Origin of the sequence: Paracoccus denitrificans (genome assembly GCF_900100045.1) — a bacterium.
Taxonomy (GTDB): Bacteria; Pseudomonadota; Alphaproteobacteria; order Rhodobacterales; family Rhodobacteraceae; genus Paracoccus; species Paracoccus denitrificans.
Window position 1 is genome coordinate 57672 of sequence record NZ_FNEA01000003.1, and the last position, 190665, is coordinate 248336.

At 64.0% G+C, this 190665-nt stretch carries 194 protein-coding genes, 1 tRNA gene, 4 pseudogenes and 3 riboswitches (1 of these 202 cut by a window edge); of the genes and pseudogenes, 120 read left to right on the forward strand and 79 right to left on the reverse strand.

From position 1 onward, the window contains the following. The 3 genes in view from BLT64_RS02725 to BLT64_RS02735 are tightly spaced (each overlapping or abutting the next) and all read left to right on the forward strand, a layout consistent with a single transcriptional unit that may run on beyond the window. A protein-coding gene (locus tag BLT64_RS02725; protein ID WP_011747843.1) for an Eco57I restriction-modification methylase domain-containing protein crosses the window boundary here: on the forward strand, window positions 1–1155 show its 3' end. Its footprint begins 3225 nt before the window's first position; the window shows 1155 of its 4380 coding nt (coding positions 3226–4380); its start codon lies off the left edge, out of view; the stop codon is at window positions 1153–1155. Then, complete coding sequence (locus BLT64_RS02730; protein WP_011747842.1) at window positions 1145–3106, forward strand: DUF2326 domain-containing protein; 1962 nt, start codon at window positions 1145–1147, stop codon at window positions 3104–3106. The genes BLT64_RS02725 and BLT64_RS02730 overlap by 11 nt, the downstream gene beginning before the upstream one ends. After that, on the forward strand, window positions 3106–3882 hold the full coding sequence (locus tag BLT64_RS02735) for an HNH endonuclease (RefSeq protein ID WP_011747841.1): 777 nt from the start codon (window positions 3106–3108) through the stop codon (window positions 3880–3882). The genes BLT64_RS02730 and BLT64_RS02735 overlap by 1 nt, the downstream gene beginning before the upstream one ends. A 264-nt stretch (window positions 3883–4146) precedes the next feature. Here the strand turns inward: BLT64_RS02735 and BLT64_RS02745 are convergent, their stop codons facing one another. Continuing rightward, window positions 4147–4668, reverse strand: coding sequence for a 2'-5' RNA ligase family protein (locus BLT64_RS02745; RefSeq protein WP_041529858.1), 522 nt, complete (start codon window positions 4666–4668; stop codon window positions 4147–4149). Window positions 4669–4785: 117 nt separating this feature from the next. Between BLT64_RS02745 and BLT64_RS02750 the strand changes: the two genes are divergently transcribed. From BLT64_RS02750 to BLT64_RS02835, 19 genes are all read left to right on the forward strand, one after another. Beyond that, entirely contained in the window at window positions 4786–5274 is a 489-nt protein-coding gene (locus BLT64_RS02750; RefSeq protein ID WP_232290443.1) for a hypothetical protein, read from the forward strand. Between the two features lie 556 nt (window positions 5275–5830). Beyond that, entirely contained in the window at window positions 5831–6154 is a 324-nt protein-coding gene (locus BLT64_RS02755) for a DUF736 domain-containing protein (RefSeq protein WP_011747836.1), read from the forward strand. A 195-nt stretch (window positions 6155–6349) separates the two neighbouring features. Beyond that, entirely contained in the window at window positions 6350–6598 is a 249-nt protein-coding gene (locus tag BLT64_RS02760; protein WP_041529857.1) for a helix-turn-helix domain-containing protein, read from the forward strand. Between the two features lie 150 nt (window positions 6599–6748). After that, a complete protein-coding gene (locus BLT64_RS02765) occupies window positions 6749–6967 on the forward strand; it encodes a DUF2285 domain-containing protein (protein ID WP_428833709.1) in 219 nt (72 codons plus the stop codon). 106 nt (window positions 6968–7073) lie between these two features. Next, the gene (locus BLT64_RS27715; protein ID WP_074810315.1) at window positions 7074–7382 is read left to right on the forward strand and encodes a transcriptional regulator domain-containing protein; all 309 of its coding nucleotides are present in this window, start codon (window positions 7074–7076) and stop codon (window positions 7380–7382) included. Continuing rightward, window positions 7339–7848, forward strand: a complete 510-nt coding sequence (locus tag BLT64_RS02775; protein WP_041529856.1) for a DUF2285 domain-containing protein — start codon at window positions 7339–7341, stop codon at window positions 7846–7848. The genes BLT64_RS27715 and BLT64_RS02775 overlap by 44 nt, the downstream gene beginning before the upstream one ends. Window positions 7849–7985: 137 nt before the next feature. Further along, on the forward strand, window positions 7986–8267 hold the full coding sequence (locus BLT64_RS02780; RefSeq protein WP_011747831.1) for a helix-turn-helix transcriptional regulator: 282 nt from the start codon (window positions 7986–7988) through the stop codon (window positions 8265–8267). 18 nt (window positions 8268–8285) lie between these two features. Continuing rightward, a complete protein-coding gene (locus BLT64_RS02785; RefSeq protein ID WP_011747830.1) occupies window positions 8286–9458 on the forward strand; it encodes a replication initiator protein A in 1173 nt (390 codons plus the stop codon). Further along, window positions 9458–9979 (forward strand): DUF2840 domain-containing protein, encoded by a 522-nt coding sequence (locus BLT64_RS02790; protein WP_011747829.1) that lies wholly within the window; start codon window positions 9458–9460, stop codon window positions 9977–9979. Before BLT64_RS02785 ends, BLT64_RS02790 begins: the two co-directional genes overlap by 1 nt. Further along, window positions 9976–10518, forward strand: a complete 543-nt coding sequence (locus BLT64_RS02795; RefSeq protein ID WP_011747828.1) for a S26 family signal peptidase — start codon at window positions 9976–9978, stop codon at window positions 10516–10518. Before BLT64_RS02790 ends, BLT64_RS02795 begins: the two co-directional genes overlap by 4 nt. A gap of 66 nt (window positions 10519–10584) precedes the next feature. Further along, window positions 10585–10920, forward strand: a complete 336-nt coding sequence (locus BLT64_RS02800; protein ID WP_011747827.1) for a DUF736 domain-containing protein — start codon at window positions 10585–10587, stop codon at window positions 10918–10920. Window positions 10921–10922: 2 nt separating this feature from the next. Then, complete coding sequence (locus BLT64_RS02805) at window positions 10923–11687, forward strand: lytic transglycosylase domain-containing protein (RefSeq protein ID WP_011747826.1); 765 nt, start codon at window positions 10923–10925, stop codon at window positions 11685–11687. Between the two features lie 243 nt (window positions 11688–11930). Next, a complete protein-coding gene (locus BLT64_RS02810; protein ID WP_011747825.1) occupies window positions 11931–13685 on the forward strand; it encodes a relaxase/mobilization nuclease domain-containing protein in 1755 nt (584 codons plus the stop codon). A gap of 26 nt (window positions 13686–13711) precedes the next feature. Continuing rightward, window positions 13712–15697, forward strand: coding sequence for a conjugal transfer protein TraG (locus tag BLT64_RS02815; RefSeq protein WP_011747824.1), 1986 nt, complete (start codon window positions 13712–13714; stop codon window positions 15695–15697). A 2-nt stretch (window positions 15698–15699) separates the two neighbouring features. Further along, window positions 15700–16128, forward strand: coding sequence for a hypothetical protein (locus tag BLT64_RS02820; protein WP_011747823.1), 429 nt, complete (start codon window positions 15700–15702; stop codon window positions 16126–16128). Between the two features lie 433 nt (window positions 16129–16561). Then, on the forward strand, window positions 16562–17098 hold the full coding sequence (locus tag BLT64_RS26205) for a hypothetical protein (protein WP_011747822.1): 537 nt from the start codon (window positions 16562–16564) through the stop codon (window positions 17096–17098). A gap of 198 nt (window positions 17099–17296) precedes the next feature. Next, entirely contained in the window at window positions 17297–18514 is a 1218-nt protein-coding gene (locus BLT64_RS02825; protein WP_011747821.1) for an FAD-dependent oxidoreductase, read from the forward strand. After that, a complete protein-coding gene (locus BLT64_RS02830) occupies window positions 18501–18851 on the forward strand; it encodes a DUF3817 domain-containing protein (protein ID WP_011747820.1) in 351 nt (116 codons plus the stop codon). The genes BLT64_RS02825 and BLT64_RS02830 overlap by 14 nt, the downstream gene beginning before the upstream one ends. Next, window positions 18838–19227 (forward strand): YbaN family protein, encoded by a 390-nt coding sequence (locus BLT64_RS02835; RefSeq protein ID WP_011747819.1) that lies wholly within the window; start codon window positions 18838–18840, stop codon window positions 19225–19227. Before BLT64_RS02830 ends, BLT64_RS02835 begins: the two co-directional genes overlap by 14 nt. A 40-nt stretch (window positions 19228–19267) precedes the next feature. On the opposite strand, the gene BLT64_RS26210 is transcribed toward BLT64_RS02835, so the two are convergent. Both BLT64_RS26210 and BLT64_RS02840 read right to left on the reverse strand, forming a co-directional pair. Continuing rightward, window positions 19268–19495 carry a hypothetical protein gene (locus tag BLT64_RS26210; RefSeq protein ID WP_128492929.1) on the reverse strand — a complete coding sequence of 76 codons (228 nt, stop codon included), beginning with the start codon at window positions 19493–19495 and terminating at the stop codon, window positions 19268–19270. A gap of 60 nt (window positions 19496–19555) precedes the next feature. Next, on the reverse strand, window positions 19556–20503 hold the full coding sequence (locus tag BLT64_RS02840) for a helix-turn-helix transcriptional regulator (protein WP_081465031.1): 948 nt from the start codon (window positions 20501–20503) through the stop codon (window positions 19556–19558). A 43-nt stretch (window positions 20504–20546) separates the two neighbouring features. On the opposite strand from BLT64_RS02840, the gene BLT64_RS02845 reads away from it, so the two are divergent. Together BLT64_RS02845 and BLT64_RS02850 are read left to right on the forward strand one after the other, a co-directional pair. Then, entirely contained in the window at window positions 20547–22754 is a 2208-nt protein-coding gene (locus BLT64_RS02845; protein ID WP_128492930.1) for a TonB-dependent receptor, read from the forward strand. Between the two features lie 2 nt (window positions 22755–22756). Then, window positions 22757–23983 (forward strand): MFS transporter, encoded by a 1227-nt coding sequence (locus tag BLT64_RS02850; protein ID WP_011747816.1) that lies wholly within the window; start codon window positions 22757–22759, stop codon window positions 23981–23983. A gap of 20 nt (window positions 23984–24003) precedes the next feature. On the opposite strand, the gene BLT64_RS02855 is transcribed toward BLT64_RS02850, so the two are convergent. Beyond that, window positions 24004–25005 carry a helix-turn-helix transcriptional regulator gene (locus BLT64_RS02855; protein ID WP_011747815.1) on the reverse strand — a complete coding sequence of 334 codons (1002 nt, stop codon included), beginning with the start codon at window positions 25003–25005 and terminating at the stop codon, window positions 24004–24006. Window positions 25006–25163: 158 nt separating this feature from the next. On the opposite strand from BLT64_RS02855, the gene BLT64_RS02860 reads away from it, so the two are divergent. The 6 genes from BLT64_RS02860 to BLT64_RS02885 all read left to right on the forward strand — a co-directional run bounded on the left by BLT64_RS02860 (window position 25164) and on the right by BLT64_RS02885 (window position 33916). Continuing rightward, the gene (locus tag BLT64_RS02860; protein ID WP_011747814.1) at window positions 25164–26351 is read left to right on the forward strand and encodes an MFS transporter; all 1188 of its coding nucleotides are present in this window, start codon (window positions 25164–25166) and stop codon (window positions 26349–26351) included. Beyond that, on the forward strand, window positions 26348–28336 hold the full coding sequence (locus BLT64_RS02865) for a TonB-dependent receptor (protein ID WP_011747813.1): 1989 nt from the start codon (window positions 26348–26350) through the stop codon (window positions 28334–28336). The genes BLT64_RS02860 and BLT64_RS02865 overlap by 4 nt, the downstream gene beginning before the upstream one ends. A 3-nt stretch (window positions 28337–28339) precedes the next feature. Continuing rightward, window positions 28340–29500, forward strand: a complete 1161-nt coding sequence (locus tag BLT64_RS02870; protein WP_011747812.1) for an FAD-dependent monooxygenase — start codon at window positions 28340–28342, stop codon at window positions 29498–29500. 82 nt (window positions 29501–29582) lie between these two features. Next, window positions 29583–31403, forward strand: coding sequence for an ABC transporter ATP-binding protein (locus BLT64_RS02875; protein WP_011747811.1), 1821 nt, complete (start codon window positions 29583–29585; stop codon window positions 31401–31403). Further along, the gene (locus BLT64_RS02880) at window positions 31400–33178 is read left to right on the forward strand and encodes an ABC transporter ATP-binding protein (RefSeq protein ID WP_011747810.1); all 1779 of its coding nucleotides are present in this window, start codon (window positions 31400–31402) and stop codon (window positions 33176–33178) included. The genes BLT64_RS02875 and BLT64_RS02880 overlap by 4 nt, the downstream gene beginning before the upstream one ends. 39 nt (window positions 33179–33217) lie before the next feature. Then, window positions 33218–33916: a TetR/AcrR family transcriptional regulator gene (locus BLT64_RS02885; protein ID WP_011747809.1), complete on the forward strand. Its 699-nt coding sequence runs from the start codon at window positions 33218–33220 to the stop codon at window positions 33914–33916. A gap of 9 nt (window positions 33917–33925) precedes the next feature. Here the strand turns inward: BLT64_RS02885 and BLT64_RS02890 are convergent, their stop codons facing one another. Genes BLT64_RS02890 through BLT64_RS02915 form a run of 6 tightly spaced genes read right to left on the reverse strand, consistent with a single transcriptional unit; the run spans window position 33926 to window position 40383 of the window. Next, the gene (locus tag BLT64_RS02890; protein ID WP_011747808.1) at window positions 33926–34507 is read right to left on the reverse strand and encodes an ATP-binding cassette domain-containing protein; all 582 of its coding nucleotides are present in this window, start codon (window positions 34505–34507) and stop codon (window positions 33926–33928) included. Next, window positions 34504–35235, reverse strand: coding sequence for an ABC transporter permease (locus tag BLT64_RS02895; RefSeq protein ID WP_011747807.1), 732 nt, complete (start codon window positions 35233–35235; stop codon window positions 34504–34506). The genes BLT64_RS02890 and BLT64_RS02895 overlap by 4 nt, the downstream gene beginning before the upstream one ends. Further along, a complete protein-coding gene (locus BLT64_RS02900; protein WP_011747806.1) occupies window positions 35235–36137 on the reverse strand; it encodes a substrate-binding domain-containing protein in 903 nt (300 codons plus the stop codon). Before BLT64_RS02900 ends, BLT64_RS02895 begins: the two co-directional genes overlap by 1 nt. A gap of 1 nt (window position 36138) precedes the next feature. Then, window positions 36139–37104, reverse strand: a complete 966-nt coding sequence (locus tag BLT64_RS02905) for a class I SAM-dependent methyltransferase (RefSeq protein ID WP_229709497.1) — start codon at window positions 37102–37104, stop codon at window positions 36139–36141. Between the two features lie 44 nt (window positions 37105–37148). Continuing rightward, complete coding sequence (locus BLT64_RS02910) at window positions 37149–39404, reverse strand: TonB-dependent receptor (protein ID WP_229709496.1); 2256 nt, start codon at window positions 39402–39404, stop codon at window positions 37149–37151. Further along, complete coding sequence (locus BLT64_RS02915) at window positions 39319–40383, reverse strand: helix-turn-helix domain-containing protein (RefSeq protein WP_198140496.1); 1065 nt, start codon at window positions 40381–40383, stop codon at window positions 39319–39321. Before BLT64_RS02915 ends, BLT64_RS02910 begins: the two co-directional genes overlap by 86 nt. Before the next feature lie 276 nt (window positions 40384–40659). Between BLT64_RS02915 and trbB the strand changes: the two genes are divergently transcribed. The 12 genes from trbB to BLT64_RS02975 all read left to right on the forward strand — a co-directional run bounded on the left by trbB (window position 40660) and on the right by BLT64_RS02975 (window position 50973). Next, window positions 40660–41610 (forward strand): P-type conjugative transfer ATPase TrbB, encoded by a 951-nt coding sequence (gene trbB / locus BLT64_RS02920; protein ID WP_428833721.1) that lies wholly within the window; start codon window positions 40660–40662, stop codon window positions 41608–41610. Next, a complete protein-coding gene (locus tag BLT64_RS02925) occupies window positions 41607–41939 on the forward strand; it encodes a TrbC/VirB2 family type IV secretion system protein (protein WP_011747801.1) in 333 nt (110 codons plus the stop codon). The genes trbB and BLT64_RS02925 overlap by 4 nt, the downstream gene beginning before the upstream one ends. 66 nt (window positions 41940–42005) lie before the next feature. Next, entirely contained in the window at window positions 42006–42299 is a 294-nt protein-coding gene (locus tag BLT64_RS02930) for a VirB3 family type IV secretion system protein (RefSeq protein ID WP_011747800.1), read from the forward strand. A 6-nt stretch (window positions 42300–42305) separates the two neighbouring features. Next, window positions 42306–44816: a conjugal transfer protein TrbE gene (trbE, locus tag BLT64_RS02935; protein ID WP_011747799.1), complete on the forward strand. Its 2511-nt coding sequence runs from the start codon at window positions 42306–42308 to the stop codon at window positions 44814–44816. Next, window positions 44813–45595 carry a P-type conjugative transfer protein TrbJ gene (gene trbJ / locus BLT64_RS02940; RefSeq protein ID WP_011747798.1) on the forward strand — a complete coding sequence of 261 codons (783 nt, stop codon included), beginning with the start codon at window positions 44813–44815 and terminating at the stop codon, window positions 45593–45595. Before trbE ends, trbJ begins: the two co-directional genes overlap by 4 nt. 17 nt (window positions 45596–45612) lie before the next feature. After that, complete coding sequence (gene trbK-alt / locus BLT64_RS02945) at window positions 45613–45900, forward strand: putative entry exclusion protein TrbK-alt (protein ID WP_011747797.1); 288 nt, start codon at window positions 45613–45615, stop codon at window positions 45898–45900. A gap of 3 nt (window positions 45901–45903) precedes the next feature. After that, on the forward strand, window positions 45904–47256 hold the full coding sequence (trbL, locus tag BLT64_RS02950) for a P-type conjugative transfer protein TrbL (RefSeq protein WP_011747796.1): 1353 nt from the start codon (window positions 45904–45906) through the stop codon (window positions 47254–47256). Further along, window positions 47253–47942 carry a conjugal transfer protein TrbF gene (trbF, locus tag BLT64_RS02955; protein WP_011747795.1) on the forward strand — a complete coding sequence of 230 codons (690 nt, stop codon included), beginning with the start codon at window positions 47253–47255 and terminating at the stop codon, window positions 47940–47942. Before trbL ends, trbF begins: the two co-directional genes overlap by 4 nt. Beyond that, complete coding sequence (gene trbG / locus BLT64_RS02960; RefSeq protein ID WP_011747794.1) at window positions 47939–48967, forward strand: P-type conjugative transfer protein TrbG; 1029 nt, start codon at window positions 47939–47941, stop codon at window positions 48965–48967. The genes trbF and trbG overlap by 4 nt, the downstream gene beginning before the upstream one ends. After that, the gene (locus BLT64_RS02965) at window positions 48964–50085 is read left to right on the forward strand and encodes a TraB/TrbI/VirB10 family type IV secretion system protein (protein WP_011747793.1); all 1122 of its coding nucleotides are present in this window, start codon (window positions 48964–48966) and stop codon (window positions 50083–50085) included. Before trbG ends, BLT64_RS02965 begins: the two co-directional genes overlap by 4 nt. A 2-nt stretch (window positions 50086–50087) precedes the next feature. After that, window positions 50088–50321 carry a DUF2274 domain-containing protein gene (locus BLT64_RS02970; RefSeq protein WP_011747792.1) on the forward strand — a complete coding sequence of 78 codons (234 nt, stop codon included), beginning with the start codon at window positions 50088–50090 and terminating at the stop codon, window positions 50319–50321. A gap of 148 nt (window positions 50322–50469) precedes the next feature. Next, window positions 50470–50973 carry a MaoC family dehydratase gene (locus BLT64_RS02975; RefSeq protein ID WP_232290442.1) on the forward strand — a complete coding sequence of 168 codons (504 nt, stop codon included), beginning with the start codon at window positions 50470–50472 and terminating at the stop codon, window positions 50971–50973. A 15-nt stretch (window positions 50974–50988) separates the two neighbouring features. Here the strand turns inward: BLT64_RS02975 and BLT64_RS02980 are convergent, their stop codons facing one another. From BLT64_RS02980 to BLT64_RS02995, 4 genes are all read right to left on the reverse strand, one after another. Further along, window positions 50989–52242 (reverse strand): tetratricopeptide repeat protein, encoded by a 1254-nt coding sequence (locus BLT64_RS02980; protein ID WP_011747790.1) that lies wholly within the window; start codon window positions 52240–52242, stop codon window positions 50989–50991. Beyond that, on the reverse strand, window positions 52235–53233 hold the full coding sequence (locus BLT64_RS02985; RefSeq protein ID WP_011747789.1) for a LysR family transcriptional regulator: 999 nt from the start codon (window positions 53231–53233) through the stop codon (window positions 52235–52237). The genes BLT64_RS02980 and BLT64_RS02985 overlap by 8 nt, the downstream gene beginning before the upstream one ends. Window positions 53234–53407: 174 nt before the next feature. Then, window positions 53408–54031, reverse strand: a complete 624-nt coding sequence (locus BLT64_RS02990; protein WP_011747788.1) for a LysE family translocator — start codon at window positions 54029–54031, stop codon at window positions 53408–53410. Between the two features lie 29 nt (window positions 54032–54060). Then, window positions 54061–54516, reverse strand: a complete 456-nt coding sequence (locus tag BLT64_RS02995) for an Lrp/AsnC family transcriptional regulator (RefSeq protein WP_011747787.1) — start codon at window positions 54514–54516, stop codon at window positions 54061–54063. A 117-nt stretch (window positions 54517–54633) separates the two neighbouring features. Here BLT64_RS02995 and BLT64_RS03000 point away from each other — a divergent pair, with 117 nt between their 5' ends. Then, window positions 54634–55179, forward strand: coding sequence for an RBBP9/YdeN family alpha/beta hydrolase (locus tag BLT64_RS03000; RefSeq protein WP_011747786.1), 546 nt, complete (start codon window positions 54634–54636; stop codon window positions 55177–55179). A gap of 2 nt (window positions 55180–55181) precedes the next feature. Then, entirely contained in the window at window positions 55182–55814 is a 633-nt protein-coding gene (locus BLT64_RS03005; protein ID WP_011747785.1) for a LysE family translocator, read from the forward strand. Between the two features lie 2 nt (window positions 55815–55816). Here the strand turns inward: BLT64_RS03005 and BLT64_RS03010 are convergent, their stop codons facing one another. Further along, a complete protein-coding gene (locus BLT64_RS03010; RefSeq protein WP_041529852.1) occupies window positions 55817–56581 on the reverse strand; it encodes an AraC family transcriptional regulator in 765 nt (254 codons plus the stop codon). Window positions 56582–56672: 91 nt separating this feature from the next. Here BLT64_RS03010 and BLT64_RS03015 point away from each other — a divergent pair, with 91 nt between their 5' ends. Further along, on the forward strand, window positions 56673–57413 hold the full coding sequence (locus tag BLT64_RS03015) for a sulfite exporter TauE/SafE family protein (protein WP_011747783.1): 741 nt from the start codon (window positions 56673–56675) through the stop codon (window positions 57411–57413). On the opposite strand, the gene BLT64_RS03020 is transcribed toward BLT64_RS03015, so the two are convergent. Further along, window positions 57404–58321: an aminotransferase class IV gene (locus tag BLT64_RS03020; protein ID WP_011747782.1), complete on the reverse strand. Its 918-nt coding sequence runs from the start codon at window positions 58319–58321 to the stop codon at window positions 57404–57406. The two genes, BLT64_RS03015 and BLT64_RS03020, sit on opposite strands and share 10 nt — an antisense overlap. Before the next feature lie 145 nt (window positions 58322–58466). On the opposite strand from BLT64_RS03020, the gene BLT64_RS03025 reads away from it, so the two are divergent. Continuing rightward, on the forward strand, window positions 58467–59387 hold the full coding sequence (locus BLT64_RS03025; RefSeq protein ID WP_011747781.1) for a LysR substrate-binding domain-containing protein: 921 nt from the start codon (window positions 58467–58469) through the stop codon (window positions 59385–59387). Between the two features lie 44 nt (window positions 59388–59431). Here BLT64_RS03025 and BLT64_RS03030 read toward each other — a convergent pair whose 3' ends face one another. Further along, on the reverse strand, window positions 59432–59893 hold the full coding sequence (locus tag BLT64_RS03030) for a GNAT family N-acetyltransferase (protein WP_074810319.1): 462 nt from the start codon (window positions 59891–59893) through the stop codon (window positions 59432–59434). Window positions 59894–60062: 169 nt separating this feature from the next. Here BLT64_RS03030 and BLT64_RS03035 point away from each other — a divergent pair, with 169 nt between their 5' ends. Next, window positions 60063–60515, forward strand: a complete 453-nt coding sequence (locus BLT64_RS03035; protein ID WP_011747779.1) for a GNAT family N-acetyltransferase — start codon at window positions 60063–60065, stop codon at window positions 60513–60515. Here the strand turns inward: BLT64_RS03035 and BLT64_RS03040 are convergent. The 3 genes from BLT64_RS03040 to BLT64_RS03050 are packed head-to-tail and all read right to left on the reverse strand — an operon-like array spanning window position 60497 to window position 62099. Next, window positions 60497–60985 carry a GNAT family N-acetyltransferase gene (locus BLT64_RS03040; RefSeq protein WP_041529850.1) on the reverse strand — a complete coding sequence of 163 codons (489 nt, stop codon included), beginning with the start codon at window positions 60983–60985 and terminating at the stop codon, window positions 60497–60499. The genes BLT64_RS03035 and BLT64_RS03040 overlap by 19 nt on opposite strands. After that, window positions 60922–61578, reverse strand: a complete 657-nt coding sequence (locus BLT64_RS03045) for a 2-hydroxychromene-2-carboxylate isomerase (protein ID WP_011747777.1) — start codon at window positions 61576–61578, stop codon at window positions 60922–60924. The genes BLT64_RS03040 and BLT64_RS03045 overlap by 64 nt, the downstream gene beginning before the upstream one ends. Next, a complete protein-coding gene (locus BLT64_RS03050) occupies window positions 61575–62099 on the reverse strand; it encodes a cupin domain-containing protein (protein ID WP_011747776.1) in 525 nt (174 codons plus the stop codon). Before BLT64_RS03050 ends, BLT64_RS03045 begins: the two co-directional genes overlap by 4 nt. Window positions 62100–62266: 167 nt before the next feature. On the opposite strand from BLT64_RS03050, the gene BLT64_RS03055 reads away from it, so the two are divergent. Continuing rightward, the gene (locus tag BLT64_RS03055) at window positions 62267–63178 is read left to right on the forward strand and encodes an alpha/beta hydrolase family protein (RefSeq protein WP_011747775.1); all 912 of its coding nucleotides are present in this window, start codon (window positions 62267–62269) and stop codon (window positions 63176–63178) included. 7 nt (window positions 63179–63185) lie between these two features. Here BLT64_RS03055 and BLT64_RS03060 read toward each other — a convergent pair whose 3' ends face one another. Further along, window positions 63186–63677 carry a winged helix-turn-helix transcriptional regulator gene (locus tag BLT64_RS03060; RefSeq protein WP_011747774.1) on the reverse strand — a complete coding sequence of 164 codons (492 nt, stop codon included), beginning with the start codon at window positions 63675–63677 and terminating at the stop codon, window positions 63186–63188. Window positions 63678–63826: 149 nt separating this feature from the next. Here BLT64_RS03060 and BLT64_RS03065 point away from each other — a divergent pair, with 149 nt between their 5' ends. Beyond that, a complete protein-coding gene (locus BLT64_RS03065; RefSeq protein ID WP_198140512.1) occupies window positions 63827–64990 on the forward strand; it encodes a YbfB/YjiJ family MFS transporter in 1164 nt (387 codons plus the stop codon). A 217-nt stretch (window positions 64991–65207) separates the two neighbouring features. Here the strand turns inward: BLT64_RS03065 and BLT64_RS03070 are convergent, their stop codons facing one another. After that, a complete protein-coding gene (locus tag BLT64_RS03070; protein ID WP_011747772.1) occupies window positions 65208–66296 on the reverse strand; it encodes a glutathione S-transferase family protein in 1089 nt (362 codons plus the stop codon). A 236-nt stretch (window positions 66297–66532) separates the two neighbouring features. After that, complete coding sequence (locus BLT64_RS03075; RefSeq protein ID WP_011747771.1) at window positions 66533–67339, reverse strand: hypothetical protein; 807 nt, start codon at window positions 67337–67339, stop codon at window positions 66533–66535. A 269-nt stretch (window positions 67340–67608) separates the two neighbouring features. Here BLT64_RS03075 and BLT64_RS03080 point away from each other — a divergent pair, with 269 nt between their 5' ends. From BLT64_RS03080 to BLT64_RS03090, 3 genes are all read left to right on the forward strand, one after another. Then, window positions 67609–67899 (forward strand): DUF1330 domain-containing protein, encoded by a 291-nt coding sequence (locus BLT64_RS03080; protein WP_011747770.1) that lies wholly within the window; start codon window positions 67609–67611, stop codon window positions 67897–67899. Window positions 67900–68619: 720 nt separating this feature from the next. Next, window positions 68620–68835 (forward strand): hypothetical protein, encoded by a 216-nt coding sequence (locus BLT64_RS27240; RefSeq protein ID WP_232290512.1) that lies wholly within the window; start codon window positions 68620–68622, stop codon window positions 68833–68835. 28 nt (window positions 68836–68863) lie between these two features. Further along, complete coding sequence (locus tag BLT64_RS03090; protein ID WP_011747768.1) at window positions 68864–69406, forward strand: AAA family ATPase; 543 nt, start codon at window positions 68864–68866, stop codon at window positions 69404–69406. On the opposite strand, the gene BLT64_RS03095 is transcribed toward BLT64_RS03090, so the two are convergent. The 6 genes from BLT64_RS03095 to BLT64_RS03115 form a co-directional block, all read right to left on the reverse strand. Further along, window positions 69407–70270, reverse strand: a complete 864-nt coding sequence (locus BLT64_RS03095) for a PhzF family phenazine biosynthesis protein (RefSeq protein WP_198140511.1) — start codon at window positions 70268–70270, stop codon at window positions 69407–69409. Window positions 70271–70300: 30 nt separating this feature from the next. Beyond that, the gene (locus BLT64_RS03100) at window positions 70301–70846 is read right to left on the reverse strand and encodes a YbhB/YbcL family Raf kinase inhibitor-like protein (protein WP_011747766.1); all 546 of its coding nucleotides are present in this window, start codon (window positions 70844–70846) and stop codon (window positions 70301–70303) included. 90 nt (window positions 70847–70936) lie between these two features. Further along, complete coding sequence (locus BLT64_RS03105; RefSeq protein ID WP_011747765.1) at window positions 70937–72187, reverse strand: MFS transporter; 1251 nt, start codon at window positions 72185–72187, stop codon at window positions 70937–70939. Further along, window positions 72180–72437: a hypothetical protein gene (locus BLT64_RS26215; protein WP_128492931.1), complete on the reverse strand. Its 258-nt coding sequence runs from the start codon at window positions 72435–72437 to the stop codon at window positions 72180–72182. The genes BLT64_RS03105 and BLT64_RS26215 overlap by 8 nt, the downstream gene beginning before the upstream one ends. A gap of 99 nt (window positions 72438–72536) precedes the next feature. Further along, a complete protein-coding gene (locus tag BLT64_RS03110) occupies window positions 72537–72935 on the reverse strand; it encodes a cupin domain-containing protein (protein WP_011747763.1) in 399 nt (132 codons plus the stop codon). Next, window positions 72932–73309 carry a nuclear transport factor 2 family protein gene (locus tag BLT64_RS03115; protein ID WP_011747762.1) on the reverse strand — a complete coding sequence of 126 codons (378 nt, stop codon included), beginning with the start codon at window positions 73307–73309 and terminating at the stop codon, window positions 72932–72934. The genes BLT64_RS03110 and BLT64_RS03115 overlap by 4 nt, the downstream gene beginning before the upstream one ends. A 157-nt stretch (window positions 73310–73466) precedes the next feature. Here BLT64_RS03115 and BLT64_RS26220 point away from each other — a divergent pair, with 157 nt between their 5' ends. Continuing rightward, window positions 73467–73715: a hypothetical protein gene (locus BLT64_RS26220; RefSeq protein WP_011747761.1), complete on the forward strand. Its 249-nt coding sequence runs from the start codon at window positions 73467–73469 to the stop codon at window positions 73713–73715. Here the strand turns inward: BLT64_RS26220 and BLT64_RS03120 are convergent. Beyond that, window positions 73712–74173, reverse strand: a complete 462-nt coding sequence (locus BLT64_RS03120; RefSeq protein WP_011747760.1) for a PaaI family thioesterase — start codon at window positions 74171–74173, stop codon at window positions 73712–73714. The two genes, BLT64_RS26220 and BLT64_RS03120, sit on opposite strands and share 4 nt — an antisense overlap. A 493-nt stretch (window positions 74174–74666) precedes the next feature. On the opposite strand from BLT64_RS03120, the gene BLT64_RS03125 reads away from it, so the two are divergent. Next, complete coding sequence (locus tag BLT64_RS03125; RefSeq protein WP_074810321.1) at window positions 74667–76901, forward strand: ATP-dependent nuclease; 2235 nt, start codon at window positions 74667–74669, stop codon at window positions 76899–76901. Beyond that, complete coding sequence (locus BLT64_RS03130; protein WP_011747757.1) at window positions 76898–78850, forward strand: UvrD-helicase domain-containing protein; 1953 nt, start codon at window positions 76898–76900, stop codon at window positions 78848–78850. The genes BLT64_RS03125 and BLT64_RS03130 overlap by 4 nt, the downstream gene beginning before the upstream one ends. A 199-nt stretch (window positions 78851–79049) precedes the next feature. Here BLT64_RS03130 and pdxY read toward each other — a convergent pair whose 3' ends face one another. Genes pdxY through BLT64_RS03145 form a run of 3 tightly spaced genes read right to left on the reverse strand, consistent with a single transcriptional unit; the run spans window position 79050 to window position 81267 of the window. Next, a complete protein-coding gene (gene pdxY, locus BLT64_RS03135; RefSeq protein WP_011747756.1) occupies window positions 79050–79898 on the reverse strand; it encodes a pyridoxal kinase in 849 nt (282 codons plus the stop codon). Next, a complete protein-coding gene (locus BLT64_RS03140; RefSeq protein ID WP_074810324.1) occupies window positions 79895–80575 on the reverse strand; it encodes an MOSC domain-containing protein in 681 nt (226 codons plus the stop codon). Before BLT64_RS03140 ends, pdxY begins: the two co-directional genes overlap by 4 nt. Continuing rightward, entirely contained in the window at window positions 80572–81267 is a 696-nt protein-coding gene (locus BLT64_RS03145; protein ID WP_011747754.1) for a glutamine amidotransferase, read from the reverse strand. Before BLT64_RS03145 ends, BLT64_RS03140 begins: the two co-directional genes overlap by 4 nt. Window positions 81268–81360: 93 nt before the next feature. On the opposite strand from BLT64_RS03145, the gene pdxR reads away from it, so the two are divergent. Then, window positions 81361–82773, forward strand: coding sequence for a MocR-like pyridoxine biosynthesis transcription factor PdxR (gene pdxR / locus BLT64_RS03150; RefSeq protein ID WP_041529848.1), 1413 nt, complete (start codon window positions 81361–81363; stop codon window positions 82771–82773). A 2-nt stretch (window positions 82774–82775) separates the two neighbouring features. Here pdxR and bioB read toward each other — a convergent pair whose 3' ends face one another. From bioB to BLT64_RS03175, 5 genes are all read right to left on the reverse strand, one after another. Further along, window positions 82776–83750, reverse strand: a complete 975-nt coding sequence (bioB, locus tag BLT64_RS03155; protein ID WP_011747752.1) for a biotin synthase BioB — start codon at window positions 83748–83750, stop codon at window positions 82776–82778. After that, entirely contained in the window at window positions 83747–84304 is a 558-nt protein-coding gene (locus tag BLT64_RS03160; protein ID WP_011747751.1) for a biotin transporter BioY, read from the reverse strand. Before BLT64_RS03160 ends, bioB begins: the two co-directional genes overlap by 4 nt. 84 nt (window positions 84305–84388) lie before the next feature. After that, a complete protein-coding gene (locus BLT64_RS03165; protein WP_011747750.1) occupies window positions 84389–85057 on the reverse strand; it encodes a GntR family transcriptional regulator in 669 nt (222 codons plus the stop codon). 38 nt (window positions 85058–85095) lie between these two features. Beyond that, complete coding sequence (locus BLT64_RS03170; protein ID WP_041529847.1) at window positions 85096–85608, reverse strand: hypothetical protein; 513 nt, start codon at window positions 85606–85608, stop codon at window positions 85096–85098. 29 nt (window positions 85609–85637) lie between these two features. After that, the gene (locus BLT64_RS03175; RefSeq protein WP_011747748.1) at window positions 85638–86231 is read right to left on the reverse strand and encodes a LysE family translocator; all 594 of its coding nucleotides are present in this window, start codon (window positions 86229–86231) and stop codon (window positions 85638–85640) included. Window positions 86232–86397: 166 nt separating this feature from the next. On the opposite strand from BLT64_RS03175, the gene BLT64_RS03180 reads away from it, so the two are divergent. The 4 genes from BLT64_RS03180 to BLT64_RS03195 all read left to right on the forward strand — a co-directional run bounded on the left by BLT64_RS03180 (window position 86398) and on the right by BLT64_RS03195 (window position 94216). Then, on the forward strand, window positions 86398–87387 hold the full coding sequence (locus BLT64_RS03180) for a helix-turn-helix transcriptional regulator (protein ID WP_011747747.1): 990 nt from the start codon (window positions 86398–86400) through the stop codon (window positions 87385–87387). Window positions 87388–87481: 94 nt separating this feature from the next. After that, entirely contained in the window at window positions 87482–89623 is a 2142-nt protein-coding gene (locus BLT64_RS03185) for a TonB-dependent receptor (protein ID WP_011747746.1), read from the forward strand. After that, window positions 89595–90803, forward strand: a complete 1209-nt coding sequence (locus BLT64_RS26225; protein ID WP_128492933.1) for an MFS transporter — start codon at window positions 89595–89597, stop codon at window positions 90801–90803. The genes BLT64_RS03185 and BLT64_RS26225 overlap by 29 nt, the downstream gene beginning before the upstream one ends. Next, a complete protein-coding gene (locus BLT64_RS03195; RefSeq protein ID WP_011747744.1) occupies window positions 90800–94216 on the forward strand; it encodes an ABC transporter ATP-binding protein in 3417 nt (1138 codons plus the stop codon). Before BLT64_RS26225 ends, BLT64_RS03195 begins: the two co-directional genes overlap by 4 nt. Window positions 94217–94368: 152 nt before the next feature. Here the strand turns inward: BLT64_RS03195 and BLT64_RS03200 are convergent, their stop codons facing one another. Then, a complete protein-coding gene (locus tag BLT64_RS03200) occupies window positions 94369–94989 on the reverse strand; it encodes an SAM-dependent methyltransferase (RefSeq protein ID WP_074810325.1) in 621 nt (206 codons plus the stop codon). Window positions 94990–95001: 12 nt separating this feature from the next. Further along, window positions 95002–95919 (reverse strand): NAD(P)/FAD-dependent oxidoreductase, encoded by a 918-nt coding sequence (locus tag BLT64_RS03205; RefSeq protein ID WP_011747742.1) that lies wholly within the window; start codon window positions 95917–95919, stop codon window positions 95002–95004. Between the two features lie 122 nt (window positions 95920–96041). On the opposite strand from BLT64_RS03205, the gene BLT64_RS03210 reads away from it, so the two are divergent. Next, the gene (locus tag BLT64_RS03210) at window positions 96042–96512 is read left to right on the forward strand and encodes an RrF2 family transcriptional regulator (RefSeq protein WP_011747741.1); all 471 of its coding nucleotides are present in this window, start codon (window positions 96042–96044) and stop codon (window positions 96510–96512) included. Between the two features lie 73 nt (window positions 96513–96585). On the opposite strand, the gene BLT64_RS03215 is transcribed toward BLT64_RS03210, so the two are convergent. Further along, window positions 96586–97641 carry a site-specific integrase gene (locus tag BLT64_RS03215; protein ID WP_011747740.1) on the reverse strand — a complete coding sequence of 352 codons (1056 nt, stop codon included), beginning with the start codon at window positions 97639–97641 and terminating at the stop codon, window positions 96586–96588. 151 nt (window positions 97642–97792) lie between these two features. On the opposite strand from BLT64_RS03215, the gene dusA reads away from it, so the two are divergent. Continuing rightward, window positions 97793–98743, forward strand: coding sequence for a tRNA dihydrouridine(20/20a) synthase DusA (dusA, locus tag BLT64_RS03220; protein WP_049792309.1), 951 nt, complete (start codon window positions 97793–97795; stop codon window positions 98741–98743). Here dusA and BLT64_RS03225 read toward each other — a convergent pair. Then, entirely contained in the window at window positions 98727–99632 is a 906-nt protein-coding gene (locus BLT64_RS03225; protein WP_011747738.1) for a phosphotransferase, read from the reverse strand. The two genes, dusA and BLT64_RS03225, sit on opposite strands and share 17 nt — an antisense overlap. 4 nt (window positions 99633–99636) lie before the next feature. Next, on the reverse strand, window positions 99637–100392 hold the full coding sequence (mazG, locus tag BLT64_RS03230; protein ID WP_241663489.1) for a nucleoside triphosphate pyrophosphohydrolase: 756 nt from the start codon (window positions 100390–100392) through the stop codon (window positions 99637–99639). Between the two features lie 287 nt (window positions 100393–100679). Between mazG and yajC the strand changes: the two genes are divergently transcribed. The 11 genes from yajC (at window position 100680) to BLT64_RS03285 (ending at window position 109036) form a co-directional block, all read left to right on the forward strand. Next, window positions 100680–101012 carry a preprotein translocase subunit YajC gene (yajC, locus tag BLT64_RS03235; protein ID WP_011747736.1) on the forward strand — a complete coding sequence of 111 codons (333 nt, stop codon included), beginning with the start codon at window positions 100680–100682 and terminating at the stop codon, window positions 101010–101012. Window positions 101013–101028: 16 nt separating this feature from the next. Then, entirely contained in the window at window positions 101029–102693 is a 1665-nt protein-coding gene (gene secD, locus BLT64_RS03240) for a protein translocase subunit SecD (RefSeq protein WP_011747735.1), read from the forward strand. A gap of 12 nt (window positions 102694–102705) precedes the next feature. Continuing rightward, entirely contained in the window at window positions 102706–103698 is a 993-nt protein-coding gene (gene secF / locus BLT64_RS03245) for a protein translocase subunit SecF (RefSeq protein WP_011747734.1), read from the forward strand. Further along, window positions 103698–104054, forward strand: coding sequence for an Mth938-like domain-containing protein (locus BLT64_RS03250; protein WP_011747733.1), 357 nt, complete (start codon window positions 103698–103700; stop codon window positions 104052–104054). The genes secF and BLT64_RS03250 overlap by 1 nt, the downstream gene beginning before the upstream one ends. Next, a complete protein-coding gene (ccmA, locus tag BLT64_RS03255; RefSeq protein WP_011747732.1) occupies window positions 104051–104683 on the forward strand; it encodes a heme ABC exporter ATP-binding protein CcmA in 633 nt (210 codons plus the stop codon). Before BLT64_RS03250 ends, ccmA begins: the two co-directional genes overlap by 4 nt. A gap of 10 nt (window positions 104684–104693) precedes the next feature. Continuing rightward, window positions 104694–105350 (forward strand): heme exporter protein CcmB, encoded by a 657-nt coding sequence (ccmB, locus tag BLT64_RS03260; RefSeq protein WP_011747731.1) that lies wholly within the window; start codon window positions 104694–104696, stop codon window positions 105348–105350. A gap of 52 nt (window positions 105351–105402) precedes the next feature. Beyond that, complete coding sequence (locus BLT64_RS03265) at window positions 105403–106128, forward strand: heme ABC transporter permease (RefSeq protein WP_011747730.1); 726 nt, start codon at window positions 105403–105405, stop codon at window positions 106126–106128. Next, entirely contained in the window at window positions 106125–106268 is a 144-nt protein-coding gene (ccmD, locus tag BLT64_RS03270; protein WP_041529845.1) for a heme exporter protein CcmD, read from the forward strand. The genes BLT64_RS03265 and ccmD overlap by 4 nt, the downstream gene beginning before the upstream one ends. Window positions 106269–106281: 13 nt before the next feature. Beyond that, complete coding sequence (locus tag BLT64_RS03275; RefSeq protein ID WP_011747729.1) at window positions 106282–106800, forward strand: DsbE family thiol:disulfide interchange protein; 519 nt, start codon at window positions 106282–106284, stop codon at window positions 106798–106800. A 197-nt stretch (window positions 106801–106997) separates the two neighbouring features. Then, window positions 106998–108101 (forward strand): histidinol-phosphate transaminase, encoded by a 1104-nt coding sequence (hisC, locus tag BLT64_RS03280; protein WP_074810332.1) that lies wholly within the window; start codon window positions 106998–107000, stop codon window positions 108099–108101. Then, window positions 108101–109036 carry a prephenate/arogenate dehydrogenase family protein gene (locus tag BLT64_RS03285; RefSeq protein ID WP_011747727.1) on the forward strand — a complete coding sequence of 312 codons (936 nt, stop codon included), beginning with the start codon at window positions 108101–108103 and terminating at the stop codon, window positions 109034–109036. Before hisC ends, BLT64_RS03285 begins: the two co-directional genes overlap by 1 nt. Here BLT64_RS03285 and BLT64_RS03290 read toward each other — a convergent pair. Beyond that, the gene (locus BLT64_RS03290; protein ID WP_041529844.1) at window positions 109033–110040 is read right to left on the reverse strand and encodes a DUF2125 domain-containing protein; all 1008 of its coding nucleotides are present in this window, start codon (window positions 110038–110040) and stop codon (window positions 109033–109035) included. The genes BLT64_RS03285 and BLT64_RS03290 overlap by 4 nt on opposite strands. Window positions 110041–110132: 92 nt before the next feature. Here BLT64_RS03290 and BLT64_RS03295 point away from each other — a divergent pair, with 92 nt between their 5' ends. The 3 genes from BLT64_RS03295 (at window position 110133) to BLT64_RS03305 (ending at window position 113803) form a co-directional block, all read left to right on the forward strand. Then, on the forward strand, window positions 110133–110687 hold the full coding sequence (locus BLT64_RS03295; protein ID WP_011747725.1) for a gamma-glutamylcyclotransferase: 555 nt from the start codon (window positions 110133–110135) through the stop codon (window positions 110685–110687). An 82-nt stretch (window positions 110688–110769) separates the two neighbouring features. Next, window positions 110770–112422 (forward strand): hypothetical protein, encoded by a 1653-nt coding sequence (locus tag BLT64_RS27805; RefSeq protein WP_041529843.1) that lies wholly within the window; start codon window positions 110770–110772, stop codon window positions 112420–112422. After that, window positions 112412–113803: a peptidoglycan -binding protein gene (locus BLT64_RS03305; protein WP_011747723.1), complete on the forward strand. Its 1392-nt coding sequence runs from the start codon at window positions 112412–112414 to the stop codon at window positions 113801–113803. Before BLT64_RS27805 ends, BLT64_RS03305 begins: the two co-directional genes overlap by 11 nt. 42 nt (window positions 113804–113845) lie before the next feature. On the opposite strand, the gene BLT64_RS03310 is transcribed toward BLT64_RS03305, so the two are convergent. Further along, window positions 113846–114397, reverse strand: a complete 552-nt coding sequence (locus tag BLT64_RS03310) for a LabA-like NYN domain-containing protein (protein WP_011747722.1) — start codon at window positions 114395–114397, stop codon at window positions 113846–113848. Window positions 114398–114409: 12 nt separating this feature from the next. On the opposite strand from BLT64_RS03310, the gene folK reads away from it, so the two are divergent. The 4 genes from folK (at window position 114410) to BLT64_RS03330 (ending at window position 118239) form a co-directional block, all read left to right on the forward strand. Then, a complete protein-coding gene (gene folK, locus BLT64_RS03315; protein WP_074810335.1) occupies window positions 114410–115003 on the forward strand; it encodes a 2-amino-4-hydroxy-6-hydroxymethyldihydropteridine diphosphokinase in 594 nt (197 codons plus the stop codon). A gap of 70 nt (window positions 115004–115073) precedes the next feature. Further along, window positions 115074–115430 carry a DNA-directed RNA polymerase subunit omega gene (rpoZ, locus tag BLT64_RS03320; protein WP_011747720.1) on the forward strand — a complete coding sequence of 119 codons (357 nt, stop codon included), beginning with the start codon at window positions 115074–115076 and terminating at the stop codon, window positions 115428–115430. Between the two features lie 22 nt (window positions 115431–115452). After that, on the forward strand, window positions 115453–117570 hold the full coding sequence (locus BLT64_RS03325) for a RelA/SpoT family protein (protein ID WP_011747719.1): 2118 nt from the start codon (window positions 115453–115455) through the stop codon (window positions 117568–117570). Window positions 117571–117582: 12 nt separating this feature from the next. Beyond that, a complete protein-coding gene (locus BLT64_RS03330) occupies window positions 117583–118239 on the forward strand; it encodes a DUF2062 domain-containing protein (protein WP_011747718.1) in 657 nt (218 codons plus the stop codon). Here the strand turns inward: BLT64_RS03330 and BLT64_RS03335 are convergent. The 3 genes from BLT64_RS03335 to BLT64_RS03345 form a co-directional block, all read right to left on the reverse strand. Beyond that, window positions 118236–119546, reverse strand: a complete 1311-nt coding sequence (locus BLT64_RS03335) for an NAD(P)/FAD-dependent oxidoreductase (RefSeq protein ID WP_011747717.1) — start codon at window positions 119544–119546, stop codon at window positions 118236–118238. The genes BLT64_RS03330 and BLT64_RS03335 overlap by 4 nt on opposite strands. A 72-nt stretch (window positions 119547–119618) precedes the next feature. Beyond that, the gene (locus tag BLT64_RS03340; RefSeq protein WP_011747716.1) at window positions 119619–120977 is read right to left on the reverse strand and encodes a glutamine synthetase family protein; all 1359 of its coding nucleotides are present in this window, start codon (window positions 120975–120977) and stop codon (window positions 119619–119621) included. Further along, window positions 120974–121690, reverse strand: a complete 717-nt coding sequence (locus tag BLT64_RS03345; RefSeq protein WP_011747715.1) for a type 1 glutamine amidotransferase — start codon at window positions 121688–121690, stop codon at window positions 120974–120976. The genes BLT64_RS03340 and BLT64_RS03345 overlap by 4 nt, the downstream gene beginning before the upstream one ends. A gap of 139 nt (window positions 121691–121829) precedes the next feature. On the opposite strand from BLT64_RS03345, the gene BLT64_RS03350 reads away from it, so the two are divergent. The 3 genes from BLT64_RS03350 to BLT64_RS03360 all read left to right on the forward strand — a co-directional run bounded on the left by BLT64_RS03350 (window position 121830) and on the right by BLT64_RS03360 (window position 124187). Continuing rightward, complete coding sequence (locus BLT64_RS03350; protein ID WP_074810337.1) at window positions 121830–122957, forward strand: aminotransferase class V-fold PLP-dependent enzyme; 1128 nt, start codon at window positions 121830–121832, stop codon at window positions 122955–122957. A 98-nt stretch (window positions 122958–123055) separates the two neighbouring features. Then, on the forward strand, window positions 123056–123484 hold the full coding sequence (locus BLT64_RS03355) for an ElaB/YgaM/YqjD family protein (RefSeq protein WP_011747713.1): 429 nt from the start codon (window positions 123056–123058) through the stop codon (window positions 123482–123484). 7 nt (window positions 123485–123491) lie between these two features. Further along, entirely contained in the window at window positions 123492–124187 is a 696-nt protein-coding gene (locus BLT64_RS03360) for a phage holin family protein (protein WP_074810340.1), read from the forward strand. A gap of 87 nt (window positions 124188–124274) precedes the next feature. On the opposite strand, the gene grxD is transcribed toward BLT64_RS03360, so the two are convergent. The 4 genes from grxD to BLT64_RS03380 form a co-directional block, all read right to left on the reverse strand. After that, on the reverse strand, window positions 124275–124637 hold the full coding sequence (gene grxD, locus BLT64_RS03365; protein WP_011747711.1) for a Grx4 family monothiol glutaredoxin: 363 nt from the start codon (window positions 124635–124637) through the stop codon (window positions 124275–124277). A gap of 51 nt (window positions 124638–124688) precedes the next feature. Continuing rightward, complete coding sequence (locus BLT64_RS03370; protein ID WP_011747710.1) at window positions 124689–124931, reverse strand: BolA/IbaG family iron-sulfur metabolism protein; 243 nt, start codon at window positions 124929–124931, stop codon at window positions 124689–124691. A gap of 267 nt (window positions 124932–125198) precedes the next feature. Beyond that, on the reverse strand, window positions 125199–125969 hold the full coding sequence (locus tag BLT64_RS03375; protein WP_011747709.1) for a Bax inhibitor-1/YccA family protein: 771 nt from the start codon (window positions 125967–125969) through the stop codon (window positions 125199–125201). Between the two features lie 122 nt (window positions 125970–126091). After that, entirely contained in the window at window positions 126092–127060 is a 969-nt protein-coding gene (locus BLT64_RS03380; protein ID WP_011747708.1) for an NADPH:quinone oxidoreductase family protein, read from the reverse strand. 178 nt (window positions 127061–127238) lie between these two features. Here BLT64_RS03380 and BLT64_RS03385 point away from each other — a divergent pair, with 178 nt between their 5' ends. The 7 genes from BLT64_RS03385 to BLT64_RS03415 all read left to right on the forward strand — a co-directional run bounded on the left by BLT64_RS03385 (window position 127239) and on the right by BLT64_RS03415 (window position 136637). Beyond that, a complete protein-coding gene (locus tag BLT64_RS03385) occupies window positions 127239–127598 on the forward strand; it encodes a helix-turn-helix domain-containing protein (RefSeq protein WP_011747707.1) in 360 nt (119 codons plus the stop codon). Between the two features lie 80 nt (window positions 127599–127678). Further along, complete coding sequence (locus tag BLT64_RS03390) at window positions 127679–128494, forward strand: inositol monophosphatase family protein (protein WP_011747706.1); 816 nt, start codon at window positions 127679–127681, stop codon at window positions 128492–128494. 92 nt (window positions 128495–128586) lie between these two features. Beyond that, window positions 128587–129972 carry a magnesium transporter gene (mgtE, locus tag BLT64_RS03395; RefSeq protein WP_041529841.1) on the forward strand — a complete coding sequence of 462 codons (1386 nt, stop codon included), beginning with the start codon at window positions 128587–128589 and terminating at the stop codon, window positions 129970–129972. Further along, window positions 129957–130541 (forward strand): 5-formyltetrahydrofolate cyclo-ligase, encoded by a 585-nt coding sequence (locus BLT64_RS03400; RefSeq protein WP_011747704.1) that lies wholly within the window; start codon window positions 129957–129959, stop codon window positions 130539–130541. Before mgtE ends, BLT64_RS03400 begins: the two co-directional genes overlap by 16 nt. Before the next feature lie 395 nt (window positions 130542–130936). Next, on the forward strand, window positions 130937–134554 hold the full coding sequence (locus BLT64_RS03405) for a vitamin B12-dependent ribonucleotide reductase (RefSeq protein WP_011747703.1): 3618 nt from the start codon (window positions 130937–130939) through the stop codon (window positions 134552–134554). 73 nt (window positions 134555–134627) lie between these two features. Further along, window positions 134628–134879 (forward strand): hypothetical protein, encoded by a 252-nt coding sequence (locus BLT64_RS03410; RefSeq protein ID WP_011747702.1) that lies wholly within the window; start codon window positions 134628–134630, stop codon window positions 134877–134879. Between the two features lie 213 nt (window positions 134880–135092). Continuing rightward, complete coding sequence (locus BLT64_RS03415; protein WP_074810343.1) at window positions 135093–136637, forward strand: DegQ family serine endoprotease; 1545 nt, start codon at window positions 135093–135095, stop codon at window positions 136635–136637. Between the two features lie 74 nt (window positions 136638–136711). Here the strand turns inward: BLT64_RS03415 and BLT64_RS03420 are convergent, their stop codons facing one another. Continuing rightward, window positions 136712–137476: an invasion associated locus B family protein gene (locus BLT64_RS03420; protein WP_041530164.1), complete on the reverse strand. Its 765-nt coding sequence runs from the start codon at window positions 137474–137476 to the stop codon at window positions 136712–136714. A 485-nt stretch (window positions 137477–137961) separates the two neighbouring features. Here BLT64_RS03420 and BLT64_RS03425 point away from each other — a divergent pair, with 485 nt between their 5' ends. Next, complete coding sequence (locus BLT64_RS03425; RefSeq protein ID WP_011747699.1) at window positions 137962–139536, forward strand: helicase HerA-like domain-containing protein; 1575 nt, start codon at window positions 137962–137964, stop codon at window positions 139534–139536. On the opposite strand, the gene BLT64_RS03430 is transcribed toward BLT64_RS03425, so the two are convergent. Further along, complete coding sequence (locus BLT64_RS03430) at window positions 139523–139855, reverse strand: DUF6477 family protein (RefSeq protein ID WP_011747698.1); 333 nt, start codon at window positions 139853–139855, stop codon at window positions 139523–139525. The genes BLT64_RS03425 and BLT64_RS03430 overlap by 14 nt on opposite strands. Before the next feature lie 212 nt (window positions 139856–140067). On the opposite strand from BLT64_RS03430, the gene BLT64_RS03435 reads away from it, so the two are divergent. Next, window positions 140068–141222 (forward strand): DUF6456 domain-containing protein, encoded by a 1155-nt coding sequence (locus BLT64_RS03435; RefSeq protein ID WP_011747697.1) that lies wholly within the window; start codon window positions 140068–140070, stop codon window positions 141220–141222. A 70-nt stretch (window positions 141223–141292) separates the two neighbouring features. Here BLT64_RS03435 and BLT64_RS03440 read toward each other — a convergent pair whose 3' ends face one another. Beyond that, window positions 141293–141841 carry a peroxiredoxin gene (locus BLT64_RS03440; RefSeq protein WP_041530163.1) on the reverse strand — a complete coding sequence of 183 codons (549 nt, stop codon included), beginning with the start codon at window positions 141839–141841 and terminating at the stop codon, window positions 141293–141295. Window positions 141842–141983: 142 nt separating this feature from the next. On the opposite strand from BLT64_RS03440, the gene lipA reads away from it, so the two are divergent. The 6 genes from lipA (at window position 141984) to BLT64_RS03475 (ending at window position 147595) form a co-directional block, all read left to right on the forward strand. After that, window positions 141984–142931, forward strand: coding sequence for a lipoyl synthase (gene lipA, locus BLT64_RS03445; RefSeq protein ID WP_074810345.1), 948 nt, complete (start codon window positions 141984–141986; stop codon window positions 142929–142931). 49 nt (window positions 142932–142980) lie between these two features. Further along, window positions 142981–143064, forward strand: a tRNA-Leu gene (locus tag BLT64_RS03450). Between the two features lie 777 nt (window positions 143065–143841). Next, a complete protein-coding gene (locus BLT64_RS03455) occupies window positions 143842–144630 on the forward strand; it encodes a metallophosphoesterase family protein (RefSeq protein ID WP_011747693.1) in 789 nt (262 codons plus the stop codon). A 467-nt stretch (window positions 144631–145097) separates the two neighbouring features. After that, window positions 145098–146378, forward strand: a complete 1281-nt coding sequence (locus tag BLT64_RS27250) for a DUF6634 family protein (protein ID WP_232290510.1) — start codon at window positions 145098–145100, stop codon at window positions 146376–146378. Window position 146379: 1 nt separating this feature from the next. Next, window positions 146380–147186 (forward strand): phosphoesterase, encoded by an 807-nt coding sequence (locus tag BLT64_RS03470; protein WP_011747691.1) that lies wholly within the window; start codon window positions 146380–146382, stop codon window positions 147184–147186. Window position 147187: 1 nt separating this feature from the next. Beyond that, window positions 147188–147595, forward strand: coding sequence for a hypothetical protein (locus BLT64_RS03475; RefSeq protein WP_041529838.1), 408 nt, complete (start codon window positions 147188–147190; stop codon window positions 147593–147595). A 49-nt stretch (window positions 147596–147644) separates the two neighbouring features. On the opposite strand, the gene BLT64_RS03480 is transcribed toward BLT64_RS03475, so the two are convergent. Both BLT64_RS03480 and BLT64_RS25955 read right to left on the reverse strand, forming a co-directional pair. Then, window positions 147645–148364, reverse strand: a complete 720-nt coding sequence (locus tag BLT64_RS03480) for a hypothetical protein (RefSeq protein ID WP_011747689.1) — start codon at window positions 148362–148364, stop codon at window positions 147645–147647. A gap of 398 nt (window positions 148365–148762) precedes the next feature. Continuing rightward, window positions 148763–148936, reverse strand: a pseudogene (locus tag BLT64_RS25955) (IS5/IS1182 family transposase); the annotation flags it as partial. A gap of 81 nt (window positions 148937–149017) precedes the next feature. Continuing rightward, window positions 149018–149227: riboswitch (cobalamin riboswitch) on the forward strand. A gap of 136 nt (window positions 149228–149363) precedes the next feature. On the opposite strand from BLT64_RS25955, the gene BLT64_RS03485 reads away from it, so the two are divergent. The 3 genes from BLT64_RS03485 to BLT64_RS03495 are packed head-to-tail and all read left to right on the forward strand — an operon-like array spanning window position 149364 to window position 153101. Beyond that, window positions 149364–151247: a TonB-dependent receptor plug domain-containing protein gene (locus tag BLT64_RS03485; RefSeq protein ID WP_011747687.1), complete on the forward strand. Its 1884-nt coding sequence runs from the start codon at window positions 149364–149366 to the stop codon at window positions 151245–151247. Continuing rightward, a complete protein-coding gene (locus BLT64_RS03490) occupies window positions 151241–152101 on the forward strand; it encodes an ABC transporter substrate-binding protein (RefSeq protein WP_011747686.1) in 861 nt (286 codons plus the stop codon). Before BLT64_RS03485 ends, BLT64_RS03490 begins: the two co-directional genes overlap by 7 nt. Then, entirely contained in the window at window positions 152085–153101 is a 1017-nt protein-coding gene (locus tag BLT64_RS03495; RefSeq protein ID WP_011747685.1) for a DUF6925 family protein, read from the forward strand. Before BLT64_RS03490 ends, BLT64_RS03495 begins: the two co-directional genes overlap by 17 nt. Here the strand turns inward: BLT64_RS03495 and BLT64_RS03500 are convergent. Next, window positions 153098–154531, reverse strand: a complete 1434-nt coding sequence (locus tag BLT64_RS03500; RefSeq protein ID WP_011747684.1) for a helix-turn-helix domain-containing protein — start codon at window positions 154529–154531, stop codon at window positions 153098–153100. The two genes, BLT64_RS03495 and BLT64_RS03500, sit on opposite strands and share 4 nt — an antisense overlap. Window positions 154532–154665: 134 nt before the next feature. Between BLT64_RS03500 and aceB the strand changes: the two genes are divergently transcribed. The 7 genes from aceB to BLT64_RS03535 all read left to right on the forward strand — a co-directional run bounded on the left by aceB (window position 154666) and on the right by BLT64_RS03535 (window position 162589). After that, window positions 154666–156288, forward strand: coding sequence for a malate synthase A (aceB, locus tag BLT64_RS03505; RefSeq protein WP_011747683.1), 1623 nt, complete (start codon window positions 154666–154668; stop codon window positions 156286–156288). A gap of 123 nt (window positions 156289–156411) precedes the next feature. Beyond that, entirely contained in the window at window positions 156412–158019 is a 1608-nt protein-coding gene (locus BLT64_RS03510; protein ID WP_011747682.1) for an isocitrate lyase, read from the forward strand. 164 nt (window positions 158020–158183) lie between these two features. After that, a riboswitch (cobalamin riboswitch) is annotated at window positions 158184–158379 on the forward strand. Window positions 158380–158475: 96 nt separating this feature from the next. Continuing rightward, window positions 158476–159483: an ABC transporter substrate-binding protein gene (locus tag BLT64_RS03515; RefSeq protein ID WP_011747681.1), complete on the forward strand. Its 1008-nt coding sequence runs from the start codon at window positions 158476–158478 to the stop codon at window positions 159481–159483. Window positions 159484–159506: 23 nt separating this feature from the next. After that, window positions 159507–160553, forward strand: coding sequence for a FecCD family ABC transporter permease (locus BLT64_RS03520; protein ID WP_049792357.1), 1047 nt, complete (start codon window positions 159507–159509; stop codon window positions 160551–160553). Next, window positions 160550–161320 (forward strand): ABC transporter ATP-binding protein, encoded by a 771-nt coding sequence (locus BLT64_RS03525; RefSeq protein WP_011747679.1) that lies wholly within the window; start codon window positions 160550–160552, stop codon window positions 161318–161320. Before BLT64_RS03520 ends, BLT64_RS03525 begins: the two co-directional genes overlap by 4 nt. A gap of 11 nt (window positions 161321–161331) precedes the next feature. Continuing rightward, the gene (locus BLT64_RS03530; protein WP_011747678.1) at window positions 161332–161757 is read left to right on the forward strand and encodes a pseudoazurin; all 426 of its coding nucleotides are present in this window, start codon (window positions 161332–161334) and stop codon (window positions 161755–161757) included. A 16-nt stretch (window positions 161758–161773) separates the two neighbouring features. Continuing rightward, complete coding sequence (locus tag BLT64_RS03535) at window positions 161774–162589, forward strand: class I SAM-dependent methyltransferase (RefSeq protein WP_011747677.1); 816 nt, start codon at window positions 161774–161776, stop codon at window positions 162587–162589. Between the two features lie 928 nt (window positions 162590–163517). Here the strand turns inward: BLT64_RS03535 and BLT64_RS25960 are convergent. The 7 genes from BLT64_RS25960 to BLT64_RS27265 form a co-directional block, all read right to left on the reverse strand. After that, window positions 163518–163850, reverse strand: a complete 333-nt coding sequence (locus BLT64_RS25960) for a methylenetetrahydrofolate reductase (protein ID WP_157137429.1) — start codon at window positions 163848–163850, stop codon at window positions 163518–163520. Continuing rightward, a complete protein-coding gene (locus tag BLT64_RS26230) occupies window positions 163810–164427 on the reverse strand; it encodes a methylenetetrahydrofolate reductase (protein ID WP_128492935.1) in 618 nt (205 codons plus the stop codon). The genes BLT64_RS25960 and BLT64_RS26230 overlap by 41 nt, the downstream gene beginning before the upstream one ends. A gap of 44 nt (window positions 164428–164471) precedes the next feature. Then, complete coding sequence (locus tag BLT64_RS03545) at window positions 164472–165509, reverse strand: methionine synthase (protein ID WP_011747675.1); 1038 nt, start codon at window positions 165507–165509, stop codon at window positions 164472–164474. A gap of 28 nt (window positions 165510–165537) precedes the next feature. After that, window positions 165538–166521 (reverse strand): DUF1852 domain-containing protein, encoded by a 984-nt coding sequence (locus BLT64_RS03550; RefSeq protein ID WP_011747674.1) that lies wholly within the window; start codon window positions 166519–166521, stop codon window positions 165538–165540. A gap of 127 nt (window positions 166522–166648) precedes the next feature. Next, window positions 166649–166848: riboswitch (cobalamin riboswitch) on the reverse strand. A gap of 82 nt (window positions 166849–166930) precedes the next feature. After that, window positions 166931–167569, reverse strand: coding sequence for a helix-turn-helix domain-containing protein (locus BLT64_RS27255; RefSeq protein ID WP_232290509.1), 639 nt, complete (start codon window positions 167567–167569; stop codon window positions 166931–166933). Beyond that, window positions 167530–168135, reverse strand: coding sequence for an ImmA/IrrE family metallo-endopeptidase (locus tag BLT64_RS27260; protein ID WP_232290508.1), 606 nt, complete (start codon window positions 168133–168135; stop codon window positions 167530–167532). Before BLT64_RS27260 ends, BLT64_RS27255 begins: the two co-directional genes overlap by 40 nt. Before the next feature lie 80 nt (window positions 168136–168215). After that, window positions 168216–168320 (reverse strand): helix-turn-helix domain-containing protein, encoded by a 105-nt coding sequence (locus tag BLT64_RS27265; protein ID WP_232290507.1) that lies wholly within the window; start codon window positions 168318–168320, stop codon window positions 168216–168218. Between the two features lie 135 nt (window positions 168321–168455). Between BLT64_RS27265 and BLT64_RS03560 the strand changes: the two genes are divergently transcribed. Further along, window positions 168456–169076 (forward strand): LysR substrate-binding domain-containing protein, encoded by a 621-nt coding sequence (locus BLT64_RS03560; protein WP_157137428.1) that lies wholly within the window; start codon window positions 168456–168458, stop codon window positions 169074–169076. Here the strand turns inward: BLT64_RS03560 and BLT64_RS03565 are convergent. Then, window positions 169055–170440, reverse strand: a complete 1386-nt coding sequence (locus BLT64_RS03565; protein ID WP_011747672.1) for a short-chain fatty acyl-CoA regulator family protein — start codon at window positions 170438–170440, stop codon at window positions 169055–169057. The genes BLT64_RS03560 and BLT64_RS03565 overlap by 22 nt on opposite strands. A gap of 118 nt (window positions 170441–170558) precedes the next feature. On the opposite strand from BLT64_RS03565, the gene BLT64_RS03570 reads away from it, so the two are divergent. The 4 genes from BLT64_RS03570 to prpB are packed head-to-tail and all read left to right on the forward strand — an operon-like array spanning window position 170559 to window position 174561. After that, the gene (locus BLT64_RS03570; RefSeq protein ID WP_011747671.1) at window positions 170559–170960 is read left to right on the forward strand and encodes an acyl-CoA thioesterase; all 402 of its coding nucleotides are present in this window, start codon (window positions 170559–170561) and stop codon (window positions 170958–170960) included. After that, entirely contained in the window at window positions 170947–172470 is a 1524-nt protein-coding gene (locus tag BLT64_RS03575) for an MmgE/PrpD family protein (RefSeq protein ID WP_011747670.1), read from the forward strand. The genes BLT64_RS03570 and BLT64_RS03575 overlap by 14 nt, the downstream gene beginning before the upstream one ends. Before the next feature lie 10 nt (window positions 172471–172480). Continuing rightward, the gene (gene prpC / locus BLT64_RS03580; RefSeq protein ID WP_011747669.1) at window positions 172481–173650 is read left to right on the forward strand and encodes a bifunctional 2-methylcitrate synthase/citrate synthase; all 1170 of its coding nucleotides are present in this window, start codon (window positions 172481–172483) and stop codon (window positions 173648–173650) included. Then, on the forward strand, window positions 173650–174561 hold the full coding sequence (gene prpB / locus BLT64_RS03585; RefSeq protein WP_041530157.1) for a methylisocitrate lyase: 912 nt from the start codon (window positions 173650–173652) through the stop codon (window positions 174559–174561). The genes prpC and prpB overlap by 1 nt, the downstream gene beginning before the upstream one ends. A 291-nt stretch (window positions 174562–174852) precedes the next feature. Here the strand turns inward: prpB and nrdD are convergent. Continuing rightward, window positions 174853–175131, reverse strand: a pseudogene (nrdD, locus tag BLT64_RS03590) (anaerobic ribonucleoside-triphosphate reductase); the annotation flags it as partial. Between nrdD and BLT64_RS03595 the strand changes: the two are divergent. Further along, window positions 175081–175335: pseudogene (locus tag BLT64_RS03595) on the forward strand (Fur family transcriptional regulator); the annotation flags it as partial. The pseudogenes nrdD and BLT64_RS03595 sit on opposite strands and share 51 nt — an antisense overlap. 138 nt (window positions 175336–175473) lie before the next feature. Here the strand turns inward: BLT64_RS03595 and BLT64_RS03600 are convergent. The 7 genes from BLT64_RS03600 to BLT64_RS03630 form a co-directional block, all read right to left on the reverse strand. Beyond that, on the reverse strand, window positions 175474–176910 hold the full coding sequence (locus BLT64_RS03600) for an ABC transporter ATP-binding protein (protein ID WP_011747667.1): 1437 nt from the start codon (window positions 176908–176910) through the stop codon (window positions 175474–175476). Further along, the gene (locus tag BLT64_RS03605) at window positions 176907–177731 is read right to left on the reverse strand and encodes an ABC transporter permease (protein WP_011747666.1); all 825 of its coding nucleotides are present in this window, start codon (window positions 177729–177731) and stop codon (window positions 176907–176909) included. The genes BLT64_RS03600 and BLT64_RS03605 overlap by 4 nt, the downstream gene beginning before the upstream one ends. Continuing rightward, complete coding sequence (locus BLT64_RS03610) at window positions 177728–178666, reverse strand: ABC transporter permease (RefSeq protein ID WP_011747665.1); 939 nt, start codon at window positions 178664–178666, stop codon at window positions 177728–177730. The genes BLT64_RS03605 and BLT64_RS03610 overlap by 4 nt, the downstream gene beginning before the upstream one ends. Further along, entirely contained in the window at window positions 178663–180165 is a 1503-nt protein-coding gene (locus tag BLT64_RS03615; RefSeq protein WP_011747664.1) for an ABC transporter substrate-binding protein, read from the reverse strand. Before BLT64_RS03615 ends, BLT64_RS03610 begins: the two co-directional genes overlap by 4 nt. A gap of 100 nt (window positions 180166–180265) precedes the next feature. After that, window positions 180266–180583, reverse strand: a complete 318-nt coding sequence (locus BLT64_RS03620) for a DUF6525 family protein (RefSeq protein WP_011747663.1) — start codon at window positions 180581–180583, stop codon at window positions 180266–180268. Then, complete coding sequence (locus BLT64_RS03625) at window positions 180583–181251, reverse strand: DUF1826 domain-containing protein (protein ID WP_011747662.1); 669 nt, start codon at window positions 181249–181251, stop codon at window positions 180583–180585. Before BLT64_RS03625 ends, BLT64_RS03620 begins: the two co-directional genes overlap by 1 nt. Window positions 181252–181341: 90 nt before the next feature. After that, a complete protein-coding gene (locus BLT64_RS03630) occupies window positions 181342–182565 on the reverse strand; it encodes a GTP-binding protein (protein WP_011747661.1) in 1224 nt (407 codons plus the stop codon). A 145-nt stretch (window positions 182566–182710) separates the two neighbouring features. On the opposite strand from BLT64_RS03630, the gene BLT64_RS03635 reads away from it, so the two are divergent. From BLT64_RS03635 to BLT64_RS03655, 5 genes are read left to right on the forward strand one after another with little or no spacing between them, the layout of a single operon-like run. Then, window positions 182711–183163, forward strand: coding sequence for a nuclear transport factor 2 family protein (locus BLT64_RS03635; RefSeq protein WP_011747660.1), 453 nt, complete (start codon window positions 182711–182713; stop codon window positions 183161–183163). Window positions 183164–183181: 18 nt separating this feature from the next. Beyond that, window positions 183182–183646 (forward strand): phosphoribosyl-AMP cyclohydrolase, encoded by a 465-nt coding sequence (gene hisI / locus BLT64_RS03640; RefSeq protein WP_011747659.1) that lies wholly within the window; start codon window positions 183182–183184, stop codon window positions 183644–183646. After that, window positions 183621–184316 (forward strand): bifunctional diaminohydroxyphosphoribosylaminopyrimidine deaminase/5-amino-6-(5-phosphoribosylamino)uracil reductase RibD, encoded by a 696-nt coding sequence (gene ribD / locus BLT64_RS27810; protein ID WP_371862686.1) that lies wholly within the window; start codon window positions 183621–183623, stop codon window positions 184314–184316. The genes hisI and ribD overlap by 26 nt, the downstream gene beginning before the upstream one ends. A gap of 8 nt (window positions 184317–184324) precedes the next feature. Beyond that, entirely contained in the window at window positions 184325–184543 is a 219-nt protein-coding gene (locus tag BLT64_RS03650) for a hypothetical protein (protein ID WP_011747657.1), read from the forward strand. Window positions 184544–184568: 25 nt separating this feature from the next. Continuing rightward, on the forward strand, window positions 184569–185783 hold the full coding sequence (locus BLT64_RS03655; RefSeq protein WP_011747656.1) for a CobW family GTP-binding protein: 1215 nt from the start codon (window positions 184569–184571) through the stop codon (window positions 185781–185783). 25 nt (window positions 185784–185808) lie between these two features. On the opposite strand, the gene BLT64_RS27275 is transcribed toward BLT64_RS03655, so the two are convergent. From BLT64_RS27275 to BLT64_RS03680, 5 genes and pseudogenes are all read right to left on the reverse strand, one after another. Continuing rightward, window positions 185809–186207, reverse strand: a complete 399-nt coding sequence (locus BLT64_RS27275; RefSeq protein ID WP_011747655.1) for a helix-turn-helix domain-containing protein — start codon at window positions 186205–186207, stop codon at window positions 185809–185811. Window positions 186208–186247: 40 nt separating this feature from the next. Next, window positions 186248–187348: a CobW family GTP-binding protein gene (locus tag BLT64_RS03665; RefSeq protein ID WP_011747654.1), complete on the reverse strand. Its 1101-nt coding sequence runs from the start codon at window positions 187346–187348 to the stop codon at window positions 186248–186250. Beyond that, window positions 187345–187719, reverse strand: a complete 375-nt coding sequence (locus BLT64_RS27720; protein WP_011747653.1) for a nucleotidyl transferase family protein — start codon at window positions 187717–187719, stop codon at window positions 187345–187347. The genes BLT64_RS03665 and BLT64_RS27720 overlap by 4 nt, the downstream gene beginning before the upstream one ends. Before the next feature lie 51 nt (window positions 187720–187770). Beyond that, complete coding sequence (locus BLT64_RS03675; protein WP_011747652.1) at window positions 187771–188649, reverse strand: NAD(P)-binding domain-containing protein; 879 nt, start codon at window positions 188647–188649, stop codon at window positions 187771–187773. A gap of 58 nt (window positions 188650–188707) precedes the next feature. After that, window positions 188708–188905 (reverse strand): annotated as a pseudogene (locus BLT64_RS03680) (bifunctional adenosylcobinamide kinase/adenosylcobinamide-phosphate guanylyltransferase); the annotation flags it as partial. Between the two features lie 139 nt (window positions 188906–189044). Here BLT64_RS03680 and BLT64_RS03685 point away from each other — a divergent pair. After that, window positions 189045–190649 carry a peptide ABC transporter substrate-binding protein gene (locus BLT64_RS03685; RefSeq protein WP_011747887.1) on the forward strand — a complete coding sequence of 535 codons (1605 nt, stop codon included), beginning with the start codon at window positions 189045–189047 and terminating at the stop codon, window positions 190647–190649. The last annotated feature ends 16 nt before the right edge of the window (window positions 190650–190665 follow it).

A 190665-nucleotide genomic window follows, 5' to 3' on the forward strand; every position in this document is an offset into this window, starting at 1 on the left:
TTGGCTGGATGGCGCGATATCACTAGTGCCCACGTTAACCGTACGGTGATAGCGAGCATTTTCCCCAAAACGGCAACAGACGACACCCTTTCTTTAATGCTCCCGAGAGGTGGAGCTACACACGCAGCCACACTAGTAGCGAACTTGAATTCTTTGCCTCTCGACTATGTTGCGCGACAAAAGGTCGGCGGCACGCATATTCGTAAGTATGTGATTTCACAGTTTCCCATCCTGCCGCCAGAATTCTACTCTGAATTGCGCCTAGATTTCGTGACGTCTCGCGTACTAGAACTCACCTACACTTCACACAATCTGGCCTCTTTCGCCCGCGATCTGGGCCATGACGGCCCGCCCTTCGCCTGGAACGAGGACCGCCGCGCGCAACTCCGCGCCGATCTCGACGCCTTCTACGCCCGCGCCTACGGCCTGACCCGCGACGAGCTGCGCTACATCCTCGACCCCGCCGACGTGAAGGGCCCCGACTACCCCTCGGAAACCTTCCGCGTCCTGAAGGAAAAGGAAATCCGCCAACACGGCGAATACCGCACTCGCCGCCTCGTCCTCGAAGCCTGGGACCGGATGGCGCAGGATGGCACGTTTGCCGCTCTCGGTATGGCTGACAGAGCAATGGCCGTCGCTCAACAAATCGCGCTGTCCCCGCTCAACCAGTATGAGGACGCAATGTGGGCGTGGCCTCAGGGTATCAATGAGCGAGACAGAGTTCGGGCACAGCTTCGGGCGATGGTGGGTATTCTGCCAGGGCCTTCCGATGCCCGTCGCGTCCGTCTGGCTGCACTCGCCTGCCTTCAGCCAGGTCTGCTGGATGGGTTCCTGATGGAAGCGGATCGCCGAGAGTGGCAACGTCTCTTGGCGCACTCGACGGGCGCTACCCAACTCGTTCCGCCAACGAACGCGGCTTGGGGCGCGGCCTTCAATGAACTTGTTTCCTCTGCGGTGTTGGATGTCTCATCAGACGGCACACAATGGAGCGCAGGTTCGAGGCTTGATCGATCGACCCTGAATGCAAGCGATCCTGCCGTCGGCCGCGCAATCTTCGCATGGTCGAGGCTGGAAGGTGCGGACTTGGATCACGGGCTCTCGCAGGTGTCGGCCGTAATCCTTCCGTTCATCAGGGAGGGTCGCCTTGCAGCCTGATCTGTTTCAGCCATCCGAGATTGAATTCAATCTGCCCGAAGGGCAACAAGGGCCCCGCCTGTGGGTTCGACGGTTGGCGCTCTGGCGCGATCCTCAGACCCTGCTGCGCGACATCGAGCTTCGGCGCGGGGTCAACATCATCTGGTCGCCCGATTTGTCGATGAACGGTACCGGTGCCACCCCTCATGGCAGCGGCAAGACGACGTTCTGCCGTTTGATCCGGTATTGCTTGGGCGAGCGCACCTTCGCCAACGACGAACAGCGCCCGCTCATGCAGCAAAAATTGCCGAATGGCTTTGTTGGCGCCGAAGTCATCATTGATGGCGAGTGTTGGGTGGTCACCCGTCCGATTGGCATGAACCTGCCCTCTCGCGCCACCCGCGCAGAGCGGATCGAGGAGACATTTGACCAGCTTCTGGTCGGCACTGAACCTCCAACGATAGCGCCGGTGATCTCCGACAGATTTTGTGCCCGGTATCGAGATCAGGTTCCGGACAACTTGAAGGCAGAACAAGTCTGGGACGTTCTGCTGGCCTGGCTCACCCGCGATCAGGAATGCCGTCTGGACGACGTCTTCGACTGGCGATCCAAGCGGTCCGGTTCGGGATCACCTGCTCAGGAACTTTCTCTTGAGACAAGGCTGACTGTCGTGCGTCTGGCTATCGGGGCGCTCTCAGCGGACGAGGTTCAAGCCACGAAGGAGGCGAGAGCACATACGCGCGAGCGCGACGGTCTACGTGAAAAGCTCGGCCATCTCGACTGGTTCCAAAGCCAAAGATTCGACGAACTCTGTGAACGCCTTTCTTACTCCAAAGACCGTGATCCGACGGAAGAGATCGTGCGCAAGGAGTTGATCGACAAGGCGAATGAAGTACTGGCGAAGGCCCTGGGCACCGAGCACTCCAAGGGTGGTCGCCCCAGCGACGCTCTGCGCGGCAAACGAAACCTTCTGCAGTCCGAACGAAACAAAAGAAGCGACGAAAGGGCGGAGAAGAAGGCCCTATTGAACAGCCTTCCGAGTCAGATTTCTGCTGCTCGTGCCGAACAAGGTACCGAGCAAGCAAGACTTGAAACTGGCGTTATTGTCCGTTGCGCAATTTGTCATGTCAGCATCGATGAGGTGAAGGCCAATGGATGTGGGGTGTCTCTGGAACGGTGCAACCTTGACGAGGTGAAAGGCCGGATTGAACGGACTGAGAAACATGTTGCTGAGCTAGATCGTCAAAGATTGGCACTGCCCGGAGAAATTGAGAACCTCGATCAGGAAATCTTGCGTCTGGATGGTGAAATTTCCAAAATTGAAGATTCTTTCGCGCAACTCGAGCGGCAAGCCTCAGACGCCAACAAAGCTATAAATCACGCTCAGGACTTGGTGAGAGAAGCTAACTGGTTCGACCGCCAGTTAAGTGATCGCGCCCGAATAGTTCAGCGCTTGGCCGGCGTTGACAGAATGCTTGACGGTCAACGACAAAAGATGGGCCTTGAGCGCGAACGCGCCGCGGCAGCGATAGGTGACTTGGAAACACTCTTTCGACAACTTGTCGCGACTCTGATGCCCAATGGCTGTACTGGGAAAGTGAAACTCGACGGTAACGGTCTACATCCCGAGATATTGCTAGATCGTGGCGCGGGCCTTTCAACGGCGGCAGTAGAGTCGTTCAAGATCGTTGCTTTCGACCTCGCCGCCATGATCCTTTCTGTGAACGGAAAGGCGGACCTACCGTCGTTCCTCATCCATGACAGTCCCCGCGAAGCAGACCTCGACGCTGGCATCTACTCAAATCTCTTTGATTTCGCGCTGGGCCTGGAAGAGAAAACAAGCCCCCCACCATTCCAGTATATTGTAACGACAACTACCGCCCCATCGCAAATCACAGCAGATCATCACTCGGTACGGCTAAAACTGTCATCAACCCCACCTGAAGCCAGATTGTTTGCGATGGACTTTTGATGATCGAGACGCCCCAATCCTTCGTGACCCGCCAGGAATGCGACAAAGTCACCTACCAGAACGGCTTCCGGCGCCCCCAAGGCGAAATCGATGGCTGGCAGCGGTACAGTTCGACGACCGCGCAGGGATCGATCTGGCTCGCACGGGACACTTCCGGTGCGTGGCTCCTCGCCCTGGATCACGCCGGAGTCATCGCAGAGATCGGGATTGAGGCGTCCGATACCGCAGGACCAGGCCTCGCACGGTTCCGGCTTGCCTCGCTGGCACTGCTTTATGGCGTGATGCCACGAGTTTACGAGCTTGCCGCAAGCCTTCCCGACGCACCACTTCAGGAGTTTATTCACCGCACCAAGCACTTGCCGAAGACGACGGAGGCGGAACGCCTTGTGGTCCAGCGTGTCGGCCAGAACATCTTTCGTGAGCGTCTGATCAAATACTGGCGGGGGCGATGCCCTCTTACCGGGATTGTCGACAAGCCGCTTCTACGTGCCTCTCACATCAAGCCATGGCGCGACTGTGAAAACGACGCAGAGCGTCTGGATGTCCATAATGGTTTGCTTCTGTCGGCTCTTTGGGATGCCGTATTCGATGGTGGTCTGGTTACCTTCGGTGATGACGGCATTCCGGTCTTTTCGGCGAACCTCAGCGAGCAGGCACGTGCGCGACTAAGTTTTGATCGGCCAGTCGATCTGACCGACAAGCATCGGGTCTTCTTGGACTGGCACAGGACGAAGGTATTCGACGTCAAAGCACCTGACGCCCCGCATGCTGATTGAGCCGGGGGGCCAAGCGGCGTCGCAGGAGCAACGCCGTTCCGCTCGCGCATGCCTTCTGCCTTGCCATGCCCATCGCAAGTTCGCCGACGTATTCATGACGACCCAGTCGCGGGCCGCGCTCGAGGTCCTGTTCCGGATCAGGGAAGCCGCCGCAGCATGTGCCCTTCTGATGAAGGTCCGCTGTGGGCCGGAAGTGTAGGGGCGCGGCGCGGATCAAGCACGACCACCTGCCGCGCTTCCGTACGCCGCCTTCTAACCCTAGCCCTACTTTCCGAATGGGATGGTGCGGAGGTGGTGCAGCCCCCCGTGTTCAAGCTTAACGACCTCCAGGGCCCGGATGGTTCCCAAGAGCGGGAAGTCTCCGAGGGAAGATGTCTCTAAACGCTCGATAATCGTTCGATCAGGGTTCGTCGCGACCGTCATGTGTGGACGGTAGGGAATATCGTCCTTTCGCTCCGCCCTCTGAACACCTTCGTAGAGCTGGTCATGCAGTGCCGCCAAATGGGAACTTCCGGTCGAGCTGACGAGAAGCAGTTTATGGGTCTTTTCAAAGGGATCGTGTGTAATCTCCTCTGAGGCGAAAGACACCTCAAACTGCGATGACCTGCTGGCCACTGCCTCGCAGTGTTCCTGGAACTCTTGAGGGCGAATGTTCATCAGCCCGAACACGAGAGTTACGTGTGGGGGGACGAGCTCGGCTCTGGCCGGCTCGTTCTCGGTCCGAAACCGACGAATGCGCTCGGCGACACTCGGCTCAAACTGTGGATATGCCAGGACGTAAATCATCACGACACAGTGGGGAAATCTGCAACATGGGTCAACGATCGGCTGGTTCCCTCAGGGGGGCGGGTCACCTTGTGTCTCGCCCAAAGACAAGAATTCTGCTAACTTTCAGGTTGCGCCATGGTGGTGGTGGCAGGCGCGACCGTTCCACGTCAAACGGGAGACACCACCATGTTCGTTCTCGGAATCCTTGCATCTATTGCCGCCATCGCAGCCATGTGCTGGTTGCTGTTCAACCTTGCCGTCTTCGCCCTGCCGCTCTTCGTCGGACTTCACACCGGCATCTGGGCCTATGGCACCGGCGCGGGCTGGCCCGGTGCAATCCTCGTCGGCGGCTTCGCCGCCGGCTTGACGCTCGCCATCGGCCAGGCGCTGATCATACTCGTCCGGCCGCTCTGGGCGCGCTTTGCCATCACCCTGATCTTCGTGGTGCCGGCGATGGTCGTCGGTTTTCACGCCACCCTAGGGATCGCCAGGACCATGATGCCCTCGGAGACATGGCAGATGATCTTCGCCGTCATCGGCGCTGGCGCCGTTGGCGTTTCCGCCTTCCTCCGCATTGCCGGCATGGCCGCCGACTCTTCGGACCGATCGGCCGTCGGCGCCTGACACTGCCAACGATCCGATGAGGCGGGCCCGGATCAGCGCTGGAATGCCATTCCGATCGTCAGGATGCCGGTATGGAGCGGTGTGCGGATCGGCATGAGACCCGCGTCGTTGCACGTGGCCGTGCGGTGGGAATGGCGGACCGTTCGAGCGGCAGACTGCTCCTGTGATCGCGGGCGGCACGTCGGGCGGGGCGCTTGGAGAACGACGCGCAATGCCTGTCGCGGGCGAGCCAATCCGCCGGTGAAAGGCCGGTCAGGCTGATGAGCATCCGCGGTTGCCATCGTCTCCGTTCCTTGCCCGTCCCATGTCCGCTCCATACGGCCCTTTCAATGGCCTGATCTGGCCGAAGACCGGCTGTGCCTCGACCGGCTTGGCGCAACAGCGCCGCCATAACTTTCTTCCCCTGGGCTGCGCCCATTCCGCGCGAGACAAGAAAGTTCTGCCTGTGCTGTCCAGCCCCCGGCAAAGCGGGGGTGCGCCGCCAGTCGTCTCCGGCCTGTCGATCGCCATCGGGCCGCAATGGTGCGGACCCGGAAACGGAAAACGGAGACTTAAAATGGCGACCATCGGCACCTTCAAGAAGACCGGCAACGAATTCACCGGCGAAATCGTCACCCTCAGCGTCCAGGCCAAGGGCGTGCGCATCGTCCCCGACACCCGCGCCACCGGCGAGAACGCCCCCAGCCACCGGGTCCTCGTCGGCCGCGCCGAGATCGGCGCCGCCTGGTCCAAGCGCTCGGGCGAGGGCCGCGACTATCTGGGCCTCAAGCTCGACGATCCGAGTTTCACCGCCCCGATTTACGCCAATCTCTTCGATGAGGAGGACGGCGAGAGCTACGCGCTGATCTGGTCCCGCCCCAACGGTCGCCGCAGCGAGTAGCGGCGCCGTGAGGCCCCGGCCGACAGGCCGGGGCCCGCCCGCCAAACCGGGCAACCGAATCAGTTTTTCCGTTCGGCGGTTCCAAGACGAAAACGCGATATAAACGCAGAGGAATTACGGTGGAGATTCTCCCAAGAGCGACTATAATAGTCGTAGTTCTGGCGTGCGCGCCGGGCCGGATGGGAGGTGATCTGCATGATCACCTCCCGACAATCGCGGGCCGCGCGTGCGCTTCTTGGATGGACACAGGAGCAGCTTGCGGATGAGGCCCGGGTATCTTTGACCGCGCTCAAGCGCCTCGAATCCGAAAGCGGGCTCGAGGTTTACGAGACCACGCGCGATCAGGTTCGACGGGCTTTTGAAGCGAATGGCATTCTGCTCCTGAACTCCGACCAGGGGATAGGAGTGATGCATGTTCAGGCGAAGGCCGTCCCGAAGGGCTGAGTTTTCCGGCACGTCTCCCCGAAGAGGGACGCCCGCCGTCGCCATGCTCACAAGAAGATCGAACAACCGTGCTAAACATGCTGGAAAACCGCAGTGGGGTGGCACGTGAGGATCGGAGAATTGCAGGATGTACCGCCGCAAGGAGCCGTGGTGACGGATTATGACCTTCGCCACATGGCGCAATATATGCGTTTGCTCGATGCTGCAGGCGAGGGCGCGAGCTGGCAGGAGGCGGCGCGGATCATCCTGGGCCTTGATACGCAGAAAGAGCCTGAGCGGGCGCGCTTGGTCCACGATACCCATCTTGAACGCGCGCGCTGGCTGAGTTCCGAGGGCTATCGGCAGTTGGCGGCGGGGCGCACCGGCTGAGAAGGTGATACGTGCCACGCATCACCTGATGCCTTGGGGCGGACTTCCCAAGTGATTGATCTCCCGGAATCCTTTCCTGAGATCAACCCAGGGGAGAGGCGATGCCATGCAACCCGACCGCTCGAATTGGCGTGACCAGGCGGCCTATGACTATCTCGATGATCTGGCCGCGCCGGAACTCGGCTGGGAATGCCTGCGCCGCAATCCCGAGTATCAAGATGACTATGCAGAACTTGTAGGGGGACCACCTGAGAGGGCTGACCTGAGGGATCAGGTCGGCCGTCGATGGGGTCTATGCTTTCCCGATACGGCCTGGTCTGACCGCGACTGTTGCAGAGATATTCTGGCGCCCCGAAATCGATACCAGCGCCGTGATCCTCGCGGTCGCCCCCGAGGCACTCGCCGGAGAGACTGATACTCCCGGCGGTGAGATAGTCGCCCCGAAGGGCAGGGCATCCCCCATTGGTAAGCACCTGCGGCACAGGTTGCCGGACGGAACATACCTGCATCTCGTTGCTCCTCTGAAGCACTGTGGACGGCTTGTTGCCACTGTTCCTGTCGGCCCCGAGGGCCTTGATCGCATCGAAGCGATCCAGCGGCTTCTGGCGGACCAGCATCGACGTCGTTCAATCCCGCGCGACACCCGCCTGACCGCGCAGCAGAAAGCGCGCCTGCGGCGTGTCCTTCAAGCCTCCGACGCCGCCTTCGACGGCGCGACCCAGAAGCAGATCGCCGATGTGCTGTTCCGTACCGGTCGCCTGGACCGCGATGAATGGCAGGTCTCCTCGGCCCGTTTTGCCGTCTCCAGTCTCCTTCGTGAGGGGCGTGACCTGATCGCCGGCGGCTATCGCAAGCTCCTGCGTCACCAGCGCCGCCTCTAGGTCGGCGATCCCGCGCCGCGGTGTGCGAATTTACCCCTGCCAACTCCCCACTGCATCTGACCGGACGCGCTTCGCCATCATGACCGTCATCCGCCGCTGTTTCGCGGCACTGGTCACACACAGCAGGGAGACGCCCGATGTCCGCCATCTCAACCGAACTTCCCCCGCGCTATCTGCGCACCAAGGAAGCCGCGCATTTCCTCAGTCTGTCGGCTCGGACGCTGGAGAAGCACCGGACCTATGGCACCGGTCCCGCCTACCACAAGCTGGGCGGACGCGTGGTCTATGCGATCGAGGACCTGCAGGCCTGGGTCGGACGCGGCGCCGTCACCTCGACATCCGACCCGCGCGGGCAAGTGCTGCCAGCCAAACGCCGCACGCTCGCCAACCTCCCGCAGCCCGGCCGATTCGTGCGCTGACGCGGGGGCGACACCTTCATGACCGATGGACGCAGACCCCGTTCCGAGCGCGGGCAGCTCGATCTCTTCCGCGCGCTGCCCGGGGATTTCGCCCCCAGAGATGCGCAGGACCTCATGGCCTACCCCTTCTTTTCTCTCGCCAAGTCGAAACGGGTCGCACCGATCGACTTTGCCGCTGGCAGCGTCAGCATCCGGGTCGAAGCGGTTCCCGATCACGGTATGGCCACGATCTGGGATGCCGACATCCTGATCTGGGTGGCGAGTCAGATCGTCGAGGCGCGTGACGCTGGACTGCGCACGTCCCGGCTGATGGCCGCCACCCCATATGAGATCCTCACCTATGTCGGTCGCGGAACCAGTGCGCGGGATTACCAGCGCCTGAAGGCGGCGCTGGATCGTCTGCAGTCGACAACGATCTCCACTTCGATCCGGCAGCCGGCTGAAGGACGCCGGCACCGCTTCTCCTGGATCAACGAATGGCAGGAGCGCAGCGACAGGGACGGGCGGCCGGATGGTATCGAGCTGATCGTGCCCGACTGGTTTTACCAGGCGGTACTCGACAATGCGCTGATCCTCACCATCGACCGGGCGTATTTCGACCTGACCGGTGGGCTTGACCGCTGGCTGTATCGCCTGGTGCGCAAGCACGGTGGCCGCCAGCGCGATGGCTGGCGTTTCGACTTTCACCATCTTCACCAGAAGTCCGGGGCACTGTCGCCCTTCAAGCGCTTCGCCTTCGAGCTTCGCGACATCATCCGGCGGCAGCCGCTGCCGGGATACACGCTCTTTCTCGAAACTGAAGTTGGTGGTCGCAAGCTGCTGGCCTTCGAGCCTGCGCCGGGCTGTGGAAAACCTGTGAATGCGCTCGTGCTATCGGGAACCCGGACTATCGTGCCATCAGGAACCGGGGTCTCGTGCTATCAGGAACCCAAACAGGGTGTAACGCACAGAAGCAAAAGCGGAAATCTCTCCCTTAACTTAGAGTCTAACAAAGACTCTAACTTTGAAGAGCGCGCAGATGGTGTGGAGAACATCATCCGCAGCGCAGCCGGGAGCCTTCGAAAGGCTGAGAAACCGGACGCATCAAGCATGCCTGGCGCTGCCGGATCGTTCCGGGACAGCCCCGCCTCCGACACTGTCAGTCGCCCCGTCTTGGCACGCCTGCCGCTCGATCTACCGGGAGATCGGTGATGAGTGTCATTCTGAGACCCGGAAAATCATCTGCGACAGAGGCTTCCTCTCTCAGCTTCGATGACATGACCCGCGTCGAATTGATCTGGCTGGAGAAGCAGACCGAGTTCTGGATCCGGTTCGGCAACGGGGCAGGGGAGCAGGTCCTGGACCGCAGCCGACGTGTGGTCTTTTTTATGCCGGGTTCTGTCTTCGCCTTCGTCCGCTGGGCGGCGAGTGACTATGGAACCGTCCTCTCGCGTCTCGACATTCTGCGCGCGATCGCGCCCGGCTGTGCCTGTCAGACGCTGCCCTTCGTGCGCCCAGGTGGCGAGATTTTGTTGAAGATCGAAGGCTGGCCCAAGGTCGAGAAGGTCCTCCGCCATGTCGATGCCATCGAGGGTCTGGGCATCGATCCTGCCGACGTCGATCCCGATCACTGGCGCCATGTCGCCCACTGGATGAAGGCGGACCAAGCGCCGCGACCTTATACGGCGGAACGCCATGCCGCATGGCTCCGGCGTCGGGAGATCGGAAAATGACCCGTGCCCGCTACATCATGGTGACGGTTGCGGCGCTTGCCGCCGTCATCGTCGGCAGCATTCCGACTGCGCCACGGCTGGTCTGGAACGCCTCGGCCAGCGTGCCGATTGGTTTCTACACCATCGCGCCGGTGGACCGGCTCGCGGTGCCAGATCTGGTCGCGGTCATGCCGCCCGAACCCTTTGCAGGTTTCATGGTCGCGCGCGGCTACGTCGGTCGCGATGTGCCGATCCTGAAGCACGTCATCGGGCTGCCGGGACAACGGATCTGCCGTGACGGCGCCGCGATCACCATCGATGGCAGACACCTGGGGGAGGCGCGAGAGCGCGACAGCCAGGGCCGCGATCTTCCCGTCTGGCAGGGCTGTCGCACCATCGCGGAGGGCGAGGTCTTCCTGATGAACCCGGCGGTCGCTGACAGTTTCGACGGCCGCTACTTCGGGCCGTTCCCCACCTCGGCAGTGATCGGCCGTGCCAGTCCACTGTTCGCCGATGAGCGCGGCGATGGTCGCCTCGTCTGGCACGCGCCGGAGCGATGACGCGCGTCCATGGCGGGACGTGCCAGCGGCCCGCATCCCACTCACCGCATAAAGAAGGAACCTCCAATGCCACAGATCGGCCAATTCACACGCACCCCGTCCGGCTATGCCGGACAGCTGCGTACGCTCTCTCTCGACCTGGAACTGACCTTCGTTCCCACAGACAATGTCGATTCCGAGAAAGCTCCCGCCTATCGCATCCATCTCGGTGACGAGGAGGGCCCGGAGGTTGGCGCGGGCTGGAAACACACCGGCGAAATCGCAGGAGCGTTTGTTTCGGTCCTGCTCGATGATCCGGTTTTCCGGCATCCGATCCGCGCCCGCCTGTTCCAGTCGGATGAAGAGGGCAGGGAGTGGGGGCTGCACTGGACCCGCCCGAAGAAGCGCGATGAGCAGGACTGACAATGATCATGTCCAGCCCTCGTCCCGCCTCGGGGAGAGGTGGCATCTGCCGCCGCATTCTCCTCCTTCTTCTTTCCGGCCTCCTCATCCCGGTCACCGCCACGCAGACGCTCTTCGCGCAAACCGGTGTGCCCGAACACGCAATCGCCGCGCATCCCTATGCCGCCCAGGTCACCGAGGCATCGCAGCGCTTCGGCATTCCGACGACCTGGATCATGGCCGTGATGCGGACAGAGAGCGCGGGCGATCTGCGCGCGGTGTCTTCCGCTGGCGCGATGGGGCTGATGCAGGTCATGCCCGACACTTGGGCCGGGCTGCGCATCCGTCATGGCCTCGGCCATGATCCCTTCGAGCCGCGTGACAACATCCTCGCGGGCGCGGCCTATCTCCGTGAGATGTGGGATCGCTACGGCAATGTCGCGGCGATGCTGGCGGCCTATAATGCCGGTCCCGCCCGCTACGACGGATACCGACTGGCGGATCGTCCGCTGCCAGCCGAGACGCGTGCCTATGTCGCTGCGCTTGCACCCGTTCTGCTTGGCGAGCGGCCATCGGGTATCGCCATCACTGCAGCCCGACCGCGCGATTGGCGTGAGGCGGCGATCTTCATCAGCCGCGAAGACGGCGCGTCTGCGACCGATCCTGTGTCGCCTCACCGGGCGGTCGGCGGCGCTGCTTCACCCGTCTCGGCGGCGCCGCAAGCGGGCCTCACCCCGCAATCTGAGGGCCTCTTCGTCCAGCGGGAGACTGGTGAGGCACGGCCATGATCCGCGCGACGACACTTCGCATTCTATCGTGCTCTGGCGTGTCTTGGAGGGCGCGAGGGGTGGCGGCGGGCACCACGACCGAAGGATGGCAGGATAAAAGGGCGCACGGTGCGCGTCGGTTGGGCGGTTGTTTTTGTTCATGTTTTCGCCGCGTTCCGCACCGTGTGGCGCTTGTTCGCACCGTGCGCTGCGCGGCTATGCCTCTGATTTTTGGCGCTGTTTCGCACTGTGCGGGGAACTCCCATGCCCGATGATCGCGAGTTCCGCATCCGCCCGGGGCGTATCCGCTCCACCCGGGCGCAGCAGGCCCGGCCCTTTGTCGCACAGGCCCTGGCTGCCGCGAAAAAGGCCGGTGGTGGTGTCTCGCGGGCCGGGCGCGTCACCCCGGGCAATCGGTCCCGTTTCGGGCGCGGTCAGCGCGCCAGCATTCAGGCCAACCGCCTCATCACCGCCCGCACCCGCGGCGCGGTGGTCAAGGCGCGTGTGGTCCGGCACAGCGGGAAATCCGCACCCCTCGGAGCCCACCTCGATTACCTGCGCCGGGATGGCGTGACCCGGGACGGGGAGAAGGCCAGTCTCTTCGGGCCCGGAACGGAGGATGCCGATGGCCGGGCCTTTGCCGGGCGGTGTCGCGATGACCGTCATCATTTCCGGTTCATCGTCTCGCCCGACGACGCGCCGGACATGTCTGACCTGCAATCCTTCACCCGCGATCTCGTCGGGCGGATGGAACAGGATCTCGGCACGTCTCTTGACTGGGTCGGCGTCGATCACTGGAACACCGCGCATCCGCACGTCCACTTGATCGTTCGGGGCGTACGCGACGACGGCCAGGATCTCGTGATCTCGCGGGACTACATCAAGGAGGGCATGCGGGACAGGGCACGGGATATCATCACCCAGGAACTGGGCCCACGCAGCGATCTCGACATCCGCCGGACGCTTGAACGTCAGATCGGGGCCGAGCGCTGGACGCAGCTCGATCGTCAGTTGCTCCGGGATGCCGGGCGTTCCCGCATCCTCGACATGGCGCCGGATGCGGATCGGCAGCCGGATGCGTTTCACGCGCTGAAGGTCGGGCGGTTGCGCCGGCTGGAAGTGCTCGGCGTCGCCGACCAGATCGGACAGTCGCAATGGCACATCAGGGATGATGCAGAGGCAGTCCTGCGGGAGATGGGGGAGCGTGGCGACATCATCAAGCGGATGCATCGGGCGCTGACGGAACGCGGGATCGAGCGCGGGTCCTCGAGTTACGTCCTTGCCGCAGAGAGCCTCGATGTTCCTGTCATCGGTCGTCTGGTCCAGCGGGGCCTCGATGACGAGCTGAAGGGGACAGCCTATGCCGTCGTCGATGGTGTCGATGGCCGGAGCCACCATATCCGTCTGCCCCATCTCGACGCCGCCGGCGACAGCGCGCCGGGCTCGATCGTGGAACTCCGCACCTATGACGATTCGCGCGGCCAGCGTCGCGTCGCGCTGGCGGCTCGGTCCGACCTGGAACTCGCTGCGCAGGTGACCGCGTCCGGGGCCACCTGGCTCGACCGGCAGGCCATCGCGCGCGACCCGCTCGCCTTGTCGGACCAGGGCTTCGGTGCCGAGGTCCGGCAGGCCCTGGAAGCCCGGGCCGAGCACCTGGTCACGGAAGGGCTGGCCGAGCGGCGGGGCGGCAGAGTGGTCTTTGCCCGTCGCCTGCTTGGAACCTTGCGCGAGCGGGAGCTGCAGGCGGTTGGCACGCAGCTCTCGGGGGAGACCGGGTTGCTGTTCAACAAGGCGGATGCTGGCGACTACGTCAGCGGCCTCTATCGCCAGCGTCTCGCGCTGGCTTCGGGGCGCTTTGCGATGATTGAGGGCTATGGCGCCGACGGCGCGCTCGGCTTCCAGCTGGTGCCCTGGTCGCCCTCCCTCGAAAAGCATCTCGGCCGGGATGTCACCGGCGTCGCACGCGGGGACGGCGGGGTCGATTGGGACTTCGGCCGCAAGCGCGGCATCGGCCTCTGATCAAACACCGGAAAGGAGCGACAGTCATGTCCGCGACCAAGATCCTCTGGGGGCAGATCTCCATCGTCTTCCTCATCATTCTGGCCACCACCTGGGGAGCGACGCAATACGTGGCCGCGAGCCTTCGCTATCAGGCACAGCTGGGCCCGCCCTGGTTCGTGCTGTTCGGGACGCCCGTCTACTATCCTCCCGCTATCTTCTGGTGGTGGTATTTCTACGAGGCCTACGCGCCGCCGGTCTTCGCGACCGGCGGGATCATCGCTGCCTCTGGGGGCATCATCGCGATCGGCGTAGCCATCGCCATGTCGGTCTGGCGCGCCCGCGAGGCCCGCAACGTTGCGACCTATGGATCAGCCCGATGGGCTGAGAGGGGCGAGGTGAAGGCAGCCGGACTTCTAGACCCGGATGGCGTGGTCCTGGGTCGCTATGAGCGGGAATATCTGCGCCACGATGGGCCGGAGCATGTGCTCTGCTTCGCGCCGACGCGCTCCGGCAAGGGGGTAGGGCTCGTCGTACCGTCGCTTCTCGCCTGGCCCGGCTCGGCCATCGTTCATGACATCAAGGGAGAGAACTGGCAGTTGACCGCTGGGTTCCGGGCCCGGTACGGTCGGGTCCTGCTGTTCGATCCGACCAATCCGAACTCTTCGGCCTACAACCCCCTGCTGGAAGTGCGCCGCGGGGAGTGGGAGGTTCGCGATGTCCAGAACATCGCAGATATCCTCGTCGACCCAGAGGGGAGCCTGGAACGGCGCAACCATTGGGAAAAGACCAGCCACAGTCTGCTCGTCGGTGCCATCCTGCATGTTCTTTATGCCGAGAAGGATAAGACGCTGGCCGGTGTCGCCAACTTCCTGTCCGATCCGCGGCGTCCCGTGGAGTCCACACTCCGCGCCATGATGCGGACATCGCACTTGGGCGAGGCGGGGCCGCATCCCGTGGTCGCCAGTGCTGCCCGCGAGTTGCTCAACAAGTCCGAGAATGAACGCTCGGGCGTGCTTTCGACGGCAATGTCTTTCCTTGGCCTCTATCGCGACCCTGTAGTCTCCCAGGTCACGCGCCGCTGCGACTGGCGGATCGGTGACATTGTCGGGGGAGTGCGCCCCGTCACGCTGTATCTCGTGGTGCCGCCTTCGGACATCAGTCGCACCAAGCCGCTCATCCGCCTGATCCTCAACCAAATCGGCCGACGCCTGACCGAGGATTTGCAGGGCAAGGATGATCGTCATCGGCTGCTTCTGATGCTTGATGAGTTCCCGGCGCTCGGTCGCCTCGACTTCTTCGAGAGCGCGCTGGCCTTCATGGCGGGGTACGGGCTGAAGAGCTTCCTCATCGCCCAGTCGCTGAACCAGATCGAGAAGGCCTACGGCCCCAACAACTCGATTCTCGACAATTGCCACGTCCGGGTGAGCTTCGCGACCAATGATGAGCGCACGGCCAAGCGGGTGTCCGACGCTCTCGGCACGGCCACCGAGATGAAGGCGATGAAAAACTATGCCGGGCACCGTCTGGCGCCCTGGCTCAGCCATCTCATGGTGTCCCGGTCGGAAACCGCGCGGGCGTTGCTCACGCCCGGAGAAATCATGCAGCTGCCGCCAACCGATGAGATCGTCATGGTGGCCGGCACTCCGCCGATCCGGGCGACGAAAGCACGGTATTACGAAGATACGCGGTTTGCCGAGCGGGTCTTGCCGCCACCCAACTTGGTGGATGTGGGCGCCTCAGGGGAGGATGACTGGAGCAGTCTGGCAGTTCCAGTGCAGGACGACGAGCAAGAGCGAGTATCCGATATGGGAGCGGGGGACGAGGACCCGACAGCGTCGGAGCGCCGTCTTCAGCCGGAGCTGGCGCAGCCTCAGACGGTCGACAGGCAGTCCCCCTTTGAGAACGAGTTTGAATTCGACCCACCCGAGGATGAGGAGGATGGCGCCATCCGCAATCAGCGCATCATGCAGCAGATGCGCGGTGTCGCGCGTCAGGTCTCACTCAATCCCGATGACGGCATGGAGCTTTGATCATGGCCACCAGCCGCAAGAAGACGAAGATCTCGGTCTACCTCGATCCTGAGGTCATGCAAATGCTGGCAGACTTCTCAGCTCGTCGCGACAGATCCCAGTCAATGGTGGCCGAGGCCGCGATCGCATCCTTCCTCTCTCCGGATGACGCGGAGCGCCGCGAGGCGGTTCTAGCGAGGCGTCTGGATCAGATCGACAGGCGGATCACCCGGCTGGAACGCGATGTCGGCATCTCCGTCGAAAGCCTGGCTGTGTTCATCCGTTTCTGGCTTGCGACAACGCCAGCTCTGCCGGAACCCGCAGCAAAGGCAGCACGGGCGAAAGCAGGGGAGCGCTACGAGGCGTTTATCTCGGCTCTCGGTCGGCGCCTGGCCCAGGGGCCGAAGCTGCGGCAGGAGGTGTCGGAGGATGTGGAGGACGAAGAAACGTGAATCTTGTCTATATTTCGGCGACAGGGAAACGATTAAACCGAAACACGTGGCCGCCACCTTTTCCGTTCGGGTCACTGGCGAGTACGAATGACAGTCCAGTTTCGCCCTTTCCATAGAGGAGGCGATACATCAACTGCCGCTCTTGGATTGACTCGCTTGATCGTGGCGAAAGCTATATCTGACATCTTTTCGAGACTGACAGCGACGCTCGCACTGGTTCCCAAAGGTACTGATACTCTGTCTGTCAGGAACGTGTCGCCGGTATTCCACGCGGGGTTCATAATTCAATTCGCTTTGATTCTGCTTTCAAGATGGATAATTGCAGAAGTGGCAGATGTTGTAGACGTCACCGCACTTGTCAGACACAGAAAAGCGCCATAGATAACTTTGAGCCCCCGTCTGGTAGCCACATTTTCTTTCCTTCGAGGGGTACATGCGCTTTCTACTCGTTTTTTACTCATCCGCCACCCATGAATGGCGCATATTGGATACGGCGTCTCTGCCGGTGAGCTGTCTCTCTGGCCTGCCTAGGGTGCTGCAACATGAGCAGGACGTGATGTTGCGCTGGTTGTTGGGGTGCTACGAGGTTCTGGAGCTCACTACGCCGCCTGTGACTGAGGGGGACAGTGACTTTGTCGGCGAGTACGCCGAGGTCTATTCCCTCGCCACCCAAGTCTCGATGGTGCCAACCGACGGAGAATATCGTGGCCCCTGGCTTGAAATATTGCGCGAGACCCAGTCTCCAGCCGCGACACTGAGGCTCCGCAAGGCCTGTGTAGCATGCTCAGACGCTGGTCTTCGGCTGCTCAATTTGCGCGTGAAACGACCCTTTGATGTATCGAATGACGCCTGCCGTGCAACCGCAGCACGATTGACAGATTGGCAGAACCTGAAAGTCGCCCAAGACCGGCGCTTTGCATGCGCGCGGGACAATCCCAAAGCGCTTACCGATTGGACGGATAAGGCCTGACCGCAGTCTGGCTGCATTAGTTCCAGGTCGATTTGCCTGCGACCGTGCCATTCGGGGATGCCTCATAAAGGCGTGGCAAAGCCCGTAGTATCGCGATAGCCTGACGCAGAAAGCTTCCAGCACAAACAGTTTAATGCCGCAAAACCACGCTTTGCTGCCAGAGGCCTAAAGTTTCCTTAATTCGACGGAGGGGAAAATATGGAAGCGTCACAAAGCTGCGTGATTGCGGGCGGCGGCCCGGCGGGCATGATGGCCGGGCTCCTGCTGGCGCGGGCGGGGCTGCGTGTGACGGTGCTGGAAAAGCATCCCGATTTCCTGCGGGATTTTCGCGGCGACACGATTCACCCGGCGACACTTGAACTCATGGCTGAGTTGGACTGGCTGGAAGAGTTTCTGGCCCTGCCGCATCAGAAGGCCCCCGATCTGCATGCCGAGATGGGCGGCAGGCACGTAACCATTGCAGATTTCTCGCATCTGCCGCTGAGCTGTCGCTACATCGCCTTCATGCCGCAATGGGATTTTCTGAACTTCCTGGCCGGGAAAGGCGAAGAGCTTCCGAATTTCCAGCTGCTGATGGGGCACCGTATTGTCGAGCTTCTGCGCGAAGGGGACCGCATCTGCGGTGTTCATTGGGAAAACGACGCCGGCGACGAGGGCGATATTCATGTGCCACTGGTAATCGGGGCGGACGGGCGGCAATCCGTCGTGCGCGAGCAGGCGGGGCTGGAGGTGGTGGATTTCGGCTCTGCCGTTGACGTCATCTGGTTCAGACTTTCGCGATCACCCGACGATCCGGCGCCTGCCATGAGCCATGCCGGACCGCAACAGGGGTTGGTGCTGATTGATCGGGGCGACTTCTGGCAATGCGGCTATGTGATCCGCAAAGGCGGTTTCGACGATTTGAAGGCCTTGGGCCTGACAGCCTTTCGTGCCGCGCTTGCGGCCCTCGCGCCGCTGCCTTCGAAACGCTTCGAAGAGATTGCCGACTGGGATCAGGTGTATTTGCTCTCGATCCGCATGGATCGGCTCAAACGTTGGTGGGCGCCCGGTGTGCTCTGTATCGGCGATGCGGCCCATGCCATGTCCCCGGTGGGCGGGTTCGGGGTGAACCTAGCCATCCAGGACGCGGTGGCGACTGCGAATATCCTTTCCGGACCATTGCGGGACGGGGTGCTTTCCGAGACCGATCTGGCCCGGGTGCAGGCTCGCCGAATGTTTCCGACCCGCGCCACGCAGCGGCTGCAACGGATGATGCGTCGGAAGCGCAATGACAAAGGTGAGGCCGCGCCGCGCCCGCCGGGGTTCTTGCGGATGATTGCGCGCTTTCCGATCCTCTCACGCCTGATGGGGCGGCTCATCGGGATGGGGTTCCGTCCTGAACATATCTCCAAGGACCTTCTTCATGACCAGAGCTGATCCGGGGCCGCGTTCCGCCCTGTCTGAACTCACGTTTCGCGTTTTTCGGGGCGCTGCTCTCATCGAGGGTGTCACCACCCTGGCGCTGTTTCTCGTGGCGATGCCGATCAAATACGCGCTGGACAATCCGCTCTGGGTACAGGTTGCAGGCCCGATCCACGGTTATGCCTTCCTGGCCTATATCGCGCTGATGATTGCCGCGATCTGGGGGCGTGGCTGGAGCGGATCGGATTGGGCGCGCACCACCGCCGTTTCCTTCGTGCCGTTCGGCACATTCCTGAACGACCCCTTCCTGATGCGCCGTAAGGCCGGGGAGCTCCGCCATGCGACCGGATAGACGCGGCGGGGCAGCCGTCCTGCGGCATATCTTCCTGGCCTTGGGGCTGGGCTTCACAGGATTGGGCTTCCTCGGCGCCTTCCTGCCGGTGCTGCCAACAGTGCCCTTCCTGATCGTTGCGGCTGCCTGCTTCGCCCGCTCTTCGGAGCGCCTGGAAATGTGGCTTCTGTCGCATCGCCGCTTCGGCTCGCTGCTGACAGATTGGCGTGAGTGTGGGGCAATCCCGATGCGAGCGAAATGGATGTCGCTCGGGGGATCGGTCCTAGGGTTCATTCTCTTCGTCCGGGGCAGTCACCCCGGCTGGCCGCTCATGCTTGCCGTGGGCGGGCTGATGGCTTTTGGCGTCGTCTATGTGTTCACGAGGCCGACCGCATAAGGGGCATCAGACGTTGGCGTTCGGCTCGCCATTTTGCCGGTCAGTGCGAGATGTCACCTCGTTTCATGTAGGTCGCGGAAAGGCGCTTTCGATTGGTAGGAACCCCGGAGAACTCAGTTTTGAGCAGCTTGATCACCGTCATTTCGCGCTCGGGGTAGGAGCGCGAGAGCCGCTGTAGCGCTGCTTCCTCGGTTTTTGCAGTCACGAGATGCTGAATTCTCCCGACATGTTCGATGTCGGCTGTGATTGAAAAGATTATTGTGGTCACGATTCTTACACTCTCTTGGGGCCTCTATCTCTTTTACCACTTCGGCACAGGTCTATGCATTCATCCTTTTCGGTGCAGCTCATTTGGCAACATACCAAACTGTTTGCGGAAAGCTGCCGAAAAATGGCTAAGATTGACATAGCCGAGATCCGCCGCGACCATGGTTACTGACGCGCGGCCGACCGAAAGTCGATGGTGCGCTGCGTGCATTCTTTCTCGCTGGAACAGTTTATAGGGGCTCGTGCCGAAGAGTTTTTTGAATCCGCGTGTGAGTGAGGGGGCGCTCAGACCAGCCTCGAACGCAAGTGCCGGAATGCTGGGCGCGGCACTCAAATCCGCTAGAAGCAAATCTCTCGCGCGCAAAAGCTTACGTCTCAAATCGGGGTTAACGCTTTCGACCCGCAAATCTGTCCGACACTCAAGAAATAATCCTACGACCGATAGCGCTTGTGCCTGGTACCAAAGCGGATGGCGTCGCGGTGGTTGGGTCTGATCGTGAAACGCAAGCTCTTGGTTGATCAGATGAATGACAGCGGACAACTCTCCTCCGAGATATCCCCCGCTTGAACCACCATGTTTGGCGAGGTGAATGAGCTCGTTATCGCGATCATCGACCCATTGGCTGAACAGGTCATTGTCGATCATGAGCGTCAGGTTTTCGAGAGATCCCTTTTGCCGGTAAATGCCGCTGCGCCCCGGGCAATATTCTATTGAACCCGTGTTACACCGCACGGGCAGGTGGTCGTCTGGTTTGTCAGTGAAGTTACGCGAGGCAGTGCCCTTGAGATTTGTTGTGAAGCTCAGGCTGACACGGTCGCTGTCGTCTTTCAGCGGCAGTTCCATGCCGCTTTGAAAGCGGCCAGCCCAGTAAAGGAGGTCAACCCCGTCCTGCAGTTTGAGGAAGACGGCTCGACATTGACGACCCTGAGTGGGGTGGAACAGATCGGTGTCACGTAAAGCCTTGGAAACCGGAATGAAACCATCTGCCTCCCTAAATGCATGTCCCATAGCCTGCCCCACTTTGAACTATACCTGATTGATTGAATCAGGATTGAGTTTGATCGAAATCGGGCGGCGCGGCAAGCCGCGATCTGATCTGTTTGGCGTAATCTCACGCTATTGGAGCCCGAAAATTCTCATGCGCTTGCCTACACGACCTATCTCTTGTCCGCATACTTTCGTGATAGTCCTGACGATCAGCAGTACCTCGTTCTTTCCTGCGATGGGCCGCGCACAAGACCAGGAGACGTCCGAGTTTCTTGGGGTTATCCAGCTCGATCCGATTACAATTGAGGGGCAGAACGATCTTATGAGTTCTTCCACTGTGCATGAGCGCGAAGATATCGAACAGGGGCGTTTGCAAAACTTCGAGGATGTTCTGCGGGCAACCCCCGGGGTTGGCGTGAACTCTTCGGGTGGGACGAACCTCTCGACCGTCTACATTCGCGGTGTAGGGTCGATGTATCCCATGAGCCTTGATGACAGTGCGGCAACATTTACATTGGACGGCAGCCCGTTGAGTGCACGGCATATCTCGCTGGGAACGCTCGATGCGGAGCGGATCGAGATCCTGAAGGGGCCACAGGGCACGAAATCTGCTGCTGCAGCTTTGGCTGGGACCGTCAATGTCATCACTGCAAAGCCGAGCCGTGCGTTGGAAGGGTATTTGCGTAGTGAAATGGGTCAAGAGGGGCAGTACCTTCTGGAGGGGGCCGTGGGTGGTCCGTTGTCGGAAAGCCTGAGCGGTCGGGTGGCGCTGCGTTATTCCGGCAGTGAGCATTGGGTGGAAAACAGGCAGACGGGCCAGCCGGTAAGCGATCCGAAGGAGCTTGCGTTTCGTGGCTCGCTTCTTTGGGAGGGGCAACAGGGAACATCGGCTTTGTTGACCTATGAGCATCAGAAGATCGAGGCATTGCCCAATTTGATAATGCTCAAGCCCTATAATCGTTACGGTGAGCTTGATCTAACCCCGAACCTCTATGATCAGGTCGAAAAGTCGCTTGATCGCACAGCACTTCAGGTAACCCATGATTTTGGGGAAAGCCGGATTACCTCTCTCACGTCCTACCTGACAGGAAAAAATACGGAGGTCGCGGCGTATGACCGGATCCTCTATGGCGCACTTTATGGTGCGCCGGGAGAGTTCTGGAATATCGACGAGGCGCAAGAAATGGTCTTCAATCAGGACATTCGATGGGCGTCTTCGGATGGAGCTCCGTTTGAATGGGTTCTCGGCGCCTCTTTTGAACATTTCGATGGTTCTTATGATACACCGCGCAATACATACGGGACGTCCAGCGCGACGTTCCGCGATTTCGAAAGCGAGCGCTATTCGCTTTATGGTAATGTGACCTTTCCCCTCAGCAGCGATGTGAAGCTCAGCGCTGGGTTGCGTCAAACCTGGACCCAGTCCAGTTATAACGGTGCCTATCACGGCGGCGGTTCGGTTGTGTATGAGAACCGCTCGCGCAGTGAAGACTTTCTGACAGGGCAGCTTGGACTGTCATGGGATGTCGCGCCGGAAACCAGGCTCCATGCAAAAATCGCACGCGGTCATGTGCCAGGGGGCTACAATATCTACGCAACCCAGCCGGCCGACAGCGAGCCCTATCGAGGCGCGACGAGCGATTCTATTGAAGTTGGTTTCGCGACCGCTTTCGCAGACGGAGCCTTCGAGTTGAGTGGTGCGGTATTCGCCAATCGGGTCGAAGATAATCACTTGCTCAGCTATGACTCGGCAACTTACGTCGTGAGTGCCTTGAATGCTGATACGCGGAGCCGTGGCATAGAGTTACAGGGAACTTGGTATGCAAGCCCCTCGTTTTCGATTGGTGCCGGGCTGAGTTACATTGATGCTGAAATCACCTCCAATGTGCTCGGGATCGGCGACGGGGATGTGCATTCCGGCAACAAGGTGCCGGATGTTGCGCCCTGGACCGCTCATCTCTCGGCGAATTACAGGCAGGCTGTGCCAGCTCTTCTAGGGTTTGCAAATCCTATCCTTGACGCCCGGCTTGATTATAGTTTTGTCGGGAGCCGGCCAGCCGATCCACAGAACCATTTTGATCTTAATCCCTATCATAAGCTCGATTTGCGGCTGGGGCTGACGCAAGGGCAAACTGAGTTTTATGTCGCCGCGGAGAATTTGCTGGATGAGCAGATCGAGCTTTACGGCTACTATGCACCTGGCAGCGGTACAAGTTATGGGGGGATCGCCCGTGGACGCACAGTGACCGTTGGCGTGATGCACAGGTTCTGAACATGGCGGATGATCTGGGGTGCGAAGGCAGCGCCAATGTCTTAGGCATGCGTCAATGGGCTCTTCTCGCAAGCCTCTATTCGACGCAATATCTCGGCCTGAACTTTTTCGTGGTCGCTCTGGTGGCAATCCTCCGGAGCGAGGGAGCCGAGCTCGACACATTGGGGCTGGTCTACATGCTCGGGTTGATCTGGCCGCTCAAACTACTCTGGGCGCCGATGATAGATCGCTTCACGATAGGTCGAGGCGGCCATTTTCGCGGCTGGCTCCTGTTGACGCAGGGACTTTTGGTCTTGCTGTTGCTAGCAATTGGTAGGTTCGATGTGATCGACGATTTTCCGCTTGTCTATGCGCTCTGTCTTGCCGTGGCCTTACTGGCTGCGACTCAGGACATCGCCGTGGACGGACTGGCATGCCGTCTCCTGCCGGAGACCCGTCGTGGTTTGGGGAACGGATTGCAGATCGCTGGTGGTCTAGCGGGCAATATGGTGGGCGGCGGTCTGATTCTGATGCTCTATCCTCAGATCGGTTGGGCAGGCTGTTTGACACTGCTCGCTGCCCTCACAGCCATTTCTGCGGTGCAGCTTATTGGATTCGAGGAGCCCGCCTGGCGGCGATCCGGGGATGCGACGGGTAAGCTCTATCGCAGGATGATGGTGTTCTGGTGGCAGCCAGGGCAGAGGTGCTGGTTGGGGATAATTCTGCTCGTTTCGGCATCAAGCGGAATGGCTTATGCTGTTCTGATGCCGCTTTTGGTAGATCAGGGATGGGGGCCAGCGCGAATCGGCTTAGTGGTGAATGTGCTCGGCTCCATTGCTGGCCTCGTCGCAGCCCTGATCAGTGGATGGCTGATGTACCGTTTCAGTCGTCGCGACGCGCTGGTTCTGGGGGTGGGCTTTCAGATCATCGGGATCACTGTGCTTCTTTTGCCGGCCTGGGGTATGACCCAAGCAGCGGCGATGGGTGCGATTGTATATTTCCTTTGCTATAATCCGGTCTCGGTTGTGATGGCAGCCATGATGATGGACCGCGCCGCGCCGCAAAGCGCTGCCACGGATTTTACCCTGCAGTTTACGTCCGGACAATTCGCCGCGATTGCGGCCATGTCCGCAGGTGCGCCCATGGCCGCTCATATTGGGTATGGAGGCGTTTTGGGGGTCGCTCTCGGGACCGGATCGATGGCTTTGTTGCTGTCCGTGGGGCTCGGTCGAAGCCGAGCCGCAGGATGAAGCGCTGGCGCGATTCGGGCTTATGCGTGTTTTCCCGTATCGAGCGGGGGTTTCGACAAGCGCAGCATCTCTGAAGGTGTTTGGCCGAAGCGCCGTCGAAAGAGGGTCGTGAAATGACTCATGCTGTCATACCCAACGATCAGCGCGGCGTCCGTAACGGTGCTGTCGCCTTCAATCAAGAGCTTGCGGGCTTCGCTCAAACGGCGTTCTTGCAAAAACCCATAGACTGCATATCCGGTCTCGGCGCGAAAGCTCCGTTTCAGGCGGTTATGGGAAATGCCTGCCGCTATGGCGAGTTCGGGAACCGTCCAGCTTCGACTCAGATCGCTATCCATCAAGGCGATAACTCTTTGTACAGCTCTTTTGTCGCGCGTGAGTATTGCCGTCGGAGCGGATTGAGCAGCAAGCGCGCGGATCGCTTGGTCGATGATGTCGAGCGATCGGGCTTCCACGGTGAGATCGGCGGTGCCGGACATGCCCGATTGGAACAATGCCTGCGCGTTGGCCATCAGACGTGGCGGCATGGGTAATATGCCGGTCCAGACCGAAGGGCTTACAGCAGTCGAATAGGGATGTGCCGAGCCAAGGGCCTCAACGGACTGCGGGCCGCCCAGAGCTCTCCACAAGGGAGGCGAAAGCCTGATGTCGATACCACGAAATCGCGAAGAGGATTTCAGCCGGTCCTGCCCGGATGCGCCTTCAGGCGCGATCATGCAGTAGAAGCCGGGGCGAAACGGGATCGGGCCGTATTGCGCGTTTCCTTCGGTGATCCAGCCGGTGCCGGTGGCTTCGAACAGAATGTTAAGTGCGACACAGGGAGCCGTATGCATCTTAGCATCTGTGTTGGCATTGATCTCCATGTCGAACAAGGAGATCGTCAGCCCCTTGCGCGCGCCGAGGATACGATAATTGCCGCTTTCCGGTACACCGCTGGGAGATGGTGTCAGCGGCTGCGGCCCCAGAACCGCCACCTCATGCGGTTCGGCATGGGCGAGTTGGCGCGTTTCAATCTGAAAGCCCATTCTAGTGCTCTCCGAAAATAAAAGTCTGATCCCATTATCAGAATACCCGATCACAATAGTCAACTTTTATATTTCGGTATACGCCCCTGAAAACACAACGAATCCAAGGTCGGTCCAAGAACGTGCAAGTTTCAATATCATCAAGGCGAACTGTTTGGATGCCTGCTTTTGCTCTCGTCGGGCTCTACGCCGCGCAATCCATCACCGGCAGCATGGTCCAAAGTGCCTTGCCCGTGGTTTTACGTGACGCCGGGGTAGCGCTAGACCGGATTGGTTTGTTGTCGTTGTTGTTTTTGCCCTGGGTACTCAAGGTGTTCTGGTCCCCACTGGTTGATCGCTTTTCCACCCCGCGCCGATGGATCTTGATGTGTCAGGGCCTGTTGGCGCTGAGCTATGTAATCGGCGCGGCATTCGCGCCTACGACGCAACTTGCGGCGCTGTTGCCAGTGGTCTTCGTGATGGCGCTTTTGGCCGCGACACAGGACATCGCGACCGATGCCGCCGGTGTGCATGCCACCACCCGCCAAACGCGATCTCTTGCCAGTGGCGCGAGCACGGTCGGGGGCTATGCCGGCTTCCTGATCGGCGGTGGCTTGTGGCTCTGGGTCTACGCTCGGGCAGGATGGGAGCTCTCGATGGTCTTTCTAGCGGTTGCCATGCTGTTGCTTACGCTCCCGGTGCGCGCGTTACGGATCGAACGTCCTGAAGGCACGACGAAGCGGCCATCGTTGCGCCACAGCCTCAAGAACCGGACTTTGATACGCGGGGTCGGTTTTCTTCTGCTGTGGCAAAGTGCGGTGCGGCTCGGTGCGGCGATGACCGGCCCCATGCTTGTGGATGCCGGTTTTTCGCTGGACGCGATTGGTTGGTTGCGCGGTGCGGGCGGCATGATCACCGGCCTGATAGCCGCAGTCGCCGGTATGCTTATGTGCCGACGTTTCGGCACCCGTTCCGTGCTGCTGTCGGCGGGGCTCGGTGTGGGGGCTTGTTGCGTAGGGCTTGCAATCTGGGCGGTTGCGCCCGGTGCTCTCTGGGGGCTGGCAACACTTCAGCTTAGCCTGTCTGCGCTGACGGCGATTTCCTTCGTGGCTCTTTATGCCGAGATGATGAACTGGTGTGCGCCGGACCAGGTTGCAACCGATTTTGCACTGTTGCAGAGCCTCGACGCCGGACTCGCTGTAATCATTGGGATTCTGGCCGGACAGATTGCGCAGCACTTGGGTTATGCGCCTGTCTTCGGTGGGGCCGTGGCATTGCTTTTCTGCGCCCTGCCGCTGGTTCGGCGCTGTATGGGCAAGCCTTTGCCCCCTGAAATTTCTTTGAACAATGTGGAGATAGCCGAATGAATCGCAGCCTATTCAATACGGTCTGTGTTGCGGCGCTGACCTTTGGCGCAGCGCCTCTGACCGCTCAGGAAACCTCGAACGACGACGTGTTCGAACTCGGAACGATCTATATCGTGGGAGCCAAGCGGCCTCAGGATGCGCTGAGCTTTCCGGGCACCGTCGCGCAAGCCGATGCGTCGGAACTGAGCGGGCGCGGGGTCCAGACGGTGGCGGATCTTGATCGTGTCTTTCCGGGGCTTGCGGTCGATACACGGTCATCCCGGGTCTATTCGAACTTCACCCTCCGTGGCCAGTCCTCGCTGGATTATTACAGCACGTCGGTGCAGGTCTATGTCGACGGGCTGCCGCAGGATCCGGCGGTTCTTGCGCAGATGTTCCCCGGCGCTCTGGAAAGCGCTGAAGTCCTCTATGGACCGCAAGGTAGCCTCTACGGGCGTGGTGCAGTCGGTGGTGTGATCAATGTGACCACCCTGAAGCCGGGTGAGGGTGATCGCTTCTCCTATTCACTCGGCGGTTCCGAGGAAAGCTATCAGGCGCAACTGCGCGGGGAACTGCAATTGGCGGAGGGTCTCTGGGCCGACTTTTCACTGGCCCGCAACGACGTGGGGGATGACCTTCAGGTTATGGGCACGGGAGAGGATGTGGGCGGCACCGTCGAAGATCGCGCGCAGCTGCGACTGCGTTATGCGCCCGAGGGTAGTCCGCTCGACATCACATTCAGTGCAGCGTGCAACGAAGTGGAGTCCAGCGAGGAACAGTTCGTCATGGGCACGGCGCTGGCGGCCCGACAAGCGGTGCCGTTTCCTTCGAAATATTCGCATGATACCAATAGCTTCGGTCTCACGGTTGATTACGATCTCGGCTGGGCGACATTTTCCTCGCTCACGGGTTACCAGGACCGGTTCCTCGATCGGACGATTTTTGGCTCATACACCCCGGAATGGCAGGAAACCCTGACGCAGGAATTCCGGCTTTCCTCCGCGACAGGTGGACCTGTCGAGTATGTGGCGGGCTTGTTCTATTCGAATTCCGAATTCCGCCGTGAAGCCTACGGTTCGACGACGACGCAGAAGACCGAAAGCTATGCAGCCTTCGGGGATCTGACCTGGCATGCCACGGACCGGTTGGATGTTGTTGCCGGGGCACGCTGGGATTTTGAGACCACCGATGCAACCGCGACTGGCGTAGTCACCATGCGGGGCAGCGATGATTGGAACGCGTTTTCTCCGAAGCTCGGGCTGAGTTATTCAATTACACCGGAGTGGCAGGCGTACGGGATCGTGAGCAGTGGATTTAAGGCGGGCGGGTTTACGCGCACGCTGACCCCTGCGAATATCGCATATACCTATGACCCCGCGACGACTTGGAACGGCGAGGCGGGCCTGAAGTACCGGTCGAACAATGGCACGATCGAAGCCTCCGTCGCAGCCTATTACAGCGTGACGGAAGACTACCAGATGTTCGTGGGTACGGCCCCGGCGCAATACCTTCAAAACGTGGGCGAGGTGACAGCCAAGGGTATTGATGCGACCCTACGGATCAACCAGGGGCCTTGGGGGCTGAGCGGTGGCGCTACGTGGGGAGAGTCGCGTTTTACCGATTATGACAGCAGTGCGACGCCGGGTCTTTCCTATCAGGGGAATGATGTTCCCTATGCGCCGGAGTTTACGGCGCGGCTGGCGGTCGATTACACGCATGAACTGGGGGCAGGGCGTGGCCGTCTGATCCCTCGGTTGGGGCTCAGCTATCAGGGAGATATCTGGTTCGACGAGGCCAACAGTATCGGTCAGGACGGGTATTGGCTGGTTGATGCCGGGCTCGCCTGGGAAATGAGCAACGGTGCTGTTCTGGATCTCTATGCCACGAACCTGACGGACGAGACCTATGCCTCCTATGGCTTTGACGCCAGCAGCTACGGGTTGGGCGATGTGTATCAGCTCGGACGCGGGCGCGAGATCGGTATCCGCTTGACCCAGAGGTTCTGAGCAATGCGTGTCCTCGTTCAGGGTGCCGGGCCGGCAGGGGTGGCGCTCGCCCTTGCTCTCCGAAGGCATGGGATTGTAACGCACCTTGTCGACAGAGCCTCGGCGGATCGGCGCGACGGTTTCGCGGTGGGGCTTCACGGCAGCGGCCACCGCGCGGTGGAACAGTTGGGGCTGCTGCCTGCCTTGCAGGCGCAGGCCGTGCCTCTTGGCGAGGCGCGCTATCTCTATGCCGATGGACGTGAGCACTTTCGCTATGACTATCGCCGGATCGCGTCAGCGATGAACGGGCGAATGCTGATGATTATGCGCGATGCTTTGCAGGACGTGCTGATCGGGACGGCGAAGGACATCGACATCCGCTTCCAGCTCAGTGTGAGTGCGTTGGAGCAGGATGCTGGCGGTGTTTCCGTTGCGCTCAGCGATGGCAGCGAAGAGCGATACGATGCAGTCATCGGCGCGGATGGCTATCGCTCCGGCGTGCGGCGGCTGGTCTTCGGTGATAGCGCCGATCCTGTCCGCAACCTTGGCTATCGGATTGCCGCCTGGCATTGCCGCCCAACCAAACCGCTGAAGGCATCGGTGGTCGGGATGGCGGATGTCGATCGCCACGCCACGCTCTACGCCCTTCCGAACGGCGAGGCGGCCACGCTGTTCTGCTGGCGCGATACGGACGAACAGCGGTTGAACGCTGCGGAACGGCAAAAGCGGATATTTGAGGTGTTCGGCGGCTGGGCCGAACCGGTCGCCAGCGCTTTGGGCGACTGTGCCTATTGGGAAGGCTGTTTTGTCGATACCGTGTCCCAGATCGAAATGCCGTGCTGGTCGAAAGGGCGGGTGGCACTGTTGGGGGATGCGGCTTGGTGCCCGACGTTCCTGTCCGGACAGGGTACCTCGCTGGCGGTGGCCGGGGCTGTGGTGCTGGCAGAAGAGCTCGCCGACCAAGCGCCCCAGATTGCATTTGCATCCTACGAACGCCGACTGCGTCCGGCTGTGACCAGGGTTCAGGCCGGTTCCCGGCGTATTGCTGGACAATATGTGCCAACCAGTGAGCGTTCCATGCGGCTGCAGGGCTGGCTGGCACCGGCGCTGTTTTCCAGGCTGCTGCTTCCCATCGTTGCGCGACGGATGGCACTCGCACAGATCGAATTTGATACATTCGTATAAATTGAAACATAGTGTTGCAAAATAGTTTGCGTACCGCTACTGATTGTTTTCGACTCATTCACTCAGTTATTGGGGGCGCCGGATGGCAGTGTCTGAAAACGTCGAGCGGTCGGCTGCAAGCGAAGTGCCAGAGCGGCCTGACTTCTTTGCCAGCCTGAAACTCCTGATGCGGTACGGGGAGGGTGCAAAGCCGCTTCTCGTGTTGTCGGCGCTCCTGGCGACCGGCGCCGTGGTGCTGGAGTTGGTGCCGATCTGGGTCGTCTGGCGATTGGTGATTGCGCTGATTGACGGGACCGCCTCTGCAGGACTCTTCGCGAGCTACGCGCTGATCGCCCTGGCGGCGGTGATCGCGGGGTATCTTCTTATGGGACTGGCCTTGGGGCTGAGCCATGTCGCCGCCTTCCGGCTGATACATGCGTTGCGGCTGGCCATGGCGCGTCATCTTGCGCGGCTTCCGATGGGCTGGTTCGCGGGGCGGCGGTCCGGCGGTGCGAAAAAGCTGATCGTGGATGAGCCGGAGCGGCTGGAGATCCTCGTTGCGCATGGGCTGCCTGAAGGTGTGTCGGCCATCGGCACTTGGCTGGCTGTGACGATCTGGCTGTTTGCCGTCGACTGGCGCATGGCGCTGGCGGCTATCGTCCTCGCACCCGTGGCGTTCGGCCTGATGCTGTCCGCCATGGGACGCACCTCGCGGATGGTCGGGCAATATCAGGCCGCCGGTGAGCGCATGAATGGCGCGATTGTGGAGTATTTGGCCGGGATGGCGGTCATCAAGATCTTCAACCGCAGCGGCGAAAGCCTTGGTGAGGCCGCTACTGCGGTGCGCGACTACGCGGCGATAGAGACGGAGATGGGGCGCCAGTTCGTGCCGCGCGGAGCGCTGTTCTATACGCTGGTGGTGGCCAACATCTGCGTGATCCTGCCTGTTGGCATGCTGTTGATGCGCAGCGGCACGCTGAATCTGACGGGGCTGGCTTTCTTCGTCATCCTTGGAGCGAATTACAGTCAGCCGCTGCTCAAGCTGTTCAATCTCTTCCACAATATGGCGCATATCTCGATGGCGTCGACGCTGATTGAAGACGTGTTGGGCACCCAGACCCAGACCGATACCGGGAAACGGATCGAACTGCCGAACCGCGAGGTCAAGTTTGAGAACGTGCGCTTTGGGTATGACGCCCATGAGGTGATCCATGACGTCAGTTTCACTGCCGGGGACGGCGCGGTCACGGCACTGGTCGGTCCCTCCGGGTCGGGCAAGAGCACGCTGGCCAGTCTGATCCCGCGGCTACACGACGTATGGGAGGGGCGGATCACCCTAGGCGGCACGGATATCCGTGACATCGGGATCGACCAGTTGATGGAGGAAGTGGCCTTCGTGTTCCAGGACACCTTCCTGTTCAGTGGTACGATTGCCGAGAACCTCCGCCTGGGCAAAGCCGGCGCGACCGAAGCAGAGCTTCATGCCGCTGCCCGCGCCGCACGTGCGCACGCGTTCATTACTGCGCTGCCCGATGGCTATGAGACGAAGCTGGGCGAAGGCGGTGCGGCGCTCTCCGGTGGGGAGCGCCAACGCCTCGCCATTGCCAGGGCCATCCTGAAGAACGCGCCAGTCATCGTGCTGGATGAGGCCACGGCCTTCGCCGACCCCGACAGCGAGGCAGCCATCCAGGAGGCGCTGAGCGAGCTGGCCAGAGACCGCACGCTGATCGTGGTGGCGCATCGGCTGCACACGATCATGGGAGCCGACCGGATCGTTGTGCTGGATCAGGGGCGATTGGCCGAGACCGGGCGGCATGGGGACCTGGTTGCACAGGGCGGGCTCTATGCCCGGCTCTGGGCAGATTACACGGCGGCTCAGGCAATCTCGCTGCGCGGCAATCAGGCAGCGGAGGCAGCCCAATGAGCATGGTGGAAGACAGGGTCGCAGTGCCCGAAAGCCGATCGGATATGGAAAGCCTTAAACGCGCTTGGCATCTGGCCGGACCGCTCAAGGGGCGGGTGGCGCGCGGCGTGCTGTTTCGGTTCCTGCAAAGCATGATGCTGGGCCTGAGCTTTGGTGTGATGGTCTGGGTGGTGACCGGCCTGGCCGAGGGCCGGGCGCTGACCGCGGCCTGGATATGGCAGTCGGCCGGTTTGATGGCGCTGTCGCTTCTCGGGCAGATCCTCTTCGGCTATCTCTCGGTCCGTGCCTCCTGGCTGTCGTCCTACGAGGTGGCCGGGCATCTGCGGCTGCGCATCCTCGAAAAGCTGCGCCACCTGCCGCTCGGGTTTCATCAGACGCGGCACCGGGGCGATACGGTGACGGTTCTGACTTCTGACATGCAGATGCTGGAGAGCTTCTTCTCCGACGGGCTGCCGCGCATCTCGCAGGCGCTTGGTCTGCCGGTGGCGATCTTCCTTGTGCTGCTCACACGGGACTGGGTGGTGGCGCTGGCCACGGCGACCTCGGTCCTCGTGGCGTTGCCGGTGTTCTTCGGCACCTCGCGGCAGCTGTCGAAATTGGGCATCCAGCGGCAGGACATGCAGGCCGAGGCCGGCGCGCGGATGATCGAATTCGTGCAGGGCATGGGGGTGATCCGCGCCTTCAACCAGGTGGCGCAGGGACAGGAGAGCTTTCGCAAGGCGATCGACGATTTCCGGGATATCTCCATCCGCATGGTCGCGCAACTGACGCTGCCCATGGCGCTTTTCGGTATGATCGTCATGCTGGGGGCGCCGCTGGTGATCTGGGTGGTTGGCGGACGTCTCAATACGATGGAGACGGGCACTGCCATCACGGCGCTCCTGCTCCTTTTTTCCATGTATGCGCCGCTGCTGTCGCTTCTGGGCGTGATGGAAGCTGTGCGCATGGCCGATGCCTCGCTGATCCGCATGGATCGCATCCTGTCCGCCCCCGACCTGCCGGAGGTCGCCGATGCCGCGCCATCGGGTTTCGAGGTCAGTTTCGACCGCGTCGGGTTCGGCTATCGCCCGGGCGAGGTGGTGCTACACGACATTTCCTTCACCGTGCCGGAACGTTCCATGACGGCCATCGTCGGGCCGTCCGGTTCTGGCAAGAGCACAATCCTGAACCTGATCCCGCGCTTCTGGGACGCAGGCAGCGGGCGCATCACTATCGGAGGGGCTGATGTGGCGTGGATCGGCGAGGCCGGGCTTTCCAATCTCGTGACTATGGTGTTTCAGGATGTCTATCTGTTCTCGGGCACGATCCGAGACAACATCGCCGTGGGCAAAGCTGGAGCCACCGAGGCAGAGATCGAGGCGGCGGCCCGTGCCGCGCAGGCGCATGACTTCATCTCTCGCCTGCCGCGGGGCTACGACACCCAGGTGGGTGAAGGCGGGGATGCGCTTTCGGGCGGTGAGCGGCAGCGGATTTCTATCGCGCGCGCCATCCTGAAGGATGCCCCCATTGTGCTGATGGATGAGGCGACAGCGGCCATCGACCCGACCAATGAGCGCGCCATCCAGACAGCGCTGGCACGGCTGGTAGAAGGGCGCACGCTGATCGTGGTGGCGCATAAGCTTTCGACCATCCAGTCCGCCGACCAGATCCTTGTTTTGGACGAGGGCAGGATCGTCGAACAGGGAGTGCACCAGGCGCTGCTGGAGGAGCGGGGTCTTTATGCGCAGCTATGGAGCCATCGCGCGAAGGCGGCGGAGTGGACACTGGACGGCTGACATCTGGCGATGTCTGCGCGATTGCCCTAAAACCAAGCCATGCCAAATTCCAGCGATGCCAGTAAAACTGAATCCCGGCGGCGCGGGCGGGGACGCCCCGCACGCCTATCGCGTGAACAGATTGCCGGGGCGGCGCTTGAAGTCGGGCTTGATAAGGCCACTGTGACAGCCTTGGCTGCACATCTTGGGGTCGATCATTCCTCTCTCTATCGGCATGTCCGAAACCGGGATGCCATTGTAGCTCTGGCTGCGGAGATGGCGATTGCCGAGCTCGATTGGCGCAGCCCAACGGGCGCAGACTGGCGTGTTGAGTTGATTAAGCTGACAGATGCCATCTGGGAGCTTTATCAGCGCCATCCAGGGCTGGCCGAGGCGTTTCGCACAATGGAGATTATGCCGCAATCCGGGATCCGTGCCTTTGCCGAGGCGGTGTCCCGGCTGCAGGCTCATGGCTTCTTGCTGGAGGACGCGGTGCTGGCGATCGACACGCTGGTCGATCTGGTGGGAGATTGTTTCCTCGGCTGGCACGCGCTTGGACAAGCCGATAGGCAACAAGGTACCCGGATGGATGCCATGGTTGCGCAATGGCGGCGAGAGGCCTGTGCTTTGCCCGATCATGCCGAACAGATCGGCGGCATGATCACGGTGATGCAAGGTGGTGCGCGGCCCTGGTGGGAACGTAAGCGAGATCTGGTACTCGACGGGCTGCAGCAGCGCTATTCGCCAACCACGCGATAGCGCATTGTTTCATGTGAGGGTTATAGTCCTGCCATGGGGTGCCACCAGGCGTGTCGGATCGTGGCTAATTTCAACAAGCGCGAAAGGATATGTTGCGCGGCGTTCGATGACCAATTCGCGGCTATGCTGCCATGCCGGCAGGTCTAGCCCACCGAGCGCCTCATCCAGAAGCACGATATCTGGCCGAACGATAAGCGCGCGAAGCAAGGCTATCCGTTGGGCTTGCCCTTTTGATAGGTTGCGAGCTGGGTTGTCGCGAAACGCTTCCATCTCGACACAGCGCAACAGATCCTCAGCCTCTGCTTCGAATCCGGGCGCGACGAAGAGAAGGTTCTCCAAGACCGACAGATTTGCCAGGAGCCGGGGTTCGGAAAAACAATAGCCGATGCGGCACGCGTGAGCGGTGATTTTGCCCGAAGTCGGGGCCTCCAACCCGGCGATCAACCGCATCAGGCTGGTCTTTCCGGCGCCACTTGGTCCGCATAGACGCAGATTTTCTCTAGCTTTGATGCGCAGAGTCACGTTCCGGAAGGTTGGGTTCGGACTACCCGCGTAATGCAAGCTGGCATCTTCGGCAGCGAAGAGAATCATGGGCGTGGCCTTTCACGCAGCAAAAGGCCTAGCCCGGTGTCTGCGAGGCCGATCAGCGCAAGGATCAGGATCACGAGCGCAAAAAGGCGGTCGGTTTGAAGCCAGCTCTGTGCGCGTTGCACCGCCGCTCCGAGACCCTCGGCCCCTGAAAGCAGTTCTGTCAGCAGGGTAACGCGCAGGGCATTAGCCACAGCGATCCGCAAGGCCGGGCCAAGGGCGGTCCATACGGCAGGTAGGGCGATTCGGTGTAACTGTCTCATCAACGGTACGCGGAAGACGCGCGCCATTTCGGCCAGATGCGAGTCGATATTGCCCGTGCCCTCGGCGACGGCGATCTGGAACACTGGCAGCAACAGAACCGCGACGGTGAGGATGACAGTGAGGGGGCCGCCATCGAACCACAGGATGAACAGGATCGCGAGGATCGGGGCGGGCATTCCCATCAGGATCAGTCGTAACGGTGCCGCCAGGGCCGAGATTACGGGCCAGCGCCAGCCTGCCAATCCAAGTGGAGCTCCGAGGGCGAACGCTGATGCGAGCCCCGCTGCTGCCCGACCAAGGCTGGGCAGCAGCGTGTCAGTCCAAAATGAGGGCTCCGTGAGGAGCGTCCAAAGTGCTGCAGCCACGGCCAGAGGGCCCGGCAGAATGGCTGGCAGGCTGTTGCGCGCCGCCAGTGACCAGATCAAGCCAAGACTGGCTAACCCAGTCAGGAAGGCGATGCGCTGCATCACGGCCCGTAGAGCGTGGAGTTGGGAAGGGCACCGCCGATCGCGGCTGGTTCGACCGTAAGGAGTTCACCGTAGAAGCCGGACAGCACAGCCGCATTTTCGGGCATAGGTAGGCTATGCGGTCCGATCCGGGAAAAGCCTTGGGCTGCCTGCCTCATGTTCGGGAAATGCAGATCGAGCAGGGCAGCAGCCGTGCTCGGCTCGGTGGCGAGCTTGGCAAACGCAGCGCCGTAAGCAGCAATAACCTCTGGCCTACCATCGAACGCGCGGTTCACGATCACCACGCCGGCGGGGGGGCAATCGACGAGCGCCGTCGCCCCTCGCCAGAGCGCGCACAGATCGGCGCGCCGGGTTAGGCTAGGGTCCTGCGCCAGCGCCAGCGTTGCCATTGGCTCGGCCAGCAGAGCGGTATCGGCACGCCCGGCTAAGACGAGCTGCATTCCGGCCACAAGGCTGCCTGTATAGAACGGGGTCCAGCTTTCCGGCCCCGGCGCTGCTATTCGGTGCATCAACAGATCGGGCAGATAGCCCTTAAAAGGCAGGGCGAGCGTCGTACCGGAGAGGTCCTCGAGCCGTTCGATCGGCGCGCCGCGGCCGACGATCGACAAACTGCCCTCGGTGATTGTGGCCGAAACGATCTTCAGGTTTAGCCCGTTCGCCGCGAAGATTGCCGCCACGGGTGCCGGGGCGATTGCCATTAGAGGCTCGTCCGCCATGAGCCACTTGCGCAGTTCCTCGGGGGTGGTCCAAGGTCGGAAGGTGAAACTGACCCCATCGACCGGCTGAGTTTCGGCCAGTGCGATCAATGGAGCACTCTCCCAGATCGGAGGACCAGAGAGCGTGATCTCATCACTGAGGGTGCGGACCGGGAGAAGGAGCAAAAACAGGCAGAGAATGCGCATATCAGGCCTCCTTGCGGGCGGCGTCCAATCGGAAGCGACCGAAGGGAGTGGAGAGCCTGTCGGAACTCGGGCGCCGCAGGCCAGCGGCAGTCATAGCCTCGGCGATTTCCCCTTCTGCGAAGGAGACATCGCGCTGGCGCAATCCTGGCATCAATCGGCCGATCACATGTTCAGGTGGGGCCGTGCGATCATCGGTCAGCGCTTCATGAAAGCTGAGCAACACTCCGCCGGGGGCAAGGTGTTCTGCCAACCGGCAAATTAACGCGGGCAGACCTTGATCATGGAAGTAGAGTGTCATCGAACACCAGATGACGTCGAAGCATTTCCCAGGGAGAGCACCATTGTAACTTCCAGGAACCAGGGAAAGAGGCAGATCGGCAGCCTCCTCTGCGATCCTCTCTATCACCGGTGGAAGGTCAAACAGTGTAATGGAGAGATCGGGTCGCAATGCCAGCAGCCTGCGAGCCAACACCGCTGAACCAGGACCGATTTCCAGCAGGTTTTGCGTATCAGGCCACTCCGGCAGACTGGTCAAGCAGGGAATCATCGCATCTGCGGCAACGGAGCGATGAAACGCTGCGAGAGAAAGGTAACTGGCGTCCCAATGCGTATCGTCGAACAGGCGAGTGTTGCCACCATGGGTGGCGCTGGCAATGAGGGTGCCGATATCGTTCAGCCCGGCGTGGCGCATGTCTGCCATAGACCTCAGGGTCGCAACCATGTTTCTCGGGCTGTCCTTGGCAACGAAAGGCAGGATGTCAGGGGCGGTGCGAAACCTGCCGCCGTCGGTCTGCATGAAATCAGCCGCGACCAGTGCCCGAAGCGTCAGCAGAAGCTGTGGCGGAGGCAGATCCATGCGCCGTGCCAGTGCGTCGGGCAGGATAAATGTCTCGCAGAGATCGAAGACGCCGCTGTCCAGAGCCCAGCCAAGCAGGGCCTGTCGGATCGGTCCCTCCAGCGTGTCCAACAGCAACCCCGCGCCTGACCGACGCTCCGAAGGCATATTGTACATTACCAAGTCATCCTCCAATTCAGCCCGACGGTACGGGGACTGCCATCCTCGACCACGGTGCCCCGGATCGTGTTAGCCGCAGTGCTGTAGTATTCTTCGTCAAACAGGTTCTTGGCCCAGAGAGTAAGCTCGCCTCCTCCGAACTGCCGGGTAATCTCGGCATTCACAGTCATGAAGCCTTCTTGCTTCAGGCTGTTTGCCGGGTCGAACCAGTAGCTTCCCGATCCGTGCAAGCTGATCTTTCCACTCCAGATATCTCCGACATGCGAGAGCGCAAGGCCCCAGGTCACATCCGGCGCCATCGGCAGGGCATTCCCTGACCAGTCGACCGCCATCACCGATCCTGTAGATATGTCCGTCGTCGTGGTCTGAAACGAGGTCGCCCGTGCCCTCTGCCAGCCAGCATTGGCGGTGAGTTCCCAGCCCCGGGCCAGGGGTGCGTTGAACTCTGTCTCGATCCCGTAGCTTTTCGCCTCGCCTGCATTCGATATATATTGAGCCGCGCCAGGGATTGTCTCGGTAATCTGCTTATCTTTGACCGTGGTATGGAAGGCGACAAGGCTAAGCGCTGCTCCGCTGGCAAATTCGTGCTTTACCCCGAGTTCCGCATTCCAACTGTATTCAGCGTCATAGCTCAGGCCATCGGCACTGTTGGCGAAAGCATAGTTGTAGCCTGCGGGCATATAGCCACGTGCATAGCTTGCGTGGATCGTGGTCGCATCGCTCACGTCATAGGCGAGCGTGAGCTTGGGGAGCAGAGTGGTCGAGCTGTCGCTGCCTTCATAACGCAGGTTCGCGGTCGGCGAAGAGAACCTCTGCCAGGCCTTTGATGAGACGTAATCGACCCGCAGGCCCGCCCCTATGCGGAACCGGTCTGTGAATGCATATTCAGCGAAACCATAGAGCCCGGCTCCCCATTGGTCGATCTCGGTGTGTCGGTCGGTCGACATGGCGCCGAGATTGAAATCGGCATCGGTGTTCTGCGTGAAAGCGTTGACACCCAACGTCCATTTCAGCGGCCCTTCGCTGTTTGAGGTCAGTCGGATGTCCTGTGAGAGGGCTCGGTCCTCGATATCCATTTCGGTAACGCCGAGAGGCAGTGAAGAACTGTCGAAATCCAGTGCGAATTCCCGGTCGAACGTGGTGAACCCGGTGATCGCAGTCAGGTCGAATCCGTCGAAACTGGTACCATATTCCAGTGCAGTCACACTCATACGGCGGTTTTCCCAGGAAGGGTCTGAATACACGCTTTCATAGCGGTCGGTTGCCAGCGGGCCGGAGACATAGCGAAACTGCTCCTTGTTGAAATCCTGGTCTTCGGCCATCGTAGTTAGCTTGAGGTAGCCACCGTCCTGCAAGTCCCACTCGAGACCCAGAAAGCCTGTCACGCGTCGGTTTTCTCCACCGTCATCCGCCCCTGTGACTGGATTGCTTATCACGCCGGGATCTCGGGCGACTTCCAGCCCGAAGGATAAGGCCGGACCGTTTGTGGCTTGCCCGGACCACAGGATCGACCCGTTGGCTCCGAGAGGCGAGGCCCCGGCATCCGATCCGGAAAGCCCGACGTTTATTTCCCAGCCTTCGCGACTGCCAGGCGCGATCGTCTCGAAGGTCAAGAGCCCGGCTTCGGAATTGCGTCCGAATATGGTGCCCTGCGGCCCTTTGAGCAGCGTGACATTCTCGACACCAAAAAAGTGCGGCAGTTGCATAGTGCCCATTGGTAGCGGAACACCGTTTACCGAATAGCCGACTGGGTCAGACAAGGCGTTGTCGAATGCCGACATGCCACGCACGACCAGGCGCTCTTGTGAATTCGCCCGCTGGAAGATTGTATTGGCCGATTTTTCCGTGACGGCATCAAGATCTGGGGAGATCGATTGCGACATGTCTTCTTCGTCCAGTACCGTTGCTGTCGCTGCGGCTTTGCGGGCGAGCTCTTCCCAGAAATTGGAGAAGATCGTGATCTCGCCAAGATAGATGATGTCATCATCCGCGATAGCGCGTTCCGGTATGAGGCCGGTCGTCGTAAGGGCTGTCGTCATGACGAGCAGCGTCGCACGGGTCTTTGGTGTTCGGGACATCGGGGCCTCCTTTGTTAGAGGTCCGTGCCATGGCCGGCAGCCAAAAACTTGTAACTGACAAAAATACTCTTGAATTTGCGAAAAGAGATTATTGATTTTGTTTTCCGGCACGTCGCCATGCACTTGCTGTGGTTCCGAAACGCTTGCGGAATACGTTAGATAGATGACTGGCATCGGAAAAACCGCAGTCTGCCGCGATTTCGGTAAAACTTCGATCTGTCTGACGAATCAGACGTTCGGCTGCTTCGATTCGCAACCGGCGCAAATGTTCGAAAACGGTTTCCCGTGTACGGGTTCGGAAGAGTTGGTTCAATGTAACACTGCTCAGACCAAACTCATGTTCAATCTCAGTCATTGTGATGGGTTCGGCCAGCCGTTCGCAGAGAAGTGCCGAGATTCTTTCAACCAAAAGGCAAGGATTGCGTGTCTCGGAACCTTGCTGGGGATGGGCCGCAACTTCCTCTAATGCATGACCCAATAGAGCAAGGCATTGTCCCTCCTTGCGCAATATGGCTGCAGGATCGGTTCTCTGGTCGAGCAAAGCAGTGAGCATCGCGCGACCCGGAACTGGCAGATTCAGACGCCGGACCCGCATCGGGCCAGGCAGGTTGTGCCCGAGCATGTTGGCCAGCGCCGGGCTCAATCGGGAGGCGTTCAGGGCGATGACAAGGTTCGAACAGCCTTCACCCTTTTCCACGATCCGTTTCAGTTGCATGCCGCCGGATCGGATCAGCCACGCCTGCCCACCGCTGATCTCATGCGCATGTCCGCGCGGGTCGACCAACAGCATTCGTCCGGAAAAATTGAAGGTTAGGATTACCTGGTCTTCGGGACGCCGTATGTCCCCGCTATGCCGCTGAGCGGACGAAAAATGGCTGTGCGCCAATACCAGTCCCGGTGAGATCCGAAGAACATCGACATGAGTACTACGATGCTGTCCCGGTAGGGTGACTGACGTAGTGCGACCAGCCTCGTAAGGGGTGAAACGATGAGGTTCGATCAACATCATATGACAGCCTAATAGGTACCATAGCGGATCACGGGAAATTGCATGTCCAGCAAAGGTGCAGTTTTTATAGATCGCTGGCTTAGGGCGGGCAGGAACAATCTGGGCGATTTCACGCACTTTGGCAATGATGGTTCGTCTGCGCACCGACAGTTACGATTTTCTGGTCGAATATGGTGACGCGGCCAGATTGGATATCGAGCGGCTTAGCAAGGCTGCGAGTGAGGCCGGGCAAGTTCCGCCGTTTTCCTGTCTTTACACGCCACGCTACTACGCCCCTTGGAAACCTGTTGAGCCCTAGGCATCTACGGCTTTCTTAATCGACCCCGATCCAGGGCGGCTTGTTGGAGGCGCCCGTAAGGGAACGGGGCCGGCATGGCGAAGACCGATCAGAGACCAGAGATGAACCAGAGAAGCGCGCGGATGCTGCGCACCGCGCTCGGGCCGGCGATCGCCGGGTTTCTGGACGACCCCATGACCGTCGAGGTGATGCTCAACCCCGATGGGCGGCTCTGGGTCGACCGACTTTCCGAGGGGCTGGCCGACAGCGGCAAGACGCTCAGCGCAGCCGACGGCGAGCGCATCGTTCGACTGGTCGCGCACCATGTCGGCGTCGAAGTTCATAGCCTGTCCCCTCGCGTTTCCGCGGAGCTCCCGGAAACCGGTGAGCGTTTCGAGGGGCTGCTTCCGCCCGTGGTCGCCGCTCCGGCTTTCGCCATCCGCAAACCCGCCGTCGCCGTCTTCACCCTCGAAGATTACGTCACCGCCGGAATCATGACCCGGATGCAGGCCGAGGCGCTGCGCCTGGCGGTTGCGGCGCGTGCCAATATCCTGGTGGCGGGGGGCACCTCGACCGGCAAGACCACGCTGACCAATGCGCTGCTCGCCGAGGTGGCCAAGACCTCCGATCGTGTCGTGATCATCGAGGACACCCGAGAGCTGCAATGCGCGGCGCCGAACCTCGTGGCGATGCGCACCAAGGACGGCGTTGCGAGCTTGTCCGATCTGGTGCGCTCCTCGCTGCGTCTGCGCCCCGATCGTATTCCGATCGGTGAGGTGCGTGGCGCCGAGGCGCTGGACCTTCTCAAGGCTTGGGGCACCGGACATCCGGGCGGCATCGGCACCATCCATGCCGGTACCGGCATCGGTGCGCTTCGTCGTCTCGAGCAGCTCATCCAGGAAGCCGTCGTTACCGTGCCTCGCGCCATGATCGCGGAGACCATCGATCTCGTGGCGGTTCTGGCCGGGCGAGGTTCCGAACGTCGTCTTGCTGAACTCGCCTGCGTCGAGGGCCTCGGGGCCGACGGCGACTACCGGATTTCACCTGCCATTTCAGGCCCCGCCATCCCTCACGAACAAGGAGATCCCGAATGATCCGTCACGCCCTGCGCATCCGCCAGCACATCGCCACCGCGGCCGCCGCCACCTATGTCAGCCTGTTCATCGCTCCGGCTGCGCATGCCTCCGGGTCTTCCATGCCCTGGGAAGCGCCTCTGCAATCCATCCTCGACTCCGTCGAGGGGCCGGTGGCCAAGATCGTGGCGGTGATCATCATCATCGTCACCGGTCTGACGCTGGCCTTCGGCGATACCGGCGGCGGATTCCGGCGCCTGATCCAGATCGTGTTCGGCATCTCCATCGCCTTTGCGGCCTCGTCCTTCTTCCTGAGCTTCTTCAGCTTCGGTGGCGGAGCGCTGATCTGATGGTGACGACCGTTGGCCCGCAGGGACACGAAAGGCTCCGGGGGAGCGTTTCGAGGGAGGAACGCCATGAGCGGTAGCGAATGGCAAAGCTTCGAGACCCTCGACGCGGTGCCGGGGTTCAGCGTTCCGGTTCACCGCGCGCTGACCGAGCCGATCCTCCTCGGCGGCGCCCCACGCTCGGTCGCCATTCTGAATGGCACGCTCGCCGGTGCGGTCGGCCTCGGGCTTCAGCTCTGGCTGGTCGGGATCCTGATCTGGGCCGTCGGCCACATTGCTGCTGTCTGGGCGGCCAGGCGCGATCCGCTCTTCGTCGAGGTTGCGCGCCGCCATTTGCGCATTCCCGGTCATCTCTCGGTGTGAACCCCCATGATGAATCTCGCAGAATACCGTCACACTGCCTCGCGCCTCGCCGACTATCTGCCCTGGGTGGCGCTGGTCGGGGAAGGTGTGGTCCTCAACAAGGACGGCTCGTTTCAGAGGACGGCGAAGTTTCGGGGGGCCGATCTGGACAGCGCCGTCGCGGCCGAACTGGTCGCGGTCGCCGGACGGCTGAACAACGCTTTCCGTCGCCTCGGTTCCGGGTGGGCGATCTTTGTGGAAGCACAGCGCTCTGAGGCCGCGACCTATCCGCTGAGCACCTTCCCGGATGCGGCATCGGCGCTGGTCGATGCCGAGCGCAAGGCCGGTTTCGAGGAGGAGGGGAGCCATTTCGTATCCGGCTATTTCCTGACGCTCCTCTGGCTTCCGCCTGCCGAGGACGCGGCGCGCTCAGAATCCTGGCTCTACGAGGGCCGCGAAACCTCAGGTGTGAACCCCTGGGAACAGGTGCGCGGTTTCATCGACCGCACCGATCGCGTGCTGGCGCTGCTCGACGGCTTCATGCCGGACTGCCACTGGCTCGATGACGCCGCTACGCTGACCTACCTGCATTCGACGATTTCGACCAACCGGCATCGCGTGCGCGTACCCGAGGTGCCGGTCTATCTCGACGCGCTCTTGCCCGATCAGCCGCTGGCCGGCGGGCTGGATCCGCGCCTGGGCAATCAGCATCTCCGCGTCCTGACAATCACCGGCTTTCCCGGCGTCACGACCCCGGGCCTGCTCGACGAGTTGAACCGGCTGGCCTTTCCCTATCGCTGGTCGACCCGGGCCATCCTCATGGACAAGCTGGATGCGACGAAGCTGCTGACCCGGATACGTCGTCAGTGGTTTGCCAAGCGTAAGAGCATCGCCGCGATCCTCAAGGAGGTGATGACCAACGAGCAATCCGCGCTGGTCGATACCGATGCCGCGAACAAGGCGGCTGACGCGGACATGGCCCTGCAGGAACTCGGCGCTGATGTGGCAGGCATGGCCTATGTCACGGCGGCGATCACAGTCTGGGACGAGGACGTCCGCCGCGCCGACGAGAAGCTGCGGCTGGTCGAGAAGATCGTCCAGTCCCGCGATTTCACCGCCATGACCGAGACGGTCAATGCGGTCGATGCCTGGCTCGGAAGTCTGCCCGGGCATGCCTATGCCAATGTCCGCCAGCCACCGATCAGCACATTGAATCTCGCCCATATGATCCCGCTCTCGGCGGTTTGGGCGGGGCCGGAACAGGATGAGCATTTCGGCGACGCTCCATTGCTCTACGCCAGGACCGAAGGCTCCACCCCGTTCCGGCTTTCTCTGCATGTGGGGGATGTCGGTCACACCCTCGTCGTCGGCCCGACCGGCGCGGGCAAGTCCGTGTTGCTGGCGCTGATGGCGCTGCAGTTCCGGCGGTACTCGCGCAGCCAGATCTTCGCCTTCGACTTCGGCGGCTCGATCCGCGCCGCTTCGCTCGCCATGGGCGGCGACTGGCATGACCTCGGCGGAGAGCTGACCGACGCGGCCGACACCTCCGTATCGCTACAGCCGCTGGCCCGGATTCACGAAACGTCGGAGCGCGCTTGGGCCGCCGACTGGATCGTCGCCATCCTGACGCGCGAGAACATCCAGATCACCCCGGATGTGAAGGAACATATCTGGACGGCACTGACCTCGCTGGCCTCGGCCCCTGTGGGCGAGCGGACCATGACCGGCTTGGCGGTCCTGCTGCAGTCCAACGATCTGAAGCAGGCACTCCGCGCATACTGCGTGGGTGGACCCTATGGCCGGCTGCTCGATGCCGAGACCGAACAGCTGGGATCGGCGGATGTGCAGGCCTTCGAGATCGAGGGGCTGGTGGGAACCGGCGCGGCGCCCGCCGTCCTCTCATACCTGTTCCACCGGATCGGTGATCGGCTCGATGGACGCCCCACGCTGCTCATCATCGACGAGGGCTGGCTCGCACTCGATGACGATGCCTTCGCGGAGCAGCTCCGCGAATGGCTGAAGACGCTGAGGAAGAAGAACGCCTCGGTGATCTTCGCGACGCAGAGCCTCAGCGACATCGATGGCAGTACCATCGCGCCGGCGATCATCGAAAGCTGCCCGACGCGGCTCCTGCTGCCGAACGAGCGGGCCATCGAGCCCCAGATCACGGCCATCTATCGCCGCTTCGGCCTCAATGACCGGCAGATCGAGATCCTCGCGCGGGCCACGCCCAAGCGCGACTACTACTGCCAGTCGCGGCGCGGCAACCGGCTGTTCGAGCTGGGCCTCAGCGATGTCGGGCTCGCACTCTGCGCGGCATCGTCCAAATCGGATCAGGCGCTGATTGCCGAGATCTGTGCCGGGCACGGCCAAGACGGCTTCCTCGACGCCTGGCTGAAGGCGCATGGCCTCGATTGGGCCGCCGACCTGATCCCTGACCTCACCAATCTCGCCATCGACGCTGACGGGGCCTCTCCGACCACCGCTGTTGTTGAGGACGCCGACATCGACCTTGAAGAAGAGGAGATTACACCATGACACGCAAGATCACGTTTCGGTTCGCCGGCCCGTCGCTGCTCGCTCTCGCGCTGGCGATGCCCATGGCCATGTCGCCCATCGCAGCGCCGCCCGCCCATGCGCTCTTCGGTATCGGCGGGGGGCCTTTCATCGTCTACGACCCGACCAACCACGCGGAAAATCTCCTGACCGCGGCGCGCGCACTGGAGCAGATCAACAACCAGATCGCACAGCTCCAGAACGAAGCGCAGATGCTGATAAACCAGGCGCGCAATCTCACCAACCTGCCGTATTCCGCGATCCAGCAGATCCAGCAGAACGTCAGCCGCACGCAGCAACTCCTGGCGCAGGCGCAAAACATAGCCTTCGATGTGCAGAGCATCGACCAGATGTTCCAGCAGGACTATGGCAACCTCTCCCTGACGGCGACCGACCAGCAACTGATCGCCGAGGCCCGGTCGCGTTGGGAGAACACCGTCGGTGGCCTGCAGGATGCCATGCGCGTGCAGGCCGGAGTCGTTGGCAATATCGAAGCCAATCGCGCCGAGATGTCCGCGCTCGTGGGGCAGAGCCAGAACGCGGTTGGCGCTCTGCAGGCCACGCAGGCGGGCAACCAACTCCTCGCACTGCAATCGCAGCAGCTATCGGACCTGATCGCGGTGATCTCGGCAAACGGTCGCGCCAACGCGCTGACCGAGGCCGAGCGCGCCACCGCTGCAGAACAGGGTCGCATCCAGCGCGAGCGCTTCCTGACGCCGGGCGCGGGCTATCAACCCGGCAATGCGCAGATGTTCAACTGAGGCCGGGAGGGGAGACGATGGAGGGGAAGATGCTGGCCCGGATCGCGGCCATCGTGTTCGTGGCGATCGCGATCACAGCCACGGTGATCGAGATGACACGCGAGGAAGCTCCCGTGCCGGCCAGCACCGCGCCCGCGCTCCAGCCGCCAGCCGATCCTCTCCGCGCGACGCTGCGCCGGTGCCAGCAGCTTGGCGAGGCCGCTTCCAGCGATGCCGATTGCCTCGCCGCCTGGGCAGAGAGCCGTGACCGGTTCCTTGGCCGGTTGCCTGCATCTGAAGCGCCACAGCGGTCGGGAGGCCAGTAAGCCATGGGTGGAACCGGCGTCATCGACAACTTTCTGGGCATCTTCACCAGCTATATCGACAGCGGGTTCGGGCTGCTCGGGGGTGAGGTGGCCTTCATCGCCACCACGCTGATCGTGATCGACGTGACGCTGGCGGCCCTGTTCTGGGCTTGGGGCGCCGATGATGACATCATTGCCCGGCTGGTGAAGAAGACGCTCTTCGTCGGCGTCTTCGCCTATATCATCTCCAACTGGAACAACCTCGCCCGGATTGTCTTCGAGAGCTTCGCGGGCCTCGGTCTGATGGCCTCGGGCACCGGATTTTCCGCCGCCGATCTTTTGCGTCCCGGCCGCGTCGCCCAGACCGGGCTCGAGGCGGGGCGGCCGCTGCTCGAAAGCATCTCCGATCTGATGGGCTGGGTCGCGGTCTTTGAGAACCTCGTCCAGATTCTCTGCCTGTTCTTCGCCTGGGCGCTGGTGATCCTCGCCTTCTTCATCCTCGCGGTTCAGCTCTTCGTCACACTGATCGAGTTCAAGCTCACGACCCTCGCGGGCTTCGTGCTGATCCCCTTCGGCCTCTTCGGCAAGACCGCCTTCATGGCCGAGCGCGTGCTGGGCAACGTCATCTCGTCCGGCATCAAGGTTCTCGTCCTCGCCGTGATCATCGGCATCGGATCCACGCTCTTCGGTCAGTTCACCGCCGGCTTCGGCGGCGTGACGCCGACCATTGATGACGCCATGGCGATTGTTCTCGCTGCCCTGTCTCTGCTGGGCCTCGGTATCTTCGGCCCCGGCATCGCCTCAGGTCTGGTGTCCGGCGGGCCGCAACTCAGCGCGGGGGCGGCCATAGGCACCGGCCTTGCCGTTGGTGGTGCTGCGATCGGCGCCGGAGGGGCGACCATGCTGGCTGCACGCGGAGCCGGATCTGCACTCTCCGGAGGCACCGCCCTCGCACGCGGCGGCGCTACCGCGGCGGGTGCTGCCTCGAGCGCCTACACGCTTGGCTCGATGGGCGGAGGAGGTCTCCCAGGCGGGATGGCTGGTGTAGCGCGCGCCGGGGCCGCTGCCGCGGCATCACCGCTCAAGAAGGCGTCCTCTCGCGCGGCTGGCGGCATCCAGTCCAGCTACGCCGAGGGCGTCAAGGGCGGTGTGGTGGCGACGGGCGGCACCACCTCGATGGGCACGGTCGGCGGCGCGGCGCCCGAGCCTGGCAGCTCCGGCCCGTCCGCCACCGATGGCCCGCCGGCCTGGGCGAAACGCATGCGCCATAGCCAGGCCGTGAGCCATGGCGTGCGCGCTGCCGCTCATGCCGTCCGGTCCGGCGACAGCCACGGCTCGGGCTCCTCCGTCAATCTCTCCGAAAGGGACCGCTCATGAACCTCTTCAGGCGTTCTGCCACGCATTATGGCAAGACACCTCAACCAGAGACGCCCTATCAGAGGGCCGCGCAGGTCTGGGATGAGCGTATCGGCTCCGCCCGTGTTCAGGCCCGCAACTGGCGCTACATCGCCTTCGGCAGCCTGATCCTGGCGGCGGGTTTTGCTGGCGCCCTGGTCTGGCAATCCGCGCGTGGCACTGTCGTGCCCTGGGTCGTTCAGGTCGACGCGCTCGGCGAGGCCCAGGCTGTCGTGCCAGCCTCCGCCGACTACGAGCCGACCGATCCGCAGATCGCCTTCCATCTCGGCCGCCTCATCGAACAGGTCCGGTCGATCCCTGCCGATCCGATCATCGTGCGGCAAAACTGGCTGCGCGCCTATGAGTTCACCACGGATCGAGGCGCGGCTGCGCTGAACGATTTCGCCCGCGCGAACGACCCGTTCACACGCGTCGGTCGTCAACAGATCGCTGTCGAGGTGTCCTCAGTCATCCGGGCCTCGCCGGGATCGTTCCGCGTCGCCTGGACCGAACGCCACTACGAGAACGGTCAGCTTTCCACGACCGAGCGCTGGACCGCGATCCTGACCGTCGTGATCCAGACCCCGCGCAGCGCCGAGCGCCTGCGCGCCAATCCCCTCGGAATCTATGTCAATGCGATCTCCTGGTCGCGGGAAATGAGCCAATGACTGAACAGCATCTGCATGCAACCAGGTCTCCGGGCGTCAACAAGCCCACCTTGGTGGCCTTGCTGCTTTGCGCATCCTTTCTGGCGGGGTGTGCCACTAACCGGGTGCCGGAATTCAGCTACGACGAGTCCGTGCCGCCGCTGCCCACTCCGCCCGCCTCGGCTGCCGCGGAACGTCCTTGGCCCCTGCATACGCCGCCGGTCTGGACAGTGGCGCATGGCGGAGCGGCGGCAGGCACACCGACCGGCCGTATTGAAAACGCCAATGCCGCCGCCCGGATCGAACCGCGCCGCGAGGGCTATTACAATGCGATCCAGATCTATCCCTGGTCGGAAGGCGCCCTCTATCAGGTCTATGCCGCGCCGGGTCAGATCACCAACATCGCATTGGAGCCGGGCGAGCGCCTGACCGGCGCGGGCCCGATCGCCGCGGGGGATACCACGCGCTGGATCATCGGCGACACGGAGAGCGGGTCCGGATCCACCGCCCGCGTCCACATCCTCGTCAAACCGACGCGGGACGACATCTCGACCAATCTGGTGATCAGCACTGACAGGCGGGTGTACACGATCGAGCTTCGTGCACGCGAGGCGCTCTACATGCCGTCGGTCGCCTGGGCCTATCCGGCAGCGCCCCGTGGCGGTCGACAAGCTGTGGCGACCGCGCCGACCATCCCGGCACCATCGGCCCGCAATCATCGCTACAGCTTGCAGATCCAGGGGGAAAGCCCACCCTGGCGTCCTGTCTCGGTCTTCGACGATGGCCGTCGTGTTTATGTCGTCTTCCCGGCTGGCATCGCCCAGGGCGAGATGCCGCCGCTCTTCGTGCTCGGTGCCGATGGAGAACCGCAGATCGTCAACAGCCGTATCCACCGGAACGTGCTGATCGTGGATCGCCTCTTCGGCGCCGCCGAGCTCCGGCTGGGAGCAGGAGACCGCCAGCAGGTGATCCGGATCGTGCGCATGGAGGAGCGCGAGGCGGATGCGCGGACGGAGGGCGATGCGCGAAGGGGAGGGGCGTCATGAGTGACACCGATCCTGCAGCTACGATGCGTCTGCGTCCCGATCCGCCGCGCGTGACCAGGCTGTCGCGCAGGGTTCTGGCCGGTGCCGGAGCGGTCGCGCTGTTCGGCATCGGGGGTGCTATGATCTATGCGCTCCAGACCCGTGAGGCCGGGCCGGGAGGCGGAGAACTCTATTCCATCGACAACCGACCGGCCGCGGACGGCCTGGAAGGGTTGCCCTCCGACTATACCGGACCGGTTCTGGGACCCGCACTGCCCGGTGACCTCGGGCGGCCGATCCTCGACGCGCAGGAGCGGGGAGTGCCCGTGACCCCGCCGCCGATTGTCGGCCCGACCGTCGATCCGGAAGCGGAGCGCCGCAGGGCAGAGGAGGAAACCGCGCGTCTGAGCGGTGTCTTCTTCCAGACGGCATCTGGCAGGGCAACGACGGCCGGGGTCGGCGTGAACCTTCCGGGCCTGGGGGGCTCCGAGCAACCTGAGGGAAACCGGCATACGGCTTTCCTCAACGATCAGGTGGATCGGCAGACCGTCGCATCGGATCGCATTCAGCCGCCAGCCTCGCCGTACATCCTTCAGGCGGGAGCTGTGATTCCGGCCGCGCTCATCACCGGCATTCGCTCCGATCTCCCGGGGCAGATCACCGCGCAGGTCACCGAGAATGTCTATGACAGCCCGACCGGATCACTGCTATTGATCCCACAAGGAACCCGCATCATCGGCCAATACGATGACGGAGTGACGTTCGGCCAACGCCGCGTGCTGTTGGTCTGGAACCGCTTGATCCTTCCCGGTGGCCGATCCATCGTTCTCGAACGTCTGCCAGGCGCGGATGCGAGCGGCTATGCCGGCCTCGAAGATGGCGTTGATTACCATTGGTGGGATCTGATGCGCGCGGCGGGTCTGTCCACGCTGCTCGCGATCGGCGCGGACCTCGCCACCGATGATGAAGACCGTCTGGTCGAGGCGATCCGCGATGGCGCGGTGGATACAATTAACCAGGCCGGCCAGCAGATCGTCGGGCGTCAGTTGCAGGTCGCGCCGACACTGACCATTCGCCCGGGGTTCCCGGTCAGGATCATCGTCACCCGCGATCTGGTATTCGAACCGGCAGGAGGTTGATCATGTCGAAACTCAAGCTTGGGCCGTTGCCCGATGACACGCCAGTTAAGGTGACAGTGGAATTGCCCGCGACCGTTCATCGCGATCTTGTCGCCTACGCCGAAATCCTCGCCCGTGATAGCGGCCAGGCCGCCGCCGATCCTGTCCGGCTGATCGTGCCGATGCTGGAGCGGTTCATGGCGACGGATCGCGGGTTTGCGAAGGCGAGACGCGTGTCCACCAAGAGCGAAGCATGAAAGAAGCTCACACTGCGTGAATGTATTTTCACTCGCGCGGTGAGCTGACCCGGCTGATATTGCCAGCAATCGAACTCAGCTCGCATGAGCTGAGCGGGGCTGCGGTGAATGCTGTGCCCCGCTTCCTTAATGGATGAAGGTGCGAGACATGAGCCAAGACTCCCCCGTTCAGATGTCCTTCGATGTCCCCAGGGATGCGCGTTATTTTGAGGACTACGTCCCCGGAAGTTGCTTCCAGTTTGGCGGAGTGGAGGTTCACGAAAACGAAATCATCGAATTTGCCGCCCAGTTTGATCCGCAACCAATCCACTTGGATCGGGACGCCGCAGAGAGCGGCCCATTTCGTGGGATCATTGCCAGTGGCTGGCATACGATTGGCCTGATGATGAGGCTCTTCGTGGAACACTACCTGACCTCCGCTGCAAGTATGGCGTCTCCGGGAGTGGATGAAGTGCGGTGGTCTGTGCCCCTGCGTCCGGGCGATCAGCTCCAGGTGAGGATCACGATCACAGAAGCCCGACCGTCAAGAACGAAGGCGGACAGGGGGCTGGTGCATTCTTTTGTGGAGGCGGTGAACCAGCGCGACGAGGTGGTTGCCAGCTTCAAGGCGATGAACATCATCGGGAAGAGACCTTCCGCATCCAGGCAATAGACGGGATTGCTCAGATCAATGGCCCGGCAAGGGGCTGTTGATTAGGGGGCCTTCGACGCCGTTCCTCTTGCGCAGCACCGCGACGAAACCCGGGATGTTCTGCGTGGAGCTTTGCTCATGGATGATCTCGCTGACTTCGCAGATCTCGAAACCGCAGGTTTTGGATAGGTCAGCCAGGTAGGCGCTGCCATGCGCGAAACATCCCGCCTTTGCGAGTTCCCGATAGCTCGACGCACCAAAGGCGGTTGGGTCGGAACCGTCATATGAATAGGTGGTGAAAGCGAATGTTCCTTCCGAACGAAGGGCCAGCCACACTGCTTCGAAGACGGGGCTCAGGTCTCCAAAATGGATGAGTGCCGCCGCCGAGACGATCAGGTCAAATCGGTCTGGATGCCGGGTCAGAAAAGAAAGCAGATCATCCTCGTTCAGAAGGTCATAGATGCCCTTCGCGCGGGTGCCCTCAAGCATGTCCGGTGAGACGTCGACCCCCACCATGTGCTGGGTCATCGCGCGGAAGCCGGCGCCGGAGAGACCTGTGCCACATCCGGCATCGAGGGCCGAGAAGAAGGGCGGGGACGCGTGGCGGAGAACGGCATCCAGGACGTGACGATGCGCGAAATAGCCCGGGACCAGGTCCCAATTCTTCGCCTTTCGCCGGTAGAGGTCACGCAGAAAGGCGGGGGATGCGCTAGCTGGAACTGGCCCCTTGCCAATGAATGCAAGAAGCAGTTCAGCGCCGTGCTCGTCTCCGGGGGCGAGGCGAAGGTAGCGATGCAATGACAGCGCTGCCGCGTCAAGATCGTTTAAGGCGATCAAAGCGTCTGCCAAAGAGAAATGCGCCCGCGCATCTGCGGGACTGACAGCGGTGACTTCGGCGAGAAGGTCGGCTGCTGTAGAAAAATCCGCCAGATCCATTGAGGTGACAGCCAAATTGTACATCGCTTCCGCATATCCGGGCCGTGTTTCGATGGCCTTCCTGAAGGCTGCAATTGCGTCTTCAGGCCGCTGCCCCTTACGCAGAGCTATGCCGAGATTGTTGTAAGCTTCCGGCGAGGGTACCGGTGCATGTACGCACGCGGCCTCGAGGGCCTCGATCGCCGCGGTGATGCTACCATGAGCGAGCCGTGCGACCCCGAGCAGGTGAAGCAGGTCCGGGTCGTTAGGGTAGTCCATGAGTGTGCGCACGCAGACGGTTTCCGCCGCTGAGTAGCGTCCTGCGGCATAGGCGCTCAGAGCTTCTGCGGTACGGCGACGCTTGATACTATCCATCGCGCGAGGACCCTTTGGAGGGTATGGTAACTTGTTGGCCCAACATGCCGTCCTGACCGATGGAGTGTTGCGCTGACAGCCAGTCGGACGTGCCGCGGCGGTGCCGTCCGGCGCAGATATGTGCGGCAGTTATGAGCCGCCGGAGCGCCGGATTGCCGTTCGCTCGATTCCAGATTGCATTGAAAGTCACGCTGTTTCTGGGCTCGTTCACGGGAAGATAGGAAAGTTCCCGATCATTTGGTCGCTGCCAGGAGGAGACGGCGACCGTAATGCCCTGGTTCAGGGCGACCAGATCCAGAAGCATCTCCTGGGTCGCATCGATCCGATCGACCTTGAAGCCGCAATCATCTTCGACCGCCAGAACGCCGCGAATAAAGGCTTCGACCTCGGGACCTGGCGCGGCGACGGTTACGAGGATCCGCTCATGCCGCATCGAAGACCAACTGACAGCGGGCATGCCGGACAGTGCATGGGTCTTCGAGGTGACAACGAAGACTTCTTCCTGCCACAGCTGTGCGTGATCACAGTTCGCCGGGATCTCGCAATCGGTCACGAAGGCGATGTCCAGAGAGCCCGCCGCGACGAGCCTGACATGCTCTCTCGTTGCGCCGTCGACTGCGCTGAGCAGAACCTGGGGATGGGCGGTCGCGTATCGCCTGAGTAGTTCCTTGAGGAAGCCGGTGCCCAAGGAGGTCTGAATTCCGATCGTGAGACTTCCGGTTTTTCCTCGACCTGCAAGCCTGGCATGTCGCTGCGCACGTTCGAGCAGTTCGATCGCCGATTTGGCTTCGCGAAGGAAAGCCTGGCCGGCCTCAGTGAGTTCGACGCCGCTATGGCGCCTCTCCAGAAGTATCGCGCCGAGCTCATCCTCGATGGCGCGGACGGTGCGGCTTAGCGTCGACTGTTGCACATCCAGAGCTTCGGCGGCGGCGCGCAGGCTCCGAAACTCGGCGATAGCGATCAATTGGTGTAGTTGACGCATCTCAATCATGAAGCCACCTCCGAACCTGCAGCCGAAACCTGCGTTCGGAAGCGGGGGGCTGGCTGCTTGCTTGCTTCAGCGCCTTCTCATGCAACGCCTGATCATCATGAAAAACCTCTCGTATCATGCGTAGTGAGAATGTCTCACCCGGCGTTGAATTTCCGTCCGAGAGGAGCAGCGACCTTAGCGGCTGGCGGCGTTCTTCATCCCCAGGAGTACCGCTGCCAGGATCATGCAGCTGCCTCCGATCCGGTCCAGCCAACGACGGGCCTCACCCTTCAGCCGTTGGGAGAGCCAATGCGCGCCAGCCCCGTATCCGGTCAGGAACGCTCCGTCGATTGCGATATAGGTGGCCGACAGAACCAGAAACTGCGGCCAGAACGGCAACTCCGGATCAATGAACTGGGGAAACAGCGCTGCGAAGAAGACCACGGCCTTGGGGTTGGCCGCCGAAGTCACGAAGCCTTGCAGCCAAAGGGTCCGCAGGGAGGCCCGTCGAGAAGCGGAGTGCGATATGGGCTTCATGGATCGCCGAAGCGTACGCAGGCCGATCCACAGGAGATAGAGGGCGCCGGCCCATTTTACGACGGTCAGGGCCTCGGCGGAGGTGGCGATGACAGTCGCCAGCCCCAGGCCGGCGGCGAGCATCTGAATCAGGTTCGCTGTCAAATCTCCCGCAGCGGTGAGCCAGGCCCGCGGCAAGCCATTGATGGCGCTGTTCGACAGCATCAGCATCTGGCTCGGGCCAGGCGTACTCATCAGTGCGAGCACGGTTGCGACGTAGATCAGCCAGATATCGATGGGCATGGTTTGCTCCGGTATCGCGCGTGGAGTTGTCAGCCGAGTAGCGCCTTTCCAAGTGGTTTTACGGGTTCCGAGCGTAGCACCAGAGAGGTCGTGACCGCGCCGAACCGGGCGATGGTGTCGACGATGGTCTCCAGTTGGCCGGGCGTCGGCACGAGGACTTTGAGCAGGAAGCAGTCTTCGCCGGTCAAACGGTGGACCTCGATGACATGCGGCATCTCGGCAAAGGCTTTCAAGGCTGGCTTGATGTGCTCATGCGTGGTTTTGAGCCGAATGATGGCCATCATCCCGAGACCGAGCGCGGCGGCGTCCAGACGCGCTGTATAGCCGGCGAGTATTCCGCGATCCTCAAGGCGCTTCACCCGCTCCGATGTCGCCGGCTGCGAAAGCCCGACACGTCGGCCGACCTCCGATAGCGGGGTGCGGGCGTTTTCCTGAAGCGCTTCGAGGATTGCGATGTCAAGGCGGTCGAGCTCACTGATCGGCATGTTCCACCACAGATTCCGTTAATTCATCGGAATTTTGTCACAAACGCCGATGAATTGCCATTCCCGTTATGCGTTCGGCAAGGGACACTCCAGAAGGGTGAACATCAGGAGAGTCGCATGAGCCGTCGTTTCGTTATGGTGCCGGGCATCGGGGGATCCGGCCCTGAGCATTGGCAGAGCCATTGGGAAACTCTCTATCCGAACACCCTCCGGATAGAGCCAAATTCCTGGGATGAGCCCGACCTCGCTGACTGGTTCGCCGCCCTGGACCGGGCGGTCGCCGCGGCACCTTATCCGCCGGTGCTGGTATGCCATTCGCTCGGGTGCCTGCTCTTTGCCCATTGGCGTGCGGCGTCGTCCCGGGCGATCGCCGCGGCATTTCTTGTCGCCGTGCCGGACCCGAGTGGGCCGGCTTTCCCAGCGCAGGCAAAGGCATTCGGAGCGTTACCTGCCACGGGGTTTGGTGAGCGGCCGGTGTTGGCCGTCGCAAGTGAGAACGATCCCTATGATCCGACGGCGAGTGCGATAGCCTGGGCTGCCAGGCAAGGCGCCTGGCCGCGCCGTCTTGGCCCAAGGGGCCATTTGAATGAGGCGTCAAACCTCGGCGCCTGGCCCGAAGGTCAGGGGCTTCTGGCAGATTTTCTGGACGAGATCGGAGAGTAGCCATGGACGTTGCGACTGCATTGATGAGCTTTTCCATTGCCGCGGCTTTGCTGACGATCACACCGGGGATCGATACAGCCCTTGTTCTGCGGACGGCGGCGGTCGAGGGGCCGCGCCGGGCGATGCTGGCGGGGGCAGGGGTGGTGACCGGGGTGCTGGCATGGGGATTGATTGCGGCTTTGGGGCTCGGTGCTGTGTTGGCCGTATCGGACCTGGCTTACCGTTGCCTTCAGCTTGCCGGCGCGGTCTACCTGATCTGGCTGGGTATCGGGATGTTGCGGGGGGCGCTCTGTGCGCGAGAGCCGGGGTTGCCGAGGGTCATGGCGCCTTCCGCCCCGAATTGGTTCCTGCGCGGGGTGATGACCAACCTTCTTAACCCCAAGGTCGGTGTCTTCTATATCAGCTTCCTGCCGCAGTTTCTGCCCTTGGGCGTTCCGGTGGTGCCGTTCAGCGTCCTGCTCGCGGGGATACACGCGTCGATGGGGCTGATTTTCTTTGCAGCGCTGACTGCTGCGACAGTGCCGTTTCAGAATGCCCTGAACGGCCCCCGCCTGCCTCGCCTCCTCGACGGGGTTACCGGCAGTGTCTTGATCGGGTTCGCACTGCGACTGCTGACGGAGCGGCGCGTGGGATGACCCTAGATCTCCATCCGACGCTGCAACTGACCAGGCGTGATCCCGTGGGCGGCCTGAAAGGCGGCCACGAAGCCGCTCGCTGTGGCGTAGCCGGCGGTATGGGCCGCATGCTGCACGCTTTTGCCGGCCATCAACGGGGCAATGGAGCGTGTCAACCGAAGGTCGCGCATCCAGGTGGCCCAGTTTTGCCCGGTGTCGCGACGAACGAGCCGTTGCAGGCTGCGCCGCGACAGCGCCAGTGCCCCAGCCCAGTAGTCGAGCGATTGGTCGGCCCCATCGAGATGTGCCAGCGCGATCCGACGCAGGCGCGGGTCTGTGGGCAGGGGCAGAGTGGGCGCAGGGGTGGGGCGGGCAAGCCGGTCCCACAGCACGGCCGTCAGCCGGGCGAAAGCGGGCTCTTGCCGGTCGGCGCGGCTGGATCCTGCCAGGGCGCGGAGAAGTTCGGCTTCCAGCGCCTCGAGAGGGAAAGGCGTGGGGTCCTTGGGCAGCGGTGCCGCGGCGGGCCGGGTGTAGAGGTTGACCGATTTCCGCGCGCCCTCAGCCCGGATGCGGTGGCGGTGCGTCGGTGGAAGCCAGATCGCCATACCGGGAGAGAGAAGATGCAGCCTGCGTCCTGTCTCGACCGTCACCGGCCGGTCCGGGCACCAGGCGAGCTGCCCGCGCCAATGCGCATGCGCCTCGGGCATGGTGCCGGGTGTGAAGCTCGTGATCCTGCCGATCACCGGACTTCCATCCTCGGCAAATCCTCCGATCTCATCGCGCTGCATGTTGGCACCTCCGGGGTATCATCTGGCACCGGGGCGACACATTTTTCCAGCCCCTCCGTCAGGATCGCGCGGAGGCGGAGCGGAGGACCGGATGGCTATGACGACAATGGCGCTGCTCGCGGGCGCGGGGATGCTCGGCGGGCTGTGCAATGCGATCGCGGGCGGGGGCACGTTTTTTACCTTCCCGGCGCTGCTGGCCGTGGGGCTGCCGCCGGTGACGGCGGGCGCGACCAGCGCAGTGGCGATCTGGCCCGGCCATGCGGCCAGCCTGATTGGCGAAGGCGCAGTGCTGCGGCAGGAACTGATCGCGCGGCCCGGACGCGTCGCGGTGTTTGCGCTGGCCTCGGCGGCGGGGGCCGGGCTGTTGCTGGTGTCGGGAGATGCGCTGTTCCGGCAGTTGGTCCCCTGGCTGCTGCTCTTCGCGACGCTGCTGTTCGCGGCAGGGCCCATGCTCAACCGCTGGTTCGCCCGCCGCGGGGTGTCGATCGGGCCAGTCAGCGCCGCGTGCGCCGAGGGGGTCGTGGCCCTTTATGGTGGCTACTTTGGGGCGGGGCTGGGGGTGCTGCTGCTGGCGCTGCTGACCGTGACGGGGGGCGACGATCTGAAGCGGCTGAACGTGGTCAAGAATGCCTTGGCGACGCTCGCGACCAGTATCGCCGTCCTGATCTTCGCCTTTGGCAGCGCGGTTGCCTGGGGGCCGGCTGCCCTGGTCTTCCTGGGGGCGACGGCAGGTGGTGTCATCGGTGGCCGGCTGGCACGCCGGGTGAAGCCGCAACTCCTGCGCGCCGCGATCGTCTGCCTCGGCCTGTTGCTGGTCTGGCACTACGCGTGAGCCCGGGTCGAGGCGCGGAACGCCTCGCGCAGGGCCGTGGTGATTGGCCCCAAAGGCCATGTGCTGTGCTTGCCGGGGCGGTCGAGCGAGACCACGGGGCGAAGTTCGACCGACGTGCCCGTGACGAAGACCTCGTCGGCTGCGTCCAGATCGTTGAGGCTGACGGTTCCTTCATGAACCGACAGGCCAAGGTCCCGCGCAAGGTCGAAGACATGGCGCTTGGTCAGGCTGTCGAGAAAGCATGTGGGAAGGGGAGACAGAAGCCTTCTGTTCCGGACGAGGACGATGTTCGTCACCGTGGTTTCGGCGACATGGCCTGCCATATCCAGCATGAGGGCATCGTCATGTCCGCTACGGGCGGCTGCGGCCCGCGACAAGGTTCCGGTCATGTAGAGCCCCGAGCATTTCGAGGCGGTCGGCGCCGTATCGGGCGCGGGGCGCCGCCAATCCGACAGAACCAGGCGCAATCCGCCGGTCCCATCCCCAAGGGCGCTCTCCACTGGCCAGTCCCAGGCCGCGATGGCGGTATGGATCCGGCACCCCTGTCCGGAGACCGAGACGCTTTCGCTACCGCGCCAGGCAACGGGACGGATATAGGCATCCAGCAATCCACCCGCCCAGAGGACGGCTTCGGTTGCCGCGATAAGCTCATCCAGGCTCCAGGGCAACGTGTAGCCGAGGATTTCAGCGGAGCGTTCAAAACGCCGAAAATGCTCTTCGGCGAGGAATACCCGACCGTCATAGGCCCTGATGCCTTCGAATACTGCGCCAGCCATGTGCAGCGAATGGGTCAGGATGTGCACATTTGCCTGTCGCGATGGAACCAGAGACCCATCGAACCAGACGGGACACGCTTCACTCGTTTGGGTTCCAGGGGAAAGAGACGCGAACGTGGTTTCAGACGACATGCAAGGTCTTCCTTTTTCGGGCTGTCACTCAGAGTGTCCGCCTCTGTCGGGTCGCTGGCGAGTGAGCAGTTTTCAGTCCGGAGTGAGAAAGGGTCGTTCGCATCGCCCCCGAATTCGGGGAGACTGACACGAGTGAGGACCAATAATGGATAAGCTATCAAACTATCGGCTAAATGTGCCGCTCAACGCTTTGCGCGCCTTTGAGGCCGCCGCGCGCCATCTCTCTATCAAGGATGCGGCGCTGGAACTCGGTGTGACCCCCTCGGCAGTTAGTCACCAACTGCGAGGGCTGGAGGATGCGTTGGGTCTCACCCTCATGCGTCGTGTTGGTCCCGCGTTGGAATTGACCGAAGCCGGAGCACGGCTTGCGCCAGATCTGAGCGAGGGATTCTCCCGGATTATCGACGCCGTGGGCGGTCTTCGCCAAGACCGAAGTACCGGACCTCTAAGGCTTTCCATGCTGCCGACTTTCGCAGCGCATTGGTTTTCTCCACGTCTCACGCGCTATCCGTTTGAGCGTACCGGGTTCGATCTATTGATCTCAACAACGCAAGAGGCAGTGGACCTCTCCGCCGGGGTTGCCGATGCTGCGGTGCGCCATGGGCAAGGGCGATGGGATGGGCTGCAGGCTGATCTTCTTTTTGAGGAATCGGTAAGCCTTTTCGGGACCCCGTCCTTGGCGGCTTGTGATCCCGATGAAATGCGTGCCAGCATCGCAGGAATGACACTGTTTTTGTCGCAGTATCGAAAGGAGAATTACGCCCGTTGGAACGCCACGCTCCCAGGTGGCCCAATTCGACCCGCCTCGGTGATGATGGTCGATTCTGCAGGTCTGGCACTTCGTGCGGCGATGGATGGGGCAGGGGTCGCACTTGCCGGGGTGGAAATCGCGGCATTCGATGTCAGTGCCGGGCGGCTAACGCAGATCTTCATCCATCAGGCGCAAACCGGCGGCGGGTATTACCTTGTCTATCCGGAGGCACTGGCACGCGATCGCCGCGTGCGCAACTTGAGCCGCTGGATGGTCGATGCCGCCAAGGAAAGCCGGGACAGGACTCAGATCTGACGAACGAAGGACATGAATTGCGCCGTATCTGAATCCAGTACGTTTCATGCTTGGGTAAGGTGTTTTTCCATGAAAAGACTTTCTGGCAAAGCGGAATGGCCGCCGAACACCCCGCAGCGGACAAAGCCGTGCCGTGCGTATAGCCTGTGCGCGTCGGTCAGTCGGGTGCCAGTCTCCAGCTTTAACAGCAAGTTACCTTCTTCTTTTGCGACGCTTTCTAGCGCCTGCAACAGATGCGAAGCGATGCCACGTCCCCGTGCCGAAGGAACCACATACATTCGTTTGATCTCAGCGAAGCCGCGATGCAGTACTAGCGCGCAGCATCCCAATGCGGCTTCTCGACTACGCGCTACAAAAAGGGGCGAGTCAGACACGTCCGGTGGCGCTGCGGAAAGTCCGTCCTTTCGTTTTCCTGGATACAACGATTGCATGAAGTCTATCCCGGCTCCGAGAAGGTCACGCACATCGGGTGTTTTGGGATCTTCGATGTTAACGGTTATGCACATTCTTCGTTCGCCAATTTGGAGATCAAGCTATCTGTGACTGTAAGGAAAATCTCTGTCTGTGGCCGGCTGCAACTGCGATTATCTCAACCCTAGGGGATCAAATTTCGGCTGCCTTTCATCTTCACGGTCGTTAGATTCCAAGCACCTGGTTCAGTAGGGGGATGCCGCGGTGCAGGAAATTGAGATCAGACCTATTGGCAGCATCGATCACGATGACTGGGTTGCACTTTGGCGCGAGAACCTGGCGTATTTCAATGCCGGTGACGCGGCGGTCACGGCCATCCCCACGATCTGGCAGCGACTATTGACACCTGACGTGCCACTCGCAGGGTGGCTGATCCTGTTGCGTGGCCATCCTGCCGGGCTTGCCCATGTCGTCTTGCGCCAACACACATTTTCGTCGCGTCCAGTCGGTGTGCTGGAGGACCTGTGGATCACCAGCGGCGCACGGCGCGAAGGGTTGGGGCGGGCCGTGGTCACCCATCTTGCGGAGGAAGGGCGAACGCAGGGTTGGTCCCGGCTGGAATGGGAAACAGACGAAGACAATCTTGCGGCTCGGAGTCTCTATGACGCTTTGGCGGATCCTCTGCCGCTCAAACGTTATCAGATCGGGTTTGTCTGAGTGGGCTTCGCGGGCAGTTCCATGCGAAAGCTGTCCCAGGGGGCTTGTTCGGCGATTCTGAGATAGAGTTGTCGGGCAGGGCTATTGCCCTGCGGTACCAGCCAGCGCAAATGTGCCCAGTCTCTGTAGGCACCGATTTCGGCGAGCCGGGTGATCAGCGCCCGGGCCACGCCTGCACCCCGCGCATCTGGGCTGACGAAAAGGTCGTCAAGCTGGCCCGCCCGACTGCCTGATACGATCTCAGGCAGATCGAAGGCATGGGCAAATCCGGCCAGCCGGCCGTCGGTTTCAGCACCCAGCAGAATAATGCGATCCCCTGTGGCCTTCGTGATCATTTCCAGAGCTACTGAGTCTGTCATGACAGCCAACGGTCGGCGCTCGGACAGGGCGTCGCGATAGCCATTGATCAACTCGGCCAGCCGCGGCGCATCGTTCGGCTTAAGCGTGCGGATGAGAAGAGAGGCTGGCATCCTGCGGCTCCGATCCAGTCTTCCATCATCCCCATACGGTCCCAGCCCCAAAACGGTTCGCCATCGACCAGAAAGAAGGGTGAACCGAAGACACCCCGCGCCACCGCGTCCTCGGCAAGTTCTGTCGTTCGGGCCTTGATGACGGGATCCATGATCCCGGCCAGTAAATCCTCAGGTTTACATCCGAATTCAAGGGCAAATGCTGCAACGGCCTCTGGCGATGAAGTGTCGAGGCCTTCGCTAAAATAACCTTCAAAGATCCGCTTCGCGAACCCTGAAGCGGCGTCGGGGTTCTGCGTTTCGATCCAGTAGAAGGCGCGGGTGGCGGCCAATGCCACGCGCGGATGCTCGGGTGGCAGGTGAAAGCTCAGTCCGCGCGGCTCGGCGATGCGGGCCCAGTCGCGGCGCGCATAGTCGCGCTTGAGTGGTGTTGAAGACAAGCCGCGTGCGCCGGTAACCTTATATGCCGTACCCAGCATGTACGGACGCCACAGCACCGCTCGCCCTACTCGAGACGAAAGAGCGTCGATCTCCTGCGCGGCAAAGAAGGCATAACCCGAGGAGAAGTCGAACCAGAATTCGATGGGGTTCATGTGTCCTCACCTTCCCAGTAATCAACCGCATCTCCCTGCCGGAACGACGCGGCTACCCGGCGCAGAGTTTTCTCCCCGCCAGCTGCGGCACCGGCAAAGACTGTGATCTTGCCGCTGTCTGGATACTCTAGCACGTCGGGTTCGCGCATCGTGCTGATGGCAAGATAGCGCAGTGGCGAGGAGCCGATGGCAATGATCTGATGCGCGCTTTCAGCCCCGCCTGCCGGGCAAACCGCAACCATACCTTCGGCCAATTTGTGGCGTTCGCCCGCACCATAACGCAACTCGCCCGAGCCGGAGAGGATCACGAACATTTCGTCATTTGCATGATGGCTATGATAGGGCCAAGCTGTCTTGCCGGGCGGAACTTCCACCAACCGTGCTCCTAAATGGGTCGCTCCGAGCGGTGCAGCGATCGGTGCCATCAGGGCTGAAAACCGGCTGCCGTGTTCCTGTGAAACGAGATGAAGATCTTCCAGCCGGATAACGGGGGCAAGGGATACGGGTGAGGGATGCGACATTGTAGGTTCCTCCTTCGGGGAAAGGGCGTCAAATCGCGTCATAAGGCAACTGAGTTGCCCTCAGCATCGCGGGAAGAATGCTCATTTGGCTCGGCGCAAATCCTTCTGGATGCTTGCCTCTACACATGGCGAACTGTTCGATCAGCCGAATACAAGGGGAGTGCCAGATGTACCCAGACGAGACCTTCACCGCGGCGGCCGAGGACGGATACCCGATCCGGGGCTCTATCTGGCACGGAGCGGGGCAGGGACCCGTCGTGATCATTCATGCCGCGACCGCAGTCCGAGCGCGATACTATGCCCGCTTCGCCGCCTGGTTAGCTCGGCAAGGCACGAGTGTCCTAACCTTCGACTATCGTGGGATTGGCGAGTCACGCTCCACGCCGATACGGCAGCTTGATGCAGGCTGGGTTGACTGGGGCCTGCTTGATGCTGAGGCGGTGCTCTCCTACGCCATGCGGCGCTGGCCACACCGGATATTTATGGCGGTGGGGCACTCCATCGGCGGCTTCGCCCTTGGTCTCGCGCCTTCCGCCGCGCACCTTGAGCGGATCTTTACGGTCGGTGCGCAATTCGCCTATTGGCGGGACTACGCTCGCCGTCAACGGCTTTCCATGGTGCTAAAATGGCATGTAATCATGCCCGCTCTTACCGGTCTCTTTGGCTTTTTCCCGGGCCAACGCCTTGGCTGGCTTGAGAATGTGCCACGCGGCGTGGTCAGGGACTGGAGCCGCATGGGGCCACGTTTCGAGGCCAGTGTCGACACCGATCTCGACAGGGCGGATCTGGCTCAAATGCATGGTGCGACATGTGCCAGTTTGCTTGCCGTCGGGCTCACTGACGACCCTTACGGCACCGACGCGGCTATCGGCCGTCTGCTGTGCTACTACACTGGCGCCGAACGCACCCATCTTAAGATCGCACCCGAAGACATTGGGGAGGATAAGGTTGGACATTTCGCGTTTTTCCACAGCCGGTTCGAGCAAACGCTCTGGCCGCTGGCCTCGGCCTGGCTCCTAACCGGTCAGTTGCCAGTGAGTGTGCCGGGAAAGGTGATCGCCGCTCCTGCAAGCGTATGAGGCGATGTCATGCCGGGTTGGTATCTGGGGGGACGGCAACAGCGACGATTGCTGCGATATCTTCGACAGGTTCTCCGTCTTCCCTGATTAGGTGGGTTAACACCTTCTGGCCGTCGCTGTCCTGGAGGCGCAATCTTGAAGGACCTCCTGGCAGATGTGTTTCTGCCCATTCGCGCAGGGCAGCCAGGGCCGGAATGAGTGCGCGGCCCCTCTCTGTCAGTACATATCCGTCACGGGGGCGTTGGCCGGGCAGGCTATAGGGTTTGCGCTGCAGGAGCCCTTCGCTGGTCAGCTGTTTCAATCGCTGGGAAAGAACCGAACGCGGAATGCCCAGATCGTCACGCATCGCATCGAAGCGTTCGACGCCGCAAAGAGCCTCTCGCAAGATCAGAAGTGTCCATCCGTCTCCAATTGTGCGGATGGCACGTGCGAGCGCGCATTCGGCAAGCGGAACCGGTGCGTGCAGTTGGGCGCTGGCGTTATGTCTCTCGTTGGTCATCGAAATAGCGTATCTCAGTTTGCAATTTGAACCTAGGTTGATAGCCTGAGTCTACAAAATAGACTCAGGGGTTGGAAATGCTCGCTAACCAAACATCACGACGCAGTGCGCACCTCCAAGTTTTGCGGCGCGATGTCTGGACAGTTGTAATGCTGGCCTTGGCTCCAGCAGTGGGGCTCGGCATCGCGCGTTTCGCCTACGCTCTGGTTCTGCCCGATATGCGGGCAGATCTCGGTTGGTCTTATGCGGAGGCCGGCTGGATGAATACCAGCAATGCCGCAGGGTACCTACTTGGCGCGCTGCTTTGCACCCGTGCGATTGCAATGGCTGGGGCGTTCCGTGTCATGGTGATCGGTGTCTGGGCCTGTATTTTCGCGTTGGTACTCTGCGCGCTCGCCCAACAGTCGGTTACCTTGAACGCCGCACGTGGGTTCGCGGGGGTGGGGGGCGGACTTGCTTTTGTCTCGGGCGGAGTTCTCGCCGCCCATATTGCACAACGTAACCCAGAACACGGCGCGCTCTACCTTGGTCTGTTCTATGCTGGACCAGGCTTGGGTATCTTTCTGTCCGGAATCACGGTCCCGACTGTTCTCGCTTTATTTGGCGCGGGCTCATGGCGGATTGCTTGGGTGGCATTGGCCGGGCTGTCACTTGTGTTCAGCGTCTCTGTGATGCGCAGCAAAGTGGCTGAGATCTCAACACCAGAATCCGAGAAGGATCGCGTGGATCACCAGCCTTTCGCTTTGAAAATGCTACCGCTTCTGGGCGGTTATCTGCTCTTTGGCGCCGGCTACATTGCCTATATGACCTTCATGATCGCGTGGGTGCGGGACGGTGGTGGTGGGGCTGGGTTTCAGGCGGCTTTCTGGGCGGCAATCGGTGCCGCCGCTATGGCTTCGCCCTGGATCTGGGCGAGACTCTTGAAGCGGTTGCAACATGGCCACGCCTTCGTAGCATTGATCGGGTTTACCGCCCTCGGCGCAGCTCTGCCGCTCGCGTCGGGCGGGAGCAACGCTTTGTTTCTATCCGCTGTGATCTTCGGGGCGGCCTTCTTTGCCGTGGTTGCCTCGACGACCGTTTTTGTCCGCCGTAATCTGCCCGCCGGCCGTTGGGCTCCGGCGATCGGAGCACTTACTGTTGCCTTCGGGATCGGACAAATGCTTGGCCCGGTCGCCACAGGCATAATAACTGACTACTCCGGCGGACTTTCTGGGGGGCTCTTGGCTTCGGTCCTCATGTTGATCGCAGCTTGTATATCAGGGTTGTTCCAACGCGATTTGGGGGCGGGTGCTTCGGGAGCAACGCGAGATTAGTTGCTCTTGAATTAAAGGGCCTTGTCTATTCGGAATCGTCAGGCGGGGTGGGGTGGAGGAGGTTTCCACATCGTATTGTGAGCTCCCTAGATTTCGAGTGGTGCCTGGCCAACACCTTTGCGGTTCCTAGGCTTTTGAGCATTTAACGCATAGCTACGGAGCCCGGGCATTGCTTTGCTGACCAGACCCAGATGCTGAATGTTGAGCGCGTGCTCTCCTAGCTGGTATCGGTGCGAAGCCGCGCCTTCGAATTAGGACTTTGTGGACAGGCGGAAGCCTCGATAGCATGGAGTGTCGTAGGGTTGACCTCGGTTTGGCGCCCATCTCTTGCGGCAACCGTCGCTGGGCCAAGACGCCCGCGGTCGTGCGGTGCCGTCCAGTCGATCGCCGGTGCCATTGCCACGATCCCGAAGGGGTTCAGGTCGCGGTCTTCTCCGTAGTAGGCTGCCCGGATCACGGCCTCGTCAAAGGTCGCCGCGACGCCTTTCCACGTCATAATATCGCGCGCATAGCCCCAGAGATTTGGATAGTCGATCAACCGCCGACGCGCGCATTTAAAGTGCCCATGATAGACAGCGTCGAAGCGGGCTAGTGTCGGCCATAGCCTCAGGTCCGTCTCGGTCAACATGTTGCCATGGAGGTAGCGTGCCTGTGAGAGCCGCTCGTCAAGGAACTCGAGCGTCGCAAACACCTCCTCGACTGCATCGTGATAGGCGTCCTGCCGACGTGCTTTGCCGGCCCGGTAGACCGCGTTGGATACGCCAACCTGCACGCGCTGTGCGATATCATCTATCGCATCCACCAAGTCCATCGGGAGTAGCGTCCACTCTAGGCTGTTCTCATTCGCTTCGACCCGGTCGAGGCCGCGAAGGATTTGGACGGATTCGTTGGACAGAATCCGTCCTTCATATGCATCCCAGAGTACAGGCACCGTAACCCTCCCAGTGTAGGCGGGATCGGTAAGGGAATAGAGTTCGTGCAGATGCACAATCTTGCTTCCGTCGCCGGGGACGGTCCACGGTCTATCGGGCGTGCCGACCCGGTATCCTTCAGTGCGTGGCCCACCCGCGATATGGAGTGCGAGGACATCCTCCAGCCCCTTCAGGGCGCGTGTCATCGTTGCCCGATGCGACCACGGGCAGCTCAATGACGCGATCAAGTGGAAGCGGTCGGGTGCGGCGGCGATGGCAACGATCGCTTCGGCTTCCAACGGCCCGCCGTAATGCGAAGGCGGACGGACGTACGTTCCGTCCCAAATCGTTCGATCTTCATCGCGCCATATGCCATCGACCAGCATTCCCATCATGTAGTCCTTTCAATCCGGCTCGATCCTTTCAATCCGGCTCGATTTGTCTCGAAAGCTCGCAATCGATTTCTGTACTAAGGTTGAAAATATGGAGACCATTAAGACTTACAGCTTGATTCATTCCTCCCATAATGATTGCTCATGAAGGTTTGTCAGGCCGCCTAGAGAACCCATTGCAGCACGAGCGACAGCGACATCTCATCGGCTTCGCCTAGTAAGGAATAGCACTACCAAAGCTATTGATTGGACGCCGGAACATCTATCGAAAGGGTGTCCCGAAGCCTTGCCCGGGTTGCAGCTTCAAACTGCTCAGGCCATGCCAAGCCCCACTCTTCCGCTAGCTGGCGTGCACGCGGCAAATACGCTTGGGCGTAACTCAGGTGAGCCTGAATCACCGCGTCACGTGTGGGTTCGGGAACGGGCAGGGAAGTTATTGCGACCTTCTGTTCCGGGGTCAGAAGCCGATCCAGATGCAGGGCACCACCCCGGTGAGGAGGCCCAGTCTCCTCGATCATCAGCTCGATGAGCAGATTCCGAAGATGGAAGACGCCGGTGACACCGTTGATATAGTCCTGCCGGCCGATTGCAACACTGAGCAGGCCGAGAATTCGAAGGAACTCCTCGAATTGATAAATTACTCGCCGCTTCTTGCACGCCATGGTGTCTGAATGGTCTTGCATTCCCTCATACAGGTCTTCTTTGTCGAATAGAACCCGCAGCTTGTCCCTGCTTTGTAATGCTAGCTGATCTGGCCGGAGGATCACAGCGTCGATCCGCAGCCAGCTTTCGGTAATCGCATTTATCAGGGATGGTCGCACCTGGCGGTCTCGCCAAAGAACGAGTGGGCCTACCCCAACTATGGCCTTTTTCCAGAGAGCGGCAACTGCATCGGTAGCTCCGTCGTGAGTAACGAGTACAAAGTCGAGATCGCTGAGATCATCCTGAAATCCAGACGCGTAGCTGCCGCTGAGGAACAGCGCGCAGACGGCCCCTGCGCCGTGAAGTGAATTCTTGATTGTGTCGATGACTTGCTCCGGAGACATCCCTAGTTCTCCTGTTTAAGTTGAGATATTTTTTAAGTTACGCCTCAATATCCGAAGCTCCCCTCTGTGGCAGATCTTCCCGCACGTGATACGCAGAGCCCGCTCTGAACAAAAAAGTCTTTTCTCAAGGTCCTCCTTACCGGAGGGGTATGTCGAATGATTGTATCTCAGTGCGCCTTGAGAAATTGTCATTCGCGCCCGCTGACATATCCTATAGCGTTCCCGAAGTCTGGGGTTCAAATGCATATGGCGAAGCTAAAGAAGAACACATGTCGGTATTCATCCTTGCACAACTGAAGTTTACGGATATCGAGCGCTATCGGAGGTATCAAGCCGCGTTCGCAGAGGTTTTCGGCAAGTTCAATGGCCGCCTCGTGACCGCGCACGAAGCCGTCACCGTCCTCGAAGGTGATTGGCCATTCGATAAAATTGTGGTTCTGGAATTCCCCTCATGGGATGAGGCCATCCGTTTCGAAAGTTCTCCAGAATACGCACAAATTGCGGTGGATCGGAAAGCTGGAGCTAATGCGGTCGTGATCCTGGCGGGTGATAAGGCCTGACGAACCGGAGTGCGAGGCCGCTCAGACGGCTTTTGCTCACACTGTCTATGTCGACTGGCTCTGCCTGGGGGTGGGGCCAAATCAAAGTTTGGCCGCATTTTCGGCGAGCGGTCAGAGCGTGATGAAACATTGAAATTCAGTTGTTTCAAATGACATGCTCATCTTCTAAATGTCACGAGCAGGCCGCAACCGCTACTCCCTGCACACCGTCCGAAAGGTCCGACACTCTATAGATTGGGAGGCTTGCATCGCTTACGGTATGATAAAATTTCGATTTCGATCGAGACCTTCTCAATAGGGGGCTGCTCGATTAAGAAGCGTCGCTTGCTTGTGTCTGCAGGCGCTGGCCGGAACGTTCGCTCTGCGCCGTGGGCCATTCAATTGGCGGCTTCGCCCTGGGGTTGGCGCGCACCTCGGATCGGCCTGACCGGATCGTGACGGTCGGCGCGCAATTCGCCTGATGGCGCGATTACGATCCCCGGCAGCTACGCGCGATGTATCTGAAATGGCATCTCTTCATGCCAGACGTGACGGGGCTCTTCGGCTATTTTCCCGGGGCACGGCTTGGATGGCTCGAGGATGTGCCATGCGGCGTGGTGCGCGACTGGAGCCGGATGGGGCCGCGGTTCGAGACGAGTGTCTGCTCCGCTTTGGACCCAACAGACCTTGCAGCGCGTCATGGCGCCACCCGGGCGCGGCTCCTGGCCATCAGGTTGACAGATGACCCCTTCTGCACCGAAGCTGCGGGGCAACGATTACTCGACTACTATTCCGGGGCGGATCGCACCCTCGGATATCGCGGTGCCTGAGATCGGGCATTTCGCATTCTTCCACGCCCGTTTCGAACAGACGCTCTGGCCGCTTGCCGCCGCATGGTTGCTTTCCGGTCAACTGCCCAAGGATGCTCCGGGGCGGATCGTCTTTCCGACAGGCTGAATGCAGGTTTTTCTCCAGCAGGATCACTATGAACGATCGACTTTTTATTATTACTGGCGGCCCGGGATCGGGCAAGACGACGCTTCTGTCCGCACTGGCGCGGCATGGTCTCACAACAATGCCCGAAGCAGGTCGCGCGATCATTCAGGATCAGACCCGGATCGGCGGGACAGGGTGGCACGGTCAGGACCGGCAGCTTTTTGCAGAGCTCATGCTCGGCTGGGAGATGCGCTCTTGGCACGAGGCGCAGGGGACCGACGGTCCGGTGGTCTTCGATCGCGGCATTCCCGATGTGATCGGTTATCTTCAGCTCTATGAGGGAGAGGCGCCCGCACATGTTCACGCGGCGGCCGAGCTCTACCGGTATCGCCCGACGGTGTTTCTTGCGCCGCCCTGGCCCGAGATCTTCGGTCAGGATGCGCAGCGCGGGCAGGATTTCGACGAGGCCGTTGCGACGGCAGAGGCAATGGAGCAGGCCTATGCCATGGCGGGATATGACCTGCTGCTGCCTTTGGCCACGGTCGAGGCGCGGGTCGATTTTGTTCTGGGGGTTTTGGATCAGTCCGTCTGATCAGGACGCGTCACCCAGGTCCAACTCGCCACGCAGGACGATACAGGCGGCCCCGCCGATGGTGATGCGCAGCCCTTCGGCTGTCGTTTCCCAGCCCGCGTTAACCAGCCCGCGCCGGCCCATCTCGACCCCTTGCTCCGACAGGTAACCACCCCGAGGCACCGCGTCGCGATGCGTGGCGATCCACGCAGCAATGGCGCCATTGCCAGTCCCACAAACAGGATCCTCGGCCACGCCCTCACCCGGAGCAAAGGTGCGTACACGCAAGCGCGGCGTGGCCCCGGACCCGCTGTCGGCAAAGACCGTGAGCCCTGCCGCGCCGAGCCCATGGCAGATCCGCTCGATCCGACCGAGGTCGGGTCGCAGGCTGGCCAGTGCCTGAAGGTCGTGCAGCTCAAGCAACAGCCATGGAACCCCCGTCGAGACGATCTGATGCGGGCTGTTCGTGAGCAAATCGAGTTGAAGGCTGATCGCCTCGGCAAGTTCAGCTTTGGTGACCGGCACATCGCGGAATTGGGGCGTCGCCTGCGTCATCGTGTAAAGGTCGTCTTCGACGCGGATCGGAACCAGTCCGATGCCGCATTCCTGCGTCAGGCTTTGGGGCGTTCTGCTTTGCTCGCCGCAAAACGCATGGGCGGCGGCGATGGTCGGATGACCGGCGAAGGGCAGTTCGCGCACCGGGGTAAAAATGCGGGCGCGATAGTCCGCGTCACCGGTCGGGCGAAGCAGGAACACGGTCTCGGAGAGGTTCATCTCGCGCGCGATGCGTTGCATGATCTCGGTGGACAAGTCATCGGCGTCGAAGACCACCGCCGCCGGATTGCCCAGCAAGGGTCGGTCCGAAAAGGCATCGATCTGCAGCATGCGTTTCTTCATGGTCGTTAGTTCTTGCTTTCAGCGCCCGTAGCGCGCTGTCAGTGTCACACTGCCGAGGCTGTGCGCGTGGATCATGTAGCCGGCGAGGGCGGGCATGGCACTGGCGTCCAACCCCAGGCTCGGCACGTCGATGGCATAGACGGTGAACTCGTAGCGATGAGCGACTGCGCCCTCAGGCGGGCAGGGGCCGCCATAGCCGGGCTGCCCGAAATCCGTCAGGGACTCGACCAGAGGGGCGGGCAGGTAGCCGGAGGCGCCCGCGAGCATCGCTCGTGTGTGCGCCGGAATATCCAGAACGATCCAGTGCCACCAACCGCTGCCGGTCGGGGCGTCCGGGTCGTAGACCGTAATCGCGAAGCTCTGCGTTCCTGCGGGCGGGTCATTCCAGACCAGGTGCGGGGATTGGTTGAGCCCCTCGCACCCCATGGTCGAATTCACCAATTCCATGCGGATCGTTTCACCCTCCCGCAGGTCGCGGCTGTCCAGATCGAACGCGTGAGCGACAACGGGAGTGGCGGCGAGCGCCATTGAGAACAGAGCAGTACGGCTTAGGTTCATCATCATGAATGTCTCTCCTCGACTTCCATGATTTGACGGTATTCCAATGTGTTAGATGCGGCGATTGAGAAGCTTTCAGGGGCCCGGTAGAAATGATCACCGAACCTTGTCCAGATTCAGGACGCGACCTTGATGCAGAACCATCCACGCCAGAGCGATGGCTTGCAGACCGGCGATCAGCACGATGAACGTCACATGGGCGGACGAAATGCTCCACCCAAGCCGAACCAAAGCCTCGATGCCTGCGCCGATGCCGCCCTGCATCAAGAAACCGGTGAGGACAGCGCCGAGATTGAGCATGGCGATAGCGCGGCCGGACACTGCGTCGGGTAGCAGCCGGACCAGAAGCGCGTAGGCAAGGATGGGACCCGCGGTGAACAGCCCGTAGCCAGCCCAGAGGATGGTCTGCAGTGACGCGCCTGCACCGGCAATCGCGAGCTGACACAGCACAAAGCCAAGCGTCAGGGCGAACGTCAGGTGGAACAGGTGTCGGTCGGTGCGGGCGATCCGATCGGCGAGCAGGCCGAAGCCGAATTGCCCCAAGATGACGGCAAGGGAGAGTGCCATCAGAATGCCCGCTGCCGCAGTCGACGGGAGGGTGATCGCGTCACGCAGCCAGACCCCGGCCCAGAGGCCCTGATAGGCGACCCAGGCTCCCTGACAGAGGGCCGAAGCCGGTGCGATGGTGAGAAAGGCGGGGTGCGTGAGGACACCACGCAGTCCCTTCACCGCCGGTTCCGGGACCTCGGGTGCGGCCCGTTCCCTCGTCTGGGGCGGAACCACCGTGGCGATGATCAATGCAATGGTGGCAGTGACGCCGGCGAGACCCAGAAAAATTTCGCGCCAGCCGATTTGGCGTAGCAGCCATTCGGTCGGGCTGGTGGCCGCCAGGGAGCCAAGGCCGGCCGCTGCGATTGTGATGGCGTTTACCAGGGGCAGGCGCTCCCTCGGCCACCACAGGGTGTTCGCCTTGTAGGCGCCGGTCCAGCAAGCGGAAAGTCCGAAGCCGATCATGAAACGCGTCAGGACGAGCATGTGGGCTGTTTGTGCCCCGGCGAAGAGCGCGGATGCGACGACAGCCAGGAAGAGCGTAACCACCAGCACGCGTTTTGGCCCGAACCTGTCCAGGGCCTGGCCGACGAACAGCTGCGAGCCGGCCAGTGCGCCAAGGAAGGCGGAGGTCATCATGCCCATGGTCGCAGGCTCAAGCTGAAACTCGGCCGTGAGACGAGGCTCCATCACTGCGTTCACATTTCGAAAGAGTTCGGAGAGCAGGTAGGCGAAGGTGAATGGCAGAGAGACGAAGACGATGCGGCGCAACGGGGACAATTGGGCTGGGTCAGTCATGCGCGTGGCCGGACCAGATGCAGCAGTCGTCCCTCAGGGAGTACACCCGCCCAAGGTCGTCGGTTTGCTCGGCACGATCCTGAATGGAGCCCGTTTCGCCATATCGGTGAGGGTAAGAGACGAAGGACAGAGATGTCAGCAGGATGGCCGTGACCCAAAGAAGTGCAAGTCGTTGAAGACCCGACAGGCCGGGTGTCGGTGTCCCGCCAGAGGCGGCGCTCAAGGATTTTCTGAGATCATTGATGTTCATGGCTTCTGGCTCCACTCTTTGTCTCAAGTGCTAGCCGGGAGCCGCCTCCACGCCGATTGAGAAGGTCTCAACCGAGCGGGAGATTTTGTCAGGGGCGGGCTAGAGCCAATACATCGGATGGTGCGCTACATCCGTCGGGACGGCCGCATGGTCTTCGACCGGATACCGGTCGCCGGCCGTATCAGGGGCGGAGACGAGCAGGATGCGCAGGTCTTCGGGCCCGTTGTTCTGCACCAAATGTCCCAAGCCCGGGGGGATTTCCAGGGCCTCTCCCACCTTGGCCAAGAGGATACGACCCGGAACCTTGATCGTCAGTTCCCCGGCAAGGACATAGAAGATCTGGCGGGAGACCCGATGATAATGTGGTGCTTCGGCACCGCCGGGCGGCAGCCGCTCTTCGCGCAGCGAAAGTTCGGGGCGATCGACCAGTCTCCAGCCGTCACAGCCGTTCCCCCAGGGGTAATGGTTCGCGGCCGTCGCGCGCAGGGGGCCCGTCATTCCTCGGACCCGTAATAGGCTTCGCCCAAAAACTGGACGCCCTCGCGAAACCGCATGTGTTCGCAGGCATGCCTGACCCGACCGCCGGCTCGCGACACATAGAATACCGTCACGGATTGCGCCTCTTCGTCTACGGCGGTTCCGCTCAGTTCGAAATGAAGATCGGGCACGCGTGCCAGGGCGTCGGTCCAGTACTGCCGCAGGGCGTCCTTCCCAACGATCTGCGCGTTTCCCGCCACCTGCTTGGCGAGAGGGCTGATGAAGACGGCGTCTTCGGCGAACGGCGCGAGAACCGTCTCCACGTCATGCGCGTTCCAGGCGGCGATCCAATGCCTGGCATGGGTTTCAAGGTCGGTGCGGGAAAGTCTTGTCATTCTTCCGGTCTCCTTCTCCGTCCGCTTTCGCGGTCGCGCTGACTGTCATGCGGCAGTATGGCTGCTCGCAATTGAGGAATTTTCCGGAGGTCCTGAGGATTTCGCGGCGACAATCACAGAGAGGAATTCTCAATATTCGCTGAAGGATCCGAAATTTATGGCTCTGGGCACGGAGTGCATTCTCTGGGGGCAGACACCGGAGGTGACCATGAACCCGCGATTCACGGCAAATCCAACGCAAGAGCGCGACAAAGATGGTCTCGCATCAGGCCCGGCCCGGCTACCTCGCCGCTTTCGGGCCTTTTACCGCTTGAGCGACGCGGCGTTGGAAGATCTGGGATTGGATCGTCAAGATCTGCCGATCTTCAATCCTGTTCAGGCCATTCGCCGAGAAGACCTGTTCTAGCGCGAAGCGGGCAGGTCTGGCGTGTCATGCAAGCAGATCAGGGTTTGCATCCCCGTGGCGACATGTTTGCGGCGTTTTCCATCAACGCCCCATACATCGAGCTGGCAGATGGTCAGTGTGCGACCGTTCTTGATCACGCGGCCAACAGCCTCGAGATAATTTCCTTGCGCCGGGCTGATCAGGTTCAGTTTGAACTCGACCGTCAGGACTGAACTGCCTTCGGGGAAGAGGGTGAACCCAGCGTAACCGCCTGCGCTGTCGGCGATGGCCGATGTCCCGCCAGCATGGAAGTAGCCATGCTGCTGCGTGAGTTCTGGACGGAACGGCAGTCGCAACTTGACGATCCCCGCGCGCACCTCCGTTATCTCGACCCCGAGATGCGCCATAAGTCCCTGTCGCGCAAAGCTTTCGCGCGCTCGAATGATGATTTCCTCTGAAATTGGATCGCCGACCTGCATAGCTATTCCTCCACATCTTGGCCGGGGAAGTATGCATAAGGCGTAGGTCTCGGCGCGTGAGGAATTCTCAGTCTCAACTGAATGAACGGCGCCGGAGCATAGCGTTGTGCGGCCCTCGGCTGCCTAAGATTCGCGATCAGGGCCTGCAACAGTTCCATTGCCGTCACGGCTAGAGGCTCTGGCACAAAGGGCGGATTGCGGTCATTCCCCCTAAACGCATGAGAGCTCTTTTGCATCACAAGGCGTGGCATTCTGGAAGACGGCGCGACCAAAGACTACGCGCCAAAAGGCATTCGGCGCTGCGCCTCGAAGCTGATGAGGGGCCCACCACTCAACCTTCGACTTCGACCGCTCCCTTTGAGTGCGCGAAGCGAATAGCCCAACATGTGAGGATCGGCATGGGTCCTTGCGGTTGAGCACGGCTACAAACCCACAGGACAAGCATATATACAGGCGCCAGCGCAGCAATTCCTGCGATGGAGGCAACAACACCATGAAACTTAGACGCATTGAAGTCTTCAATTTTCGCAAATTGCGGCGCGCCCGTCTGGATATGTCGGACAAGCAGACGCTGCTCGTCGGGGCCAACAACAGCGGCAAGACATCGGCCATGAAGGCGCTGCGCAAATTCCTTAAGGATCGCGGCGGTATCGACACGCGTGATGTAACAGCCTCAAACTGGGCCGCAATTGAACAGATCGCGGGAGCCTGGACACAGGAGGTCGAGGTGGATCTCAGCCCGCTCCTGGCCCAGCTTCCGTTCATTGACGTCTGGCTCCATGCTGACACGTCAGAACTGCACCATGTCGCGCACCTAATCCCAACACTGACCTGGACTGGTGGCTTGCTGGGCGTGCGCCTACGCTTGGAGCCAAAGAGGGGGGCGGACATCAAGGCGCAGTACCTGGCCGCACGAGAGGCCGCTCAGACGCTGCAACCCGGCGGCGCAACGGCCAAAGGGTTCGCGCTTTGGCCACGTGACTTTCGAGAATTTCTAGACAAGCGCCTAAGGGACCTATTCGAGCTTAACGCCCATATTCTGGATCCCATGAGCTTCACCACGACAGGGCCGGTTGAGCCGCAGGCCCTGCCGGCCTTGTCGGAGGGGATCGGTTCGAACCCCTTTGCTGGACTCATCCACATTCGTGAGATCAACGCGCAACGCGGTTTCGCAGACGCAGGGGACAGTAATGGCGATGACGATGAACCGACGAACGCAACTAGCCGCAAGATTGCCAGCCAGATTCAGCCCTATTTCCGTAAACATATCGACCCCGAAAAGGACCCCACGCCGAACGACGTCAAAGCGCTCGAGGCAATCCATGATGCCGAAACCACCTTTAATGCCCGGCTCAAGGATGGTTTCGCTGATGCTATAAAGGAACTGGAAAGTCTCGGCTATCCCGGTGGGCTGAACAATCCGAAACTCTTCATAGCCACGCAGATCAAACCCGTCGATGGGCTCGATCACCCGGCTGCGGTGCAATACGATATCTCGGGCGACACATCTGGGGTGAAGTTGCCTGAAAGCTACAACGGCCTCGGCTTCCAGAACCTTATCTCCATGGTGTTTCAGCTAATGCGTTTCCGGGATGACTGGATGCAAGTAGGCAAGTTCAAATCGCAGTTAGTGACCCCAGACGACAAGGGTATCGAACCTCTGCAGCTGGTGCTAATCGAGGAACCGGAGGCGCATCTGCATGTTCAGGTACAGCAGGTCTTTATGGCTAGGGCCCACAAGGTGCTGCGCAACCATAAAGATCTGGAGAAGGAGGGCTCGGCCTTTACCACTCAGCTGGTCGTGAGCACCCATTCGGGCCATATTGCACATGCAGCCGCGTTTGAGGAGCTGCGTTACTTCAAGCGGGAGCTGCCAAGTCAAGGAGTTGTGCCCACGGCCAGTGTGGCGAATATGACTGGGCTCTTTGGTGCGGACAACGAAACCCATCGCTTCGTGACGCGCTATCTGCTGAGCACACATTTTGATCTATTCTTTGCCGACGCCATCATCGTAATCGAGGGTGCTGCGGAGCGGATTCTGCTGCCGCATCTGATCCAACATCACTACCCCGATTTGGCTGCAGCCTATCTATCCTTTTTAGAGCTTGGGGGCAGTCACGCGCATAGGCTGCGGCCTCTGATCGAGGCGCTGGAGGTGCCGACGCTGATCATCACCGATCTCGACGCGGTGGCAGAGGTCGACAAAGGCGGGAAGATCGTTAAAGAGTCGGTCCAGCCTTGCTGCGGGGCTGCTCAAACCACAGCCAACCACGTGCTAAAGACCTGGCTCCCCAAGCTGGCAGAGATTGATGAGTTGGTAGGCTCTCCCCCCACGGCTCTATGTCACACGGCCCCTGACCGCCCTATCGCCGTCAGCTATCAAACCCCGCAAAAAGTGACACTTGGCTCGGTGTCCACGAGCGTCACGCCCAGTACCTTCGAGGATGCTCTGGTCCTGACTAACCCGAAAGCCGTGACGGACGCCGCAGGAACAGGGTTCTCCTGCCTCATGACCCGTGCCTTTGCCAAATCCATTGCTGAGGCTCAGGCCCCTGAAGACCTCGCCAAGGCGCTCTTTGAAAGGTTGGCAAAAAGACCGGAAAAGGCCGCCTTCGCACTGGATCTTCTGTACATCAAAGATATCAAAGTGTTGCGCGCGCCGCCCTATATCAACACCGGCCTTACCTGGCTCGCGGGCCAACTGAAGGGCGTGGAGGGCGCAGCGTGACAGACGTGACCGACGCCACCCGCGACGCGGGCGCTGACGCGACGATTCGCGCGTGCCTGTCCCTTGATCAGCCGCGCAGCTTCTTTCTCTTTGCCGGGGCGGGATCTGGAAAGACGCGATCTCTCAAGGAGGCACTTGAGGGATTGGACACACAGACCCTGACCACCTTGCGCAAACACAGCCGCAAGATCGCCGTCATCACCTATACTAACGCCGCCGCAGATGAGATCACACGCCGCGTCAAGGCCGATCCGGTGTTTCAGGTACAGACCATCCACAGCTTCGCTTGGTCGCTCATTGAGGGGCGCACGGCGGATATTCGGGGCTGGCTAGAGAGCAACCTGCGGACAGAAATTGCCGAGATCCAGGCAGCCCACGCGAAGGGCCGTGCGGGCACCGACGCCCATGACAAACGCGAGAAGAAGATGGCCTCCAAGACGAAGCGTCTGGAGCGCCTGGCTGAAATTCGCGCCTTCACCTATGCACCCGAGGGGGACAATTTCGGCCGCGATGCGCTGCAACATACCGAAGTCATTGCGCTCGCCGCGCATTTCCTGACTGAAAGCGAGACGTTTCAGAACATCGTTCTGGCGCGCTACCCGTTCATCCTAATCGATGAGAGTCAGGACACGATGAAACCGCTGATGGAGGCGCTCTTGACCTTCGAGGCGCGCCATCGCGGCCGCATCGCCCTAGGGCTGCTCGGGGACACGATGCAGCGTATTTATACCGATGGTTTGCGCGATCTTGACCAACGAGTGGGGGATTTTTCGCAACCGGCCAAACAGATGAACCACCGCAGCCGCAAGCGGATCGTGGACCTGGCGAATTCGATCCGGCGCGACGATGATGGCCGCCAGCAGCGGGCGCGCGAAGACAAACCGGGTGGCACCGTGCGTGTCTTTATTGCGCCAAGCGACGGCACAGATCGCGCAGTCTTCGAGGCCTCCGCCCGTGCAGAAATGGCCCGCATCACCGGAGATTCCGCGTGGCAGAACGCGGAGGCGATCAAGACCCTCACGATCGAGCGTCACATGGCCGCCGCACGGCTTGGTTTCAGTGAGTTGTTTGAGCCCCTGAGCAAACCCGATAAGCTCAAGGACGGGTTTCGAGACGGCACCTTACCCGCGATGCGGCTTTTCACCCACCGGGTCTTGCCTCTGGTGACGGCACAAAGGAATGGGGATGCCTTTGCCGCGATGGCAGTGCTGCGCGACGGCTCACCGCTGGTCGATAAGAGAGGTATCCGGGAGGGGGGCGGGGGGCAGGCCACTGGCCTCGACGCGGCGCGGGCGGGCGTTGCGGCGCTGATGACGCTATTTAATGACGAACCAGATCCGAGTTGTGCCGACGTGTTGGCAGTCGTGGCCGAGCACCGGTTGTTCCCGATCCATGACCAGCTTCGGGCCTGTTTGCCTGACGACAATCTGGTGGCCCAGGACATGGCCGATATCCTTGCTGAGCTTGATCCCTTGTTTGACGAGCTGGACCTCACTACGCCCGAGGGCACACCACCCGCTGAAACCACCATCACTGAGGCCTGGACGCAGGCGCTTGAGGCCCGGTTTTCCCAAGTGGCGCGCTACCTCGCCTATGTCGAAGACCGCAGCCCCTATGGCACCCACCAAGGGGTCAAGGGGCTCGAATTTCCTCGGGTCATGGTGATCGCCGACGATGCACACACGCGCTTCAAAGGCCTTGCATCTTACGAGACGCTGTTTGGTGTGAAACCCTTAGGCCCAGCCGCCCAGAAAAAGGCGGACAACGGCGAGGAAACCACGATCGAGCGCACGCGCCGCTTGCTCTACGTCACCTGTACCCGCGCAGAAGAGAGTCTCGCGCTTGTGCTCTACTCCGAAGCCCCCGACACGATCCGAAGGTTTCTGATCTCCAACGGGTGGATGGCCGAGGACGAGATCGTGATAGCTGCGACTGACGGGACCCATTAAGTAGCTGCGCTGACTTGTTCAGAAATGACCGCTTTGGGCCGGAGGCGTAGATATTCAAGCGTGTAACATCCTTCTTTCGCTGAACAAATTCCCACCGGGTTGCATACGGGTTTTGGCAGTCCGTTCGCACCCTGAACGGGGCAGGTCAGGTGACTCTAAGCGCAGACTGATCAGGCGACGATATCCGCGTCACCCGGCCTCAGCCGGACTCAAGCGAAAGCAGCGCGCGACGAAATTCCGGCTCGCTTAGCACCACCTCGCCCGCACCAAGCGCTTCGGCGTGGCTGAGGGCGCGGGCGGTTAGGGTCTGGGCGGTCTCGATGGCGCGGGGCAGGGCAAGGCCCCGCCCGATGCCCGCGACCACAAGCCCAGCGAAGAGATCGCCGGTGCCGGGCAGGGCGATCGGCAGGCGCTTGGTCGGGTGGCGGCTGAGGTCTTCGGGACCCAAGAGCACCGTCTCTAGTTGCCCGGGGCCGGTGTCGTCGAGCACGCAGCCGGTGGCGATCAGATGCGCTTCGGGCGCGATGTGCAGCGCCTCGCGCGCGGCCTGAAGATCCGCCAGAGTGCGGATCTGCTGCCCGGTGAGCCAGGCGAGTTCGAAGGGGTTCGGCGTGGCGATGTCGGCCATCGGCAGCAACCGGTCGCGCATTACGCCAGCGATGGCTTCGGGGACATAGAGGCCGGGACCGGTGTCGCCCATCACCGGGTCGCAGATGTACCGCAGGCTCGGGTTCGCGACCTTCGCTTCGGCCACGAAATCCGCCACCATCTCGGCCACGTCGAGCGAGCCGATATAACCGGTAAGGATATAATCCGCCCGCTCGGGCAGGCCGCGTTCGCGCGCGCCTTGCAGCAGGTCGGAAAAGAACTCGGGCGGCAGGGTGCGGCCGCGCAGGGTCGGGTAGTCGGGTGTGTTCGAGAAGACCACCGTGGGGATCGCCGCCACCTCGAGGCCTGCCGCCTGCATCGGGAAGAGCGCCGCGGAATTGCCGACATGGCCTAAGACTACCTGGCTTTGGATCGAAATGAGGAAAGGGGGGCGTTTCATGCGGTGCCGTCCAGTCTTGCGCTCCAGTCCTCGACCCGGTGGCTTTCCAACCGCCTGACCGCATATTTGCGCCAGCCCTCAGCCAGGACATCGAGAGCGGCGATGCCTTCAAGTTCAACCAGGTTCATCCGGTCCACATAGAGAGCGTGCCAGAGCCGTCGCAAAGTCCAGTCCGGGGCCAGACGGCCGATCAGCTCCAGCCGGTCGCCGGGCGCGACTGTGCCGGTCTGGAGCACCCGATAATACCATCCAGTGCGTCCCGTCTGCTGCACGCGTCGCGCCATGTCGGCCACGCCGAAGCGGTGGTTGAGCTTCCAGCAGGGCTGGCGCCCCTGCGAGACCTGGATCAGCGCGCCGCCCAGCCGAAATGTATCGCCGACGGCGACCTCCTCTTCGGTGAGCCCGGCGGTCGAGATATTCTCGCCGAACCCGCCGGGAGCGGTCAGCGCCTGAAGGTCACCGAGTTCCGCGCGCCAGTCGCTGTAATGATCGAGCGGATAATGATGTACGGCCTTCTCGATGCCGCCATGCACCCGCCGGTCGGCCTGTTCGTCGCCTTCGAACCCCTCGGGGCCAAGCCTCAGCGGGTGGGTAACCGCCGTCTTGCCGATCCCGCTCAGCGTGTCGCATCCGGGCAGGGGAGCGGCGCGACCTGTCAGGAGCGTGGCGGGCCTCATTCATCCAACCCCCGCAGCCATTGTTTCAGCATGGCCTGACCGGCGGTCCGCAGGGCCGGGCCATGTGCCCTGGCGTCCTGCCGGAGCGCCTCCGGGGCAATCCCCGCTTGCGCCAGTTCGGCGCTATGGCCGATCAGCCAGCGTTCGAAATCCGGCAGCATCCCGGCCTCGGGGTGGAATTGCAGGCCGAGAATATTGCGGCCCCGGGCGAAGCCCTGTGTTTCGCAGGCGGGGGTCGCGGCGAGGCGCTCGGCTCCGGCAGGCAGTTCGAAGCCCTCGCCATGCCAGTGCAGCATCGGAATGTCCGAGAGGTGGACAAGCGGGCTGGCCCGGCCGGTCGCGGTTAGGGTCAGAGGCGCGAAGCCGATCTCCTTTTCGGCAATGGGCGCGACCCGGGCGCCGAGGGCTGCGGCCATGAGCTGTGCGCCGAGGCAAAGGCCAAGGGTTGGGCGATCCGCCGCCAGCCTCATGGCCAGCCAGTTCCGCTCCTCTGTCATGCAAGGATAGGCGGCGCCGCCATTCACGCCGATCGGGCCACCCAGCACCACGACCAGGTCCGGTTCCAGCGGATCGGGCAGTGGGTCCACAGCCGCCTCAATGTCTTGCAGCTGATAGCCGGCGTCCCTCAGAACCGGGGCAAAGGACCCGAGGTCTTCAAAGGCCATGTGGCGCAGAATCAGGGCGGATTTCATCGTGGAAGCCTCTTGCGTTTTTCGCCTCTGTGGCAAAACACTGGCCTATGCAAAAGTGCCAGTATGAATGATTGGGATAGGCCGGTTTTCGACATGCGCGAGCCTCTTGCCCTCGAGATGGAGCCGGGCCACGACGGCCCGCTTTTCCTCGCCATTGCCGAGGCGATCACCCGTGACATCACCCGCGGACGCCTGAAGCCCGGAGCGCGGCTGCCTGGCACGCGGGCGCTGGCGCGCGAGCTGGGGGTCCATCGCAATACGGTGGATGCCGCCTATCAGGAGCTGCTGACCCAGGGCTGGCTGCACGCGGAACCGGCGCGAGGCACCTTCGTGGCGCAGGATCTGCCGCAGGGGATGCTGGTCCGCAGACCCGTGCCCACGCCGATGGACCCGGTGGCGCCACGCGCGGGGCTCGCGTTTAGCGACGGCGCGCCGGACCCCAAGCTGGTGCCCGACAAAGCGCTGGCCCGGGCCTTTCGCCGGGCGCTGCTGTCGCCGGTCTTCCGCGCCGGGGCGGATTACGGCGATGCGCGCGGCACGTCCTCGCTGCGCGAGGCACTGGCAGGCTATCTCGCCACGGACCGGGGCGTAGTTGCGGAGCCGTCGCGGCTGCTGATCGCGCGGGGCAGCCAGATGGCGCTGTTCCTGGCTGTACGGGCGGCGCTGTCGCCGGGCGAGGTCATTGCCGTCGAGGAACCGGGCTATCCGCTGGCCTGGGAAGCGTTCCGCGCAGCCGGGGCAGAGGTGCGGGGCGTGCCGGTGGATGGCGGCGGCCTGCGTATCGACGCGTTGGAGGCTGTGCTGGCTCGCGATCCGCGCATCCGGGCGGTCTATGTCACGCCGCATCACCAATACCCGACCACGGTGACCATGGGCGCGGCGCGGCGGTTGCAACTGCTGGAGCTGGCGCAGCGCCAGGGGGTCACGCTGATCGAGGACGACTATGACCACGAGTACCGCTTCGAGGGCCGCCCGGTGCTGCCGCTCGCCGCCCGCGCGCCCGAAGACCTGCCGCTGATCTACGTGGGCTCCCTGTCCAAGCTGCTCTCGCCGGGCATCCGGCTGGGCTATGCGCTGGCGCCCGAGCCGTTGTTGACCCGCATGGCCGAGGCGCGGGCCGCCATCGACCGGCAGGGCGACGCGCCGCTGGAGGCGGCGCTGGCGGAACTGATCCGTGACGGCGATCTCGGCCGCCACGCTCGCAAGGCGCGGCGGGTCTACCGGGCGCGGCGGGATCTGCTGGCGGCGCTGCTGGGGGAGCATCTGGCCGGGCGGGCGACATTCGATCTGCCCGCCGGGGGCCTTGCGCTGTGGCTGCGTTGCGAGGGGAGATCCGCCGATGATTGGGCCAAGGCCGCTGGGCAAGCGGGGCTGACCCTACTGCCGGGTATGCGCTTTGCGCTGGAGGGCCCGGCGCCGCAGGCCTTCCGTCTGGGCTATGCGGCGCTGGACGAAGGGCAGATCGCCCGGGCGGTGGAGATCCTCGCCCAGAGCGTTCCGGGCTGACCCTATTCCGCCGCGACCCGGGGCCGCGCCTGCGCGGGGGCGATATGCATGCCCAGACGGGACAGCAGGTCCTGGTCCTTCCACGCCGCCGGGTTGCCGGTGGTCAGCAACTGGTCGCCCACGAAGATCGAGTTCGCGCCGGCGAGGAAGCACAGTGCCTGCAACTCGTCGCTCATCCCCGTGCGCCCTGCCGAAAGCCGCACCACCGAGGCAGGCATCAGGATGCGGGCCAGCGCCACGATGCGCACCAGCGCGAAGGGATCGACGGCCTGGGCCCGCGCCTGCACCGGCACGCCCTCGATTTCGTTCCACAGGTTCACCGGCACGCTGTCGGGATGCGCGGGGAGCGTCGCCAGCGTCACCAGCATGGCGATGCGGTCCTCTTCGGCCTCGCCCATGCCCAAGATGCCGCCACAGCAGACCTTGATGCCGCCCTTGCGGACCTGTTCGACGGTATCGAGACGGTTCTCCATCGTGCGGGTGCTGGCGATCTGCGCGTAGTATTCGGGCGAGGTGTCGATGTTGTGGTTGTAGAAGTCGAGGCCCGCCGCCTTCAGCCGCGCGACCTGTTCGGGCGACAGCATCCCCAGCGTCATGCAGGTCTCGAGCCCCAGCTCGGCCACCCCCCGCACCATGTCGCAGAGCTTGTCCATGTCGCGGTCCTTGGGGCTGCGCCAGGCGGCTCCCATGCAGAACCTCTGAGCGCCGGAGGCCTTGGCGCGCCTGGCGGCGGCCAGAACCTCCTCGGTTCCCATCAGCTTGGTGGCCTTCACCCCGGTGTCGTGATGGGCGGATTGCGAGCAATAGCCGCAATCCTCAGGGCAGCCGCCGGTCTTGATGCTGAGCAGGCTCGCGGTTTCGATCGCGTTGGGGTCGAAATGCGCGCGGTGCAGGGTCTGGGCGCGGTGCATGAGATCGGCGAAGGGCAGGGCGTGGATCGCCCAGGCCTCCGCCATGGTCCAGTCGGTGCGGATCATGACGCGCGGGTCCGGAGGCGGGCGATGGCCGCGATGAGGCCCGAGGCCAAAGCCAGCTTGACCAGATCGCCGAGCAGGAAGGGCGTGAGACCCGCGGCCAGCAGACCCTGCGCCGGGACATAGTGCGCCAGCCAGGCGAGGCCGAGGGCATAGACCACGGCCAGGCCCGCCAGCATCGCCAGGAAGCGCCCGATCAACCCGCGCCGCTGCGCCAGCCAGCCGGTCAGGCCCGCGCCCAGCAGATAGCCCGCCAGATAGCCGCCGGTCGGCCCGACCATATAGGCCAGCCCGATGCCGCGTTCCGGGGTGCCGGAGAATACCGGCAACCCCAGGGCGCCCGCCGCAAGATAGGCCGCCATTGCCGCAAAGCCGAGCCTCGGCCCGAGCGTGGCGGCGAGGAAGAACACCGCCAGGGTGTGCAGCGTCATCGGCACTGGCCAGAACGGGATCTGGATCTTGGCGCCCAGCGTGATCAGCGCCGCGCCGCCGAGCGCCAGCGCGAGCCTGCGTCCGAGCGCGGCGGGACGGGTCAGAGAGGGGGTGAGAAATGCCATGGGTCTGTCCTCCGAAGATAGGTATCGAGTCTATCTATAATTACGAAGGCTTTGCGTGGTGCTGGCAATTAGGTTTATAGATAATTATCCGGGAATCTCGTAAGTCTCTCGCAAATCGGCATTTTTCACGGCAGTCTTGCGCTTGCCGATCCAGCCGACATGGCGCGCGAGCGTGGCGCAGGCGAGGTCGGTCTGCCCCTTGCGCAGAGCGTCGAGAATGGCGCGGTGGTCGTGATCCGTGCGCGCCTCCCAGTCGCGCCGCCATGCGGCAAAGAGGAACCGGGCGCTGGCGGCCTGCAGGTCGTCGATCGTCCGCAGCAGACGCGGCATCCGGCAGGGGGACAGGATGATCCGGTGAAAATGGCGGTTTGCTGCCTCCCAGTCACGGACGGTACTGGCATTGTCGCCGTGGCGCGTAACCTCTTCTGCTTCCTGTAGAATAGCGCGTGTCATATTGGGCGAGGCGTGGCGCAGGGCGAGGCTTTCGAGGCTGGAGCGCATCTCGGCCACCTCGCGCAGTTCGGCCACGTCGAATTCGGTGACGCGAAAGCCGCGCCGGGGCTGGCTCTCTGCCAGACCCTGGGTCTGCAGCTCACGAAAGGCCTCGCGTACCGGGACGTGGCTGGCGCCGAACTCGGCGGCGATGTGGTCCTGCCTGAGCCGCGCGCCGGGCGGAATCTCGCCCGAGATGATACGGTCGGCAAGGACGCGGGCGATGCGGGCGGACTGGGTCTCTTCAGGGGCGTGTTTCATGAATTATAGATAATTCATGCTGCACCGCCCGTCGACAGTTAAGATGTGTTTTGCGGCTCTTCTGTCATCGTCGCCTTCTTGTAGGACCTGGCAAGCCTCTGGAGGCTCAGGCAGCCCTTGGTTGCAACGTTGGGAAGTCGCAATTCGTAAAGATCAGCGGGTTCCGCACGTCTTCCCTCTTTCGGAGGACGGCCGACACATCGGAAGGTCAGGATCGTCCGCCAGCCCCCGAGAACGTGCCAACTTGCTCTGACGTCGATATCTCTCCATGGGATGATCGCCTCGGGATCTATGGCGTTCATGAGGATGCCCTGCGTTGTGAATGTCAGTATCGGGCCTTTTCGTCGTCCGTACTTCCAATGCAGGAGGACGGGCGCAAACCCCAGTGGCGCGGCCAATGTCAGAAATGCCACCTCAGATGCCCTGCCGTCGACGCCGGGCTCCAGAATAAGAGACATCGCCACCGCGAGAGCTGGAACGAGGAGGAGCCCGGCCATCAGCCAGAACCCGGCAAGCCGAAAATACGACAGCCAGATCTCCAGATCAGGCATCGAATGCGCTTGGCGTGCCTTGTCCACCTTCAGAGCCAGAACATGAGGCACGTTGCCGATGCGAGCGCCGCTAGGGTTCGGTTTGCGCGCCTGAGGCTGGTCGGACTCGAAAGGTGGCGCCGCAGAGCGGATCCCATGGCAGACCAGACGGCCATGCACGGGGTGCCGATCAATGCGAAAGCCAAGCAAATGATCAGCAATTGAGGAACAACCGCCTGCTCGGGCTGCAGAAATGCCGACACGGCGGTGAGCGCGATCAGCCAAGATTTCGGATTGATGAACTGGAACAGCAGCGCCTGAGAAAACGAGATCGGGGTGGCATTAGGTGATTGCGCCAGCGCATCGGCTTTCCAAAGCTTCAGGGCGAGCCAGAGCAGATAGAACGTCCCAGCCACCTTGAGTGCCAACTGGATACTGGGAAACTGTGCGAAAAGGCTGCTGAGACCGGCGGCCACGAGCAGGATCTGGGAGATCACACCGGTCGGAATGCCAACGATCTGCGGTATGGTGCTCCGGAAGCCAAATACCAGTCCCGCGTTTGCGAGAAGCATGTTGTTTGGTCCCGGGGTGATCGACATGACAAAGGCATAGAGCGCCAGCGCCCCGATCGTCGCAATCTGCATTTTCCGCGTCCTCTGATCCTCCCAACGACACGATGATCGAGCGTTCTGCCAGACAAGGCGATTGAGAAGTTCTCAACGAAGCGTGAGCGTCCAAAAGCAAATATGGGAGCTCTGCTCCCGGCGGCGTGCGGTTGCTCTTGGTTCTCAATGTTGCTACTCGAAGGCCATGACCTGTCTCGCCCCCTCTAATCTCGGGGGCGGCTTCCGCCACAGCGATCTGGAACGCGCCGCCGAGGCGCTCTCGATGCGGCTTCAGCCCCAGGATACCGCCCTGACGACGATGAATGGCCCTGTGATGCAAGGCCGGATGCTGCTGCACGAGGTACAGCCGGGTTTGCACGCGACTGGCTATGACATGAAGTTTGAAGTCGATCTGCCCTTGGTCGAGGAGATCGAGGAGGATGTGATCCTCTGCAGCACACTCGTCTCGGGTGAGAGTGAGCCGATGGTCATCGACGGGCACGAAATCACTTTTTCGACTGGCGGATCACGTCTCATTTTCGTCCCAAAACACCGCGTCTGCATTGGGTCATGCGTCGCAGGCACTCAGGGAGCCGTCGCGGGTTTCTCACTACGGCGCGCCTGGCTTGATCAGTTTGCGGATGATGATGGCACACTCGACCCTCTCCGCCAGATGTTCGAGGACGGAGTTGGAAGCCGTGTCCTGAGAGAGGGGGGGCCATTGCGTGCTCTCGCCGGGCAGATGCTATCACAGGACTATCTCGGCGCTCTCGGACGCATCAACATTGAGAGTGCAGTGTTGGCGTCGTTGGTGGCAGTGACCGGTGTACTCACAGCCGACATGCGAGTTCCGCCTGGCATGAGCCGACGCCAGTTGCGCCGAGTTGAGGACGCCCGCGATATCCTTGCTGCGAGATTGGCAAATCCGCCGAGTATGGAGGAGCTTTGCCGATGTGTGGGAGTCAACCCCACGACGTTGCGCGCGCAGTTCAAGGCGACGTTTGGCACGACGGTTTTTGGTTGGTTGCGCGATCGCCGGCTCGAAGTCGCTCGAGTGATGCTGGCGGAGGGAGAGCATTCGGTCACAGAGATCGGTTGGCGTGTCGGGTTCTCTAATCCTGGCGCCTTTGCGACGGCTTATCGTCGGCGTTTCGGTTATCCTCCTACTGCCGAACGCAACCGTCCCGCTGGATAGCTGCGCCACGGAGAAGAACTTCTCCGCCGCGCAAAAGTCTGACGAGGAGACATATGGCATATCCGGGCGAAATCGACCCCGGGGACATACCGCCATGAAGATTCGCATTGCTCTTTTGACTTCCGTTTTGATCCTGCCGCCGATTTCCGTCGGTGCTCAAGTACAAGACGATGGAAGCTTCCTTCTGGGCACGATCCATATCCAGGCTCGCAAGCGGGATGAACTAGCCTTCGAGATCCCAGTCGCGGCGACGATACGGGAAGGCGCGGATCTAGAATTTGGGTCATTGGATCCCGGCGTGGATCTGGCGCGCACTACGCCGAATTTCAACTATGTAGACTTTGCCGTTCCCGGAAACTCGTTTGGTTCGGTGCGGGGTATCGGGCCATTGGGAAGCCCTTTAAATTCGCTCGACAATACAATTGGGTTTTCCACGAACGGGGTGCCGACAACCTCATTCGGATTCTCTCCTACACTCTTCGATGTCGAGCAGGCCGAGGTCTTGAGGGGGCCGCAGGGAACACTTTTCGGACGAAACGCACTGGGTGGTGCGGTGAATATCGTTACGAGGCGGGCCGATGGTGTGCCGGAGTTCATCGTCGGAACGGAGGTTGGAGAAGATGGCCTGCGAACGCTCGATCTCGCTGCTGGCGGCTGGGTTGTTCCCGATTTGGTGGCTGGACGTGTGGCGCTCCGTTTCCAGGAGTTTGATGGTGATATTCCGAACGGGGTTGCGGGTGGAAAGGACGGGGACGCAAGTATCGCGGCTGGACGTATCTCACTTGCCTTCGACCCTGATGGACCTTTAAGCGCGGACCTCGTTCTGGGCCGGGATCGCGACAGGCGAAATAATCCAATATATTTGTGGGCAGAACATCCCGACTTTCCCGTTAGCGGATCGGACATGGTGCAGGTCGGCGAGCGCGTGATTGATCATATCAGTTTGAGCGTCCAACGCGAGTTCGAGGGGTTCACCTTTCACTCCGTCACGGGATTTCAGGATATCGCGGTCACAACCATCACCGATGATACGGATTCGTTCCTGTATTCGAGGTATTTATCGGACTACGGAATGCCGATGTCACCAGGTGCATTTTCCGATCCGGATGAAGACTGGGGAATCGTTTATGAAGGCGAGCGTGTCTTCAGTCAGGAATTTCGGCTGAATTCTCCTGAAGGAGCGCCAGTTGAGTGGGTGGCGGGACTGTCCTACTTCCGCTCCCAATACGACATGGATCGAACGCAGCAGAGCAATTACTCCCCGTCTCTGAACGGACATTACGACACCACGATCACCAGTCAGACACTGGCGGTCTTCGGAGACATTTCCGCGCCTGTCAGTGACCGACTGACCTTCTCGGCAGGCCTGCGGGCCGCGCGCGATCGCCAGACCTTCGACACGACCTATGTCTCGAATGGCGCTCCGGGCACGGTGCCAGGGCATCGGCAAAGCGGGAGTTTCGAAGATGACTACGTCACTGGCCGCGTTGCAGTAGACTGGCGCTGGAACGATGAATGGATGAGTTATGCCTCGATTTCCAGGGGGTATGCTTCTGGTGGATTCGAACGTTATTCCTTGAACGCCTATATGGGACTGGACACGCCTCCCTTCCGGCCATCCACTTCTTGGGCTTATGAACTGGGCACGAAAGCCGAGCTTTTGGACGGCCGGCTCAGCCTGTCGGGCGCACTGTTCTACAACAATGTCGCGGACGGACAGCTGACGGCATTCGACGCGGCCACAATGAGCTTCGCGTTCGATAATCAGGATTACCGAAGCTATGGAGCCGAGCTCGAGTTTCGTGCGGAGTTGACGCCTCATGTGGCGCTTCGAGGGGGTGTCGGTTGGACGAGAACGCGCTTGGTCGATGTCCCGAACGGGGTCACCACTGGCGCGATGAATGGCAACAGGGTTCCGAATATGCCCGAGCTTACCGCAAGTCTTGGGCTGGACCTTCGCTATCCTCTGGGCCGAGGTGAGGCAATTGCCTCTCTGGATGTGTCGCATGTCGGAGGACGTATGGCTGACATTGGCAATAGCTGGGAAATCCCTTCGTACACGGTGGCGGATCTCCGAGTCGGTTGGGAACGAGACGGGATGGAACTCTACGCCTTTGCCCGCAATTTGACTGATGAACGGCCTATCTACTTCTCGTCCACGTTCTCGCCAAACGCACATAGCGCAATTGTTGGCCGCGGGCGCGTCCTTGGCCTTGGCGCAACCTGGCGGTGGTGACGAAGTGGAGGACGTATCGGGTGTGTCTCGGCGGCTCTCTACGCCGGAATTGGGCGCGATCTTCTCGCTGAACCTAGTGCAAGGGGTGCCGGCGTACTTCTTCACAGTAGCGCTACCTGTTTTGCTGAGGGATTCAGGAGCTTCACTGGAAGTCATTGGAATGGCCTATGTGGTTTGGCTTCCGTGGGCGTTGAAGTGGTTGTGGGCGCCGATTTTCGACAGCAGGCCCCAAATTCGATATTTAGTGCTTCGGTTCAGTCCCGGATTGTTGGCAGCCGTCTTTCTCTCTTTGATCAGGTTTGCCCCACTCGGAACAACTGCACCGCTATTGCTGCTTGCAGCCTTGGCTGCCTGCGCCGGTGCATCTCTACAAATTGCGCTTGCGGCAGAGGTGATCGGACGCGCCGATGATGGCGGACGGGCGGTAGCCAATACGCTTCAGGTGATCGGTATGACGACAGGAGGTGTTCTGGGCGGTGCCGTACTGTTGTGGCTAGCATCCCGGATCGGCTGGGTCCCTGCGATCCTGTCCGGCTCTGCGCTGATCCTTGTTCTCGGCACGACAGCCTTCCTGATCCGTCCGGTACGGACGTTGCCGGGCCCTCGGATTGCGCCTTGGAGGTCACTGCGAAGCAGTAGGGTGATCGGCCTCGTGCTTCTCGTCGGACTTTCGGCCGCGGCGGATGGTTTTCTGGGTGCGAGGCTTCTCGATTCCGGACATGATGCGGTCGAGGTCGGTTGGTATCTGGGCGCTTTCGCCATGCTGGCCATGCTTCCCGCGGCAACTGGTGCGGGGGCGTTGCTCCGCCGTGTAGGCGCCTTGGCTACGCTGCGGTCGTTGCTCTTGCTGAAGGCTGCGCTACTGGTGATGTTGACGCTGTTCCCGTCTCATCCGTTGGTGAGCATTGCCTTGGCGGTAGTTTGCTTCGCAGCCAGCGCCTCAGTGATGACTGCGACGTGGCAAATCTACATGTCGTCGGTTCAGCCGACCGCTGCAGCGAGCGGCTTCGCCTTGCTGACCTCTCTCGAGGCGATGGTTCTCATGTTTGGCGGTATGGCCGCAGGTCAGGTTGCGGCTCGATCGGGGTATTCCCCGATCTTTTATGCTGCTGCTCTCGCTGCCGTCCTGGGGGCTGCAGTTTCACCCCTCTTGCTGTCTGACAGGGAGGTTGCCCCATGATTGTTGGACTGCTTGCTGGCTATCGTTCCGTTCTGGTGCTTTCCGCCATTTTGTCGATCTTCGGAACGGGCCTCGGGTTGGTACCGTATCTCGCCGCCTGGAGGATTGCAGTGGCGATTCAAGGGGCAGGGATCGACGCCGGAGAACTTGTGTACTGGACGGTGCTCGCGGTGTGTGCGCTGATCACCAAGGCATTGCTGCAGGCTGGGGCGACGACGTTGTCGCATGTGGCAGCCTATCGCATCCTTTATCAACTGCGGCATCGTCTAGTCGAGAAACTGGCACGAGTGCCGCTTGGCGTTTTGTCAGGAACTACCTCCGGCCATCTTCGAAAGATCGTCATGGAGGATGTCGAGCAGATTGAAGAAGGCATTGCTCACGCGATCCCGGACTTGGCCGCAGGACTTTCGGTTCCGATCCTATCTGGGGTTCTTCTCCTTTGGGTGGACTGGCGCATGGGTATCGCAGCAGTGGCCATGTTTCCATTGCTGCTTGGGGTCTATCTTCTCACCTTGCGTGCGACGCGGCCGCATTTGGCTGCCTATGTCGGGGCGATCTCAAACTTGCGTTCTATTTCGGTCCAGTATGTTCGCGGAATCAGGGAGATCCGGACGTTTCTGCACACTGGCACAATTCTCGAGGAGCTCCACGACGCACTGGATCGGATGGCGCGCGTCGGTCAGTCCTTTGCCTTGTCGAGCCTCACGCCAATGGCGATCCTCTATGCCGGCCTTCGGGCTAATGTTCTTGTGTTGATCCCCGTCGGAGCCTTTCTGTACCTGTCGGATGAAATCTCCGTCACTGACCTCACACTCTTTCTGTTATTGGGGTTGGGGATCAACGCGCCACTGCTGAAGGTCGTCTTTTCGGCAGGTAACTTCTTTTGGAAGCTGAAAGGGGCAAGCGCGCAGATCTCCACAATCTTTGAAACCGAGGAGCTTCCTCAGCCCGAGTATCCACAGAGACCCGACGGCTACGACATTAGCTTTCAGGATGTGTCGCTATCTATGGACGGGAACGCCATTTTGTCGCGGGTATCGGTCACGATTCCGGCAGGCACGACCCTTGCTCTCGTCGGGCCGTCCGGTGCGGGCAAGTCGACTTTGGCGCGTTTGTTGATGCGATCTCGTGATCCTGATCTGGGGCGCATCCTGATCGGAGGCTGCGATCTCCGCCAGATGGAAGATCGACATCTCGAAGGTATGGTCAGCGCGGTGCTGCAAGACGCCTGGCTCATGAATGCGACAATCTATGAAAATATCCTTTCCGGGCGCCCCACCGCGTCTCGCAAAGAAGTCGAGGCCGCCGCCCGTGCCGCAAGGGTGACGGAGTTCTCAGCTGATTTGTCCTTTTTTGTTGGCGAGGGGGGACGCAGCCTCTCAGGCGGGCAGCGACAACGTGTGGCTATCGCCCGTGCCATTCTGCGCTCTACACCGATCGTCGTGTTGGATGAAGCGACAGCGGCTTTGGATCCCGACAATGAACAGGCGGTGCGGGAAGCTCTGGCCGAACTGGCGCATGGAAGAACGGTTCTCGTGATCGCGCATCGCCTAGACACCATACGCAATGCCGACCAGATAGCTTTTGTAGAGGCAGGTGAGATCTCCGACCTTGGAAGCCATAGCGACCTTCTGCAGCGGTCCTCCGGTTACCGACGGTTGTGGAAGGAATATGATTCAGTCGAAGGCTGGCATCTTGAACCGGGCGCTGTTCGATCATTGCCTACTGTCGTGCAGAGGCCTGGCCAAGCCTATCAGGAGCCTGGGATCCCTTCGGGAATGGTCGCACGTTTCATGCACCTCGCGGGCCCGGGACGTCGTACACTGATGTCCAAGGCTCTGCCCATGCTCGCGCTTGAAGGGGCCGTGGCCGGAGCGCCAGTGATCGCAGTGTGGTTGGTGCTCGATCGCGTTTTGGCCGGTGATCTTACCCGGCCTTTCGCGGTCGCGGCTTCGGGTTTCGTCGCGCTGTGCATACTCATGTTCGTTTTTGCCAATAGGCTTTCGCACCGGGTGTTGTGGCAGGTCCAAAGCACCGCTGTATCGGCCCTGCAGGCACGCATTGCCCGACAGATGCGTCAGATACCACTGGGTGACGTGATTGCTCGCGATACCGGTTCGCTGGAAGCGCTTATGTCGCAGCATTCTGCAGCGATCAACTTTGTCACGCCTCCTGCTCTGGCGATGCGGGCCATGGTCGGTCCGCTTCTCAGCGCGATTGTTCTTTTCTTTCTGGATTGGCGATTGGCCCTCTTGACCTGTGCGATGGTGCCCGCGTTCGGTGTGGTAATGGTGTTCGCTGACAGGGTGAACGCTCGGATGCTGCAGCGACTGGTTGTTTCGAATGAGATGCTCTCTGCTCGCCTGTTGGACTATATTCAGGGCTTGCCAACCTTGCGCAGCCTCGGCCTCTCCCAAGCATATGGCCCTGTGGAGGACGCCCTGGAGACGCACAGACGCATCTCACTGTCCACGGTAACGGCGCTGATGCCGATCGTTACGGCAGGGTGGATATTCCTGGACGCGGGCTTCGTGATCTTGCTCGCCGGCGGTGGCTGGATGGTCCTGCATGAACTCATGGAAGCATCGACGTTCCTGCTCTTTCTCGTGGTAAGTTTGGTGTTCTATGCGCCACTGACTGATGCGTTCGACTTGTCGTCGCAATTGCGCCTCCTGCAAAAGTCCATGTCGCGAGTGGGGGAATTTCTTGCGATCGCCCCTCTTCCCGAACCCGAAACGCCAAAGTTACCCGTTTCTCTGGATCTTCGTTTTCAAGACGTTCATTTTTCTTACGGCGATAAGCCGGTCTTGAGTGGCATCAATCTTGATTTCCCGGCGGGGAAAATTCACGCGCTTTGCGGTCCGTCGGGATCCGGAAAATCGACTATTCTCGACCTGATTGCGCGTTTCTGGGACGTCCAGAAGGGGCATGTCACGATTGGAGGCGTGGACATTCGAGACATTGCGCCAGAATTGCGCAGCGCCATGGTCGCAGTGGTTTTCCAGGACAGCTACCTCTTCGATATGAGCGTCGCGCGAAATCTGCGGTTAGCCAGGGCCGGCGCAAGCGATGAAGAATTGTACGCTGCTGCTCAGGCGGCCTGTTGTCATGACTTCATCATGGCGTTGCCGAAGGGATATGAGACCGTCATAGGCGAAGGTGGAGCAAAGCTCTCCGGCGGTGAACGTCAGCGCATTGCTCTTGCGCGGGCCTTCCTGAAGGATGCTCCGATCATTTTGCTGGATGAGGCGGCGGCGTCCGTCGATCCCGAGACAGAGAGCCATATGCGTCAAGGGCTAGCCAAACTATGCGCCGGTCGAACCGTGATTATGATCGCACATCGGCCAAGTACGATGCGTCAAGTCGATCAGAGGATAGAGATGAAGGACGTGCTTGGTCGCGACGACCGCTGACTTGATGCGAAGATTGCAAGAGCACCAACGTGATGTTTTCCCAGGTGCACAGTTAGTGCAGGCGATGCTTGGTCCAATAGTTGGCGGGGCAGGTGGGGCCGAAAGGGGCCGCCAGGCTGCAGGCCCTTGCGGACCTGCAGGGAGGTTGTAGCCTAACCCAGCCGTTCCATGAAGATCACGTTGTCCTCGACCGTTTCGCCCTGAACTTCGTCTCTGGTTCCCATGCGCGCGATGGCACAGACGCAAAGCCTCCGCCACTGACGGGGATCGAGCGCGAGCGAAGCCAGCGTCTCCTCAGCGGTGGGAAAAATCGTGCCCTCGGTTGCCTTGGATCCCGGCGGGTGCGAAGCGTGTTCAGTGATCAGAAGGTGTCCGCCGGTGGACACCGCGCCTGCCGCCCGGGCCAGCACACGCGCGCGCGGCCAGTCTCGCGGTGATTGCAGGAAGCTGGCCACGACGAGGTCGTACATGCCTTCAGGGAAGGTTTCGGCCAGATCGTGCTCTTCGAACTGGACCGTCCCGGCCAGTCCGGCGCGGCTGGCGCTATCAGCCGCATAGGCGAGCGCCACAGCAGAGACGTCCACCGCCGTCACCTGCCAGCCCTGCCGGGCCAGCCAGAGCGCGTCGTCCCCCCGGCCGCAGCCCATCTCCAGCGCACGCCCCGGCGCCAGCGGACCGGCGAACTGGGACAGAACGAGGCCGGGCTTGCCAGAGGTTTCGCCGGTCTTTTGGCGGTAGCGGTCATTCCAGAAGTCTCGTGTGGTCTGGTGCATGGCGATGCTCCTTCAGGCCGCAGCGGTCAGATCGGGATCGAAGATCAGCGAGCGATGCGCGGCGCCGCCTGCCATCACGCCCGCGGCCGCGGCGATCGTGGCATTGGGCATGGGGCTGGCAAGGTCGCCGGCGGCGAAGACGCCGGGCTGGCTGGTCGCCTGCATCGGATCGACGGCCACATAGGGGCCGGTTGGTCCGTCCTTCATGGTGCAGCCTAGCTGTGCAGCCAAATCGCAGGAGGGCGCTGTGTCCGGCGCCAGGAACAGCCCCGCCAGCGCGATCTCTCGCCCGTCATCCAGCCGCACCCCGTCAAGCGCCGGGGCGGTGCCGATCAGCGCCGCGACAGGCGTTTTCTCGACCGTGACGCCCCGGGCGGTCAGCCCCTGCCGCTGTTCCCTAGTCAGCACGAGCGCCCCTTGCGTGAAGAGCGTGGTCGGCCCCCAGTCGGGCAGCAGCATCGCCTGATGCAGCGCCGCCTCGCCGCGCGCCAGAACGCCGACCGGCCCGCCGTTCAGCTCATAGCCGTGGCAATAGGGGCAATGGAGCACTGTGGCTCCCCAGCGTTCGGACAGACCTGGCAGATCGGGCAGGCTGTCGCGCACACCGAAGGCCAGGACCAGCCGCCGCGCGGTGATGTCTCTGCCCTCTGCCAAGGCCACCCGAAATCCGTTCCCCTCGCGCGCAGCCGAGACCGCCGCGCCGTCCCTTAAGGACAGAGTAGGGTAGACCGCGAGTTCGTGTCTGAGCGCGGCGCGGATGTCCTGCGGGGGACGCCCGTCCTGCCCGGGAAACCCGTGAGAGGCGGCGGCAAAGCGGTTGCGGGGTGCGCCGGTGTCGAGAACGCAGACGCGTCTACGGGCGCGGGCAAGCTGCATCGCGGCGGCAAGTCCGGAAAAGCTGCCGCCGATGACGAGAACATCGTGATCCATGGTGGTTCCCCTTAATGTATCACTGAAAGTTACGTGATTTGGCGCGCCATTTCAAGACATGAAACTTTCATTGTTACGTGAGTGCTGCTAAGGAGCCTGAAGAGGCAAGGAAAGGAAACCCCATGGCGCGCGATCTTCGTATGTCCCGGATGCTGCACGTCTTGATCCACATGGACCGACATGTCGGGCGTGCCACTTCGGAACAGATCGCGCAGATGATCTCGACCAACGCCGTGGTGGTGCGCAGGATGATGGCGGGGCTGCGCGAGCGGGGGATCGTGTCGTCGGAAAAGGGTCATGGCGGTGGCTGGCAGCTTGCTTGCCCGCTGGCCGAGATCAGCTTGCGCGACGTCTACGAGGCGGTCGGCCACCCGCCGCTGTTCAACATTGGACCGCAGGCGGATCCGTCGCCCTGTCTGGTCGAGCAGGCGGTCGACGCGCGGCTCGATGCGACGCTGGCAGAGGCCGAGACACGGCTGCTGGCGCAATTCGCCGCGATCACGGTGGAGGAGGTCGCGCAGGATTTCGAGCGTCGTTTCGAAGAAAGCGGCCATACGGTGCCGTTCCCTTGGCATGGCGCGACGGGGGAATGATCGGTGGTGGCACTATCTGTGCCGAGATTGCAGCGATGTGAGCCGCCAGAAGTCATTTCCAGATGTGCTAAGGCTAGGCAACCCTGCTTGCCGCGAGCGCATGGAGACCCTCTGGGCGGATGTGGGTGTAGCGGCGCAGCATTTTCCAGTCCTTGTGCCCGGTGACAAGGGCAACCTGTTCAATGGTGAAGCCTGCCTCGAACAGTCGACTGGTCGCTTCGTGGCGCAGATCATGAAAATGCAAATCCTCGATGCCCAAGGTACGGCAGACCCGTCGGAATGCCGTGCCGATTGAGCGTCCGTTGTAAGGGAAGATTCTGCCGCGACTGCCCACCAGCGCACGTTGTTCTTCGATCAACGCGCAGGGGTCGAAACCAGAAACGGACAGCAGCGGGATGCGTTGGTCGTTGCCCGTCTTGCGGCGAGGGTCTTTGCGGTCCCGGATGAGCAGCATTTTGGTTCGAGGGTTGTAGTCTTCCCATCGCGCCCGAGAGATTTCATCTTGTCGCATGGCCGTCGCGATGGCGAAACGAACGACGCGCGCTACGGGGATGAACTGTCGTGGGTTGCTTTCAAGCGCCTTCAGGATCGCGTCGATCTCCTCTTCGCTCGGCCGACGATCCCGTTCGTTGCCTTTGCCCACCAGTCCGAGCCGGGTGAGCGCAATCCGAGCGAGATCGACTCCTTCGGTTGGTGCGATGATGCCGTGAACGGCGGCAGCATGCGAAAGGATCGTCTTGATGTATCCGAGGTCGATGCCAACCGTTACCGGGCCGGCCCCTTCTTTGGCGCGCTGACGACCGAACTCGACGAGCTTTTCCCGGCCGAGCTCGGCGGGTTTCAACGCCCCGAGGCGCAGTGCAAGAAAATCCAGGCTTGCGGCTTTCGACCTGCCGAGCGTTCTCCCGACGTCCGCCAGATCCGCTCTGTGAAGATCAATGAGGTCTCCGAATGTCTTGGCCGCGGCAACGCGAGTGTGTATAGGTTCCCCCCGATCGATCTTGCCCTCAACGGTCCGCGCCCAAAGCTCCGCGTCACCGCGGCGCAGGAAGGATTCACTGATGTAGTGCCCTTTACGTCTGACCTGGACTCGCCAGGAGCCCGAAGGAAGCTTTGATATGGTCGCCATTTCGTGTGCTCTATGTGTGCAGTGCGCGGTCGAAACGTGGCGAAAAGGGGCGTATTGGGTCGTAAATTAGAGTGCACACGCCGCCGCGCAATGAGTTGATACTACTGTAAAAATGACGAAATATCAAGCACATAGACTTGCTATTGCGCCTATGATGGACTGGACCGACAGCCTGTGCCGCCGCATCCACCGGCTGCTGTCGCGCCGCGCGCTGCTTTATACCGAGATGGTCACCGCTCCCGCGCTGGTTTACGGCGACAGGGCAAAGCTTCTGGATTTCGACGCGGGCGAGCATCCCGTGGCGCTGCAACTGGGCGGCTCGGACCCGGCGCAACTGGCCGAGGCGGCGCGGATCGGCGCCGACTGGGGCTATGACGAGATCAACCTGAACGTCGGCTGCCCCAGCGACCGGGTGCAGTCGGGCTGTTTCGGCGCCGTGCTGATGACCCGGCCCGAACTGGTCGCCGAATGCGTCGCGGCGATGATCGCCGCCAGTCCGGTCGAGGTCACGGTGAAATGCCGCATCGGCGTGGACGAACAGGACCCTGAGGCGGTGCTGCCCGACTTCATCGCCCGCATGCGCGAGGCGGGCGTGCGCCGCATGACCGTCCATGCCCGCAAGGCCTGGCTTCAGGGCCTGTCCCCGCGCGAGAATCGCGAGGTGCCGCCGCTGGATTATCCGCTGGTGCATCGCATGAAGCAGGCGTTCCCGGACCTGCACCTGTCGATCAACGGCGGCATCGCCTCGCTTGACGCCGTGCGCGATCATCTGGCGGCGATGGACGGCGTCATGATCGGGCGCGCGGCCTATCACCAGCCCTGGGACATGCTGGGACAGGCCGACCGGCTTTGGGGCGAGGAGCCACGCTTTGCCGATCCGCTGGAGGCGGCGCGGGCGCTGCGCGATCTGGTCGAGGCGCATCTGGCAACGGGCGGGCGGCTGCACCAGGCGACGCGGCACATGCTGGGCCTGTTCCACGGCCGGCCCGGCGCACGCGGCTGGCGGCGGCAACTCTCCGAAGGCGCGTCGCGCGCCCGCGACCGGGCCGAGGCGCTGGCGGTCTATGACGCCGCGCTGGCCGAGGTCATGGCACCGGCCTGACCGTGCCCTCCTGCACGGCCCAGTCCCGCATCGCCCGCATCAATGCCCGGCGACGCAGCGGCTGGCGCGCGCTGTCGAGATAATAGGCCAGCATCACCTCTCCGATCAGGAAGCGCAGGATCGGTGCCTGATCCGAGGCCATCAGGCCCCGCACCCCGGACAAGGCCAGCCAGTCGGGCAGGGCGATCCCGTCCCGCACCCGCTCCGCCGGCTTTTCGCGCCGGCTTTCCAGCCAGACCAGCAGCCGCGCCATGTCGCGGGCCAGCGCCATCACCGCGCTGCCCTGCATGTCGATGGCGGTCAGCCGCAGCACGCCGGGACGGGGAGTGTCGGCAAACAGGTTGTCGGGCGTCAGGTCGCCATGGCAAAGCCCGCGCTCGACCTCGGCGCCGCGCAGCAGCTCGGCTTCGGCACGCATCCGCTGCATATGGCCGGCCACCAGGTCGCGGTCGATCCAGTCGCCCGAGGCCGCGGCGATCCGCGTCCTTAGCCCGTTCAGCCAGAAGCGCGGGCCGAATCTGCCGCGGGTGCGTGTGGTGCCGGCCAGTTGACGCAGCCACGACCCCATGCGGGCGATCAGCGCGGCGCGCTGCGCATCGTCGGCCCCGGCCAGCAGTTGCGCGATGGGTTGGCCCGGTGCCGGGGCGGTGATCAGAATGCCCCGTTCGGGCAGCGCCAGCAGGGGCGGGGCGACGGCATCGAGATCCTGGCCCAGCACCTCAGCCGCCTGTCGCAGCCTCGCCTGGGCCTGCGCCACGCTGGCCGCAGGATCGGTGCCGCAGAATTGCTTGAGCCAGGCCGTGCGGCCATCCAGCCGGACCTGCATGACCAGCCGGTCGGGCCGGTCGCGCACCAGGCGCAGCGGCTTGATCCCTGGCAGGGCGGCCAAGGGATCAGGCGCGTTCGGCAGCCTTGGCCTCGTTCCACAAGGCGTCCATCTCGGCCAGGTCGCTGTCCTCGGGGCGGCGGCCTTGGGCGGCCAGCGCGGCTTCGATCGAGCGGAAGCGGCGGGTGAACTTGGCATTGGCCAGCCGCAGCGCCTCTTCCGGGTCGATCTCCAGATGCCGGGCCAGATTCGCCATCACGAACATCAGGTCGCCGAATTCCTCGGTCAAATGCGCGTGATCGGCGCTCTCCCTGGCCTCGGCCAGTTCGCGGGTTTCCTCGACGATCTTGTCCAGCACCTCGGCGGGGCCGGGCCAGTCGAAGCCGACGCGGGCGGCACGGTTCTGCAGCTTGACCGCGCGGGTCAGCGCCGGCAGGCCAAGCGCCACCCCGTCCAGCACGCCCTTTTCGGCCTTGGCGGCGCGTTCCCTGGCCTTGATCGCCTCCCAGTCCCTGATCTGCTGGGCGGCCGACTTGTCGCGGGATTCGTCGCCGAAGATATGCGGGTGGCGGTCGATCATCTTGTCCGAGATGCTGGCCACCACGTCGGCGAAATCGAACATGCCCGCTTCTTCGGCCATTTGCGCGTGAAAGACCACCTGAAGCAGCAGGTCGCCCAATTCGCCGGGCAATTCGTCCCAAGCCTCGCGCACGATGGCATCGGCGACCTCATGCGCCTCTTCGATGGTATAGGGCGCGATCGAGGCGAAGTCCTGCTCGATATCCCAGGGGCAGCCGCTTTGCGGGTCGCGCAGCGCGGCCATGATGGCCAGCAGCCGGCGGATGCCGGTGCGGTCCGCCGCATTGCGGGCCAGTGCGGGATGGTCCGGCGCGGGGTGGGTCGGCTTGTCCTTAGCCATCGTGATCCCCCTTGATAGGCTTGGCCCGCATTGACCTGCCACATGCGCGGCCCCATGTCCACGGCGCGCCCATGTCGCGTTACGCCCCGCGCGCGGTCCGGGCTTTCTTGCCATCGGTCCGAGCCGCGGATAGGGTGCGCGCCAATTCCGCCGGGGGACCGCCCGGAGACGACAGCACAGGGATAGACTTAATGCTCGTGACCCCCGCCTATGCCCAGGCCGCCGGAGGCGCTTCCGGTGCCGCAGGACTCGCCTCGTTCCTGCCGCTCATCCTGATCTTCGTCATCATGTATTTCCTGATGATCCGCCCGCAGCAGAAGCGCATGAAGGAACATCGCGCCATGGTCGAGGCGCTGAAGAAGGGCGACGAGGTCATCACCCAGGGCGGGCTGATCGGCAAGGTCACCTCGGTGCGCGAGGGCGAGCTGGAGGTCGAGATCGCCCCCGGCGTCAAGGTCCGCGTGATCCGCTCGACCGTGACCGGGCTCGTGAACCGCACCCAACCCGCCGCCGCCAACAGCTGAAGGCCGCATTCCCGCCATGCTGGACATCCCGTTCTGGAAGCGTCTGCTGATCCTGGGCCTTGTCGCCCTGGGCCTGCTTTATGCCACGCCGAACCTGTTCTATACCAAGGTCGAGCAGCATAACGACGCCATCACCGCCGCCGAACGCAACGGTTTCGAAACCCCCGAGGAGGCCGCGGCCCGCGCCGGCTGGCCGAACTGGCTGCCTTCGGGGCTGGTCAACCTGGGCCTCGACCTGCGCGGCGGCGCCCATCTTCTGGGCGAGGTGCATGTCCAGGATGTCTACAAGGCGCGCATGGATTCGCTCTGGCCGGAACTGCGCGACGCGCTGGTGGCGCAGCGCGAGGTGGTGGGCGCCGTCCGCCGCGTCCAGGCGCCCGAGGGCCAGCTTGCGGTCGAGATCGGCAATCCCGAACAAATGGCCAAGGCGGTCGAGATCGCCCGCGGCCTTGCCACCCCGGTCGCCTCGCTGACCGGCGCGGGGCAGAGCGATCTTGCGATCTCGGCCAGCGGCAACCGGCTCAACGTGCAGCTTTCGGATGCGGAAAAGGCCGCGACCGATGATCGCACCGTGCAGCAGTCGCTGGAGATCATCCGCCGCCGCATCGACGAGGTCGGCACGCGCGAACCCACGATCATGCGCCAGGGCAAGGATCGCATCCTGATCCAGGTGCCCGGCATCGGCTCGGCCGAAGAACTCAAGGAGCTGATCGGCACCACGGCGAAGCTGACCTTCAACCCGGTGGTCAGCCGCATCGCCGACGCCAATGCCCGCCCGGGGCCCGGCAACGTGCTGCTGCCCTCGATGGACGAGCCCGGCGTCTATTACGTCATCGAGGAAAGCCCGGTCGTCACCGGCGAGGACCTGACCGACGCCCGGCCCAGCTTCGACCAGAACGGCGCGCCGGCGGTCGACTTCCGCTTTGGCCCGTCGGGCGCCAAGCGGTTCGGGGCCTATACCTCGTCCAATATCGGCCAGCCCTTCGCCATCGTGCTGGACAACCAGGTGATCTCGGCTCCGGTGATCCGGCAGGCGATCACCACCGGCTCGGGGCAGATCTCGGGCGCGATGAATGTCGACGAATCCACCCGGCTTGCCGTGCTGCTGCGCGCGGGCGCGCTGCCGGCCGAGATGACCTTCCTGGAAGAGCGCACCATCGGCCCCGAACTTGGCCAGGATTCGATCGATGCGGGCCGGCTCTCGTCGATCATCGCCACGGTCGCCGTGGTGGCCTATATGGTCGCGAGCTATGGGCTTTTCGGCGTCTTCGCCTCGATCGCGGTGATCGTCAACGTCATCCTGATCCTGTCGGTCATGTCGATGATGGGGGCGACGCTGACCCTGCCGGGCATCGCCGGCATCGTGCTGACCGTCGGCACGGCGGTCGATGCCAACGTCATCATCTATGAGCGCATCCGCGAGGAATTGCGCGCCGGCAAGCGCATCGTGAAGGCTATCGACGACGGCTTCGGCGAGGCGATGAGCGCGATCATCGACGCCAACGTCACCAGCTTCATCGCGGCTGCGGTGATGTTCTTCCTGGGCTCGGGCCCGGTCAAGGGCTTTGCGGTCACGCTGACCATCGGCCTGGTCACATCGGTCTTCACCGCGATCTACCTGACGCGGCTGATGATCGTGTTCTGGCTGGAATGGCGCAAGCCCAAAGAACTGATCTTGTAAGGGAACAGAACCATGGCATTTCGTCTGAAACTCGTTCCCGACAACACATCCTTCAACTTCTTCCGCTGGCAGTGGCTGACTTTCGGCGTCTCGGCCGCGGCCATGGTCGGCTCGGTCCTTGTCCTGCTGGTGATGGGGCTGAACTTCGGCATCGACTTCAAGGGCGGCACCACCATCCGCACCGAAAGCCCGACGGCCTTCGAGGTCGGCGAATACCGGCAGGCGATGAGCGATCTGGACCTGGGCGACGTCTCGATCACCGAGGTATTCGACCCCAGCTTCGGCGAGACCAAGCATGTCGCGATGATCCGCATCGGCACCACGGACGAGACCGGCTCGGTCACGCCCGCACAGCTGAACGAGATCGAGGCAGCGCTGAAGACCGTCGACCCGCAGGTGGCCTTCGCTGCGGTGGAATCGGTCGGTCCCAAGGTCTCGGGCGAGCTGATCAAGACCGCCCTTTACGCCGTGGGCGCGGCGACCATCGGCATCATGTTCTACATCTGGCTGCGCTTCGAATGGCAGTTCGCGCTGGGGGCGGTGATCTCGCTGATCCATGACGTGCTGCTGACGGTCGGGCTGTTCTCGCTGTTCCAGCTGCGCTTCGACCTGACCACCATCGCGGCGCTGCTGACGACGCTGGGCTTTTCGTGCAACGATACGGTCGTGGTCTTCGACCGGCTGCGCGAGAACCTGATCAAGTACAAGACGCGGCCGCTGCTCGACCTGATGAACCTGACCTGCAACGAGACGCTGTCGCGCACGATCATGACGGCCGTCACTACCGGCATCGCCCTGACCGCGATGCTGATCTTTGGCGGCGACGTGATCCGCGACTTCGTCATCGCCATGCTTTGGGGCGTGATCGTCGGCTGCTATTCGACGATCTATGTCGCCAAGAACATCGTGCTGTGGCTGGGCGTCAAGCGCGACTGGTCCAAGCCCGGTCCCAGCGAAAAGGCACCGGGCGAGGACATTCCCGCCGCCTTCCGGGACGCGCCCTGATGCCGACGATGCTGCCGACGGAATTTGCGGGGGCCGTGCCGGTGGACGGCTACGGCCCCGGCTTCTTTCGCGTCGGCGGCGTGGTGCATCATGGTGCGGTGATCGTCACCGCCGAGGGCGTGCAGCCCTGGGGCGGGCTCGAGGATCGCGCCGCCTTGCTGGCGCTGGCCGGCCGGGTGGATGTGCTGTTCCTGGGCATGGGGGCGGATATCGCCTTTCCTCCGCGCGCGCTGACCGCCGCGCTGGAGGAAGCCGGGGTGATGGTCGAGCCGATGAACTCGCCCTCGGCCGCGCGCAGCTACAACGTCACGCTGTCCGAAGGCCGGCGCGTGGCCTGTGCGCTGGTCCCGCTATGAACCTGCTTGCCGTCCGCGACCTGGCCGTGGCGCGGGGCGGGCTGCGTGCCGTCGAAGGCGTCTGCTTCAACCTGAACGCCGGCGGCGCGCTGGTGCTGCGCGGGCCGAACGGCATCGGCAAGACGACGCTTCTGCGCACCCTGGCAGGGTTGCAGCCGCTGGTCTCGGGCGTGATCGAGGCAGCACCTGATGCCATCGCCTATGCCGGCCATTCCGACGGGCTGAAACCGGCGCTGACCGTGACCGAGAACCTGCGCTTCTGGGCCGAGATCTTCGGCGGCCGGAATATCGACGCCGCGCTTGAGGCGATGAACCTGCGCGATCTGGCCAACCGTCCGGCCCATGCGCTTTCCGCCGGGCAGAAGCGGCGGCTGGGGCTGGCGCGGCTGATGGTGACGGGCCGCCCGGTCTGGCTGCTCGACGAGCCGACGGTATCGCTCGACCGCGATTCGGTGGCGCTGTTCGCCGCCATGCTGCGCGCCCATCTGGGCCGGGGCGGGGCGGCGGTGATCGCCACCCATATCGACCTGGGCCTGCCCGAGGCCGAGATCCTTGAGCTTGGCCCCTTCCGCGCCAGCGAGCTGCGCCGGCAATCGCGGCCGGCCGGCTTCAACGAGGCATTTGGATGAGGATGGGCGGATGAAGGCGCTGCTGATCCGCGACCTGCGGCTGGCCACGCGCGCGGGCGGGGGCTTCGGCCTTGCGCTGGCGTTTTTCCTGATCGTCTGCACGCTGGTTCCCTTTGGCGTCGGGCCCGAGGGCGGCACGCTCTCGCGCATCGCGCCGGGCATCCTGTGGGTGGGGGCGCTGCTATCGTGTCTCTTGTCCCTCGACCGCATCTTCGCGCTGGATTTCGAGGATGGCAGCCTGGACCTGCTGGCCACGGCGCCCCTGCCGCTGGAGGGCGCGGTGGCGATCAAGGCGCTGGCGCATTGGCTGGTGACCGGCCTGCCGCTGGCGCTGTCGGCGCCGGTCTTCGGCCTGCTTCTGCACTTGCCGGGACCGGCCTATCCCTGGCTCGTGGCCTCGCTGCTCTTGGGCACGCCCGCGCTGTCGATGCTGGGCGCCTTTGGCGCCGCGGTGACGGTGGGGCTGCGCCGCGGCGGGCTGCTGCTGTCGCTGCTGGTGCTGCCGCTTTACGTGCCGACGCTGATCTTCGGGGCCGAGGCGGTGCGACGGGGTGCCGCAGGGGCCGATCCGATGACGGCTTTGGTCTTCCTGGCGGCGATCACGCTGGCCACATTGGCGCTGGCGCCCTTCGCCGCAGCCGCAGCGCTGCGCGTCAATCTGCGGTGAATGCGACCACTGGCCACTTGAGCGGGCGGCGTGCCCGATTTAGGAAGCAAACATGTCGATCTGGGAATATGCCAACCCCGTCAAGTTCATGCGCACCTCGGGTGCCATCCTGCCATGGGTGGTGGCCGGGGCGGCCGCCTGCACCGTCACGGGGCTGGTCTGGGGGTTCCTGACCCCCGAGGACTACAAGCAAGGCGCGACGGTCAAGATCATCTTCCTGCATGTGCCCGCCGCGCTGATGGCGATCAACATCTGGCTGATGATGCTGGTCACCTCGCTGATCTGGCTGATCCGGCGCCACCATGTCAGCGCGCTGGCCGCCAAGGCCGCGGCGCCGGTGGGTGCGGTGATGACGCTGATCGCGCTGATCACCGGGGCGATCTGGGGCCAGCCGATGTGGGGAACGTGGTGGGAATGGGATCCGCGCCTGACCTCGTTCCTGATCCTGTTCCTGTTCTATCTGGGCTACATGGCGCTGTGGGAGGCGGTCGAGAACCCGGACAGCGCCGCCGACCTGACCGGGGTGCTGTGCCTCGTCGGCTCGGTCTTCGCGCTTCTGTCGCGCTATGCGGTGAATTTCTGGAACCAAGGGCTGCACCAGGGGGCCTCGCTGTCGATGGCGCCAGGCGAGCGCATGGCGGCGGTCTATCGCTATCCGCTCTACCTGACCATGGCGGGATTCTTCCTGCTGTTCCTGGCGCTTTTGCTGATCCGCACCCGGACCGAGATCCGCCGCCGCCGTCTGGCCGCATTGCTGGCAAGGGAGAACCGCGCATGACCGAACTTGGCAAATATGCCGGAACCGTCCTGGCCGCCTATGGCGCGAGCCTGGTGCTGCTGATCGGCATCGTCGTCCAGACCGTGCTGGCCAATGCCCGCGCCCGCCGCGAATTGCAGGAGCATGAGCGCCGTGGCTAGGTTCTCGCCCATGATGCTGCTGCCGGTAGCGATCTTTGCCGGTTTCGCCGGGCTGTCCGGCTGGGCGCTGTTGCGCGACGATCCCGACGCGCTGCCCTCGGCCATGATCGGGCGCGAGGCACCCTCGGTCGGCGAGGCCACGCTGCCGGGCAAGGTGCAACTGACCGACGAGATGCTGCGCCAGCCGGGCGTGAAGCTGGTGAACTTCTGGGCCAGCTGGTGCCCGCCCTGCCGCGCCGAACATCCGACCCTGACCGAGCTTTCGGCCCGGCTGCCGGTCTATGGCGTGGACCTGAAGGATCCCGAGGGCGCGGCGCTGGGGTTCCTGTCCGAGCATGGCGATCCGTTCCATGCGCTGGCCGCCGATCCACGCGGGCGGGTGGCGATCGACTGGGGCGTGACCGCACCGCCCGAGACCTTCATCATCGACGGTTCGGGCCGCATCCTCCATCGCCATGCCGGTCCGCTGGTGCGCGAGGACTACACGAACCGCTTCCTGCCCGAGCTGGAAAAGGCGCTGGCAGCCGAGTGATGGCGGTGCCGGGCTGGCTGCGGCCTTGCTTGAGTATTTGAGGAACGAAGAAGCCGTGCGGAAGACCGGCGGCCTGCGCGCGTCGCCTGCACCGTCGCAGGGGTATTTGGGAAACGGTGAAAGCCGGCGGGGGCGCGCGAAGGCTTTCCAAGCCTTGCTGCGGGCGCTAAGACGGCCGGGCTTGCAAGAGGGCCGCCATGTCGCAGAACCAGACGACCATCGCTCCGCAACCCGGTATCATGGAGATCTCGCTTTACGAAGGCGGGGCCTCGAAGGTGGCCGGGGTCGAGAACGTCGTGAAGCTTTCCTCGAACGAGAACCCCTTCGGGCCTTCGGACAAGGCGCGCGAGGCGGTGATCCGTGCCGCCCATGGCCTGCATCGCTATCCCAATACCGACCATGCCGGGCTGCGCGGCGCCATCGGCGAGGTGCATGGGCTTGATCCCGACCGCATCATTTGCGGCGTGGGTTCGGACGAGATCATCCATTTCCTCTGCCAGGCCTATGCCGGGCCGGGGACCGAGGTGCTGTTCACCGAGCATGGTTTCCTGATGTATCGCATCTCGGCCCATGCCGCGGGCGCGATCCCTGTGCAGGTGGCCGAGCGCGACCGGGTGACCGATATCGACGCGCTGATCGCGGGGGCGACCCCGCGCACCCGGCTGATCTTCGTCGCCAATCCGAACAATCCGACCGGCACCATGGTCGGCCTGCCCGAGCTGGAGCGGCTGGCCCGCGCCGTGCCGCAGGCGATCCTGGTGGTCGATGCGGCCTATGCCGAATATGTCGGGGATTACGACGGCGGCGCCGAGCTGGCGACGCGGCTGCCCAATGTGTTCATGACCCGGACGTTCTCTAAGATCTACGGGCTGGGCGGGCTGCGGGTCGGCTGGGGCTACGGGCCGCGCGAGATCGTCGATGTCCTGAACCGCATCCGCGGGCCCTTCAACCTGTCCAACGTCGCGCTGGAGGGGGCCGAGGCCGCCATGCGCGACCGCGAGCATATCGCCCGCTGCCAGGCCGAGAATGCGAGGATGCGCGCCTGGCTGGCCGAAGCCCTGGCCGAGAAGGGCGTGCCCTCGGATACTTCCTGCGCGAACTTCATCCTGGCGCGCTTTGCCGATGCCGAGACCGCGGGGGCCTGCGACGAGTATCTCAAGACCCAGGGGCTGATCGTGCGCCGTGTCGCCGGCTACGGCCTGCCGCATTGCCTGCGCATCACCATCGGCGACGAGGCCTCGTGCCGGCGCGTGGCCCATGTCATCGGCCAGTACATGGCCGAGCGCGCGGAGAGCCGCTGATGGCCGTGATCTATGAGCGCGTCGCCCTGATCGGGCTGGGGTTGATCGCCGGTTCGATGTCGCTGGCCATGCGCGAGGCGGGGCTGGCGGACGAGGTGATCGGCCATGCCCGCAGCCCCGAGACCCGCGCGGCCGCGCGCGAGATCGGACTGGTCGACGGCGTCGCCGAGACCGCCGCCGAAGCGGTCGAGGGCGCCGATCTGGTGGTGCTGGCGGTGCCTGTCGGCGCCATGGGTGCGGTCGCGGCCGAGATCGCGCCGCATCTGAAGCCGGGCGCGACCGTGACCGACGTGGGCTCGGTCAAGCAGGCGGTGATCGAGGCGGTGGCGCCGCACATGCCCCCGGGCGTGCATTTCGTCCCCGGCCACCCGCTGGCGGGGACCGAGCATTCGGGTCCGCACTCGGGATTTGCCGCGCTGTTTCGCAATCGCTGGTGGCTGCTGACCCCGGTCGAGGGCAGCGATCCGGCGGCTGTCGAGCGGCTGTCGGTGCTGATCCGCGCCATGGGTGCCAATGTCGAGCGGATGGATGCGGCGCATCACGACCTGGTGCTGGCGGTGACCAGTCATACGCCGCACCTGATCGCCTATACCATGGTGGGCGTGGCCGATCACCTCAAGCGGGTGACGGAAAGCGAGGTCATCAAATATTCCGCCGCGGGCTTTCGGGACTTCACCCGCATCGCCGCCTCGGACCCGACCATGTGGCGCGACGTGTTCTTGCAGAACAAGGAGGCGGTGCTGGATATCCTGGGCCGCTTTACCGAGGAGCTTTTCGTGCTGCAGCGCGCGATCCGCATGGGCGACGGCGCGCATCTGCACGATTACTTCACCCGCACCCGTGCGATCCGCCGCGGCATCATCGAGGCCGGGCAGGATACCGCAGCACCGGATTTCGGCCGCAGCCTGACGGCGGGCGAGGTCGCCAAGCCCTAGCGGCGCGGGAAGGCCGGGGCCGGACCCAACACCACCGGGCCAAGGCTCGTCTTGCCGTCGGCGAAGCTCAGCGGCAGGCGCAGCTCGCCCTCGGCAGGGGGCGGAAAGCTGAAGCCCGCATTCTCGGGCAGCGGCAGGTCCGAGATGTTCTTCAGCATCGTCCCGGCGAGCGTCACCACCTTGGGCGGGATCAGCCCGGCCGTGGCCGCGGCCTGCAAGAGCGGTTTCGCATCCCGGGTGTAAAGCACGACCCGGCCCTGGGCGCGGCCCTGCGTATCCGCCTCGACCCGGCCGAGGATGCGTGCCTGCACCGCGCCCAGGCGCAATTCGGCATCGTCAAGCTGCAACCCGACCGGCAGCGGTGCCAGATCGGGCGTAAGCGTCGAGGGCCGGGGCAGGGCGTCCAGCCAGACCCGGCCGGTGGCGTTCATGCTCAGCCGGCCCGGCAGGGGCAGGGTCGCGAACAGGCCGGGCTCCAGATCGTCGAGGGTGAGGTCCAGGTCGTAGGCCGCGGCCGCATCGGGCGGCGCATTCGCGTCCAGCGCCGCCAGTTCCGCATCGGCTTGCAGCCCTTTTGCCAGTTCTGTCCCCTCAATCGTCAACACGCCGGCACTGATCCCGGCAGAGGCCATGCCCAGCCCGTTCAGCGGCTGAACGCGCAGCCGGGCGGTGGCATCGGCAAGCCCGAGTTCCAAGGGGCCGGAGCCGGGGTCCAGCACCGCGCGGGGCGGTAGGGCCAGCCGCAGCGTGGTCGGGCGCAAGGGGGTCAGCCAAAGCTCGGCCTGCGGCAGCTCGATCCGGCCGGCCCCGGTCTGCAATTCCAGCGCCGAAACCCGCACCCCGATCCGCCGAGGGTCGCGCAATTCCTGCGCCGCACCCAGGGCCGCCATGGGCTCCTGGGCCGCGATCCGGCGCAGTTGCTGCGCCAGCAGGCTTTCGCCGCCCAGCCAGAGCCCGCCCAGGATCAGGGCAAGAACGATCAAAGGGGCAAGCAATCGGCGCATCCTGTCCTCGTGGTTTTCATGGCGTCTTGGAACGCCGGCCATGCTGTCCTAAGTTTTTCCTGACCGGATTATCTAGGGCGTCGGGGTAAAGAATGGGTGAACGGCGGGAGCATTGGGTCTTTGCCTATGGCTCGCTGATGTGGGATCCGGGCTTTCCCGTGGCCGAGATGGTGTCCGCGCGGCTCGACGGCTATGCCCGCAGCTTCTGCCTGCGCTCGGTCGTCTATCGCGGCACCAGCGAGGTGCCCGGGCTGGTCCTGGGCCTGGACGCCGAGCCGGGCGCGCATTGCCGGGGCCTGGCGCTGCGCGTGGCCGAGCCGGAATGGGAGGAGACGCTGGCCGCCCTGCGCGAGCGCGAATTGACGACCAACGCCTATGCGGAACTGTCTCTGCCCCTGGTGTTGGAGGACGGCCGCGCGGTCGAGGCGGTCGCCTATGTGATCCGCCGCGACCATGACCAATATGCCGGCCCCCTGGACCTGCACGAACAGGCCCGGATCATCGCCCGGGCGCAGGGCGGGCGGGGGCCGAACGCGGATTACCTGTTCAATACCGCCCGGCACCTGGCGCAGATGGGCATCGAGGACCACGCCATGGACGAATTGGCGCGGCAGGTGCGCGGCTTGCTGCATCCCGGCCGGGAATAGCGATGATCCGACCCGGCGACGACGCTTGGCAGGCGCGGGTCCGCCCTCTACAGTCGGGCCGAAAGCTGCAAGGGGGTCGAACTTGTCCCGAACCGACGCTGAACCGCCCGAAGATCCGCCCGCCGCGCCGGAAGGCCGCCGCTCTCGTGCCGCCCGGCTGGCGGCGACGCGCGAGGGGGGGGCGGGCGGAACCGGTCCTTCGCAGCCGCAATTCTCGCAGCCGGTGCGGCAGATCCTGCTGATGCTGATCGTGCTGGTGCTGGTCGTGGCAGGGGCCTGGTTCGCCTATGGCCGGATCGTCTCGATCTTTCATTCGAACGAATACCTGAACGGGCTGATCCTCGCCGTCTTCGTCATGGGCGTGCTGGGCTGCTTCTGGCAGGTGGCCGAGCTGGTGAAATCGGTCAGCTGGATCGAGCGTTTCGCCGCCCGTCGCCGCAATGCCGCCGAACGCGGCGTCAGCGCCCCCGAACCGGCCGGGCCGGACGACGCGCCACGGCTGCTTGCACCACTGGCCGCGCTTTTGGGCCAGCGCGGGCCAGCCGCCGGCGCGATCTCGACCGAATCCTCGCGCTCGATCCTGGAATCGGTGGCGACCCGGATCGACGAGGCCCGCGACATCACCCGCTATCTGGCGAACCTGCTGATCTTCCTGGGCCTTCTGGGGACGTTCTACGGGCTTGCGACCACGGTGCCCGCCGTGGTGGACACGATCCGAGCCCTTGCGCCGCAGGATGGCGAGACCGGGCTCGAGGTCTTCAACAAGCTGATGACCGGGCTGGAATCGCAGTTGGGCGGCATGGCCACGGCCTTTTCCAGCTCGCTGCTGGGTCTGGCGGGCTCGTTGGTGGTCGGGCTGCTGGAGCTGTTCGTCGCCCATGGCCAGAACCGCTTCTATCGCGAGCTCGAGGAGTGGATGTCGGGGTTCACCCGCATCGGCCTGGGCGGCGCCGAAGGGCAGGGGCTGGGCGAGGCGGCGCTGGCCGGCTTCATCGAGCGGGTCGAGGCGCAGATGGCGGGCTTGCAGGAGTTCTACCTGCGCCGCGACGAATTGCGCGACGAGGAGGCCGCGGCCGCCGACCAGCGCTCGCTGGCGCTGGCCGAGGGGGTGGAGCGGCTGGCCGGCTTGCTCGGCTCGGATCGCGACCGGCTGGGCGAGACGCTGGCCGCCGAACGCGAGGCGACGGCGCAGGCGCTGACCGGGGTCGAGCAGGCGATCGGCGCCTTGGCCGCGCCGCGCCGCGACCCGGATCTGGTCGCCCTGCTTGACCGGCTGGCCGATGCGCCGCGCCATGATCCGGCACTGCTGGCGGTGCTGGAGCGGGTCGGCGAAGGCCAGGCACGGCTTGCGGCCCTGGCCGAGGCATCGCCGCAACCGGGGATCGACGGCGCGGCCTTGGGCGAGGCATTGGAAAGGCTGGCCGAGGGGCAGGGCCGGCTGGCGACACTGGCCGAGTCCGGGGCGCCCGACAATTCCCGGCTGATCCGCGTGCTGGAGCGGCTGGCCGAGGGGCAGGACCGCATCCTCGAGCTTGGTGCGCAGCGGCCGGTTCCCGGCACCGTCTCGGGCGACGATCCCGAGGCGCGGATGCGGCTGCGCTCGATCGACGTGCAACTGGGCCGGCTGGTCGAGGAAACGGCCAGCGGCCGCGACGGGCTGGTCGCCGAGCTGCGCAGCGATCTGGCCGCGCTGACCCGCGCCATCCGCAGCCTGGAGCGCGGCGATGGGACTTAGCCGGGGCAGCGGCAACCGTTTTTCCGCCACGATCTGGCCGGGCTTCGTCGATGCGATGACGGCGCTTCTGATGGTCATGATGTTCGTGCTGACCATCTTTCTGCTGGTGCAGTCGGTGCTGCGCGACCAGATCACCACGCAGGACAGCGAACTCGATCAGCTGGGCCGGCAGGTGGCCGAGCTTTCGGATGCGCTGTCCACCTCGCAGGCGCGGGCGGCCTCGCTGGACCGCGACCTGGGTGCCGAGCGCGAGCGGCTGCGGCGCTCCGAACAGGCCGTAACGGCCGCGCGGGCCGAGATCGACGCCCAGACCGAGGCCGCGCGACTGGCCGCCGCCCGGCGCGAGGCGCTGGAGGCGCTGATCGGCGACCTGCGGCGCCGGAACACCGAAACCCGGCAGCAACTGGACGAGACCGAGGCGGCCCGGCTGGCCGATGCCGCCGCGGCCGAGGCACTGCGCGAGCGGCTGGCAAAGTCCGACGCCGAACTGGACGCCACCATGCTGGAACTGGAGGCGGCGCGAAAGCAGGCCGAGGAAACCCTGACCCTGCTGGCCGCCGCCGAGACCGCCAAGCAGGAATTGGACGAGCAGGCCGAGGCCCGGGCCAGCGAGGCCGAGAAGCAGGCCGCCCTGCTGGCCCTGGCCCGGCAGCAGCTATCCGAGCAGGAGGCGCTGTCGGTCGAGGACCGACGCCGGCTTGCGGCGCTGAACCAGCAGGTGGCGCAGCTCAACAGCCAGCTGGGCAGCCTGCGCGCCGTGCTGGATGCCGCCGGAGAGGAGCGCCGCGAAGCCGATCTGCGCGCCGAGGATCTGGGCCGGCAGCTGAACGTCGCCCTGCTGCGCGCCGCCGAAGAGGAACGCAAGCGCCGCGCGCTGGAGGAAGAGGCGCGCAGCAAGGCCGAAGCCGAGGCCAAGGATCTGGCGCGCTATCGGTCGGAATTCTTTGGACGGCTGTCGCAGATCCTCGCCGGGCGCGAGGGGGTGCGGGTCGTGGGCGACCGCTTCGTCTTTTCCTCGGAGGTGCTGTTTGCGCCGGGCGAGGCGACACTGTCGCCCGAAGGCCGGACACAGGTGGCGCGGGTGGCGGACATGCTGAAACAGATCTCCGGCGACATCCCGCCCGAGATCGACTGGATGATCCGCGTCGACGGCCATACCGACAATCTGCCGCTGTCGGGGCAGGGGCGGTATCGCGACAACTGGGAACTCAGCCAGGCGCGGGCGCTGGCAGTGGTGCGCTATATGGTGGACGACCTAGGCTTTCCGGCGACCCGCCTCGCGCCCGCCGGTTTCGCCGATACCCGTCCGGTGGCGCAGGGCGACGCGCCCGAAGCCCGCGCCCAGAACCGCCGCATCGAATTGAAGCTGACCGAGCGCTAGCCGCCACGCCGGCCGAAGCCGGCCCGGGACTTGCGGGCCGGTTCAGCTTTCCTGCGGGGCGGCTTCGCGCGGCGGCCGGCCGATGATGTCGCGCAGCGCGTCCAGCTCGATGAAATTATCGGCCTGGCGGCGCAATTCGTCGGCGATCATCGGCGGCTGGCTGCGCATGGTCGAGACCACCGAGACCCGCACGCCCTGGCGTTGCAGCGCCTCGACCAGGGGCCGGAAGTCGCCGTCCCCGGAAAACAGCACCGCATGATCCAGGCGCGGTGCCAGTTCCATGGCGTTGATCACCAGTTCGACATCCATGTTGCCCTTGACCTTGCGGCGACCCAGCGCGTCGGTATATTCGCGCGCGGGTTTCGTCACCATGGAATACCCGTTGTAATGCAGCCAATCGACAAGCGGGCGAATCGGTGAATAATCCTCGTTCTCCAGCAATGCCGTATAATAATAGGCGCGGATCAGCTTGCCGCGCCTTTCGAATTCCTGCCGCAGCAGCTTGTAGTCGATATCAAAGCCCAGCGATTTTGCCGCAGCATAAAGATTCGACCCGTCGATGAACAACGCCAGCCGGTCGTCCTTGTAGAACACGATTCCCCCGAAATGTCTCGAAACCCTAATCAGAAAGACAACTTAGCCCTCGTGGCCCTGGGTGCAAACCTGCCTAGTTCGGCAGGTCTGCCGCTGGAAGGGCTGCGTTTTGCGTTGTCCAACATATTGAAATTACCTGCGGTTGTGCCGGTCGCCGTCAGCAGATTCTGGTCAACGCCGGCTTTTCCTGCCGGTTCGGGTCCCGAATATGTGAATGCGGCGGCATCATTTCGCTGCGATCTTCCGCCCGAACAACTTCTGCACGAATTGCACATGATCGAGAAAATATTGGGCCGCAGCCGCGAAGGCCGGCGCTGGCAGGCACGCGGGCTGGACCTGGACCTGCTGGCCCATGGCGATCTGGTCCTGCCCGATGCCGCAGAGCAGGACCATTGGCGCAGCCTGCCGCCTCAAGAACAGCCGCTGCGCGCGCCCGACCGGCTGATCCTGCCCCATCCCCGCCTGCAGGACCGCGGTTTCGTGCTGGCGCCCCTGGCCGAGATCGCGCCGAACTGGATGCATCCGCGCCTGGGACGCAGCGTGGCGCAGATGCTGGCCGCCCTGCCGCCCGAGGCTTTGGCGGGGATTCGGCCTGCAAGTGCTTGACATTTCCGCTGCGGGCGCCCACATATCCGGCCTCGCCCCTGCACCCCGATTCCAGCTGATAAGGTGACCGATGGCCCGCGTTACAGTCGAAGATTGCGTCGATAAGGTTCCGAACCGTTTTGACCTGGTGATGCTGGCTGCCCATCGCGCACGCGAAATCGCTGCCGGCAGCCCGCTGACCGTCGATCGCGACAACGACAAGAATCCCGTCGTCTCGCTGCGCGAGATCGCGGACGAAACCCAGCCCGTGGACGATCTGCGCGAGCGCATGATCGAGGCCCAGCAGACCCAGATCGAGGTCGATGAGCCCGAAGAGGATGCGATGGCGCTGCTGCTGGGTGCCGAGATGGATCGTCCGAAACCCGCCGACGAAGAGTCGGAGGAGCGCATGCTGCGCATGATGCTGGAAGCGCAGGGCAGGAACTGAATCCAAAGGTCTTCGGCACATCATGATCGACGTCGAAGACCTCATCGCGCTTATCCGCAATTACAACCCGCGCACCAATGCCGAACTGATCCGCAACGCCTATGAATACGGGCGTCGCATGCATGAAGGACAGTTCCGGCACTCGGGTGAGCCCTATTTCACCCATCCCGTCGCTGTCGCCGCCATCCTGACCGAAATGCGGCTGGACGATGCCACCATCGTCACCGCATTGCTGCATGACACGATCGAGGACACCCGCTCGACCTGGGCCGAGGTGGCGCATATCTTCGGGCGCGAGATCGCCGATCTGGTCGATGGGGTCACCAAGCTGACCAATCTGCAACTCTCGGGCGCGCATTCCAAGCAGGCCGAGAATTTCCGCAAGCTTTTCATGGCTATGTCGCGCGATCTTCGCGTGATCCTGGTCAAGCTTGCCGACCGGCTGCACAATATGCGGACGATCAAGTCCATGCGCCCCGACAAGCAGTCGCAGAAGGCGCGCGAGACCATGGACATCTATGCGCCGCTTGCCGGCCGCATGGGCATGCAATGGATGCGCGAGGAACTGGAGGACCTGGCCTTCAAGGTCATCAATCCCGAAGCGCGCAATTCGATCATCCGCCGCTTCGTCAGCCTGCAGCGCGAATCCGGCGACGTGATCCCCAAGATCACCGCCGATATCCGCGCCGAGCTGGAGCGCGAGGGGATCGAGGCCGATGTCTATGGCCGCGCCAAGCGCCCCTTCAGCATCTGGCGCAAGATGCAGGAAAAGCAGCTTTCCTTCTCGCGCCTGTCCGACATCTACGGCTTTCGCATCATCACCCGGACCGAGCCGGACTGCTATCGCACGCTGGGCGTGATCCATCACCGCTGGCGCGCGGTGCCGGGCCGGTTCAAGGATTACATCAGCCAGCCCAAGGCGAACGGCTACCGCTCGATCCACACCACCGTCTCGGGCCGCGACGGCAAGCGGGTCGAGGTGCAGATCCGCACCCGCCAGATGCACGAAGTGGCCGAGGCGGGCGTGGCCGCGCACTGGGCCTATCGTGACGGGGTGCGCACGGCGAACCCCTTTGCCGTCGATCCGGGCGAATGGATCGCCAGCCTGACCGAGCGTTTCGGCGAAGAGGATCACGACGAGTTCCTGGAACACGTCAAGCTGGAAATGTATTCCGACCAGGTGTTCTGCTTCACGCCCAAGGGCGACGTGATCCCGCTGCCCAAGGGCGCGACGCCACTGGATTTCGCCTATGCGATCCATACCCGGCTGGGGTCGTCCTGCGTCGGTGCCAAGGTGGACGGCATCCGCGTGCCGCTGTGGACCCGGCTCAAGAACGGGCAGTCGGTCGATATCATTTCGGCCTCGGGCCAGCGCCCGCAGGCGACCTGGCTCGACATCGTGGTCACCGGCCGGGCCAAGGCGGCCATTCGCCGCTCGCTGCGGCAAGAGGACCGGACCCGCTTCATCCGCCTCGGCTCGGAACTGGTGCGGGTGGCCTTCGAACATGTCGGGCGCAAGGTCAGCGACAAGGCGCTGCGCACCGCCGCCAAGACCATGGCGCTGCCCGATACGGACGAATTGCTGGCGCGGATCGGCAGCGCCGAGATCTCGGCCCATGACGTGCTGACCACGCTTTACCCCGAGCTCGCCGAAAAGCGCAGCGAGATCGACGCCCGGCGCGCGGTGGCGGGGCTGGAGGCGGATCAGGAATTCACCCGCGCGCCCTGCTGCAACCCGCTGCCGGGCGAGCGCATCGTCGGCATCACCTATCGCGGCAAGGGCGTGGTGATCCATGCCATCGACTGCCCGGTGCTGGCCGAGTTCGAGGACAGCCCGGAACGCTGGGTCGACCTGCATTGGCGCGAGGGCCAGCACCCGGCGGCCTATTCGACCATGCTGTCCCTGACCATCCGCCACGATGCCGGCGTGCTGGGCCGCATCTGCACGCTGATCGGCGCGCAGGGGGCGAATATCTCGGATCTGGAATTCATCGATCGCAAGCCGGATTTCTATCGCCTGCGAGTCGAGGTCGAGTTGCGCGACCGCGAGCATCTGCATGCGCTGCTGACCGCGCTGGAAACCGAAAGCGACGTGGCCCAGGTCTCGCGCATCCGGGATCCTTCCGCCCATATGAACTGAGGGCGCGGCGGCATGTTCAAGAGACGCAAGCCGCTGAGCTATGCTCAGATGTGGACCGAGATGTTCTATCCGCGCTCGGGCTGGAAGCGGGCGTCGAAATACGTGCTGCATCGGCTGCGCCGCCTGCCGGACCAGCCGCATCGGGTGGCGCGCGGCTGGGCCTGCGGCATCTTCATCTCGTTCACGCCGTTTTTCGGCTTTCATTTCATGGGCGCGGCGGCGCTGGCCTGGCTGATCCGCGGCAATATCCTGGCGGCGCTGCTGGGCACCTTCGTCGGCAATCCGCTGACCACGCCCTTCATCGCGCTGACCTCGGTGGGGCTGGGGCGCTGGATGCTGGGGGTCGAGGGCAAGTTCACCCCGCATCTGATCTTTGACGAATTCACCCGCGCCGGCAGCGAGCTGTGGAACAACCTGCTGGCACCGCTGAGCGCGGAACGCACGGCGCATTGGGACCAGTTGCTGCAATTCAACGAGCAGATATTCCTGCCCTATGCGGTGGGGGGCGTCCTGCCCGGCCTCGCGGTCTCGGTCGCGGCGCATTACATGACCGTGCCGCTGATCAAGGCCTATCACCGCCACCGCGAAAAGCAGATGGCCGAGCGCATCGCCCGCGCCAAGCTGCGGCGCGAGCGCGAACTGGCGGAAAGGGAACGGCCGGAAAGCTAGAAGCCCAGCCGGTCGCGCAGCGAATACCAGCTCATCCCGGTGACCAGCAGCGGCCAGCGCAGCGCGGCGCCGCCGGGAAAAGAGGGCGAGGGCAGGGCGGCCATGGTGTCGAAGCCCTCGCTCTGCCCCTGCACCGCCTGCGCCATCAGCTTGCCCGCCAAGGTCGCCAGCGCCAGCCCATGCCCGGAATAGCCGCTGGCCGACAGGCAATTCGGCGCCGGCCGTGCAAAGCAGGGCATCCGGTTCATGGTGATCGCCAGCGTGCCGCCCCAGGCATGGGTCAGCGCCACATCGGCAAGGTTGGGATAGATTTCCAGCAGCGGCTTGCGCACCTTGGCGGCGATGTCGGTGGGAAAGCGATAGCTGACATTCTCGCCGCCGCCGAAGATCAGCCGGGTCTCGGGGTCGAGCCGCCAGTAGTTCACCACGAATTTCGTGTCATGCACGCCGATGGGCCTAGTCAGCACCTCGGCCGCGCGCGCGCCCAAGGGTTCGGTCGCGACGATAAAATTGTTGATCGGCATGACGCGGGCGGCGACATGGGTGTCGAGATTGCCCAGATAGCCATTGGCCGCAAGGATGACGTGATCGCAGATCACCCGGCCCTTGCCGGTCTGCACCACGCTCTTTTCGCCGGGCTTGCGGGCGTGGCGAATGTGATGGACGTGGCTCAACTCGCGAATCCGCGCCCCGGCGGCATCCGCCAGGCGTGCCATGCCGATCACCAGGTTCAGCGGATGCAGGTGCCCGGCGCCGTGGTCCAGCTCGCCGGCGGCATAGGCATCCGAGGGCACCAGCGCCCGGAAGGCATCGCGATCCAGCACCTCGATCCGGTCATAGCCGTAATCGCGGGACAGCCTGTCGACCATGGCGCGGGCATGATCGAACTCGACGGGCTTGCGAAAGGCATGGGCGATGCCGTCGGCCACCGACACGCCGGCGCGCGCCGCCAGGTCACGGGTCAGGCGCTTGGCCTCCTCGGCCATGTCCCACAGGCGATGGGCGGTCTCGACGCCCGCCATGCTCTCCAGATCATCGACCTCCAGCCGCTGGCCCGAGCCGAGCTGTCCGCCATTGCGTCCCGACGCGCCGAAACCGACGCGATGCGCCTCCAGCACCACCACGTCGCGCCCCGCCTCGGCCAGGTGCAGCGCGGCGGAAAGCCCGGTATAGCCCGCGCCGACCACGACCACGTCGGCGCGCTCCTCGCCCCGCTGCTGGGGAAAGGCGGGCAGCGGATCGCGGGTCGCGGCGTAAAGGCTGGGCGGATATTCACCAAGCCGGTCGTTGGAAAACAGCAGGTTCATGCGTCGGCCCTGGCCTTCTTCGTTCTTCAAATACTCATTCCGGCGGTCCGCGAATCTCCCAAGCCTGCCGATTCAGACGTTCAACAGCAGATGCTCGCGTTCCCACGGGCTGATGACTTGCAGGAACTCCTTGTATTCGTTGCGCTTTACGGCCTGATAGACGGCGATGAACTCGGCCCCCAGCACCTCGCGCATCGCAGCGTTCTCATCCATCAGGTCCAGCGCGTCGCCCAGGTTATAGGGCAGCTCGTCTTGCGACATATAGGCGTCGCCCAGGCATTCGGCGCGCGGCGCCTCGGCCTCGACCAGGCCCAGATAGCCGCAGGCGAGGCTGGCGGCGAGACCCAGATAGGGGTTGCAATCCATGCCCGCCAGCCGGTTCTCGATCCGCCGCGATTCCGGGCGAGAGATCGGCACGCGCAGCCCGGTGGTGCGGTTGTCGCGCCCCCATTCCAGGTTGATCGGTGCTGCGAAATCAGGGACATAGCGGCGATAGCTGTTGACATAGGGCGCCAGCAGCGCCACCGCCGCCGGCAGGTGCTTCTGCATCCCGGCGATGAAATGCATGAAGGCCGGGGTCTCGCGCCCCTGCACGTCCGAAAAGATGTTGCGCCCGTCGTCGATGCCGACGACCGAGTGGTGGATATGCATGGCGCTGCCCGGCTCGCCCTCGATGGGCTTGGCCATGAAGGTGGCGAAGCAATCGTGGCGCAGCGCGGCCTCGCGGATCAGCCGCTTGAAATAGAATATCTGGTCGGCCAATGCGACCGGATCGCCGTGGTTCAGGTTGATCTCGACCTGGCCGGCACCGCCTTCCTGCAGGATGCCGTCGATCTCGAACCCTTGTGCCTCGGCAAAGTCGTAGATGTCGTCGATGACCTTGCCATATTCGTCCACCGCCGACATGGAATAGGCCTGCTTGGCGGCGGCGCGGCGGCCCGAGCGGCCCATGGGCGGCATGATCGGCTGGTTCGGGTCGATGTTGCGCGCGACCAGGAAGAACTCCATCTCGGGCGCGACGATGGGGCGCCAGCCGCGTTGCCGATACAGGTCCACGATGCGCTTGAGCACGTTGCGCGGCGCGATGGGCACCGGGTTGCCCGACTGGTCCGAGACGTCGTGGATGACCTGCAAAGTCACGTCCGCTGTCCAGGGCGCGGCCGTCGCGGTCGAAAAGTCCGGCGTCAGGATCATGTCCGGCTCGGTGAAGGCGCCCGAGGGGTTGTCGGCCCAATCGCCGGTGATGGTTTGCAGAAAGATCGAGTTCGGCAGGTAGAACCGTTCCTGATGCGCGAATTTCGAGGCGGGCATGGCCTTACCCCGCGCCACGCCGGCGATGTCGGCGACGATGCATTCCACCTCGTCCAGCCGGCGCCCGGCGACGTAGTCCTGCGCGGCCGAGGGGGTTTCGTCGATCCAATGCGGTTTCATGCGGCCCCCTGCCGGATTTGCGTCTGTGCCCGGAAAGCGGCGGGATCCTTGAAGAACGCCTCGATCCGGTCGGCGATGCCGGTCGATTGCCGCGGCGTGCCCATGCGGGCGCGGGCGCTGTCCAGCAACGGCTCGGGCACCGTGCCGCGGGCACGATGCTCGATCAGCCCTTCGATGAAGCTGTCGGAAAACTCGGGATGTGCCTGCACGGAAAAAGCGCGGTCGTCATAGATGAGCGCGGCGTTTTCGCAAAAGGCGTTGCGGGCAAGCACCTCGGCCCCTTCCGGCCGCCGGATCACCTGATCCTGGTGCCAGGCGTTCAGCGTGACCCTCTCGCCGCCGAAATCGTAGTCCTGCGCGCCCACCGCCCAGCCGTCCGGGTGCTTGATCACCGCGCCGCCCAGCGCCTGGGCGATGATCTGGTGCCCGAAGCAGATGCCGACCAAGGGAACATGCTCGGCATAGGCGGCGCGGATGAAGTCCTGGAGCGGCGGGATGAAGGCGTGGTCTTCGTAGACGCCATGACGCGAGCCGGTCAGCAGCCAGCCCTGCGCGTCATGGACGCCCTGCGGGAACTCCATGTCCTCGACGTGATAGCTGGAGAATTCGAAGCCGCGCCCGGCAAGAAGGCGTTCGAACATGGTGTCGTAATCGCCCAGATCGCCGCGAAGCTCCTCGGGCGATTGGCCGCATTTGAGAATGCCGATACGCATGGATTGGCCTGTCGGTTGTTCGCCTTCAAGCTAGTCGCGAGGGCGGGCGCGGGCAAGGGGGGCTGCGACCTTCCGCGGGGCTGGCCCATGCCTGCGGGCCGCGCTAGGCTTGCTGTGAAACCAGCAGAAAGGATCGGCCATGCCCGGATTTCGCCCCGATGTGGACCCCGAGGGATTGCAGGAGTTCTCGGTCGTCTTCACCGACCGCTCGCTCAATCACATGTCGCAGAAATTCCAGGGCGCGATGCGCGACATCTCGGCCATGCTGCGCGAGGTCTATGGCGCCGAGGCCGTGGCGCTGGTCCCCGGCGGCGGCACCTGCGCCATGGAGGCGGTGGCGCGCCAGTTCGGCCGCGACGCCCATGCGCTGATCGTCAGGAACGGCTTTTTCAGCTATCGCTGGAGCCAGATCTTCGAGGCGGGCGGCTTTGCGCGCCAGACCACGGTGATGATGGCCCGGCCGCAGGGCAACGAGCCCCGCGCGCCCTTCGCCCCCGCGCCCATCGACGAGGTGGTGGCCAAGATCCGCGACACCCGACCCGATGCCGTGTTCGCCCCGCATGTCGAGACGGCGGCGGGCATGATCCTGCCCGACGACTACATCAAGGCGCTGGCCGATGCCGCGCATGAGGTCGGCGCGATCATGGTGCTGGACTGCATCGCCTCGGGCGCGATCTGGGTGGACATGCGCGAAACCGGCGTGGACGTGCTGATCTCGGCCCCGCAAAAGGGCTGGTCGGCCTCGCCCTCGGCCGGGATGGTCATGCTGTCGCCGCGCGGGGTCGAGCGGCTGGAGACCACGGTCAGCGACAGCTTCGCGCTGGACCTGAAGAAATGGCGCGCGATCATGAAGGCTTACGAGGACGGCGGCCATGCCTATCACGCCACGCTGCCGACCGACGCGCTTCTGGGCCTGCGCGACGCGATGAACGAGACGCGCGATTTCGGCCTGGAGGCGGCGCGCGAGGCGCAATGGCGGCTGGGCGATGCGGTGCGTTCGGAACTGGCGCGGCGCGGGCTGCGCTCGGTCGCGGCCGAGGGCTTTGCCGCACCGGGGGTCGTGGTCTGCTATACCGACGATCCCGAGGTGCAAAGCGGCCGCAAGTTCCTTGCCGCCGGCTATCAGATCGCCGCGGGCGTGCCCTTGCAGGTGAACGAGGGTGAGGGCTTCCGCACCTTCCGCATCGGGCTGTTCGGGCTGGACAAGCTTGGCGATGTCGAGGGCACGCTGGCGCGGCTGATTCCCGCCTTCGACGCGGCGTTCTGAGGCGGGGCGCGGGAAATCGGGGCGGGCGCGGGAACGATCTGCGCCCCTTCGGGGTTTGCCTTCCGAAAACCGATACAGCCCTGTGAAAGGACAATATCATGGCGAACCACGAAGCCACCGCCGACGAAATCAAGGCCAAGGCGCGCGATGCCGCCGACGATGTGGGCCGTCACGCCCGCCGTGCGGCCGACGAGGCCAACGAAGCCCTCGAGACCGCGCGCGAGCACGGCGCCGAACTTTACGAGACCGCCCGCGAGAAGGGGGCCGAATTCGTCGAAACGGCCAAGAAACGCGGCGCCGAATATGCGGACACGGTGCGCGAGCGCGGCCATGAATATGCCGAGCGCGCCCGCGACGAGGCCCGCCGGCTTTATCGCCAGGGCGAACGCCAGGCGCATGAGGTCGCTGCCCATGCCGAGGAATATTACGACGAGGTCTCGGACATGGTGCGGCGCCATCCGGCGCAGGCGCTGGGGATCGCGGCCGGCGTCGGCTTCCTGCTGGGCCTGATCATCGCGCGCCGCTGAGCTTTCGATGTTCGACTATACCAGGAACCTGCAGCTTGCCCTGACCGACAGGCTGCGCCGCGCCGGGCTGGGCGCCGGGGCGGGGGTGGCCCTGCTGATCGGGGCCGGCTTCCTGCTGGCGGCGCTGTGGACCTGGCTTGCCCATCATCTGGGCTGGGGGGCGCTTGGCGCCTCTCTGGCCATCGGCATCGGCTTCGTCCTGATCGGGCTGGTCGTGATGCTGGTGGCGAAAAGGGAGCGCCATCCCGTCCCGACCACCGACGAGCTGAAGGCCGAGGTCGAGCAGCGGCTGATGCTTGCCGCCGATGTCGCCATCGGAAAGGCCACAGGCGCGGCGGATGCGGCGCTGGAGCGTGCCTCGCAAAAGGCCAGCCTGCTGATGGAACAGGCCGAGCAGCGGGTGCATTCGGTGACCGACAGCCTGTCCTACAAGGCCGACCGCATGGCCGACCGGGCCGAGGCTCGCGTCTATGGCGCCGCGCGGCGGGCGGGCGAGGGGGCGGCGCGCAAGCTGGGCCTGCCGCCCGATGCGCTGCGCCGCGCTGCGGGACAGGTCCAGGGCGCCTCGCAGTCGCGGGCGGCGGCCATCGCGCCGCTGATCGGCGCCTTTGCGGTGGGCATGACCCTTGCTTCGCGCTTGCAGGCCCGGCGCCATCGCGACGAGCCGGATGAGGCGGAGGACTGGGATGACGGCCGCCATTGAGCGCTTCGGCCGCGCCGCGCCGACAAACGAATGACCCCGCCATTGGCGGGGTCATTCATGTCCAGGATGCGGGATGCGCGCCTGCCGTCAGGCGTTCGCCTCGCGGATCTTCTCGGCGGCGTCCTTGTCATAGGTCACGCCCGCCTTGTCGAAAAGCTGGTCCAACTCGCCCGACAGCGTCATCTCGGTGACAATGTCGCAGCCGCCGACGAACTCGCCCTTGACATAGAGCTGCGGGATGGTGGGCCAGTCCGAGAAATCCTTGATCCCTTGCCGGATCGTGTCATCGGCAAGCACGTTCACGTCGCGATACTGGACGTTCATGTAGTTCAGCACCCCGGCCACGCGGCTTGAAAAGCCGCATTGGGGCATTTCCTTGGTCCCTTTCATGAACAGGACGACATCGTCTCCGTCGATCGTCTCCTGGATCTGCTGGCGTGCATCGGTCATTCTGCTGGTCCTTGCTGAAGCGCCGCCACGACGCGACGCTTGCGGTTGATCTTACTCGGGTGCCTTGGTGGTCAGCGCAAGCGCGTGCAGCGCCCCGTTCGGCCCGTCCATATGGCCCTGCAGGGCGGCATAGACGGCGCGCTGCTGCTGCACGCGGTTCTGGCCGCGGAAGCTTTCGTCGATCACCTCGGCCGCATAATGGTTTCCGTCTCCGGCAAGGTCGGTGATCGTGATCTTGGCATGCGGAAATGCAGCGCGGATCAGGGCTTCGATATCCTGGGCTTCCATCGCCATGGCGGATCCTTTCTTTGTTCTCTCTGATGTAGGGGAAGCCCGCGCGGGCCGCAAGATCGGCCGGCAGGGCATTGATGCCGGGCCGGGAAAACGGCCTCAGCCGGATCGCGCAGGCCGCCGCCAGGGACACCGTCGGCGGGGCCCGGCATGGTGCGGGGGGCCGATGCCATCCGGTGGGGATCGCCTGCGCGCCATCCCGGGCCGGCGGCCGGAACGCAAAGGGCCGGGCGAATGCCCGGCCCCATGATCCATTTTGCTATTCCGCGATCACTCGCGGTTGCCGAGGAATTGCAGCAGGAACATGAACAGGTTCAGGAAGTCCAGGTAAAGCTGCAACGCACCCATGATCGCGGCCTTGCCCAGGAAGTCGCGGTCGGAATTCGCCAGTTGCAGATAGGTGTTCTTGATGTTCTGCGTGTCATAGGCGGTCAGGCCGGCAAAGATCAGCACGCCGATCGCCGAGATGGCGAACTGCATCGCGCTGGATTGCAGGAAGATGTTCACGATCATGGCGACGATCAGGCCGATCAGGCCCATCATCAGGAAGGTGCCCATCCCCGACAGGTCGCGCTTGGTCGTATAGCCGTAAAGCGACAGCCCCGAGAAGGCGATGGCGGTGATCAGGAAGGTCTGGATGATCGAGAAGCTGGTATAGGCCGCGAAGATCCAGCTGATCGAGATGCCCATCACCGCGGCGAAGGCATAGAACAGCGTCGTCGCACCCTGCACCGACAGCCGGTTCAACGCGGCGCCGAAGGCGAATACCATGACCAGCGGCGCAAACATCACCACCCACTTCAGGGGCGACAGATACAGCGTCTTGCCGAACTCGGTCAGGTAATGGCCGTTGCCGAGCGCCCATTGCGTGGGCGTGTCGGAAAGCGCGAGCCCCGCCATGCCCCATGCGGCGCCGGCAGTGACCAGCATGCCCACGGCCATCAGGCCATAGACCTTGTTCATATAGGCGCGCAGGCCCTCATCCACGGCAGCCGAGCGCGTCGCGGTCCCGGCCGTGCGGATCGAATTGTAGTCTTGCATAGGTTCTCCCCGGTCGAAAATCGCGGTGCGGCCCGGATGGCCCACCATCCACGCAGATATTGGCAAAGGACGCCGGTTTTTCAATGCGCAACCGTCGGTTTTGCCGCCCTCTGACGAAAATTTCAGATGCTAATGATCACCTTGCCGGTCGAACGCCGGGTTTCGAGCAGTTCGTAACCCTCGGCCAGCCGCTCCAGCGGCAAGGTGACGCCGACATGCGGGCGCAGGCGGCCCTGTTCGTAAAGCGCGAAAAGCGAGGCGATGTCCCGTTCCAGCAATACGGGATCGAGCTTGCGATAGCCGCCCCAATAGAAGCCGTGGATGGCGATGTTCTTGACCAGGGCGTGGTTCAGGGGCAGGGCCGGGGGCTTGCCGCCGGCAAAGCCGATGACCAGGAAGCGGCCGCCGGGGCGCAGGGCGCCGAAGGCCGCCTCGCCGGGCGCGTCGCCCACGGGATCGTAGACCACGTCGACGCCGCCCAGATCGCGCAGCGCGGCGCGCAGGTCGGGGCAGGTCCCGCTGTCGATGCAATCCGTGGCGCCCGCGGCCCGCGCCGCCGCAAGCTTGCCGTCGCCCCGCCCCACCGCGATGACGCGCGCGCCAAGGGCGGCGCCGATCTCGACCGCCGTCAGCCCGACGCCGCCCGCAGCACCCAGAACGGCCAGGGTCTCGCCCGCGCGCAGTCCGGCACGCAGGGTCAGGGCGAAATGGCTAGTGCCATAGGCGATCAGGAAGCCCGCCGCCTCTTCATAGCTCATCGCGTCGGGAATCGGGTGGCAGCATTCGGCGGGAAACAGGTTGGCCTGCGCCATGGTGCCCTGGCTTTGCACGACGACGCGGGTGCCCGGCGCCAAGGCCACGCCCTCGCCCGCGGCCAGGATCTCGCCCGCACCTTCGAGGCCCGGGACAAAGGGCAGGGGCGGCGTCTCCTGATAGCGCCCCCCGGTCATCAGCAGGTCGGCGAAGTTCAGCGCGGCCGCCCGCATGCCGACCAGCACCTCGCCCGGGCCGGGCGGGGCCAGCGTCATCTCACCCGCGACAGGCGAGCCCGACATTGTCTTGATTTGCATCATTTTCCACGTCGTCCGCATGATTCCTCCCATCCTGCCGCCATGTTGCCTGGGTCGCTTTCTTCCATGTTTCCCGGGGGTTCGGCCATAGACATTCGGCGTTTGCGAGCGATTGTCTTTTTGGACAAGTGGCCATTATCGACCTCGAAAATCGCGGTAATGTGGTGTAGCGCCCGTTTAGATTGAGTGAGGTGTTACCATGAAACATAACGTGGATGTCCATGTCGGAAAGCGAATCCGTCATCGTCGATGGATGATCGGCATGACGCAGCAGCAGCTTGCCGAAAAGGTCGGGATCAAGTTCCAGCAAATCCAGAAATACGAGACCGGGATGAACCGCGTCTCGGCGTCGCGGCTTTGGGACATCGCGCAGGCCGTGGACGTGCCGGTCAGCTTCTTCTTCGAAGGGCTCGAGGACGGCCATGTGCATAACGCGGTCGAGGGCGACATCCTGGCCGACAAGGAAGCACTGCAACTGGTGCGCGCCTATTACGCCATGCCCGAGGCGCAGCGGCGCCAGATCTTCGAACTCGCCCGCGTGCTGTCGGACGCGGCCTGACACCAGCCGCCGTTCCGGGGCTTTCGCTTGCGGGACACTGCGGCTAAACCTGCGCCCGAAGCATATCCGGGGTGCAGGTCATGACAAGCGCGAACAAGACCAATCCTGTCGAAGGGGCCGAGCGGATCGTGGCCGTGGCGCATCGCCTTGCCGATGCGGCCCGCACCGAGACGCTGAACCTGTTCCGAAGCCCGGCGCTGCGGCCCGACAACAAATCCGCCACCGGGTTCGATCCGGTGACCGAAGCCGATCGGGCCAGCGAACGCGCCATGCGTGCCATCCTGGCCGTCGAATGCCCCGAGGACGGCATCCTGGGCGAGGAATACGGCAGCCGGGACGGACAAAGCGGCCTGACCTGGGTTCTTGATCCGATCGACGGCACCCGAGCTTTCATGGCCGGGGCGCCAAGCTGGGGCGTGCTGATCGGGCTCAGCGACGCTCAAGGCCCGGTCTATGGCATCGTCGATCAGCCGCATCTGGACGAGCGCTTCGAGGGCGGGCTGGGCCGCGCGCGGCTGATCTCGCGCCATGGGACCAGCCCGCTGCGGGCGCGGCAGGGGGTCGCGCTGGCCGAGGCGACGCTGATGACCACCTATCCCGAGGTCGGCAGCCCCGCCGAACATGCCGCCTTTTCCCGCGTCGCGGCGCGGGCGCGGCTGGTGCGCTATGGGCTCGACTGCTATGCCTACGCGCTTCTGGCCGCGGGCCATGTCGATCTGGTGATCGAGGCCGGGCTGCAACCCTATGACGTGGTCGCGCCCATCGCCGTGGTGCAGGCGGCGGGTGGCGTGGTGACCGACTGGCAGGGCGGGCCCGCGCATGGCGGCGGCACGATCCTGGCCGCGGGGTCACATGAATTACATGCCGAGGCGCTAGCCCTGCTGAAGGGCGATTGAGGCCCGGAGGCAGGCCCCTTATGGTGCCTCTCCGACCGACTTGCCCAGACCGCAATCCTCGTCGCAAGACCCGAACCCCGAGGAGCCAGCCGATGACCGAGCCGCGCGAAGCCGAGACGGATGTCCCCGAAACCGATTTCCAGCTGAGCCGGCAGGATCTCGATGCGATCAACAAGGCCATCGACGATGGCGACGGGCCGACGCTGGATGCGCTGCTCGAGCCGGTGCATGCCGCCGACATCGCCGACCTGATCGAGCAGCTGACGCCGCCGCGACGGCGCGAATTCCTGAATCTCTATTCGGGCGAGATCGACGGCGAGATCCTGTCCGAGATCGACGAATCCATCCGCGACGAGGTCATCGAGCAGTTGCCGCACGAGGTGCTGACCGAGGCCGTCCGCGAGATGGACAGCGACGACGTCGTCGACCTGATCGAGGACATGGAGGCGCCCGAGCAGCAGGCGATCCTGGCCGCGCTGGACGAATCCGACCGCGCCGCGGTCGAACGCTCGCTGACCTGGCCGGAATATTCGGCCGGCCGCCTCATGCAGTCCGAGGTCGTCACCGCGCCCGGGCACTGGAGCGTGGGCGAGACCATCGACTTCCTGCGCGGCGAGGAATGGCTGCCCGACCAGTTCTATCATGTCGTGCTGGTCGATCCGCGTCGTCACCCCACCGGCTATGTCACGCTGGGCAAGCTGCTGGCCTCGCGCCGCGACGTGCTGCTGCGCGACATCACCGAGGACAGCTTTCGCACCATCTCGGCCCGGCAGGACGAGGGCGACGTGGCCTATGCCTTCAACAAGTATCACCTGATTTCGGCCCCGGTGGTGGACGACGACGACAGGCTGGTGGGCGTCATCACCATCGACGACGCCATGTCGGTGCTGGACGAGGAGCACGAGGAGGACTTTCTGCGCATGGCCCGCGTCTCGGACGAGAGCCACGTTTCGGACGGCCCCTTCCAGACGGCCCGCCAGCGCCTGCCGTGGCTGGTGATCAACCTTTGCACCGCCTCACTTTCCGCGCTGGTGATCTCGCGCTTCGAATCGACGCTGGCGCAGCTTGTCATCCTGGCGGCGTTGATGCCCATCGTGGCCTCGACCGGCGGGATCGCGGGGACGCAATCGCTGGCCGTGGCGGTGCGTGCGCTTGCCACGCGCGAACTGACCAGCGCCAATGCCCGCCGCGTGATCCTGCGCGAACTGTTTGCGGGGCTGCTGAACGGCGTCGGCCTGGCCCTGATCCTGACATTGGCCGGCGCGATCATTCTGGGCAGCCTGCAGATCGGGCTGGTGCTGGGCATGGCGATGATCGCCAATCAGGTCGTCGCGGCAATGGGGGGCGTGCTGGTCCCGCTGGGGCTGAGCAAGCTTGGCCTCGATCCGGCACTGGCTTCGGGGACGTTCGTGACCACCATGACCGACATGATGGGATTTTTCGCCTTCCTGGGGCTGGCGTCATGGGTGCTGGTGTGAAGGGCGGGCTGCGCCAGGCGGCACTGTCCGCACGCGCGCAGGGCGGCGACGACGCCGCGCTGACGCGCCATCTGATTGCGGCGCTGGCGCCCCATCGCGGCAAGGTGCTGGCCGGCTATTGGCCGATGCGGGGCGAGGCCGATCCGCGCCCGGCCATGGCGGCGCATGAGGGGCCGGTCTGCCTGCCGGTGGTGACGGGTCCGGCGCGGCCGCTGGAGTTCCGGGCCTATGACGGCCGGCTGGAGCCCGGCCGCTTCGGCACCAGCCATCCCCCGACCGATTCGCCGGTGCTGGTCCCCGAGGTGCTGATCGTGCCGTTGGCCGGGTTCGACCGCGCGGGCCACCGGCTGGGCTATGGCGGCGGCTTCTACGACCGGACCCTAGCCGGCCTGCGTGCCCAGCGACCGGTCGCGGCGATCGGGCTGGCCTATGCCGTGCAGGAGATTCGCGCCATTCCGGCCGAGGCGACCGACCAGCCGCTGGACCTGATCATCACCGACCGGGGTGTCATCATGCCGCAGCCGGAAAAAACCCAGGGCGCGAATATGGGAACGAAATTGCAACCCTGATGCCTGCCTGCTGGGGATAAGCCTGTGGAAAATGGGTGAGCGGCTGCGAAGAACCCCAGCAGATCGCTTGGCTTTTCACCTCCCGCCGGAATTTGCCACTTGTTAACAATGCAGTTGCAGCGAATCTGGTGTGCCGTCAGGGGGCCGGAAACGGGGCCGGTGTCCAGTAAAAATTTTGATTGAAATGCGGCATGTCTCGGGTCAATTTGTGGCTCAGGCCGGCGGCGCCACCAGATCTTGTGTCCCTCTCGACATCCGATCCGGTCAGGCGGCAAGCGGCAGAGATCAGAAAAATGGCTTTCGGGGTGCCGGACTATCCGGTCGCCGGGACCGCATTTTGCGGTGCGGCGGCGGAGCGGCGCGCGGCCCGGACGGATGAAGGGGACAGTCAAGGCATGCGGATCGAACGGCGCTTCACCACGGCCGAGAGCGGGGCTTACGGCGCGCTTTCCTTTACCACCACCACCAGCGAGATCCGCAACCCGGACGGCACCGTCGTGTTTCGCAACGATTCGGTCGAGGTGCCGCAGGGCTGGAGCCAGGTCGCCTCGGACGTGATCGCCCAGAAATACTTTCGCAAGGCCGGCGTGCCGGCGCGTCTGAAGCGCGTCAAGGAGAAGGGCGTGCCGGAATTCCTGTGGCGCTCGGTCCCTGACGAGGAGGCGCTGGCGAAACTGCCCCAGGAGGCGCGCTTCGGCGGCGAGACCAGCGCCCGCCAGGTCTTTGACAGGATGGCCGGCGCCTGGGCCTATTGGGGCTGGAAGGGCGGGTATTTTTCCAGCGAGGACGACGCCCGCGCCTATTACGACGAGATGCGCCATATGCTGGCGGCGCAGATGGGTGCGCCGAACAGCCCGCAATGGTTCAACACCGGCCTGCATTGGGCCTATGGCATCGACGGTCCCGGCCAGGGCCATTTCTATGTCGATTACAAGACGGGCAAGCTGGTCCGGTCGGACAGCGCCTATGAGCATCCCCAGCCCCATGCCTGCTTCATCCAGTCCGTCGCCGACGACCTGGTGAACGAGGGCGGCATCATGGACCTGTGGGTCCGCGAGGCGCGGCTGTTCAAATACGGCTCGGGCACGGGCACCAATTTTTCGTCCCTGCGAGGGGAGGGCGAGAAACTGTCGGGCGGCGGGAAATCTTCGGGGCTCATGGGCTTCCTGAAGATCGGAGACCGCGCAGCCGGCGCGATCAAGTCGGGCGGAACGACCCGGCGCGCGGCAAAGATGGTGATCTGCGACATGGATCACCCCGACATCGAGCAGTTCATCAACTGGAAGGTCATAGAAGAGCAGAAGGTCGCCTCGCTGGTGGCGGGCTCGAAGATGCATGAGCGCGAGCTGAATGCCATCTTTGCCGCCATCCGCGAATGGGACGGCAGCGTCGAGGATGCCACCGATCCGGCGAAGAATGCTGTGCTGAAATCGGCCATCCGTTCGGCAAAACGCGTGATGATCCCGGAGACCTATATCAACCGGGTTCTTCAATATGCCCGGCAGGGCTTTGATTCGATTGAATTCCCGACCTACGATACCGATTGGGACTCGGAAGCCTATGTCTCGGTCTCGGGCCAGAACTCCAACAACTCGGTGCGGGTGACGGATGCCTTCCTGCGGGCCGTGCGCGACGACCTGCCCTGGGAACTGGTCCGGCGCACCGACGGCAAGGTGGCCAAGACCGTCTCGGCGCGCGAGCTATGGGACCAGATCGGCCATGCCGCCTGGGCCTGCGCCGATCCGGGCATCCAGTTCCACGACACCGTCAACGCCTGGCATACCTGTCCCGAGGACGGGGCGATCCGCGGCTCGAACCCGTGCAGCGAATACATGTTCCTGGACGATACGGCCTGCAACCTGGCCTCGATGAACCTGCTGAGCTTCTGGAGCGGCAAGGAATTCGACGCCGACGGCTATGTGCATGCCAGCCGGCTGTGGACAGTCACGCTGGAAATCTCGGTCATGATGGCGCAGTTCCCCAGCAAGGAGATCGCGCAGCGCAGCTATGATTTCCGCACCCTGGGCCTGGGCTATGCCAATATCGGCGGGCTCTTGATGAACATGGGCCTTGGCTATGACAGCGACGAGGGCAGGGCGCTTTGCGGTGCGCTGACTGCGGTCATGACCGGGGTGAGCTATGCCACCTCGGCCGAGATGGCGGCGGAACTGGGGCCGTTCCCCGGCTATGGCAAGAACGCCCAGCACATGCTGCGGGTGATCCGCAACCACCGCGCGGCCGCCTATGGCACAGGCGCCTATGAGGGCGTGAACGTGCGCCCGGTGGAACTGGATACCGCGAACTGCCCCGATCCGCGCCTAGTGGCGCTGGCGCAGGGCGCCTGGGACGAGGCGCTGACGCTGGGCGAGGCGCATGGTTATCGCAACGCCCAGGCCACGGTGATCGCACCGACCGGCACCATCGGGCTGGTGATGGATTGCGACACCACCGGCATCGAGCCCGATTTCGCGCTGGTGAAGTTCAAGAAGCTGGCCGGCGGCGGCTATTTCAAGATCATCAACCGCTCGGTCCCCGCTGCGCTGGAGACGCTGGGCTACGGCTCGGCCCAGATCGAGGAAATCATCGCCTATGCGGTGGGTCATGCCAGCCTTGGCAACTGCCCGGGCATCAACCATGCCAGCCTGATCGGCCACGGCTTCGGCCCGCGCGAGCTGGAAAAGGTCGATGCGGCGCTGGCCTCGGCCTTCGACATCCGCTTCGTCTTCAACCAGTGGACGCTGGGCGAAGCCTTCTGCCGCGAAACGCTGGGCATCCCGGCGGAAAGGCTGAACGACCCGACCTTCGACCTGCTGCGGCACCTGGGCTTTACCCGGGCGCAGATCGATGCGGCGAACGACCATGTCTGCGGCACCATGACGCTGGAGGGCGCGCCGCATCTGAAGCCCGAGCACTATTCGGTCTTCGACTGCGCCAATGCCTGCGGCAAGAAGGGCACGCGCTATCTGTCGGTGGAAAGCCATATCCGCATGATGGCGGCGGCGCAGAGCTTCATCTCGGGCGCGATCTCCAAGACCATCAACATGCCCAACTCGGCCTCCATCGCCGACGCGCTGGCCGCCTATGAGCTGAGCTGGTCGCTGGGCATCAAGGCCAATGCGCTTTACCGCGACGGCTCGAAACTGTCGCAGCCGCTGGCCTCGGCGCTGGTCGAGGACGACGAGGAGGCCGAGGAGATCCTGGCCACCGGCAGCGCGCAGGAAAAGGCCGCGGTCCTGGCCGAGAAGATCGTCGAGCGGATCATCGTCAAGGAGGCGGTGCGCAACCATCGCGAAAAGCTGCCGCAGCGCCGCAAGGGCTATACCCAGAAGGCGGTGATCGGCGGGCACAAGGTCTATCTTCGCACCGGCGAATACGACGACGGCAAGCTGGGCGAGATATTCATCGACATGCACAAGGAAGGCGCGGGCTTCCGGGCGATGATGAACAATTTCGCCATCGCCGTGTCGGTGGGCCTGCAATATGGCGTGCCGCTGGAGGAATTCGTCGACGCCTTCACCTTCACCCGCTTCGAGCCGGCGGGCATGGTGCAGGGCAATGACAGCATCAAGAACGCGACCTCGATCCTGGACTACGTGTTCCGCGAACTGGCGGTCTCCTATCTGGACCGCACGGATCTGGCGCATGTGAAGCCGCAGGGCGCGCGTTTCGACGACCTGGGCGGCGGCGAGGCCGAGAGCCAGCCCAATGTCGCGCCGGTCAGCGAGGGCGCCTCGCGTTCGCTGGAGATGCTCAAGCAGATCAGTTCGACCGGCTATCTGCGCAAGCGGCTGCCGCAGGATCTGGTGGCGCTTCAGGCCGGCGTCTCGGTCGCGGCGGTCTCGACCGCAGAAGGGGCGGCGGCGGTGGGGGTCGTGACCATGGACGCGCGTGCCAAGGCCCGGATGCAGGGCTATGAGGGCGATCCCTGCGGCGAATGCGGCAACTATACGCTGGTCCGCAACGGCACCTGCATGAAGTGCAACACCTGCGGCGCGACCAGCGGTTGCAGCTGAGGGCGATCCAGGTCCGGGCCGGGTCCGGGCGCAGCGCGCGGCCGGACCTTTCCGAAACGAACAGGGGCAAGACATGGAACTGATCGTCGGCACCAGGCGCATCACCCCCGCCGCCATCCATCCGATTCCCGGCGGGGTCGAGGCCGAGTTGCGGGGCGATGCGGTCCTGCCGCTTCTGGACGAAGCCTTTCAGGGCGGCGGCCGGGTCGAGATGCTGGGCGGCGGCATGGACCGCCGGCCGATGGATGTGGCGGGCATCGAGATGCGCGGCGCCTCGACCCTGGTCACGCTGCTTTGCGCGGGCGAGGCGCCGCGGCTGAACTGAAGATCATCGCTGCGATGAAACCTGTTCCGCGTCCCTTGGGCCGCGGAACTTTTTTATGCTCCGGCACTTACGCCCGGCATTGCCTGCAAGTCACGATCAGTTCATTCTTTGCGAGCGTGGTTCATTTGCAACGGGCTCGAAAATCCCCTTGAACATGAGCATATTGCCAGGAGACCGGGTAGCGCCGCCCCGGCATGGAAGGAGACAATCCAGATGAACAGACCCTCTTCCCGCCATTTCCTGACTGCGTCCAGCCTTGCCTTGCTCATGGCGCTGACGCCGGCCTTCGCGCAGGAGCCGGCGACGCCCGGCGCAGAGGCCGCACAGGAAGCCGCAAACAGCAACGAGCCGCTGACCGCACCCGACAGCCAGGCGCGCCAGCAACAGGTGATGCCGGAAAGCTTTGCCGACCTGGTCGAAAAGGTCAGCCCGGCGGTCGTCAACATCACCACCACCTCGACCGTTTCGACGCCCCTGGCGCGCGGGCCGCAACTGCCCGAGGGCAGCCCGTTCAGCGACCTGTTCCGCGAATTCGGCTTTCCGGGCTTCCCGCCGGGCGAGGGCAATCCCTTCCAGCGCGGGCCGCAGCGCGAGCAACGCTCGAACGCGCTGGGTTCGGGCTTCGTCATCTCGCCCGACGGGCTGATCGTGACCAACAACCATGTCATCGACGGCGCCGACGAGATCGAGGTCGAGTTCTTTTCGGGAAAACGACTGCCTGCCCAGGTGATCGGCAAGGACGACAAGACCGACGTCGCCGTGCTCAAGGTCGAAAGCGACGATCCCTTGCCCTTCGTCAAGTTCGGCGACAGCGACAGGGCGCGGGTGGGCGACTGGGTGCTGGCGCTCGGCAACCCGCTGGGGCAGGGCTTTTCGGCCTCGACCGGCATCGTCTCGGCGCGCAATCGCGCACTTTCGGGCACCTATGACGATTTCATCCAGACCGACGCGGCGATCAACCGGGGCAACTCGGGCGGGCCGCTCTTCAACCTGGATGGCGAGGTGATCGGGGTGAACACCGCGATCCTGTCGCCCAATGGCGGCTCGATCGGCATCGGCTTCTCGATGGCCTCGAACGTGGTCAGCAAGGTGGTCGAGCAGCTTGAGGAGTTCGGCGAGACCCGGCGCGGCTGGCTGGGCGTCAAGATCCAGCCGGTGACCGACGACATCGCCGAATCGCTGGGCCTGTCCGAGGCCAAGGGGGCCATGGTCACCGACGTGCCCGCCGGGCCGGCCGCCGATGCCGGGATGAAGGCCGGCGACGTCATCACCAGTTTCGACGGCGGCGAGGTCAAGGATCCGCGCGATCTGGTGCGCCGCGTGGCCGACGCCCCGGTGGGTGAGGCGGTCGCGGTCGTGGTCCAGCGCGAGGGCGAGCCGGTCGAGCTGCAGGTGACGCTGGGTCGGCGCGAGCTGGCCGAGGGCACCGGCAGCGGCAAGGTCAGCAGCGCCGAGGAAACCGCGAGCGACGTGATGGGCATGACGCTGGCACCGCTGACGCCGGAAATCGCCGCCGAGCTGGGGGTTTCGCGCGACATGCAGGGGCTGGTCGTGCAATCGGTCGACCCAAGCGGCGCGGCCGCCGACAAGGGGTTGGTCGCGGGCGATGTCATCACCGAGGCGGGCCAGCAGCCGGTCGCGACGCTGGCCGATCTGGAGGGGCGCATCAAGGAGGCGCGCGAGGCCGGGCGCAAGTCCATCCTGGTCATGGTGCGCCGCGCGGGCGAGCCGCGCTTTGTCGCTCTGCCGGTGGGATGAGCGCATGAAAAAGGGCCGGGGATGACCCGGCCCGATCCTCTCGGGGCGCCTTGGGCGCCCCTTTTTCATCTGGCTTATTGCTGGGGCGCTTCGGCAGGAGCGGCAGCCGGAGCCGGCGCGGCGGCGAGATCCTTGTTCGCCTCGACCAGCGCGTTCATGCCGGCGGTGAAGCCGCTCAGCGACAGCGGCAGCTTGACCATCTGTTCCTGCGGCGCGCCGAAGGGCAGCAGCGAGAGGGTGGCAGCCTTGCCGCGCTTCAGCGGGCCAAGATCGGACTCGGCCATGCCGATGCGCGACACGCAGCCGACCTGGGCGCAAAGCAGGAAGGGATAGCGCGATTCCTTGCCCGAATCGACCTGAAGGCCAAGCCCGGCCTGAAGATCGGTCTCGAGCGGCGCGATGAAGGTGATCACGGCCTGCACGTTGCCGGTCATCGGGATGACCGAAGCCTCGGCCACCGGGGAATTCTTGTCGTCCCTGAGCAGCTGGTAGAGCTCGCAGGGGTCCTTGCCGTCCTCGGTCTTCATGCAGCGCAACGTCCAGTCGCCATGGGTCGACCTGGCATAGGGCTGGCCGACCTGCGGCTCGTCGCTCTCGGCGGCCTGCGCCTCGGGTGCGGCTTCGCCGGCAGGCGCCTCGGCAGCGGGCGCTTCGGCGGCCGGCTCGGCGGCAGGTGCTTCGGCCGCGGGCGTTTCGGTTGCGGGCGCTTCGGCCGCGGGGGCCTCGGCAGCGGGCTGGGCCGGAGTCTCGGTGCTTGCGTCTTGCGCCATCACGCCGGAGGTCGTGCCCGCCAGCGCAAAGAGGGCGGCAACCAGTGCCGCGGATGTCCTGTTGACCATGTTCTCTTCCTTTGGTCCATGCATCGGCCCCGGTCCTAACATGGGCATCGCGCCTTGTCAGGGCGGATCGCATCGCACGACGTCACCTTTGCGTTGGCAATCATGCGGGATATGTTCCAGACGGGACAGCCCCGGCCGGAAATGCAAGGATCCGGGGCGCAAGAACGCTGCCCCGGATCCCCATGTCTACCTTCCCTGCCGGACTGGCCGGTCATCATTGCGCCGAAGGCTAGATGCAGCGGGCGAAGCCGTCAACTGTCCTAAAGGTCAAATATGACATCGGCGCGACCAGTCCGGGAATTGCCCGGACGGCAGGCACCGTGAGCGAAAAAATGCCGCGCCCGAAGGCGCGGCAGTCCAACAGGGAGGAAGCCGGCCATCCGCCGATGCGGGGTCCGGCAAGGAACAGACTGGCACAAATTCCTTGCGGTTGTATTGTCCTTTCGTCCTAGCCTTGCGCTTTTTTGCCGATCCGTGGAGGAAACATGACAGGTATCGTCGATCTGGACGCCGGAACGGTCTTCGTCGGTGGCGGTGGGGCGGATTACGCGTTGCCGCAGGTGCTATTGCTGAAATATGCCAATCGCCACGGGCTGATCGCCGGCGCGACCGGGACCGGCAAGACGGTGACGTTGCAAACGCTGGCCGAATCGTTTTCGCGCGCCGGCGTGCCGGTCTTCATGGCCGATGTGAAGGGCGACCTGGCCGGGATCGCCGGGCCCGGCGATCCGAACGGCAAGCTGCATGACGCTTTCCAGAAGCGCGCCGAAACCATCGGCATGGCGCTGGACTATCAGGATTTCCCCGTCACCTTCTGGGATATCTGGGGCGAGCGCGGCCATCCGGTCCGCACCACGCCGGCCGAGATGGGGCCGCTGCTTCTGTCGCGGCTGCTGGGGCTGACCGATGCGCAGGAAGGCGTGATGAACATCGCCTTCCGCGTCGCCGACGAGCAGGGGCTGGCGCTGCTGGACATGAAGGACTTGCAGGCCATGCTGGTCTGGGTCGGCCAGAACGCCAAGGAACTGTCGCTGAAATACGGCAATGTCTCGACCGCCTCGGTGGGCGCCATCCAGCGCGCGCTGATGGTGCTGGAGAACGAGGGCGGCAACCGGCTGTTCGGAGAGCCGGCGCTGGAACTGGCGGACATGATGCGGCTGGATGCCTCGGGCAAGGGCATGGTGAACATCCTGTCGGCCGAGAAGCTGATGAATGCGCCGCGGCTCTATGCCACTTTCCTTTTATGGCTGATGTCGGAACTTTTCGAGCAACTGCCCGAGGTGGGCGACCCCGACAAGCCCCGCATCGCCTTCTTCTTCGACGAGGCGCATCTGCTCTTTGACGACGCGCCGCCGGCGCTGGTGGACAAGATCGAGCAGGTGGCGCGGTTGATCCGTTCCAAGGGCGTAAGTCTTTGGTTCATCAGCCAGAACCCGGCCGACTTGCCGGAATCGGTGCTGGGGCAGCTGGGCAACCGCGTCCAGCACGCACTGCGCGCCTTTACCGCCAAGGACCAGAAGGCGTTGCGGCTGGCGGCGCAGAACTATCGCCCGAACCCGGATTTCGACACGGCCGAGGCGATCCAGGCGGTCGGCACCGGCGAGGCGGTAACCTCGCTTCTGGAGGCCAAGGGGGTGCCGGGCGTCGTGCAGCGCACGCTGATTCGCCCGCCGCTGTCGCGGCTTGGCCCGATCCCCGATGCCGAGCGCGCGGCGATCAATGCCGCCTCGCCGATGGCGCTGAAATACGGCCAGGCGCTGGACCGGGAATCGGCGGCCGAGATCCTGGCGAAGCGCGCCGAGGCTGCCGCCGCGGACAGCGCCGGGGCAGGGGCCAAGGGCGCGGATGACGATCTGTGGAAAATGGATCGCGAATATACCCGTGCGCGGCGCTATGACCCCGGCGCGCGGGTTCCGGCCGAGCCCAAGCCGCGCGCACGCCGCTCGAACAGCGATTCGATCGCCGTGACCTTCGGCAAGAGCCTGGCGCGGCAACTGGGCACCAAGAGCGGGCAGGCACTGGTGCGCGGCGTGCTGGGTTCGCTGTTCAGGGGCAAGTGACCGGCTTGAGGACCGGCCGGGGCGCGGCCTCGGCCGTCTCGGCCAGAATCGCGATCAGCAGCATGATGTGGCGGTGCATGTCGTAGCCGGCCATGCCTTGGCGTCGGCACAGGTCGAGCCGCTCTTCCTCGGCGAGCAGCCGCGCCAGCGCCATGCCGGCCGGCGGCGGCGCATCGCATTTCAACACCCGGCGCAGGTCGCGCCGCCGGCTCCAACCCGCCAGCCCCGCCCGGGCCGCACGCACCAGAAGGCGCGGACGGCTCAGTTGCGGCTGGCCGAGGCGCGGTTGAAACGCGATCACATTCTCCATCATCGTCATGGCGATTTCCTCTGCCGGTCGAATTCGGAAAAATTATTCGCAACCTGAACGTGTGTTGCGCGCCGAGCCCGACCTGCGCACGCAGCGGCAAGGAATCTTTAGGAAATCTTAGCAAATATTGCCGCATCTCGACCTGATCCCGGTTCGCCGGACAGGAGCGACGGACAACCCATGGGCGAGTTTTGCCCACTCGCCTCGCAGGAAGCGAAGGAATGACCATGACGATTTTGACGGGAGAGTTCGCCCCGGACGCCCTGATTGCCGGCCCGCTGGCCGGCACCGAGTCCTCGGACTGCGATCCGCCCGAACCCTCGCCCGTCCAACAGGCCGAGGACAGCAATCTCAAGCTTTACCTGCGCCATGTCGAGGGCGGGGAAACGATCCGCTCGCTGGCGCGCGAGACGGGCTGCCATGCCTCGACGATCCTGCGCCGCATCCGCCGCTTCGAGACGCGCCGCGACGATCCGCTGGTCGATCGCGCGGTCGAGCGGGCGGCGGAAAAGGGCAGGGGTGCCGGCCCGGCCTCGCCGGGGCGGACGGGCATGAAGCAGATCGGCCGCATCCTGCGCCGACTGGCCGAGCCGGGCGCCCAGCTGGTCGTGGCCGACGGCATGGACAAGGCCATCGTCGTGCGCGACGACATCCGCACCGCGATCCTGGACCGCGAACTGGCCGAACATATGGCGATCCGCGCCTGGGTGCAGCTTTTGGGGCAGGGCAGGGTCAGCCGCTATGCGATCTCGGCCCAGGGGCGCGAGGCGCTGCGGGCGATGCTGGCCGCCCGGCGCGGCAACGCCTTGCCGCAGGGCGAGGATTTCGCCCTTGCCGCCCCGGTCGAGGCGACCGCCTTCGATCATGCCGACCGGCATCGGCAATGGGATGAACGCGAGATCGCCGACCCCGAGGACGGCCGCCGTCGCCGCGCCCGGGTCAGTATCGCCGAAAGCCCGCTGCTGATGCTGGCGCGGCGGCGCGAGCCGGATGGGCGGCCCTTTCTTGCGCCGGAACTGGTCGCGGCCGGCGAGCGTCTGCGCGAGGATTTCGAACTGGCGCAGATGGGTCCGCGCATCGCGCAGAACTGGGACCGTTTCCTGACCGCCGGGATCGATGTCTCGCGCATGTCCGCCGGCCATGGCGGCGGTTCCGAAGGCGCGCGCAATCGCGTCGCCGCCGCGCTGCGCGAACTGGGCCCCGGCATGGGCGACCTGTGCCTGCGGGTCTGCTGCTTTCTGGAAGGCATCGAGATGACCGAGCGGCGGCTGGGCTGGTCGGCCCGCTCGGGCAAGATCGTGCTGCGCCTTGGCCTGATGCGGCTGGAGCGCCATTACCGCGAGACCTATGGCTCGGGCGCGCCGCTGATCGGGTAACGCCCCGGTCAGGGCCATGAAAAAGGGCGCCCCGGCGGCGCCCTTTCGCGTTTCCGGCTTGCGCTTGCGATCAGGCCGCGGCCTTGGTGGGGTTGGCGCGCAGCCAGTCCAGGACCGATTCCGGCGAGCTGGCGCCATAGGGATCCTCGGGGCAGTCGTCGCAGCGGCCGGGTTCCTCGAACCAGGCCTCGATGCGGCCATCGTCGACGATGGCGGCATAGCGCCAGCTGCGGGCGCCGAAGCCCAGATTGTCCTTGCGCACCAACATGCCGACCTTTTCGGTGAACGCGCCCGAACCGTCCGGGATCACCTTCACATTGCTGAGGTTCTGCGCCTTGGCCCATTGGTTCATCACGAAGCTGTCGTTGACCGACATGCAGTAGATCGCATCGATGCCCAGTTCGGCCATTTCCCCGGCGGCTTTTTCGAAGCCCGGCAGCTGGTAGGTCGAGCAGGTCGGCGTAAAGGCGCCCGGCAACGAGAACAGAACCACGCGCTTGCCCTTGAAGTAGTCGGCGGTCGTGACCGGCTGCCAGCGATAGGGATTGGGCCCGCCGACGGATTCGTCGCGCACGCGGGTCTGGAAGGTCACTTCGGGAAGCAGATCGCCTTGTTTCATCATTCGTCCTTTCATCATCCGCTCCTCCCTGCATCCGATGCCGCATCGCAGCATCGAAGGGGCATAGATGCACCCTGCATTGGCGTTGATCAAGGCCAGAAAAACCCGTAAGTTCGGCTGACTCCCAGCAAAGGATGCCGATATGGCGGATATGCCCCCGGTTCTGCGCCACCCCGAAAAGGCCCATCGTCCCGACCAGCCCCAGCCGAAAAAGCCGGACTGGATTCGTGTCAAGGCGCCGACCAGCCAGGGCTACAAGGACACCCGCGACATCCTGCGCAACAACCGCCTGTCCACGGTCTGCGAAGAGGCCGGCTGCCCGAATGTCGGCGAATGTTGGAGCCAGGGCCACGCCACCATGATGATCATGGGCGAGATCTGCACCCGCGGCTGTTCCTTCTGCAACGTGATGACCGGCAAGCCGAATGCGCTCGATGTGTTCGAACCCGGCCGCGTCGCCCATGCCGTGCAGAAGCTGGGGCTGAAGCATGTGGTCATCACCTCGGTCGACCGCGACGACCTGGACGATGGCGGGGCCGAGCACTTCGCCCAGACCATCCGCGCCATCCGCCACCGCTCGCCCGCATCCACCATCGAGGTGCTGACCCCGGACTTTCTCAAGTCGAAGCCCGGCGCGCTGGAAGCGGTGGTCGAGGCGCGGCCCGACGTGTTCAACCACAACCTGGAAACCGTGCCCGGCCTCTATCCCACGGTCCGGCCCGGCGCGCGCTATTTCCACAGCCTGCGGCTGTTGCAGCAGGTCAAGGAACTCGACCCCGGCATGTTCACCAAATCCGGCATCATGGTCGGCCTGGGCGAGGATCGCCAGGGCGTCCTGCAGGTCATGGACGACATGCGCGCCGCCGATGTGGATTTCATCACCATCGGGCAATATCTGCAGCCGACGCCCAAGCATCATCGCGTGGACCGCTTCGTCACGCCCGAGGAGTTCAAGGGCTATGAGAAGGCCGCTTATGGCAAGGGCTTCCTGATGGTTTCGGCGACGCCTCTGACGCGCTCGTCCTACCACGCGGGCGACGATTTCGCCCAGTTGCGCGCGGCGCGGCTGGCGAAGCTGGGCCGTGCCTAAGTCGGGGCTTGCAAAAACCTGCGTTGCGCCTTAGGCGGAGCGCAGAAAGGCCCGAGTGGCGGAATGGTAGACGCAGCGGATTCAAAATCCGCCGCCGCAAGGCATGTCGGTTCGAGTCCGACCTCGGGTACCAAATCCTGGTGGAAAACCAGGATGTCGCCTTACTCCCGTATGACACGCTCTCTCTTTGATGAACGGTTAGCCTGGGCTGATTGCAATGCCATTGGTGATGGGTGTTGGTTTACATAACTATCATTATCGGTTAAATTCAATCGTAGAGTGCCCCGCTTGTCTTACCACTGAAATAATGGCCATTCGGGCCCCTTTTTGACCATTCTACAACCATTTAATGGCCATTGCCGTGGCTGATTGTCAGTAAGATGGTTTAATTTCAATGCGTTGGGTGAATCCAGATCACCGACGCCTGCTGTCTTGATCCGTCGCCGAGGCCCTAAGCCGGCCCGTTGACGGCTTGGACGCAGCCCGGCAAGGTGGTCGCCTCAATCTCATCCGGAGCGATGGAAAGGCCTCAGGCCGCAGATCTCCGGAGCTTCCGAACCACCGCGTTTCCGCCGGAAAGTGTCGCCTTTCCGAACGGCGGAGCCATGTCTCGAAGGTCGACACGATGTCGCAATATGCAGCCCGTTCGGGCCCTGAACAAGACGCCCTCGGTCCCGGGCGCAATCGCCACCGCTCTGCCCCGTCCGGCTTCCCGCTCACACCCGCTGAGCCGGACGTCGCCCCCTGCCCTGCCCCACCTCTGTTGTAACAGCTCGGCCGGTTTCCGGCTGCTGGCGCTGCTTGGCCAAAGGGAACCCCTCATGTCCAGCATCCCGTTTTCCGAGACCCGCTTCTTCAATCAGAACGAGGGCCGGGTCAATCTCGGGCTTGATATCGAGGTGCGCGCTCAATGAATATCCTGATCACCGCGGATCTGCATCTCGACCTCTGGGCCTGCGCCGGGCGCGATCCGTTTGCCGGAATCCTGCCGCTGCTGCGCGCCCTCGACACGCTGATCATCGCGGGCGATCTGGCCAATGATCCGCAGCGGAACTGGCCTTGGGCGCTGTCCCGGATCGCGCGGCTGGTCTCGCCCGCCCGGATCTGGGTGATCCCGGGCAACCATGACTATTACGGCGCCACGCTCGACGACGATGTTCTGGCCCGGATGGCAACGGAGGCCGGGGCGAGCCTTGCCCAGAAGCGGGTTCTGACCTTTGGCACCACCCGCCTTCTGTGCTGCATGCTCTGGACCGACTTCGCGCTGACCGGCGATCCAGAAGCGGCCATGACACGCGCCGGAATGGGGATACTGGACTACGCCCGGATCCGCCGGGCGGAGGGCGGGCTGATCCGCCCCGAGGATACCGTCAAGATTCACCGCGATCATCTCGACTGGCTGACGCGGGAGATCGCCAGGCCCTGGCGCGGGCAGACCACTGTCGTCACCCATCACGCCCCTAGCATGGCAGTCTCAGGCCCGATCTCCGGCATCAGCCCGGCCTTCGCCTCGGATCTTGACGGCTGGATCGAGGCGCACCGGCCCGACTACTGGTTCTTCGGCCATACCCACCGACCGCTCTCAACCCGTATCCGCAGCGCGCCCGTGGTCAACGTCTCGCTCGGCTATCCCGATGAGTTGCCCGAGGGCGGTGAGGCCGAGTTTCTGCTGCGCGGCCTGATCTTCCCCGGCGCCTGATCGCCATTCTCCCAAACCTCTTTCCCCGGCCGGGCCTTCCCGGCCGACAGCCCCCTCATGCCCGGAGTAAGCCCATGTTCACCATCCCCTTCATCGAGGCCCGCTTCTTCAGCGAGACCGAGGGCCGCATCGAGTTCGAAACCCGCTTGATGCGGCATCTGCCCTAGCTGCGCTGCAAGAGGATTCCCCCGGACCTTCCGGCCCCGCCCGACGAAGCCGACGCGCCAAGCGAGATCTCGGACGCGGATCTGAGGGGCAACAGGTTCAGCGATGACGACGAGGCACGCATCAAGCATCGGGTCAAGCGGATCCTGGAATGTCGCAAGGCAGCCTCCGGTCTCGACCATCTGAAGCGCGATGATCGCGAGCGGCTTGAAGTTCTGAAGGACGGTGCCCGACTGATCCGGATTCCCGGTGAACATCGTGCCGATGAGATTGCCGCGGCCTTGCACGAGGATATGCCCTCGATGGCCCCGGCCACCGAGGTGATCTGGCGCGCGATGCGCCGCTCGGTGCGCGACGGCGCGCCGGGCCTCCGAATTCCGCCACTGCTGCTCGACAGTCCGCCCGGCATCGGCAAGAGCTATTGGTCCCGACGGCTCGGCGCGTTGCTGGCCACGTCCACCACCGTGATCGAGGCCACCGGCGAGAATGCCTCGTTCGGCATTGTCGGTTCGCAACGCGGCTGGGGCGGATCCCATCCCGGCCGCCTGATTGAAACCGTCCTGCAAAGCCGCATCGCCAATCCGGTGATGGTGGTCGACGAGGTCGAAAAGGCCGGTCGGGCCACATCCACGAACGGGCATGCCTTCGGGCTGGCAGAGGCGCTTCCGCCGCTGCTGGAACCGCTGACCGCGCAACGCTGGAGCTGCCCCTATTACCAGGTGAAATTCGACATGAGCTGGGTGATCTGGGTGCTGACCTCGAACGATTTTCGGCTGCTGCCGGAGCCCTTGCTCAGCCGTTGCCCGCCGATCCGGCTGTGTCATCTCACACTTGCGGAACTGCTGGCCTTCGTGCGCCGCGAGGGCGCGAAACGCGCCTTGTCCGAGGCGAGTGGAGGCGATCTGCGAGATCCTCTCCCATCCCTCCCTGCAACAGCATCACCCCAGCCTGCGGATCGCCTCCCGCATGCTGCAACGTGCCGCCGATCTCGAACAGGGGCCGACGCTCCACTGAGCCGGCCCATCCGCTTTTCATACCTCCCTGAATCCAACACGCCTGCGGCATCGCCGCAGCCGCCCCCTTCATGCCATCGAAACGGAGAAACCATCATGAAACTCTCCCCCCAGGACCGCGCCTGGTTCGACAAGGTGCTGAGCGCCATCGCCGCCGCCGAGGCAGGCCCGTCGGGCGCGGACCTCGCGCAAGCGCCGGTCCTGTCCGACTGGAAAGAGGCGATTTCGCCGGACGGGCATATCATGCTTTGGGGCAAGGTGACCGACCACCCGCTTCTCGGCAATGCAAGCATCCACACCTCGCAGCTGATCGCGATTGATCCCGAGGCCGGTTGGGCGCGGACGGCATCCCGCTGGTATCGGCTCGGCCGATCCATCGACGCCCTCGAGGCGGAATTGGCTGATTCCATGAACGGAAAGGCGAAGCTTGCGGGTTCCTTCCAGTTCGCCCTGCCGGGATTCGCCAACATCAACGACCCGGAGCTGCTTCAGAAGCTTCTGGCCACATATATCGCGCGGGTGCGCGGGATCGACGCCGCGGACCGTTCCGCCTCCGGGAAGGAGGAGTGACATGCATTGGTTCACCGCCGATCCGCACTACTGGCACGGCAATATCATCCGCTTCTGCGACCGCCCCTTCCGGGATGTGGCCGCGATGAACGCCCACCTGCTAGCCGAGTGCCGGGCACGGGTCGGACCCTATGACGATCTGTGGATTCTGGGCGATTTCACTGCCGGCAGATCAACCGATGCGCAACGGCGCGAGGTCCGGGGCATCTTCCATGCCCTGCCGGGCCGCAGGCATCTGATCCGGGGCAACCACGATGAAGACTGGGTCTGCGATCTGCCCTGGGACAGTGTGGGGGACACGGCCGACATCGTCGTCGACAAGCGGCGGCTGTTTCTCTGTCATTATCCGATGATCACCTGGCCCGGCGCACGGCATCAGGGGCTGCAGCTGTTCGGCCATGTTCACCAGAACTGGCAAGGCTCTCGCAACAGTGTCGACGTCTGGGATTTTCGGCCGGTGACGCTGCAGGACATCGAACGGCGGGCCGCGCGCCTGCCGGTCAATGCGCATTGGGACCAGGTTGAGCCGGGCCGCGCCTGGCCCACTGAGCTCTGCGCGGGCTGCGGCCGGATCCTCGATCCGGCCCTGGTCTCCGGCCATGCCGTGGTGCGCAACGGGCGGATCGTCGTGGCCGCAACGAACGAGACGATCGTTCTCTTGGGAGCGGCCATGCGCAGATGGCTGCCGGAGGGCCGGCGGGTCTGCCCGGAATGCATCGGCGGCTACCTTCCCGTCAGCGAGGTCACGCTTCCAGCCGGATTCAGCTTCGACGAGACGCGGAACCGGGCCGTTCCCAAGGGGAAATAGCATGCCGCCGGGAAACTCCTCTCACAAAGTCAGCGTCGCGGCGCGCCTCCTGGCCAGCATCGATCTGATCGACGCGTCGCAGGCCTGCGCGCTTTTGCGTATCGAAACGGATGACCCGGAAGGCGCCATGCGGGCCATGGCCTGCGATGGTGCCCTCATCACCCTGGTTCAGGGTGGTGAAATCAGGTTGCCGCTCTTCCAGTTCGACACGGAAAATGGCCGAGTCTTTTCTGTCGTCCGCGACATCCTGAGGCTCAGACCGGCCCGCATCAGCAACCTGAGGCTCTGCTACTGGCTGACCCGCGCCCACGTTGATTTCGGCTGCGCGCCAGCGCATCGGTTTGGCCATGATGACGCGGCAATCCTCGCCGCATTCAGGCGATATATCGAGCCAATCTGTCATGGGTAGCAGCGTTTGCTAAAATTCACCTGTTCTCTGATCAACAGAGGCAATACCTTCAGCTACAGGACTTTATAATTTCATGCAGGTCCGGTTCCCCGAATGCGGAGTTTCCCGCCTTCTTCGCGCCTTTTGTCCAGGTACAATTGCCCACGGTCAAGCGAGCCTTGCGATCGGGCGTGAAAGATATTGTCCCGCTGACCGGACTTCCGGATGAAGACATCCAACTAAGGCTATAGCTGAACCCCGGCGTCCATAAACTGCTCCAGGGCGTATTCGTGTGAACTCCGTCCACGACGGCCCGGTTACCGCTCTTATCGATATCTATGCCAACGGAAAGCGTGCTGACATTGCCCTTTCCCGCCATGTAAATCTGGCTGTTCTGGAAGATGTTCGGATCGTCCCAAACAAAAGCGATGGTGTAGGATTCCGGTTCATCTCCAACCCACCATTCATCGAAATAATACATTCTGCCGTCTGAGTAAAATGTGCCGTCCGGTGTTGAGCACGCCGTCACCTCCAAGCCGGGGATATTGCGCCAGTTACTCAAAAACGAGCCGTTTCCCGATGCCCATTGCTCCAGGCTGCCCACCGGCACCATGATAGGATTAGCTCCGCCGTTCTTGATCACCATGCAGGCCCCGAAGCGGTCGATCTTCCAACTTGCACCCTTCGCCACCATGAAAATCCCGGGCTGAACTTCCTGGGCGACTGTCTGGCTTGCCCCGACAGAGATGGCGACAGCCGAAATTGCGGCAAGGAGCTTGGTGGTTCGCATGACTTCACCTCGGAGGAGCGCTTGATCTTCTTGGATTATATAAAGAGGCGGTGAAAATCCCTATCGGCGACTTGGTCGATGATTCTTCCTGAGAGTGTGGATAACCTCTGTGAGGCGACATAGGAGGTCGTAATATTCGAAATATTTTATCGATAATAATTATGGAGGGCGGCGCGAACGTGGTTCAAACGCCTATCACGGCGACTGCCGCCTATTTTGATCGTAGGTTCGTGCGGCCGCGTTGCTGATCAGCGACATCAGCTTTGAAAACGCCGTTTTATGGGAGTCAGATCGGGGCTGTATGGAGGCAGGAAGAGGCATCAGGCGCCAACGCTGCGCAGGACGGCTGCTGCACCGGGTATCTTGAGGCTGCGCCGCCATTTTTATCGCCCGTTCAAGGCGGCGCGGTGCGGCTTCGTCGCATCCATCATGACCGTCTTGTGGTCGGCACCTCGGCAGCCAAGCCGATCATGATCCGGGCAAATACGGCTGTTATCGCTCTAACGCTTCCAGCGATTGTAAAGGAGCTTCGCGGGGCCGTACTCCTTTGCTGCGACGCACCTGTTCAGTCCGGTCACGCATGGGCACAGTTCAACGTCGACTCACAAAAAGCATTGCACGGATTTATCCTTGACAGTTCACGGAAAGGTGCGCCATGAGGGCCGAGCTACGGTTCCGGCGGCGTGCCTCCGGATTAAAAGGGAATCCCGGTGCGCCTGACCTGTTCAGGCAATGCCGGAGCTGCCCCCGCAACTGTATGCGGTGAGTGACGGTCGATCATGCCACTGGCGCGAATGCGCCGGGAAGGCCGGCCCGAACGATGACCCGCAAGCCAGGAGACCTGCCGCAGCAATCACCCATTTCCGGTGCGGGGTGCGCCAGGAAAGCGGACGATCCGCAGTGGTGACAGTCACCGTTCTGCGGTCGGGCTGTCAGGCTTTTCCGCAGAGCATTTCTGTAATTCGCAGGCATCATCCTGCGCTGCCTGGGGCTTGATCCATGTTCCACACCCGTTTTCTGTTGCTTGCCACATCTGCCTTCCTCCCGACCATCGCCATGGCCCAGGACGGTGCCACGGACCAGCCGTTGTTGCTGGATGAGATCGTGATCTCGGGTGGGCTGACGCCGCTGGCCGCTGATGGCTACGGTCGCGCCCATAGCGTGCTCACCGCCAAAGAGATAGAAGCGCGCGGCATCACCACCGTTCAGGATGCCCTGCGCGCCATGCCGGGTGTCGCGGCCAGCAGCACCGGCGCCAGTTTCACGCAGGTTCGCATCCGCGGCGCCGAGGCCAATCACACGCTGATCCTGATCGATGGGATCGAGGCCACGGGCGGGGCCGACGAATATATCCTGACCGGGCTGGAAACCGCCAATATCGAACGGATCGAGGTGCTGCGCGGGCCTCAATCGGTGTTTTACGGCTCGAACGCCTCGGCGGGGGTGATCAATATCATCACCCGCAAGGGCGGGCCGGGACTGCATTACGGCGGCTCTTTCGAATTGGGCAATGGCGCGGCGGCCTCGGCCCATGTCAGTCAGCGGACCGAACGCGGCGGGATCGCGCTGAATCTGTCGGCGCGGGATGATCACGGTTACGACCAGTCCGGCGATGGCGGCGAAAAGGACGGCATCAACCGCAAGACCATCGGGTTGTCCGGTGACTGGCGGGCAAGCGACGACCTGGCCGTGGGCGGCACCCTGCGCTGGTCGGACGAGCACTATGATTACGACGCCACCGCATGGGACGCGACCGATGCCGACAGCTATGTCGTTGACGATCCGGACCTGTTCAGCGAGCGGCGCGAGTTTTCGGGGGCCGTCTGGGCCGAATATTCCATGCTGGACGGGCAGCTGACCCATCGGCTGGAATACCAGAAGACCATCTACAAACAATCCTATGACGGCGGTCCGTTCAGCCGGGGCGAGACGGAAAAGCTGAAATACCGGCTCAGCTATGGGCTTGACGGGCAGCCGGTCGATTCGGCGAACCACGTCCTCAACCTGCTGGCCGAACGGCAGAAGGACCAGAATTCGACCGCGCCCGATTATCGGCGCGACATGAAATCTCTGACGGTGGAATATCGCGGGTTTTTGGACAATGGGCTCGATATTCAGGCTGGCATCCGCCATGACGACAACAAGGTCTTCGACGATTTCACCAGCTGGAATCTGGGTCTGTCATACCGCATTCCCGGCCAGCCGGTGCGGCTGCATGCCTCGGCGGGCAGTGCGCTGGTCAACCCGTCCTATTACGAGCTTTATGCCGATGACGCCTATACCGTTGGCAATTCTGGCCTGAAGCCCGAGATCAATCGCGGCTTCGATCTGGGCGTCGAGGTCGAGGTTCTGAACGGTCGCGGGTTGATCGATGTCACCTATTTCAACGAGAAGATGGAGGACGAGATCACCTATGTCTATGGCGCGGCACCGGATGGGCGGGCCAGCTATGTCAACCAGCCCGGCAAAAGCCCGCGCGAGGGCGTCGAGGTCACCGGCCGCCTGCAGGCTACCGAGGATCTGTCGCTGGCGCTGAACTATACCTATCTGGACGCGAGCAACCCGGATGGTTCAGTTGAAATCCGACGCCCGCGGCACGAGTTGGGCCTATCGGCCACGCTGGCCTTCCTGCAGGGGCGGGGTTCGGTGACGGCGGATCTGCGCCATGTCTCGGGCAATTACGACAGCCAGTTCTGGGGCGCATATTCGACCGAGCATCTGCCCACCTATACCACTGTCAATTTGGCTGCAGGTTATGACCTGACCAACAATGTGCGGCTGAATGCGCGGGTCGTGAACCTGTTCGACAAGGATTATTCCGATGTCTGGGGCTATGCCTCGCAGGGACGCACGGCCTATGTCGGATTGCAGGCCAGATGGTGATGCGCTGGCTGCTGGCCGCCTGCCTTGCGGGCGGCCTTGCCGTGTGCGCCAAAGCGGAGCCACCGCAGCGCGTGCTGTCGATGAACCTTTGCACCGATCAACTGGCCATGCTGTTGGCGGCGCCGGGGCAGTTGATCTCGGTCAGCTATCTGGCACAGGACCCCCGCGCCTCGGTCATGGCAGAGGAGGCCATGACCTATGACGTCAATCACGGTCTGGCCGAGGAAATTTTCCTTTTGCAGCCCGATCTGGTGCTGGCGGGCAGTTTCACAACGCCTGCGACCACGGCCCTGTTGCGCCGCCTTGGCAAGCCGGTCGAGGTTTTCGCGGCCGAAAACGACTTTGACGATATTCGTACAAATATCAGCCGCATGGGTCAGTTACTGGGGCGCGAGGCCGAGGGGCGGGCAATGACCGAACGCTTCGACGCCGATCTGGCTGCCCTGACCGCACCCGCAGGCCAGAGCCGGCCCCGCGCCGCCATGTATACGGCGAACGGCTATAGCAGCGGCCCCGACAGCCTGTCGGGCCAGATCATCGAGGCCGCCGGTTTCGACAATATCGGGGCGGAATTCGGGCTTGGCGCCGGCGGTATCGTGCCGCTGGAGGTTCTGCTGCTGTCCGACCCCGATCTGGTCATCACCGGCAGTCCCTATCCCGGAGCATCGCGCGCCGAGGAGGTTCTGGACCATCCCGCCCTGCGGATGCTGAAATCGCGCAGCTCGTCAGAAGTCATCTCGGACCGCGACTGGGTCTGCGGCACGCCCCGCATCCTTGATGCCATCAGGGATCTGGCCGCCGCGCGCCATGTGATCAATGCTCAGACAAGGCAGAGCCATGATGTTGAAAAGTGATCCACGGATCGAGACCAGTATCGCCGACCATTTTCGCAGGACCGGAACCGCCTGGTCGATGGGCTCTTTCGGCGCGATTGCCGAGTTCCACCATGTCGCGGGCGACCCGGCCCCGCGCCTGCTTGACGGCGGCATCGTCACTGACCGGGGCGGCTTGCGGCTGACCGATATGGACGCCATCCGCCCGGTCGCCTGGGAGGCACTGAGCCGGCGTCCGGACCGGTGGCAACAGGGGATCTCGCTCTGCGTCGAGGCGACACAGGCGCCAATGGCGCAGCGCAAGGTGCTGACCGAGATCGGCGTGGACCACGATGCCCTGCGCGATCTGGATCGTGGCGCCATCCTGTTCGACATGGGGCTGGACCAGCAGCAGGTCGATTTCTGCATCCGCACGGCTGATCCCGATCTGATCGCATTGTTGCGGGCCGAGGCCGGCAGATCGGTGACGGCCCCCGATTGCCGCGCCATGCCCGCGATCCTTGCGGCCCATCCGCATCGTGTCGCGTTGACCCGGATCGGGCGGGTCGAGGTGTTCCAGAAAATCGGCGGGCCGGATACTGGCGGCGTCTCTCCCATCGGGCCGCATACCCATGTTCTGCCGCAGCTTTTGCGTGCCCGGCGGACCCATTCCGCGAATACGCCGATCCCCGAGGGGCTGGTTCCGGTCGCAGGGTTGCATCCGGAAAGCCCGATCATGGACAGTCTTGGCGCGGATCGCGATTTCGACCGGGCGGCCTTTGACGCATTTCAGCACATGCTGGCGGCTTGGGGTGACCCGGCCCGCAACGATCTGAAATCCGAAATCTGGCATATGCTGGCGGCGGGCGATCCGCCCGACCGGATCGACCCACCCACCGACCGCTTCGGCCGCGCGGCCCTGCGCGTGGCACTGCGGCAGGCCGAACGCCGCGACGGCGCGTCGGATCTGCTGTCACGCTGGCGCGCGGCCTTCGACCGCGGGTCCGACCGGTCCGAGGACGCCGACACGCCAGGCCACTAACCCTCCTCGAAGCTGAAGATCGCCAGGCTGCGCTCGCGTTCGTTGACGCGCAGCCGGCGGTTGATCGGCGCGTGGGCGCGGGCCGAGCAATCCGGCCGCTCGCAGAGATAGCAGTTCAGCCCGATGTCCACCGGCCGGCTGCGGTCGAGGTCGATGCCGTCGGCATAGACCAGCCGCGGTGCATAGGCCACGTCGCAGCCCAGCCCGATCGCCAGCCGCTGCGCGGGCGCGCCATGGGTGCCGCCGGCCCGCGTCACCGTGCGCGCGATCGAGAAATAGCTGGCGCCCTCGGGCATGCGGATGACCTGGGTCTGCACCCGCTCCGGCGTCTCGAAGGCAGCGTGGATGTTCCACAAGGGACAGGTGCCGCCGAAGCGCGAGAACGGGAACCGCCCGGCGCTGAAGCGTTTCGAGATGTTCCCGGCCCGGTCCACCCGCACGAAGAAGAACGGAATGCCCCGCGCCTCGGGGCGTTGCAGCGTGGACATGCGATGCGCGGTCTGCTCGAAGCTGGCGCCGAAGCGGTGGCCCAGCAGTTCCACGTCGTAGCGCGCCGATTCGCAGGCGGCAAGGAAGCGGGCATAGGGCATCATCAGCGCCGCCGCGAAGTAATTCGCCAGGCTCACCCGCATCAGCGCGACGGCCGGCGGGTCGGCCAGTCCCGCCTCGTCGACCAGTCGGGCGATCAGCGGTTCCTGCTCCAGCCGCGCCAGCAGCACGCCGATCTGGAAGCGGCGGCTGGATTGCGCCAGCAGTTCCGACAGCATCAGCTCGCGCCGGTGCGGGTCGAAGCGGCGCAACTGCTCGCCCATGACCGGCGCTGGCAGGATGCGCACCGCGATGCCATGCGCGGCCAGCCGGCCGGTCAGCGCCATATGCGGCTCGTTGCGGTGCAGCGCCAGTTCCTCGGCCAGCGCCTCGGCGGCGCGGTCCAGCGCATCGACATGGTTGCGCCGGGCATAGAACCAGCCGCGCACGGCATCGACCGGGCGCGAGGTGCCGGCCAGCGCCTCGACCTTGTCTCGGTCGGTCAGCGGGTTGTCGTCGGCCTGCGGGCGCAGCAGCGCCTGGCGGTGGCTGTCATGCAGCCGCACGAAGGCCGCCGCGATCCGCGGCGAGGCTTGCAGCACCGCCTCGATCTCGGCGCGGGACGGTGCGCCCGCCTCCAGCACCGGATCCTTCAGCGCCGCGGCGAAATCCGCCGCAAGCTGCGCGTCGGTCGAGGGTGCCAGTTCGGCGATATTCAGGTCATAGATCTCGGCCAGCCGCATCAGGAACCGCGCCGAGGCCGGGCGCTGGTCGGATTCGATCAGCGTGACATAGCTGGCCGAGACGCCCAGCTCGGCCGCCATCTGCGCCTGGGTCAGGCCAAGCGACTGGCGCAGCACGCGCAGGCGCTGGCCGATGATCAGTTTCTCGCCTCGGGCCATGTGACAAACCTTACAGATTCTGCGGATGCACGATGACAATACTGACTGCCGCACCCATTGCTTTCAAAGCAATAATGCACATGCGGCATGACATTACTACTGTGACATTACGCCGTGAATCACAGGAGGCCGCCATGCCGCTCGACCGCAATGCCACCACGCTACCGCCCGTCGTCCTGCGCGCCGTGCCGGGCGCGGATCACGTCCTGACCCCCGAGGCGCTGGGTTTCGTCGCCGAATTGCAGGACCGCTTCGGCCTGCGGCTGCATGCGCTGATGGTCGCCCGCGCCCGCCGGCAGGAGCGCATCGACCGGGGTGAGTTGCCCGACTACCTGCCGCAGACGCGCGAGATCCGGCAGGGCATCTGGCAGGCCGCCCCCGTCCCGCCGGCGCTGGAGGATCGCCGGGTCGAGATCACCGGCCCGGTGGATCGCAAGATGATGATCAACGCGCTGAACTCGGGCGCCCGGGTCTTCATGGCCGATTTCGAGGACGCGACCGCGCCCAGCTTCGCCAATATCATCGCCGGGCAGGCGAACCTGATCGACTATCGCGACGGCACGCTGGAGCATGACGACTCTGCCACCGGCAAGAGCTATCGCGTCGGCCCCCGCCCGGCGCTGCTGATCGTCCGCCCGCGCGGGCTGCACCTGCCCGAGGCGAATGTGCTGATCGGCGGCCAGCCGGTCTCGGCGGCGCTGTTCGATTTCGGCCTGTCGCTTTATCACTGCGGCCGGGCGCTGGCCGCCACCGGGCGCGGGCCGTTCTATTACCTGCCCAAGCTGGAGGGCCATGGCGAGGCGCGGTTCTGGAATGAGGTCTTTGCCTTTGCCCAGGACCGCATGGGACTGGCGCAGGGCACGATCAAGGCCACCGTGCTGATCGAGACCCTGCCCGCCGCCTTCGAGATGGACGAGATCGTCTGGGAACTGCGCGACCACATCGCCGGGCTGAATTGCGGCCGCTGGGACTATATCTTCAGCTATATCAAGACGCTGCGCAATCATCCGGCCTATGCGCTGCCCGACCGGGCGCAGGTCGGGATGGAGAATGCCTTCCTGGCCGCCTATGCCGCCCGCGTGGTCAAGGTCTGCCATCGCCGCGGCATCCATGCCATGGGCGGCATGTCGGCGGCGATCCCGGTCCGGGGCGATGCCGAGGCCAACGAGGCCGCCTTTGCCCGCGTCCGCGCCGACAAGCAACGCGAGGTCGGCATGGGCTTCGACGGCTGTTGGGTCGCGCATCCCGACCTGGTGCCGGTGGCGCAGGCGGTCTTCGACGCCGCCATGCCCGGTCCGAACCAGATCCGCAAGCCGCGCCAGCAATGGCGCATCGAGCCCGCGATGCTGCTGAAACCCCATCGGGGCCGGATCACCGAGGCGGGCGTGCGGCTGAATATCGAGGTCGCCGTCGAATACCTGGCGCAATGGCTGTCCGGCCGCGGCGCGGTGCCGATCCAGAACATGATGGAGGATGCCGCCACCGCCGAGATCAGCCGCGCCCAGCTGTGGCAATGGCTGCGCCACGGCGCCCCCGTCGTGCTGGAGAACGGCGAAGAGCGCCGGTTGACCGCCGAATGGCTGGGCGAGTTGATGCAGGCCGAGATCGTCCGCATCCTCGACCGGCTGGGCCCGAACGGGTTCCATCGCGGCCATTACGCCAGCGCCGCGCGTATCGTGCAGGAGGCCGCGACGGCCGAGACCCTGCCCGATTTCATCACCGTCCCGGCCTACGACGTGCTGAACGCGCTGGACTGAGGCCCTCCATGGACCCGATCCGCACGCTTTCCCCCTTTGGCGGGCCGCTTCCCCCCGGATGCCCCGCCTTGCCGCAAACCGCGACTGCCGATCCCCGAACCGACCCTGCTGAAAGGAAGCATCATGAGCAGAAAGACTTTTTCGGAAATCCATGCCGAGGTGTCGTCCCGCTACCCCTCCGGTCGAACCCCGGGTGGCGTTTCGGTCGATGACATCGTGCAGCTGCGGCTGCAGAACACCTATGACACGCATCTGGACATCGCTCGCGACATGGCCGGCGTGATGCGCGCGGACATGGCGGCCTATGACGCCGATGCCGCGCAGTTCACCCAGTCGCTGGGCTGCTGGTCGGGCTTTCACGCCCAGCAGATGATCAAGGCGGTCAAGCGCCTGCGCGGCACGGCCAGGGGCACCTATGTCTATCTGTCGGGCTGGATGGTCGCGGGCCTGCGCAACCGCTGGGGCCATCTGCCCGACCAGTCCATGCATGAAAAGACCGCCGTGGCCGACCTGATCCAGGAGATCTACGTCTCGCTGCGCCAGGCCGACGAGGTGGCGCTGAACGACCTGTTCAAGGATCTCAAGGCCGCGAAGACCGAGGCCGAGCGGGCGAAGGCCATCGCGGCGATCGACGGTTTCGAATCCCATGTCGTGCCGATCATCGCCGATATCGACGCGGGCTTCGGCAACGAACACGCCACCTATCTGCTGGCCAAGGAACTGATCAAGGCCGGCGCCTGCGCGCTGCAGATCGAGAACCAGGTCTCGGACGCCAAGCAATGCGGCCACCAGGACGGCAAGGTCACGGTCCCGCGCGAGGATTTCATCGAAAAGCTGCGCGCCTGCCGCCTGGCCTTCGAGGAGCTGGGCGTGGACGATGGCGTCATCGTCGCCCGCACCGACAGCCTGGGCGCCGGGCTGACGCAGAAGGTGCCGGTCAGCCAGCGCCTGGGCGACTTGGCCGCGGAATACATCAAATGGCTGAAGGTCGAGCCGATCACCGAGGCGAACCCGATCCGCGAGGGCGAGCTGGCGCTGTTCAAGGACGGGCAGTTCGTGAAGCCGGCCCGGCTTCCGAACGGGCTGTTCCCGTTCCAGGAAAACACCGGCCGCCAGCGCGTGATCGAGGATTGCATCGCCAGCCTGACCCAGGGCGGCGCCGACCTCCTGTGGATCGAGACCGACACGCCGAACGTCGATGAGATCGCCGGCATGGTGGCCGAGATACGCAAGGCGGTGCCGAACGCCAAGCTGACCTACAACAACTCGCCCAGCTTCAACTGGACGCTGAACCTGCGCAAGCAGGTGCGCGCGCAATGGCTGGCCGAGGGCAGCATTGCCGAGGCCGACTACCCGGACGGCAACGAGCTGATGAAGCCCGATTTCGACGATACCGACCTGGGACGCGAGGCCGACGCCCGGCTGCAACGCTTCCAGACCGATATCTCGGCCCGGGCCGGCGTGTTCCACAACCTGATCACGCTGCCGACCTTCCACCTGACCGCCAAGTCGGTGGACGAGCTGTCGCACGGCTATTTCGGCGAGGAAAAGATGCTGGCCTATGTGAAGACCGTGCAGCGCCAGGAGATCCGCCGCGGCATCTCGGCGGTCAAGCATCAGCACGAGGTCGGCTCGGACCTGGGCGACAGCTTCAAGGAGATGGTCGCGGGCGAGCGTGCGCTGAAGGCGGGCGGGCACGCCAACACCATGAACCAGTTCGCCGCCGAATAGGGGCCGACAGGATTCGGCCAATCCCGGCCCCTGTGCGCCGCCCCCGGATCTCCGGGGGCGGCGTTCCGCATGACGGTGACGAGATCAGGCGCGTGCGCAACCGAAATCACCGGAGGCTTCAAACGGTCCCGATTTCATCCTTCTTGCTATTGGCCTGGCTCCCGCGCTATGGCGGAGTTGTCGGTTTCCGCAAGGAATTGAAAGGGAATCCGCCGGGGCATCAGCCCCGAACCGGAACTGCCCCCGCAACTGTAGGCGGCGAGCAGGGTGCGAAACAGCCACTGTGGCCCATGCCATGGGAAGGCCGCATCCCTGCCGTGACCCGTCAGTCAGGAGACCTGCCGACGCGATGACCAACCCGGGCGGTGGGCCTGGACGGGGTTTGCTGCCGGCACCGCCGCCCTGCACGCCTGTCCATGCCCCGCGCCTGCCCATGATGCAGCGGAAGGGACCATCATGCTGAGACTCACCACGGCGCTCGTCGCCACCTTTGCCCTGGCGCCGATGGCACTGGCGGGCACCGAATACCCGCTGACCCTGACCAGTTGCGGCCACGAGGTCACCTTCGAGGCGGCGCCGGAAAGCGTTGTCAGCGTCGGGCAAAGCACGACCGAGATCCTCTATATGCTGGGTCTTGGCGACAAGGTGGCGGGCACGGCGCTGTGGATCAACCCGGTCCTGCCGGAGTTCGCCGAAGTCGACGCCAAGGTCGAGCGCCTGTCCGACAACGCCCCCAGCTTCGAGAGCGTGCTGGCGAAGAAGCCGGGCCTGGTGGTCACCGCCTATGAATGGATGATCGGGCCGCAAGGCGCGATCGGCACGCGCGAGATGTTCGATGACGCGCAGATCCCCAGCTGGATCATGCCCACCGAATGCATCGGCAAGGACAATACCCAAAGCATGGACGGCGCTCGCACGGTCATGTTCGACACCGCGCTGCTCTATCAGGGGATCGAGGAACTGGCGACGATCTTCGACGTCCAGGACCGCGGCGCGGAGGTGATCGCCGACCTCAAGGCGCGCGAGGCGGCGGCGGTCGAAAAGGCGCAGGGGTTGAACCTGCCCCAGGACGTATCGGGCCTGTTCTGGTATTCCTCGGCCGATATCGAGATCGACCCCTATGTCGCGGGCGTGAATGCGGCGCCGGGCTGGATGCTGTCCAAGCTGGGGGTGAGGAACGTCATCACCTCGCAAGAGGAATGGCCGACCGTGGGCTGGGAGACCATCGCCAAGGCCGACCCCAGCTTCATCGTCGCCGCCGAGATGAACCGCCGCCGCTTCCCGGCCGATGACATCGCCGTCAAGCGCGAGTTCCTGACCTCGGACCCGGTGACTGCCGAGATGGAGGCGGTGAAGAACGACCGCATCCTGACCATGCCGGCGAATGCGATGGACCCCTCGGTCCGCACGATCTACGCGCTGGAATCGCTGGCGGATTCGCTGGCCGGGTTCGATCTGAAATGAGGATGCGCGCCGCGGCCCCCGGCATGGCCCGCGCCGGGGGCCGCGGCATGGGGCGCGGCTGGGGCTGGCTGTGGCTGGCCCCGGCCGTGCTGGTCGCGGCGCTGTTCTTCGGCACCGCGGTGGGCGAGACGCGCATCCCGCTTGCCACCGTGATCGAGGTGCTGGCGGTCAAGGCGGGGCTGTCCTCGGCCGCGCTCGACCCGATCGACGCCAGCGTGATCTGGCATTACCGGCTGTCGCGCGCCGTGGTCGCGGCCTGCGGCGGCGCCAGCCTGGCGCTGTCGGGGCTGATCCTTCAGGCGCTGCTGCGCAACCCGCTGGCCGAGCCCTATCTGCTGGGGATTTCCGCCGGGGCCTCGACCGGGGCGGTGCTGATCGCCGTCGCGGGCGTGGGCGGCGGGCTGGTCGGCATGTCGGCGGGGGCCTTTGCCGGGGCGTTGACCGCCTTTGCGCTGGTCGCGGGGCTTGCCCATGCGGCGGGCGGCGGCTCGGGGTTGCGCGGGGCCGGAGTGATCATCTTGGCGGGCATCGCCGGCTCGCAAATGTTCAACGCGCTGACGGCGCTGATCATCGCGCAATCGGCCAGCGCCGAGCAGGCGCGCGGCATCATGTTCTGGCTGCTGGGGAACCTCTCGGGCGTGCGCTGGCCCGACACCGGGCTGGCGCTGCCGGTGGCGGCGCTGGGGCTGGCGGTGACGCTGTGGCATGCCCGCGCGCTGGACGCCTTCACCTTCGGCGCCGAGGCCGCCGCCGCGCTTGGCATCGACCTGCGGCGCACTCAGGCGGTGCTGATCGGCACCGCGGCGCTGGTAACCGCGGTCATGGTGTCCATCGCCGGGGCCATCGGCTTCGTCGGCCTGGTCGTGCCCCATGCGATGCGCTTCCTGGTCGGCACCCGCCATGCGCGGCTGGTCCCGGCGACGGCGCTGGCCGGGGCTGTGTTCCTGGTGCTGTCCGACGTGGTTTCGCGCATCGTCATTCCGGGGCAGGTGCTACCCATTGGCGTGATCACCGCGCTGGTCGGCGCGCCCGCCTTTGCCGTGGTCATGGTCCGGGGGCGGCAGCGATGACGCCGCCTCTGGAACTCGACGGCGCGGGCCGCCGGGTGCAGGGGCGCGACATCGTCGCCGATGTCAGCCTGTCGCTGCAACCGGGCGAGATGCTGGGCCTGATCGGGCCGAACGGCTCGGGCAAATCGACGCTGCTGAACCTGATGGCGGGGCTGATGCGGCCCTGCCGGGGCGAGGTCCGCTTGAACGGCCAGCCGATGGCCCGCCTGCGCCGCCGCCAGATCGCGCAGCGCCTGGCGCTGGTGGCGCAATCCGCCGACACGGGCGACCGCATCACCGTGCGCGAGGCGGTCGAGCTTGGTCGCACCCCTTGGCTGGACCCGCTGCGGCCCTGGAGCCCCCGCGACGACGCCGCCGTCGCCGCCGCGCTAAAGGCAGTGGACATGGCGCATATGGCCGCGCGCGACTGGTCCTCGCTGTCGGGGGGCGAGCGCCAGCGCGCCCATATCGCCCGCGCCCATGCCCAAAGCCCGCAGATCCTGCTGCTGGACGAGCCGACCAATCACCTGGACATCCACCACCAGCTTGGCATCCTCGACCTGGTGGCCGGGCTGGGCACCACCACCGTCATCGCGTTGCACGACCTGCACCATGCCTTGCGCTGCGACCGGGTGCTGGTGATGCAGGCGGGCCGCTGCGTGGCGCTTGGCCCGCCCGCCGAAACCCTGACCCCCGCGCTGATCCGCGAGATCTTCGCCATCGAGGCCGAACTGATCCTCCATCCCGGCGGCGCGCGCCCGGTCTTCGCCTTCCAACGCCTTTCGTGAAAGGAAATCCCATGCTGCTTCGCGCCGCCCTGCTGTGCCTTCTGCCCGTCGCCGCCATCGCCGAGACCCACGAGGTCAGGATGCTGAACCGCAATGACACCGGCCCCATGCCCTTCGAGCCGGATTACCTAGTGATCCGGCCCGGCGATACGGTCAGGTTCCTTGCCACCAGCCCCGGCCACAATGCCGCCACCATCGTCGGCATGATCCCCGAGGGCGGCGAGAAGTTCACCGGCAAGATCAACCAGGAAATCGAGGTCACGCTGGAGGCCGAGGGCATCTGGGGCATCAAGTGCAGCCCCCATTACACCATGGGCATGGCGATGCTGATCCAGGTCGGCGACACCCCGGCGACCGAGGCCGACCTGCCCGAAGACCTGCCCGACGCCGTTCGCCAGAGGATGCTGGAAATCCTCGAAAGGCAGAAGGGAGAGTAAGCCGCAGGCCGAGGCAATGCTGAACTGTTCGGTCAAGGACGACATACGCGACTATTGGAGCGTTCGGGCCAAGACCTATGACCGAAGCCCCGGCCATGGACTGATGGCGCCGCGCGAGGCGGCCGCCTGGCGCACGCTGATCCGGCGTCACCTCGGTCCCGGCGAGGGGCGACGAGCGCTGGATCTCGGCTGCGGCACCGGCGCCATGTCGCGGCTGATGCAGAAGGCGGGCTTCGCCGTCACTGGGCTGGACTTCGCCGGTTCCATGCGGGACCGCGCGAGGGCGACCAGCGCCCGCATCGCCTTCATCGCCGCCGGTGCCGAGAACACGGTGGAACCCGACAGCCATTACGACGCGATCATCGCGCGCAACCTGCTGTGGACCTTGCCCGACCCGGAAGCCGCGCTCGCCGACTGGTTTCGCATCCTGAAGCGTGGCGGGCGGCTTCTAGTCATCGACGGCGACCATGCCCGCCAAAGCCTGATCGAGCGCGCCCTTCCGTGGTTCGACCGCCTGCTCGGCAGGGTGCAGGACAGCCACAGCCCGGTGACCCCAGCGCAATGGCGCGAACATTGGCGGATCATGGCGCAACTGCCCTTCGGCACCGGCTTGCGTGCCAGGGATGCCGCAAGCCTGCTATCGCGCGCGGGCTTCACCGAGTTGCGGCACGAGAACCTGCGTGCGATCCACAGCCGCCGCTGGCCACTGTTTTCCCGCGCGCGCCTCGCTGCGCTCGGCCAGCACCGCTTCGCTGTCTCGGCCAGCAAGCCGGGGTTAGAGGTGGTCGTGTCTTTCGGCGAGCGGCGCGTCCGCGAAGAGCCAACGCGATAGCAACAACGGAGATATCCGCCCGGTGCCTTGCGTGGTTGGAGATATGTCGATCTGGAAGGGTGCATCTTGAGCAACGGCAACAAATATTTCAATTATTTCAGTGCGTTGTGAGACGAATCAGATATGCGATCAAGAGATGCCCGCCGGTTACCCGCGAGGGAAGCGCGTGTCGTCACTTGAGAGACCTTCCCGGGCCGGTTGGTTGTCTGGCTTCATCCGCCGAACGAGATAGAACAATGTTTCCCAAACCGACTGCGCGAATTGCGGGAAGGTTTTGCCAGCTTCCTTCGTCGGCTGGAAGGAACGGACATTGCCTCGGCCCAAAGCAAGGTGATCGGAATCGCGGTGCAGGGACCAATCAATTCCTCGAGTCTCGCGCAGTTGGAGCGCAGGCTTGCAAAGAGGGCGTTTCGCCCACTTTCGTTCAAGGAAGCCGCACAATTCCTAGGTGTAGACAAGAAGGAACTCCGCCGGTTGCGCCACTGCGGGGAAATCAAGCCCAGTGGATACGAGGTGGCCAGTCGCTATGGGCGAAACTACAGTTATCCGATGTTTTCTGTAAACGATCTGATCAGGATTCAAAGCGAAAGGTCGTCGACCCTATAAATGGTTGAAATGCACCTCCCAGGAGTAATGCGACCAGGCAGAAAGATTCACACTGGTTGCGAATTTTCATCCGCTCGCCAGTCAACGATGCGATCCAAAAAGGAAATCGGTGAAGTCGCATTTCTAAAATGTGAGATATCCGCTATGCAGGCGTATCTTGGGCACTGGACGTTGAGATTAGCATGACGACTGAATTGAGAAGGCCAGAATTGATCCCGCCCTGCGGTCACCGGCGGGCAATGCTGCATTCCTGTTGCGCAACCTGCTCGGGTGAGGTGATGTAAACTATGCTGGCTTCAGGCATCGATTGCAAAAAGAACGATCAGTCCGACTGAATGCCGTTACGCAACGCCCGGTCCTGCCACGCCAGAAAATCGTGCAGTCCGCCGAAAGGAAAGAAATGTATACCGGAAATCAGCGGCGTGCCGTCCTTGCTGGTCTTGTCGGCAATCTCCAGAAGCAGGCTGTCAGGCTCGACCGGACGCAGAAGCTTGCGCAGTTCCAGAGCCCGGCGCTGAAGGACAGTGAGTGACGCACCCACCCCACAATTCACGCCATAACGGATCAGATCTGACAGTTTCGTCGGTACCGCCAGTCCGACCGTAATAGGAAGATCAATTTCTGACCGGCGAAACCGGGCGGCCCAGTCGAGCACGGGGTCGCTGGCGAAAACGAACTGCGTGATCAGCGATACCCCCAAGCCCCGTCCGGTCGCGGAATGCCTGTTTCCAACGCAGGGCAGCTCCAGCCTGTGTGGATCCGCCGTCGGGATCGACATCGCGGCACCCCTCTGGATGGCCCGCGAATGCCAGATCGGTAAAGCCATTGCGATCAAAGAGGCCCGTTGCAACCAGGTCCATTGATGACGAGAAATCACCTGCGGGCATCTTGACCAAACCCGCGATGACCAGCGCCTGGGTCACACCTGCCTCGCCTCGATATGCCGAAAGCCAATCCTGCAGAGCCCCCTTGTCTGGAACCAGCCGGGCGGGAATATGCGGCACCGGATCGGCACCTGCCAGGCGCAACATACGTGCGGTCTCGACCATCTCTTTGATCGGGACGCCTTCTATATGTGCGATGAAGACCTTTGTCCCCGGAAGAATGTGGCCTGCCCCCTCAGCACTACGGGACAGGAACAGCTTCCAGCTGCGGGGCGTAACTTCGAAGGATGTCGACGCCAAAAGCTTCTTGGCATGGGTCATCCGGTTCTGTTGCAAAGCACTTTCCATCACGGCCTACCCACATCCCACCGCACAGGTGCTGCACTCAACAATCAGATACCACCCGCCAGAATTTCGTTTCGGACGATGTCGGCACCCGTGCTCAATGCAGCCAACTTTCCTCTTGCCACTTGGCGGGACAAAGGGGCCATGCCACAGTTGGTGCAGGGATAGAGTTTGTCGGCATCTACGAACTGAAGTGCTTTGCGCAGAATGTCGGCGACCTCCTCGGGTGTTTCGATGGCATTGGTCGCCACGTCGATGGCCCCCACCATCACCCTTTTGCCGCGGAGGAGTTCGATCAGATCCATCGGCACGCGAGAATGCTGACATTCCAGCGAGATCATGCCGATGCTGGACTTCTGAAGCTTGGGAAAGACCTGTTCATATTGCCGCCATTCGTCACCCAAGGTTTTCTTCCAGTCCGTATTGGCCTTGATGCCATAGCCGTAGCAGATATGGACGGCGGTTTCGCATCTCAGGCCCTCAGCCGCCTTTTCCAGGGCCGCGATGCCCCAATCGTTGACCTCGTCGAAGAAGACGTTGAAGGCTGGCTCGTCAAACTGGATGATGTCGACGCCTGCGGCTTCCAACTCCCTGGCCTCCTGGTTGAGCGCCTTGGCGAATTCCCAGGCCAGCTTTTCACGGCTTTTGTAATGGGTATCGTAAAGCGTATCGATCATAGTCATGGGCCCCGGCAGGGCCCATTTAATGGGTTGCTCGGTCTGGCTACGCAGAAACTTCGCATCCTCTACGAAAACGGGCTGCTGGCGGGACACGGTGCCAACAACCGTCGGGACGCTGGCATCATAACGATCCCGGATCCTGACAGTCTCGCGTTTATCGAAATCGACGCCGCTGAGATTCTCGATAAATGTGGTGACGAAATGCTGCCGAGTCTGCTCGCCGTCGCTGACAATGTCGATCCCCGCTTGTCGCTGATCGTTCAAAACAACGCGTAGAGCATCCTGCTTTCCCTCGATCAACTCATCTCCTTGCAGCTTCCATGGCGACCAGAGGGTCTCGGGCTGCGCGAGCCAGGAGGGTTTAGGCAAACTACCTGCGGTCGAGGTGGGCAAAAGCTTATTCATGATGAGGCGTCCTTGCATATCTGGATGTTCAGGTGGCGTATTGAGCGGACCATTTTTCGAGAATATCCCGGTATGGTTTTATGAAATTCTCATAGGCGAATTTTCCCTGCTCGACGGCCAGCCGACTACGCTCCTCTCGATCATAGACGATCTGGGTCAACGAATAGTCGCCATGCTTCAGGCTGGGCCGGTAACACTGCCCGGCGGGGGAGTTGGCGTTGTAGATCTCGGGCCGGTAGATGCGCTGAAAGGTCTCCATCGTGCTTATCGTCCCTATGAGTTCCAGGGAGGAGTAATCGTTGAGCAGATCGCCGGTGAAATAGAAGGCCAAGGGCGCAACGCTGTTCGGGGGCATGAAATAGCGGACCTGCAACCCCATCTTCTCGAAATACCGGTCGGTCGAGGAGAATTCGTCCTGCCGGTATTCAACGCCCAATGCGGGATGCCCGTTTTCGGTCCTGTGATATGTCCGGCTGCTAGAAACGCTCAGACATATGACTGGCGGTTTTTCGAAGTTCTCCTTGTAGACCGACGAGTTCAGGAAGCATTTGAACAGATTTCCATGCAGATCGCCGAAATCGTCCGGTGTGCTGAAATGGGGCTGTCCCTCGTTATGCTGCGGCAGCACGACGCTGAAATCGTAATCCCGCACATAGGATGAAAAGTTGTTCCCCGCGATGCCTGCGAGCCGTTTCCCGGTCTTCAGGTCGAGAATGGTCGGCTTTAGTATCTCGATCAACGGGAAAGCGTCAACGTGACTGCCGTCACTGATGTCTATCTCCGCAGAGATAATGTCGAGTTCGACAGAGTAGCGATCACTGTTCGGATTGTCCCAGTGAGCCAGCGCGTTGAAGCGATTGTCGATCATCGTGAACGCGTTGCGCAAATTCTCGCGTCGCCGGCTTCCTCTGGCCAGATTGGCAAAGTTGGTCGTGGCGCGTGTGCTGTCCGAAGGGCGATAGCTTTCATCGAAACGAATGCTCTTGATGGAATATGCGAGGTCTTTTCTCATCCTGCATGCCTTCTGAGCGGCCTGAGGAAACAGACCGTGAAAACCAAATGGCTCCCCGCGACAAATGTCGCGAAGCGGCGATGTCACCTTGCGGATGGGCCGCTCCCGACGCGCCCACCGCGGTCGGAACAGGTGATTGATCCAGGCAGGTTTCCTGACTTGCGGATCTTTACCTGGTCCAGCTTTCCCGGCGCGAAATCCGCGCCAGTGGCATGTCGGACAGGCTCTCCGCCTACAGTTGCGGGGGCAGCTTCGGATTTGGCGACAGCCTCACCGAATTCCCTTTTACCCGGAGATTTCCCCGGCACCTTGATCTGACGGTAAAATCGGCTGGAACCGCGTCCGTGTCAACGCAACTGAACTGTCAAAATTTTCATGTTCATTATGAGACACCGTGCGGAGCGGGGTTTCAGTCGGCACCGCTGGAATAGGGGGCGAAACGCGCCTCGGCCGCGTTGACCGCGAGCGGACGGCCGACCATCGGAAAGGCACGCTGCGGACAGGCGCGCCGCTCGCACAGCTTGCAGCCGGGGCCGATAGGCGTGACCTGCGCCGGATTTTTCAGGTTCAGCCCGCGCGCATAGACCAGCCGCTCGGCATGGGCCAGATCGCAGCCAAGCGCCACGGCAAAGCTTTTGATCGGCGCGCCGAAGCCGCCGCGCCCGTGGCTGACCATCCGCGCGATCCACAGATAGCTGCGACCGTCGGGCATCTGGGCGATCTGGCGCAGAATTTCACCGGGCCGTGCAAAAGCCTCGTAGATGTTCCACAGCGGGCATGACCCGCCGATGCGCGAGAAGTGGAAATCCGTTGCCGATTGCCGTTTCGATATATTGCCCGCCCGATCCACATGGATGAAGAAGAGCGGCACGCCACGCGCCTCGGGGCGTTGCAGCGTAGAGAGGCGGTGGCAGATCGTCTCAAACCCCACATCGAAACGGGCGGCGATCAGGTCGATGTCATATCCGGTCTTCTCGGCGGCCTGCAGGAAATCGCGATAGGGCAGGATCAGGGCGCCCGCGAAGTAATTGGCCAGCCCGATCCGCAACAGGCCTGCGCATCCGGGGTCGCACCCGCACCGACCGCCAGCCGGTCGATCACCTCGCCCTGCTCCAGAAAGGCCAGTTGCGTGGCGATCTGGAACGCCTGCTGACCGGCATTCAGATGCTCAGCCAACCGCAGGATCCGCGTCGCGGGATCATAGCGCCGCAACGCCGCGCCGTCCGGATCGGTGGCGATGCGGATGCCGTGCCGCCCCGCCAGCCGGTCGATCAGGCCGGGCGTCATCCGCCCCTGTGGCAGGGCGCCGCCGATGGCTTCGGCGGCCTCGTCCAGCTCCGGGACATAGTTGCGCCATTCATAGAACCAGTCGCGCACGGCCTCGAATGCGGCGGGGCTGGCGGCGCCGTCCGGGGTGGTGACACGGCCGGCCAGCAGATCGGCGCGTTCCGCCGTTTCGCGTAGACGGCGCTGCATGTCGACGATGGCGCGGGCGACGCCGGGCATGTTCGCGGCCAGTTCCTTGACCTCGGCCAGCCCGGCATCGGCGCCCTGATCGGCGAGCGCAGCGCGCAGATCGGTGATCAGCCGCCCCTCGTCACTGTCCGAGAACAACTGCACGTCCAGTCCGAAGATCGCGTTCAGCCGCAGCAGGACCGGGACCGTCAGCGGGCGCTGGTTCCGCTCGATCTGGTTCAGATAGCTGGGCTGATCTCCAGCGCGCGGGCCAGCGCCGCCTGAGTCATGCCGCGTTCCTCGCGCAGCCGACGCAGCCGGACGCCCATGAATGCCTTGCTCATCTTTGCAACCTTTGCAATTCGCTACGTAATCCTTCGCAAGATCACGCTATTTCAGTAGTTTAAATGAATTTCGCCACAGTGAATAGATGGCTTTGCAAATCTTGCGAAGCCAGAGGCACCCTGATGCAGACCCGCATGGTCGAAATGATCATTCCCGAACATGCCAACTATTACGGCACGCTTTTCGGCGGCAATGGGTTGGCGCTGATGGCCAAGGCGGCCTTCGTCGCCGCCACCCGCCATGCGGGCACATCGGTGGTCATGGCGCGGTCCGAGCAGGTCGATTTCACTACGCCGATCCGGGTGGGCGAGATTCTGGACCTGCCGGGCATCAGCTATCGCCCGGTCTTCGACTACGAACTGGTGCTGGCGGTGCCCGAGAGGCATCCCATCGGCGCGGTCGCCATCCCCTCGGACCTTGCCGGCGAGGTGCTGATCACCTATCCGGTCGAACCGGCGCGGCTGGACATCTTCACCCGCTTCCTGGTGCCCGGCAATTGCCTGCCGCGCCGTCACCGAACGGTCGAGACCACGGACATGATGCTGCAACTGGTCGCCGCCGGCCGAGGCGTCAGCGCCGTGCCCGACTGGCTCTTGCGCGAAGAGCGGGCGGGCCTGCCGATCCGTGCCGCGCGGATCGGGAAGGGGTTGCCCAAGTCGATCCATCTGGGCATCCGGCGCGGCGAAGAAGGCATCGACTATATCGCCGGCTTCCTGGACCTGACGGCGCAGGCTCAGCCCGGGGCCGCCGAATAGGGGGCAAAGCGGGCCTCGGCGATGCTGACGGCCAGCGGCCGGCCGACCATGGGAAAGGCGCGCTGCGGGCAGGCGGGACGCTCGCAGACCTTGCAGCCGGGGCCGATCCTGGTCGCAAGCTCGGGGTTCTTCAGATCCAGGCCCCGCGCATAGACCAGCCGGTCGGCATGGGCGAGGTCGCAGCCAAGCGCCACCGCGAAGGTCTTGACCGGCGCCCCGAACCCGCCCCGGCCATGGCTGACCACGCGCGCGATCCACAGATAGCTGCGCCCGTCCGGCATCTGGGCGATCTGGCGGACGATCTCTCCGGGCCGGGAAAACGCCTCGTAGACGTTCCATAGCGGGCAGGAGCCGCCGATGCGCGAGAAGTGGAAATCCGTCGCCGATTGCCGCTTCGAGATGTTCCCGGCCCGGTCCACGCGGATGAAGAAGAACGGCACGCCGCGCGCCTCGGGGCGCTGCAGGGTGGACAGGCGGTGGCAGGCGGTCTCGAACCCCACGCCGAAGCGGCGCGAGATCAGGTCGATGTCATAGGCCACCGCCTCGGCCTCTTGCAGGAAGGCGCCATAGGGCAGGATCAGCGCGCCTGCAAAGTAATTCGCCAGCCCGATCCGCAACAGCGCCTGCGCGTCGGAGGCCAGGTCGGGATCGTCCGACAGCCGGGCGATGGTCTCGCCCTGTTCCAGAAAGGCCAATTGCGTGGCGATCTGAAAGGCCTGCTGGCCCTCGTTCAGATGGGGGGCGAGATGCAGGATGCGTGCGCCGGAATCGAAACGGCGCAGGCTGTCCGCGTCCAGTGCGATGCGGATGCCGTGACGCCCGGCCAGCCGGTCGACCAGCCCCGCCGCCATGCGCCCCGGCGGCAGCGCCGAGCCGATGGCCTCGGCCGAGGTCTCCAGTTCCGGGACATGGTTGCGGCGGTCATAGAACCAGTCGCGCACCGCCTCGAAGGCCGCGGGGGTGGCGGCGGCCTGCGGTTCGGTCAGCCGGCCGGCCAGCAGGTCGGCGCGCTCGGCGGTCTCGCGCAGCCGGGCCTGCATGGCGACGATGGCCCGCGCGATGCCGGGCATGTTCGAGGCCAGTTCCCGCAGTTCCGCCGTCGCCGCAGGCGCGCCCTGATCGGCCAGTGCCGCGCGCAGGTCGGTGATCAGCCGCGCCTCCTCGGCATCCGAGAACAGCTGCACGTCGAGGCCGAAGGCGCCGTTTAGCCTGAGCAGCACCGGCACGGTCAGCGGGCGCTGGTTCTGCTCGATCTGGTTGAGATAGCTGGGCGAGATCCCCAGGGCGCGCGCCAGCGCCGCCTGGGTCATGCCGCGTTCCTCGCGCAAACGGCGCAGGCGGACGCCCATGAAGCTTTTCGTCATCTTCGCAACCTTCGCAATTTGCAGGCGCAATCTTCGCAGATCAACGCCTTTTCAGGAGTTTAACGGACATGGAGCTTTGTGGATAGATGCCTTTGCCAATTTTGCGAAGGTCGCGTTGATGCCCGCCCCAACCTGCATGGTCGAGATGATCTTTCCCGAACAGGCGAACCATTACGGCACGCTGTTCGGCGGCAATGCCCTGGCCCTGATGGCCAAGGCGGCTTTCGTCGCGGCGGCCCGGCATGCGGGCATGTCGGTGGTCATGGCGCGCTCGGAACGGGTCGATTTCGCGACGCCGGTGCGCGTGGGCGAACTGCTGGAGCTGCAGGCCCGCGTCATCCGCACCGGGCGCAGCTCGATGACCGTCGAGGTCTCGGCCGAGGCCGGGGAACTGACCGGCGCGCTGCGGCGCGAGGTGCTGCGCGGACGGTTCGAGATGGTGGCGGTGGATGCGGACGGTCGCCCGCAACCCATCGCACGGAAGAATTGCAACGAAGGAACAGACAATGATCACGCATGAGGTGCGGACCTACAAATCCGCCGAACATCTGCCGCGCCAGGAACAGCTGGCCTGGAAGATCGCCGAGGTCGCCGCCGACCCGGTCGAGGTCGAGGCCGAAGTGACCGAGATGATCGTCAACCGCATCATCGACAATGCGGCGGTGGCGGCGGCGTCGCTGGCCCGCCGCCCGGTGGCCTCGGCCCGCGCGCAGGCCCTGTCGCAGGCGCTGTGCCATCCGTTGCAATGCGGCGCCACGGTCTTCGGCATGACTGACGCCACCCGCGTCAGCCCGGAATGGGCGGCCTGGGCCAATGGCACCGCGGTGCGCGAACTGGATTTCCACGACACCTTCCTGGCCGCGGATTACAGCCATCCGGGCGACAACATCCCGCCGATCCTGGCCGTGGCGCAGCATTGCCTGCGCTCGGGGCGCGACCTGGTCCGCGGCATCGCCACCGGCTACGAGATCCAGGTGAACCTGGTGCGCGGCATCTGCCTGCACGAGCACAAGATCGACCATATCGCCCATCTGGGCCCCTCGGCCGCCGCCGGGATCGGCACGGCGCTGAACCTGCCCGCCGAGGTGATCCACCAGGCCGTGCAGCAGGCGCTGCATGTCACCACCACCACGCGGCAAAGCCGCAAGGGCGAGATTTCTAGCTGGAAGGCCTATGCCCCCGCCTTTGCCGGCAAGATGGCCATCGAGGCGGTGGACCGGGTCATGCGCGGCGAAGGCGCCCCCAGCCCGGCATGGGAGGGCGAGGACGGCTTCATCGCCTGGCTGCTCGGCGGTCCGAACGCCCGCTATCAGGTGCCGCTGCCGGGCAAGGGCGAGGCCAAGCGCGCCATCCTCGACACCTATACCAAGGAGCATTCGGCGGAATACCAGAGCCAGGCGCTGATCGATCTCGCCCGCCGGCTGGGGCCGAGGATCGGCGACCTGTCCTGGGTGGACAGCATCGTGATCCACACCAGCCACCATACGCATCATGTCATCGGCACCGGCGCGAACGACCCGCAGAAGCTGGACCCCAAGGCCAGCCGCGAGACGCTGGACCATTCCATCATGTATATCTTCGCCGTGGCGCTGGAGGATGGCGGCTGGCATCACGAACGCTCCTATGCCCCCGAGCGCGCGAACCGGCCCGAGACCGTGGCGCTGTGGCACAAGATCACCACCACCGAGGACCCGGAATGGACGCGGCGCTATCACGCCCGCGACCCGCGCGAAAAGGCGTTCGGCGGTCGCGTGGAGGTGGTGCTGAAGGACGGCACCCGCATCGAGGACGAGCTGGCGCTGGCCGATGCCCATCCCGACGGCGCCCGCCCCTTCATGCGGGAAAACTATGTCCAGAAGTTCCTGACGCTTTCGGACGGCATCATCGCCACCGCCGAGCAGCACCGCTTCCTGGACGCGGTGCAAAGCCTGCCCGACCTGCCCGCCGGGCGGCTGGGCGAGCTGAACTTCACCGTCTCGCCCACGCGCCTGGGCGGCCCGGTCCTCCATGGCATCTTCGACTGGAAATGAGGAGATCATAATGAGCGGTTCCGCCAGGAAACCCAAGAAGTCGGTGGCCCTTTCGGGGGTCGTCGCCGGCAACACGGCGCTGTGCAGCGTCGGCCAAAGCGGCAATGACCTGCATTATCGCGGCTTCGACATTCTCGACATCGCCGAGGCCTGCGAGTTCGAAGAGGTTGCGCATCTGCTGATCCACGGCACCCTGCCCTCGGCCCCGGAACTGGCCGCCTACAAGGCCAGGCTGCGGTCCTTGCGCGGCCTGCCGCTGGCGGTGCGCCAGACACTGGAGGCGATACCCGCCGCCGCGCATCCGATGGACGTGCTGCGCTCGGGCGTCTCGGCCATGGGCTGCGTGCTGCCCGAGGCGCATGACCACAACATCCCCGGCGCCCGCGACATCGCCGACCGGCTGATCGCCGCGCAGGGCTCGATGCTGCTTTACTGGTATCACCATGCCCAGCACGGCCGCCGCATCAAGGTCGAGACCGAGGACGACAGCGTTGCCGGGCATTTCCTGCACCTGTTGCACGGCCAGCCCGCGACCGAGGCCGAGATCCGCGCCATGCACACCACGCTGATCCTCTATGCCGAGCATGAGTTCAACGCCTCGACCTTCACCGCGCGCACCATCGCCGGCACCGGCGCCGACGTCTATTCCGCCATCGCCGGGGCCATCGGCGCGCTGCGCGGACCCAGGCATGGCGGCGCCAACGAGGTCGCCTTCGAGATCCAGAAACGCTATGCCACGCCCGACGAGGCCGAGGCCGATATCCGCGCCCGCATCGCGGCGCGCGAGGTCGTCATCGGCTTCGGCCATCCGGTCTATACCGTCTCGGACCCGCGCAACGTGGTGATAAAGCGCGTCGCGCGCCGGCTTTCCGAGGACAAGGGCGCGCTGCGCATGTTCCGCATCGCCGAGCGGATCGAGGACGTCATGCTGGATGCCAAGGGCATGTTCCCGAACCTCGACTGGTATTCGGCGGTCTCCTATCACCTGCTCGGCGTGCCGACCGCGATGTTCACGCCCATCTTCGTCATCGCCCGCACCGCCGGCTGGGGCGCGCATGTGGTCGAACAGCGCCAGGACAACAAGATCATCCGCCCCTCGGCCCATTACATCGGCCCGGAAAACCGCCGCTTCCTGCCCATCGACCAGCGCGGCGGGCTGTTGTCGCTGGAGGCCGAATGATGCCCTATCTGATCGGCTCCGACCTGCCCGAGGCCCCCGCCGGCGCGCGGTTCCGCGCAGCCCTGGCCCGCCCCGGCATCCTGCGCCTGCCCGGCGCCCATAACGGCATGGCCGCCTTGCAGGCCCGCGCGGCCGGGTTTCAGGCGCTTTACCTGTCGGGCGCGGCCATGACCGCCTCGATGGGCCTGCCCGACCTGGGCATCATCACCGTGGACGAGGTCGCCTTCTTCATCCGCCAGATCGCGCGGGCCAGTGGGTTGCCGCTGCTGGTGGACGGCGACACGGGCTATGGCGAGGCACTGAACGTCATGCACATGGTCCGCACGTTCGAGGATGCCGGCGCGGGTGCCGTGCATCTGGAGGACCAGTTGCTGCCCAAGAAATGCGGCCACCTGAACGACAAGAAACTGGCCTCGGCCGGCGACATGGCGGCCAAGGTGGCAGCGGCGGCGCGTGCACGGCGGCACCTTGTCGTCATCGCCCGCACCGATGCGGCCGCGGCCGAGGGCATCGAGGGCGCCGTCGCCCGCGCCAAGCTCTATACCGAGGCCGGGGCGGACGCGATCTTTCCCGAGGCGCTGACCTCGGTCGAGATGTTCCGCGAGGTCCGCGCCCGCCTGCCGGGGGTGAAGCTTCTGGCCAACATGACCGAGTTCGGCCGCACTCCGGCGCTGACGGCCGAGGAGTTCCAGGAACTGGGCTATGACATGGTGATCTGGCCGGTCTCGTCGCTGAGGGTCGCGAACAAGGCGCAGGAGCGGCTTTACGCGGCGCTGGCACGCGACGGCGCCACCACCGCCATGCTGCCCGAGATGCAGACCCGCGCCCAGCTTTACGAGTTGATCGGGCTCAATGCCTTCGAGGCGCTGGACCGATCCATCGCCCGCAGCGTGCTGCCCCCGCAGGGCTGACGCATCGGGCGGGGCGGTCCCGCCCGACGACCGGCGGGGCGCAAGCGCCCATCGCTCCGCCGGTTTACTCGCCACCGGTTTCGCGGCGACATGCCGGCCAACCGGCAGGGGCCGGACCTTCAGTCCCGCAGGTGAACGGGTCGGCTCCGGCGCGCGCCGGTGTTGCGACAGAACCCGGCCGAGGACAGCTGTGTGCCCATGTAGAGATGCAGCACCGTGCCGCCGGTATATTTTGTGCTGCAGCGCCTCCTGCCGTTCCAGGGCCTCGAACGGGTCGCCGGTAAACCCGACCGGAAGCTGGCTGGAGTTGGTGTAATAGGGCTCGTGTTCGGTGCCGGCCTGGAGGATGCCGGGGAAACGCTTCCGGTCCTCCTTGGCAAAGCGATAGGTGGTTCCCTCTGCCGGCGTCGCCTCCAGATTGTAGAGATGCCCGGTCTGTTCCTGGAAGGCGGTAGTGCGCCCCCGCGCATGATCGAGCAGCCGCAGCGCGAAGGCATGGCCCCATTCGGCGGCGATGTCATGCGCATCGTCGGTAAAATTGCGGATCATCCCGACGCCAAAGAGCTTCATCGGCGGGTGAGCAGGGTCGCGCCGGGGATCTCCATCGCCACGGTCTGTCGCACGATCAACACACTTGAACGCTGTGGGCTGATCGAGCGCCACAGCTTCGCCGACGGCAGGGCGCGCCACGAAACCAGCGGTTCCGAACATCACGACCATTTCATCAATGTCGAGACGGATGAGGTGATCGAGTTCCGTTGCGACGAGATCGAGCAACTGCAGGAAAGGATCGCCAGCGAGCACGGTTTCGGGATCGTGGGCCACCGGCCGGAGATCCACGTCAGACCGAAAGCCGCAAAGAAGGGGCGCGAGCGGCGGAACCGTTACGCCCCCCTGCCCCATGGCGCTTGTTCAGGAGGCAAGCCGCAGGACATCCGCATCCGTCTGCCCGCCACCACCCAGTTCGAGCGCCCGGTCCGCCGTCTTGCGGATCAGTTCCGCGTCATGGCTGACGATCAGCAGCGCCATGCCGGTCTCGCGGGCGGTCTCGGCCAGAAGCTGCGTCACCTCGGCCTGGGTGATCAGGTCCAGCCGCGAGGTCGGCTCATCGGCGAACAGGAACACCGGATCGAGCAGCAGCACGCGCAAGAGCGCCAGCCGTTGCAGCTCGCCCCCCGAGACCTCGGTCGGGCGGCGTGACAGCAGCGCGGGCGCAAGGCGCAGCCGCTCCATCAGCGCCGGGATGCGGGCGGCGTCCAGCTTGTGCAGCCGGACCAGATCCTCCAGCGCCCGACCCAGGCAGACATGGCGGGGAAAGGCGCTCGGCGGATCCTGGTAGAGCTTCTGAAAGCGGACGGGCGCGATGCCCGGCGCCCGGCGGACCTGCCCCTGTTCCGGCCGCGCCAGACCCAGCAACACATCGCCCAGGGTCGATTTGCCGCAGCCGCTGGGACCCGTCACGCCGAGGATCTCGCCGGGGTGCAGGGTCAGGTCCAGCCCCTGGAACAGCATCCTGCCGCCGCGCGAAATGCCGATGCCGCCGGCCTGCAAGACCGGCTCGCCCTGCGCGGTCCGGGGGCAGCCCTCGGGCCAGCTTTCCGGATCGGCGGCGATCAGGCGGCGGGTGTAGTCGTGCTGCGGGTTCGACAGCACCTGGTCGGCCGGACCCTGCTCGATCACCCTGCCCCTCAGCACCACCGCCAGGTCGCCCGCCATCCGCCGGGCCAGCGCCAGATCGTGGGTGATGGTCAGAAGCGCCCCGCCTTCCTGCACCTCTCGCATCAGCAACGCGATCACATCGTCGCGCCGTGCCACGTCCAGGCCCTTGGTCGGTTCGTCCGCGACCACGATCCGCGCGCCGCCGGTGCGGGCGGCGGCAAAGGCCACCCGCTGCGCCATGCCGCCCGAAAGCTGGTCGGGGCGGCGATCCCCCGCCCCCTCCAGTCCCAGCGCCGCAAGGTCGCGATCCGCGGCGCGCCCGGCCTCGGCCCAGGACAGGCCGCGCACCAGCGCATGGCCCTCGGCCACCTGCGCGCGGGCCTTCATCAGCGGGTCGAGCGACAGCCACGGCTCTTGCGGCAGCACGCCGACGACCCGGCCCCACAGCGACCTGTGCCGGCCCGGCTGCGACAGGTCCAGCGCATGACCCTCCAGCGTGACGCGGCCCTCGGCGCGCAAGCCCGCAGGCAAGGTGCCGATGATCGCCTGCGCGAGCAGGCTTTTGCCCGATCCGGTCTCGCCCAGGATGGTGAAGGGACGCCCCGCCCGCAAGGAAAGCGACACGGGTTCGACCAGCGGCGAAGCCCCGGCATGGACCGAGACGTTCTCGGCGTTCAGCAGAATGGTCATGCGCGGCGGCCTCCGGCGATCAGGTTCAGGCCCAGCAGGGTCAGGAAGGTGGCAAGCACCGGGGTCAGCAACGCCATCGGCGCCTCGCGGTAATAGGGCAGCATCTCGATCATCATCAGGCCCAGTTCGGGCGTCGGCGGGCGCATCCCCACGCTGACGAAGCCAAGCGCCGCGATCATCATGATCGCCGTCGCCGCACCAAAGGCCGCCACCGTCAGCAGCATCGGCGCGAGTTCCGGCCAGAGATGGCGGCGAAAGACATAGACCGGCCCGAAGCCCAACAGGCGCGAGGCCTGCACGCCGGGCGCCGCGACCAGCCGGCTGACCGTGGCGCGGGTCAGGCGGAAATACTCGATCCACAGGACCAGCGTCAGCCCGATCCAGAAGGCCGTCGGCGTGTTGGGCACGATGGCCGAGACGATCAGCACCATCAGCAGCCCCGGCAGGGCAAGGAAGCTGTCGGCGACCAGTGCCGCCGCACGGTCGATCCATCCGCCGCGCCACGCCGCCAGCACCCCCACGGCCACGCCCAGCACGGCCGAGGCCGCCACCGCAGCCGCAGCAATCAGCAGCGACAGCCGCAGCGCTGCGGCCAGCCGCGCCGTCAGCGACCGTCCCAGGTGGTCGTAGCCCAGCGGCGAGACGGCATCCGCGCCGCCAAGGATGTTGCGCAGGCTCTGGCGCAGCGGGTCGGCCGGAAACAAGAGCGGCGCAAGCACGGCAAAGCCGATGATGGCGACAAGGATGGCCGCACCGGCCCATTGCGTCCGGGTCCAGCCGGTTTTCGCGACGACGGGAATATCTGTCGTGGTCGCGCTCATGCCTGCACCCCTCCGCGGGGGTCGATCCAATGCGCCGCCAGATCGACCAGCGCATTCAGCACCACGAAGCCCAGCCCCAACAGCAGCGCCGTGCCCTGCACCATCGGCACATCGCGGCCGAAGATGGCATGGACCAACGCATGGCCGATGCCCGGCCAGCCGAAGATCGACTCGATCACCACCACGCCCTCGACCAGCATGGCGAATTGCAGCCCGAGGAAGGTCACCAGCGCCACGCCGATGTTGCGCAGCCCATGGCGGCGGAACAACTGCCCCTCGCTCAGCCCCTTCCAGCGCCCGAATGCATAAAAGGGGCTGGCGGCAACCCCCGCCATCGCGTCGCGCGCGATGCGCGCGGATACGGCGCCAAGGCCAAGCGCCAGGGTCAGCGCGGGCAGGATGAAATGCGCGGGCTTGCCATAGCCCGCCGCCGGCAGCCAGCCCAGATGGATCGAAACCAGCACGATCAGGATCAGCCCCATCAGGAATTGCGGCACGGATCGCAGGGCGGTCGAGACCACCAGCAGCCCCCGGTCCAGCCAGCCGCCCGCGCGCAGCCCCGCCAGCACGCCCACCGGCGGGCCGATCAGCAGCGACAATGCCAGCGCCGCGCCTGCGAGTTGCAGGCTGGCGCCAAGCTGGTGCCTGATCTCGTCGATCACCGACGCGCCGGAGATCACCGAGGTGCCGAAATCCAGCCGCAACAGGTCCATGACCCAGACGCCGAAGGCCGCGATGGCGGGGCGGTCCAGGCCAAGCTCCTGTCGCACGGCCTCCGCCGCCGCCACGTTCACCGCGTCGTAGCCATAGCGCCCCGCGGCGATGCGAAAAGCCATGTCGCCCGGCAGCGCCTGCATCATCAGGAAGGTCAGCACGCCGACCAGGACCGCGACCAGCACGGCCTGCAACGCGCGATAGCCAAGCGCCCGGATCATTCCGCCCACCGGATTTCCTTCAGCCCGATGCTGCGCTCATAGGGGTCGATCACCGCGCCGGTGATGCCCGTCGAGACGGCCGCGAACTGCTGATACCAGGCGATGGGGATCACCGGCAGCTCCTCTTGCAGGATGGCGATGGCGCGGTCCCGTTCACCGTGCCCGCCTTCGCCCCGCGCCAGTCCCCGGACCAGTCCGGTGAATTCGGCATTGTCCCAGTTCATCGCGCCCCAGTCGCCGGTCGGTGCATAGTCGGTCAGCAACGTGCCGACCGGATCGGGGACCAGCGCGAAATTGCGGTTGAACAGCGCCAGATCCAGCGTGCCATCCGCATGGCGCACGGGAATCTCCGAGGAATTGGTCGAATCGATCATCATCTCCACGCCGATATCGGCGAACATCTGTTGCAGCACGGCGGCCGAGAGCGGCAGTTCCGGCCGGTCGGGGAAGGTGGTCAGCGTCAGGCTGAATCGCTGCCCGTCTCGGGTCAGGATGCCATCCGCCCCGGCCGCCCAGCCCAGTTCGGCCAGCATCGCGCGCGCTTTTTCGGGGTCATGGGTCAGCGGCTCCAGTTCGTCATCATGCCATTCCGACAGCGAGGGCGGGAAAAGCTGCGTTCCGCCCGCCGGGAAGCGCAGCACGGCCTCGGCCAGCCCCTCGCGGTCGATGGCCAGCCCAAGCGCCTGTCGCGCGCGCGGGTCCGAGAGCGCCGGATGACCGGCATTGACCTTCAAAAGCAGGGTGCGGGGCACCGATACGGTCAGCACCTCGACGCTGTCGACCGAGGCCAGCCGGGTGGTCGAGGCCGGGTCGAGGTTGAAGACATAGTCCGCATCGCCGCTTTCGGCCAGCAGCGCCCGCGTCTCGGCCCGGCCCACCGCCTGATAGGTCGCCCGGCCGATGGCGGGGGCGTCGCCCCAATAGCCGGCAAAGGCCTCGGCCTCCAGCCGCAGCGGCGCTTCCAGCTTTGTGACCCGATAGGCGCCGGTCCCGATCACCTCGGCCACGCTGCCGTCCTTCGCATAGGCCGCAGGCGCGTAGATCAGCGAGCGGTATTCCGAGAGAAAGGCCGGCATCGGCGCGAAGGGTTCCGAAAGCCGCACCAGCAGATCGCCTCCCTCGCCGACGATTTCGGTGATCGGCGCGGTCTCCAGCAGGCCCGGCTTGGCGCGCGCGATGTTCAGCGCATTCGCGGCCGCCTCGGCGGTAAAGGGACTGCCATCATGGAACCGCACGCCCTCGCGCAGGTGGAAACGCCATTCCAGCCCGTCATCCGAGACCCGCCAGGCAGTCGCCAGCCCCGGCGTCAGGCGGCCTGCCGCATCGACGTTCACCAGCGTCTCGGCCACGTCCATCTTGATGAAGATGTTGCCGGAAGTGACCGGATCGGCGCCCTTGATCTCGAACGGGGCGACGACATCCAGCACGCCGTCATTGGCCAAGGCAGCAGAAGACAGGGCCGCGGCCAAAGCCGCGGAAGCGAGCAGTTTGCAGAGCATGAGCGTTATCCTCGGAGATTTTGTTATGTTATTATATTACCCACCCGGGGATGCAAGAGGGCTTCGCCCATGCGCCTGGCGGATCATCCCGCCCGGCCCTTTACCGGGCAGGCTCAACCCTCTCTTCCATGGCTCCGGGCGGGCATGTCCGCGCGGCGGGCGTCGCAAAGCCCCATATCCGCGGCGCGTCGCGCATCAGCATTCCCGCCTCGATCATGTCCAGCCGTCTGCAGACAGCCTCAGTATTGCCGGCCGCTTCGCGAACAAGCCTTTGCCACAGGCGCAGCGCCGAAACCGGGCTCCAGGGCAGTGCCGCCTGCGCCAGCCAGCGGCGCAACTCGGGCGGCAGGCGATCGTATTGCTCGATCGGACAGGGCCTGCGGCGGCGGCGCAGCGAGGTGGCAAGGTTGCCGCGCATCAATGCAGCCTCCGCGCCTCGGCGGCGGGTTCCACGGCGGGGTCGAGGGCCAGGAACAGCCGCACCTCGCCGGTTCCGGCGATGGGCGGGGAACGGTGCAGCAGCGTCGTGACCTCCTCGCCGGGCCACAGCGCCCCGCGCAGGATCGCGACCTCTCCGCTGCGCATCTTGCCGGCCGGCACGACCTGCCCGCTTGCGTCCCGCAGCCCGAATTGCGTTCCCGGCCCCCGATAGGTGCAAAGCAGGCGCGCGGGCATCTGGTCGACATGGAATTTCCGGCAGGCATCCGTCGTCACGGCTTCGAAGCGGAGATGCATCAGCGGGTTGCGCACGACCTGGGCAAACATCAGCGCCAGCGCCCCGATATCGCTGGCCAGCAGGTCGCGCATCGTCCCGGCGGGCAGCCCGGACAGGTCGCAGGCGGCATGAATGCAGCCCTCGACCGCGCGGAAATCCACAAGCGCCCGCAAGGCCGGCAATTGACCGGCCGGAATGTTCCCGATCCATTCCGCGAAGCCGGACGAGAGGCTGCGCCGCCAGATCGCCGCCCCGACCCCTGGCTGGACAACCTGCTGTAGAGCCAGCCCGCTGTCGGATTCGAGGATTTCCCGCGCCTCGGCTTGATCGGGGGATGCTCCTTGCGAAGTTACGGAAACGGTCTCGGTCATGCAGCGGCTTCTCCTTACTGTATGGTTCCTCTTGTGGACGGGGGCAGCAGCCCTGCCCCTGCCCTTCGTCCTTTCTGTCAGCCGCCGCGCTCAGGCGACGCGACGCTGCCCCCATTGCGGAAAGGGATCGGGCAACCGTGCCCAGGCCTCGGGCGTGAAGTCCCAGGCGTCGACCAGGGCGTCGTCCAGAGCTTTGGTGATGGCCGCAGGGTCCATGCCCGCGCCGATGAACACCAGTTCCTGACGCCGGTCGCCCCAGGGTTCCTCCCAATGCTTCGCCACCTCGGCGAGGCTGTCGGGATGGGTCGGCCAGCGTTCCCGCGGCACCGAGGCCCACCAGCCGCCCAGCGGCACAACCGAGGAAACGACGCCGGCCAGGCTGAACTCCACCGCCCAGTTCGGGCGCGAGGCGATCCAGAAATGCCCCTTGGCCCGGATCACGCCCGGCAACTCGCCGTTGAAGAGGTCGTAGATCTTGCGGGGATGGAACGGCCGCCGCGCCCGATAGACAAAGGACGAGATGCCGTATTCCTCGGTCTCGGGCACATGATCCCGGAACCCGTAGAGCTCTTTCGCCCACATCGGATGCATATGCGCGCGGTCGAAATCGAACAGGCCGGTATCGAAGATCGCATCGGCATCGACACGGCCGAAATCCGTCTCGATCAGCTTCGCGTCCGGGTTCAGCGCCCGCACGATCCTGCGCGCCCGGTCCAGCCTCTCGGGTCCCGCATCCGTCGCCTTGTTCAGCACCACCACATCGGCAAATTCGATCTGGTCGGTCAGCAGGTTGACCAGCGTCCGCTCATCCTCGTCGCCCAGGCTCTCGCCGCGTTCGGCGATGAAATCGTCGCTGGCAAAATCCGTCGTCAGGTTGATCGCATCGACGACCGTGACCATCGTGTCGAGACGCGAGACATCCGACAGGCTGTCGCCGTTCTCGTCGCGGAAATCGAAGGTCGCGGCGACGGGCAACGGCTCGGCGATGCCGGTGCCCTCGATCAGCAGATAGTCGAAGCGGCCCTCCTCGGCCAGCTTGCGCACCCCTTGCAGCAGGTCGTCGCGCAAGGTGCAGCAGATGCAGCCATTGGTCATCTCGACCAGCTTTTCCTCGGCGCGGTTCAGTTCGGCGCCGTCGCGGACCAGATCGGCGTCGATGTTCACCTCGGACATGTCGTTGACGATGACCGCAACGCGGCGGCCCTCGCGATTGTTCAGGATATGGTTCAGCAGCGTGGTCTTTCCGGCGCCGAGGAAGCCGGACAGGACGGTGACGGGCAGGCGATTGTCGCGGGTTGGCTGGCTGAGTGGCATGGCGTCCTCGTAAATGTAATGTTATTACGTTACTCAAATAACCAGAATCACCGAGGCCTGCAATGCCGTTTTCCGCTCCTCCCGACCAAGGCGCCGAACGCGGTCCGCCGCCTCGCAAGCGAACGGCAGCAAGGAGAGCGAAGCCATGCTGGAAGATGTGACGACCAGCCGCGTCAGAGAGGATGCGTCGTTCAAGGCAGCCGCAGGGCCCTATCTGGCCCAGGTGCGCAAGGCCCTGATGCGATGGGCCGAGGTCGTTTCCCTGGGCCGGCTGGAGGATCTGCTGGCTCTTTACGCCAGCGACGCCATTCTTGTCCCCACGATGGCGGATGAGATCGGCGGCCATGCCGACGAACGGCGGGCCTATTTCGAAAGCTTCCTCGCCAATCCCAAGCTGCGCTGTCGTATCGACACGCTGCGCAAGCGTATCAGCCACAAGCTGGGCACCGTGGTTGTCGGCGGGCATTACATCTTCACCTTCGAACGCGACGGCGCGGAACAGACGCTGCCGGCCCGCTACCTGTTCACCTTCGAGGAAATCGACGGGGCCTGGCTGATCACCGGGCACCATTCCTCGCGCATGCCCTCTTCGTCGTAATTCAAGCACGGAAACACGATGCCCCTCTTTTCTCCCCGCCTCACCGTCGCGCAGGTCGAGGAAGGCCATGCGCTGGCTCCGAAATTCGATGCCGCCGGGCTGATCCCGGTCGTCACCACGGATGCCGCGACCGGCGAGGTGCTGATGATGGGCGTGATGAATGCCGAGGCGCTGACGCGCAGCATCGCAACCGGCGAGGCGCATTACTGGAGCCGTTCGCGGCAACGCCTGTGGCACAAGGGCGTGACCAGCGGCCTGATCCAGAAGATCGTCGAGATGCGGATCGACGACGATCAGGACGCGATCTGGCTGCGGGTGCAGGTTGCCGGAGGCGCAAGCTGCCATGTCGGCTATCGCTCCTGCTTCTATCGCGCGGTGCCGCTGGGCGGGGTCGGTGCGCCCGAGCTGCGCTTCACCGAGTCCGAAAAGCTTTTCGATCCTGCCGAGGTCTATGGCGATGCGCCCAATCCAACCCAGCTCTGATGCGCTCTGGATGGGGCGGGCGCTGGCGCTTGCCCGGCGGATGCGCGGCCATGTCTGGCCCAATCCGCCCGTGGGCTGCGTGATCGTGAAAGACGGCACGATCATCGCCGAAGGCGAGACGCAGCCGGGCGGACGGCCCCATGCCGAGCGGCTCGCGCTGAACCGCGCCGGGGCGGCGGCCCGCGGAGCCACGCTTTATGTCACGCTGGAGCCCTGCTGCCATTGGGGCAGGACGCCGCCCTGCGCCGATGCGATCATTGCTGCCGGGGTGACCCGTGTCGTTGCCGCGATGCAGGATCCCGATCCCCGCGTGGACGGCGGCGGCTTCGCCCGGCTGCGCGCGGCCGGCATCGAGGTGACGGTCGGCGAAGGCGCCACTGACGCCGCTGCGATCATGTCCGGCTTCCTGCACCGCACCCGGACCGGAGAGCCCGAGCTGATCCTGGCCGAACGGGCGGGCGCCGTCCCCGAGGGCGCCGACGCCCTGCTGGAGACGCGGAACGGACGGCACGGGCTTCGCCTGCGCGATCCCGGCCGGCTGGCAGAGGTGGCCTGCGATCTTTCCCCCGATGGCGGGCTTCTGCGCCGCCTCGGTGGCCTCGGCCTGACTTCGGTTGCCCTGTGGCGCGACGACCCGCTATCCGCCGCGCTTTCCACAACGCCCGCATGAGGATTTCGATGAACTACATTCCGCAAACCTATGACGAATGGGAACATTGCATCACCGTCAAATGCCGCATCCCGCTGACACCGGGCTATGTGGCCGCGCGCATCGCCGCGCTTGAGGACAGGCACGACTTCCACACCCAGAAATTCATCGACCGCTGGGGCGAGGCCCATCATGCGCGCACGCTGGAATGGTTCCGCAAGGCCGCGGGCAAGCTCGCCGCCGATTGATCCGCTTTCATTCGGGACGAACACCATGCCGCAGGTTCCGGTCACCATCCTCAACGGCTTTCTCGGCGCCGGGAAGACCACGCTCCTGCAAAGCCTGCTGGTGCAGGCCCGGGTCATGCCGGGCGTGCGGCTTGGCGTCATCGTCAACGAGATGGGCGAACTCGACATCGATGGCGCGATCCTCGACACCAGCGAGGTGATCTCGCGCCGCGACCCGCGCTTTGCCGCCATTCCGGCCGGCAGCATCAGCGGCGCGCAGGGGCTGGAGCAGTTCGCCCGTGCCGTGGACAGGGTGATCTCGCAGGGGGCCGCCACCCATGTGCTGATCGAAACCTCGGGCAGCACCCATCCCTGGCCGCTTCTGGAGGCGATCCGCGCGCATCCCGCCCTGCGGCTGCACGGCTTCCTGTCGGTGGTGGACACGGTGACGCTGGCGCAGGACCACGACCTGGGCCGCGCCATCCTGCCCGCCGCCTCGCGCCAGTTGGCCGAGGGCCGGCGCGGGATCGAGAACCTGCTGGCCGAGCAGATCATGTTCGCCAGCCGCATCCTGCTGAGCAAGATGGACCGGGTGTGCGGCGAGACGCTGCGCACTGTCGCGCAGGCCGTCCACCCGCTCAACCCCTTCGCCGACATCATGGGCATGCAATGGGGCAATGTCCGGCTGGCCGATGTGCTGGCCTTGCCGCCCTATGACCATGCGCGCGTCGCCACCCTGGGGGCGGAACTGACCGACTGGGACCGCGGCCGCGGCACCGCCTCGATGTCCGGGGCCGAAGGCTACCGGCTCGGCAGCATCGTGATCGCGGACCCCCGCCCCTTTCACCCGCAAAGGCTGTGGAAGGTCTATAACCATTCCCTCGGCAACGGCATCCATCGCAGCAAGGGCTTCTTCTGGCTGCCTTCGCGCGACCGGCTGCAACTGCTGTGGAACCAGACCGCCGGCAGCATCGGGCTGGAGATCGTCAATTACTGGAAGATCGCGGCGCTGGAGGACGAAAGCCTCAACCTGCTGCCCGAGGAACGCCAAGAGATGCGCCGCCGCCTTGCCGGCATGTCGCCCGAGTTCGGCGACCGGCGCTGCCGGCTGACCGTGATCGGGGATCGCGACGGGCTTGCGGACTTCGCCGATGCGGTCAGGAGCTGCTTCTGCACCCCTGCAGAGGTCGCGGCCTGGAGGGCGGGCGAAGCCTTCGACGATCCCTGGCCGGCAAGCACGGCGCGATTGTCGCAGCGGTAAGCCGCCCGGTCCTGCAATGCGCCCTTCAGGCCGGCCGCGACGTCCTGAAGCGGTCGCGATAGTCGCGCGGCGTCAGCGAAAACCGGCGCAGGAAGGCCTTGCGCAATTGCTCGTCCGAGGTGAAGCCGCAGCGGAAGGCGATGGCCTTCAGCGGCAGGTCGCAGTCCAGAAGCAGCGCCTTGGCCCGCTCGCAACGCGCGCCTTCCAGATAGCTGGCAGGGGTCGTGCCCGGCGCGCCGCTCATCTGGCTGGTCAGGGCGGTGCCGAACTGCGACTCCGGTAGCCCCCCGATCCGGCCACGGCCCAATTCGTAGCCATGGCAATAGGGACAATGAAACGCGGTCTTGCCCCTGCCATCGTGAGTGGAGCCGCCTTCCAGGGCGACATGGAAATCGTCCCTTTGCCCTGTGGCACCGATAGCCACCGCACCGATTCAGGTCAGGAGCGGATAGCGCAGAAGCTGTTCACGCCCCGCCGTGTTTGAACGCATCGAGGACTGATGCCAGGAAGGGCTGCGGCTTGCCCGCCAGCGTATCGAAATCCGCGCGGATCGCGGCCTCGTCCAGATAGGTGCCGATCACCACTAGGCGGCTCGATGCCTGCCCCTGCGGCCAGGCGTCGAGCCGCGCGACCGGATAAAGCCGATGCTGCACGGCATGGACCACGGCCGGGGCGGCAGGATCATCCTGCAGCGCGACCAGCCCCTTGATCCGCAAAATCCCATTCCCCGGTGTCGAGGTCAGCTTGATCAGGAACCGCCTGAGCGCTCCCAGCTCCAGCGGCTGATCATGCATCAGCGGGATCGCAACGACGTTGCCGTGCCGGTTCAGGTTGTGGAAATCCGCTCCATGGTCGTGGTGATGATCGGTCTCGGCCATAAGCCAGGCCTCGACGCCCTCGCCCTTGCCGAAAGCTGAATAGCTGCCCGGAGCCAGCAGGCGCGCCGGATCGAAATCCGCCGCCGCCGCATCATGGACCCGCAGGGCGGGGTTGATCGTCCGCAGTCTTTCGGGCCAGCCATGCGCCGGGGCCGCGTCGGTCCGGGTCAGGACCGCATGATCGGCGGAGGCGATCTGGCGCAGGCTCTCGGAGTGGCTCTTCAGCGCCGCGCCAATGCCCTGGACATCGACGACCGCGATCGCGCCCGACAGGCGGAAGGCGCGGGCCACCGCATGGTCGCGCAGCGACAGCGCCGCCACCCCGCCCGGAATCAGGCTGTTGATGATCGGTGCGGGATCGGCCAGCCCCGTTGTCTCCACGATGACCCGCGAGAACGGCGGCAGGCGGTCGTCGCGGCGTCCGATAAGCAACTCATCCAGAGACGAGCGCAGGTCGCTGCCGACGGTGCAGCAGATGCAGCCGGTGGTCGTGACCACCGGCCGCTCCCGCCCCTCGCGGATCAGATCGTGATCGACGGAAACCAGGCCGAACTCGTTGATTATCAAAGCCGTGTCTTGGAAGCTCGGGTTCTCGAGGATGCGGTTGAGAAGCGTGGTCTTGCCCGCGCCGAGAAAGCCTGTGAGCAGGAAAACGGGGATCTGGTCCACGGGTTTGCCGGGCCTCATGGGGTGGCTCCTTTCCGGTGGCGTCGTGCCAGCAGGACCTGCTTCAGCGCGGTCAGATGGGGAAATTCGACCAGCATCCCAATGACGATGGTGGCAAGGGTCAAGGGCTGGTCCGGGATCGCGACAGCCGTCACCGCCAGCATCAGCGGCGCATTACGCGCCGCCGTGGTCATCGCCAGCAGGGCTTGCTGCGGATAGGACAGCCGGAACACCCGCACCAGCACATCGAAGACCACGGCGGGGCGGGCATTGCCGATATGGGCATAATCGTAAACGGTGGGGCCGCAGACATAGATGCGGACCTCGCGCGGATTGCGGGGGATGAAGGGCTGTTTCTCGCCGCCCAGGCTGTTGGTCAGGAATAAGGCCATCTTTTCGTCTCTGTCGTGGAAAATGCCGGATCGGTTGCGCGGGGACGGGCCTCAACAGAGGCATTGGTCGGCATCGCAACAGGCCAGATCGTCCAGATACATGTTGTTGGCGCGATAGGCTTCCAGCGCCGCGGTCTCAGCGCCCAGCCGTCCTGCAATGGCGCGGGCGACCACGGCGAAACGCTGCCGGAACTTGTAGATGAAGCAGAACAGATGCCCATTATGCGACACTTCCGGCCCGACCAGGAACAGGCCCGGCAATTCGGTGGATTCGTCCTGCGGCGTCAGCAGCGGCAGGCCGGACTCATTATAGTCGAACCAGTCCGAGACCGGCCCCGTGCCGCTGGCAAAACCCGTGGCCAGGATCGGCGCATGGGCCGAAAGCCAGCTGCGCCCGTCGCCGGCAAGGATGCGGATGCCGCCCGGCTCGGCCTCCAGCGCGATGGCCTCGGCGCCTTCGACCAGCGTGATCGCCCCGCCCTTCAGCGCCGGAGCCAGCCGCTGGCGGGTGAAAGGCGACAGGGCGCGGCTGGGGTCCTTGTCGCCGTCCTGCCAGGGCGCGCCGCGCTCCAGAACCGTCGCGCGCTTGCCGGCGCGCGCGAGCCCGATCGCCGCGTCGATGCCGCTTTCATAGCCGCCGATGACGAAGACCTCGTCGCCCGGCACATCCTGCCAACGGCCGACCGCGGCGTAATGGCGGGCAAGTTCCGCACCGATCAGCCCCCCATCCGAAGGGGTGCCGAACTGCCCGCAGGCCCAGATCACGAAATCCGCGCCGATCTCGCCGCGATCCGTGCGCAGGACGAACCCTTCGCCCTGCGGCTCCAGCCCCAGCACCTCGATACCGCATGCGACGTTCAGCCCAAAGGCCAGCGCCGCCTGCTCCAGATATTGCGCGTAACGCCCGCCGTCGGGATGCTCGCGCTTCAACGACCAGCCGCGCGCCCTGCCCGTCCGTGCGCGCCAGAGCGCCCGCCAGATCGCGCGGCTCCTCGACCGTGCGCCAGCCGCTGCCCCGCCGGTCGCGGTGCAGGCCGATGCGCTGCGTCATTTCGTCGTCCCGGGCCTCGGCCGTGGCGATGTAGATCCGCGCGCCCTCGTGCCGGGCCGCGATGGTTTCGGCCAGCGCGGACTTGCCCGAACGGGCGCCGCCGGTGACCAGGGTGATGCACGGATCGCTGCTCATGTCGATCTTGTTTCACATGGGCGGGCGCTGCGAAAGCCGGAAATCGCACTTGCTGTCTTACAGGTTTTGTGCTCAATTTCGATCATCCGCGCGGCACGGACGACAAGAACCGCGCTATGCATCATCAGAGAGGTGCCCCATGACCCGACTGTTCCTGACGACCGCATTGGTTGCAGGCCTGGCCCTGCCCGCACTGGCGGTCCAGCCCGCCGAGGGCGAGAAGCTGGCCGAGAACCAGTCCTATACCTTCTGGCTGCTGGACGCGATCAAGACCGCCGACCCGCAGAAGAACACCGATGTCGAGGGCTCGGACATCATCCGCCAGCTGTTCGAGGGCCTGCTGAACGAGGACGACAAGGGCGCGCCGGTCCCCGGCGTCGCGAGCGGGTTCGACCTGTCCGAGGACAAGCTGACCTATACCTTCCACCTGCGCCCCGAGGCGAAATGGTCGAATGGCGATCCGGTCGTAGCGGGCGATTTCGTCTATGCCTGGCGGCGGCTCGCCAATCCCGAGACCGCCTCGGAATATGCCTGGTTCATGGAGCTGATGAACGTCGAGAACGCCAGCGCCGTGGTCAAGGGCGAGAAGCAGCCCGAGGAACTGGCCGTCAAGGCGCTGGACGACCACACGCTGGAGGTCAGGCTTTCCACGCCGACGCCCTATTTCCCCAAGATGGTCACGCATGGCTCGACCTTCCCGGTCAACCAGAAGGTCGTCGAGGCCGAGGGCGACAACTGGACCCAGCCCGGCAAGCTGGTCGGCAACGGCGCCTATGTGCTGAAAAGCCACGACCTGGGCGTGCAGATCAGCATGGAGAAGAACCCGGAATACTGGGACGCCGCCAATGTCGTGATGGAGCGGATCAAGGGCCTGACGGTGAACGACAACAACGTCGCGCTGACCCGCTATCAGGCGGGCGAGCTGGACCGGGTGCAGATCCCCGCCGGGCAATATCCGCGGCTCAAGGAGCAGTTTCCCGACCAGGCGATCTCGATTCCCTATTCCTGCACCTATGCCTATCTGCTGAACGTCAGCGAGAAAGGCCCCGAGGCGCTGAAGGACGTGCGGGTGCGCAAGGCGCTCAGCTATGCCATGCAGCGCGACGTGGTGGTGAACCAGATCCTGCAGGGCGGCCAGAAGCCCGCCTATAACTGGTCGCATTGGGCCATCGAGGGCTTCCAGATGCCCGAGATCGACTATGCGGGCTGGTCCCAGGCCGAACGGCTGGAAAAGGCCAAGGCGCTTCTGGCCGAGGCCGGCTACGGCCCCGGCAAGCCGCTGAAGCTGACCCTGCAATACAATACCGACGAGAACCACAAGAAGATCGCCGTCGCCGCGCAGCAGTTCTACAAGCAGATCGGCGTCGAGCTGACCCTGAACAACGTGGAATGGAAGGTGCATACCGACCGCATGCAGTCGCAGGATTTCGAGATGGCCCGCTATGCCTGGTGCGCCGACTATAACGAGGCCTCGACCTTCCTCGACTATTTCCGCAGCACGGGCATGAACTACGGCAAGTATTCCAACCCGGAATTCGACAGGCTGATGGATCAGTCCAAGACCTCGGAAGACCCGAACGCGCAATATACCGCGGCCGAGAAGATCCTGGCCGAGGACATGCCGCTGGTCCCGGTCTATCAATATTCCAAGGTCGACATGATCCGCGACGACATCAAGGGCCTGCCGACCGAGAACGTGATGAACGACTGGTATGCCAAGGACATCTACCGCATCCAGAAATAAGCCTCGGGGGCGGCCC

What these genes read in the sequence shown, in the direction of transcription:
- BLT64_RS02735 (WP_011747841.1), top strand. Translation starts at nt 3,106, where the DNA reads ATGATCGAGACGCCCCAATCCTTCGTGACCCGCCAGGAATGCGACAAA.
- BLT64_RS02745 (WP_041529858.1), bottom strand. Translation starts at nt 4,668, where the DNA reads ATGATTTACGTCCTGGCATATCCACAGTTTGAGCCGAGTGTCGCCGAG.
- BLT64_RS02750 (WP_232290443.1), top strand. Translation starts at nt 4,786, where the DNA reads ATGGTGGTGGTGGCAGGCGCGACCGTTCCACGTCAAACGGGAGACACC.
- BLT64_RS02755 (WP_011747836.1), top strand. Translation starts at nt 5,831, where the DNA reads ATGGCGACCATCGGCACCTTCAAGAAGACCGGCAACGAATTCACCGGC.
- BLT64_RS02760 (WP_041529857.1), top strand. Translation starts at nt 6,350, where the DNA reads ATGATCACCTCCCGACAATCGCGGGCCGCGCGTGCGCTTCTTGGATGG.
- BLT64_RS27715 (WP_074810315.1), top strand. Translation starts at nt 7,074, where the DNA reads ATGCAACCCGACCGCTCGAATTGGCGTGACCAGGCGGCCTATGACTAT.
- BLT64_RS02780 (WP_011747831.1), top strand. Translation starts at nt 7,986, where the DNA reads ATGTCCGCCATCTCAACCGAACTTCCCCCGCGCTATCTGCGCACCAAG.
- BLT64_RS02785 (WP_011747830.1), top strand. Translation starts at nt 8,286, where the DNA reads ATGACCGATGGACGCAGACCCCGTTCCGAGCGCGGGCAGCTCGATCTC.
- BLT64_RS02790 (WP_011747829.1), top strand. Translation starts at nt 9,458, where the DNA reads ATGAGTGTCATTCTGAGACCCGGAAAATCATCTGCGACAGAGGCTTCC.
- BLT64_RS02795 (WP_011747828.1), top strand. Translation starts at nt 9,976, where the DNA reads ATGACCCGTGCCCGCTACATCATGGTGACGGTTGCGGCGCTTGCCGCC.
- BLT64_RS02800 (WP_011747827.1), top strand. Translation starts at nt 10,585, where the DNA reads ATGCCACAGATCGGCCAATTCACACGCACCCCGTCCGGCTATGCCGGA.
- BLT64_RS02805 (WP_011747826.1), top strand. Translation starts at nt 10,923, where the DNA reads ATGATCATGTCCAGCCCTCGTCCCGCCTCGGGGAGAGGTGGCATCTGC.
- BLT64_RS02810 (WP_011747825.1), top strand. Translation starts at nt 11,931, where the DNA reads ATGCCCGATGATCGCGAGTTCCGCATCCGCCCGGGGCGTATCCGCTCC.
- BLT64_RS02815 (WP_011747824.1), top strand. Translation starts at nt 13,712, where the DNA reads ATGTCCGCGACCAAGATCCTCTGGGGGCAGATCTCCATCGTCTTCCTC.
- BLT64_RS02820 (WP_011747823.1), top strand. Translation starts at nt 15,700, where the DNA reads ATGGCCACCAGCCGCAAGAAGACGAAGATCTCGGTCTACCTCGATCCT.
- BLT64_RS26205 (WP_011747822.1), top strand. Translation starts at nt 16,562, where the DNA reads ATGCGCTTTCTACTCGTTTTTTACTCATCCGCCACCCATGAATGGCGC.
- BLT64_RS02825 (WP_011747821.1), top strand. Translation starts at nt 17,297, where the DNA reads ATGGAAGCGTCACAAAGCTGCGTGATTGCGGGCGGCGGCCCGGCGGGC.
- BLT64_RS02830 (WP_011747820.1), top strand. Translation starts at nt 18,501, where the DNA reads ATGACCAGAGCTGATCCGGGGCCGCGTTCCGCCCTGTCTGAACTCACG.
- BLT64_RS02835 (WP_011747819.1), top strand. Translation starts at nt 18,838, where the DNA reads ATGCGACCGGATAGACGCGGCGGGGCAGCCGTCCTGCGGCATATCTTC.
- BLT64_RS02840 (WP_081465031.1), bottom strand. Translation starts at nt 20,503, where the DNA reads ATGGGACATGCATTTAGGGAGGCAGATGGTTTCATTCCGGTTTCCAAG.
- BLT64_RS02850 (WP_011747816.1), top strand. Translation starts at nt 22,757, where the DNA reads ATGGCGGATGATCTGGGGTGCGAAGGCAGCGCCAATGTCTTAGGCATG.
- BLT64_RS02855 (WP_011747815.1), bottom strand. Translation starts at nt 25,005, where the DNA reads ATGGGCTTTCAGATTGAAACGCGCCAACTCGCCCATGCCGAACCGCAT.
- BLT64_RS02860 (WP_011747814.1), top strand. Translation starts at nt 25,164, where the DNA reads ATGCCTGCTTTTGCTCTCGTCGGGCTCTACGCCGCGCAATCCATCACC.
- BLT64_RS02865 (WP_011747813.1), top strand. Translation starts at nt 26,348, where the DNA reads ATGAATCGCAGCCTATTCAATACGGTCTGTGTTGCGGCGCTGACCTTT.
- BLT64_RS02870 (WP_011747812.1), top strand. Translation starts at nt 28,340, where the DNA reads ATGCGTGTCCTCGTTCAGGGTGCCGGGCCGGCAGGGGTGGCGCTCGCC.
- BLT64_RS02875 (WP_011747811.1), top strand. Translation starts at nt 29,583, where the DNA reads ATGGCAGTGTCTGAAAACGTCGAGCGGTCGGCTGCAAGCGAAGTGCCA.
- BLT64_RS02880 (WP_011747810.1), top strand. Translation starts at nt 31,400, where the DNA reads ATGAGCATGGTGGAAGACAGGGTCGCAGTGCCCGAAAGCCGATCGGAT.
- BLT64_RS02885 (WP_011747809.1), top strand. Translation starts at nt 33,218, where the DNA reads ATGCCAAATTCCAGCGATGCCAGTAAAACTGAATCCCGGCGGCGCGGG.
- BLT64_RS02890 (WP_011747808.1), bottom strand. Translation starts at nt 34,507, where the DNA reads ATGATTCTCTTCGCTGCCGAAGATGCCAGCTTGCATTACGCGGGTAGT.
- BLT64_RS02895 (WP_011747807.1), bottom strand. Translation starts at nt 35,235, where the DNA reads ATGCAGCGCATCGCCTTCCTGACTGGGTTAGCCAGTCTTGGCTTGATC.
- BLT64_RS02900 (WP_011747806.1), bottom strand. Translation starts at nt 36,137, where the DNA reads ATGCGCATTCTCTGCCTGTTTTTGCTCCTTCTCCCGGTCCGCACCCTC.
- BLT64_RS02910 (WP_229709496.1), bottom strand. Translation starts at nt 39,404, where the DNA reads ATGCCAGTCATCTATCTAACGTATTCCGCAAGCGTTTCGGAACCACAG.
- trbB (WP_428833721.1), top strand. Translation starts at nt 40,660, where the DNA reads ATGCTGCGCACCGCGCTCGGGCCGGCGATCGCCGGGTTTCTGGACGAC.
- BLT64_RS02925 (WP_011747801.1), top strand. Translation starts at nt 41,607, where the DNA reads ATGATCCGTCACGCCCTGCGCATCCGCCAGCACATCGCCACCGCGGCC.
- BLT64_RS02930 (WP_011747800.1), top strand. Translation starts at nt 42,006, where the DNA reads ATGAGCGGTAGCGAATGGCAAAGCTTCGAGACCCTCGACGCGGTGCCG.
- trbE (WP_011747799.1), top strand. Translation starts at nt 42,306, where the DNA reads ATGATGAATCTCGCAGAATACCGTCACACTGCCTCGCGCCTCGCCGAC.
- trbJ (WP_011747798.1), top strand. Translation starts at nt 44,813, where the DNA reads ATGACACGCAAGATCACGTTTCGGTTCGCCGGCCCGTCGCTGCTCGCT.
- trbK-alt (WP_011747797.1), top strand. Translation starts at nt 45,613, where the DNA reads ATGGAGGGGAAGATGCTGGCCCGGATCGCGGCCATCGTGTTCGTGGCG.
- trbL (WP_011747796.1), top strand. Translation starts at nt 45,904, where the DNA reads ATGGGTGGAACCGGCGTCATCGACAACTTTCTGGGCATCTTCACCAGC.
- trbF (WP_011747795.1), top strand. Translation starts at nt 47,253, where the DNA reads ATGAACCTCTTCAGGCGTTCTGCCACGCATTATGGCAAGACACCTCAA.
- trbG (WP_011747794.1), top strand. Translation starts at nt 47,939, where the DNA reads ATGACTGAACAGCATCTGCATGCAACCAGGTCTCCGGGCGTCAACAAG.
- BLT64_RS02965 (WP_011747793.1), top strand. Translation starts at nt 48,964, where the DNA reads ATGAGTGACACCGATCCTGCAGCTACGATGCGTCTGCGTCCCGATCCG.
- BLT64_RS02970 (WP_011747792.1), top strand. Translation starts at nt 50,088, where the DNA reads ATGTCGAAACTCAAGCTTGGGCCGTTGCCCGATGACACGCCAGTTAAG.
- BLT64_RS02975 (WP_232290442.1), top strand. Translation starts at nt 50,470, where the DNA reads ATGAGCCAAGACTCCCCCGTTCAGATGTCCTTCGATGTCCCCAGGGAT.
- BLT64_RS02980 (WP_011747790.1), bottom strand. Translation starts at nt 52,242, where the DNA reads ATGGATAGTATCAAGCGTCGCCGTACCGCAGAAGCTCTGAGCGCCTAT.
- BLT64_RS02985 (WP_011747789.1), bottom strand. Translation starts at nt 53,233, where the DNA reads ATGATTGAGATGCGTCAACTACACCAATTGATCGCTATCGCCGAGTTT.
- BLT64_RS02990 (WP_011747788.1), bottom strand. Translation starts at nt 54,031, where the DNA reads ATGCCCATCGATATCTGGCTGATCTACGTCGCAACCGTGCTCGCACTG.
- BLT64_RS02995 (WP_011747787.1), bottom strand. Translation starts at nt 54,516, where the DNA reads ATGCCGATCAGTGAGCTCGACCGCCTTGACATCGCAATCCTCGAAGCG.
- BLT64_RS03000 (WP_011747786.1), top strand. Translation starts at nt 54,634, where the DNA reads ATGAGCCGTCGTTTCGTTATGGTGCCGGGCATCGGGGGATCCGGCCCT.
- BLT64_RS03005 (WP_011747785.1), top strand. Translation starts at nt 55,182, where the DNA reads ATGGACGTTGCGACTGCATTGATGAGCTTTTCCATTGCCGCGGCTTTG.
- BLT64_RS03010 (WP_041529852.1), bottom strand. Translation starts at nt 56,581, where the DNA reads ATGCAGCGCGATGAGATCGGAGGATTTGCCGAGGATGGAAGTCCGGTG.
- BLT64_RS03015 (WP_011747783.1), top strand. Translation starts at nt 56,673, where the DNA reads ATGGCTATGACGACAATGGCGCTGCTCGCGGGCGCGGGGATGCTCGGC.
- BLT64_RS03020 (WP_011747782.1), bottom strand. Translation starts at nt 58,321, where the DNA reads ATGTCGTCTGAAACCACGTTCGCGTCTCTTTCCCCTGGAACCCAAACG.
- BLT64_RS03025 (WP_011747781.1), top strand. Translation starts at nt 58,467, where the DNA reads ATGGATAAGCTATCAAACTATCGGCTAAATGTGCCGCTCAACGCTTTG.
- BLT64_RS03030 (WP_074810319.1), bottom strand. Translation starts at nt 59,893, where the DNA reads ATGTGCATAACCGTTAACATCGAAGATCCCAAAACACCCGATGTGCGT.
- BLT64_RS03040 (WP_041529850.1), bottom strand. Translation starts at nt 60,985, where the DNA reads ATGCCAGCCTCTCTTCTCATCCGCACGCTTAAGCCGAACGATGCGCCG.
- BLT64_RS03045 (WP_011747777.1), bottom strand. Translation starts at nt 61,578, where the DNA reads ATGAACCCCATCGAATTCTGGTTCGACTTCTCCTCGGGTTATGCCTTC.
- BLT64_RS03050 (WP_011747776.1), bottom strand. Translation starts at nt 62,099, where the DNA reads ATGTCGCATCCCTCACCCGTATCCCTTGCCCCCGTTATCCGGCTGGAA.
- BLT64_RS03055 (WP_011747775.1), top strand. Translation starts at nt 62,267, where the DNA reads ATGTACCCAGACGAGACCTTCACCGCGGCGGCCGAGGACGGATACCCG.
- BLT64_RS03060 (WP_011747774.1), bottom strand. Translation starts at nt 63,677, where the DNA reads ATGACCAACGAGAGACATAACGCCAGCGCCCAACTGCACGCACCGGTT.
- BLT64_RS03065 (WP_198140512.1), top strand. Translation starts at nt 63,827, where the DNA reads ATGCTGGCCTTGGCTCCAGCAGTGGGGCTCGGCATCGCGCGTTTCGCC.
- BLT64_RS03070 (WP_011747772.1), bottom strand. Translation starts at nt 66,296, where the DNA reads ATGATGGGAATGCTGGTCGATGGCATATGGCGCGATGAAGATCGAACG.
- BLT64_RS03075 (WP_011747771.1), bottom strand. Translation starts at nt 67,339, where the DNA reads ATGTCTCCGGAGCAAGTCATCGACACAATCAAGAATTCACTTCACGGC.
- BLT64_RS03080 (WP_011747770.1), top strand. Translation starts at nt 67,609, where the DNA reads ATGTCGGTATTCATCCTTGCACAACTGAAGTTTACGGATATCGAGCGC.
- BLT64_RS27240 (WP_232290512.1), top strand. Translation starts at nt 68,620, where the DNA reads ATGACCCCTTCTGCACCGAAGCTGCGGGGCAACGATTACTCGACTACT.
- BLT64_RS03090 (WP_011747768.1), top strand. Translation starts at nt 68,864, where the DNA reads ATGAACGATCGACTTTTTATTATTACTGGCGGCCCGGGATCGGGCAAG.
- BLT64_RS03095 (WP_198140511.1), bottom strand. Translation starts at nt 70,270, where the DNA reads ATGCTGCAGATCGATGCCTTTTCGGACCGACCCTTGCTGGGCAATCCG.
- BLT64_RS03100 (WP_011747766.1), bottom strand. Translation starts at nt 70,846, where the DNA reads ATGATGATGAACCTAAGCCGTACTGCTCTGTTCTCAATGGCGCTCGCC.
- BLT64_RS03105 (WP_011747765.1), bottom strand. Translation starts at nt 72,187, where the DNA reads ATGACTGACCCAGCCCAATTGTCCCCGTTGCGCCGCATCGTCTTCGTC.
- BLT64_RS26215 (WP_128492931.1), bottom strand. Translation starts at nt 72,437, where the DNA reads ATGAACATCAATGATCTCAGAAAATCCTTGAGCGCCGCCTCTGGCGGG.
- BLT64_RS03110 (WP_011747763.1), bottom strand. Translation starts at nt 72,935, where the DNA reads ATGACGGGCCCCCTGCGCGCGACGGCCGCGAACCATTACCCCTGGGGG.
- BLT64_RS03115 (WP_011747762.1), bottom strand. Translation starts at nt 73,309, where the DNA reads ATGACAAGACTTTCCCGCACCGACCTTGAAACCCATGCCAGGCATTGG.
- BLT64_RS26220 (WP_011747761.1), top strand. Translation starts at nt 73,467, where the DNA reads ATGGCTCTGGGCACGGAGTGCATTCTCTGGGGGCAGACACCGGAGGTG.
- BLT64_RS03120 (WP_011747760.1), bottom strand. Translation starts at nt 74,173, where the DNA reads ATGCAGGTCGGCGATCCAATTTCAGAGGAAATCATCATTCGAGCGCGC.
- BLT64_RS03125 (WP_074810321.1), top strand. Translation starts at nt 74,667, where the DNA reads ATGAAACTTAGACGCATTGAAGTCTTCAATTTTCGCAAATTGCGGCGC.
- pdxY (WP_011747756.1), bottom strand. Translation starts at nt 79,898, where the DNA reads ATGAAACGCCCCCCTTTCCTCATTTCGATCCAAAGCCAGGTAGTCTTA.
- BLT64_RS03140 (WP_074810324.1), bottom strand. Translation starts at nt 80,575, where the DNA reads ATGAGGCCCGCCACGCTCCTGACAGGTCGCGCCGCTCCCCTGCCCGGA.
- BLT64_RS03145 (WP_011747754.1), bottom strand. Translation starts at nt 81,267, where the DNA reads ATGAAATCCGCCCTGATTCTGCGCCACATGGCCTTTGAAGACCTCGGG.
- pdxR (WP_041529848.1), top strand. Translation starts at nt 81,361, where the DNA reads ATGCGCGAGCCTCTTGCCCTCGAGATGGAGCCGGGCCACGACGGCCCG.
- bioB (WP_011747752.1), bottom strand. Translation starts at nt 83,750, where the DNA reads ATGATCCGCACCGACTGGACCATGGCGGAGGCCTGGGCGATCCACGCC.
- BLT64_RS03160 (WP_011747751.1), bottom strand. Translation starts at nt 84,304, where the DNA reads ATGGCATTTCTCACCCCCTCTCTGACCCGTCCCGCCGCGCTCGGACGC.
- BLT64_RS03165 (WP_011747750.1), bottom strand. Translation starts at nt 85,057, where the DNA reads ATGAAACACGCCCCTGAAGAGACCCAGTCCGCCCGCATCGCCCGCGTC.
- BLT64_RS03170 (WP_041529847.1), bottom strand. Translation starts at nt 85,608, where the DNA reads ATGCCTGATCTGGAGATCTGGCTGTCGTATTTTCGGCTTGCCGGGTTC.
- BLT64_RS03175 (WP_011747748.1), bottom strand. Translation starts at nt 86,231, where the DNA reads ATGCAGATTGCGACGATCGGGGCGCTGGCGCTCTATGCCTTTGTCATG.
- BLT64_RS03180 (WP_011747747.1), top strand. Translation starts at nt 86,398, where the DNA reads ATGACCTGTCTCGCCCCCTCTAATCTCGGGGGCGGCTTCCGCCACAGC.
- BLT64_RS03185 (WP_011747746.1), top strand. Translation starts at nt 87,482, where the DNA reads ATGAAGATTCGCATTGCTCTTTTGACTTCCGTTTTGATCCTGCCGCCG.
- BLT64_RS03195 (WP_011747744.1), top strand. Translation starts at nt 90,800, where the DNA reads ATGATTGTTGGACTGCTTGCTGGCTATCGTTCCGTTCTGGTGCTTTCC.
- BLT64_RS03200 (WP_074810325.1), bottom strand. Translation starts at nt 94,989, where the DNA reads ATGCACCAGACCACACGAGACTTCTGGAATGACCGCTACCGCCAAAAG.
- BLT64_RS03205 (WP_011747742.1), bottom strand. Translation starts at nt 95,919, where the DNA reads ATGGATCACGATGTTCTCGTCATCGGCGGCAGCTTTTCCGGACTTGCC.
- BLT64_RS03210 (WP_011747741.1), top strand. Translation starts at nt 96,042, where the DNA reads ATGGCGCGCGATCTTCGTATGTCCCGGATGCTGCACGTCTTGATCCAC.
- BLT64_RS03215 (WP_011747740.1), bottom strand. Translation starts at nt 97,641, where the DNA reads ATGGCGACCATATCAAAGCTTCCTTCGGGCTCCTGGCGAGTCCAGGTC.
- dusA (WP_049792309.1), top strand. Translation starts at nt 97,793, where the DNA reads ATGATGGACTGGACCGACAGCCTGTGCCGCCGCATCCACCGGCTGCTG.
- mazG (WP_241663489.1), bottom strand. Translation starts at nt 100,392, where the DNA reads ATGGCCGCGCTGCGCGACCCGCAAAGCGGCTGCCCCTGGGATATCGAG.
- yajC (WP_011747736.1), top strand. Translation starts at nt 100,680, where the DNA reads ATGCTCGTGACCCCCGCCTATGCCCAGGCCGCCGGAGGCGCTTCCGGT.
- secD (WP_011747735.1), top strand. Translation starts at nt 101,029, where the DNA reads ATGCTGGACATCCCGTTCTGGAAGCGTCTGCTGATCCTGGGCCTTGTC.
- secF (WP_011747734.1), top strand. Translation starts at nt 102,706, where the DNA reads ATGGCATTTCGTCTGAAACTCGTTCCCGACAACACATCCTTCAACTTC.
- BLT64_RS03250 (WP_011747733.1), top strand. Translation starts at nt 103,698, where the DNA reads ATGCCGACGATGCTGCCGACGGAATTTGCGGGGGCCGTGCCGGTGGAC.
- ccmA (WP_011747732.1), top strand. Translation starts at nt 104,051, where the DNA reads ATGAACCTGCTTGCCGTCCGCGACCTGGCCGTGGCGCGGGGCGGGCTG.
- ccmB (WP_011747731.1), top strand. Translation starts at nt 104,694, where the DNA reads ATGAAGGCGCTGCTGATCCGCGACCTGCGGCTGGCCACGCGCGCGGGC.
- BLT64_RS03265 (WP_011747730.1), top strand. Translation starts at nt 105,403, where the DNA reads ATGTCGATCTGGGAATATGCCAACCCCGTCAAGTTCATGCGCACCTCG.
- ccmD (WP_041529845.1), top strand. Translation starts at nt 106,125, where the DNA reads ATGACCGAACTTGGCAAATATGCCGGAACCGTCCTGGCCGCCTATGGC.
- BLT64_RS03275 (WP_011747729.1), top strand. Translation starts at nt 106,282, where the DNA reads ATGCTGCTGCCGGTAGCGATCTTTGCCGGTTTCGCCGGGCTGTCCGGC.
- hisC (WP_074810332.1), top strand. Translation starts at nt 106,998, where the DNA reads ATGTCGCAGAACCAGACGACCATCGCTCCGCAACCCGGTATCATGGAG.
- BLT64_RS03285 (WP_011747727.1), top strand. Translation starts at nt 108,101, where the DNA reads ATGGCCGTGATCTATGAGCGCGTCGCCCTGATCGGGCTGGGGTTGATC.
- BLT64_RS03290 (WP_041529844.1), bottom strand. Translation starts at nt 110,040, where the DNA reads ATGCGCCGATTGCTTGCCCCTTTGATCGTTCTTGCCCTGATCCTGGGC.
- BLT64_RS03295 (WP_011747725.1), top strand. Translation starts at nt 110,133, where the DNA reads ATGGGTGAACGGCGGGAGCATTGGGTCTTTGCCTATGGCTCGCTGATG.
- BLT64_RS03305 (WP_011747723.1), top strand. Translation starts at nt 112,412, where the DNA reads ATGGGACTTAGCCGGGGCAGCGGCAACCGTTTTTCCGCCACGATCTGG.
- folK (WP_074810335.1), top strand. Translation starts at nt 114,410, where the DNA reads ATGTCTCGAAACCCTAATCAGAAAGACAACTTAGCCCTCGTGGCCCTG.
- rpoZ (WP_011747720.1), top strand. Translation starts at nt 115,074, where the DNA reads ATGGCCCGCGTTACAGTCGAAGATTGCGTCGATAAGGTTCCGAACCGT.
- BLT64_RS03325 (WP_011747719.1), top strand. Translation starts at nt 115,453, where the DNA reads ATGATCGACGTCGAAGACCTCATCGCGCTTATCCGCAATTACAACCCG.
- BLT64_RS03330 (WP_011747718.1), top strand. Translation starts at nt 117,583, where the DNA reads ATGTTCAAGAGACGCAAGCCGCTGAGCTATGCTCAGATGTGGACCGAG.
- BLT64_RS03335 (WP_011747717.1), bottom strand. Translation starts at nt 119,546, where the DNA reads ATGAACCTGCTGTTTTCCAACGACCGGCTTGGTGAATATCCGCCCAGC.
- BLT64_RS03340 (WP_011747716.1), bottom strand. Translation starts at nt 120,977, where the DNA reads ATGAAACCGCATTGGATCGACGAAACCCCCTCGGCCGCGCAGGACTAC.
- BLT64_RS03345 (WP_011747715.1), bottom strand. Translation starts at nt 121,690, where the DNA reads ATGCGTATCGGCATTCTCAAATGCGGCCAATCGCCCGAGGAGCTTCGC.
- BLT64_RS03350 (WP_074810337.1), top strand. Translation starts at nt 121,830, where the DNA reads ATGCCCGGATTTCGCCCCGATGTGGACCCCGAGGGATTGCAGGAGTTC.
- BLT64_RS03355 (WP_011747713.1), top strand. Translation starts at nt 123,056, where the DNA reads ATGGCGAACCACGAAGCCACCGCCGACGAAATCAAGGCCAAGGCGCGC.
- BLT64_RS03360 (WP_074810340.1), top strand. Translation starts at nt 123,492, where the DNA reads ATGTTCGACTATACCAGGAACCTGCAGCTTGCCCTGACCGACAGGCTG.
- grxD (WP_011747711.1), bottom strand. Translation starts at nt 124,637, where the DNA reads ATGACCGATGCACGCCAGCAGATCCAGGAGACGATCGACGGAGACGAT.
- BLT64_RS03370 (WP_011747710.1), bottom strand. Translation starts at nt 124,931, where the DNA reads ATGGCGATGGAAGCCCAGGATATCGAAGCCCTGATCCGCGCTGCATTT.
- BLT64_RS03375 (WP_011747709.1), bottom strand. Translation starts at nt 125,969, where the DNA reads ATGCAAGACTACAATTCGATCCGCACGGCCGGGACCGCGACGCGCTCG.
- BLT64_RS03380 (WP_011747708.1), bottom strand. Translation starts at nt 127,060, where the DNA reads ATGCGGACGACGTGGAAAATGATGCAAATCAAGACAATGTCGGGCTCG.
- BLT64_RS03385 (WP_011747707.1), top strand. Translation starts at nt 127,239, where the DNA reads ATGAAACATAACGTGGATGTCCATGTCGGAAAGCGAATCCGTCATCGT.
- BLT64_RS03390 (WP_011747706.1), top strand. Translation starts at nt 127,679, where the DNA reads ATGACAAGCGCGAACAAGACCAATCCTGTCGAAGGGGCCGAGCGGATC.
- mgtE (WP_041529841.1), top strand. Translation starts at nt 128,587, where the DNA reads ATGACCGAGCCGCGCGAAGCCGAGACGGATGTCCCCGAAACCGATTTC.
- BLT64_RS03400 (WP_011747704.1), top strand. Translation starts at nt 129,957, where the DNA reads ATGGGTGCTGGTGTGAAGGGCGGGCTGCGCCAGGCGGCACTGTCCGCA.
- BLT64_RS03405 (WP_011747703.1), top strand. Translation starts at nt 130,937, where the DNA reads ATGCGGATCGAACGGCGCTTCACCACGGCCGAGAGCGGGGCTTACGGC.
- BLT64_RS03410 (WP_011747702.1), top strand. Translation starts at nt 134,628, where the DNA reads ATGGAACTGATCGTCGGCACCAGGCGCATCACCCCCGCCGCCATCCAT.
- BLT64_RS03415 (WP_074810343.1), top strand. Translation starts at nt 135,093, where the DNA reads ATGAACAGACCCTCTTCCCGCCATTTCCTGACTGCGTCCAGCCTTGCC.
- BLT64_RS03420 (WP_041530164.1), bottom strand. Translation starts at nt 137,476, where the DNA reads ATGGTCAACAGGACATCCGCGGCACTGGTTGCCGCCCTCTTTGCGCTG.
- BLT64_RS03425 (WP_011747699.1), top strand. Translation starts at nt 137,962, where the DNA reads ATGACAGGTATCGTCGATCTGGACGCCGGAACGGTCTTCGTCGGTGGC.
- BLT64_RS03430 (WP_011747698.1), bottom strand. Translation starts at nt 139,855, where the DNA reads ATGACGATGATGGAGAATGTGATCGCGTTTCAACCGCGCCTCGGCCAG.
- BLT64_RS03435 (WP_011747697.1), top strand. Translation starts at nt 140,068, where the DNA reads ATGACCATGACGATTTTGACGGGAGAGTTCGCCCCGGACGCCCTGATT.
- BLT64_RS03440 (WP_041530163.1), bottom strand. Translation starts at nt 141,841, where the DNA reads ATGAAACAAGGCGATCTGCTTCCCGAAGTGACCTTCCAGACCCGCGTG.
- lipA (WP_074810345.1), top strand. Translation starts at nt 141,984, where the DNA reads ATGGCGGATATGCCCCCGGTTCTGCGCCACCCCGAAAAGGCCCATCGT.
- BLT64_RS03455 (WP_011747693.1), top strand. Translation starts at nt 143,842, where the DNA reads ATGAATATCCTGATCACCGCGGATCTGCATCTCGACCTCTGGGCCTGC.
- BLT64_RS27250 (WP_232290510.1), top strand. Translation starts at nt 145,098, where the DNA reads ATGGCCCCGGCCACCGAGGTGATCTGGCGCGCGATGCGCCGCTCGGTG.
- BLT64_RS03470 (WP_011747691.1), top strand. Translation starts at nt 146,380, where the DNA reads ATGCATTGGTTCACCGCCGATCCGCACTACTGGCACGGCAATATCATC.
- BLT64_RS03475 (WP_041529838.1), top strand. Translation starts at nt 147,188, where the DNA reads ATGCCGCCGGGAAACTCCTCTCACAAAGTCAGCGTCGCGGCGCGCCTC.
- BLT64_RS03480 (WP_011747689.1), bottom strand. Translation starts at nt 148,364, where the DNA reads ATGCGAACCACCAAGCTCCTTGCCGCAATTTCGGCTGTCGCCATCTCT.
- BLT64_RS03485 (WP_011747687.1), top strand. Translation starts at nt 149,364, where the DNA reads ATGTTCCACACCCGTTTTCTGTTGCTTGCCACATCTGCCTTCCTCCCG.
- BLT64_RS03490 (WP_011747686.1), top strand. Translation starts at nt 151,241, where the DNA reads ATGGTGATGCGCTGGCTGCTGGCCGCCTGCCTTGCGGGCGGCCTTGCC.
- BLT64_RS03495 (WP_011747685.1), top strand. Translation starts at nt 152,085, where the DNA reads ATGATGTTGAAAAGTGATCCACGGATCGAGACCAGTATCGCCGACCAT.
- BLT64_RS03500 (WP_011747684.1), bottom strand. Translation starts at nt 154,531, where the DNA reads ATGGCCCGAGGCGAGAAACTGATCATCGGCCAGCGCCTGCGCGTGCTG.
- aceB (WP_011747683.1), top strand. Translation starts at nt 154,666, where the DNA reads ATGCCGCTCGACCGCAATGCCACCACGCTACCGCCCGTCGTCCTGCGC.
- BLT64_RS03510 (WP_011747682.1), top strand. Translation starts at nt 156,412, where the DNA reads ATGAGCAGAAAGACTTTTTCGGAAATCCATGCCGAGGTGTCGTCCCGC.
- BLT64_RS03515 (WP_011747681.1), top strand. Translation starts at nt 158,476, where the DNA reads ATGCTGAGACTCACCACGGCGCTCGTCGCCACCTTTGCCCTGGCGCCG.
- BLT64_RS03520 (WP_049792357.1), top strand. Translation starts at nt 159,507, where the DNA reads ATGGCCCGCGCCGGGGGCCGCGGCATGGGGCGCGGCTGGGGCTGGCTG.
- BLT64_RS03525 (WP_011747679.1), top strand. Translation starts at nt 160,550, where the DNA reads ATGACGCCGCCTCTGGAACTCGACGGCGCGGGCCGCCGGGTGCAGGGG.
- BLT64_RS03530 (WP_011747678.1), top strand. Translation starts at nt 161,332, where the DNA reads ATGCTGCTTCGCGCCGCCCTGCTGTGCCTTCTGCCCGTCGCCGCCATC.
- BLT64_RS03535 (WP_011747677.1), top strand. Translation starts at nt 161,774, where the DNA reads ATGCTGAACTGTTCGGTCAAGGACGACATACGCGACTATTGGAGCGTT.
- BLT64_RS26230 (WP_128492935.1), bottom strand. Translation starts at nt 164,427, where the DNA reads ATGGAAAGTGCTTTGCAACAGAACCGGATGACCCATGCCAAGAAGCTT.
- BLT64_RS03545 (WP_011747675.1), bottom strand. Translation starts at nt 165,509, where the DNA reads ATGAATAAGCTTTTGCCCACCTCGACCGCAGGTAGTTTGCCTAAACCC.
- BLT64_RS03550 (WP_011747674.1), bottom strand. Translation starts at nt 166,521, where the DNA reads ATGAGAAAAGACCTCGCATATTCCATCAAGAGCATTCGTTTCGATGAA.
- BLT64_RS27265 (WP_232290507.1), bottom strand. Translation starts at nt 168,320, where the DNA reads ATGAGCAAGGCATTCATGGGCGTCCGGCTGCGTCGGCTGCGCGAGGAA.
- BLT64_RS03560 (WP_157137428.1), top strand. Translation starts at nt 168,456, where the DNA reads ATGGTCGAAATGATCATTCCCGAACATGCCAACTATTACGGCACGCTT.
- BLT64_RS03565 (WP_011747672.1), bottom strand. Translation starts at nt 170,440, where the DNA reads ATGACGAAAAGCTTCATGGGCGTCCGCCTGCGCCGTTTGCGCGAGGAA.
- BLT64_RS03570 (WP_011747671.1), top strand. Translation starts at nt 170,559, where the DNA reads ATGCCCGCCCCAACCTGCATGGTCGAGATGATCTTTCCCGAACAGGCG.
- BLT64_RS03575 (WP_011747670.1), top strand. Translation starts at nt 170,947, where the DNA reads ATGATCACGCATGAGGTGCGGACCTACAAATCCGCCGAACATCTGCCG.
- prpC (WP_011747669.1), top strand. Translation starts at nt 172,481, where the DNA reads ATGAGCGGTTCCGCCAGGAAACCCAAGAAGTCGGTGGCCCTTTCGGGG.
- prpB (WP_041530157.1), top strand. Translation starts at nt 173,650, where the DNA reads ATGCCCTATCTGATCGGCTCCGACCTGCCCGAGGCCCCCGCCGGCGCG.
- BLT64_RS03600 (WP_011747667.1), bottom strand. Translation starts at nt 176,910, where the DNA reads ATGACCATTCTGCTGAACGCCGAGAACGTCTCGGTCCATGCCGGGGCT.
- BLT64_RS03605 (WP_011747666.1), bottom strand. Translation starts at nt 177,731, where the DNA reads ATGAGCGCGACCACGACAGATATTCCCGTCGTCGCGAAAACCGGCTGG.
- BLT64_RS03610 (WP_011747665.1), bottom strand. Translation starts at nt 178,666, where the DNA reads ATGATCCGGGCGCTTGGCTATCGCGCGTTGCAGGCCGTGCTGGTCGCG.
- BLT64_RS03615 (WP_011747664.1), bottom strand. Translation starts at nt 180,165, where the DNA reads ATGCTCTGCAAACTGCTCGCTTCCGCGGCTTTGGCCGCGGCCCTGTCT.
- BLT64_RS03620 (WP_011747663.1), bottom strand. Translation starts at nt 180,583, where the DNA reads ATGCGCGGCAACCTTGCCACCTCGCTGCGCCGCCGCCGCAGGCCCTGT.
- BLT64_RS03625 (WP_011747662.1), bottom strand. Translation starts at nt 181,251, where the DNA reads ATGACCGAGACCGTTTCCGTAACTTCGCAAGGAGCATCCCCCGATCAA.
- BLT64_RS03630 (WP_011747661.1), bottom strand. Translation starts at nt 182,565, where the DNA reads ATGCCACTCAGCCAGCCAACCCGCGACAATCGCCTGCCCGTCACCGTC.
- BLT64_RS03635 (WP_011747660.1), top strand. Translation starts at nt 182,711, where the DNA reads ATGCTGGAAGATGTGACGACCAGCCGCGTCAGAGAGGATGCGTCGTTC.
- hisI (WP_011747659.1), top strand. Translation starts at nt 183,182, where the DNA reads ATGCCCCTCTTTTCTCCCCGCCTCACCGTCGCGCAGGTCGAGGAAGGC.
- ribD (WP_371862686.1), top strand. Translation starts at nt 183,621, where the DNA reads ATGCGCCCAATCCAACCCAGCTCTGATGCGCTCTGGATGGGGCGGGCG.
- BLT64_RS03650 (WP_011747657.1), top strand. Translation starts at nt 184,325, where the DNA reads ATGAACTACATTCCGCAAACCTATGACGAATGGGAACATTGCATCACC.
- BLT64_RS03655 (WP_011747656.1), top strand. Translation starts at nt 184,569, where the DNA reads ATGCCGCAGGTTCCGGTCACCATCCTCAACGGCTTTCTCGGCGCCGGG.
- BLT64_RS03665 (WP_011747654.1), bottom strand. Translation starts at nt 187,348, where the DNA reads ATGAGGCCCGGCAAACCCGTGGACCAGATCCCCGTTTTCCTGCTCACA.
- BLT64_RS27720 (WP_011747653.1), bottom strand. Translation starts at nt 187,719, where the DNA reads ATGGCCTTATTCCTGACCAACAGCCTGGGCGGCGAGAAACAGCCCTTC.
- BLT64_RS03685 (WP_011747887.1), top strand. Translation starts at nt 189,045, where the DNA reads ATGACCCGACTGTTCCTGACGACCGCATTGGTTGCAGGCCTGGCCCTG.